The sequence below is a fragment of the Streptomyces sp. NPDC023527 genome (assembly GCF_055560115.1).
In genome coordinates this window covers 95,239-302,700 of record NZ_JBVHJJ010000011.1, presented here as the reverse complement: position 1 = coordinate 302,700, position 207,462 = coordinate 95,239, and the positions used below count along the sequence as shown (strand labels likewise).

Here is a 207,462-nt window from a genome sequence, read left to right as displayed (position 1 = left end):
TTACATTCCGAACCCGGAAGCTAAGCCTTTCAGCGCCGATGGTACTGCATGGGGGACCGTGTGGGAGAGTAGGACGCCGCCGAACAAATTTTATAAAAAGCTCTGTCATCCGAACTTCGGTTCGGATGACAGAGCTTTTTTGTTTTCACGATGACCTGCCCGTCGTCACTCCCCGTTCACGTCCCCCGGGAACGCTCCCCTCCATGGGGACAGTGGAGATGCTGACGGCAGCAGGGGTCGGTGTGGGTGACGAGGTCATCGTGCCCTCGTATGCCACGACGGACGCCGCCGAGGCGGTCCGCCGGGCAGGGGCGGTGCCCGTCTTCGCGGACATCGACCCGCGGAGCCTCTGCCTCGACCCGGCCTCGGTCGCCGCGACCCTGACCCTGCGCACCGCGGCCGTCATGCCCGTACACCTCTTCGGGCGCCGGGCCGACCTGGCGGGACTGCGAACCGTCACCGAGAAGCGTGGGCTCCTCGTCATCGAGTACGAACCGCCGGAGCCGGCCGACGAGGACGTCAGGAGGCGGCGCGAGAACGCGGAGTACCTGCACAGCCGGCTCCGCGGCGTCGAAACCCCCGATGCCGGGCCGCCGAGCGCGCACAGCTTCCGCTCCTACGTGGTCCGCGTGCCCGGCAACGGACGGCCCGACCGGGACGCCTTCGCGCGGGCCCTGCGGGCGCGCGGCGTACGGTGCCACGTGCCCGTACAGACGCCCGTACACCGAACCCCGGCGTTCCGGCGGGAATTGTGGCTCGCCGAGACCGAGCGGGCCGCCGACCAATGCCTGGCGCTGCCCGTCGACGGCGGAACGACACACCGGGAGCTGCACCGCCTGACCGCCGCCTGCAACGCGCTCGGTGGCCTTCTCCCGGTCGCCGCCTGAAACCGCCCGCCGGCCGAGAGCCCCGGATGGTCAAAAGGACGTGCGAACGTCGGGTATGCTTTATCTCGTTGCCGGCCCCAATAGCTCAGTCGGCAGAGCGTCTCCATGGTAAGGAGAAGGTCTACGGTTCGATTCCGTATTGGGGCTCCATAAGAGAAAGGCCCCCGCCCAATGGCGGGGGCCTTTCTCGTTGTTCGGGGAGACCCGCCCCGCTGATGTCGCGTCAGGGGTTCAGGAGCTCGGGGACCCGCATGGCGAGGATCGCCATGTCGTCCGACGCAGGTTCGGCCGCGAAGCGCTCGACGGCCCGCAGAATACGCCCGGCCACCGCTCCGGCCGTCAGACCCGTACAGGTCGTCAGGACATCGGCCAGCCCGTCGTCCCCCAGCATGCGGCTGCCCTCGCGGCGCTCGGTCACGCCGTCGGTGACGCACAGCAGGACATCGCCCGGATCGAGGGTGACCGTCTGCTCGTACAGCTCCAGGTCCTCCATCACACCCAGCAGCGGCTGCGGATCCGCCGCCGCCTCGACGCTGCCGTCCTGGCGCAGCCGCAGCGGCAGCGGATGACCGGCGCAGACGACCTTCAGGACCGCGCTGCCGTCCTCCTGCGGCCACAGCTCGCCGTACAGCAGCGTCAGGAAGCGACTGCGGGCACCCTCGTCGAGGATCGCCGCGTTGAGCCGCTCCAGGACCGCGGGGCCGCCGTACCCCTCCCGGGCCAGGAGCCGCAGGGCGTGCCTTGCCAGGCCTGTCACGGCGGCCGCCTCCGGGCCCGTACCGCAGACGTCGCCGATGGCGAAGCCGTACGCGCCGTCGCGGATCGGGAAGAGGTCGTAGAAGTCACCGCCGACCTCATTGCCCTCGCCCGCCGCGCGGTAGATGACATCGACCTCGACGCCGGGGACGGTCGGCAGCTCCGGCGGCAGCAGGCTGCGCTGGAGGGACTGGCTGATCGCCGTGCGCTCGCTGTACAGGCGGGCGTTGTCCAAGGCCAGCGCGGCCCGGCGGGACAGGTCCTCGGCCAGCTCCAGGATCTCCTGGCGGAAGTGGTCGTCGGTGGGCTTGCCGAGCGTGAGCATGCCGATGACGCGGTTGCGGGCCACCAGCGGCAGGACGACGGTCTCGCCGCCGACCGCGGCCGCCGTGGCGAGCGAGGTGCCCGGCCCCGCGGAGTGCTGGGTGATGTCCTTGAGGCCCAGGCTGCGCAGAGAGCTGCGCAGCGCCGAGGCGTGGGCGGCCTCGGCCGGGGCGGTCCACACACGGGCGCCCGGCGTGGGGACCGGCTCGGGCGGTGCCAGCCGGCCCAGGAGGGTCTTCAGGCCGTCGATGCGGTCCTCGTCCTCGTGCAGGACGTAGGACAGCTCGGGCTCGGAGGTGGGGTCGGCGACGGTGTAGACCGCGCACCAGGTGGCGAGGGTGGGGACGGTCATCTGGGCCATGAGGGCCAGGGTCTGGTCCCGGTCGAGGGTGCCCGCCAGCAGGTCGGACGCCTCGACGAGGAAGGACAGGGAGCCGCGGCGCAGGCGTTCGAGCTCGTTGAGACGGGCGCGTTCGACGGCCAGGGCGATGCGGTCGGCGGCGAACTGGAGGCGGAGGGCTTCCTCGTTGCTGTAGCGGCCCGGGGCCTCGGCGGCGACGCCGAGCGAGCCGGTGAGGCGGCCCTCGACCTTGAGGGGGACGGTCACGACCGAGCGCATGCCGGTGTCGGCGAGCAGCGGGACCGCGCCGGGGATGACCGCGAGGTCCTCATGGACCGCGGGCATCCGGGCCGAGCCGTAGCGACCCGTGCCGGCCTCGACGGGGACGCGGGCGAAGCGCTGGCGGGCCGAGGGCAGGCCCGTGGAGGCCCGCACCTCCAGCTCCGTCTCGTCGTCGGTGGCGAGCAGCAGATACGCGGCGTCGCCGTCGAGCATGTCACGGGCGCGCTCGACCGTGCGCTGGAGGAGGCCGTCGAGGTCATCGGGGGCGGGGGAGCCGATGAAGACCTCGAAGGGGTCGGCGGAGATGCGGTCGCCGGCGCCGGAGTCCGTGCCGCCCGAGCGCTGGAGGCTCTGCAGGACGGCCCGCTCCTCCTCCCGTACGAGCAGGCAGACCGTGGACGGCGCGCCGTCGTTGTCACGTACGCGCAGGTGGGAGGCGTAGACCGGGATGATGCGGCCGTCGGCGCCCCTTATGCCGTACGAGCCCTCCCAGCGCGACAGGCGCAGGGCGTCGGCGATACCGGTGGAGGTGCCCGGGGTGTGCGGCCAGGCGGCGAAGTCGGCCAGCGGCTTGCCGAGGACCTGGTCGGAGGGGAAGCCGAAGAGGGCGTCGGCGTCGTCGTTCCAGGAGCTGATGGAGCCGGTGCGGTCGATCTGGATCACGGCGACCCGGACCCGCGTCTCGGCGACCGGAAGGGCCTCGGCGGGCAGGGCGGGGCCGGCGGAGCGGGTGCCGGCGGGCCGGTCGGGCAGATCCAGCTGGAACCACACCTGCTTGTGGGTGGGGCTGTAGTCGACGCCCCAGCGGGTGGCGAGGGCCGCGCACAGCAGCAGCCCGCGGCCGCCCTCGCGGTCGACGCCGCCGAGCCGGCGCGGGGAGCCCTGGAGCGGCACCTCGCGGTCGGGATAGCGGTCGGCGACCTCGACGCGCACCCCGGTGTTCGTCCGCATGCACAGGACATCGGCGGCGGTGCCGGCGTGGACGACGGCATTGGTGACGAGCTCGCTGGTGAGGACCACCGCGTCGTCGATGATGTCGGGGTGGCCCCAACCCTGGAGCGTGTCCCTGACGAAGGCCCGGGCGGATGCCACCGAGCGTCCGACCGGCTCGAAGGTGGCGGCAGCACGCGCGGTGATCACAGGTCTCCTCGTGTAGGTCTCGGCGATCTGCTCACCCATCTCGCAGCGCCCCTCCATTGCCCCGGCCGGATGCCAGGTTACTTACCCTCACCGCACGGGCGGAGGCCGGTGCGGGCTGATTCCACCTTGGGAGTGCCCGCGGACCATGTGCGATGCTGCCGAACTGTTATGGCCTGGCTGGGCCAGGGTGAAACACTGGGAAAGATTGAAGAAAGCCCGACGAGGATGATCGACCCTGCGGGAGGGACACGGTGGAGTCTGGCGCAGCGGCGCGGGGCGTGAGCACGCGCGCGAAAGGCGGACGGTCCCGGGCCAATGGGACGACGGAAGTGGATACGGCGGCCCTGAACAGGCTGCTGTCGGCGCTCGCGGCGATGCGGGACGGAAACTTTCGCAAACGGCTGACGGTCTCCGGCGACGGCGTGATGGCCGAGGTCGCGGCCGTCTTCAACGAGGTCGCCGACCGGAACATGCAGCTGACCGGGGAGCTGGCGCGGGTGCGCCGGGTCGTCGGACGTGAGGGAAAACTCACGGAACGGCTGGAGGTCGGCGCCTGTGAGGGTGCCTGGGCCGCGGCGATCGACGCGTCGAACGCGCTGGTCGACGACCTGGTGCGGCCGGTGTCCGAGGTCGGCCGGGTGCTGTCCGCGGTGGCCGAGGGCGACCTGGAACAGCGGATGGACCTGCGCTCGCAGGGCGCGGACGGTGCGGCGCACCCGCTGCGGGGCGAGTTCCTCAAGGTGGGGCGGACGGTCAACGGGCTCGTGGACCAGCTGTCGGCGTTCACCGACGAGGTGACGCGGGTGGCGAGCGAGGTCGGCACCGAGGGCAAGCTCGGCGGGCAGGCCCGGGTGCGTGGAATGTCGGGTTCGTGGAAGGACCTCACGGATTCCGTCAACACGATGGCATCGCGACTCACCGCTCAGGTGCGTGACATCGCTCTCGTGACGACGGCGGTCGCCAAGGGCGACCTCTCCCGCAAGGTCACCGTGCATGTGGCCGGGGAGATGCTGGAGCTGAAGAACACCGTGAACACCATGGTGGACCAGCTCTCGTCCTTCGCCTCCGAGGTGACCCGCGTCGCGCGGGAGGTGGGCACGGAGGGCGAGCTCGGCGGCCAGGCGCAGGTGCCCGGTGTCGCCGGGGTCTGGAAGGACCTCACCGACTCGGTCAACCTGATGGCCGGCAACCTCACGGCCCAGGTGCGCGGCATCGCCCAGGTCACCACGGCGGTGGCCAACGGCGATCTGTCGCAGAAGGTGACGGTCAGCGCGCGCGGCGAGGTCGCGCAGCTGGCCGAGACGATCAACCAGATGACCGAGACGCTGCGCACCTTCGCCGACGAGGTGACGAGGGTGGCCAGCGAGGTCGGCGCCGAGGGCCTGCTGGGCGGCCAGGCGCAGGTGCCGGGCGCGGCGGGTACGTGGAAGGACCTCACCGACTCGGTGAACACCGCGTTCCGCAACGTCACGACGCAGGTGCGGGACATCGCCCAGGTGACCACCGCCGTGGCCAACGGTGACCTGGGCCAGAAGGTGACCGTCGACGTCTCCGGCGAGATGCTGGAGCTCAAGAACACGGTCAACACGATGGTGGACCAGCTGTCCGCCTTTGGTGCCGAAGTGACGCGCGTGGCACGGGAGATCGGGGTCGAGGGCGAGCTCGGCGGTCAGGCCGCGGTGCCCGGCGCCGCGGGCACGTGGAAGGACCTCACCGACTCGGTGAACACCGCCTTCCGCAACCTCACCGGGCAGGTGCGCAACATCGCCCAGGTGACCACGGCGGTCGCCAACGGCGACCTCTCGCAGAAGGTGACTGTCGACGTCTCCGGCGAGATGGCGCAACTGAAGAACACCGTGAACACCATGGTCGATCAGCTGTCCTCGTTCGCCGACCAGGTCACGCGCATGGCGCGCGACGTCGGCACGGAGGGGCGGCTGGGCGGTCAGGCCCGGGTGGACGGCGTCAGCGGCACCTGGAAGGAGCTGACCGACTCGGTCAACTTCATGGCCGGCAATCTGACGTCGCAGGTCCGCCAGATCGCCCAGGTGACGACGGCGGTCGCGCGCGGCGACCTCTCCCAGAAGATCGACGTGGACGCCCGCGGCGAGATCCTGGAGCTGAAGAACACCATCAACACGATGGTCGACCAGCTCTCCGCCTTCGCCGAACAGGTCACCAGGGTCGCCCGCGAGGTGGGTACGGACGGACGGCTCGGCGGCCAGGCGCAGGTGCCGGGTGTGGCCGGCGTGTGGCGCGATCTGACCGACTCCGTCAACGGCATGGCGGGCAACCTGACCGCCCAGGTCCGTAACATCGCGCAGGTCGCCACGGCCGTGGCCCGGGGTGATCTGTCGCAGAAGATCGACGTGGACGCCCGGGGCGAGATCCTGGAGCTGAAGAACACCCTCAACACGATGGTGGACCAGCTGTCCTCGTTCGCCGACCAGGTCACACGCGTAGCCCGTGAGGTGGGCACCGAGGGCATCCTGGGCGGTCAGGCGGAGGTGCAGGGCGTCTCCGGCACCTGGAAGGACCTCACCCAGTCCGTCAACTTCATGGCGAACAACCTCACCTCCCAGGTGCGCAACATCGCCGAGGTGACGACGGCGGTCGCCAAGGGCGACCTGTCGAAGAAGATCACCGTCGACGCGAAGGGCGAGATCCTCGAACTCGTCACCACCGTGAACACGATGGTGGACCAGCTCTCGGACTTCGCCGAGCAGGTCACGCGGGTCGCCCGTGAGGTGGGCACCGAGGGACAGCTGGGCGGCCAGGCGCGGGTCCGGGACGTCACCGGCATCTGGAAGGACCTCAGCGACAACGTCAACCTGATGGCGAACAACCTGACCAGTCAGGTGCGCAACATCTCGCAGGTCGCGGCCGCCGTCGCCAACGGTGACCTGACCAAGAAGGTGACCGTCGAGGCGCGCGGCGAGGTCGCGCAGCTGGCCGACACCGTCAACACCATGGTGACGACGCTGTCGTCCTTCGCGGACGAGGTCACGCGCGTCGCGCGGGAGGTGGGCACCGACGGCATCCTCGGCGGCCAGGCGCGCGTGCTCGGCGTCAGCGGCACGTGGAAGGACCTCACCGAGTCCGTGAACTCGATGGCGTCCAACCTGACCGGTCAGGTCCGCAACATCGCGATGGTGACCACCGCCATCGCCCAGGGCGACCTGACGAAGAAGATCGACATCGACGCGCGCGGCGAGATCCTGCAGCTGAAGACGACCATCAACACGATGGTCGACCAGCTGTCGTCGTTCGCCGACCAGGTGACCCGGGTGGCCCGCGAGGTGGGTACCGAGGGCCAGCTGGGGGGTCAGGCTCGGGTGCGGGACGTGGACGGCACCTGGCGGGACCTCACGGAGTCGGTGAACGAGATGGCGGGCAATCTGACCCGGCAGGTACGGGCCATCGCGGAGGTCGCCACGGCGGTGACCCGCGGCGATCTCAACCTCAAGATCGACGTGGACGCGGCCGGCGAGATCCTGGAGCTCCAGGACAACATCAACACGATGATCGCCAACCTCCGGGAGACCACGCTCGCCAACAAGGAGCAGGACTGGCTCAAGGGCAACCTCGCCCGGATCTCCGGCCTGATGCAGGGCCGCCGCGATCTGGAGGACGTCGCCGGGATGATCATGAGCGAGCTGACGCCGGTGGTCTCGGCGCAGCACGGGGCGTTCTTCCTGGCGATGCCGACGGGCGGCCAGCAGGGCGCCGAGGAGGAGGAAGAGGCGTACGAGCTGCGCATGCTCGGCTCGTACGGCTACTCCATGGGCTCGATGCCCACCTCCTTCCTGCCGGGTGAGACGCTGATCGGCACCGCGGCGCAGGAGAAGCGGACGATCCTGGTGGAGAACGTGCCGCCGGGCTATCTGAAGATCGCCTCCGGGCTGGGGGAGGCGCCGCCGGCCCATGTGATCGTGCTGCCGGTGCTGTTCGAGGGGCAGGTCCTCGGGGTCATCGAGCTGGCGTCGTTCCAGCCGTTCGCGCAGATCCAGAAGGACTTCCTCAACCAGATCGCCGAGATGATCGGCACGAGCGTCAACACGATCAGCGTCAACACCAAGACCGAGGTCCTGCTCAAGCAGTCCCAGGAGCTGACCGAGCAACTGCGCGAGCGGTCGGCGGAGTTGGAGAACCGGCAGAAGGCGCTGGAGATCTCCAACGCCGAGCTGGAGGAGAAGTCCGAGCGCCTGGCCCGCCAGAACCGCGACATCGAGGTGAAGAACACCGAGATCGAGGAGGCCCGGCAGGTCCTGGAGGAGCGCGCCGAGCAGCTCGCGGTCTCCATGCGCTACAAGTCCGAGTTCCTCGCCAACATGTCGCACGAGCTGCGCACGCCGCTCAACTCGCTGCTGATCCTGGCGAAGCTGCTCGCCGACAACGCCGACGGCAATCTCTCTCCCAAGCAGGTGGAGTTCGCCGAGACGATCCACGGCGCGGGCTCCGACCTGCTCCAGCTGATCAACGACATCCTGGACCTGTCGAAGGTCGAGGCCGGCAAGATGGACGTCAGTCCGACGCGGATCGCGCTGGTCCAGCTCGTCGACTATGTGGAGGCCACCTTCCGTCCGCTGACGGCGGAGAAGGGCCTGGACTTCTCCGTACGGGTCTCGCCGGAACTGCCGGCGACGCTGCACACCGACGAGCAGCGGCTGCTCCAGGTGCTGCGCAACCTCCTGTCCAACGCGGTGAAGTTCACCGACACGGGCGCCGTCGAGCTGGTCATCCGGCCCGCCGGCGGGGATGTGCCGGACACCATCCGGGAGCAGCTCCTGGAGGCCGGTTCGCTGCACGACGCGGACGGCGACGTGATCGCCTTCTCGGTCACCGACACCGGCATCGGGATCGCGGCGAGCAAGATGCGGGTGATCTTCGAGGCGTTCAAGCAGGCGGACGGGACGACCAGCCGCAAGTACGGCGGCACGGGTCTCGGACTGTCCATCAGCCGGGAGATCGCGCGACTGCTCGGCGGTGAGATCCACGCGGCGAGCGAGCCGGGCCGCGGCTCCACCTTCACCCTCTACCTCCCGCTCAACGCCGGTGAGCTGCCGCCCCAGGGCTATCCGCAGCTCGCGCCGGGCGGCCACGGCCTCGCGCCGGCGGAGCTGCCGGGGGCGCTCGGCGACGGCGCCGACCATGTCGACCACGGTGGGCGGTTCGCCGGGCACGGCGCGGGGGAGCAGCACGGGCGCGGGGCGGCAGGCCTCTTCCTGCGGCGCCAGCGGGCCGCGCAGGCGGCCGGGCAATGGCCGGCGCAGGCCGCGCCGACGGGTCCGGGGTCCCCGGCGGCGCTCCCGGCGACGGCCTCGCCGCAGGAGAATCTGTGGCCGGACGAGAGCGCCGGTGACGCAGAGCGACCGTCGACCCACGGGTTCGGCAGTGGGTTCAGCGGTGCCTTCCATGGCGAGAAAGTGCTGATCGTCGACGACGACATCCGCAATGTCTTCGCGCTCACGAGCGTCCTGGAGCAGCACGGGCTGTCGGTGCTCTACGCGGAGAACGGCCGCGAGGGGATCGAGGTCCTGGAGCAGCACGACGACGTCGTGGTGGTCCTCATGGACATCATGATGCCGGAGATGGACGGCTACGCCACGACGGCCGCGATCCGCAGGATGCCGCAGTTCGCGGGCCTGCCGATCATCGCGCTCACCGCGAAGGCGATGAAGGGCGACCGGGAGAAGAGCATCGATGCCGGCGCGTCGGACTATGTCACCAAACCGGTCGATACGGATCATCTGCTGACGTTGATGGAGCAGTGGATGCGCGCTGAGTGACGGGTGGCCGAATGATTTCTGACCACCTGTTGACTGACTGTGGCCGAAGACGTGTGGGAGGCCGGGATTCGGGGAACCTTCTGGTCTCCCACTACGTTTCTGCTACGTGCACAGTGACATCGCGGTGACAGGGTGTGGCGACCGGCAGGGTGCGGCTACCATGACCGGCACAAGGACGGGCGGCGCAAGGGAGTCGTCCCCTGGGGCGGCGCCCGGTGCCTCCCCCGGCTCCTGGAGCCGGGGAGACCCCAAGCCGGGACGAGGAGGACGGGGCATGGTTCAGAAGGCCAAGATCCTCCTGGTCGATGACCGGCCGGAAAATCTGCTGGCGCTGGAGGCGATCCTCTCGGCGCTCGATCAGACACTGGTGCGGGCATCGTCAGGGGAGGAAGCGCTCAAGGCGCTGCTGACGGATGATTTCGCGGTGATCCTGCTGGACGTCCAGATGCCCGGCATGGACGGCTTCGAGACCGCCGCGCACATCAAGCGGCGGGAGCGGACGCGGGACATCCCCATCATCTTCCTCACGGCCATCAACCATGGCCCGCACCACACCTTCCGCGGCTATGCCGCGGGCGCGGTCGACTACATCTCCAAGCCCTTCGACCCGTGGGTGCTGCGCGCCAAGGTCTCGGTCTTCGTCGAGCTGTATATGAAGAACTGCCAGCTGCGGGAGCAGGCCGCCCTGTTGCGGCTCCAGTTGGAGAGCGGCCAGGGCCGCGGTGGCACGGCCACCGCCCAGGAGCCCGCCGGGCTGCTCGCCGAGCTCTCCGCCCGCCTCGCCGCCGTGGAGGAGCAGGCCGAGGCGCTCACCAAGCAGCTGGACGAGTCCGCGGACGCCGCCGCCGTCGCCACCGCCGCCCACCTGGAGCGCAAACTCACCGGGCTGCGCCGGGCGCTGGACGCCCTGGAGCCCGGCACGGGCAGCGGCGCCAGTCCGCTTCCCTCCCCCAGCTGACGCCCTGACGCCGCGTCACCCTTGGTACGACGGGACCGCGACACGAATGGGTGAACGCCAGGGCCCAGGTGTCCCTCACGCCCGACGACGGTAACCTCGGCTCCATGGCCTCACGTACGTCCGGCAAGGGTTCCCAGAGCACGGCGGGCACCTCCAAGCAGCGCGCCGGGCGCCCGGGGAGCGCCGCCAAGAAGGTGCCCGCCAAGGCACCCGCGAAGAAGGCGCCGGCGAAAGCCGCGGGCCGCGCGCCCGCACGCCGGGCCCCTGCCAAGAAGACGGCGGCCAAGGCGGCACCCCGGCGCGGGGCGCCCCCCGCGCCCGGCGGCGTCCGCCGCGTCGCGCGCGGCATGGCCCATGGCGTCGGCGCGCTGTTCCGCGGGGTCGGCCGCGGCGCGAAGAACCTCGACCCGGTCCACCGCAAGGACGGGCTGGCGCTGCTGCTCCTGGGCCTCGCCCTCATCGTCGCCGCCGGCACCTGGTCCAGCCTGGAGGGCCCGGTCGGGGAGCTGGTGACGATGCTCGTCACCGGTGCCTTCGGCCGGCTCGACCTGGTCGTGCCGATACTGCTCGGCACCATCGCCATCCGCCTCTTCCGCCACCCCGAGCGCCCGGAGGCCAACGGGCGGATCGTCATCGGCCTCTCGGCGCTGGTCGTCGGGGTCCTGGGACAGGTCCACGTCGCCTGCGGCTCGCCCCCTCGCGACGGCGGCTCGCAGGCGCTGCGGGACGCCGGCGGGCTGATCGGCTGGGCCGCGGCCAAGCCCCTGATCGTCACGGTCGGCGAGGTCCTGGCCGTACCGCTGCTGGTGCTGCTGACGATCTTCGGACTGCTGGTGGTCACGGCCACCCCCGTCAACGCCATCCCGCGTCGGCTGCGGCAGCTGGGCATCCGGCTCGGTGTGATCGAGCCGCACCCCGGTGAGTACGAACCGGAGGCCGCCGACGGGTACGCCGACGAGTGGCGCGAAGCCCCCGCCAGGCGCCCCCGGCGCGCTCCGGTGCACCCGGGGGCCGACGACGACTTCGGCGTGGACGCCGAGGAGGAGGCGCTCAGCAGGCGCCGCAAGCCGCGCCGCGCTGCCGGACAGCCCGTGGAGCCGCCGGCCGGCCGGGAACCGGACGCGGTGGACCTCGCGGCCGCGGCGGCCGCCTCGCTCGACGGGGCGCTGCTGCACGGCGTGCCGCCCACCCCGCTCGTCGCCGGGCTCAGCAGCGGCATCTCCCAGGAGGGCGAGCAGCCGGGCGCCGTGCCCGCCGCGCGTACCGCCGGGCAGCGGACGACGGGCGTTGCCGACCTCACCAAGGACGTCCCGGACCTCACCAGAGCCGCGCCCGAGGCCACCGCGGGGCTCCCCGCGCGGGCCGAACAGCTCCAGCTGTCCGGCGACATCACCTACGCGCTGCCATCGCTGGACCTGCTGGAGCGCGGCGGCCCGGGCAAGGCCCGCAGCGCCGCCAACGACGCCATAGTGGCCGCGCTGACCAACGTCTTCGCGGAGTTCAAGGTCGACGCGGCCGTCACCGGCTTCACCCGGGGCCCGACGGTCACGCGGTACGAGGTGGAGCTCGGCCCCGCCGTCAAGGTCGAGCGGATCACCGCGCTCGCCAAGAACATCGCCTACGCCGTCGCCAGCCCGGACGTACGGATCATCAGCCCGATCCCCGGCAAGTCCGCGGTCGGCATCGAGATCCCCAACACCGACCGCGAGATGGTCAACCTCGGAGACGTGCTGCGGCTGGCGGACGCGGCCGGTGACGAGCACCCCATGCTCGTGGCGCTCGGCAAGGACGTCGAGGGCGGCTATGTGATGTCCAATCTGACGAAGATGCCGCACATACTGGTCGCCGGAGCCACTGGTTCCGGAAAGTCCTCCTGCATCAACTGCCTCATCACCTCCGTCATGGTCCGGGCCACCCCCGACGACGTCCGGATGGTGCTGGTCGATCCGAAGCGCGTCGAGCTGACCGCCTATGAGGGCATCCCGCACCTGATCACGCCGATCATCACCAACCCCAAGCGCGCCGCCGAGGCCCTGCAGTGGGTCGTACGCGAGATGGACCTGCGCTACGACGACCTCGCCGCCTACGGCTTCCGGCACATCGACGACTTCAACGCCGCCGTGCGCGCGGGCAAGGTCAAGCCGCCGGAGGGCAGTGGGCGCGAGCTGACGCCCTATCCGTACCTGCTGGTCATCGTGGACGAGCTCGCCGACCTGATGATGGTGGCCCCCCGGGACGTCGAGGACTCGATCGTCCGGATCACCCAGCTGGCGCGCGCCGCCGGCATCCACCTGGTGCTCGCCACCCAGCGCCCGTCCGTCGACGTCGTCACCGGACTGATCAAGGCGAACGTGCCTTCGCGGCTCGCGTTCGCGACGTCCTCGCTCGCCGACAGCCGGGTCATCCTCGACCAGCCGGGCGCGGAGAAGCTGATCGGCAAGGGCGACAGCCTCTATCTGCCGATGGGGTCGGGCAAGCCGGTCCGCATGCAGGGCGCGTTCGTGACGGAGGCCGAGGTCGCGGCCGTCGTACAGCACTGCAAGGACCAGATGGCGCCGGTCTTCCGAGACGACGTCACGGTCGGGACGGCGAAGAAGAAGGAGATCGACGAGGACATCGGTGACGACCTCGACCTCCTGTGCCAGGCGGCCGAGCTGGTCGTCTCCACCCAGTTCGGCTCGACCTCGATGCTGCAGCGGAAATTGCGTGTGGGATTCGCCAAGGCGGGCAGACTCATGGATCTGATGGAGTCGCGGAACATCGTGGGTCCGAGCGAGGGTTCCAAGGCGCGCGATGTGCTGGTCAAGCCCGATGAGCTGGACGCGGTGCTCACGGTGATCCGCGGGGGCTCGTAGCAGAGGTCCGGCCGGGGGCCGCCCCTGGGAACCCCCGGACGAGGTGCCTGACCAACCGTTTCTCTCGGCGACGTGCCCAGTTGAGGAAAGGGGGGCGGGCCGATGTCATACCGTCGGCGCCGTAGAACCATCTGATGGCCTACAAAGTCCGGCTTCCCGGTTGCCCGACGCTTTCGTATCCCCCCTAGACTGAACCTCCAGCAGGTGGCTGCACGCTCGAAAGGCGCCCACGTGTCCATCGGCAACTCTCCCGCGGACGACGTTCCCGCGGACGACCGGCCGTCCGTCGGCCGGGCCCTTCAGCAGGCCCGTATCAGCGCCGGACTGACTGTTGAAGAGGTCAGTTCGACCACCCGAGTACGCATTCCGATCGTCCATGCGATCGAACAGGACGACTTCTCGCGTTGCGGCGGGCATGTGTACGCCCGGGGGCATATCCGCGTGCTGGCGCAGACCGTCGGCCTGGACGCCACCGAGCTGCTCGCCCAGTACGCCGCGGAGCACGGCGGGCGCCCCTCGCCCACCCCGGCGGCGCCGCTGTTCGAGGCCGAGCGGATCCGCCCCGAGCCCCGGCGGCCCAACTGGACGGCCGCGATGGTCGCGGCGATCGTCGCGGTCGTGGGCTTCGTCGGCTTCACGCTCTTCAACGGCGGGGCCAAGAGCTCCGGCGGCTCCGTCGCCGCCGAGTCCCCTTCCGCGAAGCCGCCCGCGTCCCCGAAGACCGCTCCCGGCAAGCCCGCCGACCCCAAGCCGGAGCAGTCCGCGAGCGCCATCGCCGGCGTGCCCGCCAACAAGGTCACCGTCAAGCTCACCGCCGACAACGGCCAGACCTGGATGTCCGCCAAGGACCACAACGGCAAGCTGCTGGAAGAGGGCGTGCTCAAGCAGGGCGCCTCCAAGACCTTCACCGACAGCAAGCGGATCGACCTCGTCCTCGGCAACGCCGGAGCCGTGCAGCTGTTCGTGAACGGCAAGGAGGTCAAGGATCTGGGCGACGGCGGACAGGTCCAGCGCCTGAGCTACACCAAGGGAGACCCCGTAGCGGGCTGACCAGCGACGGAGCCGATGCGGTAGCCACCCGGCGGCGCGTCGCCGGGTGACCGTTTTGTCCGTACCTCCTGATGCTGGTGCGCATGCGGCAACGGATGCGGCCTCGGGACAAAGTAGGCTGAGCCCTATGCCCGAACGCCGTACCGTCGCTCTTGTCACACTTGGCTGCGCCCGTAACGAGGTGGACTCGGAGGAGCTGGCAGGCCGCTTGGCGGCGGATGGCTGGGACCTCGTCGAGGACGCCTCCGACGCCGATGTGGCCGTCGTCAACACCTGTGGCTTCGTCGAGGCCGCCAAGAAGGACTCCGTCGATGCCCTCCTCGAGGCCAACGACCTCAAGGATCATGGTCGTACCCAGGCCGTCGTAGCCGTCGGCTGCATGGCCGAGCGCTACGGCAAGGAGCTCGCCGAAGCGCTGCCCGAAGCCGACGGCGTGCTCGGCTTCGACGACTACGCCGACATCTCCGACCGGCTCCAGACCATCCTCGCCGGCGGTGTGCACGCCTCCCACACCCCGCGCGACCGGCGCAAGCTGCTGCCGATCAGCCCGGCCGCCCGGCAGAAAGCCGACGTCGCCCTGCCCGGCCACGCGCAGGACACCCCGCCGGAGGACCTCCCGGAGGGCCTCGCACCGGCCTCCGGGCCGCGCGCGCCCCTGCGCCGCCGCCTGGGCGCCAGCCCCGTCGCCTCCGTGAAGCTCGCCTCCGGCTGCGACCGGCGCTGCTCCTTCTGCGCCATCCCCTCCTTCCGCGGCTCCTTCATCTCCCGGCGCCCCTCCGACGTGCTGGGCGAGACACGCTGGCTCGCGGAGCAGGGCGTGAAGGAGATCATGTTGGTCTCCGAGAACAACACCTCGTACGGCAAGGACCTCGGCGACATCCGGCTGCTGGAGACGCTGCTGCCGGAGCTGGCGGCCGTGGACGGCCTGGAGCGCGTCCGGGTCAGCTACCTCCAGCCCGCCGAGATGCGGCCGGGCCTGATCGACGTGCTGACGTCGACGGAGAAGGTCGTGCCCTACTTCGACCTCTCCTTCCAGCACTCGGCGCCCGGTGTGCTGCGCGCGATGCGCCGCTTCGGCGACACCGACCGCTTCCTGGAGCTGCTCGACCAGATCCGCGGCAAGTCCCCGCAGGCCGGTGCCCGCTCCAACTTCATCGTCGGCTTCCCCGGTGAGACCGAGCACGACGTCGACGAGCTCGAACGTTTCCTGGTCGGCGCGCGCCTCGACGCCATCGGCGTCTTCGGCTACTCCGACGAGGACGGCACCGAGGCCGCCACGTACGAGGACAAGGTCGACCCGGACGTCGTCGCGGAGCGGCTGGCCCGCATCTCGCGGCTCGCCGAGGAGCTGACCGCCCAGCGTGCGGAGGAGCGGCTCGGAGAGACCATTGAGGTACTGGTCGACCGCGTGGACGAGGAGGACGGCGTGATCGGCCGGGCCGCCCACCAGGCGCCCGAGACCGACGGCCAGGTGCTCCTCACCACGGACGCCGACTACGCGCCCGGCAGCATGGTCGTGGCCAAGGTGGTGGCGACCGAGGGCGTGGACCTCATCGCCGAGCCGCTGGGCGACGGAGGGTGTACCGAGGAGGCGGACAGATGACCGGAGCCCCGGCCTCCGCCGCCGGAGGCCACGCCCCGGCGACGGCCGTGCGGCCGCCGGCCGGGTTGTGGAACATCGCCAATATCCTCACCATGGTGCGGCTGCTCCTTGTGCCCGGGTTCGTCCTGTTGATGCTGCACAACGGCGGCTATGACCCGGCCTGGCGCTCCTTCGCCTGGGCCGCGTTCGCCGTTGCCATGATCACCGACCTGTTCGACGGCCATCTGGCCCGGATGTACAACCTGGTCACCGACTTCGGCAAGATCGCCGACCCGATCGCGGACAAGGCGATCATGGGTGCCGCGCTGATCTGTCTGTCCGCCCTGGACGAACTGCCGTGGTGGGTGACCGGCGTGATCCTGTTCCGCGAGGTCGGCATCACGCTGATGCGGTTCTGGGTGATCAGGCACGGCGTCATCCCGGCCAGCCGCGGCGGCAAGATGAAGACCTTGGCCCAGGGCGTCGGCGTGGGGATGTACATCCTCGCGCTCACCGGAGCCCTGGCCACGACACGCTTCTGGGTGATGGCCGTGGCCGTCGCATTGACCGTGCTCACCGGGCTGGACTACGTGAAGCAGGCCGTGGTGCTGCGCCGGGCCGGGCTGGCCGCGCAGCGCGAGCGCGTCGGACGGGAATCCGTGCGATGAGCGCGGCGAGGGGTGAGGGTGCCGCGGCCGGAACGGCGGCGGCGGTCCTCGCGGCCCTGGTCGGGCGCGGCGCGACCGTGGCCGCCGCCGAGTCGCTCACCGGTGGTCTGGTCGCCGCCGAACTGACCGCGGCGCCGGGCGCCTCCCGCTCGGTGCGGGGCTCGGTCACCGCGTACGCCACCGAGGTCAAGAGCGAGGTGCTGGGCGTGGACGCCGGGCTGCTCGCCGACCGCGGGGCGGTCGACGCGGACGTGGCCGGGCAGATGGCGCGGGGTGTACGGACGCTGCTGGGCGCCGACTGGGGGGTCGCCACGACCGGCGTCGCGGGGCCGGAGGAGCAGGACGGCAAACCCGTCGGCACTGTCTATGTCGCGGCCGCGGGGCCGGCCGGCGGCGCCGCCGTCAGAATGCTGTCCCTGGACGGCGACCGGAGCCGGATCCGGGCGGAAAGCGTACAAGCCGTGCTGGAACTACTGCTGAGCGAACTGACAGAGAACGTGGGCGCAAAGGATACGGAACACAACGGGGGGAATTGATGTTTGCAGCCCTGAGTGAACACGACATAGCTCCCCGCACGGCCGGAGCCCGAGGCGGTACGGTGGGGCGTGAAGGATCCGGATTCGCGGTCCAAGGAGGGAGCCACCGATGATTTTGCTCCGTCGCCTGCTGGGTGACGTGCTGCGTCGGCAGCGCCAGCGCCAGGGCCGCACTCTGCGCGAGGTCTCCTCTTCCGCCCGGGTCTCGCTCGGTTACCTCTCCGAGGTCGAGCGGGGACAGAAAGAGGCGTCCTCCGAGCTTCTCTCCGCAATCTGCGACGCTCTGGACGTACGGATGTCCGAGGTCATGCGCGAGGTGAGTGATGAATTGTCGCTCGCCGAGCTGGCGCAGTCGGCGGCGGCGAGCGAGCCGGTACCCGCGCCGATGCGGCCCATGTTCAATGCGGTGTCCGTGACGTCCGTGACCGGTGTGCCGGGGGAGCGAGTCACCATCAAGGCTCCCGCGGAGGCCGTGGACGTCGTGGCGGCCTGACAGATCTGTCCGACACGGTCTGCCCGGCCCCGTCCGGAAGACAGTCGTTTACCCCCCAGGATCCCGGTCAGAAGTCTGACCGGGATCCTGGCGTTTCCGGCCCCTTCGGCACCTTTGTGCGATGGTGGGAAAACAGGGATCAAACTGAACGGACTGGACACTCGAACAGGAGATGCGGATGTCTGTAGTGAAGAGCCCGCTGTCCGAGCAGGACCGGAAGACCGTCGGCGACGCCCTGCAGGGTGCCCTGGTCGACCTGGTGGACCTCTCGCTCGTGGCCAAGCAGGTCCACTGGACCGTGGTGGGGCCGCGCTTCCGCTCGGTGCACCTCCAGCTCGACGAAGTCGTCGCCAGCGCCCGCACGCACGCCGACACGGTCGCCGAGCGCGCCTCGGCGCTCGGGGTGGCACCCGACGGGCGCGCCGAGACCGTCGCCAAGACCAGCGGCATCGACCCGGTCGGCGACGGCTGGAACAAGGACACCGGAGCCGTGCAGATCATGGTCGACGCGCTCGGCTCCGTGATCACCCGGATGCGCGAGCGCATCCGCGCCACGGAGACCCCCGACCCGGTCACTCAGGATATCCTGATCGGCCTGACCGGCGATCTGGAGAAGCACCACTGGATGTTCCAGGCGGAGAACGCCTGAGCCGCCCGGTGACGCGGCGGGCGATCCCCCGGACCCGACGGGTCCGGGGGATCCGTCGTTTCCGGCGTCCGCACGCGGCGCTCCGGTGGCGGTGAGGGCGCTGTCGCGCTCTCCTGGGTGCATGGACGAGCACCCCGTGATCCGCTTCACCAACGAGCTGATGGTGGTCTCGGACCTCGATCAGACGACGGCCGGTGCCTTCGTCCGCAGGGTGTACCAGGAGGGCACCCACGAAGGAGAACAGCGGCTGATCGTCGAACTGCACCAGCGTGATCACAGGATCACGGAGTTGGAGCGGGAGCTGGACCAACTGAGTGGACGATCGCCCGGCTGAGGGCCGCGCGCCGCGAGCGCGTACGGGCGTCGTTCCGGGGTCCTGGCGCACTCTCCCGTGGTGAAGCAGCCGGTCTACCGTCGGCCGAAGGAGGCAGTCATGGTCCGGCGTGACGTCTGCGGCCACCGACGGTCGCCCGGGTGGGCCCGGCGAGCCCGTCGCTCCCGCTGGGCGGTCGCGCTGGCGCTGGGCGGTGCCTGGTGGTGGGCCGCGCTGCGGGCGCTGGCGCAGCCGGAGCGGACCGGGCCCGTGGAGGCGCTGGTCGTCGCCGGGGGCTGGGGGCTGAGCCTGCTGCCCGTGCACTGCGTGCCATGGACGCGGCGACGGGACTCCTTGGCCCGCTCGGCCGCCGCCCTGGTCGCCCGGGCCCTGAGACGCGGTCGGCAGCGCGCCTGACGCCTCACCCGGCCGGCCCAATGGAAGGGCCGGGCTGACAGCGCGGGCACCAATAGGTGGGGCGTTCCTGGCCCGGTTTTCCCTGATCCGCGACGCGCAGGGCGGTGCCGCAGCGGCGGCAGGCCCGGCCCGCGCGCCCGTACACCCACAGATGGTGATCGATCCGCGAGTCGGCCGTGGTGATCCGGGCGGACCTCGCCTTGTTGACCTCCAGGAGCTTCTTGGCGAGAGCCGGCAGCCGCTCGGGGGCGGGCAGCTCCGCGACCGGCAGCCAGGGCGAGACGCGGAGCATGAAGCACAGCTCCGACTTGTAGACATTGCCGATCCCGGCGAGGTTGCGCTGGTCGAGCACGGCCTCCCCGACGGTGCGCCCGGGGTCGGAGAGCAGCCTGCGCAGCGCCTCGTCCGGGTCCCAGTCGGGGCCGAGGAGGTCGGGGCCCAGATGGCCGACGACGGTGCTCTCGTCTGCGGTGCGCAGGAGGTCCAGGACGGGCAGGCGGTAGCCGACGGCCGTGTGGGCGGAGTTGGCGAGCACGGCGCGGATCTGGTGCCGCGGGCCGCCGCGCCACCGCTCACCGGAGGCGAAGACGCGCCAGGAGCCGTCCATCTGAAGGTGGGAATGCAGGGTGAGGCCGCCTTCGATGCGGGTGAGCAGGTGTTTGCCGCGCGGGACGACCTCGGTGACGCACCGGCCGGAGAGGTCGACCGTGGCGAGCTTCGGCACGCGCAGGTCGCTGCGGGTCAGTGGCTCGCCCGCGAGGGCTCGGTGGAGGCGGTGGGCGGTCCGCCAGACGGTGTCTCCTTCGGGCATGCCGACCATGATGCCGCCGCTCCCACGGGCATGGGGCGCCCGGTGCCGCCGGCCGGGTCAGGGGGCGCGCAGCCGCAGGCCGCGGGGGGTGGCGTGGAAGCCCGCCGACTCCAGGAGGGCGCCCAGCGGCGAGGACAGTGCCGGCGAGCTGTTGATCCGCTCGACGGTGACGGTGCCCAGCGCGCCCGCGCGGGCCGCCTCCGCCAGGGCCGCCGCCGCTTCACCGAGCCCGGCGTCGGTCTTGCTCGGCGCCTCCGCGCCCTCCTCGCCCCAGGCCAGGAGCGTCTTGCCGCCGCGCTCCATGTACAGGGCCAGAGCTCCGTCGACGAGCACCACGAGGGAGCCGGCCTTGCGCCCGGGCTTGTGGGTCGCACCGGCGGGCGGCTCCGGCCAGGGAAGGGCCGCGCCATAGGCGTTGGCGGGATCGGCCGCGGCCAGCACGACGGCCCGGCGACGGCCGGCCGTCCGCGCGGGCCCGGCACCGTCCCACGAGCCGCCGGGGGCCTCGGCGTACCCGGCACCGCCCGCGCGCTCGCGAGCCGCGCCGACGGCACGCAGCCGGTCCACCGCGCCCTCCATGGCGAACTGCGCGGCGCCCAGACCCTCGACCACATAGCCGCGGCGGGCCTGCCCGCTCTCCTCGAAGACGGAGAGCACGCGGTACGCGGCGGAGAAACCACCCTCCACCCCCTCGGCGGCCACCGCTCCACGGGTCACCACGCCGTGCCGGTCCAGGAGCGTACGGGCCAGGGCGTGGGCCCGTACGGTCGGCTCGGGCTCCGGCGCGGGCAGCAGCGCCCAGCGGCCGGCGACGGTCGGGGGGCCACCGCGGGAGGCGGTGGGGCGGAGCGGGAGGCCGCCGCGGGCCGTGAAGGAGCCGTAACGGCCGCGCGGCACGGCCCGCTTGGCGCGATGCGCGGTCGAACCGGCCGTGCGGCCCGAGCCGAGATAGGCGCGGAGCGGGGCCAGGGTGTCGTTGGTCAGCCGGCCCGACCAGGCGAGATCCCAGACAGCCTCCGCGATCTGCGGGTCCGTGCTCTCGGTGTCCACGGCACGCACCCGGTCGGCGATCTGACGGAAGAACAGCCCATAGCCACCCGACAGCGCCTCCAGGACGGCCTGGTGGAGAGGGGACAGCTCCAGCGGGTGCGGGGCGGGCAGCAGCAGAGGCGCGGCGTCGGCGAGCAGCAGCGAGACCCAGCCGTCCTTGCCCGGGAGCGCCCCCGCTCCGGCCCAGACCACCTCACCGGCCGCCGTGAGCTCGTCGAGCATCGCCGGGGAGAAGTCCGCCACCCGCGCGGGCAGCACGAGCTTCTCCAGGGCGGAGGCCGGCACGGGCGCGCCCTGCAACTGCTCGATGGCGCGCACCAGTCCGTCGACGCCGCGCAGGCTGTGCGTGCCGACGTGCTGCCACTGGGGGAGGAACGCGGCCAGCGCGGTGGGCGCCACCGGCTCCAGCTCGTGCCGCAGCGCCGCGAGCGAACGGCGGCGCAGCCTGCGCAGGACGGTGGCGTCGCACCACTCCTGGCCGATGCCGGAGGGATGGAACTCGCCCTGGACGACACGACCGGTCGCCGCGAGCCGCTGCAGCGCGCCGTCGGTCACCGCGGGGCCGAGACCGAAGCGGGCGGCGGCCTGCGCCGAGGTGAACGGGCCGTGGGTGCGGGCGAAGCGGGCGAGGAGGTCGCCGAGCGGATCCTTGACGGGCTCCGTGAAAGCCTCGGGGACGCCGACGGGCAGCGCCGTGCCCAGGGCGTCGCGGAGCCGCCCCGCGTCCTCGACGGCCGCCCAGTGGTCCTGCCCGGCGACGCGGACGCGGATGGCGCGGCGAGCACCCGCCAGGTCGTGCGCCCACTGCGGCTCGGCACCGCGCTCGGCCAGTTCGGCGTCGGTCAGAGGCCCCAGGAGCCGCAGCAGGTCGGCCACGCCCTCGGCGTCCTTGACCCGGCGGTCGTCCGTCAGCCACTGGAGCTCGCGCTCCAGCTCGCCGAGGACCTCCACATCCAGCAGCTCACGCAGCTCGGCCTGGCCCAGCAGCTCGGCGAGCAGACGGGAGTCGAGGGAGAGGGCGGCGGCACGGCGCTCCGCGAGCGGGGAGTCGCCCTCGTACAGGAACTGGGCCACATAGCCGAACAGCAGCGAGCGGGCGAACGGCGACGGCTCCGGAGTGGTCACCTCCACCAGCCGGACCCGGCGGGCCTCGATGTCGCCCATCAGCTCGGTCAGCCCGGGGACGTCGAAGACATCCTGGAGACACTCGCGGACGGCCTCGAGGACGATGGGGAAAGAGCCGAACTCCTCGGCGACCTGGAGGAGCTGGGCAGCGCGCTGGCGCTGCTGCCACAGCGGGGTGCGCTTGCCGGGATCACGGCGGGGCAGCAGCAGGGCCCGGGCGGCGCACTCGCGGAACCGCGCGGCGAACAGGGCCGACCCGCCGACCTGGTCGGTGACCAGCTGGGCGACCTCGCCCTTGTCGAAGGTGACATCGGCCGCCCCGACGGGCGACCGCGCGTCGTCGTACTCCCGGCCCTGCCGGGCCGGGTCGGCGTCCAGCAGATCCAGGCCCATCAGGTCGGCGTCGGGCAACCGCAGCACGATGCCGTCGTCGGCGTGCATGACCTGGGCGTCCATGCCGTACCGCTCGGCGAGGCGGGAGCCGAGGGCGAGCGCCCAGGGGGCGTGCACCTGAGCGCCGAAGGGGGAGTGGACCACCACCCGCCAGTCGCCCAGCTCGTCACGGAAGCGCTCCACCACGATGGTCCGGTCGTCCGGCACATGGCCGCATGCCTGGCGCTGTTCGTCGAGGTAGGACAGGACATTGCCGGTCGCCCAGGCGTCGAGCCCGGCCGCGTCGAGCCGCTCACGGGCCGCCTCGGGCGCCAGGCCGCCGATCTCCCGCAGGAACGCGCCCAGCGCGCGGCCCAGCTCCAGCGGACGGCCCAGCTGGTCGCCCTTCCAGAACGGCAGCCTGCCGGGCACCCCCGGTGCCGGGGTGACCAGCACCCGGTCGCGGGTGATGTCCTCGATCCGCCAGGAGGTGGTGCCGAGGGTGAAGACATCGCCCACCCGCGACTCGTACACCATCTCCTCGTCCAGCTCTCCGACCCGGCCGCCGCCCTTCTTGGGGTCCGTGCCCGCCAGGAAGACGCCGAAGAGACCGCGGTCGGGGATGGTGCCACCGGAGGTGACGGCGAGCCGCTGCGCCCCGGGGCGCCCCGTGACCGTGCCGGCCACCCGGTCCCAGACCAGGCGGGGCCGCAGCTCCGCGAAGGCGTCGGAGGGATAGCGCCCGGCGAGCATGTCGAGGACGGCGGTGAAGGCGGACTCCGGCAGCGCGGCGAAGGGAGCCGCACGTCGCACCAGGGCCAGCAGCTCCTCCACGTCCCAGGTGTCGACGGCCGCCATGGCGACGATCTGCTGGGCCAGCACGTCCAGCGGATTGGCGGGCACGCGCAGCGCCTCGATGGCCCCTTCGCGCATCCGCTCCGTCACCACGGCCGCCTGCACCAGGTCGCCGCGGTACTTGGGGAAGACCACACCGGTGGAGACCGCGCCGACCTGGTGTCCGGCACGGCCCACCCGCTGCAGGCCGGAGGCGACCGAGGGCGGCGACTCGACCTGGACGACCAGGTCCACCGCGCCCATGTCGATGCCCAGCTCCAGGCTGGAGGTGGCGACGACGGCCGGCAGCCGGCCCGCCTTGAGGTCCTCCTCGACCAGCGCCCGCTGTTCCTTGGAGACCGAGCCGTGATGCGCGCGGGCGAGCACGGGGGGCGCCCCCCTGGCGGCTCCGGACTCGGCCATGAGCTCGGCGGGGGAGTGATGCTCGGGCAGCGGCTCGCCCGTGGCGCGCTCGTACGCGATCTCGTTGAGCCGGTTGCACAGCCGCTCGGCGAGGCGCCGGGAGTTGGCGAAGACGATCGTGGAGCGGTGGGCCTGGACGAGGTCGGCGATCCGCTCCTCGACATGCGGCCAGATCGACGGCTTCTCCTTGGCGTCGCCCTCCTGGACGGGCGAGGCGCCGAGCTCACCCAGGTCCTCCACCGGAACGACCACCGAGAGGTCGAACTCCTTGCCGGACGGCGGCTGGACGATCTCCACCTTGCGCTGCGGCGACAGATAGCGGGCCACTTCATCGACCGGCCGGACCGTCGCGGACAGGCCGATGCGGCGGGCCGGACGGGGGAGCAGGGTGTCGAGGCGCTCCAGGGACAGCGCCAGGTGCGCGCCCCGCTTGGTGCCCGCGACGGCGTGCACCTCGTCCAGGATGACCGTCTCCACGCCCGCGAGCGCGTCCCGCGCCGCGGAGGTGAGCATCAGGAACAGTGACTCGGGGGTCGTGATCAGAATGTCCGGAGGGCGGTTGACCAGGGCCCGGCGCTCGGCCGGCGGGGTGTCACCGGACCGGATGCCGACGCGGATCTCCGGCTCGGGCAGCCCCAGCCGCACGGACTCCTGGCGGATACCCGTGAGCGGGCTGCGCAGATTCCGCTCGACGTCCACGGCGAGCGCCTTGAGCGGGGAGACGTACAGCACCCGGCAGCGCTTCTTGGGCTCGGCGGGCGGCGGGGTGCTCGCGAGCCCGTCCAGGGAGGCGAGGAAGGCGGCCAGCGTCTTGCCGGAGCCCGTCGGGGCGACGACCAGCACGTCGGAACCCTCACCGATCGCCCGCCAGGCTCCGCTCTGCGCGGCCGTGGGCGCGGTGAACGCGCCCGTGAACCAGGCGCGCGTCGCGGGGGAGAACCCCGCGAGGCCCCCCGCCGGGTCGCCCACCGAATCCGCCGCCGTACCGGCCGCCACGTCGTCCGCCATGCCCCCCATCGTGCACCGCACCACTGACAATGCCCCGGAACCGCAGGTCGGAAGCCATATCGGTGGGTACGACGGACCGGCTCGGCCGGTGCCGGTCAGGCGGGCGTCACACGGTCCGGCCGTAGGCGCGCAAGGTCAGCAGCGCGGCGATGGTCACCATCGGCCGGCCCTCCAGCCGGGTCCCCGGCGCCCACGCCCGCCAGCGGACCGGCCAGCCGCCGTCCCCCTCCTGCGAGGCGGTGAGGAAGTCCAGCGAGCGAGCCACCTCGGCATCGGTGAACCACGGTCGGGCCAGTGAGCCCGGGGCCCTGGCGAAGTCGTGCGGGAAGTGCAGCTCGCCCGGCGCGTACCCCTCCGAGACGGGGAAGTCGCTCGCGTGCGCGGGGTCCAGGACCGCCAGCCGCTGCTCCCGTACGACCCGCCCCAGCCGCTCCGCCACCGCTTCCGCCCGCGCGCGGTCCGGGGCGCCGTCGAGGAACGCGACGGCCGCCTCCACCTCGTACGGGTGAGTCTTCGCACCGCCCGCCAGGGCCTCGACGGCGGCCCAGCAGAAGTCGGTCGCCCGGAACAGCCACGCGTGCCAGACCTCGTTGCGGTGCAGGAGACCCACCACGGGGCCGGTGGCGAGGAGATCGCTCGGTGGCTCGTCCACCACCGGCAGCCACGGGGCCGCCGGATATCCGCGCAGTGAGGGGTGCAGCGCGGGCAGGGCGCCGTCCGGGGTGGAGACGGCCGTCAGATAGCGGCACACGCGCTCCATCCGCCGGTCGCCGCAGCGGCCGATCTCGTCGAGCACGTGCAGCGCGTGCGCGGTGTGCAGCGGCTGGCTCACCGGGCCGCGCAGATCGGGCTCCAGGGCGTACCCGTACCCCCCGTCCTCGCCCAGATAGGCGGTCAGAGCCGCTTCGACGGCGTCGGGGCTGCCGTCCAGGAAGTGGAACGCGAATCTGCGCTGCTCCAGAACGCGGGCGGTCAGCCAGATGAACTGCTCGGCACGGGCTACGGGGGATGCTCCGGATCGGGCCATGCACCGACGGTAGGACGGAAAGCGCCGCCGGTCAGCGGCTCGTGCCCGGCAGCACTCTCAGGGGCGGGATACTGGTCGCATGCGGTTGACGGTCTTCTGGCAGCGGATGGGCGATTACTTCGGCACGGTGTACGCCGATTCCTTCGCGCGCGATCATGTGATGTCCGAGCTCGGCGGGAGGACCGTGCACCAGGCGCTGGACGCGGGCTGGAACGCCAAGGACGTCTGGCGCGGGGTGTGCAGGGCGATGGAGATCCCGGAGGACCGGCGCTGATCCCCTGAGCCCGGCCGGACCGGAGGTTCGGCTATCGGGCTGATCCCTCCGGCCGTCGGGCGACCCGTCCCGGACCGCCCCGGACTGATTCACCCGATGGTCCACACTGGCTCCGTGGCAGTAGACGACACGGCCCCGGACAGCACTCCACCCCGTCCGCCCGACGCGGATCCCCGCATGCCGCGCTGGCTGCCCCGGGCCATGGTCGTGGCCTTCGCCCTCTTCGCCTGCTTCCAGTTGGCCAGCTGGGCGTTCCACCAGCTCATCGGCCTGTTGATCAACATCTTGATCGCGTTCTTCCTGGCACTGGCCATCGAGCCGGCCGTGGCCCGGATGGCGGCCCGCGGTGTGCGCCGCGGGCTCGCGACGGGCTTGGTCTTCCTGGCCGTCACCATCGTCGCCGCGGGCTTCTTCACCCTGCTCGGCTCGATGCTCGCCGACCAGATCGTGACCATGGTGGAGAACTTCCCGACCTATCTCGACGCCGTGATCCGGTGGATCAACCGGACGTTCCACACCAGCCTGTCCCGGGTCGCGATCCAGGAGAGCCTGCTGCACTCGGACTGGCTCCAGAGGTACCTGAAGAACAGTGCGGGCGGTGTGCTGGACGTCTCGGCGACGGTCCTGGGCGGGCTGTTCCAGCTGCTGACCGTGATGCTGTTCTCGTTCTACTTCGCGGCCGACGGGCCGCGGCTGCGGCGGAGCCTGTGCTCCCTCCTGCCGCCGCACCGGCAGGCGGAGGTGGTGCGGGCCTGGGAGCTCGCCGTCACCAAGACGGGCGGCTACCTCTACTCGCGCGCCCTGATGGCCCTGGTCTCCGGCGTCGCGCACTTCGTCCTGCTGGAAGTCCTGGGCGTGCCCTACGCCCCGGCCCTCGCGATCTGGGTCGGCGCCGTCTCACAGTTCATCCCGACCATCGGCACCTACCTCGCGGGCGCCCTGCCGATGCTGCTCGCCTTCACGGTGAACCCCTGGTACGCGGTGTGGGTGCTCGCGTTCGTCGTGGTCTACCAGCAGTTCGAGAACTATCTTCTCCAGCCCCGCATCACTGCCCGGACCGTGGACATCCACCCGGCCGTCGCCTTCGGATCGGTGGTCGCCGGCACCGCGCTGCTCGGCGCGGTGGGCGCGCTGATCGCCATCCCGGCCACGGCGACGCTCCAGGCGTTCCTCGGGGCGTACGTGAAGCGGTACGACGTCCCGGACGACCCAGGGGCCCACGGCCGCCGGCGACGGGGCGACGGGCGGCGTTCCCCGGTCCTCGCCCGGCTGTGGCGGGCGCTGCGGGAGCGGTGAGGCGCGCTTGACACCAAAATCGAACATCCATTCTTATGGGTGTCCCGGGCCTGCTGGGAGGCGAGTTATCCACAGGCTGGGGCGGTGCCCGGGCCCATTGTCAGTGGCAGGCGTTAGCGTCGTTGACGTGAAGCGATCGACTCAAGCAAACCGGGTGGAACCCATGGCAGGAACCGACCGCGAGAAGGCGCTGGACGCCGCGCTCGCACAGATTGAACGGCAATTCGGAAAGGGCGCGGTGATGCGCCTCGGTGACCGGCCGAACGACCCCATCGAGGTCATCCCCACAGGGTCGACCGCTCTCGACGTCGCGCTCGGCGTCGGCGGGCTGCCGCGCGGCCGTGTCGTGGAGGTGTACGGACCGGAGTCCTCCGGTAAGACCACCCTCACCCTGCACGCCGTGGCCAACGCGCAGAAGGCCGGCGGCACGGTCGCCTTCGTCGATGCGGAGCACGCCCTCGACCCGGAGTACGCCAAGGCGCTCGGTGTCGACACCGACAACCTCATCCTCTCCCAGCCGGACACCGGCGAGCAGGCGCTGGAAATCGTGGACATGCTCGTCCGCTCCGGCGCCCTCGACCTGATCGTCATCGACTCCGTCGCCGCCCTGGTGCCGCGCGCGGAGATCGAGGGCGAGATGGGCGACTCGCACGTCGGCCTCCAGGCCCGGCTGATGAGCCAGGCGCTCCGCAAGATCACCAGCGCGCTCAACCAGTCCAAGACCACCGCGATCTTCATCAACCAGCTCCGCGAGAAGATCGGCGTCATGTTCGGCTCGCCGGAGACCACGACCGGTGGTCGCGCGCTGAAGTTCTACGCCTCGGTGCGTCTGGACATCCGCCGCATCGAGACCCTCAAGGACGGCACGGACGCGGTCGGCAACCGCACCCGTGTGAAGGTCGTCAAGAACAAGGTCGCGCCGCCCTTCAAGCAGGCCGAGTTCGACATCCTCTACGGCCAGGGCATCAGCCGCGAGGGCGGCCTGATCGACATGGGCGTAGAGCACGGCTTCGTCCGCAAGGCCGGCGCCTGGTACACCTACGAGGGCGACCAGCTCGGCCAGGGCAAGGAGAACGCCCGCAACTTCCTCAAGGACAACCCCGACCTCGCCAACGAGATCGAGAAGAAGATCAAGGAGAAGCTGGGCGTGGGCGTCAGGCCGGCCGCCCCGGCGGCCGAGCCCGGACCGGACGCGGCCGGTGCCGCGGCCGAGCCGGCCCCGGCGAAGTCCACGGGCAAGGCGGCCAAGGCCACGGCTGCCAAGAGCTGATCCGTGACACGGCGATCGGAATACCCCCTGCCGTGGGCGGGGGGCGACCGGCCGGAGCCGGGCACGGACGACCGAACCGACGGTGGCACCCCGTCCTCGTCGAGGGCCGGGGCCGGGGCACCACCGCGGCCCGAGGAGCAGGCGCGGGCGATCTGTCTGCGCCTGCTCACCGGATCCCCGCGCACCCGTAAGCAGCTCGCGGACGCGCTGGCCAAGAAGGGGATCCCGGACGAGGTGGCGGAAGAGGTGCTGTCCCGCTTCGAGGACGTGGGGCTGATCGACGACTCCGCGTTCGCCGGGGCGTGGGTGGAGTCCCGGCACCACGGCCGGGGCCTGGCCCGCCGCGCCCTGGCGCGCGAACTGCGCACCAAGGGCGTGGACTCCGCGGTGATCGACGAGGCCGTCGGGCGGCTCGACTCCGACCAGGAGGAGCGCACCGCCCGCGAGCTGGTCGAACGCAAGCTGCGCGCCACCCGCGGTCTGGACCGGGACAAGCGGCTGCGCCGCCTCGCCGGAATGCTGGCCCGCAAGGGATACCCGGAGGGCCTCGCCCTGCGGGTGGTGCGGCGCGCCCTGGAGGAGGAGGGCGAGGAAGCGGAGCTGCTCGACCACTACCTGCCGGACGAGTGACGGGGCCAGGGCCTCGCGGCCCGGCCGAAAGACTCGCCCGGCGCGGAGTGCGAGAGCAGTGGCGGCCGGTGGCGCCGACAGCCCCGGCCGGTGCCTCGACGGCCGGTCCCAGGCCGAACCGCAGGGACGGCACCGGCTTCGGCCGGCTCACCGAAGCCCCGCCGCGCTGCCTCAGCGCTGCCCTGCCTCACCGGCTCAGCGCTGCCCTCCCTCAGCACCTCCCTCGTTCAGCGCCTCACCGGCAGACCCGCCGCGCGCCAAGCCTGGAAGCCGCCGGTCAGATCCGTCGCGTGGCGCAAGCCCAGTTGGCGCAGGGACGCCGCCGCGAGGCTCGACGCGTAGCCCTCGTCGCAGATCACGACCACCCGCAGGTCGTGCCCGGTGGCCTCCGCCGCCCGGTGATCGCTCAGGGGATCGAGCCGCCACTCCAGCTCATTGCGCTCCACCACGAGCGCTCCGGGGATGAGCCCGTCGCGCTCCCGCAGCGCCGCGTAGCGGATGTCGACCAGCAGCCCGCCGTCGGCCTGCGCCGCGGCGGCCTCCGCCGGGCCCAGGCGGTCCAGACCCTCGCGTGCGGCGCTCAGCAGTTCCTCGATCCTCATGCCCACTCCTCCGGCCACTCGACCTGCTCCAGCCGCAGCACCTGCCCCGCCCGGCTGTACCGCCGCATCATCGGCAGCGGTGGGAAATAGGCGTGCACGGACACGGCGTGCCGCTCCGCCGACGGATTGAACACCTGGTGCACATGGTGCGGTCCGAACGCCCGGCCGCGCCCGTCGGAGAGCTGCCGCTCACGGTCGATGCCGTCCGCCAGCTCCAGTACCTTCCAGCCCTCGGTGGGCAGTTGGACGGCCAGCGCCTGCTCGGTCACCCGGCCCGCCGCCGTGGCGAAGGCGCCGTGCGAACCGCCGTGGTCGTGCCAGCCGGTGCCGGCCCCCGGTGGCCAGCCGATCAGCCACGCCTCGCTGCCGCCCGGCCCCTCCAGCCGGATCCAGGTGCGGCCCTCGGGATCGAGGGGGAGCGAGGCGACGAGCGCGGCGTCGCCGGCCGTCCGTTGTACGAAGTCGAGGAGATCGGCGGCGGAGGGCGCCCCCGTCCAGCCCCCGGTGGATTCGGGCGCGGGCATGCGTACGGGAAGAGACACAGGAGACCGTCCTGAGTGATCGCGAAGGAGCGCGCGGCACTTGGCGCGGCCGCGCGACGGAGGAAGCGGATCAGCAGGACGGACGACAGACGCAGCCGGCGTAGCGGAGCAGGTCCAGATGGACCCTCCGCCAGAAACGCACGCCGCTGTCAGTCACAGTCGGTAGTCCACCACGGTCGTCCGGGCGGGGTCAACGATTGGCCGTGGCCTCACTGGGGGCTCCACCGGGCGCGACCGCGCGCTCCGCGCCCTCGCCGCCCGCCGGGGAGCCCGGCGTTCCCTCGGCGTCGTCGGACGCCCCTCGCGGAGCCGCCGACCCGCCCCGTACGGCGTCCGCGCACGCGTACAGCTCCGCCGGCCGCACCCCGGCCAGTGCCGCGACCAGATGACCGTCCGGCCGTACCACCAGGACCGTGTGGGCCGCCGCCCCCGGATAGGTCTCGGCGACCAGCACCTCCGCCCGCATCGGCAGGGCGCCGACGGCGGCCGTCAGCCGCGGCATGAGCCCGGCGCCCAGCCAGTGCCGCCGTTCCCACACACCCGTCCCGGGCGCGACCAGCACCACCAGCAGGCTGCCGCCCAGCCGTTCCCGCAGGTTCACCACCGACCCGTCCGGCGCGGTCACCGCGACGTTCTCGACCAGCGCCCCCGGATCCGTACCCACCACGACGGAGCCCGCCGGAGGGCCGGCCGGGGCGAGGGGGGTGCGGGTGTGGACGAAGGGCGCGCCCAGGGCGCCGAGCCCGAGGTGGCCCTCGGTGAGCAGCTCGTCGTGTCCGCGCACGGCGCCCGGCACCAGCGTGCGCCGTACGCTGCGCCACCCACCCTGTCCCCGCACGCCCGGCAGGAACCGGTCGGCCGCGCGCAGCCGCGCCACGATCGCCCCGCGCCGCTCCACCTGATAGCTGTCGAGCAGTGCCTCCGACGCGTCCTGATGCCAGGCCAGTACGAGCTTCCAGGCCAGGTTCTCGACATCCCGCAGCCCCTCGTCGAGCCCCTGGGTGCCGAGGGCCCCGAGCAGATGGGCCGCGTCCCCGGCGAGGAAGGCGCGTCCCGTACGCATACGGCGCGTGAGCCGGTGGTGCACGGCGTGCACGCCGGTGTCCAGGAGCTCGTACGGCGGCACGTCCCCGCACCACGCGCCCAGGGAGTCCCGTACCAGCGTCAGGAGCGCGTCGGGTGTGACCAGGTCGTCGCCCGGCGGCAGCAGCCAGTCGAGCCGCCATACGCCGTCCGGCAGCGGACGGGCCGTCACCTCCGGGCCGCGCGGCGGCGACCGGTGCAGCACCGCCTCGCCGGGCCAGGGCAGCTCGGCGCGGAGCGCGGCGACCGCGTGCCGCTCGACGGCCGTACGCCCTGGGAAGCGCGCGCCCAGCAGCTTGCGGACGGTCGACCGGGCGCCGTCGCAGCCCACCAGATAACTGCACCGCCAGCCCGACCCCTGGTCGCCGCGGGTGTGCACGGTGATCCCGGCGTCGTCCTGCCGCAGGCTGTCGACCCGCGCGCCGGCCACGAACCGCACCTTGTCCTCCAGGGCGAGCGCGGCACGCAGCTCCCGGATCAGCGCCTGCTGCGGCAGATGCAGCGGCGATGGTGCCGCCGGCCCGTAGCCCCTTTGTGGATCGTCGGAATCCTCCGCCGCGTCGAACGGCATCCGGGCGACCACGGCGCGGCGGCGCAGGGTGCGCCAGCCCGTCCACCGGGTGCCCTCGGACGGGGCGCACCCCAGCCGCTCCAGCAGGGCGGCGGTGTCCGGGCGCAGGACGACGGTGCGGGCCGGACGTTCCTCCCGCCAGTCGGTTCCCTCGGCGGGTGTTCCGTCGGCCGCAGTCTCGTCGAGCACGATGACGGGCACGTCGTGGCGGGCCAGCGCGAGCGCGAGCGTGAGACCGACCGGGCCGGCCCCGACGACGATCACCGGGTCCACTGCACGCCTCCCCGCACCCCGAGGCGGCGGACGGCCCCGCCCTGGACTCCGCGATGCGTACGCGCTCTACGCACCGCGCGATACGTACGGGGGCCGGGAAAGGGAACACGGTGCTCGATCACAGAACGTATGCAACCCATTGCGGGTGCTTGCGTCAAGCGATCAGGCCCCTCCTCGCGGCGCGCCCGGGCGAGCGCGCCCCGTCCGCCGCATCGGCCGACGGGGCGTCACCCGCCCCGGCTCACTGCGGCGGGGTCCCGCCCACGCCGGAGGCTCCGGCGCTCCCGGCGGCCATGACGGCGGCGTTGGGCAGGGTCATGGCGGGCGGACTGCCCTTGCGTGAGCGCTTCGTGCGCCGTTCGACCCAGGTGGCGAGGGAGGACAGGGCCAGGCACAGCAGGATGTAGATCGAACCGAAGACGATCACCATCGGAATGAAGGCGTAGACGCCGTTCACGGGCGGCGTCTGCTGGGCGAACGCCTTGCCGACGAACAGCAGCTCCTCGTACAGGATGATGAAGCCGAGGGAGGTGTCCTTGAGCGTCACCACGAGCTGGCTGATGATCGACGGCAGCATCGAGCGGATGGCCTGCGGGATCAGGACGCCGGTCATCACCTGCGTCTTGCGCAGGCCGAGCGCGTACGCGGCCTCGCTCTGCCCCTTCGGCACGGCGTTGATGCCGGACCGGAAGATCTCCGCCTGCACCGAACCGTTGTAGAGCGTGAGCCCGATGATCAGGGCCCACATCGGGTCGGACGTGAAGATCCCCGCGTACAGCAGGAAGATCATGATGAGCAGCGGCATGGCGCGGAAGAGTTCCACGACCACGGTCGCCAGCCAGCGCACGGGCTTGTGGTCGGAGAGCCGGCCGGCGGCGAGCACCGTGCCGAGCGCGACCGAGAGCACCGCGGCGATGGCGAAGGTCTTGAGCGTCGTCAGCAGGCCGTCGACGATCCGCTGCTGGGTGTCGCTGTATTCGTAGTCGTCCCAGAGCCCGGCCTGGAACTGCCCGGTCTTGTCTAGCCTGTAGACGATGAAGGCGAGCAGGCCGAGGAGGGCGACGGTGGAGATCACCCCGTAGACCCGGTTGCGGGCCCGTGTACGGGGTCCGGGTGCGTCGTAGAGGATGCTCGCGCTCATCGGGCCACCGCCAGCCGGGTCTCCAGCAGCCGGAAGAGGCCGCTGATAGCGAAAGTGATGATGATGTAGCAGATCGCGATCCACAGGAAGATCACGTAGATGTTGTAGCCCGAGGCCGCGTTGAGCGTCTTCTGCACCGAGCTCAGCTCGGCCACGTTGAAGCCCGAGGCGATCGCGGTGTTCTTGGTCAGGGCGATCAGCAGGCTGCCGATGGGCGGGATCGCCGTACGGGTGGCCTGCGGGAGCACGATCTGGCTCAGGGTCTGGGTGAAGGTCATCCCGATCGAGCGGGCGGCCTCCGCCTGTCCCACCGGCACCGTGTTGATGCCGGACCGGATGGCCTCGCAGATGAACGCCGAGGTGTAGCAGCCCAGGGCCATGACGGCGAGCCAGAAGGAGTCCCAGCCCTTGAGCCCCAGCGCGGGCAGCCCCAGGGTCACGGCCAGGAAGAGCAGCACCAGCGGCGTATTGCGCAGCAATGTCACCCAGGCGGTGCCGAATATTCGCAGCGCGGGCACCGGAGAGACGCGGAACCCCGCGATCAGGGTGCCCAGCACCAAAGCGAGCAGGGCGCTGAGCGCCGTCAGCTCGACGGTGCCGATAAAGCCTTCGCGGAACATCGCGAAGTTGTCCGACAGAACGTTCACGTCAACTCTCCGGAAATCGCGTGGCGGGCCTCCACGGCCGCGGCGCCCGGAGCCCGGTGGACCTCGGAAGGTCCAGGGCTCCGGCCGCCGTCGCGGGACCGATCAGGCGCGGGCCGCTGGTCAGTAGCGGTCGACCGCGGGCGGGTTCGGGGCCGCGACGCCGGAGCGGCCGAGCGTGGCGTCGTACGCCTTCTTCCAGTCGCCGTTCTTCATGTGCGCCTCGAGGGCGTTGTTGACGGCGTCGCGCAGCGCCTTGTCGTCCTTCTTCAGGCCGACGCCGTACGGCTCCTTGGAGAAGGGCTCGCCGACGACCTTCAGGGCGCCGTTGTTCTCGGCGGCGTAGCCCTTGAGGATCGAGTCGTCCGTGGTGAGGGCGTCGACGGTGCCGTTGACCACTTCCTGCACGCACAGCTGGTAGCCCTGCTGCGCCTTGACCTCGGCGGCCCCGTACTTGGGGTCCTTGATCCGCTTGAGCGGGGTGGAACCGGTCGCCGAGCAGACCTTCTTGCCCTTGAGGTCGTCCGGGCCCTTGATGTCGCTGTCGGCCTTCACCAGCAGGCTCTGGCCGGCGATGTAGTACGGACCGCCGAAGCCGACCTGCTTCTTGCGCTCGTCGTTGATCGTGTACGTGCCGACGTACAGGTCGACGCCGCCACTGGCGATCTGCGTCTCGCGGGCCTCGGAGGGGATCGTCTGGAACTTGATGTGGGCCTCGTCGAAGCCCAGATCGGCCGCGATCATCCGGGCGATCTCCACGTCGAAACCGGACCGCTTCTTGGTGGCGGGGTTTTCGAAACCCAGGCCCGGCTGATCGGCCTTGGTGCCGATCGTGATCGTCTTGCCCTTGATCTTCTCGAAGACCGGCGAGTCCTTGACATCGGCGGCGGTGTTCACCTTGTAGGTCGGCAGGGGCGGCGCGGACTTGTCGCCGGCCTTGTCGGCCTTGTCGTCGGGGCTGCCCGACTTGCCACAGGCGGTCGCGGACGCGGTGAGCGCCAGCACCACGGCGGCCGCTGCGGCGGTTTTGCGGAGCTTCATGGTGAACATCCTTTGCGTCTGCGGCTGTTGCGCGGCGAGTCGGAGCGCCGATGGTGTCCGCCGGCGGACGGTGTGTCCGCCGGGCGGTGGGAAGCGGGAGAAGCGGGCGGTCAGTGGTGCAGGATCTTCGACAGGAAGTCCTTCGCCCGGTCGCTGCGCGGGTTGCTGAAGAACTGGTCCGGCCGCGCCTCCTCGACGATCCGGCCGTCGGCCATGAAGACCACGCGGTTCGCGGCCGAGCGCGCGAAGCCCATCTCGTGCGTGACGACGACCATGGTCATGCCGTCCCGCGCGAGTTGCTGCATGACCTCCAGCACCTCATTGATCATCTCCGGGTCCAGCGCCGACGTGGGCTCGTCGAAGAGCATCACCTTCGGGTCCATGGCGAGCGCCCGGGCGATCGCCACGCGCTGCTGCTGGCCGCCGGAGAGCTGGGCCGGGTACTTCTCCGCCTGGGCGCCGACGCCCACCCGGTCGAGCAGCGCGCGAGCCTTCTCCTCGGCCTTCTTGCGATCCGTCTTGCGCACCTTGACCTGTCCCAGGGTCACGTTCTCCAGGACGGTCTTGTGCGCGAAGAGGTTGAAGGACTGGAAGACCATGCCCACATCGGCGCGCAGCCGGGCCAGCTCCTTGCCTTCCTGAGGCAGCGGCTTGCCGTCGATGGTGATCGACCCGGAGTCGGTGGTCTCCAGGCGGTTGATGGTCCGGCACAGCGTCGATTTCCCCGAGCCCGAGGGCCCGATGACGACGACGACCTCGCCGCGCCCGATGGTCAGGTCGACGTCCTGGAGCACATGCAGCGCGCCGAAGTGCTTGTTGACGTTGTGCAGGACGACCAGCGCGTCCGCGGGGGCCGCCGCGGCGTCCTTGGTCACCGATACTTCGCTCATCGGCGTTCCTCGCTCCATCCTCCTCGGTTGGGGAGGACCCTAATGAGCGGCAACGACCAGCGTCATTACATCTGAGCTGAAATTGAGCATAACGATCCGGCCGCAAAGGGACACACCGCGTGAAGGGGGCGCACGGCGCGCACAGGGGTGGTGTGGGAGTACCGGCTGCATAACGGAAGCGCGCTCACACCAGCAACCCTCTTGACGGAAGAGGCTTCCATCAGCGTGGATGCGGTGTTGCCGGAGCTCACACCGGCTGGACGGAGGGGGCGGATGAGACTGCTGCTCGTGGAGGACGACGACCACGTCGCCGCGGCCCTGGCGGCCGTCCTGGCCCGGCACGGCTTCGACGTCACCCACGCCCGCAGCGGCGAAGAGGCACTGCGGGCGCTGCTGCCCGACGACGGCGCGCCCTTCGCCGTCGTCCTCCTCGACCTCGGCCTCCCCGACCAGGACGGCTTCGAGGTCTGCGGCAAGATCCGCAAGCGCACCACCACTCCTGTCATCATGGTCACCGCCCGGGCCGACACCCGATCGAAGATCCACGGCCTCAACCTCGGCGCCGACGACTATGTGGTCAAGCCGTACGACACCGGCGAACTCCTCGCCCGTATCCACGCGGTCGCCCGGCGCACCCCGCACGCCGACAACGCCTCCGAGGAGGACCGTGAGCCCGCCGCGCCGCAGCCCCTGCGCCTGGGACCGCTCACCATCGAACTCCCCAACCGGCAGGTGACCGTGGGCGGCACGGTCGTCGCGCTCACCCGCAAGGAGTTCGACCTCCTGGCGCTGCTCGCCCAGCGCCCCGGCGTCGTCTTCCGCCGCGAACAGATCATCAGCGAGGTATGGCGCACCAGCTGGGAGGGGACCGGACGCACCCTGGAGGTGCACGTCGCCTCGCTCCGCTCCAAACTGCGGATGCCCGCCCTCATCGAGACGGTTCGCGGGGTCGGCTACAAAATCGTCGTCCCGGCGGCGTGACGGCCGGACGGACCCGTGCGCACCCGACTCCTCCCGCTCCTCATCGTCCTGCTGGCGGGCGTCCTGCTGGCCCTCGGCTTCCCCCTCGCTGGCAGCATCGCCGCCGCCCAGCAGCAGCGACTGGTCGTCGACCGCATCGACGACACCGCCCGGTTCGCCTCGCTCGCCCAGTACGTCACCACCCGGCCCTTCGACCCGGAGGCCGAGACCGACGAGCGGCTCACCACGCTGCGCACCGAACTCCTCCGCTACGAAAGCCTGTACGGCATCAGGGTCGGCATCTTCTACCGTGACGAACGGGCCATGGCCGTGGCCCCGGAGCACTGGTCCGTCCCCACCGGCAAAGAGGGCCGACGGGCCTTCCAGGAGGCCCTGGCGGGCCGCCGCAGCCACGACCCCGCCCAGGTCTGGCCGTTACGACACGGCCGGATCACCGTCGCCTCTCCGGTCATCCGGGACGGCGACGTCGTCGCCGTCGTCGTCACCGACTCGCCCACCGGACAGTTGAGGTCCCGGATCCTGCACTCCTGGATGCTGCTCGTGGCGGGCGAGACGGCGGCCATGCTCCTCGCGGTGGCGGCCGCCTTCCGGCTCACCGGGTGGGTGCTGAGGCCCGTACGGACCCTCGACGCCGCCGCGCACGGCATAGCCACCGGACGGATGAACTCACGCGTCGCGGTGGACAGCGGACCGCCCGAGCTGCGCCGGCTGGCCAGGTCCTTCAACGAGATGGCCGACAACGTCGAGGACGTCCTGGAACAGCAGCGCGCCTTCGTCGCCGACGCCTCCCATCAACTGCGCAACCCCCTCTCCGCCCTGCTGCTGCGCATCGAGCTGCTCGCCCTGGACCTCCCCGAGGGGCACACGGAGATCGCCTCCGTCCGCGGTGAGGGCAAGCGCCTGGCCCGGGTCCTGGACGACCTGCTGGACCTGGCGCTGGCCGAGCACACGGCCGCGGACCTCCAGCTGACCGACATTGCGGAGATCGTCACCGACCGGGTGGGCGCCTGGTCACCGGTCGCCGACCGGGAGCGGATCACCCTCACCTACAGCGGCCCCTCGGCGGTGACCGGCTGGGCGGATCCGGTGGCGCTCTCCAGCGCCCTGGACGCCGTGGTGGACAACGCTCTGAAGTTCACGCCCGTGGACGCTCGCGTCGACGTCAGCGTCACGGTCGAGGGCGACACGGTCGGGATCACCGTCGCCGACGGAGGACCGGGGCTCACCGAGGACGAACTCACCCGAATCGGTGACCGTTTCTGGCGCAGCGGCCGTCACCAGAACGTCTCCGGCTCGGGGCTGGGCCTGTCCATCTCCCGCGCCCTCCTGGCGGCGGGCGGAGCCACCCTGTCGTACGCGCCCAACGAACCGCAGGGGCTGCGGGCGGTGATCAGGGTGCCGCGCCACGGCGACGGGGGAGCGGTGGCCCAGCCGCGTCCCTGAGGCGAGCGGCTTCGGTCCGCTTCGCCAAAGCGAACGCTGCCGTCATGGTTTGACCGACAGGTAGTAGCGCCGAGCGCCCACGTGCAGCTCCAAGGGGTCGGTGTAGATCGCCGTTCGGAGGTCCACTTTCTGCGCGGCGTGAACCTTCTGCCCTATGCGGTCGCGACTGTTCATCACCGAGCGCGTCACGCTCTCCGCCAACTCGGGGTCCGCACGGTCCGTGGTGACCAGCAGATTCGCGACCGCTATCGTCTTCACCGCCTGCTGGGCCTGCAGCTCCGGATAGGCGTCCACCGGCATGACGGCCGCCCTGTAGTAGTGCGTCTCGGGCCCGAGCGCGTGCAGCGGCTTGATCAGGTCGTCCAGCTGTACGAGCCTGATCGACAGCCGGCGGCCGAGGGTCTGGACGGCGTTCGTGGGCAGCCCGCCCGACCAGAAGAAGGCGTCGAGCTCCCCCCTCTCCAGCAGCCCCGGCATCCGGTCGATGCCGACCCGTACGGGCTTGACGTCCTCGTCGAAGTCGAGCCCGGCCGCCCTCAGTAGCCGGCGCGTGATCAGCTGCACCCCCGACTCGTCCGTGCCGACACCCACCCGCAGCCCCTTGAGGTCCCGCGCCGACCGCACGCCCGAGCTCTTGGGGACCACCAGTTGGATGTAGTCGTCGTACAGGCGCGCGCACGCGCGCAGCCGCTCCGAGCCTGGTTCCCGCCGGTCGCGGTAGGTGGCGACGGAGTCGGCGGTGGCCAGGGTGAAGTCGGCCGCACCCGAGGTGAGCCGCTGGAGGTTGTCCAGCGACCCCTGGCTGCGCCTGAGCCGCACCTCCAGGGAGGGCATGTCGTGGCCCAGGTCCTCCTTCAGCAGATCGCCGTACATCGCGTACACGCCGGTCGGCACCCCGGTCGCGAACGACAGCCGACCGCCCGGCGGCGACGTCCCGTGCTGTGCCAGCAGCCACCACGCGAGCAGCGCGAACACGACGGCCGCCGCCACGCCCGTCCGTACGGCGCGGCGCCTGCCGAGGCGCGGGGATCCGGGTTCCATGGGCGGGATCCTGTCAGGCCCGGCCGGGCTTCGGCAGGGGGTGGGAAGGGAAGAGGCGACCTGTCCGGCCGACCACGTACCCTGGTCGATTGAGATGAGTGCGAAGACATACGAGGTGCGCACCTACGGGTGCCAGATGAACGTCCATGACTCCGAGCGACTGTCCGGTCTGCTGGAGGACGCGGGCTATGTCCGCGCGCCCGAGGGCACCGAGGAGGGGAACGCCGACGTCGTCGTCTTCAACACCTGCGCGGTGCGGGAGAACGCCGACAACAAGCTCTACGGCAACCTCGGCCGGCTGGCCCCCATGAAGACGAAGCGGCCCGGCATGCAGATCGCCGTCGGCGGCTGCCTGGCCCAGAAGGACCGCGACACCATCGTCAAGCGGGCCCCCTGGGTCGACGTCGTCTTCGGTACGCACAACATCGGCAAGCTGCCCGTGCTGCTGGAGCGCGCCCGCGTCCAGGAAGAGGCGCAGGTCGAGATCGCCGAGTCGCTGGAGGCCTTCCCCTCGACGCTGCCGACGCGGCGCGAGAGCGCCTACGCGGCCTGGGTCTCCATCTCCGTCGGCTGCAACAACACCTGCACCTTCTGCATCGTCCCGGCGCTGCGCGGCAAGGAGGAGGACCGCCGGCCCGGCGACATCCTCGCCGAGATCGAGACGCTGGTCTCCGAAGGCGTCTCCGAGATCACCCTGCTCGGCCAGAACGTCAACGCCTACGGCTCGGACCTCGGTGACCGCGAGGCGTTCTCCAAGCTGCTGCGCGCCTGCGGCGAGATCGAGGGCCTGGAGCGCGTCCGCTTCACCTCCCCGCACCCGCGTGACTTCACCGACGACGTCATCGCCGCGATGGCCGAGACGCCGAACGTGATGCACCAGCTGCACATGCCGCTCCAGTCCGGTTCGGACACCGTCCTCAAGGCGATGCGCCGCTCGTACCGCCAGGAGCGGTTCCTGGGCATCATCGAGAAGGTGCGCGCCGCCATGCCGGACGCCGCCCTCTCCACCGACATCATCGTGGGCTTCCCCGGCGAGACCGAGGAGGACTTCGAGCAGACCATGCACGTGGTGCGCGAGGCGCGCTTCGCGAACGCCTTCACGTTCCAGTACTCCAAGCGCCCAGGCACCCCGGCGGCGACCATGGAGGGCCAGATCCCCAAGGAGGTCGTGCAGGCGCGCTACGAGCGTCTCGTCGCCCTCCAGGAGGAGATCTCCTGGGACGAGAACAAGAAGCAGGTCGGCCGCACCCTGGACGTCATGGTCGCCGAGGGCGAGGGGCGCAAGGACGGCGCCACGCACCGCCTCTCCGGCCGTGCCCCCGACAACCGGCTCGTGCACTTCACCAAGCCCGCCGAGGAGGTGCGCCCGGGCGACGTCGTGACCGTCGAGATCACCTACGCCGCTCCGCACCACCTGCTCGCCGAAGGCACCGCCAAGGGTGTGCGCCGCACGCGCGCCGGCGACGCCTGGGAGAAGCGCAACGCCGCCCCGGCCGAGAAGCCGGCCGGTGTGATGCTGGGCATCCCGAGCATCGGCGCGCCCGCGCCGAGCCCGGCCCCGGCCGCCGCGGGCTGCGGCTGCGACTGACGGATCAGCGGCGGGCCCACCTCCACGGAGGAAGCTCCGCCCGAGGCACGAGGGGGGCCGTTGGCGACTTGGGGTCTGCTCATCGAGACGACCATGGGGACAGGGGAGCACAAGCGCCTGTCCGGGGCGGTCATGGCGCACGTCGACGGCTCCCGCGAGGACGCCTTGCGCGAGCTGGAGGCGCGCGCGAGGCGCTATGACCCGCAGCACCCGGCGAACCCGCGGCGCAGGCGGCTGTTCCGGACCACGGAGGGGTTCGACCTGATCGTGGACGGGCGGTGGGCCCCTTTCCTCACCCGCTTCACGGTGGCGGAGCTGCTGTACGACAGTGACCAGCCCCCGCCCCCGCCCCCGCCGCCGGCCCCGCCGCCGGCCCCGCCGCCGGCTCCGGAGCCCGCGGAAGCGGACACACCCCGCTACGCGGACGGCGTGCCGGTCCTGCCGTCGTGGCTGGGCCGCGACGACCTGCCCTGAGGCCGCCGGGAGCCTTGTTAGGGTTCCGGCATGCTCGTCGCCGCCGCCGTGTGCCCCTGCCCGCCCCTGCTCGTCCCGGAGGTCGCCGCCGGGGCCGCGCCCGAGCTGGACGCCCTGCGCGCCGCCTGCCTCGACGCGGTGGGCGTGCTGGCCGCCGCGCGCCCCGACCGGCTGGTCGTCCTCGGCCCCGCCCCGGCCACCGGCCGGGGAGCGCACCCCCAAGGAGCCACCGGTACGTTCCGGGGCCTGGGCGTGGATGTCGAGGTGCGGCTCGGCCAGGGCGGCCCCACGGGGGAGCGGCGGCTGCCGCAGTCCCTCGCCGTGGCCGCCTGGCTGCTGGGCCGTACGGGCTGGGCCGCCGCCCCCGTCGAGGGCCTGGGGGTCGGAGAGCCCCTGGAGCCCGAGCGGTGCCTCAAGACCGGGCGGGAGCTGACCGCCGGTGAGGAGCGGACCGCCCTCCTCGTGATGGGCGACGGCAGCGCCTGCCGGAGCCTGAAGGCGCCCGGCTACCTCGACGAGCGGGCCGAGGCGTTCGATGCCGCGGCCGCGCGCGCCCTGGGGGCCGCCGACACGGGGGCCCTGGCCGCCCTCGACGCGGAACTGGCGCACGAACTGAAGGCCGCCGGGCGTGCACCCTGGCAGGTGCTCGCGGGCGCGGGGGAGAGCGCCGGACTGAGCGGTGAGCTGCTGTACGACGAGGCGCCGTACGGCGTGGGGTACTTCGTCGCGACCTGGTCGTAGAGCGCGCTTCTCCAGGCCCCTGGGCGGGGCGCCGGTCCGCGATTGGCCGACCGAGGGCTCCCGGGCCCACCTCCGCTCCCCACGGCCGCCAGAGCGGCGTACAGGCCGGAAGCGAGGGAAACGGCGACGGGCCGCGGAGCACCCGCTCCGCGGCCCGTCGCCGACGAGGTCTCAGGGAGCCGTGGAGCCGGAACCGCCGCCGTCCTTGCCATCCTTCTCGGCGAGGCGGTCGATGGCGTCCTTGGCCTTGCCGGTGCCCGTCTGGATCTGCCTGCTGTACTTGCCCTTGGTCTTCTCGTCGACGGCCTTGGCGGCCTTCTCCAGCCCCTGTTCGATCTTGCCCCCGTGCTGCTGCGCGAGGTCACCGACCTTTTCCTTCGCAGGGGCGAGCTTGGCCTTGAGAGTGTCCAACAGGCCCATGGCGCCTTCCCTCGTCTTTCTTTGGTCAGAGCTACTTACGGGCGCCCTCACCGGCCTCGCTGTCCGCCGCCTTCTCCGCGGACTGCTGCTTGGGGATCTCGACTCCCTCGGCCGCCGCGGCTTCCCCCTTGGCCTCGCCGGACTTCTCCGGCTCCGCCTCGGTGGTCCCGGTGTCCTCGGCCGATTCCGCCGTCAGAGTGGCTGCCGCAGCCTCCTCGGTTGACGCTTCGGCCTTCTTGCGGCGAAACCTTGAAAACACGCCCATATCTACTCCATTACCTTACTGGTGTGAGCGAAGTCCCGCGTCGTCCGGGTGGCCCATGGCGCCGCTGCGGACACCGGCCCGTGAACCGGCTCTCGGAACCTCGCAACAGGCAACGAACCCGACAGCGTCGCGTCACGTCGCTCATTCGAGGGGCGAGCCAAAGGTTTGCGAGACTGATCCGGTGAAAAACCCGGTGAAAAACGCAGTTCCCGCCCCGCGGGTCATCGCCGTCGTGGGTCCCACGGCGGCCGGCAAGTCCGACCTCGGCGTCGCCCTCGCCCAGCACCTGGGCGGCGAGGTGGTCAACGCCGACTCCATGCAGCTGTACCGGGGCATGGACATCGGCACCGCCAAGCTGACCCCGGAGGAGCGGCAGGGCGTGCCGCACCACCTCCTCGACATCTGGGACGTCGAGGAGGCCGCGAGTGTCGCCGAGTACCAGCGCCTGGCCCGCGCCGAGATCGACCGGCTGCTCGCCGAAGGCCGCACCCCCGTGCTCGTCGGAGGATCCGGGCTCTACATCAAGGGCACCATCGACGCCCTCGACTTCCCCGGCACCGACCCGGTCGTACGGGCCCGCCTGGAGGAGGAGCTCGCCGCGGAGGGGCCCGGCGCGCTCCACGCCAGGCTCGCGGCCGCCGACCCCGCCGCCGCCCGGGCGATCCTGCCCGGCAACGGCCGCCGCATCGTGCGCGCCCTGGAGGTCATCGAGCTCACCGGCCGGCCCTTCACCGCGAACCTGCCCGGTGAGGAGCCCGTGTACGACGCCCTGCAGATCGGCGTCGACGTCGAGCGCCCCGAGCTGGACGAGCGGATCACCGTCCGGGTGGACCGCATGTGGGAGGCCGGGCTCGTCGACGAGGTGCGCGCGCTGGAGCGCGCGGGCCTGCGCGAGGGGCGCACGGCGTCCCGCGCGCTGGGGTACCAGCAGGTGCTCGCCTTCCTCGCCGGGGAGTGCACCGAGGAGGAGGCCCGCACCGAGACCGTACGGGCCACCAAGCGGTTCGCCCGGCGGCAGGACTCCTGGTTCCGCCGGGATACGCGCGTCCACTGGCTGAGCGGCGCGGCCGACCGGAGGGCGGAACTCCCCGGGCGAGCGCTGGCGTTGGTCGAACGGGCGGTCACAGCCTGATCACGTGATGGCATCAGGACGCCACGCACGCCATTTCGGCCTGCGGGAGCGTGCCATCATCAAGCTTCGATCGAGCCGTGAAGTCCGAGTGGGGAGGGCGCGTGGCGATGGAGGCCGGCCCTCGTGACAGACCGCAACAGCCGCCGCAGGGCGAGCCCGCCGCGCTGACCCCGGACGGACCCGAGGACACCGAGGGAGCGGACGGGCCCACGCCCGAGCAGACCGCCCCCGCGTCGTTCCGGGAGCTGCGCCCACCGCGCCGGCTGCGGATCTGGCAGCTCGCGCCCATCGTCGTGCTCGCCGCGGTCGGCTCGCTGATGTTCGCCTTCCCGCTCGCCTTCGAGGTCGGCGACGGCGGACCGGTCGTCGCCATGCTCGGCCTGCTGATCAGCTGCTGCGCCGCGGGCTGGGGCGTCATGGCCGCCCGCCGGGTCGGCTACACCTGGCCCGGCCTGCCGGCCAGGGGCTCCGGGAACCGGCCCGACTGGCGCTATGTCGCCTCGTACACGGCCGTCGTCGCCCTGGTGGTCGTGCTCGCCGTGTGGCGCGTCGCGCGCCTGCGCTAGCGCAGGCCCCGCCGCGGCCCCGGCCTGGTCGGCGGGGCTGTCACAGGCGCCCCGTACCATCGAAGCGTGAGCACACAGATCGCCTTCCTCAAGGGCCACGCCACCGAGAACGACTTCGTGATCGTGCCCGACCACGACGGCCGGATCGAGCTGTCCCCGACCGCCGTGGCCCGCCTGTGCGACCGCCGGGCCGGCATCGGCGGGGACGGCGTGCTGCGCGTCGTCCGGTCCGCGGCCCACCCCGAGGCGCGGGCGATGGCCGACGAGGCCGAGTGGTTCATGGACTACCGCAACGCCGACGGCACCATAGCCGAGATGTGCGGCAACGGCGTCCGCGTCTTCGCCCGCTACCTCCAGTGGGCGGGCCTGGCCGAGGAGGGCGACCTCGCCGTCGCGACCCGCGCGGGGATCCGCCGCGCCCATATCGCCAAGGACGGCGTGGGCGGCGAGATCACCGTCTCGATGGGCAAGGCGCTGCTGCCCCCGGGGCCCGTCACGGTCACCGTCGGTGAGCGCAGCTGGCCCGCCCATCACGTCAACATGGGCAATCCGCACGCCGTCTCCTTCGTCGAGGACCTCGCCGACGCCGGCAATCTGTACACCGCCCCCCTCGTCGCCCCCGCCGGCGCGTACCCGGAGGGCACGAACGTCGAGTTCGTCGTCGACCGCGGCCCCCGCCACGTCGCCATGCGGGTGCACGAGCGCGGCTCCGGTGAGACCCGCTCCTGCGGCACGGGCGCCTGCGCCGTCATGGTCGCGGCGGCGCGCCGGGACGGCGTCGACCCGGCGGTCACCGGCCTCCCCGTCACCTACACCGTGGATCTCCCCGGCGGGCGCCTGGAGATCAGCGAGAGCCCGGACGGCACCATCGAGATGACCGGCCCCGCCGTGATCGTCGCGGAAGGCGTCTTCGACGCGGCCTGGCTGGCCACCGCCCTCGCCTGAACGGCGCGCACTACCCCTCTTCGGAGCGATTGCCGAACTCCTGACAGCGCCGCTCGCTCGAATGGGTGATCCGTTTCACTCTGGGCGAGAGCGGGTGAGCAGCGCGTGATGGGCTCGGTAGCATCAAGCACCGGTCTGGCGGCGTGAGCCGACCACCGGTCGACGCTGCCGGAGGTGCCCATGAGCGCAGACACCCCGAACGAAGGTGCTCCCGGCCGCTGGCGCGGCCGGGCCCGCCTCGACCTGAGACGGCTGCGGCGGGCGGCGATCAGCGGCTCCGGCCCGCGTGGCCGGCTCCCGGACGCCATCGACCACGTCGCCAAGGTCCACCGCGCCCACCACCCCGGCGCGGACCTCGACATCCTGCGCCGCGCGTATCTCCTCGCGGAGTCCTCCCACCGCGGCCAGATGCGCAAGAGCGGCGAGCCGTACATCACCCACCCGCTCGCGGTGACCCTGATCCTCGCCGAACTGGGCGCCGAGACGACGACCTTGACCGCCTCCCTCCTCCACGACACCGTCGAGGACACCGAGGTGACGCTGGATCAGGTGCGCGGCCAGTTCGGGGAGGAGGTGCGCTTCCTCGTCGACGGCGTCACCAAGCTGGAGAAGGTCGACTACGGCGCGGCCGCCGAGCCCGAGACATTCCGCAAGATGCTCGTGGCCACCGGCAACGACGTCCGCGTGATGTCCATCAAGCTCGCCGACCGGCTGCACAACATGCGCACGCTCGGCGTGATGCGCCCGGAGAAACAGGTCCGGATCGCCAAGGTCACCCGCGATGTGCTGATCCCGCTCGCCGAGCGGCTGGGCGTCCAGGCGCTCAAGACCGAGCTGGAGGACCTCGTCTTCGCGATCCTCCACCCCGAGGAGTACGCCCGCACCCGCGACCTCGTCCTCTCCCACGGTGACCGGCCCAACCCGCTGGAGGCGACCGCCGAGCGCGTACGGGCCGTCCTGCGCGAGGCCGGCATCGCGGCCGACGTCCTCGTCCGCTCCCGGCACTTCGTCTCCGTCCACCGGGTGCGCCTGGAGCACGGCAGGGTCACCGGATCGGACCTCGGCCGGCTGCTCGTCCTCGTCGCCGAGGACGCCGACTGCTATGCCGTCCTCGGCGAACTGCACACCTGCTTCACCCCGTTCATCTCGGAGTTCAAGGACTTCATCGCCGTACCGAAGTTCAACCTCTACCAGTCGCTGCACACCGCCGTGGCGGGGCCGACCGGCGAGGCGGCGCAAGTCCTCATCCGCACCCACCAGATGCACCGCGTCGCCGAGGCCGGCGTCATCGCCCTGGGCAATCCCTACGCCGCCCCGGAGACGCCCGACGCGACCGACGGGGAGCGCGTGGACCCCACCCGGCCCGGCTGGCTCTCCCGGCTGCTGGAGTGGCAGCGGGCCACGCCCGACCCCGATACCTTCTGGACCTCGCTCCGCGACGAGCTGGCCCAGGACCGCGAGGTCACGGTCTTCCGCGCGGACGGCGGCACGATCGGCCTGCCGGCCGGTTCGAGCTGTGTCGACGCCGCCTACGCGCAGTACGGGGACGGCGCCCACAGCTGTATCGGCGCGCGGGTCAACGGCCGACTGGCCACGCTCAGCACCGTCCTGCGCGACGGCGACACCCTTCAGCTGCTGATGTCCCGCGACGCGGTCTCCGGGCCCTCGCCCGACTGGCTGGAGCACGCCCGTACCCCCGCCGCCCGGATCGCCATCGAGCGGTGGATGGCCACCCACCCGGCACCGGACCCCACCGCCCCGCCGGTGCCACCGGCGGACCGTCCGTGCCCCCCGCCCCGGTCGACCGCCCCGGCGGCGCGGTGGCCGGTCGCCGTCACCTCGGACGGCACCGACCTCGCGGCCGCGAGCGTACGACTGGCCGGCTGCTGTACGCCCGTCCCGCCCGACGAGGTGACCGGCTTCGCCGTGCGCGGCGGCATGGTCACCGTGCACCGCGCGCAGTGTCCGGCGGTGAAGCGCATGGTCGCCTCGGGGCGCGCGCCGGTGGGCGTGTGCTGGAGCGCGCCCGAGAGCACGGGCGCCTGCGACTACCGGGTCACGCTCCGCGCCGAGTCGTTCAGCAGGCCGCATCTGCTCGCGGACCTCACCGAGGCCATCGCGGCCGAGGGCGCGGCGGTCATCTCGGCCGCCGTCGAGCCACCGCACGAGCAGCGCGTGCGCCACACCTACACCCTCCAGCTCACCGACGCGGGCCGGCTGCCGGAGTTGATGCGGGCCATGCGGCGCGTCCCGGGGGTCTATGACGTCGAACGGGCGGGCCGGGCCGTTGCGGGGGCGCCACTGTAGGCGTACGGACGACCGTCCGGCGGTGTGACGCTCGTACATCCTTCCGAAACGCTCATACGGGTGGGGTGGCGTCGCGCCGCCGACGGTCGCGGCCCACCCGCTGATAGCGGTGGACGCATGCCGCACTCATCCGGGGAACGCCCCCCGAGCCCCTGGCGGTCCGTACGCCTGCGGGCCGCCCTCACCACCGCCGTCATGGCCCTCCTCCTCGGCGCCGCCGTCCCGCCTTCCGAAACTGCGCAGGGGATCGGCGACCGGCTCTTCCCGGAGCTCGGCAACCCCGGCTACGACGTCGTCTCCTACGACATCGCGCTGGCCTATCACGGCAATGACAAGCCGCTCGACGCCGTCACCACCATCGAGGCCGAGGCGACCGATGACCTGGAGCAGTTCAACCTGGACTTCTCCGGCGGCACGGTCCGCTCGGTCGTGGTCAACGGCCTGCCCGCCGAGTTCACCCCCGTGAAAGAGGATCTGGTCGTCACTCCCGCTTTCGACCTCCCGGACGAGGGCCACTTCACCGTCACCGTCCGCCACACCAGTAACCCGCGCGGCACCGACGGCGGCTGGGTCCCCACCAAGGACGGGCTGGTCATGGCCAACCAGGCCGACGCCGCCCACCGAATCTTCCCTGGCAACGACCACCCCTCCGACAAGGCCCGCTTCACCTTCCACGTCACCGTCCCCAAGGACCTCGTCGTGGTCGCCGGCGGTCTGCCCGACGGCCGGATGAGCAGAGGGGGGAACACCACCTGGACGTACCGGAGCCTGCACCCCATGGCCACCGAGCTCGCCCAGGTCTCCATCGGCCGCTCCGCCGTCCCCCGCCGCACCGGCCCGCGCGGCCTGCCGCTGCGCGACGTCGTGCCCGCCGCCGACCGCGAGCGCCTGGAGAAATGGACGGCGAAGACCCCCGAGCAGGTCGCCTGGATGGAGAGGAGGGTGGGGCCGTACCCCTTCGAGACCTACGGCGTGCTGATGGCCGACGCCGCGACGGGCTTCGAGCTGGAGACGCAGACGCTCTCCCTCTTCGAACGGGACCTGTTCGTCCGGACCGACATTCCCGCCTGGTACCTCGAATCGATCATGGTCCACGAGCTCGCGCACCAGTGGTTCGGCGACAGCGTCAGCCCGCGCACCTGGTCCGACCTCTGGCTCAACGAGGCCCACGCCACCTGGTACGAAGCGCTGTACGCGGAGGAGAGGGGCAAGAGGCCCCTGGAGCCCCGCATGCGCTTCGCCTACGAGCACTCCGACGCCTGGCGCGCCGACGGCGGCCCCCCGGCCGCCCCCAAGGCGTCCGACCCCGGCAAGAAGACCAGCATCTTCCGCCCCAACGTCTACGACGGCGGCGCCGTCGTCCTCTACGCCCTGCGCCAGCGGATCGGCGCGCCCGCCTTCGAGCGCCTGCAGCGGGAGTGGGTCGCCGGGCACCGCGACTCCACCGCCGGCACGGCCGACTTCATCGCGCTCGCGTCCCAGGTCTCCGGCCAGGATCTGAAGCCGTTCCTGCGCGCCTGGCTGTACGGGCCCACCACCCCGCCCATGCCCGGTCACCCGGACTGGAAGCCCGCCCCGAAGCCCGCTCCCGAACCGGCCCCCAAGCCCACTCCGAAGGGCGCCCGTAAACCCGCGTGACGGCCCGGGGCGGGCATGGGACCATCGACGGGTCGGCGCAGCGGCCGGCCCGGGAATCTCCGCGGCCCGCCAAGCGTTGACCAGCGTGTGGCACCCCTCACGGGGCCGCCCCTTCCCAACGACGTAAAGGATCAAATGACCTCCTCTTCTTCCCTTCCCCAGGACCGGCAGAGCCTCCCGGAGAGCCTTCGGGCCGACGCCCTGATGGAAGAGGACGTCGCCTGGAGCCACGAGATCGACGGGGAGCGCGACGGCGAGCAGTACGACCGCTCCGAGCGGGCGGCGCTGCGCCGTGTCGCGGGTCTCTCCACCGAGCTGGAGGACGTCACCGAGGTCGAGTACCGGCAGCTGCGCCTGGAGCGCGTGGTGCTGGTCGGCGTGTGGACGTCCGGCACGGTCCAGGACGCGGACAACTCCCTCGCGGAGCTGGCCGCGCTCGCGGAGACCGCGGGCGCCCTCGTCCTCGACGGTGTCGTCCAGCGCCGTGACAAGCCGGACCCCGCCACCTTCATCGGTTCCGGCAAGGCGCGCGAGCTGCGCGACATCGTCATGGAGAGCGGCGCCGACACCGTCGTCTGTGATGGCGAGCTCAGCCCCGGCCAGCTCATCGCCCTCGAAGACGTCGTCAAGGTGAAGGTGGTCGACCGGACCGCCCTCATCCTGGACATCTTCGCCCAGCACGCCAAGTCCCGAGAGGGCAAGGCCCAGGTCTCGCTCGCCCAGATGCAGTACATGCTGCCGCGGCTGCGCGGCTGGGGTCAGTCGCTCTCCCGGCAGATGGGCGGCGGCGGTTCCAGCGGCGGTGGCGGCATGGCCACCCGTGGTCCCGGTGAGACCAAGATCGAGACGGACCGTCGGCGGATCCGCGAGAAGATGGCGAAGATGCGCCGGGAGATCGCGGAGATGAAGACCGGCCGCGACATCAAGCGCCAGGAACGCCGGCGCAACAAGGTCCCCTCGGTCGCCATCGCCGGGTACACCAACGCCGGCAAGTCCTCGCTGCTCAACCGGCTCACCGGCGCGGGCGTGCTGGTGGAGAACTCCCTGTTCGCCACCCTCGACCCGACCGTGCGCCGGGCCGAGACGCCCAGCGGGCGGCTGTACACCCTCGCCGACACCGTCGGATTCGTCCGGCACCTGCCGCACCACCTCGTCGAGGCGTTCCGCTCCACGATGGAGGAGGTCGGCGACTCCGACCTGATCCTGCACGTGGTCGACGGCTCGCACCCGGCGCCGGAGGAGCAGCTGGCCGCCGTGCGCGAGGTGATCCGCGACGTCGGCGCGCTCGACGTGCCCGAGATCGTGGTGATCAACAAGGCGGACGCGGCCGACCCGCTCGTCCTGCAGCGGCTGCTGCGCGTGGAGAAGCACTCCATCGCCGTCTCCGCGCGGACCGGCGCGGGCATCGCGGAGCTCCTGGAGCTGATCGACACCGAGCTGCCCCGGCCCGCCGTCGAGATCGAGGCGCTCGTGCCGTACACACAGGGCGCCCTGGTGGCACGGGCCCACGCCGACGGCGAGGTGATCTCCGAGGAGCACACCCCGGAGGGCACCCTGATCAAGGCACGGGTGCACGAGGAGCTCGCCGCGGAGTTCCAGCGCTATGTGCCGGTCGCCCGCGGCTGACCGACTGGCGATAACGCGAAGGCCCGCCCCCGATTCCGGGGGCGGGCCTTTGGCCATGGGATGACCGTTTCGCTGGGGAGCCGGCTCCGCTCACACGGTCGGCACCGCCGAGGGGCCGACCCCGCTCAGCGGTTGGCGAACTTCCGGCTCAGCGCGTCGTAGACGCCCTTCGCCTCGGGGCCCAGGCGCGGGCCCGCCAGCCAGGTGCTGTCGGACGGGCCGATGGAGGTGTTGGAGACCAGCACCACCTTGCCGTCGCGCTGCGCGAACCAGCCACCGCCGGACGAACCACCGGTCATGGTGCAGCCGATGCGGTACATCGTGGGCTGCGTCGGCTCGACCGTCAGACGGCTCGGCTTGTCGATGCAGTCGTACATCTTCTGGCCGTCGAAGGGCGGCGCGGCCGGGTAGCCCCAGGCCCCCATCGACTGGATCGACTTCACCTGCGGCGCCTCGAAGTCCACGGTGAGGGCGTTGCCGACGGTCTCCTCGAGAGACTTGCCGGAGCCCGCCTCGGACTTCACGTGCAGCACGGAGAAGTCATACGGCGCGCCCGCGCCACCGGTCTCGGCGCCCTGCGTGATCCACTGCGAGGACGTCTGGGCCCAGTCCGCCCACCACACGCCGTACGGAGCGACGTCCTGCACCGGCGCGCTGTTGACCTGCGAGGCGGGCAGGCCCTTGTCGTTGTAGGACGGCACGAAGGCGATGTTGCGGTACCAGCCGCCCTTCTTGCCCGAGTGCACGCAGTGGCCCGCGGTCCACACCATGTTGGACTTGCCCGGGTGTGCCGGGTCCTTGACGACCGTCGCCGAGCAGACCATGTGGCCCTCGGGGCTGTCGAAGAACACCTTGCCGACCGGGGCGGCGTTGTTGTGGTACGGCAGATCGACCGACTTGGCCTGCACCGGGCGCGGTTCGGGGTCGGTGACGCCCTGGTCGCCGGAGGCCCCCGGAGCGGTGCCGGGCGCGCCCTTGCTCGCGAGCGTCTTGTCGCTGGAGCGCGCGTCCTTCATCGTGTCGGGCTTCCAGTGCCCCTTGATCATGGGGTTGATGAAGTCGCGTGCCTCACGCAGCCACTGGTCCTTGTCCCAGTTCTTCCAGGCCCCGTTCTTCCACTTGTCCAGGTCCTTGAGGGAAGAGGGGAGGTTCTTGGGCAGCTGGAGGGTGTCGTCGCCGGTCTGGGTGGCGGAGGCGCTGGGCTTGTCGCTGCCGGAGGCCTTGTCCTCGGAAGGGCCGCACGCGGTGGCCGTGAGGGCCAGCGCCGCGGTCAGAGCGGCCGCGGCCAGCGCCGGCCGGCGGATGGAAGGCATGGAGTGGGATCCCCCTGATCGATCTGCTGATGAGGTGTGCCCGCAGGTGAGGGCACTGTGAAGTTGTCATGCACCGTCCCAGTGAGGGGACAGGGCCCCACTATGCCGGTGCGTTGGGAGACGGAGGAGGGCGGGTCCCCGGTTCCGCATCGAAGGATCTTGGCCCTGGGCCGTGTTCCGCCGCTCGCCGCGTCGTTGGTACGTACGGGGGAGAGCCGACCAGCGTTCAGCAGCAGGAGGACCCAGAGCCGTGGCCTTGACCCAGCTACCGCCGACGGCGACGGCGTCAACCGCACACGAAGGCATCCTCCGGCGGCAGTCGGCGCGGGAATCGGCGGCCCGCACCTACGCCCGCTCGCTGCCCATCGTGCCGGTGCGCGCCCGGGGGCTGACGATCGAGGGAGCCGACGGCCGACGCTATCTCGACTGCCTCTCGGGGGCCGGTTCGCTGGCGCTGGGCCACAATCACCCGGTCGTGCTCGAAGCGATCCGCGCCGTCCTCGACTCGGGCGCGCCGCTGCACGTCCTGGACCTGGCCACCCCGGTGAAGGACGTCTTCACCAGCGAGCTGTTCGCCACGCTGCCGCGGGGGCTGGCCGACTCCGCCCGGATCCAGTTCTGCGGCCCGGCCGGCACGGACGCGGTGGAGGCCGCCTTCAAGCTCGTCCGCACCGCCACCGGCCGGGACGGACTGCTCGCCTTCACCGGTGCCTACCACGGGATGACGGAGGGAGCGCTGGCCGCTTCCGGCGGGGCGCCGAGCGTGCGGGTGACCCGGCTGCCCTATCCGCAGGACTACCGCTGCCCGTTCGGTGTGGGCGGTGAGAACGGCGCCCGCCTGGCGGCCCATTGGACCGAGAGCCTCCTGGACGACCCCCGGAGCGGAGTGCGCGACCCGGCCGGGATGGTCGTCGAGCCGGTGCAGGGCGAGGGCGGGGTGATCCCGGCCCCGGACAGCTGGCTGCGCCGGATGCGCGCCGTCACCGCCGCCCGCTCCATCCCGCTCATCGCCGACGAGGTGCAGACGGGCGTGGGCCGGACCGGGGCGTTCTGGGCAGTCGAGCACAGCGGGATCGTGCCCGATGTGATGGTGCTCTCGAAGGCGATCGGCGGCAGCCTCCCACTGGCCGTCATCGTCTACCGCGCCGAGCTCGACGCCTGGCGTCCGGGTGACCACGCGGGCACCTTCCGCGGCAACCAGCTGGCCATGGCCGCCGGCGCCGCGACCCTGCGGTACGTACGGGAGAACGGCCTGGCCGCACGCGCCGCGACGCTGGGCGAGCGGATGCTGCGACGGCTGCGGACGCTGGCGCGCGAGCACGACTGCATCGGCGACGTGCGCGGGCTCGGGCTCATGATCGGCATCGAGTTCGTGCACCCCGACGGCGCCTGCGACCACCGCACCGGCGGAGCGGCAGGCTCCGGCGACGCGCCACCGGAAGCCGACCTGCTGGCGGACGGCCTGTGGCTGGCGAGCAAGCGACCGGACGGCACGCGGTCCGACAGCGCCCGGACGAACGGCACGGACGGCGCCGGCCGGCCGGCGCCCGCTCCGGCCGCGCCGGGGCTGGCCTCCGCCGTGCAGCAGGAGTGCCTGCGCCGGGGACTGATCGTCGAACTGGGCGGCCGCCACTCCTGCGTCGTACGCCTCCTGCCACCGCTGACCCTCACCGACGAGCAGGCGGAAGCGGTCCTCGACCGGCTCTCCGACGCCATCACCGCCGTCTGCCGCAGCGGCCGGCGCGCCCCCCACACCCACCCTGAGCACGCCTAAGGAGGCAGGCGTCGCAGCCCCGGCCCGACGGCCGTGACCCGCGCGCCGTACACCGAATGAACGCATCCCCCGGGACCGATGCGTCCACCGCCGGGCCCTGCGAGCAGCCCGTGGTCTCCACGGTGCCCCGCCAGGAAGGCCGCCATCGCGGGACGGCGGACGCCGGAGAGGCATACGCCCCGGACGGGCTGGAGCACCCCGACCCGAGGGCCGCCGCCGACGCCGCCACCGTCGAGAATCTGCTGCGCTGCTGGGTCCGCGAACACGACATCGCCCGCCCCGAAACGGCCGCACTGCGCCTGCCGCTCGCCGCGAGCGGCATCGACCTCCACATCCCCGTGCACTACTGGTCGGCCGCCGGCTGGCACCGCTTCGGCCCGCCCACACCGGCCGACGGTCCCGCCGACGCACCCCCGGTCGACGCCGTCACCCTGGCCGCCCTGCTCTCCCGCGAAGCCGCGCACCACGCCGTACGAACCGGCCGCGCGCCCACCGAGGACAGCGCCGAACTGGTCGGCCGCGTGGCGGACTCGACCCGCCGCACGGCCGACTTCCTCGCCGCCCGGCGCCGGCACCCCGCCGACCCGGACGCCGGCGACCTCTTCCTCTACGCCGAACAGTCCCTGCTGCTCGGCCACCCCCTCCATCCCACGCCCAAGAGCCGCGAAGGGCTCTCCGAGGCCGAGTCCCGCCTCTACTCCCCGGAGACCCGCGGCTCTTTCCCGCTGCACTGGCTGGCCGTCCACCGCTCCCTGCTGGCCACCGACTCGGCGTGGACCGAGCGCGGCCGGGCGGTCGACGCCGTCACCCTCGCCGCCCGGCTCGCCGGCCCGCAGCTGAGGCTGCCGCCGGACACGGTGCCCCTGCCGCTGCACCCCTGGCAGGCGCGCGACATCCGCAACCGCCCCGCCGCCGCCTCCCTCTTCGACTCCGGACTCGTCCGCGACATCGGGCCGTTCGGCGAGCCCTGGTACCCCACCTCCTCCGTACGCACCGTGCACCGCCCCGGCGCGCCCGCGATGCTGAAGCTCTCCCTGGGGCTGCGGATCACCAACTCCCGCCGCGAGAACCTCCGCAAGGAGCTGTGGCGCGGCGTGGAGGTGCACCGACTGCTGCGGAGCGGCCTCGCCGACCGGTGGCGCGCGGCATGCGCCGGCGGCCTCGGGTTCGACATCGTCCGCGACCCCGCCTGGCTCGCGGTCGACGCGCCGGACGGCACCCCGGTCACCGGCCTCGACGCCGTCATCCGGCACAACCCCTTCGGCCCCGGTGACGACGCCGTGTGCGTCGCCGGTCTCACCTCACCCCGCCCCTGGTCCGATGGACCGGACGAGGAGGGGCACACCGGGAGCCTCACCATGCGCTCCCGCCTCGCCGACATCGTGGCCCGCCTCGCGCTCCACACCGGCCGACCGGCCGGAGCCGTCTCGGTCGAGTGGTTCCTGCGCTATCTGGACGCGGTCGTCCGCCCCGTGCTGTGGCTCGACGGCGAGGCGGGCATCGCCCTGGAGGCCCACCAGCAGAACACCCTGGTCCTCCTGGACCGCGACGGCTGGCCGGCGGGCGGGCGCTACCGCGACAACCAGGGCTATTACTTCCGCGAGTCCCACCGCGCCGAGCTCGACCGGCGGCTCCCCGGCATCGGCAAGGAGAGCGACACCTTCGTCTCCGACGACGTGGCCGACGAGCGGTTCGCCTACTACCTCGGCATCAACAACATCCTCGGCCTCATCGGGGCCTTCGGGGCCCAGCGTCTCGCCGACGAACGGATCCTGCTGGCCGCGCTCCGCCGCTTCCTCAGGGACGCGGCGTCGGGCCCGGCCGAGACCCGTTCCTCCCTCCCCGCCCACCTCCTCGAAGCGCCCACCCTGCGCTGCAAGGCCAATCTGCTGACCAGGCTGCGGGGGCTCGACGAGCTCGTCGGCCCGGTCGACACCCAGTCCGTCTATGTCACCGTCACCAACCCCCTTCTCACGTCGGCCTGATGACCGGCGAGAGCCCCGGCCCCGGGCGAACGGGGCCGGCGGGGCTTCGGCCTCCCCGAGGCCCACGAGGTTCTCGGCCCGAGGGGATCCCCGAGAGGAGACCGTCTCCGTGCCGCCCACCGACCCCAGCGCGTATTCGAGCACTGACGACACCCTCGACCTGAGGCTGCCCGACGATCTCGTCGAGCTCATCGCCTACGGTCGGCCGGAGACGCTCACCACCGACCCCGCCCAGGCCCCCGAGCTCCTCGACTCCCTCGCCGACTGGGGCCCCGCCGACACCAGGGCGGGCACCTTCCAGCTCGTACCCGTCCGCCTCGAACGGGACCTGCGACTCATCACCCGGTGGATGAACGACCCCGCCGTCGCGGCCTTCTGGGCGCTCGACGGGCCCGAGAGCGTCACCGAGACCCACCTCCGCACGAAACTCGACGGGGACGGCCGCAGCATCCCCTGCCTGGGCGTGCTCGCCGGCGTGCCCATGAGCTACTGGGAGATCTACCGCGCGGACATCGACCCCGTCGCCCGCCACTATCCGGCCCGCCCGCACGACACCGGCGTCCATCTCCTCATCGGCAAGGTCGCCGACCGGGGGCGGGGCCTCGGGACCCTGCTGCTGCGGACCGTCGCCGACCTCATCCTCGACCACCGGCCCGCCTGCCGCCGCGTCGTCGCCGAACCGGACCTCCGCAATGTCCCCTCCGTCGCGGCGTTCCTCGGCGCGGGCTTCCGGCTGAGCGCCGAGATCGATCTGCCGGACAAGCGCGCGGCGCTGCTGATCCGTGACCGCGCCCTGCGCACCCTCCTCTGACCGCCGGCGGCCCGGGCCCCCGGTCACTCGTACGGGCCGAAATCCCGGGTCGGCGAGGAGGCGTTCCCACGGCTCAAGGGCCGCTTCGAGACCTCCGATCTTCCAAGACGACGGCAGAGATGTCAGTGCCGCCCCTTAGGGTGGAAGAGCTATGACTGCCTCCTCCTCGCCCTCCCTCGCCGACCTCCTGCACGCCGCCGTCACCGCCGTCGGCGGCACCGAGCGGCCGGGTCAGGTCACCATGGCCGAAGCCGTCTCCGAAGCGGTCGACGGCAATTCCCACCTGCTCGTGCAGGCCGGCACCGGCACCGGAAAGTCCCTCGGCTATCTGGTGCCCGCCCTCGCCCACGGCGAGCGGGTCGTCGTCGCCACCGCCACGCTCGCGCTCCAGCGCCAGCTCGTCGAGCGCGACCTTCCGCGCACGGTCGACGCCCTCCAGCCGCTGCTGCGCCGCCGCCCGCAGTTCGCCATGCTCAAGGGCCGGTCGAACTACCTCTGCCTGCACCGGCTCCACGAGGGAGTGCCGCAGGAAGAGGAGGAGGGGCTCTTCGACCCCTTCGAGGCGGCCGCGCCGACCAGCAAGCTCGGCAAGGACCTGCTGGCCCTGCGCGACTGGTCGGACGAGACCGAGACGGGCGACCGGGACGACCTCACCCCCGGCGTCTCCGACCGCGCCTGGTCCCAGGTCTCGGTCACCTCGCGCGAGTGCCTCGGCGCCTCCAAGTGCGCGTACGGAGCGGAGTGCTTCGCCGAGGCCGCCCGGGAGCGCGCCAAGCTCGCCGATGTCGTGGTCACCAACCACGCGCTGCTGGCCATCGACGCCATCGAGGGCGCCCCGGTGCTGCCCAGCCACGAGGTCCTGATCGTCGACGAGGCCCATGAGCTGGTCTCCCGGGTCACCGGCGTGGCCACCGGCGAGCTCACTCCGGGCCAGGTCAACCGGGCCGTGCGGCGGGCGGCCAAGCTCGTCGACGAGAAGGCGGCGGACGCGCTCCAGACGGCCGCCGAGAGCTTCGAGCGCCTGATGGAGCTGGCTCTTCCAGGGCGACTGGAGGAGCTTCCCGAGGACCTGGAGTACGCCCTGATGGCGCTCCGCGACGCCGCGCGCACGGTGATCTCGGCCATCGGCAACACCCGCGACAAGTCCGTCCAGGACGAGGACGCCGTCCGCAAGCAGGCCCTCGCCTCGGTCGAGAGCATCCACACGGTCGCCGAGCGCATCGTGGAGGGCTCCGAGTACGACGTCGTCTGGTACGAGCGCCATGACCGCTTCGGCGCGTCCCTGCGGGTCGCCCCGATGTCGGTCTCCGGTCTGCTGCGGGAGAAGCTCTTCAACGAGCGATCCGTCGTGCTCACCTCGGCCACGCTCAAGCTGGGCGGCGATTTCAACGGCGTCGGCGCGTCCCTCGGCCTCGCGCCCGAGGGCACGGGCGGCGAGGACAGCCCGCAGTGGAAGGGCGTCGATGTCGGCTCGCCCTTCGACTACCCCAAGCAGGGCATCCTGTACGTCGCGCGGCACCTGGCCCAGCCGGGCCGGGAAGGCAGCCGCACGGACATGCTCGACGAACTGGCCGAGCTGATCGAGGCGGCCGGCGGCCGCACGCTCGGCCTGTTCTCCTCGATGCGCGCGGCCCAGGCCGCCGCCGAGGAGCTCCGCGGGCGGCTGGACGTGCCGATCCTGCTCCAGGGCGAGGAGACGCTCGGCGAGCTGATCCGCACCTTCGCGGCCGATGCCCGCACCTGCCTGTTCGGCACGCTCTCCCTGTGGCAGGGGGTCGATGTGCCGGGGCCGAACTGCCAGCTGGTGGTGATGGACCGGGTGCCCTTCCCGCGTCCGGACGATCCGCTGATGAGCGCCCGCCAGAAGGCGGTGGAGGAGGCCGGCGGCAATGGCTTCATGGCCGTCGCCGCGACGCACGCCGCGCTGCTGATGGCGCAGGGCGCCGGCCGGCTCGTACGGGCCTCGGGGGACCGCGGCGTGGTCGCGGTGCTCGACCCGCGGCTGGCGACCGCCCGCTACGGCGGCTTCCTGCGGGCGTCCCTGCCCGACTTCTGGTACACCACGGACCGTAACCAGGCGCGCCGCTCGCTCGCCGCCATCGACGCGGCGGCCAAGGCGGCGGAGAAATAGCGACAGGAGCTACAGCAGGGCCCCGGAACCGGCGCAGTGGTCCCGGGGCCCGGTCTGGCCGAGCGCCTTCACACCCGGCGCAGCACCGCCACCACCTTGCCGAGGATGGTGGCCTCGTCGCCGGGGATCGGCTGGTAGGCGGCATTGTGCGGCAGCAGCCACACATGCCCGTCCTCGCGCTTGAAACGCTTGACCGTGGCTTCGCCGTCGAGCATCGCGGCCACGATATCGCCGTTCTCCGCGACCGGCTGGCGACGCACCGTCACCCAGTCGCCATCACAGATGGCGGCTTCGACCATGGAGTCGCCGACGACCTTCAGCACGAACAGCTCACCGTCGCCGACCAGCTGCCGGGGCAGCGGGAAGACGTCCTCGACGGACTCCTCGGCCAGGATCGGGCCACCGGCCGCGATCCGGCCGACCAGCGGTACGTACGAGGCGGCGGGCTTGCCGGTGGTGTCGGTCGGCTGCGAGCTGGGCTGGTCGGACCCCCGTACCTCATAGGCCCGGGGGCGGTGGGGATCCCTGCGCAGGAATCCCTTGCGCTCCAGCGCCATGAGCTGATGGGCCACGGAGGAGGTGCTCGACAGCCCCACCGCCTGGCCGATCTCGCGCATCGACGGGGGGTAACCCCGGCGCTGGACCGAGTCCCGGATCACTTCGATGACCCGCCGCTGCCGGTCGGTGAGGCCCGAGCTGTCCGCCCGGATCCCTGGAGGTCGTCCCGGGAGCGCCCGAGCGGGCTTCTGCCCCTCGGCGGCGTTCATGGCTGAGTCATTCATCGGGTGTGCCTGGTCGAGTCGGTTCTGGGAGCGGTCCTGGGCGGTGATGGTGGCGCTGTCTGCGGTGGTGGTCACGTCGGCCCCTCTCGAAATGGTCTCCCTAGCTGGACAACGGTAGTTGCTTTCGAAAGGTTGCGCCAAACACACGTTCGAGTGAAATATCGAAGATTGCCTGACGCGATCAGGGGAGAGGGTGTACAGCCGAAGATCAATTCGGACTATTGCGGTACCCTTCGGTGCGAAGTCCGACGGACCGTATCGGATCCCGCCCGTTCGGGTGGCGTCCGGCCGAGGGTCACTCGCGGCCCCGGGGTCGCGGCGGGCCGGCCGAGCCGGTCGACGCGGGCGGCGCCGTGCGGTGTCCAGTGTGGCATCAGCGTGTCGCCGATGCCCCCACCGGGCCGTGCCGGTGCCGCCTCCCGTAGGCTCGTGCCCTGCCCTCGCGGCCCGACACGCGCTCGGCGCGGATCGCCGCCCGCCACCAGATCTAGTGGTTTGATAGCGGCGGCTACCCACAAGTTGTGGTCGAAGGCCACCACCGGTCATCCCCGGCCTCGGTCATCGCCTATGCTGGGGGCCTGCTTCGCAAGGGTCCGAACGAGGGTCCGGCGAGGCCGGAGATCGTGCACAGTCCTACGAGGGTGAGGAGGGTGGAGAGCCATGCACTGCCCCTTCTGCAGGCACCCCGACAGCCGAGTCGTCGACAGTCGGACCACCGATGACGGCTGCTCGATCCGCAGGCGACGCCAGTGCCCCGACTGCTCCCGCCGGTTCACGACGGTGGAGACCGCGTCACTGATGGTGATCAAGCGCAGCGGGGTCACCGAGCCCTTCAGCCGCAACAAGGTCATCTCCGGGGTCCGCAAGGCGTGCCAGGGCCGCCCGGTCACCGAGGACGCCCTGGCCAAGCTCGGCCAGCGGGTCGAGGAGGCGGTGCGCGCCACGGGCAGTGCCGAACTCTCCACCCACGACGTCGGCCTCGCCATACTCGGCCCCCTCCGGGATCTCGACCTGGTCGCCTATCTGCGGTTCGCGTCCGTGTATCAGGCGTTCGACTCGCTGGAGGACTTCGAGGCCGCCGTCGCGGAGCTCCGCGAGCAGCGGCCCGTCGCGACCGTCGGCGACCGCGACGGGGGCCCGGAGGTCCCCGCGCCCGCGACCGCCGCCGACTAGCGACGACACCGGCGGCACCACACAGACATGCCCGGCGCGCCTCGCGCGCCGGGTGAAAGACAGACATCCGCGCCACGGAAGAATTGGGCGCATAAGGGCGTTTTGCCCGTAGAGGGAGGCGGCATGACCGAGACGACGAGCGGCCCGGCACGAGGTTCCCGCTCCAAGGGAACCAAGGGCGCCAAGGGTCTGCGCATCGAGCGCATCCACACGACTCCCGGTGTGCATCCGTACGACGAGGTCGTCTGGGAACGTCGTGACGTTGTCATGACCAACTGGCGTGACGGCTCCATCAACTTCGAGCAGCGCGGCGTCGAGTTCCCCGACTTCTGGTCGGTCAACGCCGTCAACATCGTCACCAGCAAGTACTTCCGCGGCGCCGTCGGTTCGCCCGACCGCGAGTCGAGCCTCAAGCAGCTCATCGACCGTGTCGTGAAGACCTACCGCAAGGCGGGCGAGGAGCACGGCTACTTCGGCTCCCCGGCGGACGCCGAGATCTTCGACCACGAGCTGACCTACGCGCTGCTGCACCAGGTCTTCAGCTTCAACTCCCCGGTCTGGTTCAACGTCGGCACCGCCCAGCCGCAGCAGGTCTCCGCCTGCTTCATCCTCTCCGTCGACGACTCCATGGAGTCGATCCTCGACTGGTACAAGGAAGAGGGGATGATCTTCAAGGGCGGCTCCGGCGCCGGCCTGAACCTCTCTCGCATCCGCTCCTCCAAGGAGCTGCTCTCCTCCGGCGGCAACGCCTCCGGCCCCGTCTCCTTCATGCGCGGCGCCGACGCCTCCGCAGGAACGATCAAGTCGGGCGGCGCCACCCGCCGCGCGGCCAAGATGGTCGTCCTCGACGTCGACCACCCCGACGTCGAGGCCTTCATCGAGACCAAGGTGAAGGAGGAGGAGAAGGTCCGCGCCCTGCGCGACGCCGGCTTCGACATGGACCTGGGCGGCGACGACATCACGTCCGTCCAGTACCAGAACGCCAACAACTCCGTCCGCGTCAACGACGAGTTCATGAAGGCCGTCGAGACCGGTTCGAAGTTCGGCCTGCGCGGCCGGATGACCGGTGAGGTCATCGAGGAGATCGACGCCAAGGGCCTCTTCCGCAAGATGGCCGAGGCCGCCTGGGCCTGCGCCGATCCGGGCATCCAGTACGACGACACGATCAACCACTGGCACACCTCGCCGGAGACGGGCCGCATCACCGCGTCCAACCCGTGCAGCGAGTACATGCACCTGGACAACTCCTCGTGCAACCTCGCCTCCCTCAACCTCATGAAGTTCCTCCGCGACGACGACCAGGGCAACCAGTCGTTCGACGCCGAGCGCTTCGCCAAGGTCGTCGAGCTGGTCATCACGGCGATGGACATCTCCATCTGCTTCGCCGACTTCCCGACCGAGAAGATCGGCGAGACCACCCGCGCCTTCCGCCAGCTGGGCATCGGCTACGCCAACCTCGGCGCCCTGCTGATGGCCACCGGCCACGCCTACGACAGCGACGGCGGCCGCGCGCTCGCCGGTGCCATCACCTCGCTGATGACCGGTACGTCCTACCGGCGCTCCGCCGAGCTGGCCGCGGTCGTCGGCCCGTACGACGGCTACGCCCGCAACGCCGACGCCCACAAGCGCGTCATGAAGCAGCACTCCGACGCCAACGGCACCGCCAAGCGCGTCGACGACCTGGACACCCCGGTGTGGGCCGCCGCCACCGAGGCCTGGCAGGACGTCCTCCGCCTCGGCGAGAAGAACGGCTTCCGCAACGCCCAGGCGTCGGTGCTCGCCCCCACCGGCACCATCGGCCTGATGATGGACTGCGACACCACGGGCGTCGAGCCGGACCTGGCCCTGGTCAAGTTCAAGAAGCTCGTCGGCGGCGGGTCGATGCAGATCGTGAACAACACGGTCCCCAAGGCGCTCAAGCGCATGGGCTACCAGCCGGAGCAGGTCGAGGCGATCGTCGCCCACATCGCCGAGCACGGCAACGTCATCGACGCCCCGGGTCTGAAGTCCGAGCACTACGAGGTCTTCGACTGCGCCATGGGCGAGCGCGCGATCTCCGCCATGGGCCACGTGCGCATGATGGCCGCCGCGCAGCCGTTCCTGTCGGGCGCGATCTCCAAGACCGTGAACCTCCCCGAGTCGGCCACCGTCGAGGAGGTCGAGGAGGTCTACTTCGAGGGCTGGAAGCTCGGCCTGAAGGCGCTCGCGATCTACCGCGACAACTGCAAGGTCGGCCAGCCGCTCTCCGCGAAGAAGAAGGAGGAGGCCAAGGCACCCGAGGCCGCCCCCGTCACGGAGAAGGTCGTCGAGTACCGCCCCGTCCGCAAGCGCCTCCCCAAGGGCCGGCCGGGCATCACCACCTCCTTCACGGTCGGTGGCGCCGAGGGCTACATGACCGCCAACTCCTACCCGGACGACGGTCTCGGCGAGGTCTTCCTCAAGATGTCCAAGCAGGGCTCGACCCTCGCGGGCATGATGGACGCCTTCTCCATCGCCGTCTCCGTCGGCCTCCAGTACGGCGTGCCGCTGGAGACCTACGTCTCGAAGTTCACCAACATGCGCTTCGAGCCGGCCGGCATGACGGACGACCCGGACGTGCGGATGGCGCAGTCGATCGTCGACTACATCTTCCGCCGCCTCGCGCTGGACTTCCTGCCGTTCGAGACCCGCTCGGCTCTCGGCATCCACTCCGCCGAGGAGCGCCAGCGCCACCTCGACACCGGTTCGTACGAGCCGACCGACGACGAGGTCGACGTCGAGGGCCTCGCCCAGTCCGCGCCGCGCCAGCTGGCCGCGCCGAAGACCGAGACCCCGGCGCAGCCCGCGGCCGCGGTCCCGGCGCCGAAGCAGGCCCACAACTCCACCGAACTGGTGGAGATGCAGCTCGGCCTGAACGCCGACGCCCCGCTGTGCTTCTCCTGCGGTACGAAGATGCGCCGCGCGGGCAGCTGCTACCTCTGCGAGGGCTGCGGCTCGACCAGCGGCTGCAGCTGACAGCGGCCTTGACCGCAGGCGCGACCTGCGGTTCGTGAAGGGCGCCGGCCTTTGGCCGGCGCCCTTCCGGTTTTTATGGGTCAGCAGCTTCGCGTCGCCGCACCGGGACACTCTCCGGCGTCGTCGTCACAACTGCGGCGCGCTTGATGCCGATCACACCGGCAGAGCCACTGCGGTGTCCGCGAGGTCCGCGCCTCCCACCTTCACGACGGCCGTGGCCGGCCCATTTCTGCGGCGAAAGACGCCGGGTCGGTGTCGAAGCCTCTTACGCCCGGGCGGAATTGCCATGCGCCCGCGTCGTCCCGGACGAACTCCGCGACGGTCGCGGCCGTGCACTCCGGGACACCACCGAAGTCGTCGGCCATCAGCTCGTTGCGGCCCTCGACAATGCGGACACCTGTGTGGGGGACGGCGTCGAATGTCTTGCGGCCGTCCCGCTGCTGAATGGCGACACCCACCACGACCCGGCCGTACGAAGGTGCCAGCCGGTCGAACTCCAGGACCATGATCTCGTCGTCGCCGAAGCCCTGGCCGGTGCGGCTGTCGCGGTTGAGGGTGATCGTGCCATCCGGTGACCGGCTGCCGAAGTGCACGAGGTACACGGGTTTGCCGTGCGGGTCGTGCGCGGGATAGGTCGCGGCGATGATGTCGAGGTCGTGATCCGGAGCGCCGGCGGGGCTGGGGTCCCACTTGAGAGCCACCTCGACTTTTCCGAGCCCTTTATTGAGACCGCTCACCAGGCTTCCCCTTCCTCGGAGCCATCCGAACAACAGCTCTTCACAGGATCGCTTCCGCAACTACCAAGGCTTTGACGTTGGTTGTTTCATGGTGCCACGGACGGCCATATACCGGCTCCGTGTCGGGCGGTTCGCTCGACGGCGTCCTCGTCGGCCGGCACGTCGTTGATGCTTGCCTCGCGCCGCCGCATCAGCCCGTTCGCGTCGAACTCCCACTGCTCGTTGCCATAGCTGTGCCAGCGCCGGCCGTCCGCGTCCCGCCACTCGTACCGGAAGCGTACGGAGATCCGATCGCCGGACCAGGACCACAGATCCTTGCGCAGGCGGTAGTCGAGCTCCTTCTCCCACTTGCGGTGGAGGAAGGCCCGGATCTCCTCGCGGCCGACGAGGAACTCGTCCCGATTCCGCCACACGCAGTCCTCGGTGTACGCCAGGACGACCCGGTCGGGATCGCGGCTGTTCCACGCGTCCTCGGCGGCCCGCACCTTGGCCCGGGCGGATTCCTCGTCGAACGGCGGCAGCGGTGGGCGCTGGGGCATGGCAAACCTTTCCTCTGGGTGATGCCGGAATGTTGGAGAACGAGCGTTCTCCAACGCTGTCGCGTAGCCTAGAGAACGAACGTTCTCTTCGCTAGGGGGTTGCGATCGCATGGATGACATCGAGGCCGGGGTCCGGGTGCTGGACGCCGCGGAGGCTCTCTTCTACGAGCAAGGTGTCCAGGCGGTGGGCATGGACCGCATCCGGGCCGCGTCGGGGGTCTCGCTCAAGCGGCTCTACCAGTGCTTCGAGTCCAAGGAGGAACTGGTCGAGGCCTATCTGCGGCGGCGGGACAAGCGCTGGCGGGCCGCGTTGGCCGCCCATGTGGCGGCGCGGCCCGCAGCCGCGGAGACGCCCCTCGCGGTTTTCGACTGGCTGTATGAGTGGTTCGGTGAACCGGGTTTCCGGGGCTGCGCGTTCATCAACGCCTTCGGTGAGATGGGCACGGGCTCACCGGCCGTGGCCGATGCTGTGAGGGACCACAAGGCCCGGCTGCGGCGCTACTTGCTCGCACTCGCCCGCGACGCCGGGGCCGCCGATCCGGAGCGGCTGGCGGACGAGCTGTCCGTTCTCGTCGACGGAGCGATCACCACGGCGGCCGTCACCGGAGTGCCCGACGCCGCCCGGCGGGCGCGGAGCGTCGCCGCCGTCCTGCTCGCGACGGCCACGGCGAGCCCTGGTGGCCGGTCCGGTCGCTGAACAAGGCGTGTCGGTAGGGGACTTCGCGGAGCCGTCGGCGGGGACGTCCGGGCCGGATGCGGCGAGGCCGATTCCGGGACGCTCACGCGGGTGTACTCCTCCGGTACGCGATACGCGCCCCCTTCGGCACCGTACGATGGCGCGGTGCTGGTCAAGTGGATTCGCTGCACCGTGGTGGACCGCCGCGGTTTCGAGCGCGGGCAGCGGAAATGGGCGGGGTTGCTCGGCGAGCCGGGGTTCCGGGGCCAGGGCGGGGGCTGGAGTCGGGGGCGACCCCATGTGGCGCACCTCTTCGGCTTCTGGGAGAGTCGCGCGTTCTACGACTCCTTCATGGCGCGCTCGCATGCCAGGCTGGCCGCCGCGCAGGTCGGGACCTTCAAGGACATCCAGGTGCGGCTGTTCGAGCACCGCTTCGACGTGAAGGTCGGTTTCCGGCCGCAGTTCTCGGACGCCGATGTGGTGCGGATCGCCCACTGCCGGGTCCGTCAGGACCGGGTGGAGCACTTCACGCTGATGCAGGAGAAGGTGTGGAATCCGGCGATGGCCGGATCCCCGGGAATGCTGCGGGGTGTCTTCGGTGAGGCTCCGGGTGAGGAATTCCTGGTGCTGTCGATGTGGAACTCCGAGGCCGAGCACGGGAAGTACCGGACGGAGCGGGTGGAACGCCTCGCGCTGCGGGCCCAGATCGAGGCCGACGTGGCGGCCATCGGGGGCGACATCGTCGCGATAGAGCCGTCCTGGACGGTGTGACGGCCGACGGCGCGTAGGCCGGATCCCCTTGCTGCGGGGGCGGGTTGAAGCCCGCCGAGCCGGGGCAGTGTCAGGCGCCCGCGGTGTAGACCCCCGCGCGGGCGGCGGCGAGCGCGGCATCCGCGGCCTGGTCGGCCACGGCCGCGTCCAGCGGCTCATGCGTGATGAACAACCGGAAGAACAGCGGGGCCCAGACGGCGCGGGCCAAGGTGGCGGGGTCGGTGCCGACGGGCAACTCGCCGCGTGCGACGGCTCGTACGACCAGGGGTGCGCAGCGGGCGAGGCGCTCACCGTAGAAGCCGCGCAGGGCGTCCGCCGCGCGCGGCGACTGGAAAGCGGCGGCGATGAAGGCGGTCGGGGCCGCGGCATCCGCCGGATCGCTGAACGTGTCCACGACCTCGTGGGCCAGGGCCCGCAGATCCCCTTCGAGTCTGCCGGTGTCGGGTGGGGTCCAGTCGTCGTCCCCGGCGAGTTCCAGAGCGTCCGCGACGAGTCCTTCGACACCGCCCCAGCGCCGGTAGAGGGTGGTCTTGTGGACGCCGGAGTGCTCGGCGACGTACTCGACGGTCAGGCCCGGGTAGCCGGTCTCGACCAGTCCGGCCAGGACGGCGTCGCGCACGGCGGCGCGGGTGCGGGCGGTGCGCCCGCCGGGGCGGACGCTTCCCGGGGCCTGGGGCGAGGACTCGGAAGGCAAATGCAACTCCAGTTGCGTTAGGTGGAGGGTCGTGTCATGCTGAGGGTAACGCGACATTGGTTGCATTTACTGTTCGGGGGTGGCGCATGCCCGCACAGCTCACAGGGGTGACACGAGGCAGCGGGCCGGTGGGCGATCTAGGGTGGCGGCATGCCACGGCCCCGACGCATCGTTCTCATCCGACACGGCGAGTCGGTGGGCAACGTCGACGACACGGTCTACGAGCGAGAGCCCGACCATGCCCTGAGCCTGACGGAAACCGGCCGCGAACAGGCCCGGGAAGCCGGTTCGCGGCTGCGGGAGATGTTCGGCGACGAGCGGGTGTCCGCCTACGTCTCCCCGTACCGCCGCACCCACCAGACGTTCCACGAGCTGGGGCTCGACCCGAGCCGGGTGCGGGTGCGCGAGGAGCCGCGCCTGCGCGAGCAGGACTGGGGCAACTGGCAGGACCCGGCCGACGTACGCAGGCAGAAGGCATACCGGGACGCCTATGGGCACTTCTTCTACCGTTTCGCGCAGGGCGAGTCCGGCGCCGATGTCTACGACCGGGTCGGGGCCTTCCTGGAGAGCCTCTGGCGGAGTTTCGAGGACCCCGACCACCCGCCGAACGTCCTGGTCGTCACCCACGGTCTGACCATGCGCCTCTTCTGCATGCGGTGGCTGCACTGGACCGTCGCCGAGTTCGAATGCCTGTCGAACCCCGGGAACGGCGAGACCCGCGCCCTGCTCCTCGGGCCCGACGGCAGGTACCACCTGGACCGGCCGTTCGAGCACTGGTGCACCCCTGAACCGTACGGCTTCACCGGTTAGAGTTCGCTGCGATGACCGCTGACCGATTCCACCGAGCCCTGGGGAGCCTGCGCGGGCTGGCCCTGGGTGACGCCCTCGGCTCCCAGTTCTTCGTCCCTGCCAACTATCCGTCGCTCAAGCGCCGCGAGCTGCCGCCCGCCCCTTGGCAGTGGACCGACGACACCGAGATGGCCTGCTCCGTGCTGGCCGTCCTCGCCGAGCACGGCCGCATCGACCAGGACGCGCTCGCGCGCTCCTTCGCCGAGCACCACGACTTCGACCGCGGATACGGCCCGGCGGTCAACCGGATGCTGCGCCTGATCAGGGAGGGCGGGGACTGGCGGGAGCTGGCCGCGGCCCTCTTCCAGGGGCAGGGATCCTGGGGCAACGGCGCCGCCATGCGCATCGCCCCCCTCGGCGCCTGGTACGCCGACGACCCGGAGCAGGCGACGCACCAGGCCGAGATCTCGGCCTACACCACCCACCAGCACCGCGAGGCGGTGGCCGGAGCCATGGCCGTGGCGGCCGCCGCCGCCATCGCGGCCGATCCCACCGGCTCCACCGGCCCGGAAGCGCTGCTGGACGGGGTGATCACGCTCGTACCGCGCAGCGCCGTACAGGCGGGGCTGCGGCGCGCCCGCGACATGCTCGACTACGCGGACGCCGGCACCGTCGCCGCCGTTCTCGGCTGCGGCCGGCGTACCAGCGCGCACGACACGGTGCCGTTCGCCCTGTGGGCCGCCGCCCGCAACCTCGGCTCCTTCGAGACCGCGTTCTGGACGACGGCGCAGGCGGGCGGCGACGTGGACACCACCTCCGCCATCGCCGGAGGAGTGGTCGCGGCGGCGGAACGGGGCGCTCCGCCCGCGGCCTGGCTGGAGCGCACGGAGGCCCTCCCGGCCTGGTTGCCCACCGCCGGGAACTGACCGGGCGAAAAGGAGAGGGGGCGGGGCTACTCGGGCAGCCGGAGGGGGCGTACGCTTGCTGGCGCCATGCCGTACGAACCGCCTACCCACAGCGTCGAGCGCTCCCTCCGCGCCACGACCGGAGCCAAGGTCGTCGCCGGAGTCGACGAGGTCGGCCGAGGGGCCTGGGCCGGACCGGTCACCGTGTGCGCGGCCGTCACCGGCCTGCGTCGCCCCCCGGAGGGCCTCACCGACTCCAAGCTCCTGACGCCCAAGCGGCGCAACGTGCTCGCCGAGCAGCTGGAGGTCTGGGTCACCGCCCACGCCCTCGGCCACTCCTCCCCACAGGAGATCGACGAGCTGGGTATGACGGCGGCGCTGCGGCTGGCCGCGACCCGTGCCCTGGAGGCACTGCCCGTCCGGCCCGACGTCGTCATCCTCGACGGCAAGCACGACTACCTCGGGGATCCGTGGAAGGTCCGTACGGTCATCAAGGGCGACCAGTCCTGTGTGGTCGTCGCCGCCGCCTCCGTGATCGCCAAGGTGCGGCGCGACGCCATGATGGCCGAACTGGGCACGCGATACGCCGACTTCGGATTCTGCGACAACGCCGGATATCCCTCGCCGGTGCACCGCACGGCCCTGGAGGCGCTGGGCCCCACCCCGCACCACCGAATGTCCTGGTCCTATTTGGACTCGCTGCCCAGGTGGCAGCACCTCAAGCGGGCCCGCAGCGCCCCCGAAGCACTTGCTCTGGAGGCCGGTGGCCAGCTCGGTTTCGAATTCTGAGTGGCCCGAACCGCCACCCGCCGACGCGACTCGCACCGGCGTTTGATAAACAACAACTCATGCCTCTCATCCCCGAGGAGCCTCAGATTCACGAGAGTGTCCCGGGTCCCCGCGCAGTTCCGGCCCCCGGCCGCAGCGCGCCGACCCCCCGTCCTGTCCCCGGCCCCCGTTCGGCCGCGATACGGCCCGGCAGCCCCGGCGCCCACCGCGGTCCGGTCCCGGCCCCGCCCCAGCGCACTCCGCGTGCCACGACCGCGGGCGCCCCGGCGCCGGCGGCCGGACCGCAGGTCCAGCTGATCCCGGCGTCCGCGCAAGGCGCGCTGGACGCAGCGGACGAGGCTGTCGACCTGCTGCTCGACACCGGCCGTGAGCCCGGCGAGATCCTGGTGCTCACCACTGGTGACCCGCACCCGTGGGCGGCGCACGAGCTGTCCTTCGGCGAGGCGTCGTACTGGGCCCAGCACGACGCCCGCGACGACGTCTTCTACGCGGCCGCCGACGCGGTCCGTGCCGACACCCGTCCCGTCGTGGTCGTCGCGGTCAACGGCGGCGCCGACACCGCGGTGACCGGCGCGCTGCCCGCGGCGCTGGCCCGTGCCGGCGCCCTGCTGATCGTCTGCGGTGACCCGCAGCGCGTCAACGGCCTTCTCCCGGCGGCCGTCTGAACCTGGACCCGGCGGCCGCCCGCTCCTCCAAGGGGGAGCGGCGGTCGCGGGGCCCGCGCCCGTACGGGCCGCCCGGCCCCCCGGCGGTGATGTCAGCGTGCCGCTGTGCGGCGAAGCGCCTCGGGCGCTCCGCCGCCCGAGGCCGGCGCGGGTGCCGGGCGGCCGGACAGCCGTGGCCGACGTCCACTGCGCCCCTCGCCGAGAACGTGCCAACCACTGGTGGTCAGCGTGATGTACGCACCGCAGCGCAGCCCATGCAGAGTGCAGGCGTCACGCAGTCCCCACATCCACGCTCCGTCCTCCTCCGTCCAATGGGCCCCGCCCTCACGGCAGTAGAGCAGCACGGCCGTACGGACCGGGGTGCGACGACGCAGGTCGTGCGGGATCACCTGACGCAACTGGGCCAGGAGCGCGTTGCGTGAATCCCAGCCGTCGGCTACGACGTGTCTTCGGACGAACGAGGCGCTCGCGGCCAGCCGTTCGCCGGGATCGAGGACGGCGACGACCGCCGTGGACGGTGTCGGCAGATGCCGGGCGTGCAGACCGTTGATCACCTCGCGGGGGTCGCGCAGTAAGGGGATCTCGGCGGCGGCCCACTCGGCGGGTTCGAGCAGCCGGCCCACGCGGGGGACCGAATCGGCGGGCAGGGGCGGAGCGAACCCGAAGGTCATGACCCTCCCTTCGTCTGTGTGCCCACGGGCGGCGTGGGCGACGGCCGACAGGCATGGACGTCCACCACGACGGCAGTCCCGGGCCGTACAGGCCGGATCGGGCGGGGCGGGGGAGCTGTTCCGATTCTCCCCGCCGCGCCGGTGGGCGGCAACGATCAATTGGCGCCACTCACCACAGCTTGGCCGCACGCCACCGCGGCCTCGCCCCCGCCGTCCCGCTCGTTACCCCTGCACCGCCAGCACCAGCGGGAGCACCTCCTTGGCCCCGGCCCGCCGCAACAGCCTCGCGGCCACGGCCAGGGTCCAGCCCGTATCGGCGAGGTCGTCCACGAGCAGGACCGGCCCGTCCGCCGCGGCCAGGGCCTCGGCGAGAGCCGGCGGCACGGTCAACGCCCCGTCCAGCGCCCGCAGTCGCTGCGCGCTGTTGGTGCGCGGCACCCGCGTGTCCGTGTCCGCGTCGCGGTAGGCGACGGTGCCGAGCAGCGGCATGCGCCCGATCGTGGCGATGCGCTCGCCCAAGGACTGGATCAACAGCGGCCGGGTGCGGGAGGCGACGGTGACCACGCCCACCGGGCGGGCGAGCGCGTCCGGGGCACCGGACGCCCAACCACCGGGCCCCCGGGCCCAGTCGGCCAGCACGGTCACGACGGCGTCCGCCACATCGTCCGGAACAGGGCCGTCCGGAGCCTGCGGCGCGAGCAGAGGCCGCAGCCGGTTGCCCCAGCCGATGTCGGAGAGCCGGCCCAGCGCCCGGCCGGAAGCGGCCTGCTCGCCCGCCGGGATACGGCCCTTGAGGTCCACGCCGACCGCGGCCATGCCCGTCGGCCACATCCGCCGCGGCTCGACCTCCACCCCCGGACGCCCCAGCTCGCCGCGCGACGCGTCCAGCGCCACCTCGGACACGTCGGCGGTGAACCGGGCGCCGGCGCAGTTGTCGCAGCGGCCGCACGGAGCGGCCTGCTCGTCGTCCAGTTGCCGCCGCAGGAACTCCATGCGGCATTCCGTCGTGGAGGCGTAGTCACGCATCGCCTGCTGCTCCGCCTCGCGCTGCCGTGCCACCCAGGCGTAACGCTCACCGTCATAGGCCCACGGCCGGCCGGTCGCGGTCCAGCCGCCGCGGACCCGGTGCACGGCGCCGTCCACGTCGAGGACCTTGAGCATGGTCTCCAGGCGGGAGCGCCGCAGGTCCACCTGCGGCTCCAGGGCGGGCAGGGACACGGGGCGCCCGGCGGCGGACAGCACGTCCAGGGTGCGGCGGACCTGTTCCTCGGACGGGAAGGCGAGGGAGGCGAAGTACTTCCAGATCGCCTCGTCCTCGCGGCCCGGCAGCAGCAGCACCTCGGCGTGCTCCACGCCACGCCCGGCGCGGCCGACCTGCTGGTAGTAGGCGATGGGGGAGGAGGGGGAGCCCAGGTGGACGACGAAGCCGAGATCGGGCTTGTCGAAGCCCATGCCCAGCGCCGACGTGGCGACGAGGGCCTTGACGCGGTTGGCGAGCAGGTCGTCCTCGGCCTGCTGTCGGTCGGCGTTCTCCGTCTTGCCGGTGTACGCGGCGACGGTGTGGCCGCGACGGCGCAGAAACGCCGTGACCTCCTCCGCGGCGGCGACGGTGAGGGTGTAGATGATTCCGGACCCGGGCAGGTCCGCGAGGTGGTCGGCGAGCCAGGCCAGCCGGTGGGCGGCGTCGGGCAGCCGCAGGACGCTCAGGCTGAGGCTCTCCCGGTCCAGCGGCCCGCGCAGGACCAGGGCCTCCGCCGCGCCCTCGCCCGTACCCAGCTGTTCGGCGACGTCGGCCGTGACGCGGGCGTTGGCGGTGGCGGTCGTCGCGAGCACCGGGACGCCGGGCGACAGGTCGGCCAGCATGGTCCGCAGCCGGCGGTAGTCGGGCCGGAAGTCGTGGCCCCAGTCGGAGATGCAGTGGGCCTCGTCGACGACCAGCAGACCGGTGGCGGCCGCGAGCTTGGGCAGCACCTGGTCGCGGAAGTCCGGATTGTTGAGCCGCTCCGGGCTGACCAGGAGCACGTCGACCTCGCCCGCCGCGACCTCGGCCTGGACGGTGTCCCACTCCTCGGTGTTGGCGGAATTGATCGTGCGCGCGCGGATGCCCGCCCGCGCGGCGGCCTCCACCTGGTTGCGCATCAGCGCCAGCAGCGGCGAGACGATCACCGTCGGGCCGCTGCCCCGCTCGCGCAGCAACGCCGTCGCGACGAAATACACGGCCGATTTGCCCCAGCCCGTGCGCTGGACGACCAGCGCCCGGCGGCCGTGGGCGACCAGCGCCTCGATCGCGCGCCACTGATCCTCGCGGAGCCTCGCTTTGCCGGTGGTGTCTCCGACGAGGCGGGCCAGGACGGTGTCGGCCGAGGTGCGTAGGTCTTCGTTGGTCATGCCCCCATGCAACACGAGGCCACTGACATCGCGCGAACGGGCTCGTCAATCCTGTGGAAATCCCTGTCCACAGGATTAGTAGGACCATATTGCGAGAGTTATCCACAGGCCTGGCGGGCTCGGCTTGATCCGCGGGAATCTCGGGCCATGACGAACCACAACGACTCAGCCCGCCCCGTCCCCTCCTCCACCGCCGCGTCGGACCCGCACGCGGAACAGCAGGTCACGCTGTGCAGCCCCGCCGAACTCGCCGACGCCCTCCCGTACCTCCTGGGTTTCAGGCCGGACGACAGCGTCGTCATGGTGGCGCTGCACGGTGAGCGCGGCCGCTTCGGCGGCCGGCTCAGGCTCGGCATCCCACCCGTCCGCGAGGAATGGCCCGACGTCTGCGCCCAGCTCGCCGAGACGCTCGTCACCGGCAGCAGCAAGCGGGGCGCCAGGCCCGACGGCGTCGTCCTCTTCCTCTGCCAGGACCCGGGCACGGGCGAGAGCCCGCAGGACGTGATGGAACGACTGCGCCCGCTCGCCCAGAGCCTGCGCCTCGCCTGCGGCGCGCTCGACATGCCCGTCCACGAGGCGCTGTGCATCTCCGACGGCCGCTTCTGGTCCTACTGCTGCCCCGACACCCGCTGCTGCCCGCCGGAGGGCACACCCCTGGCCCTCCCCGGCACCTCCGTCATGGCCGCGGCCGCCACCTACGCCGGCATCGAGGTGCGGGGTTCCCTGCGCCAGATGGAAGCCCGCTACGCGCCCCTGAGCGGTGACCGGGCCGATGAACAGGAGCAGGCGCTGGACGCCGCGTCCGCCCGTCTCGTGCCCCGGATCCTCCGCGCCGCCGACTGCGAGAGCGTCCGGCAGGAGACGCTCGACCTGGCCCGCCGGATGGTGCGCCGGTTCGACGAGACCCCGCCCATTCCCGGCCGGGCCGAGTCGGACGCGCGGGACGACGGCCTCATCGCCGCCGAGGAGGCCGCCGCGGTCGTCATCGGGCTCCAGGACCGCACGGCACGCGACCGCGCCGCGGAATGGATGGAAGGCCCGCAGGCGCCGGCCGTGCTGCGGGTGTGGCGCGCCCTCGCCCGCCGCTGCGTGGCCCCGTACACCGAGCACGCGGCGGCTCCCATCACGCTCGCCGGCTGGGTCTCCTGGTCGGTCGGCGACCAGCCCGAGGCACGGGTCGCCCTCAGCCGCGCCCTGAGTCTCGACCCCCAGTATCTCTTCGCCCAGCTCCTGCACCGTGCCTGCAATGAGGGACTGGACCCCGAGCCGCTGCGCCACTGCCTGCGGCAGGAGCAGGCCGACCGTGCGCTCCGGGCGGCCGTGCGGGCCGAGGCGGCCCGAGCCGAAGCCTCCGACGCGGAAGCGGCGGACGCGACCCGAGCGCCGCAGACCGCCCGCCGCACCAGGACGGGCGGGCCCGCGGGCACGGGTCCCCGCGGATCCACAGGGCCGGCCGGCAGGCCGCGCGTGCGGCGCAGGAGCACGGTGCGCGACCTTCGCGACCGGCAGGACCGCCCCCAGTGACCCGCGCGGCGAGCGGGTGCCGGCCGTGCACCGTGACCTCGGCGGCTCCCACACCGTTCATCCGGGTGGCCCGCAAACGTTGTCCGTCGTCCCGGTACGCGACACCCACATGGGAGCGCAGACAAGTGCAAGGCATGGTCCCCCAGGGACAGTCGACCCGCCGCCCACCGAGCCCGCAGCAGCGCACCGGCCCCGGACGACCACCCGCCCCGCAGCCCGCGCACGCGTCGCTGATCTGCGTCGCGCTCCCGGCCCTCGCCGCCTCCGGTGAGAACGGGCAGATGACCGGGCACGGGCTGGACGGGTTCTACCGGGGAGGGCGGCGGCTGCTGGCGCGGTGTCTGGTGAGGGTCGGCGGCGCCGAGCCGCTGCCCGTGCAGGGGCGGATGCTCGCCGCGGACCGGGCCCGCTTCGTGGGCACCGTGCGCACCGCCGCCGACTCGGGCCCCGACCCGGCCGTCACCGTCGAAAGGCTGCGCACGGCCGAGGGCGTCGAGCGGATCGTCCTGCGCAGCACCGCCGCCCGCCCGCTGCGGCTGGCCGTGGAGGTGTCCCTGGGCACCGATCTCGCCGAGCTGGGCGCCGTCGCGGCAGGGCTCCCCGGCCCCGAGGTGCCCGCCGCGGTGCACGCCGGCGGCCTGCGGTGGACGGCGGCCGGCGCGCAGGCCGTGGTCACGGCCGACCCCACGCCCGGCGACACCCTGGCCTCGGCCGGACTGCTGTGTTGGGAGATCGACCTGCCTGCCGGAGGCACACGCGGCATCGAGCTGCGGGTACTGCCGGAACAGCCCGGCAGGGCGTGGTCGCCCGAGGCCGCCGCACCCCGCGCCCGCGGTGCCGCGCTGTCCTGGGGCGACGCCGAGGCCGACGGGGACGACCCACGCGCCCGAGCCCTGTTCGCGGCAGCCCTCGACGACCTGAGCGCCCTGCTGGTGCGCGACCCCGGGCAGCCGGGAGACGTCCACCTCGCCGCCGGGGTCCCGTGGCGCTGCGGCCTCGCCCCGGCGGAGGCGCTGTGGGCGGCCCGCATGACGCTGCCCCTGGGCGTCCGGCTCGCGGCGGGGACACTGCGCACCCTGGCCCGTACGCAGCCGACGGGGCCCGGGCCCGACAGCGGGCGCATCCCCGGATCGCTGCGCCACGCGGGGGCCCACCTGCCACCGGGATGCACGGGCATCGAGGCGACGCTGCTGTTCCCGGTGGTGCTCGCGGAGGCCCGGCGGTGGGGGTTGCCCGAGCGCGAGGTGGAGGCGCTGCTGCCGGCCGCCGAGCGGTGCCTGGAGTGGCTGCGCTCGGCGGTGGGGGACGACGGCTATCTCGGGGATCCCCTGCCGGGCGGCCCGTACCGCTGCGAGGTGCAGGCCCACGCCCACCGTGCGGCGCTGCTCGGGGCGGACCTGCTGGAGGCGTACGACCGGCCCGGGGCGGAGCGCTGGCGGGCCTGGGCGGCCGGGCTGCGGCGCCGCTTCCGCGAGGACTTCTGGATCGAGGACCCCGGCGGCGGCCGCCCCGCGGCCGCCCGTACGCCCGACGGGCACCGGATACCGCACCTGGGCTCCGCGGCCGCGCACCTCCTCGACACGGGGCTCCTCGCGGCGGGGACGTACGCCCCCGGGCTGCTCGACAGGGCGCAGACCGAGCAACTGGCCCGATCGCTCGGCAGCCCCGCCCTGGACTCCGGCTGGGGACTGCGCAGCCTCGGTGTGAAGGAGCCCGGGCACAACCCCTTCGGCCACCGAAGCGGCGCCGTCCGGGTCCACGAGACGGCCGTGGCCGTGGCGGGGCTGGCGGCCGCCGGTTTCGAGAAGGAGGCCGGTGCGCTGCTGGGGGGCGTGGTCGACGCCGCCGAGTCCTTCGGCCAGCGGCTGCCGGAGATGTACGCGGGCGAGCAGCGCGCCACGGGGAGCGCGCCGCTGCCGCACCCGGCGGCCTGTCGGCCGGCCGCGGTCGCCGCGGCGGGCGCCGTCCAGCTGCTGACCGCGCTCGCCGGGGTGCGGCCCGACGTGCCGACGGGGAGCGTGGCGGTCCGCCCGCTGCGCACGGCGCCGCTCGGGGCGCTGCGGTTCACGGGGCTGCGCGTCGCCGAACAGCCGTTCGCCGTGCGGATCAGCAGGCTCGGGCTCGGCATGGTCGAGGAAGCGGCCGATGGCCTGCAACTGGGGGTGTGAGAGCGATGCGTGCGAGGCTCGCCGACGGGACGCTCGCGGGGCGGGCGCAAGACCCTGTTTATCGTCAAGCAGACGACTATGATCGCGTCATGCCCTACGACCCGTCGGCCTTTCCGCCCTTCGCTGTCACCGTCGACCTGGTCGTGCTCACCGTGCGCCGCCATGCGTTGTGCGCGTTGGCCGTCCGCCGTGGCGAGCCGCCGTACCAGGGCCGCTGGGCGCTGCCGGGTGGGTTCGTGCGGGGCGACGAGGACCTCTCGACGGCGGCCGCGCGCGAGCTGGCCGAGGAGACCGGGCTGCACGCCCACGACCCCACCGGGCCCGTCCTGCCCAACGCCGCCCACCTCGAACAGCTCGCCACCTACGGCGACCCCAAGCGCGATCCCCGGATGCGGGTGGTCAGCGTGGCGCACCTCGCCCTCGCGCCCGACCTGCCCGCGCCCCGCGCCGGCGGCGACGCGCGGAGCGTGCGCTGGGCGCCCGTGGAGGACCTGTTGGACCAGGAGGTGGGTTACGGCCGCGAGGGCGAGCAGGTGGCCCCGCTCGCCTTCGACCACGCCCGGATCCTCGCGGACGGCGTCGAGCGCGCCCGCTCCAAGATCGAGTACTCCTCGCTGGCGACCGCGTTCTGCCCGCAGGAGTTCACCGTCGGCGAGCTGCGCCGGGTCTACGAGGCGGTGTGGGGTGTCGCCCTGGACCCCCGCAACTTCCACCGCAAGGTGACCGGCACACCCGGCTTCCTGGTGCCCACCGGAGGGACGACGACGCGTCAGGGCGGCCGCCCGGCCCAGCTCTTCCGCGCCGGCGGCGCCACCCTGCTGAACCCGCCGATGCTGCGGCCCGAGGCGTAGGGGAGGGGGCGGAGGGCCGTGACCGGAGCGGAGTCTCCGCGGGGTGCGGCCCGGTGTGGGACACGACGAGCGGCAAATACAGGCGTTGCGTAGCAAATAGGACATAACGGGTTACGGTGCTGCCGTACGTCCCCGTGCTCTCACGCGTCCCCGCGCCGCCGAGCCGTCTCACGCCCTGCGAGAGAAGCGATGATCCAGGCCATCGGACTGACCAGCGCCCCCCGCCGCAACCAGCCCCCCGCCGTCGACGACCTCACCTTCGAGGCCCGTCCCGGGCGCGTCACCGTCCTGCTCGGCGACCAGGGCGCCGGCAAGACCAGCGCCCTGCGCCTGATCCTCCGCCTCGACCCCGGCCGCGGCGTCGCGCTCTTCCAGGGCCGCACCCTCGACCGGGTCCCCCATCCCACCCGCGAGATCGGTGTGCTGCTCGGCGACGTCCCCGGCCACCCCGCCCGTACCGCCCGGAGCCACCTGCGGATGCTCAGCGCGGCGGCCGGCGTCCCCGCCGGGCGCGCCGACGACGTCCTGGAGGTCGTCGGCCTCAGCGGCCTCGCCGACCAGCGCATCGGGGACTTCTCGCTGGGCATGGACCGCCGCCTCGGGCTCGCCTCCGCGCTGCTCGGCGACCCTCACACCCTCGTCCTCGACGAGCCCGCGCACGGCCTCTCGCCCCGTGAGACCGCCTGGCTCCACGGAGTGCTGCGCGGATACGCGGCCCAGGGCGGCGCCGTTCTCGTCACCTCGCGCGACCCCAGGGAAGCGGCCCGCATCGCCGACCAGGTCGTCACCATCGACCGGGGCCGCCTCGTCGCCGACCAGACTGCCGACGCCTTCGCCCGTACCCGCCTGCGGCCCCGCGTCGTCGTACGGTCCCCGCACGCGGGCCGCCTCGCCCACCTCCTCACCAGTGAAGCCCGCGCGGCGAGCGCCGCCACCGGCAGTCCGCCCGTCGAGGTCGTCCGTGAGGGAGGCAGTCGGCTGTCGGTCTACAACAGCAGCTGTGCAGCGATCGGCGAGACCGCCTACCGCCACGGCATCCTCGTCCACCGGCTGACCGAGGAGACCGGCGACACCGGCCCCATCGCCCCCCTGCCCCGCGCCGACGGCAGGCGGTCCCGCGGCAGGCGGTCCGGCGCGCGGCCCTCCGAGGCCACGGCCCCCCAGGCGGCCCCCGAACCCCCGGCCGTCCTGCCCGACGCCCCGCCCACCGGCGCGGTCGTCGAGTCGGCCGTCGAGACGGGCCCGGAGGCAACTGCCGCGGCAGCCGTCGGGGCGGCCATGGAGGAGGCCGTGGAGACCGCCATGGCCGCCGCTGCGGACACGGCTCCCGAGGCGGCCACGGGCACGGCTGCCGAGTCGGCCGAAGCCGCCTCCGGAGAGAGCCCCGGTGACGTTGCCGGCCCCTCCGTACGGTCCGTCCCGCCCCCCGTGACGCCCGTCCCGCTGCCCCGCCTCCAGCCCCGCCTCGCGGCGCCCGACCCCGCCTGGCCGCTGCGTTACGAACTCCGCCGCGCCATGGGCGTGCGCACCGGGTGGGTCGTGGCCGCCGCGGCGCTCGCCGGCTCGCTCCTCGCCTCCGTGCTGCTCGCCCGTACCGGCTCCCCGGAGCCGCGCCTGTTCACCGGCTGGCCGTCGATGCTGCCGCTGCCCCCGGCCGCCTTCGGCGCCGGTCTCCTCGGAGCGCTCTCCTTCGGCCAGGAGTTCCGCTATCCCGCGCTCGCCCCCGACCAGGGCACCGTCCCGCGCCGCCTCGGTCTGCTCGTCGCCAAGCTCGTGGTCACGGCCGCCGCCGCCGTGCTGCTCGCCCTGGTCTCGGTCGCCCTCGACGCGGCCGCCGTGGGGCTGCTGTTCGGCGACATCACCGTCGCCCTCTCCGGCGACTGGCAGGTGGCGCTCGTGGGCTGGACCGGTCTGTCCATGGGCTGCGCCTGGGCCGGACTGCTCGCCGCCGGACTGTTTCGTTCCACCGCGCTGGGGCTGGTGGCGGTGCTGGCGGTGCCGACGGTGGTGGTCCCCGTGCTGGGCGGGGTGCTGGCCGAGCCCGCCGCCCGGTCGCTGGCCGGCCTTCCGGAGCGGCTGCGCTCGGCGGCCGTGGTGCAGTGGCCGTCCGGAATGGATCAAGGGGTCTCCGCGGCCCTGCGGCTGGTCTCCCAACCCGTCGGCTGGGCGCTCGCGCTGTCGCTCACCGCCCTGCTCGGCGCGTACGTCCTGACCATGTTCCGCGGCCGGCCGCGATGAGGGTGCCCACCCCCGCTCTCGCGCCCGGGGCGCCTGTGGAACTCGGCGTTGTGATCGTCACGCTCCGCAGTCGACCCACCCCGGAGAGTGCCCGATTCTGTCCGTTTAGTCGTCAATTGTGAGGTAATGGGCGATCACCCTTTCGTGTGCTTTTCACCAAAGACCTCAAGGGAGTTGGAGGTGTCGCCGACAAAGGAGGCGTGAGTACCCTTGCGCACACCATGATGACCGCGGCTCGCCCCGCCGACTCCGGCCTCTCAGGCCCGGGCGAGCTTGACCGCTACTCCTACGCGGAGGCCCCCGGGGCCGACCGCGGAGCCCTGCCCGCCTGGGACGGCGAGGCCGAGCTGAGCCGGGTCGGCCGCCGCGCCGCCGGCAGCCGGGGCCGAGGGCTGCACGGACAGCTCGTACAGCAGCTGGGACAGATGATCGTCTCCGGCGACCTGGGGGCCGACCGCCCCCTCGTCCCGGAGGAGATCGGGCAGCGCTTCGAGGTCTCCCGCACCGTCGTCCGCGAATCCCTGCGCGTGCTGGAGGCCAAGGGCCTCGTCAGCGCGCGCCCCAACGTCGGCACCCGAGTCCGCCCGGTCAGCGACTGGAACCTCCTCGACCCGGACATCATCGAGTGGCGGGCCTTCGGCCCCCAGCGCGACGACCAGCGCCGCGAGCTGTGCGAGCTGCGCTGGACCATCGAGCCGCTCGCCGCCCGCCTCGCCGCCGGCCATGGCCGTGAGGACGTCCAGCAGCGCCTCGCCGACATGGCCGAGATCATGGGCCACGCGCTGGCTCAGGGTGACTCGCTCACCTTCTCCCGCGCCGACGCCGAGTTCCACTCGCTGCTCCTCCAGGTCGCGGGCAACCGCATGCTCGAGCACCTCTCGGGCATCGTCTCCTCCGCGCTGCACGTCTCGGGCGCGCCCTCGGGCGGCTGCGACCGCCCCACCGAGGCCGGGGTGGGTCACCACCTGCGCATCGTCGACGCCGTGGGCGCCGGCGACGCCGCCGGGGCGGAGGCCGCCATGCGGCAGCTGCTCATCGCCCACCCGGACGTCGAGCGTGTGGTGCCCGCCCCGCGCGAGCACTGACCGCGCGAGAGGAGCGGGACGGTACGGGACGGGGTCGTACGGACGGGCCGCGAGCGCGGGACCGTGGACAGGGCTCGCGCGTACGGCCGGACGTCAGGCCGTACGCGCGAGCCGTCGCGGGAGCGAGCGGCGCCAGTCGTCCCCCGGGCTCGGCCGGGGCGTTGAGGGGTGTTCTGCCCGCTTGAGTGGCTTTCGCTCCGTTATGCGGTGTGACTCGGGCCACGACGATTGGGCGTAACGCTCTTTGAGGCAGTGCGATGACTAAAGAGGTGGCAGCCGCGGAGGGAATACAAGCCTCGTTCGAGGTGCTGTGTCCGTCTGCACTCACCACCCGCGCCGTCGGTTCATCCTTGCCGACGGTCGTCGGAACCGGTTCGTCGTTCAGAGCGGACCGGGGCCGAAAGCCGTTTCCATCGTTCCGAGAGGTTGTTCGTGTCGGCCAGCACATCCCGTACGCTCCCGCCGGAGATCGCCGAATCCGAGTCTCTGATGGCGCTCATCGAGCAGGGAAAGGCCGAGGGGCAGATCGCCGGCGACGACGTGCGTCGGGCCTTCGAGGCTGACCAGATTCCGCCAACCCAGTGGAAGAATGTTCTGCGCAGCCTCAACCAGGTCCTCGACGAGGAGGGTGTGACGCTGATGGTCAGTGCCGCCGAGGCGCCCAAGCGCACCCGCAAGAGCGTCGCAGCGAAGAGCCCGGCGAAGCGCACCGCCACCAAGGCCGTCGCCTCCAAGACGGTCACGGCCAGGCAGACCGCGTCCGCCACGTCCGGCACGTCCGCCCAGGGGGCGTACGGCGACGGCGAGAGCGACGAGGCCGTGGGGTCGCCCGCCAAGAAGGCCACCGCCAAGAAGGCAGCTGCCAAGAAGACGGTGGCGAAGAAGGCCACCGCCAAGAAGACAGCGGCCAAGAAGACCGCCTCCAAGAAGGACGCCGACGAGCTCCTCGACGACGAGATCGTCGAGGAGACGCCCACCCCGGGCAAGGGCGAGGAGGAGGACGAGACCGGCGAGAACAAGGGCTTCGTCCTGTCCGACGACGACGAGGACGACGCCCCCGCGCAGCAGGTCGCGGTGGCCGGTGCCACCGCCGACCCGGTCAAGGACTACCTGAAGCAGATCGGCAAGGTCCCCCTCCTCAACGCCGAGCAGGAGGTCGAGCTCGCCAAGCGCATCGAGGCGGGTCTGTTCGCCGAGGACAAGCTGGCGAACTCCGACAAGCTCGCCCCCAAGCTCAAGCGCGAGCTGGAGATCATCGCCGAGGACGGGCGCCGCGCCAAGAACCACCTGCTGGAGGCCAACCTCCGTCTGGTGGTCTCCCTGGCCAAGCGCTACACCGGCCGCGGCATGCTCTTCCTGGACCTCATCCAGGAGGGCAACCTCGGTCTGATCCGCGCGGTCGAGAAGTTCGACTACACCAAGGGCTACAAGTTCTCCACGTATGCGACCTGGTGGATCCGCCAGGCCATCACGCGCGCGATGGCCGACCAGGCCCGCACCATCCGTATCCCGGTGCACATGGTCGAGGTCATCAACAAGCTCGCGCGTGTCCAGCGCCAGATGCTCCAGGACCTGGGCCGCGAGCCCACCCCGGAGGAGCTGGCCAAGGAGCTCGACATGACCCCGGAGAAGGTCATCGAGGTCCAGAAGTACGGCCGTGAGCCGATCTCCCTCCACACCCCCCTGGGTGAGGACGGCGACAGCGAGTTCGGTGACCTCATCGAGGACTCCGAGGCGGTCGTGCCGGCCGACGCGGTCAGCTTCACCCTTCTGCAGGAGCAGCTGCACTCCGTCCTAGACACGCTCAGCGAGCGTGAGGCGGGCGTGGTCTCCATGCGCTTCGGCCTCACCGACGGCCAGCCCAAGACGCTCGACGAGATCGGCAAGGTCTACGGCGTGACGCGTGAGCGCATCCGCCAGATCGAGTCGAAGACGATGTCCAAGCTGCGTCACCCGTCGCGTTCGCAGGTCCTGCGCGACTACCTGGACTGACAGGCGGAATCCGACAGGATCGTCCTCACCCGAAGGCCCGGCACCTCTTCCCGAGATGCCGGGCCTTCGGGCTCTCCGGATGCGGTGATCGCCGCGCGGGTTGACCCTGGGTATGCAAGGAACTCCGTACCGTCAGGAGACCGCATGCGTTCGCTGAGCTATCCGCTGGTCGGCGCCGTCGCGTTGCTGCTGGCGGCGCCCGCCCCCGCGTCGGCGGACCAGGGGGTCGTGGGGGGACAGTCCGTACGGGCCTCGGAGGCGCCCTGGGCGGTCGCGCTGGCGAGCCGTCAGCGGTTCGGCCCAGCCCGTTCGGGGCAATTCTGCGGCGGAGTCGTCGTGGCGGTCAGAACCGTCATCACCGCGGCGCACTGCCTGAGCCGCGAGGTGCTCGGCGGGGACGTCAGCGAGACGAAGGACCTCCGGGTCATCGTCGGCCGGGACGACCTGCGGAGCGTGACCGGGGCGGAGGTGGAGCTGCGCGACACCTGGGTCAACCCGGCGTTCGACTCCGGGACCAACGCGGGCGACCTGGCCGTGCTCACCCTGAAGGAGCCGGTGCCGCGGAGCAGCGTGATCACCATGGCGCAGGCGGGCGAGCCCGGCTACCAGGAGGGCGCGGCGGCCACGGTCTACGGCTGGGGCGACAAGATCGGCAACGGCACCTACTCCGAGAACCTGCGTGCGGCGGGTCTGCTCGTCATGAGCGACGCCGTGTGCGAACGGGCCTATCCGGGGAGCGCGGAGGGGGTCTACCGCTCGGCGTCGATGCTGTGCGCGGGGCTGCCGGACGGCGGCAAGGACGCCTGTCAGGGGGACAGCGGCGGGCCTTTGGTGGCGCGGGGGCGGCTGGTGGGTCTGGTGTCCTGGGGGAGCGGCTGCGCCCAGGCGGGCCACCCCGGGGTGTACACGCGGATCTCGGCGGTGATCCCGCTGGTGAAGGCGCACAGCGACGACGCCGGGAAGCCGGCGGAGCCGCCCGCCGCCCCGCCGCCGGTCAAGTCCCCGGCGATGGTCCCGGCGGGCGTCGGGGCGGCCTCACGCCCGGTGGAACGGCCCGCGATCCCGCCGAAGGGCCACAAAGCCCTCTCGCGAGGTCCCGCGTCGGATCGGGGGCAGGATGCCCGCCCGGCCCCGAGGAGGCCGTGGTGACCCCTGTGAGAGCCCGTGAGGGTGTGCTGGGAGTTTCCCGCGGGTGTTCAGGGGTGGCTGGGCGTACGAGAGCGGGCGGCCTCCCCGGTGGGGGTGGCCGCCCGCGGCTGCCCGGCCCTGGATGGCCGGACCTCGCTCGTCGTCGGATGCGATGTGTCAGCGTTCCAATGCGGACTCAACGGTCCTCGTCGGACACGGACGCCGCCGGAGAGGCGGTGAGCCGCTCCGTCTCGTCCTGTATCTCCGCGGCGATCTTCTTGAGTTCTGGCTCGAACTTACGCCCGTGGTGGGCGCAGAAGAGCAGTTCGCCGCCGCTCATGAGAACGACGCGCAGGTAAGCCTGAGCGCCGCACCGGTCGCAGCGGTCAGCGGCCGTCAGCGGGCTCGCGGGGGTCAGAACAGTAGTCACGTCGCCTCTTCTCTAGCTCGACGAGCTGTCGTACCAGGGTCAACATCCAACCAGGCCGAAAACGTTCCCGCTCGCGGCTTTTCCTCGAAACTTCTTTTTCGAGTGGACCGGATCTTGACGGTTGGCGGCGAATGAGCCGTAGTGCGTGGGCTTACGGTTTCACGTCGCTGGGGGCTGTTGGTCCTGCCCGGCCGGCTTGCCGGGTTGTTCTTGAGGACGTGCCCGGAGCCTAAATGGTTCATGCCTCCAAGGGAACGTGATGTGCACGTCACTCCAACGAGTCATCGAACGTGTGATCGACTCTGGACTAGCATGGGCATTCCCACGGGTGGCTGCACAAAGGCTCTACCAGGCCTCGGTACCCTCTGAACGGCGACCGAGCCACCACTGTGCCCGACCCGGGCAAAAAAGAAATTCAGCGAGGAGCGAACCGCGTGACCGCCGATATGTCCGTGCCGTCCACTGCGTTGCTGACCGGGGCAGACCGGGACGGATCCAACTACACCGCGCGGCACCTGCTCGTTCTCGAGGGGCTGGAGGCCGTCCGCAAACGGCCGGGCATGTACATCGGCTCGACCGACAGCCGCGGCCTGCTGCACTGCCTCTGGGAGATCATCGACAACTCCGTCGACGAGGCCCTGGGCGGCTACTGCGACCGGATCGACGTGATCCTCCACGACGACGGGTCCGTGGAGGTGCGCGACAACGGCCGCGGCATCCCCGTGGACGTCGAGCCCAAGACGGGGCTCTCCGGCGTCGAGGTCGTCATGACCAAGCTGCACGCCGGCGGCAAGTTCGGCGGCGGGTCGTACGCGGCCTCCGGCGGTCTGCACGGCGTCGGCGCCTCGGTGGTCAACGCGCTCTCCGCCCGCCTGGACGTCGAGGTCGACCGGAACAGCCGGACCCACTCGATCAGCTTCCGCCGCGGCGTGCCCGGCATCTTCACCGAGTCCGGCCCCGACGCCCCCTTCGACCCCGCCAACGGCCTCCTCAAGGGCAAGAAGGTGCCCAAGGCCCGCACCGGCACCCGTGTCCGCTACTGGGCGGACCGCCAGATCTTCCTCAAGGACGCCAAGCTCTCCCTGGAGACCCTCTACGGGCGCGCCCGGCAGACCGCGTTCCTCGTGCCGGGCCTGACCCTGGTCGTCCGGGACGAGCGCGACCTCGACGGCACCGGCCCCACCGAGGAGACCTTCCGCTACGACGGCGGCATCAGCGAGTTCTGCGAGTACCTCGCCCAGGACAAGGCCGTCTGCGACGTGCTGCGGCTCACCGGGCAGGGCACCTTCAAGGAGACCGTGCCGGTCCTCGACGACCGCGGCCACATGACGCCGACCGAGGTCACCCGCGAGCTGGGTGTCGACATCGCCCTGCGCTGGGGCACCGGCTACGACACGAACGTGAAGTCGTTCGTCAACATCATCGCCACCCCCAAGGGCGGCACGCACGTGGCCGGATTCGAGCGCTCGCTGACCAAGACGGTCAACGAGGTGCTGCGCTCCTCGAAGCTGCTGCGGGTCGCCGAGGACGACGTCGTCAAGGACGACGCCATGGAGGGCCTCACGGCCGTGGTGACCGTCCGGCTAGCCGAGCCGCAGTTCGAAGGCCAGACCAAGGAGGTCCTCGGCACCTCGGCGGCCTCCCGGATCGTGGCCAATGTGGTCGCCAAGGAGCTCAAGGCGTTCCTGGCCTCCACCAAGCGCGACGCCAAGCAGCAGGCGCGGGCGGTGCTGGAGAAGGTCGTCGCCGCGGCCCGTACGCGCATCGCCGCCCGGCAGCACAAGGAGGCCCAGCGGCGGAAGACCGCCCTGGAGTCCTCCTCGCTGCCCGCCAAGCTCGCCGACTGCCGCAGCGACGACGTCGGCCGCAGCGAGCTGTTCATCGTCGAGGGCGACTCCGCGCTCGGCACGGCGAAGCTGGCACGGAACTCCGAATTCCAGGCGCTGCTGCCGATCCGCGGCAAGATCCTCAATGTGCAGAAGTCGTCGGTCTCCGACATGCTCAAGAACGCCGAGTGCGGCTCGATCATCCAGGTCATAGGAGCGGGGTCCGGCCGGACCTTCGACATCGACGCCGCCCGGTACGGCAAGGTCATCTTCCTCGCCGACGCCGATGTGGACGGCGCGCACATCCGCTGTCTGCTGCTGACCCTCTTCCAGCGCTACATGCGGCCCATGGTCGAGGAGGGGCGCGTCTTCTCGGCCGTGCCCCCGTTGCACCGGGTCGAGCTCACCCGCCCCAAGAAGGGGCAGGACAAGTACATCTACACCTACTCCGACAGCGAACTGCGGCAGACGCTGCTGGAGCTGGAGCGCAAGAACATCCCCTACAAGGACGGCATCCAGCGCTACAAGGGCCTCGGCGAGATGGACGCCGACCAGCTCGCGGAGACCACGATGGACCCGCGCCACCGCACCCTGCGGCGGATCAACATCAGCGACCTGGAGGCGGCCGAGCGCGCCTTCGACCTGCTGATGGGCAACGAGGTCGCGCCGCGCAAGGAGTTCATCACCAACTCGGCGGCGACGCTCGACCGCTCGCGCATCGACGCCTGACCCCCGGGCCGGGCGGGACCCCTCCCGCCCGGCCCGCCCGGGCTCAGCCCGCCGCCCACGCGTAACGGTGTTCCGGGCGGCCCGTCTCGCCGTACCGGAGCGTGAGGCTGAGCCTGCCGGACTCCTCCAGCCGCTTGAGGTAGCGCTGCGCGGTCGAGCGGCTGAGCCCCGACCGCGCAGCGACCTCGTGCGCCGACAACGGTCGCGCCGCGTCCGACAGCACCCGGCGGATCAGCTCGGCGGTCGGCGCCGAGTGCCCCTTGGGCAGTGGAGTGGTGGTCACCGCCGTCCGCAGTGTGCCGAAGATCCGGTCGACCTGGTCCTGGCCCGCCTCGTCCGCGTCGTCGAGGGTGCGGCGCAACTGCGCGTACGCCTCCAGCTTCACCCGCAGCCCCGGGAAGGTGAACGGCTTGACGAGGTACTGGAGCGCGCCGTAACACATCGCCGCCTGTACGGTCGCGATGTCACGCGAGGCCGTCACCATGATCACGTCGATCAGGTGGCCGTGCTGCCGGATGCGGCGGACCAGCGACAGCCCCGTCTCGTCGGGCAGGAAGTGGTCCAGCAGCACCAGGTCGATGCCGCCCCGCTCCAGGACGGCCATGGCCTGCGCCGCGTTGTGGGCCTTGGCGCCGACGTGGAAGCCGGGAACCCGCCCGACGTACGCGGCGTTGATCTCGGCGACACGGAAGTCGTCGTCCACGACCAGGACCTCGATCATCTCTTCACCCCTTCGAGTGAGCGCAGTGCTTCGGGCAGTTCCACGGTGAACACGGCGCCACCCCCTTCCTGTTCACCGGCTCGCGCAGAGCCGCCGTATCGTTCCGCCAGCCGTCGTACGAGCGAGAGTCCGAGCCCCCTGCGGCGGTGCGGGGGCGATTCCTTGGTCGTCCAGCCGTCCGTGAACACCAGCTCGCCGGCCGCTGCCGGGACACCCGGGCCGTTGTCCGAGACCCGCAGGGTCAGCGCGGAGCCGCTCGCCCGCAGCTCCACTTCCACCCACGGGCCGTCGTCGCGCCCCGCCCGCGCCGGGCCGGCCGCCGCGTCCAGGGCGTTGTCCACGAGATTGCCGAGCACCGTCACCAGGTCGCGCGGGTCCACCACGCGGTCGGGCAGCCATGTCCCCGCGCTCACCCGCAGCGCCACCCCGCGCTCCGCCGCGACGGCGCTCTTGCCCACCAGCAGCGCGCTGACCAGGGGGTCGCGCACCCGCTCGGTGACCTGCTCGGCGGTGGCCCGGTGCGCGCCCGACACCTCCGCCACGAAGTCGGCGGCCTCTTCGTGCAGCCCCAGTTCCAGCAGCCCCATGAGGGTGTGCAGCCGATTGGCGTGCTCGTGATCCTGCGCGCGCAGGGCGTCCGTCAGGCCCCGGGTGCCGTCCAACTCCCTGCGCAGCTGTTCCAGTTCGGTGCGGTCGCGCAGCGTCGCCACCGTGCCGCCGTCGCTGGTCTCCATCCGGTTGGCGACCAGTACCCGGCCGCCTTGGACGGTGAGCAGGTCCGTACCCCGCACGCGCCCCGCCAGGACGTCGGTGGTCCGGCCGGGGGGTAACACGTCGTCCAGCGGCCGCCCGATGGCCTGCGGACCGAGCCCCAGGAGCCGCTGCGCCTCGTCGTTGACGAGCCGGACCCGGCCGCGCCGGTCCAGGGCGACCACGCCCTCGCGGATGGCGTGCAGGATGGCCTCACGTTCGTTCAGGAGGGCGGATATCTCGGTGAGTTCGATGCCGTGGGTGCGCTTGCGCAGTCGCCGGGAGACCGCGACGGCGGCCAGCGCGCCGGCCGCCAGCGCGGCCCCCGCGTACAGCAGGATCCCCGGCACGGCGCGTAGCAGCAGCGCGTGCACGTTGTCGTCGTCGATGCCGACCGAGACGGCGCCGACGACGGCGCCTTCGGTGTCGCGCAGCGGGACCTTGCCCCGGGCGGAGCGGCCGAGGGTGCCCTCGCCCATGCCCATCCAGTCGTGGCCGCTCAGCGCCCGTCCCGGATCGGTGCTGACGTGCTCGCCGATGCGGGAGGGGGTGGTGTGGGAGTAGCGGATGCCCTGGGTGTCGATCACCACGACGTAGCTGGCGCCGGTGGCCAGCCGGATGCGCTCGGCGTCGGCCTGCACCGGGCCGTCGGCGCTGGGCCGGCCGGCGAGCAGGTGGTGGGCGAGGCCGGGCTGGGCGGCGGTGGCCTGGGCGATGGCCAGCGCGCGGCGTTCGGCCTGCTCGTCCAACTGGGTGCCGAGCGGGGCGAGGAAGAGCCCGGCGGCGAGCCCGGTGACACCGGTGATGATCAGGAGGTGGACGAGCAGGACCTGCGCGAAGACGCGGCGGGGCCACCGGGGGCGCATGTGTGTCCCTTTCGTGTCGTCACCCGCCCAGTTCGGAGCAGGAAGCTCCGGTTCAGCGGCTTTCCGTTCCTGCGGCGTCAACCGAACGTAGCGGGACCGTGTTCCCCCGACCGGTTCCGTAGCGCATTCGTTGTTCTATCGCGAGCAAAACGAGCAGAACAGGGTTTGTGCACTCAAGCCGCACAGCGCTCACAAGGCTGTCTGGGTGTCATGCGCCACATCTAGCCTCCAGCACCGGCCGCCGCCCACGCACAGCGGGGCCGAAAGAGCCGGGCAAGAGGAGATACAAGGATGACGAGCAGCGGCAGGAACGGCGCCACCCCGCCGGGCGGCGGCACCCCGGCGATCGAACTGCGCGGGGCGAGCAAGATCTTCCGGACGCCCTCGGGCAGGGAGCACACGGCCGTACGCGACCTCGATCTGACCGTGCGGCAGGGCGAGTTCGTGGCGGTCGTGGGCCCCACCGGATGCGGGAAGTCCACCACGCTCACCCTGGTCAGTGGCCTGGAGGAGCCCACCGAGGGCGAGGTGCTGGTCGGCGGTGAGCCCGTGACCGGCATCCGGCCGGAGGTCGGCTTCGTCTTCCAGCAGGACGCGGTCTTTCCCTGGCGCACGGTCCTGTCGAACGTGATGGCCGGCCCGCGCTTCCGCGGCGCGCCCAAGGCGCAGGCCCGGGAACGGGCCCGTGACTGGCTCGGCCGGGTGGGGCTCGCGGCGTTCGAGGACCGCTATCCGCACCAGCTCTCCGGCGGCCAGCGCAAGCGGGTCGCGCTCGCCCAGACCTTGGTGGGCGACCCCGCGATCCTCCTGATGGACGAGCCGTTCTCGGCCCTCGACGTGCAGACCCGCGCGCTGATGTCCGACGAACTCCTGGAGCTGTGGGGCGCCTCCCGCGCGGACGGGGCGGCTGCCTCCGTCGTCTTCGTCACCCACGACCTGGAGGAGGCCATCGCGCTCGCCGACAAGGTCGTGGTGATGACCGCGGGACCGGCCACCGTCAAGGAGGTCTTCCCCATCCCGCTGCCACGCCCGCGCAAGGTCGAATCGGTGCGCCTGGAGGCGGAGTTCCTGAGCATCTACCGCGAGATCTGGGCCTCCCTCGGTGAAGAGGTCCGCATCACCCGTGAGAGGGGTGCCTCCCGTGTCGCTTGAGTCGGCCGAGTCCGTCGGAGCCCCCCTCGCGCTGAAGAGCGCCACAGGTCGTACACAGGCCAGGGCGCGGGCCGCGCGCCGGCACAGGCTGCTGGTGTACGCCGTGCGGGTGCTGCTGCTCGCCGTGGTGCTGGTGGCCTGGGAGACGCTGTCCCGTACCGAGGTCATCGATCCGTTCAACTTCTCGATGCCGTCGAAGATCTGGGACCAGATCGCCCAGTGGACGCTGCACGGCACCGCGCAGGGCTCGCTCGGCGAGCAGATCTGGTACACCCTCCACGAGGCCCTGCTCGGCTGGGTCATCGGGGTGACCGGCGGGGTGGCGCTCGGCATCGTGCTCGGCCGGGTCCGCTTCCTGGCCGAGGTCCTCGGCCCGTACATCAAGGTGCTCAACGCGCTGCCGCGGATCGTCCTCGCGCCGATCTTCCTGATCTGGTTCGGCCTCGGGCCCACCTCCAAGATCGCCTCCGCCGTGGTGCTGGTCTTCTTCCCCGTCTTCTTCAACGCCTTCCAGGGCGCGCGGGAGGTGGACCGCGGCCTCGTCGCCAACGCCCGCATCCTGGGCGCGAGCAACCGCCGGGTGACGCTCCAGGTCGTCATCCCGTCCGCGACCTCCTGGATCTTCACCAGCCTGCACGTGAGCTTCGGCTTCGCGCTGATCGGCGCGATCGTCGGCGAGTACCTCGGCGCGGAAAAGGGCATCGGCCTCCTGGTCTCCGCCTCCCAGGGCAGCTTGAACTCGGCGGGCGTGTACGCCGCCATGGTGATCCTCGCCGTCGTCGCGCTCCTCGCCGAGGCGCTGCTGACCTTCGCCGAGAAGCGGCTCTTCCGCTGGAAGCCGGCCGATTCGGGCGCGCGCTGACGCGAGCCCCTCGAACGAACTCCCCCTCCGCTCGATCGAACGACCCCCCATGCGTTCCGACTTGTTCCGTCCACGCGTCACGACTTGTAAGGAACAGCAGATGTCATCGTTCGGAAAGCTCGCCAAGCTCGGCGCGGCGACCGTCGCGGGGTCCTTGTGCCTCCTCGCCCTCGCCGGATGTGCCGACGAATCGTCGTCGAACAGTACGAACAAGGCCTTCGAAGCGGCCAAGGGCGACACCGTCAAGATCATGGTCGGTGGCCTGGACAAGGTCATCTACATGCCGGCCGTGCTCACCCAGCGGCTCGGCTACTTCCAGGAGGAGGGCATCTCGGTCAAGCTCCTGAGCGAGCCCGCCGGGGTGCAGGCCACCACCTCGCTCGTCTCCGGAGAGGTACAAGGCGTCGTCGGCTTCTACGACCACACCCTCGACCTCCAGGTCAAGGGCAAGCAGGTGGAGTCCGTGGTCCAACTCGCCCAGACGCCGGGAGAGGTGGAGATCGTCTCCAAGAAGGCCGCGTCCGACATCGCCTCGCCCAAGGACTTCAAGGGCAAGAAGCTGGGGGTCACCGGGCTCGGCTCGTCCACCGACTTCCTGACGAAATACCTGGCGGTGAAGAACGGCGTCGACGTCAGCCAGTTCACACCGGTCGCCGTCGGCGCCGGTCAGACGTTCATCGCCGCGCTCCAGCAGGGCTCCATCGACGGCGGCATGACCACCGACCCGACCGTCGCGCAGATCCTCGCCAAGGACGCGGGCAAGATCCTCGTCGACATGCGCACCCCCGAGGGCTCCCGGGCGGCGCTCGGCGGGCTCTACCCCGCGTCGAGCCTCTATATGAACACCGGTTGGGTGAACGACCACAAGGAGGAGGTGCAGAAGCTCGCCAACGCCTTTGTGAAGACCCTCAAGTGGATGTCCACGCACACCCCCGAGGAGATCGCCGCCAAGATGCCCGACGACTACGCCAAGGGCAACCGGAAGCTCTACACCGAGGCGGTCAGGAACACCCTGCCGATGTTCACCAAGGACGGCGTCATGCCGCCCGACGGACCCAAGACCGTCCACGAGGTCCTGAAGTCCTTCAACCCCAACCTCAAGAACGCCAAGATCGATCTGGCGAAGACCTACACCACGGAGTTCGTCAAGGAAGCGGGGTGACGGACACGACGTCCATCCGCGCGGGGGTGGCGGGCACCCTGCCGCAGCTCTCCGGGCGGGCCGGCTCGGCGGCGCCCTGAGCGACCGCGACCCGCCAGGCGCGGCCGTCGGCGTGGGTGACGGTCACGGACCACAGGGGCGCCGCGCCCTCGGTCCGCGGCACGTCCAGGGCGTCCGCGCCCTCCTCGCCCGTCAGCTCGCGCACGGCCAGCTCCGCGGCCTGCGCGGGGCGTTCCCAGGCCGAGCGGCCGCGGCAGTTCTCCGTGACGACGCGGCCGTGCCGGACCGCCTCCAGGACGTCCTTGACGCCGTGCGCGGTGACCCGCCCGTACGCGTAGCCATAGGGCAGCACGAAGAGGGTCGGCGAGAAGCGGTGGCCACCGATGTGGGTGACCTCCCAGACATCGGTGCCGCCCGCCGAGGCCAGCTCCGCCGCCAGCGGGCGACCCAGCAGGGCGCAGCAGCGGTCGCGCTTGCCATTGGTGCAGACGAACACCAGGGGCTCGCCCTCGTGCGGCTCCCACAGGCCGCCGTGCTCGCCCGCGCCGAGCGCGGCGAGGTCCAGCGCCGTCAGCGCGGCGGGGTCGGCGATGTCGGCCGTACGGATCCAGGAGCGGCCCGGCGCGGTGTGGGCGGCGAATACGCGCTGGGTGGTGGGCCGGTGGCAGTCCGCGTGCCGGCCGGGACGCCGGATCAGCGCGATCCGTACGCCCGTGCCCTCGGCGGCCGCCTCCAGCGCCCGGCCGACGGCGGGGTCGAGGTGGCTGGCGGTGAGGGCGTCCGTGCCCCACGGCCCGGGCTGCTCGATCAGCAGCCACGTCCGCGCGGTGGCGGCGGTGGCGGCCAGCGGCTCGGACAGTCGGCGGGAGGCAGTCGCACACGTGCTCACGAAGGTAAGCCTAACCTGCCTCGCGTGGGATCGTCCGTGCGGGCCGTCAGGGGGACGCGGACCGGCCACACCGGCCCGTCCGGCCGTCCGGCTCGCCCAATATCCTGGGGCGGGCGGGCGACCTTACGATCATCCGCCCGCCGCAGCCGGTACCCGCTGCGTCCGAACGAGTGAGGGAGGCGCCCCCTTGGCGAAGCGACAGATCCCGGTCATCGTGCTCGCGGGCTTCCTGGGCTCCGGCAAGACCACCCTGCTCAACCACCTGCTGAGCAGGAGCGAGGGCAGCCGGATCGGCGTGGTCGTCAACGATTTCGGCAGCATCGAGATCGATGCGATGAGCGTGGCCGGGCAGGTCGACTCGATGGTCTCGCTGGGCAACGGATGCCTGTGCTGCGCCGTCGACACCAGCGAGCTGGACGGGTTCCTCGACCGGCTCGCCCGCCCCACGGCCCGCATCGACGTCATCGTCGTCGAGGCCAGCGGGCTCGCCGAGCCCCAGGAACTCATCCGCATGATCCTCGCCAGCGACAACGCGGGCATCGTGTACGGCGGACTGGTCGAGGTGGTGGACGCGGCGGAGTTCTCCCGTACGCGCGCCAGGCACCCGGAGATCGACCGGCATCTGGCCATCGCCGACCTCGTGGTCCTCAACAAGTCGGACCGGGTGGGGGAGGAGGAGCGCCGCGCCCTCCGGGAGGAGCTCGCGCGGCTCGGCCCCGGCACGCCCGTCGTCGAGGCGTCGTACGGGCGTGTCGACCCGGAGCTGCTCTTCGACCGCAAGCCGCGCGAGGACCGGGCGGAGGCGATACGGCAGCTGTCCTTCGAGGACCTCGTCCGGGAAGAGGAGGGGGACGGCTGTCACGAGGGTCATCTCCACGCCGCCTACGACAGCGTCGCCTTCACCTCGGCGGAGCCCATGGATCCGCGCAGGCTGATGGAGTACCTCGACAACCGGCCCGAGGGCCTCTACCGCATCAAGGGCTTCGTCCACTTCGGCGCGGCCGGGCACCGGCGGAAGCGGTACGCGGTGCACGCGGTGGGCGACTTCCTGCGCTTCTATCCGGCCCCTGGGACGCGGGAGCGGCTGACGGAGCTGGTGCTGATCGGGACGGGCATCGACACCGACGCCCTGCGGGCGGGACTCGATGCCTGCCGGCACATTTCGCCGGAGGACGTCGAGGAGCACGGCATGTGGGGGGTCCTGCGGTACGCGCAGGCTTGACGCCGGTGGACGGGGCGCCCCTTCGGGCGTGCCCTCAAACGCCGGACGGGCTGGATCTCGCCCGCCCGGCGTCCCGCGAAGAGCCTTATACCGGTCCCGCGACCGCCGCCACCGCCTTCGCCAGCGGCGTGCCGGAGCCGTCGCGGCGCGGGTCGGGGTCCGGGAGCTCGGCGGGGGAGCCGTTCGCGGTGGCGGCGCGGGCCGGAGCGGCGCCCGCCCAGGCCAGGACCAGGCAGTCCTCGCCCTTCAGGAAGCGCTGACAGCGCACGCCACCCGTCGCCCGGCCCTTGCGCGGATACTGGTCGAACGGCGTCAGCTTCGCCGTCGTCTCCGTGGCGCCCAGCAGCGTGCCGGCCGCGCCCGCGACCGTGAAGACCACGGCGTCCGCCGCCGGGTCGATGGCGGTGAAGGACAGCACCTTCGCGCCGGAGGAGAGCTTGATGCCCGCCATGCCGCCCGCCGGACGGCCCTGCGGCCGCACCTGCCCCGCCGGATAGCGCAGCAGCTGCGCGTCGTCGGTGATGAAGACGAGGTCCTCCTCGCCGGTGCGCAGCTCGACCGCGCCGACGATGCGGTCGCCGTCCTTGAGGGTGATGACCTCCAGCTCGTCCTTGTTCGCCGGATAGTCGGGGACCACGCGCTTGACGACGCCCTGCTCCGTACCGATGGCGAGACCCGGTGAGGACTCGTCGAGGGTGGTGAGGCAGATCACGCTCTCGCCGTCCTCCAGGGACAGGAACTCCGAGATCGGGGCGCCGCCCGCCAGGCTGGGCGCCGCCGCCGTCTCCGGCAGCTGTGGCAGGTCGATCACCCGCAGCCGCAGCAGTCGCCCGGACGAGGTCACCGCGCCGACCTCGCCGAGCGCCGTCGCGGGCACCGCCGAGACGATGGCGTCGTGCCTGACGCGCTTGGCCTCGCCCGAGCCCGGCGGGAACGGCTCGCCCGTGGCCGTACGGGCCAGCAGCCCGGTGGAGGCGAGCAGCACCCGGCACGGGTCGTCCGCGACCTGCAGCGGCACCGCCGACGCCGGCGCGCCCGCCGACTCCAGCAGCACCGTCCGCCGGTCGGTGCCGAACTTCTTCGCCACCTCGGCCAATTCGCCCGAGACCAGCTTGCGCAGCTCGGTGTCGGAGTCGAGGATCCGGGTCAGCTCCTCGATCTCGCGGTTGAGCTTGTCGCGCTCCGACTCCAGCTCGATGCGGTCGAACTTCGTCAGGCGGCGCAGCGGGGTGTCGAGGATGTACTGCGTCTGCACCTCGGAGAGGGAGAAGCGCGCGATCAGGGACTCCTTGGCCTGCGCGGCGTTCTCACTCGATCGAATGATTCTGATGACCTCGTCGATGTCGACGAGCGCCACCAGCAGGCCCTCGACCAGGTGCAGCCGGTCGCGCCGCTTGCCGCGCCGGAACTCGCTGCGCCGGCGCACGACCTCGAAGCGGTGGTCGACATAGACCTCCAGCAGCTCCTTGAGGCCGAGCGTCAGCGGCTGCCCGTCCACCAGGGCCACGTTGTTGATGCCGAAGGACTCCTCCATCGGCGTCAGCTTGTAGAGCTGCTCCAGGACGGCCTCGGGGTTGAAGCCGTTCTTGATCTCGATGACGAGCCGCAGGCCGTGCGAGCGGTCGGTGAGGTCCTTGACGTCGGCGATGCCCTGGAGCTTCTTGGAACCGACCAGGTCCTTGATCTTGGAGATCACCTTCTCCGGGCCGACCGAATACGGCAGCTCCGTCACGACGAGGCCCTTACGGCGGGCCGTCACGCTCTCCACCGCGACCGTGGCACGGATCTTGAACGTGCCCCGACCGGTCTCATAGGCGTCGCGGACGCCGCCGAGCCCCACGATGCGGCCGCCCGTGGGCAGGTCCGGACCCGGGATGTACCGCATCAGGGTGTCGAGGTCGGCGCCCGGGTGCTTGATCAGGTGGCGGGCGGCGGCGATGACCTCGCCGAGGTTGTGCGGCGGCATGTTCGTCGCCATGCCGACGGCGATGCCCGACGCGCCGTTCACCAGCAGATTGGGGTACGCCGCCGGGAGCGCGACCGGCTCCTGCTCGCTGCCGTCGTAGTTCGGCGAGAAATCGACGGTGTCCTCGTCGATCGACTCGGTCATCAGCGACGTCGCCGACGCCATCCGGGCTTCGGTGTAGCGCATGGCCGCGGGCGGGTCGTCATTGCCCAGCGAGCCGAAGTTGCCGTGGCCGTCGACGAGCGGCACCCGCATCGAGAACGGCTGGGCCAGGCGCACCATGGCGTCGTAGATGGAGGCGTCACCGTGCGGGTGCAGCTTGCCCATCACCTCGCCGACCACGCGGGCGCACTTCACATAGCCGCGCTCGGGCCGCAGGCCCATCTCGTTCATCTGGAAGAGAATGCGGCGCTGGACGGGCTTGAGACCGTCCCGGGCGTCGGGCAGGGCGCGGGAGTAGATGACCGAGTAGGCGTACTCGAGGAAGGAGCCCTGCATCTCGTCGACGACGTCGATGTCGAGGATGCGCTCCTCGAAGTTCTCCGGCGGCGGGGTCTTCGTGCTGCGGCGGGCCATCGCGGCTGCGGCTCCTTCGATCGATTGCCGAGGCAGGGATCTGACGCCGACCATTGTGGACCGCCCCACTGACATCGCCGACCGCGACCCGTCCGTAAGGGCGCTCCGTCCGGGAACTTCGCCAGATGTCAGCGCGCTTGCATACAGTGACAGCACTGTTCATCACGCGAGTCATCGCGCACCGTCGCGAGATTTCAAGCGATCGAAGGGACGTACATGCCCATGGGTCACACGGCCACGCAACAGGCCGGTTCCGGCGGCCTCACAGCGACCGAGCACCGGCTGGCCAACGGCCTGCGGGTGGTGCTCTCCGAAGACCATCTGACCCCGGTCGCCGCCGTCTGCCTCTGGTACGACGTCGGCTCGCGCCACGAGGTCAAGGGCCGCACCGGCCTGGCCCACCTCTTCGAGCACCTTATGTTCCAGGGCTCGGCCCAGGTCAAGGGCAATGGCCACTTCGAGCTGGTGCAGGGCGCCGGCGGTTCGCTCAACGGCACGACCAGCTTCGAGCGCACCAACTACTTCGAGACCATGCCGGCCCACCAGCTGGAGCTGGCCCTGTGGCTCGAGGCCGACCGGATGGGCTCGCTGCTGACCGCCCTCGACGAGGAGTCGATGGAGAACCAGCGGGACGTCGTCAAGAACGAGCGCCGCCAGCGGTACGACAATGTGCCCTACGGCACGGCCTTCGAGAAGCTGACGGCCATGGCCTACCCCGACGGCCACCCCTACCACCACACGCCGATCGGCTCCATGGCCGACCTGGACGCCGCCTCCCTGGAGGACGCGCGCGAGTTCTTCCGCACGTACTACGCGCCGGGCAACGCCGTTCTCTCGGTCGTCGGTGACATCGACCCCGAGCAGACCCTCGCCTGGATCGAGAAGTACTTCGGCTCGATCCCGGCGCACGACGCCAAGCAGCCGCCGCGTGACGGCGCCCTCCCCGACGTCATGGGGCGGGAACTGCGCGAGGTGCTGCACGAGGACGTCCCCTCGCGCGCCCTGATGGCCGCCTACCGCCTGCCCCACGACGGCACCCGTGAGGCCGACGCCGCCGACCTCGCCCTGACCGTCCTCGGCGGCGGCGAGTCCTCCCGGCTGCACAACCGCCTCGTCCGCCACGACCGCACCGCCGTCGCCGCCGGCTTCGGACTGCTGCGGCTCGCCGGCGCGCCCTCCCTCGGCTGGCTGGACGTCAAGGCGTCCGGTGGCGCCGAGATGACCGACATCGAGACGGCCGTCGACGAGGAGCTGGCCCGCTTCGCCGCCGAGGGGCCGACCCCGGAGGAGATGGAGCGCGCCCAGGCCCAGCTGGAGCGCGAGTGGCTCGACCGGCTCGCCACCGTCAGCGGCCGCGCCGACGAACTGTGCCGCTTCGCCGTCCTCTTCGGCGACCCGCAGCTCGCCCTGACCGCCGTACAGCGCGCCCTGGACATCACCCCGGAGGAGGTGCAGACCGTCGCCAAGGCCCGGCTGCACCCCGGCAACCGCGCCGTGCTGGTGTACGAGCCCACCGGCCCGGAAGCCCCCGAGGCCGCCGAAGACGCCGAGAACGCCGAGCACGCCGAGAACGAGGAGGCGGCCAAGTGAGCGACGCCCTGGCCACCATGAGCTTCCACCCGCAGCCGCAGGCCGGCGAGCCCACCCCGTGGGCCTTCCCCGCCCCCGAGCGCGGCGCGCTGCCCAACGGCCTGACCGTGCTGCGCTGCCACCGCCCCGGCCAGCAGATCATCGCCGTCGAGGTCAACCTCGCCGCGCCCCTGGAGGCCGAGCCCGCCGGCCTCGAGGGCGTCGCCACGATCATGGCGCGCGCCTTCTCCGAGGGCACCGACAAGCACACCGCCGAGGAGTTCACCGCCGAGCTGGAGCGCTGCGGCGCCACCTTCGACGCACACGCCGACCACCCCGGCGTCCGCGTCTCCCTGGAGGTCCCGGCCTCCCGGCTCGCCAAGGCCCTCGGCCTGCTCGCCGACGCCCTGCGTGCCCCCGCCTTCCCCGACGGCGAGGTCGAGCGGCTGGTGCGCAACCGCCTGGACGAGATCCCGCACGAGCTGGCCAACCCCTCCCGCCGGGCGGCCATGGCCCTCTCGGCGGAGCTCTTCCCGGCCGACTCGCGGATGTCCCGCCCCCGCCAGGGCACCGAGGAGAGCGTCGAGCGCGTCGACGCGGCCTCCGTACGGGCCTTCTACGAGGCCCATGTACGGCCCGCCACCACGACCGCCGTGGTCGTCGGCGACTTCACCGGCCTCGACCTCGACGAGGCCCTGGCCGACACCCTCGGCGCCTGGACCGGTTCCACCGCCGAGCCCCGGCCCGTACCGCCCATCACGGCGGACGACACCGGCCGTGTGGTGATCGTGGACCGCCCCGGCGCGGTCCAGACCCAGCTGCTCCTCGGCCGCATCGGCGCCGACCGGCACGACCGGGTCTGGCCCGCCCAGGTGCTCGGCACCTACTGCCTCGGCGGCACCCTCACCTCCCGCCTGGACCGCGTCCTGCGCGAGGAGAAGGGCTATACGTACGGCGTGCGCGCCTTCGGTCAGGTGCTGCGTTCCGCGCCCGACGGCACCGGCGCGGCGATGCTCGCCATCAGCGGCTCGGTCGACACCGCCTCCACCGGCCCGGCACTTGACGACCTGTGGACCGTCCTGCGCACCCTCGCGGCCGAGGGCCTGACCGACGCCGAGCGCGACGTCGCCGTGCAGAACCTCGTCGGCGTCGCACCGCTCAAGTACGAGACGGCGGCGGCCGTCGCGGGGACGCTCGCCGACCAGGTCGAGCAGCACCTGCGGGACGACTTCCAGGCGCGGCTGTACGAACGCCTCGCGGAGACCGGCACGGTGGAGGCCACGGCCGCCGCGGTCAACGCCTTCCCGGTCGACCGGCTCGTGACGGTCCTCGTCGGTGACGCCGCGCAGATCGCGGACCCCGTCAGGGCGCTGGGCATCGGTGAAGTGACGGTGATCACCGGCTGACGCCCGGTCAGAAGCCAGGGAGGCGCGCGAGGTCGGTGAGGCCCGCGCGCCTCCTTTATGTCCGATTTAGTGGAGTGGTTGCACGTCTGAGCTGTGGCGTACGACACAAAACGTGAGTTCTGTTTGCCGTTCGAAACTGGCGGCGTCTAGCGTCAGGGCGGTTGTCCGTCAGATGTGAGTCGCATCCGCGGCCCCGGACAACCATCGCCGAATCCCCGTACGGCGCGAGCCAGGGGAACCGGGGACCCACATGTCCCCTGGGGTGAATCGGTTCCCTTTCCGGAGGGAACCGTAGGAGACCTTCCTGCTCCGAACCCGTCAGCTAACCCGGTAGGCGAGAAGGAAGGAAAGGAATAGCCGTACCTATGGCGTTCACTCGTGCCACCGGGAAGCACCGTCGTCCGAGCCGTGCCGTTCGCACCGGCGCGAACATCGCGGGCATAGCCACCCTGACGGCCACCGGTGTCGTCGCCGGCTTCGCCGCCCCCGCCCTCGCCGCGACCGACGACGCCCCGCACACCGAGGACACCGGCCTCACCCAGGCCCTCGTCATCGGTGAGGACACCGGCCACCGCGTCGGTGAGCAGGCCGAGATCCAGCGCAGCTCCGCGGACGAGACCAACGTCCGCCTCCACGCCGAGGCCGAGGCCAAGAAGCACGCCGCCGAGGTCAAGAAGGTCGCGGACGAGGCCGAGCGCAAGGCCGAGGCCGAGCGCAAGGAGGCCGAGCGCGTCGCCCGCGAGCAGGAGCGCAAGAAGCTCAACGCCTACGTCTCGCCGATCGAGGGCTCGTACGTCTCCACCTCCTACAAGGCCTCCAGCGGCCTGTGGTCCTCCGGCAGCCACACCGGTGTGGACTTCCACGCCGAGTCCGGCACCTCGGTCCACGCCGTGGGCGCCGGCACCGTCGTCGAGGCCGGCTGGGGCGGCGCGTACGGCAACAACGTCGTCATCCGGCACAACGACGGCACCTACACGCAGTACGGCCACCTGTCGTCCATCGGCGTCTCCGCCGGCCAGACTGTCACGCCCGGCCAGGAGATCGGCATCTCCGGCGCCACCGGCAACGTCACCGGCCCGCACCTGCACTTCGAGGCCCGTACCGGCCCCTCGTACGGCTCCGACATCGACCCGGTGGAGTACCTCCGCTCGCACGGCGTCGGCATCTGACCCGACGCCCCGAGGAACCGCCTCCCGAAGGCCCCGGCCCTGGCCGGGGCCTTCGTGTTGGCCAAAACATATCCACGGAATCCCCGGCCCCATCGGAATTTGCGGACGACTGCAATAGAGTCGCTGAGCAGGCGTCAATTAAGCCGCGTTCAGCGGGGGTCAATGCGGAGGTTCAGCCATGCGGGGCCGTACGTGAACGGCGATGGCAAAACACTGCGGGACGGCGGCCGCATTTCCACGCACGCCGTGTGCACGGCGATCCGTGACGACATCGTCTCCGGCACCTTCCCGCCCGGCAGCAGGCTCACCGAGGAAGTCCTCGCCCGGCGCTACGGCGTCTCCCGCGTGCCCGTGCGCGAGGCGCTGCGCACCCTCGCCTCCGAGGGGTTCGTGACCACGCGCCGCCACGCGGGCGCCTGCGTCGCCGAGCCCACCGAGCAGGAGGCGGCCGATCTGCTGGACGTCCGGGCCCTGCTGGAGCCGCTGGGGGCGGCGCGCGCCGCGCAGCGCCGCACCGAGGCGCATCTGAAGGTGTTGCGCGGGCTGGTCAGGCTCGGCCAGGAGCGCGCCCGGGGCGGGCGGACCAGTGAACTGCGCCCCCTGGACGACTGGTTCGACGAGACCCTCGCCCAGGCGTCCGGCAGCCCCAGCCTCGCGGCGCTCCTCACCCAGCTCCGGCTCAAGATCGCCTGGGTGTACGTGCCGGAGCCGCCCGCGCGGCCCGTGGCGGCGTGGGAGGCGTGCGCGGCGCTCGTCGACGCCGTCGCGCGCGGGGACGCGGAGCGGGCGCGAGCCGTCGCCGCGGCCCGCGCCGACCGCGCGCCCGGCGAATACCGGCTGCGGCGGCCCGCTCCCCGCACGGACCGGGTGCGGAATCCGAAACAAGCCGTAAACACGGCGATCGCACGCACTTAACAATCGGCTGCTATTCCGGGTCGGCGCACTTCCGGGAATTCTCCCGGCGCGCGCCGGAAACCGGTCCGCAAACAGATCGACGGGGCCGCGGCGGCCTCAATCGGCCGCCGCGGCCCCGCCGCGTGCGATTCCGGTGAATCAGACGGTCTCCGGAAGCTCCTCAAGACCCTCGGCGACCAGCTTCGCCAGGCGGTCCAGAGCGGCCTCGGCGCCCTCGGCGTCGGTGGCGAGCACGATCTCCTCGCCACCCTGGGCGCCCAGGCCCAGCACGGCCAGCATGGAAGCGGCGTTCACGGGGTTGCCGTCGGCCTTGGCGATCGTCATGGGGACGCCGGCGGCGGTCGCCGCACGGACGAAGATCGACGCGGGACGAGCGTGCAGGCCCTCGGCCCAGCCGACGTTGACGCGGCGCTCAGCCATGGTGTTGCCCTTCAAGTCGTTAGCAGTTGTCTAGACCAGTGTCCCATAGGGGCGGCAGTGCTCGGGCTGCCCCCACCCTGCCCCGTGCCGACGGCCACCGCGAGCCGCACCGCTGTCAGTGCCCGGCCGTACGCTGGCCTCATGCAGACGCCGTCCGAGCACGCGTACCCGACCCACTGGGAAGCCGACGTCGTGCTGCGCGACGGCGGCACGGCACAGATCCGCCCCATCACGGCCGACGACGCGCGGCGCCTGGTCAGCTTCTACGAACAGGTCTCGGACGAGTCGAAGTACTACCGCTTCTTCGCCCCCTACCCCCGCCTCTCCGACCGGGACGTGCACCGCTTCACCCATCACGACTACGTCGACCGGGTGGGCCTGGCGGCCACGGTCGGCGGCGAGTTCATCGCCACCGTCCGCTACGACCGGATCGACGGCCAGGGCATGCCCGCGTCCGGCCCCGCCGACGAGGCCGAGGTCGCCTTCCTCGTCCAGGACGCCCACCAGGGCCGCGGAGTCGCCTCCGCCCTGCTCGAACACGTCGCGGCCGTCGCGCGCGAGCGCGGCATCCGCCGCTTCGCCGCCGAGGTGCTGCCCGCCAACACCAAAATGATCAAGGTGTTCACGGACGCGGGCTATACGCAGAAGCGCAGCTTCGAGGACGGCGTCGTCCGCCTCGAACTGGACCTGGAGCCCACCGACCGCTCCCTCGCCGTCCAGCGCGCCCGCGAGCAGCGCGCCGAGGCCCGCTCCGTCCACCGCCTCATCGCCCCCGGCTCCGTCGCCGTCATCGGCACCGGCCGCGAGCCCGGCGGCATGGGCCGCGCCGTGCTGCGCAACATCCTGGCGGGCGGCTTCACCGGGCGTACGTACGCGATCAACCGCGCCTTCCGCGAGGGTCCTTCGCGGCTGCTGCCCGAGGGCGTCGCCGCCCATCGGTCGCTGCGCGAGATCCCCGATCCCGTCGACCTCGCCGTCGTGGCCGTCCCCGCCGAGCAGGTGCCGTCCGTCGTCGCCGAGTGCGGCGAGCATGGCGTCCAGGGCCTCGTCGTGCTCTCCGCCGGCTATGCCGAGATCGGCGCCGACGGCCGCGACCGCCAGCGCGAGCTGGTCCGCCAGGCCCGCTCCTACGGCATGCGCCTGATCGGCCCCAACGCCTTCGGGCTGATCAACACCGCCGAGGCCGTCCGGCTCAACGCCTCCCTGTCGCCCGAGCTGCCCGTCGCCGGGCGGCTCGGGCTGTTCAGCCAGTCCGGCGCCATCGGCATCGCCCTGCTGTCCGGGCTGCACCGGCGGGCCGCCGGGCTCGTCGGCGTCTCCACCTTCGTCTCCGCCGGGAACCGCGCCGACGTCTCCGGCAACGACTTCCTGCAGTACTGGCACGACGACCCCGACACCGACGTCGTCATCATGTACCTGGAGTCCATCGGCAACCCCCGCAAGTTCACCCGCCTCGCCCGGCGCACCGCGGCCCGTAAGCCGGTCGTCGTCGTCAAGGGCGCCCGGCACGGCGGCGCCGCCCCCACCGGGCACGCCGTGCCCACCACACGCATCCCCGACGCCACCGTCTCCGACCTGCTGCGGCAGGCGGGCGTCATCCGCGTCGACACCGTCACCGAGCTGGCCGACGCGGGCCTGCTCCTCGCCTCCCAGCCGCTGCCCGCCGGCCCCCGCGTCGCCATCCTGGGCAACTCCGACTCCCTCGCCCTCCTGACCTACGACGCCTGCCTCACCGACGGCCTGCGCCCCCAGCCCCCCTATGACCTCTCGACCGCCGCCGAGCCGGCGGACTTCCGCGCGGCCCTGGTGGATGCCCTCGCGGACGACGAGTGCGACGCCGTCGTCGTCACCGCCATCCCCTGGGTCGGCGAGGCCTCGGCGGCCGATCTCGCGGCGGCCCTGCGCGACGCGGTCGCCTCGTCGCCGGTCGCGAAGCCGGTGACGGTCGTCCACCTGGAGATCCCGGACCTGGCGGAGGCCCTGGCAGCCGACGCGCCCCCGCCGGAGACCGCCATTCCGGACACCTCCGAGCACGTGACCCGGCCGGCCGCCCCCGGCGCCGCACCCGCCCCCGCCATCCGCATCCCCACCTACCCCGCCGCCGAGCGGGCCGTGCGGGCGCTCGCCGAGGCCGTCCGGTACGCGCGCTGGCGACGGCAGGCCGCCGATCCCGGGCGGGTGCCCGAGTACGACGACATCGACGAGGCCGGGGCCGCCGCCGACATCGACGTGCTGCTGGCCGCCCACGGCGCGGTGACGCCCTCGCCCACCGGGCCCCGCGCCGTGACCCTCTCCGCCGCCGACACCCAGCGCCTCCTCGCCCGGTACGGCATCGCCGTGCTGCCCGCCCTCCCCGCGCCCGACCCCGACACCGCCGTGCGCGCCGCGCACCGGCTCGGCTTCCCCGTCGCCCTCAAGCCCACCGCCCCGCACCTGCGCCACCGCGCCGACCTCGGCGGCGTCCGGCTCGACCTCGGCGGCGAGCACGAACTGCGCCGGGCGTACGCCGAATTGACCGATCTCCTCGGCAAGCCCGAGGAGATCCGCCTCGTCGTCCAGTCGATGGCCCCGCGCGGCGTCGACACGGTCGTACGGGCCGCCATCGACCCCGCGGCCGGCGCCGTGCTCTCTTTCGGCCTGGCGGGAGCCCCCTCCCTGCTCCTCGGCGACACCGCGCACCGCCTCGTGCCCGTCACCGACCGCGACGCCGCCGAGCAGATCCGCTCCATCCGCACCGCGCCCCTCCTCTTCGGCTGGCGGGGCACCACCCCCGTGGACACCCACGCCCTCCAGGAGCTGCTGCTGCGCGTCTCCCGGCTGGTGGACGATCACCCCGAGGTCGTGGGCGCCGACCTGGAGCCGGTGATCGTCGCCCCCCAGGGCGTCCACGTCCTCGGCGCCTCCATACGCCTCGCCCCGCCCCCGGCCCGCACCGACCTCGGCCCCCGAAGCCTGCCGGTGGTCTGACCGGCGCCCGCCCGAGGGCCGCGAACACCGCGCGGAGGTCGCCGTCCGCCGCCCAGGTACGCGCGGACGGACCCCGTACGCCCCGTAGGATGGGCGTATGGCGAAGACCGGTACGACGACCCAAGGGCTCCGCGCGGCGATCGAGCGCAGCGGCTACTACCCGGCCCTCGTGGCCGAGGCGGTGGAGGCCGCCGTGGGCGGGGAGCCGGTCGCGTCGTACCTGGTGCACCAGGAGACGACGTTCGACTCCAACGAGGTGCGCCGCCACGTCACCGTCCTCGTCCTGACCGGCAACCGCTTCATCGTCAGCCACACCGACGAGCAGGCCGCCGACGGCACCTCCCCGTCGCCGTACGCCACCACCTCCACCGAGTCGGTCAAGATCGGTCGCATCTCGTCGGTCGTGCTCAGCCGCGTCGTCGCCAACCCCGAGGCGTACACCCCGGGCACCCTGCCCCGCGAGGTCGTCCTCACCATCGGCTGGGGCGCGGTCTCCCGGATCGACCTGGAGCCCGCCGCCTGCGGCGACCCCAACTGCGACGCCGACCACGGCTACACCGGCTCCTCCACCGCCGACGACCTGAGCCTGCGCGTCAGCGAGGCCGGCGACGGCCCGGACACCGTCCGCCAGGCGCTGGCCTTCGCCCAGGCGCTCTCCGAGGCCACCGCCGCGACCGGCCGCTGATGTCCTACCCGCTGACCCCGGGCGCCTCGTCCTGGCACGAACCCGCCCTCCTCGACCCGCGCTCCGCCCCGCTCCCGCGCTACGGCACCGGCTCGCTGGCCGACCTGCTGCCCGCCATCGCGACCGGCATCGGCGTCCCCGGCCTCGGCTCCGGCATGGAGCTGACCCCCGCCGACCGGGTCTGCGTCTTCCTCGTCGACGGGCTCGGCTGGGAGCTGCTGCGCGCCCACCCCGCCGAGGCGCCGTTCCTGCACTCGCTGCTGGCCACGTCGATGAACGGCACCGGCGAACCCATGACGGCGGGCTTCCCCTCCACCACCGCGACCTCCCTCGCCTCGGTCGGCACCGGCCTGCCGCCGGGCGCCCACGGCCTGCCCGGCTACACCGTCGCCGACCCGGCGACCGGCGCGCTGATGAACCAGCTGCGCTGGCGCCCGTGGACCGACCCGCACGCCTGGCAGCCGTACCCCACCGTCTTCCAACTCGCCGACGCGGCGGGCGTGCACACCTGCCAGGTCTCCGCGCCCGACTTCCAGCACACCCCGCTGACGAAGATCGCCCTCAGCGGCGGCACCTTCCACGGCCGCCTCTCCGGCGACGAGCGGATGGACTTCGCCGCCGACCGGCTCGGCGCCGCCGACCGCACGCTCGTCTACACCTACTACAGCGACCTCGACGGCAAGGGCCACCGCTTCGGCGTCGACTCCGACGACTGGCGCGGCCAGCTGATGTACGTCGACCGGCTCGCCCAGCGGCTGGCCGAGCAACTCCCGCCGCGCTCGGTGCTGTACGTCACCGCCGACCACGGCATGATCGACATCCCCTTCGACCCCGAGTCGCGCATCGACTTCGACGAGGACTGGGAGCTGCGCGCCGGCGTCGCCCTCCTCGGCGGCGAGGCCCGCGCCCGCCATGTCTACGCCGTCCCCGGCGCCGCGGCCGACGTGCTGGCCGTGTGGCGCGAGGTGCTGGGCGAGCAGATGTGGGTCGCCGGACGCGACGAGGCCATCGAGGCGGGCTGGTTCGGCCGGCCCGGTGACGGCGTGGACGACAGGGTGTACGGGCGGATCGGCGATGTCGTCGCCGCCGCGCGCGACGACATCGCGATCGTCGCCACCGAGACCGAGCCCAACGAGTCCGCGATGGTCGGACTGCACGGCTCCATGACGCCCGTCGAGCAGCTGGTGCCGCTCCTCGAAGTGCGGTCCTGAACCGCCCCCTTCCCGCCCCCTCGACTCGACGACTCATGAAAGGCATTGGCTTCCCCATGCCCGAGCTGGTGTTCTTCTCCGGAACCATGGACTGCGGAAAGAGCACCCTCGCTCTGCAGATCGAACACAACCGGTCCGCCCGCGGCCTGCAGGGGATGATCTACACCCGGAACGACCGCGCGGGCGAGGGCAAGCTCTCCTCCCGCCTCGGCCTGGTCACCGACTCCGTCGAGGCGGGCGAGGGGTTCGACTTCTACGCGCACATCGTCGCCCACCTCTCCGCGGGCGGCCGCGCCGACTACGTCATCGCCGACGAGGCGCAGTTCCTCGCCCCGGAGCAGGTCGACCAGTTGGCCCGGATCGTCGACGACCTCGACCGCGACGTCTTCGCCTTCGGCATCACCACCGACTTCCGCACCAGGCTCTTCCCCGGCTCCCAGCGCCTGGTCGAGCTCGCCGACCGGATAGAGGTCCTCCAGGTCGAGGCCCTCTGCTGGTGCGGCGCCCGGGCCACGCACAACGCCCGTACGGTCGGCGGACAGATGGTCGTCGAAGGCGCGCAGGTGGTCGTCGGTGACGTCAACCAGCCGGAGACGGTCGTCGGTTACGAGGTGCTGTGCCGACGCCACCACCGCCGCAGGCTGACCTCGGCCGCGGCCCACGCGGCGGCCCTGTCACCCGATGTGCTCCCCGTCGACCCCGCTAACGAGCCGTCCGCAGAAGCGTGAAGACCGCCCCCTCCGGGTCCTCGACCGTGGCCACCGTCCCGGTCGGCCCCTGTCTCGGGGGTTCCACGACCTTTCCGCCGAGCTCGCTCACCCGCCCGGCCGCGGCCTCGACGTCCGCCACCTCGAAGTACGTCATCCAGTGCGGACCCCGCGCACGCGGCAGCGCCGCCCCCACACCGCGCAGCGAGGCCACCGGGCGGCTGTCGAGACGCAGGGTGAGGCAGTCCGTGCCCGCCGACTCCACCGGCTTGGCCTCATAACCGAAAAGCGCCTGATAGAACTTCACGACCGTGGCGGTCCGCCGGGTCACCAGCTCGTGCCACGCCGGCGTGCCGGGCACCCCCGTCAGCTGAGGGCCCACCAGCTTCTGGCCCTGCCACACCCCGAACGGCGCCCCGTCCGGATCGGTCGCCAGCACCAGGCGTCCCGCGTCCTCCGCGGCCAGCGGGCCCACCCCCACCGTGCCCCCGCAGCAGCGGATCCACTCCGCCGCGTCGTCGGCGTCGTCGCTGGCCAGATAGGTGGTCCAGGCGGTCGGCAGCCGACGCCCGGGCGTCACCTCACCGAGCCCGGCCACATCACGGCCGTCCAGCGTGGCGCGTACGTACGGGCCCAGTTGGCGGGGCCCGGGGCTGTAGTAGGTCCAGCCGAACAGACCGCTGTAGAAGTCCTTGATCGATTCCAGGTCGTGCGCCAGGAGGCTCGTCCAGCACGGTGTGCCAGGAGTGAGCCGAGCCTCCCCCGTGCTGCTCTGGGGAGACCCCCAAACCTCGGTCATCGTCATTCTCTCCTCGGACCATCGGGGTGGCCGCGCGTCCCGCGCCGGTCCGCGGCGCGCGGGTGGTACGGGACGGGGCACGTCCAGATGTTTGCACCACCGGGCGTGGCGCGCCCTCCGGCCGCGCCGGGATTCACGGGTTCCCGCAGGAGAATGCCCGAATCTGCGTTTCGGTCCCGTCTCGGCGCCATGACCGTCCAGTATCGATCAGCTCCGCACGCTCTCGCCAGGGGGCCGTTCGGCGCAACGCCGACTACGCGAGGATGGGGACCATGAAGCCCACCATCACCGCAGTCGAACTCATGAGCGCGTTGGCGAGCGAGCGGCCGCCGACGCTCCTGGACATCCGCTACCAGCTCGGCGGCCCGCCCGGCCGGCCGGTCTACGAAGCCGGGCACCTGCCCGGCGCGGTCTATGTGGACCTCGACGCCGAACTCGCCGGGGCGCCGGGGGAGAGGGGCCGTCACCCCCTGCCGGACACCGGGGAGTTCGGGGCGGCCATGCGCCGGGCCGGGGTCCGCTCCGGCCACCCCGTCGTCGTCTACGACGGCGGGATGGGCTGGGCGGCCGCGCGCACCTGGTGGATGCTGCGCTGGACGGGCCATCAGGACGTACGGGTCCTCGACGGCGGCATCGCCGCCTGGAGCGCCGACGGCGGCCGGCTGACCACGGAGGTGCCGCGGGTACGGGAGGGCGACTTCGTCCCGGAGCCCGGGGCGCTGCCGCTGCTGGACGCGGACGGCGCCGCGACGCTGGCGCGGCGGGGACTGCTGCTGGACGCGCGGGCGGGGGAGCGCTATCGGGGCGAGGTCGAGCCGATCGACCCGGTCGCCGGCCACATCCCCGGCGCCGTCTCCGCCCCGACGGCGGAGAACGTGACCGAGGACAACCGCTTCCGGTCCGCCGAGGAGCTCAGGGCGCGTTTCGAGAAGCTCGGGGCCACGGGTGGGCCGGGCGCCGAGGTGGGCGTCTACTGCGGCTCGGGTGTCTCCGCCGCGCACCAGGTGCTGGCCATGGCGGTAGCGGGCATTCCGGCGGCCCTCTATGTCGGTTCCTGGAGCGAGTGGACCGCGGACACCACCCGTCCCGTGGCGACGGGCCCGCAGCCCGGCTGAGCCGCCCGGCGGTTCCCGCCCGATCCGGGCGCGACATCCGTCCGCCCGGCCCCTTCCGGGCCGGGCGGCGCGCCGTCGGCGGTGTCCCCGGCCGGGGCCGGGGAGCTGCCGGATGGTTACTCCTCTTGTCGTTTTGTCGTCACTCCTGCTTTTTTCGGCGGGTGCCGAAGACGATCTCGTCCCAGCTCGGCACCGCCGCCCGGCGGCCCGGCCGGACGCCGTCCGCCTCCGCCTGACGGTCCGTCGTGCCGGTCAGCCGGTCGCGGTGACCGGCCACCGAACGCGGCATCAGCACATCCGCGTACGCCGCTCCCGCGCTCGCCGCCGGGGCCGGCGGCTCGACGGCCTCCGGTTCCTCGGACGGCTCCTCGACGACCGGGGCCACCGACGGCGGTTCGGGTACGACCATGTCGCCGCGGAAGCTGGGCACGGCTTCGAGCAGGCTCGTGAGCGAGTCCCGCTCCCTCGCCGTGTCCTCCGCCGTGGCCTCCGTGTCCGGGGCGGCCGCGGCGGCCGGCTGCCTGTCGGCAGCACGGTCCGGATTCCGGTCGAGGCTTCGGTCCAGTGGCCTGTCCCGCGGCAGACGGGCGATGCGCGGCACGAAGGGAAAGCTCGGCTCGGGCGTGTCGTCGGTCTCGCCGATGAGCGCCCGCGCCTCGTCGTCCATCGCCTGGACGATCCGCCTCGGCGGGTCGAAGCTCCAGCTCGCGGCCCGTGGTTCACCGGCCGACCGATAGACGAGCAGGACCTCCCAGGTGCCGTCGTCGCGGCGCCAGGAGTCCCACTGCGCGGTCTCCTTCTCGGCGCCGCGCAGCACCAGCCGCTCCGCCACGGCCTCGCCGAGCGGCGGACCGGTGTTCTCACCGGGGCGGCGTACGGGCGTTTTGCGGGCGCGCTCGGCCATGAAGGCGCGCTCGGCCAGCACCGGGCCCTCGAACCTGCGGACGCGCTCGACGGGGATGCCCGCGAGCTGGGCGACCTCCTCCGCGGAGGCACCCGCCCGTATGCGTGCCTGGATGTCACGAGGACGGAGATGGCTCTCCACCTCGATCTCGATCTGGCCCAGGCGCGCACGGTCGTTGCGCACGGCGGCGCGCAACCGTTCGTCGATGGGAAGGGTGTACTCCGTGCTGTCCGCAGCCTTGAGCACCAGCCGTGTGCCGTCGTTGGAGACGGCCACGACACGCAGTTCGGGCATGGGGACCTCCCGGGTGGTGCCTGCCGACGTCACCTGCGTCGCTGCTTCCGCTAGTCGAGTGTGGCCTGCCCGGGTGCAGCCTGCCACAACATTGCCGAGTTGACGGGGCGAGAGCCGCCTGGGCCCCTCCCGTTGGGTCCGGGCAGCCGGACGGGACACCGGGACCAGGGCTCGCCACAGTACTCCATTCGGGCCACTGGGGGTGGATCGGCGCGCCATCGAAGTTCACGCGGGAGAAGGGAGTTGATTCGGGCCGTGGACCCGGAGCCGGGCCGTCCGGGTGTCGAGGTTCACAGAATCGCCGGAACCGGAACTGTTCGTTACGCTCGAATGTCTCTTCTACCTGCAAGACGGATCGAAAGGGCTAACAGAGGCGGGAGATGGACGACAAAGGCGAAAGCGAGGCAAAGCAGAAGAACAGGCGTCTGGAGCTGAGCGTCGCGCAGGTCGCCGGCAGCGCCCTGGCAGCGGTGGTCGCGGCCCTGCTCGCGGGCAAACTCGGGGTGTACGGCACCGTCATCGGTGCCGGCGTCGTGAGTGTCGTGGCCACGTCCGGTGGCACAATTTTCCAACACTTGTTCAAACGTACGGGTGAGCAGCTCCGCGAGGCGACGACCCAGGCCGCACGGCCGAAAATGCGCCAGGTACCGGTGCGGGACGCCGGTCGCGCGGTCGGCCGCGGCGGCTCGGAGTGGGACCGTACCCAGGTGCTGCGCCAAACGGGTGGGACAGCCGGGGCCGACGATGTCGAAGTGACCCGGATGCTGCCGGGCATCGACCCGGCGCGGGTGACCCCCGGTGACGAAGCGACACGGCTGTTGCACGGTGTCGGACACCCGCCGGAGCGAAACGGCGCACACGCGGGCGCGCTTTCCGACCCACGCGCCGACGCGCACGCCGATGCCCACCCCGGCGCTTTCGATGACGAGTACACGTCGGGCACGACCCACGGCACTCGGATGCGCGGCTGGAAGCGCCCGTTGATCGCGGCTGGCGCGGTCTTCGTGCTCGCCATGGGCACGGTCACCGCGGTCGAGCTGGTAAAGGGCTCCGCCACGGACGGCGGCGAGGGCACTTCGGTCATGCAGATCGTCAAGGGCGGCTCCTCGCAGAAGAAGCAGGACCCCGCGCCCCCGCAGAGCCCCGACCCCGGCCGGTCGCCGGGCGGCAACCAGAGCGGCACGGGCGAGCAGGACGGCCCGACGCCGGACCCGGAGCGGTCCCGGCCCGGCGGCGGCACGGGCGAGCAGTCACCGGACCCGTCGGCTCCGCCCGCCAAGCCCTCCGACGGCGGCTCCTCGCCCTCCCCGAAGCCCGGCCCGGTCAACCCCTCCCCGTCGCCGGACAGCGGCAAGGACGACGGCAAGGTCACCGGTGGGGAGGCGGCGACCGGCGGACAGACCGGAGGAAAGCAGTCCGCCGAGCCGCCGCAGGGCCAGAACGCGGCGGCCGGCACGGGCACGGCCGCCCGGGGCACCGTCTCCTAGGGCCTGCGCGGGGGCGTCAGGTCCCCAGCACGCGCCGCAGGTAGTCATTGCCGAAGACGCGCTGCGGGTCCAGCCGGTCCCGCAGCGCGGCGAACTCCGCGAAGCGCGGATAGGCCCCGGCCAGGTACCCGGCGTCGCGGCTGTGCAGCTTCCCCCAGTGCGGCCGCCCGCCGTGGGCCGTCATGATCTGCTCGGCGGCAGTGAAGTACGCCCGGTGCGGCGTGCCCCGGTACATGTGGACGGCGAGATAGGCGGTGTCCCGGCCGTAGGCGGTCGACAGGGGCACATCGTCGGCCGGGGCGGTCCGCACCTCCACGGGGAAGCCGATCCGCAGCCGCGACCGTTCGATCATCGCCCTCAGCTCCCGCAGCGCCGCCACGGCGGCCGCACGCGGCAGCGCGTACTCCATCTCGACGAAGCGGACCCGGCGCGGGCTGGTGAAGACCTTGTAGGCGACATCGGTGTACGTACGGGCCGACAGGGCGCGGCCGGCCACCTTCGCCATGCCGGGCACGGCGGCAGGCACGGCCCGGCCGACCGTGCAGACGGCCTGGAAGAGCCCGTTGGACACCAGCTCGTCCTCCACCCAGGCGGCCATCCGCCCGGGCGGATCGGCGGGGCCCGCGCTGCGGTTGTTGCGCTTGGTGACGCAGGTGTCGGTGTGCGGGAACCAGTAGAACTCGAAGTGCTCGTTCTCGGCGACGAGCTGATCGAATTCCGTCGTCACCCGGTCCAGGGCCATCGGCTCCTCGCGGGCCGTGAGCAGGAACTGCGGCTCCACCGCGAACGTCAGCGCGGTGATCACCCCCAGCGCGCCGAGACCCAACCGGGCCGCCGCGAACACCTCCGCGTTCTCCCGCGCGGAGCAGCTGAGCACGCGACCGTCGGCCGTGACCAGCTCCAACCCCTTGACCTGGGCGGACAGCGAGGCCGAGAGACGGCCCGTGCCATGGGTGCCGGTGCTGACCGCCCCCGAGACCGTCTGCGCCATGACATCGCCCATGTTGGTCAGCGACAGACCGTGCGTGGACAGCGTCTCGTTGAGCTGCCGGAGGGTCGTACCGGCGGCCACCGTCACCGTCCCGGCCCGCCGGTCGATGCCAAGGATGCCGGTGAGCCGCTCGGGACGTATCAGCAGGCCGTCCGTGGCGGCCGCGGCGGTGAACGAATGACCCGTGCCCACCGCCTTGACCCGCAGGCCCTCCGACGCGGCCCGCACGACCGCCGCCGCCAGCTCCCGCGTGCTCGCCGGTGTCGCCGTCCGCGCGGGATGGGCGGTGACGTTGCCCGCCCAGTTACGCCACGTACCCCTTGTCCCGGTCGTTCCGGTCGTCTCCGTCATACGCCCCAGACCCTCCCCTTGCCCGCGGCGCGGGTCCCCCCGGCCGCTCCGGCGCCGGCCTCCGCAGCCGGCGGTACCCCAGGAACGCGACCGCCGCCGCGAGCACCCCCGCCACCCCGGACACCGCGTACCCCGCGGCCGCCCCGGAGGCGTCGACCACCCAGCCGGCGGCCGAAGACCCCAGCGCCACCCCGACCGCGAGCCCGGTGCTCGTCCAGGTCATGCCCTCGGTCAGCTTCGCGCGCGGTACGTGCTGTTCGACGAGGGCCATCGTCGTCACCATGGTCGGCGCGATGGACAGGCCCGCGACAAAGAGCGCCACGGCCAGGAACGGCAGGCTCCCGACCAATTGGAGGGGGATCATACTCACGGCCATCGCGCACACGCCCAGCAGCCAGCGGCGGGCCGTATCGCCCTTGAGGCGCAGCAGCCCGAAGACGACGCCCGCCAGGCAGGACCCCAGCGCGTAGCTGGCGAGGACCAGGGCCGCCGCGTCCTTGTTCCCGCGCTCCTCGGCGAAGGCGACGGTCACCACGTCGACGGCGCCGAAGATCATGCCCGTGGCCACGAACGTCGCCACCAGCACCTGGAGCCCCGGCGAGCGCAGCGCGGAGCCGCCGGTGTGGTGCTCGCGGGGGTGCGGGAGCGGCTCGGTGGAGCGCTGCGCGGTCAGCCAGAACACGCCGACGGCGAGGAAGCAGGCGGCCAGCAGCGGACCCGCCTCCGGGAACCAGCGCGTGGACAGGCCGATCGACAGGATCGGCCCGAAGATGAAGCACACCTCGTCGACGACGGACTCGAAGGCGTAGGCGGTGTGCAGGGTGGAGCCGCTGTGGATGGCCGACCAGCGGGCCCGCACCATCGACCCCACGCTCGGGACGCAGCCCGCGCACGCTGCGAAGACGAACAGGGTCCAGTCGGGCCACCGCTGCTGCGCGCTCACCAGCAGCCCCGCCACCGCGGCCAGACACACCAGCGTCGCCGGCCGCAACACCCTGCGCTGCCCGTGCCGGTCGACCAGCCGGGATATCTGCGGGCCGGCCACCGCGGCGGAGATGGCGAGGGTCGCCGAGAGGGCGCCCGCCAGCCCGTACTGGTGGGTCAGCTGCGAGACCATCGTGACGACACCGATGCCCATCATGGACAGCGGCATCCTGCCGAGCAGACCAGCTGCGGAGAAGCCCTTCGCGCCGGGAGCGGCGAATATTTCGCGGTAAGGACTGGGCAAGGAGTCCGCCAGAGGTTCTCGGGGGTGAATCGGGGATTGCGGCGAGGATGGCCGTAAGGGACGTAGGTGGTCGATACAGCTTACGGGCACACACGCGTGCGCCGCACGGCCATTTCCTGGCTGTCAGTGACGGGTGGCAGGATCGGACGCATGTCGGATCAGCCAGCAGCCCAGCCAGCAACAGCCCCCTACGACGCCCTGTTGCTGCTCTCCTTCGGCGGCCCCGAAGGCCCGGACGACGTCGTCCCGTTCCTGGAGAACGTCACCCGGGGCCGCGGCATCCCCCGCGAGCGCCTCAAGGAGGTCGGGCAGCACTACTTCCTCTTCGGCGGCGTCAGCCCGATCAACGACCAGAACCGCGAACTGCTGAGCGCGCTGCGCGCCGACTTCGCCGACCACGGCATCGACCTGCCGGTCCACTGGGGCAACCGCAACTGGGCGCCCTACCTGACCGACACCCTCCGCGAGATGACCGCCGCAGGGCACCGCCGCGTCCTGACCCTGGCCACCAGCGCCTACGCCTCCTACTCCGGCTGCCGGCAGTACCGCGAGAACCTCGCCGACGCCCTCGCCACCCTGGAGGCCGAGGGCCTCCGACCGCCGCGCGTCGACAAGCTGCGGCACTACTTCAACCACCCGGGCTTCGTACAGCCCATGATCGACGCGACCCTCGCGGCCCTCGCGGAACTGCCCGAGGACGTACGCGCCGGCGCCCACCTGGCCTTCACCACGCACTCCATCCCCACGGCCGCCGCGGACACCTCCGGCCCGGCCGAGGGCCACGGCGACGGCGGCGCGTACGTCGCCGAGCACCAGGACGTCGCCCGTCTGATCGCCGACGCGGTGCGCCGGGAGACCGGCGTGGAACGGCCCTGGCGCCTCGTCTACCAGTCCCGCAGCGGCGCCCCGCACATCCCCTGGCTCGAACCCGACATCTGCGATCACCTGGAGACCGTCCACGGCGACGGCGCCCCCGCCGTCGTCATGGTCCCCATCGGCTTCGTCTCGGACCACATGGAGGTCAAGTACGACCTCGACACCGAGGCCACCGCCAAGGCCGCCGATCTCGGCCTCCCCGTCGCCCGCGCCGCCACCGTCGGCGCCGACCCGCGCTTCGCCGCCGCCATCCGCGAGCTGGTGCTCGAACGCGCCGCCACGGAGCGCGGCGACCGCCCCGAGCGCTGCGCGCTGGGCGCGCTCGGCCCCTCCCACGACCTCTGCCCCGTCGGCTGCTGCCCCGCCCGGGCCCCCCGCGCGGCCGCCGCGGGCGCCGACAGTCCGTACGCGTAAGGAGCACCACCGTGACCGATCCCCTCAGGACCGAACTCCTCACCGTGGCCCTGGAGGCCGCCGACCTCGCCGGCACGCTCCTCCGGGACGGCCGCCCCGACGACCTGGGCGTGGCCGCCACCAAGACCAGCTCCATCGACGTCGTCACCGAGATGGACATCGCCTCCGAGAAGCTCATCACCGACTTCCTCGCCGACCGCCGCCCCGGCGACGGAGTCCTCGGCGAGGAGGGCGCGAGCAGCGAAGGCACGAGCGGCGTGCGCTGGGTCATCGACCCGATCGACGGCACGGTCAACTACCTCTACGGCCTACCGTCCTGGGCCGTCTCCATCGCCGCCGAGATCGATGGCGAGACGGTCGTGGGCGTGGTGGCCGCGCCGATGCGCGGCGAGACGTATTTCGCCGCCCTCGGCTCCGGTGCGTTCCTGGGCGACCGCCAGCTGCGGGTCCGCTCCGCGGTGTCGCTCGACCAGGCGCTGATCGGTACGGGCTTCGGCTATGTCGCGGCGCGACGGGCCGCTCAGGCGGAGGTGGTGCGGTCCCTCCTGCCGGAGGTGCGGGACATCCGCCGCGGCGGGTCGGCCGCGATTGATCTCTGTGACGTCGCTTGTGGCCGGCTCGACGGGTACTACGAGCGGGGGCTCAACCCCTGGGACTACGCGGCGGGGGCGCTGATCGCCCGCGAGGCGGGAGCGGTGACGGGCGGTCGCCCCGGGGTTCCGGCGTCGGGAGAGCTCACGGTGGCTGCCCCACGCGGCCTCTTCGAGACGCTCCAGGGGCGTCTGGAGGGGCTTGGAGCGTGGCGGGGGTAGGGGGGGCCGTCCGGGCGGCTCGGGGTTCGCCCGGTTGCCCTCGTGCGGGCGTTTCCGCTGCGCGGGGCGGTGTCCGCTGCGCGGGGCTGGTCATGGTGCGGGGTCGGGCCTCCGCGGGCCCTATACGGGGCTGCTTCGCTTTACGCCCCGTATAGGGCCCGCTCCGGCCCGCCCCCTCCCGTGGGTGGGGGGAGGAAAACCGGTTGGTGGTTTCGGTGGGCTGTCGCGTTGCCGGTCACTACTGGGCTTTTTCTTCCCGCCCCCGACCAGTCACAAGCCCCGCGCAGCGGACACCGCAGGGAACCCGGGAACCCGGGAAACGGAAAGCGCCCGGCACGGGACCAGGCGCTTTCGTTGCGGATCTGCCCAATGGGCAAACCGCTAGGCCGCGACGTTGACGCCGTGTTCCGCCGCCAGGCGGTGAAGGTCGTCCAGCGCCGCCTGCTCAACCTCGGCGAGGAACTCGTCGCCCGACCTGCGGGCCTGATCCAGGTCGAACCGGGTGCTCTCTATGCGCTGCAGAATGCCAGCGGTGAACGCGTCCATGGTGCTGCGCCCCCTCGTCGTGGGTTGATGGCACGGGGGTGTGCCACGGCGAAACGATCACGCGCGCACCCCGCAGGGGATACGGCAAGGGCGTGATCGCGGGTGTGCAGACGTCTTCCCCACCGCTGTCCGAGGGGAAACCTGCCGCCACCCGCCAATCCGGAACCCGCTGCGCACCCCTACCCACTTACGGCCGGTTTACCGGCCTTCCAGGCAGGATGGATATACCCACCGGGATGTCTCATGCCTGCCCACAGGCTCAAAGGGAAGGAACAACGCCGTGCGCGTACTCGTCGTCGAGGACGAGCAGCTGCTCGCCGATGCCGTCGCCACCGGACTGCGCCGGGAGGCCATGGCGGTCGACGTCGTGTACGACGGGGCCGCCGCTCTGGAGCGTATCGCCGTCAACGACTACGACGTCATCGTCCTCGACCGTGATCTTCCCCTCGTCCATGGTGACGACGTCTGCCGCAAGGTCGTCGAGCTCGGCATGCCGACCCGCGTCCTGATGCTGACCGCCTCCGGTGACGTCAGCGACCGGGTGGAGGGCCTGGAAATCGGTGCCGACGACTACCTGCCGAAGCCGTTCGCGTTCAGTGAGCTGACCGCCCGCGTCCGGGCGCTCGGGCGGCGTACGACCGTGGCGCTGCCGCCCGTCCTGGAGCGCGCCGGTATCAAGCTGGACCCCAACCGGCGCGAGGTCTTCCGCGACGGTCGTGAGGTGCAGCTGGCGCCGAAGGAGTTCGCGGTGCTGGAGGTGCTCATGCGCAGCGAGGGGGCCGTGGTCTCGGCCGAGCAGCTGCTGGAGAAGGCCTGGGACGAGAACACCGACCCGTTCACCAACGTCGTACGGGTCACCGTGATGACCCTGCGCCGCAAGCTCGGCGAGCCCCCGGTGATCGTCACCGTGCCCGGCTCGGGATACCGGATCTGATCCCCGATGCCCCCCACCCCCGCTCCGCCGCTCGCGCCCCCCAAGCCCAGCTGGGACCCCCGTCAGCCCGTCGTGCGGCCGTTCCCCTGGCTGCGCCCCACCATCCGGATACGGCTCACCCTGCTCTACGGCGGGATGTTCCTGATGGCCGGCGTCCTGTTGCTGACGATCATCTATCTGCTGGCCGCGGACGCGCTGCGCCAGGGCAACGCGCTGCCGTTCCGGATATTCAATGCCCAGGTGCAGATCACCAGCGAGATCTGCCGTGATCTGAGCGGCACCACCGACAGCAACGCGTTCATGCGCGGCCTGGACCAGTGCATGCAGCACCAACGCGCCATGGCCCTCGACAGCCTCCTCAAGCGTTCCCTCCTCGCCCTCCTCGGCCTCGCCGTGATCGCCTTCGCCTTCGGCTACGCCATGGCCGGGCGGGTTCTCTCGCCGCTCGGCAAGATGACGCGTACCGCCCGCAGGGTCGCCGCCACGGACCTCTCGCGGCGGATCGAACTGGGAGGGCCGGAGGACGAGTTGAAGGAGCTGTCCGACACCTTCGACGAGATGCTCGACCGGCTGGAGCGGGCCTTCACCGCGCAGCAGCGCTTCGTGGCCAACGCCTCGCACGAGCTGCGCACCCCGCTCGCGATCAACCGCACGCTGCTGGAGGTGCACCTCTCCGACCCCGGGGCGTCCCCCGAGCTCCAGCAGCTCGGCAAGACGCTGCTGGCCACCAACGAGCGCAGTGAGCAGCTCGTGGAGGGGCTGCTGCTGCTCGCCCGCAGCGACAACGAGATCGTGGACCGCAAGCCCGTCGACCTCGCCGAGGTGGCCTCCAGGGCCCTCGACCAGACCCGCGGCGAGGCCCAGGACAAGGGCGTGGAGCTGCGCGGCACGCGCGAGCCGGCGGTGGTCCAGGGCAATGGGGTGCTCCTGGAGCGCATCGCGCTGAACCTCGTGCAGAACGCCGTGCGCTACAACACCCCCGACGGCTGGGTCGAGGTCACCACCCGCGCCCAGCCCGGGCAGGCGCTGCTGGTGGTCGAGAACACCGGCCCGGTCGTCCCGGCGTACGAGCTGGACAACATCTTCGAGCCCTTCCGGCGGCTGCGCACCGAGCGCACCGGCAGCGACAAGGGCGTGGGCCTGGGCCTGTCGATCGTTCGGTCCGTGGCGCGGGCGCACGGCGGGCGGATCACGGCCGAACCGCGCGAGGGCGGTGGCCTGATCATGAGAGTGGTGCTGCCCACCTGACAAACTCTGCGAGAATAGGGCGGCAGCAGGTTCGCTTTGGGCGGAATTTTCATGGTCCGCCCCTCGCTATAGGCGTGTGTGATCGCTCACATACGCCAACTTCCGGCCATCAACTCTCCGTGATCGCGAGGGCCACCGGAACGCCGGGAAAATGGGGGTTTCCGGGGGTCCTGATCACGGGAAGTACACGTGATGGCGCATCCGCATGCGGCATTCGGACCGTGTACGGTCCCGTTCGCCATCCATCCCCATCACCTCTTCAGGTGTGCGGTTGGGTGTCGATTGAGTAACAGACCTTGATGTGAGGCAAAATCTCCGCCTCGGGTCGGGCACAAGTCCGGCCTCTCACGCGTTACGTGCGCTGGAGACACCGCAGACACCCAGAGGGGGAGAGCGACATGGCAACGGACTACGACACCCCACGCAAGACCGACGATGACGTCAATGAGGACAGCATCGAGGAACTCAAGGCCCGGCGGAACGACAAGTCCGCGTCGACCGTCGACGTCGACGACTTCGAGGCCGCCGAGGGCCTCGAACTGCCCGGCGCGGACCTTTCCAACGAGGAGCTGTCCGTCCGGGTCCTGCCGCGGCAGGCCGACGAGTTCACGTGCATGAGCTGCTTCCTCGTGCACCACCGCAGCCAGCTGGCCCGCGAGAAGAACGGCCAGCCGATCTGCCGCGACTGCGACTGAGGAGCGGGTCTGCGATGGCAGGCTCGACCCCGTTCCGGAAGCGGCGTGACCGGAAGCCCGAGCTGACCAGCGGGCCCGCCGGTGACGCCGCGCGGCAGGAAGGCACTGCCTCAGGCGCCATGGTCGACAGCAACGTCGAGCGAGGCCGTACGGCCTCGCTCGCCGCCGCCGTCGGCCGTGGCGCGAAGAAGGCCGGCAAGGGCGGCCGGGGAGCGCGGGCGGGCCTGACCGCCGTCGCCGACCGGATCATCGCGAACGCCCCGCGCATCCCGGTGCGCGACCTCGCGACCCTGCGCGAGCAGTTCCCGGGCCTCGGCCCGGAGGAGCTCGCCGACAAGCTGGTGGCCGGTGCCGCGAACGGCACGTCCACCGTGGGCGCCGGCGTCGGAGCCGCGGCGATGCTGCCGGTTCCGCCCGCCATGCCCGCCGAGCTGGCGGCCGAGATCATCGGCGTGGCCGCCGTGGAGTTCAAGCTCATCGCCGAGCTGCACGAGGTCTACGGCCTCAGGGCCCCCGGCACCCTCAGGGAGCGGACGGTCGCCTATCTCGGCGCCTGGGCCGACGAGCGGGGCATCGACGTCACCGCCCCGCTGTCCGTCAACGCGGCGCTCGGCGGCCACCTCCGGCGCGAGCTGCGCCAACAGGTCCTCAAGCGCACGTTCCGCAACCTTCCCAACCTCACGCCGTTCATGATCGGCGCGGCGGTCGGGGCGATGATGAACCGCCGCGACACCAAGAAGCTCGCCGACAGGGTCCGCGCGGACCTGCGACGCAAGCAGGTGCCCTGGGAGGCCCTGCCGCCGACCGGGCGGCCCGCCCTGCCGGACTAGGCCCGTACGGCCGCCAGAGCGGCCACCAGACGCTCGGGGGAGCGCGTGGAGAGATAGACGTACGGCGTGGGGTCGGCCGGGTCGGTGATCTCGATCCGCACCGCGGTGGGCACATAGCCCCGCAGCAGCATGAAGGCCCGGCTGTCGGCCTTGTGCGTACGCCAGGCGCGGGCCTCCTCCGCGTCCAGCACCTCCGGAACGCCCAGCGCCTCCACCGGGATACGGGCGTCACCCGCCACCAGGGCTCCGCCCACCACCCGGATCCGCGCCGACCCGTACGAGCTGACCGCCACCGCGGCCAGCGCCCCGCCGCCGAACAGCCCGGCCAGCATCGGTACCGTGCCCAGGGGCAGCAGGATCAGCGCCATGGCGACCCCGACGAGGACCGCGATGAACCACCAGGAACGGGGCGCGGTCAGGCGTTCTTCGTAAGGCTGCATCCCCCAAGCCTGCCACGGGCGGGACCGGGCCCGGCCGTCGCGGGTAAGGTCAGCCCCTGTGAGTGGACGAACGACAGCGCTGACGCCGCCGGCCGACGCCGGGCCGCCGGTACGGCACCCCGACGCCCCCGCGCCCGGCCAGACCATCGGGGCGCACTACGAGCACTGCTTCGGCTGCGGCGGTGGCGTCCCGCACGGCCTGCACCTCGAGACACGGGCCGGCGAGGGCGTGAGCGTCACCGCGGAGTTCCGCGTCAAGGAGGCGCACCAGGGCGCCCCCGGCCTCGCGCACGGCGGAGTGCTGGCGACGGCGCTCGACGAGACGCTGGGCTCGCTGGGCTGGCTGCTGCGGGTCATCGCGGTGACCGGCCGGCTGGAGACGGACTACGAACGGCCCGTGCCGGTCGGCGCCCTGCTGCACCTGGAGGCCACGGCGCACGCCGTCCACGGCCGTAAGATCTACGCGACGGCCACCGGCCGCATCGGCGGTCCCGACGGACCCGTGGCGGTCCGCGCGGCGGCGGTGTTCATCGAGGTCAAGGTGGACCACTTCATCGAGAACGGCCGCCCCGCCGAGATCCAGGCCGCCCTGGCCGACCCCGACCAGGTGAAGGTCGCGCGAGCTTTTGAGGTGAACCCGTGAGTCGAGTGCCCGTCGATGTGCTGATCCGCCGTGTCGACCCCGAGGTGCCCATCCCCTCGTACGGTCACCCCGGCGACGCCGGCTGCGACCTGGTCACCACCGAGGCCGCCGAGCTGGCGCCGGGGGAGCGGATGGTGCTGCCCACCGGGGTGTCCATCGCGCTGCCCGACGGCTACGCCGCGTTCGTGCACCCGCGTTCGGGTCTCGCCGCCAGGTGCGGGGTCTCCATGGTGAATGCCCCGGGGACCATCGATGCCGGGTACCGTGGAGAGATCAAGGTGATTGTGGTCAATCTGGACCCGCGGGAGACCGTGCGGTTCGAGAGGTTCGACCGTATCGCCCAATTGGTTGTCCAGCAGGTCGAGAAGGTCCGCTTCCACGAGGTGGCGGAGCTTCCAGGCTCGGCACGGGCCGAAGGGGGCTTCGGGTCCACCGGTGGCCACGCTGCCGTGGGGAATGGATTCGCTTCGGTCGTTGCCGACCGGGAAGGACAGTGACGTGTTCGGTCGTCGCCGCAAGCGCAGCGAGGACGCCGTCGATCGTATCGACGACGTGACCTCCGAGGAGTCGGCTGGGGGCGAGGAGTCCGTGGAGGACGCCGCGGCCGAGAGCCGGGTCCGGCTGGAGCCGGAGCCGCGCCCCGACGGGCCGTGGGACCTCTCCGAGGTCCGGGAGCCCGGCGAGGGCCGGGTGGACCTGGGCGGGCTGTTCGTGCCCGGTGTCGAGGGCATGGAACTGCGCGTGGAGGTCGCCGGTGACGCCATCGTCGCCGCGACCGTGGTGCTGCGCGACAGCGCCGTGCAGCTCCAGGCGTTCGCCGCCCCCAAGCGCGAGGGCATCTGGCACGAGGTCCGCGAGGAGATCGCGAGCGGCATCACCCAGCAGGGCGGTGTCGTCGACGAGGTGCAGGGCCCGCTCGGCTGGGAGCTGCGGGCGCAGGTGCCGGTGGCGCTGCCCGACGGCACCCAGGGCGTACAGCTCGTACGCTTCGTGGGCTGTGACGGGCCGCGCTGGTTCCTGCGCGGTGTGATCTCCGGGCAGGGCGCGGTGCAGCCGCAGACCGCCGGCCTGCTGGAGCAGATCTTCAAGGACACGGTCGTCCTGCGCGGCGACTCCCCGATGGCGCCGCGCGACCCGATCGTGCTGAAGCTGCCGGACGACGCGCAGATGGTGGCCGAGGGCCTTCAGCAGGACGAGTCCGAGGGCTCGCGCTTCGCCGGTGGTGTGGACCGCCTGGAGCGCGGACCGGAGATCTCCGAGGTGCGCTGAAAGATTTTCCTGACCAGCTGAAAGTGCTCGTCAGGCGGCTGGATTGTGCTGTTCCGCTGGGCCGTAACCCCGAGTCAGGGGTTGCGGCCCAGCGGCGTTTTCGCAGGTCGTGACGGTGTCCGTATGGATTCCGTCAAGGGGGCGCTAATGGCCGTAAGGGAGGCGTCAACGAGGCGCTCGTATGTCGATACGACCGGTTTGCTGTGGGAGTCCGTTCATATCCGAACTCTCTAGGAGCACACGATGGCCGACGTGGCCTTCGTCGTCACCACGATCGCGGTCTTCGCGCTGGTGGCTCTCGTCGCCAAGGGGGTGACGAAGCTGTGACCGCCGAGAACATCGTCGGCCTGGTCGTGGCCGTCGCCCTGCTGGGCTACCTGATCCTCGCCCTCGTTTTCCCGGAGAGGTTCTGAGCACTGATATGAGCCCCGTCCTTTCCGGAGTCCTCCAGCTGGTCGCGCTCGTCGCGGCCCTGGCGCTGGTCCACCGCCCGCTCGGTGACTACATGGCCCGCGTCTACCACTCCGAGAAGCACCTGCGCGTCGAGAAGTGGATCTACCGCTCGATCGGCGCCGACCCCGACGCCGAAATGCGCTGGCCCGCCTATCTGCGCGGCGTCCTCGCGTTCTCCGCGGTGGGTGTCCTCTTCCTTTACCTTCTCCAGCGGATCCAGGGCGTCCTGCCCGACTCGCTGTCGCTCGGCTTCACCGCGATCACCCCGGACCAGGCGTTCAACACCGCCGCCTCGTTCGTCGCCAACACCAACTGGCAGTCGTACTCCGGCGAGCAGGCCATGGGCCACGCCGTCCAGACGCTCGGCCTGGCCGTCCAGAACTTCGTCTCCGCGGCCGTCGGCATCGCCGTCGCCGTCGCTCTCGTCCGGGGCTTCGTCCGCTCCCGCACCGGCGACCTGGGCAACTTCTGGGCCGACCTGGTGCGCGGCACCGTCCGTATCCTGCTGCCGCTCTCCGTCGTCGGCGCGGTCGTGCTCGTCGCGTGCGGCGCGATCCAGAACTTCTCGGGCATCCACGAGATCGGGCAGCTCGCCGGCGGCAGCCAGCAGGTCAACGGCGGCGCCGTGGCCTCGCAGGAGGTCATCAAGGAGCTGGGCACCAACGGCGGCGGTTACTTCAACGCCAACTCCGCCCACCCCTTCGAGAACCCCAACGCCTTCACCAACCTCTTCGAGATCTTCCTGATCCTGGTCATCCCCTTCTCGCTGACCCGGACCTTCGGCAAGCTCGTCGGCAACGTCAAGCAGGGCTACGCGATCCTGGCCACGATGGGCCTGATCTGGGTCGCCTTCACCGCGCTGATGATGTGGACGGAGTACGCGCACCACGGCCCGGCCCTGCAGGAGGCCGGCGGCGCGATGGAGGGCAAGGAGGTCCGCTTCGGCGTCGGCGCCTCGGCGATCTTCGCGACCACCACCACCCTGACCTCGACCGGCGCGGTGGACTCCTTCCACTCCTCCTTCACCGGCCTCGGCGGCGGCCTCACCATGCTGTCGATGATGCTCGGCGAGATCGCGCCCGGCGGCGTCGGCTCCGGCCTCTACGGCATGCTCGTCATGGCGATCATCGCGGTCTTCATCGCGGGCCTGATGGTCGGCCGTACGCCCGAGTACCTCGGCAAGAAGATCGGCACCCGCGAGATCAAGCTCGCCGCGTGCTACATCCTCATCACCCCGACCCTGGTCCTGGGCTTCACCGCCCTGTCCATGGCGCTGTCGACCCCGCCGGACTCGATCCTCAACACCGCGGGCAACTCCGTGCACGACAGCGGCGCGCACGGCTTCTCCGAGGTCCTCTACGCCTTCACCTCCGGCGCCAACAACAACGGCTCCGCGATGGCCGGCCTCAACGCCAACACGCAGTGGTACAACACCACGATCGGCCTCGCCATGCTGCTCGGCCGCTTCCTGCCGATGGTCTTCGTCCTCGCGCTCGCCGGCTCGCTGGCCGAGCAGAAGCCCGTCCCCGAGACGGCCGGCACCCTGCGCACCGAGAAGCCGCTCTTCGCGGGCCTCCTCGTCGGCGCGATCCTGATCATCACCGGCTTGACCTACTTCCCGGCACTGGCCCTTGGCCCGATGGCGGAGGGACTTTCATGAGCACCACCACCCCTGTCCGACCCACGTCCGAGGATCCCAAGGACACCCAGCCGCACGGATCCCAGGACGCCGGGCGCGTCTCCGGTGGCCTCTTCGACCCGGCGCAGCTGATGAAGTCGCTGCCGGACGCGTTCCGCAAGCTCGACCCCCGGGTGATGGTCAAGGCCCCGGTGATGTTCGTCGTCCTGATCGGCTCCGTGGTCACCACCGTGCTGGCCGTCAAGGACCCGGGCGACTGGTTCGGCTGGGCCATCACCGTGTGGCTCTGGCTGACCGTCCTGTTCGCCAACCTCGCCGAGGCCGTCGCCGAGGGCCGCGGCAAGGCCCAGGCCGACACTCTGCGCAAGGCCAAGACCGACACCGTCGCGCGCCGCCTGACCGGCTCCACCGAGGAGTCGGTGCCCGGCACCGAGCTGCGCGTGGGCGACCTGGTCGTCTGCGAGGCCGGCGACATCATCCCCGGCGACGGTGACGTCGTCGAGGGCGTCGCGAGCGTCGACGAGTCGGCCATCACGGGCGAGTCCGCGCCGGTCATCCGCGAGTCCGGCGGCGACCGCTCGGCGGTCACCGGCGGCACCAAGGTCCTCTCCGACCGCATCGTCATCAAGATCATGACGAAGCCCGGTGAGACCTTCATCGACCGGATGATCAACCTGGTCGAGGGCGCGGCCCGGCAGAAGACGCCGAACGAGATCGCGCTGAACATCCTGCTCGCCTCGCTCACGATCGTCTTCCTGCTGGCCGTCATCACGCTCCAGCCCTTCGCGATCTACGCGGGCGCCGAGCAGTCGATGATCATCCTGGCGGCCCTGCTGGTCTGCCTGATCCCGACCACCATCGGCGCGCTGCTGTCCGCGATCGGCATCGCGGGCATGGACCGGCTCGTCCAGCGCAATGTGCTCGCGATGTCCGGCCGCGCCGTCGAGGCGGCCGGTGACGTCTCCACACTGCTGCTCGACAAGACCGGCACCATCACCTACGGCAACCGCCAGGCCGCCGAGTTCGTGCCCGTCAAGGGCACCACGGCCGCCGAGGTGGCGGACGCCGCCCAGCTCTCCTCGCTCGCCGACGAGACGCCCGAGGGCCGCTCGATCGTCGTCCTCGCCAAGGAGAAGTACGGCCTGCGCGAGCGGCACGAGGGCGAGCTCGTCGGCGCCGAGTGGGTGCCGTTCACGGCCCAGACCCGGATGTCGGGTGTGGACGTCGACGGCCGCAAGGTCCGTAAGGGCGCGACCGGTTCGGTCATCGCCTGGGTCGAGGAGCAGGGCGGCACCGTCGCCGAGGACGCCCGGAAGCTCACCGACGAGATCTCCCAGGCGGGTGGCACGCCGCTGCTCGTCGCCCTGGAGGACGACAAGGGCGCCCGCGTCCTGGGCGTCATCCACCTCAAGGACGTCGTCAAGGACGGCATGCGGGAGCGGTTCGAGGAACTGCGCCGCATGGGCATCAAGACCGTCATGATCACGGGCGACAACCCGCTGACCGCCAAGGCCATCGCGGAGGAGGCCGGCGTCGACGACTTCCTCGCCGAGGCCACCCCCGAGGACAAGATGGCCCTCATCAAGCGCGAGCAGGCCGGCGGCAAGCTCGTCGCCATGACCGGCGACGGCACCAACGACGCCCCCGCCCTGGCCCAGGCGGACGTCGGCGTGGCCATGAACACCGGCACCTCGGCCGCCAAGGAGGCCGGGAACATGGTGGACCTGGACTCCAACCCCACCAAGCTCATCGAGATCGTCGAGATCGGCAAGCAGCTGCTCATCACGCGCGGCGCGCTCACCACCTTCTCGATCGCCAACGACGTCGCGAAGTACTTCGCGATCATCCCGGCGATGTTCGCGGTGGCCTACCCGGGCCTGGACAAGCTCAACGTCATGAACCTGACGTCGCCGGAGTCCGCGATCCTGTCGGCCGTCGTCTTCAACGCGCTGATCATCGTCGCGCTGGTGCCCCTCGCCCTCAAGGGCGTGCGCTACCGGCCGATGAGCGCCGACAGCATGCTCCGCCGCAACCTCGGCATCTACGGACTGGGCGGCCTCATCGCCCCGTTCATCGGCATCAAGATCATCGACCTGCTCATCTCCCTCATCCCTGGCATCGGGTGACGTCACCATGAACAACTCCGTACGCAGCACGGCCCGACTGCTGGGCGCCGGGCTCCGCGCCCTGCTCGTCCTCACAGTGGTCTGCGGGGTGATCTACCCGCTGGTCGTCACCGGCATCGCGCAGGCGGCCTTCCACGACAAGGCCAATGGCTCGGAGATCGAGGTCGGCGGCAAGTCCGTGGGATCCGAACACCTCGGCCAGACCTACACCCTGGACACCAAGGACAAGGACGGCAACCCGCTGCCCGACCCCAAGTACTTCCAGCCGCGCGCCTCGGCGGCCGGCGCCAACACCGAGAACACCCGGTACAAGCTGCTGGTGTCCGGCGCCTCCAACCTCGCCGCCGACAGCAAGGTCCTGCTCGACACCGTCGAGCAGCGCCGCGCGGACGTCGCCGAGTTCAACGGCGTCGCCCCGTCGGCGGTCCCGGTGGACGCCCTCACCGCCTCCGCCTCCGGCGTCGACCCGGACATCTCGCCCGCGTACGCACGCCTCCAGGCCGACCGCGTCGCCAAGGCCAACCACCTGCCGGCCGCCAAGGTCCGCAAGCTGGTCGAGGACCACACCGACGGCCGCGTCCTCGGCTTCATGGGCGAGGAGCGCGTCAACGTCCTGAAGCTCAACATCGCGCTGGGCGAGCTCGCCAAGGGCTGACGCCCACCGCGTACCGAGGGAAGCCGGAAGGCCGGGGCGGCGAACGCCCCGGCCTTCCGGCGCGGTGCCTGGGAATCGAACGGCTGAACAGGGCAGTCTAGGGGCGTGGTCTCCCTACCTCAGCCGCCCCAAGTGGCCCCGATCATCCCGCACATGGTGGTGTGCGGCGACGACGGACTCGCGCACCGGCTCGCCGCCGAACTCTCCACCGTCTACGGCGAGCGCGTCACCCTCGTCCTCCCGGCCGCCCAGGACGCCGGACCCCGCCGGGCCGCCGCGGCCGGCCGGGCCGCGGCCCTCCTCGGCCGGGTGACCGGCGCCGTCGGCCGGGCCTCCGGCGTCAACGGCGGCTCCACCACCGTGGCCAGGAACGGCTCCGCGGCCGGTGCCGTACGGATCGTCGAGGCCGCCGGACCCGACGACGCGGCACTCGCCGACGCCGGCATCGCCGACGCCACGGCCCTCGCCCTCGTCTACGACGACGACGAGACCAACATCCACGCCGCCCTGCGGGCCCGCCGCGCCAACCCCCGGCTGCGGCTCGTCATCCGGCTCTACAACCGCCGCCTCGGCCAGTACCTGGAGGACCTCCTCGACCAGGCCGCCGGGGTGGGCGCCGACGACTCCGCGGCCCGCGACACCGAGGCGACCACGACCGTCCTGTCGGACGCCGACACCGCGGCCCCCGCCCTGGTCGCCACGGCGGTCTCCGGGCACAACAAGGTCATCGAGGCCGGCGGACTGCTGCTGCGGGCCGTGGAGCGACCACCGCTCGCGCCCGGCGAGAGACACGAGCCCCGCGCCGCCACCCTCGCGCTGCTCCCCGCGCCCGGCTCCGAGGCCGACGGGCCCGTCCTGCTCCCCGGCGAACGCGAGGCCGCGGCGGTCACCGGCCGCGGCCGCGTCGTCCTGGAGGCCGTCCACTACGCCGGGCCGCCGCGCCCCACCCGGCTCGCGGCCCGCGGCCTGCCGCTCGGCTCGTTCTTCTCCCGACGGCTGCGCTGGGCCCTGGTCTGGCTGGCCGCCGCCGTGGGCGGCCTGGCCGTCGCCTCCTGGCTCGTCACCGGCGAACACCCGATGCGCGCCGCCTACCTCTCGCTCCTCGACCTCTTCGCCATCAACGACCCGGCCATAGGGGAGGGGCTGGGCCGCCAGATCCTCCAGCTCCTCTCCGGCCTCACCGGCCTGCTGCTGCTCCCCCTCCTGGTGGCCGCCGCCCTGGAAGGACTCGGCACCTTCCGCTCCGCGTCCGCGCTGCGCCGCCCGCCGCGCGGCCTGTCCGGCCACGTGGTGCTGCTCGGCCTCGGCAAGATCGGGGCCCGGGTGCTGGCCCGGCTGCGCGAGCTGGACATCCCGGTGGTCTGCGTCGAACGCGACCCGCAGGCCCGGGGCGTGGCGCTCGCCCGCTCGCTGCGCGTGCCCACCGTCATCGGCGACGTCACCGAAGAAGGCGTACTGGAGGCCGCGAAGATCGGCCAGAGCCGCACCCTGCTCGCCCTGACCAGCAGCGACATCACCAACCTCGAAACGGTGCTGTACGCGCGTGCCGTCCGGCCCGACGTACGGGTGGTGATGCGGCTGTACGAGGACCGGTTCTCCAAGGCCGTCTACCGCACCCTGCGCGACTCCCATCCGCACGGCTGGACCCGCAGCCGCAGCGTCACCTACCTGGTGGCGCCCGCCTTCGCCGGGGCGATGATCGGCCGTCAGATCCTGGGCGCCTTCCCGGTGGAGCGGAAGGTGGTCCTGGTCGCCGAGCTGGAGGTCGGAAGCCGCGCCGAGCTGGTGGGCCGCAGGCTCGACGACGCCGTCGAGCCCGGTGCCTGGCGGGTGCTCGCCCTGGCGCCCGAGGACCCGGCCGACCGCGCCGACGCCCAGGGACAGCCGCGCCTGCCGGGCCAACTGCCCCCGGGCTACGTCCTCAGGCCCGAGGACCGCGTGGTGGTCGCTGCCTCCCGGCAGGGCCTGGCGGACCTGCTGGGACGCCGGCCGGTGCCGCGCCCGAGGACGGACCTGCGGTAGCGGTGCCGAAACGCGGGCTCACCACACGTCCCCCGGCCGCCAGTCGCACGCCAGCTCCCCGTCCAGGTCCAGCTTCGCCTCCAGCGGCAGGACGTAGATGAAGCCGTCCTCCTCCTCGGTGCGCCGCAGGCCGGTGGGGGAGACGACCGAGGACGGCCCCCGCCACTGCTGCCAGCCGCGGCCCATGTACAGCGGCACCGCCTCGTCCGCCGCGCCGAGCGCCCCCAGTTCGTACGCCCCGCGCCGCAGCACCCGCTCCAGCGCCTCCATCACGGCCGAGCCGACGCCCCGCCGGCGCCGGTCCGCGCGTACCGCGACGGCCTCCACGTAACCGGCGCGCAGCGGCCGCCCGCCGTGCAGCAACCGGCGCTGCACCAGCGAGCCGTGGCCGATCAGCTCGCCGCCGTCCCACACCAGCGCGTGCATGCCGCCCACCGTGTGGTCCCAGTCGTCGTCCGTGAACTCGCCGTCGAACGCTTCCTCCATCAGCGCCCGGACCGCGGCGAGTTCGGCCTCGCCCAGCTCCGAGGTGTGTGCCGTGCGCAGATCAGTCATAGCGGTCATGCTGCCAGAGGGGTGAAGGCGTGTCAGAGGCGTATCAGGAAAGCGACCGGCACGTTGTCCCGGCGGGCGGGGGCCAGTTGCATGGACGTACGAGCACGGCCGTCCCGATGGCCGCGCTCGGCCACTCCTCCTCGCCGCGCCCGTCCCACGACGGGCGCGCGCCCTCATGACCCCGGATGGACCATGCCTGACCTCGACCCGCAGTCCCCGCGCCCGGCCTCCTGGGCCGGCCGCACCGTACTCGTCACCGGTGCCGCCTCCGGCATCGGCTGGGAGACCGCCCGGCTGCTGGCGCTGCGCGGCGCCACCGTGCTGGCGCACGCCCGGACCGCCGAGGAGGCGCACGACGCGGTCGGCCGGCTCACCGCCGCCGGGGTCGAGGCGGACCGGCTGTGCCCCATGGCCGCCGACTTCACCCGCCTCGAAGAGGTCGAGCGGCTGGCCCACCGGGTGGCGCGGGAGCACCCGCGGCTGGACGTCCTGGTCAACAACGCCGCCATCGCCGCCCCCGAGCGGCACACCGTGACCGAGGACGGCAACGAGGTCTCCCTCCAGGTCAACTTCCTCGCCCACTACCTCCTCACCCACCTCCTCGAATCCCCTCTCACCTCCGGCACCGGCGGCCGCGTCGTCAACGTCTCCTCGGCGCTGCACCGCACGGCCTCCATCCAGTGGAGCGACCCCAACCGGGTCAAGCGCTACTCCCGCCTCGCCGCCTACGCCCAGTCGCAGCTCGCCCTGACCGTCTTCGCCGCCGACCCGCGCGTGACGGCCGTCAGCGTCGACCCGGGCGTGTGCGCGACGGCGCTGCTGCCGGTGTACGGGCACGAGGGAGCCCCGGCGGCGGACGGCGCCGCCCACGTCGTACGGCTGTGCGACCCGGCCGTGGAGCTCGTCAACGGCGCCTACTACGAAGGCGCCGAGCGCACCGCCCCGGCGGTGGCCGCCACCGAGGAGCGCTCGGTCAAGCGCCTCGCCAAGCTCGCCGACCTGCTGGTCGAGAGCCGCTGAGGTCACCGGGGGCGGGCGTCAGAGCTGCGTCAATACCGGACGGACGACCGCCTACCGCCCGAAATGTCCAAAACCGTGGCCGTAAGGTCGACCGTACGCGGCAGTGCTGCACCTCGGGCCGGAGAACCGGCCCGAACACCGTCGCGCATCGTGGAAGACAATGAGGCCATGGGACGCGGCAAGCTTCGGATCTACCTCGGTGCGGCACCGGGCGTCGGCAAGACGTACGCGATGCTCTCCGAGGCGCACCGTCGTATCGAACGCGGCACCGACATCGCCGTGGGCTTCGTGGAGCACCACAACCGCCCCCGGACCGAGGTCATGCTGCACGGCCTGGAGGAGGTGCCCCGACGTGAGATCACCTACCGGGGGACCGTCTTCACCGAGATGGACGTCGACGCCCTCCTCACCCGCCGCCCCGCCGTCGCCCTCGTCGACGAGCTCGCGCACACCAACGTGCCCGGCTCCCGCAACACCAAGCGCTGGCAGGACGTCGAGGAACTCCTCCAGGCCGGCATCGACGTCGTCTCGACCGTCAACATCCAGCACCTCGAATCGCTGGGCGACGTGGTCGAGTCGATAACCGGCGTCCGGCAGCGCGAGACCGTGCCCGACGAGGTCGTGCGCCGCGCCGACCAGATCGAACTGGTCGACATGTCGCCCCAGGCACTGCGCCGCCGGATGGCACACGGCAACATCTACAAGCCCGACAAGGTCGACGCCGCCCTCTCCAACTACTTCCGCCCCGGCAACCTCACCGCCCTGCGCGAGCTGGCGCTGCTGTGGACCGCCGACCGCGTCGACGAATACCTGCGGCAGTACCGCACCGAGCACAGCGTCTCCACCATCTGGCAGGCCCGCGAGCGCATCGTCGTCGGCCTCACCGGCGGCCCCGAGGGCCGCACCCTCATCCGCCGCGCCTCGCGCATGGCCGCCAAGGGCTCCGGCAGCGAGATCCTCGCCGTCTACATCGCCCGCAGCGACGGGCTGACCTCGGCCTCGCCCAAGGAGCTCGCCGTCCAGCGGACCCTCGTCGAGGACCTCGGCGGCACATTCCACCACGTGATCGGCGACGACGTGCCCGCCTCACTGCTGGAGTTCGCCCGCGGGGTCAACGCCACCCAGATCGTGCTCGGCTCCAGCCGCCGCAAGACCTGGCAGTACGTCTTCGGCCCCGGCGTCGGCCAGACCGTCGCCCGCGACTCCGGCCCCGACCTCGACGTGCACATCGTCACCCACGAGGAGGCCGCCAAGGGCCGCGGCCTGCCCGTCGCCCGCGGCGCCCGCCTCGGCCGGCCCCGCATCGTCGCCGGCTGGATCACCGGCGTCGTCGCCCCCGCGCTGCTGTCCCTGCTGCTCACCTCGCTGGAGAACGGTCCCGGCCTCGCCAACGACGTCCTGCTCTTCCTCTTCCTGACCGTCGTCGCGGCCCTCCTCGGCGGACTGCTGCCCGCCCTCGCCTCCGCGGCCTTCGGCTCGCTGCTGCTGAACTACTACTTCACCCCGCCCATCCACAGCATCACCGTCCAGGACCCCAAGAACTTCGTCGCCATCGTGATCTTCTTCGCGGTGGCGGTGTCGGTCGCCTCCGTCGTGGACGTCGCCGCCCGCCGCACCCACCAGGCGGCCCGGCTGCGCGCCGAGTCCGAGATCCTCTCCTTCCTCGCCGGCAGCGTCCTGCGCGGCGACACCAGCCTCGACGCGCTCCTGGAACGGGTCCGCGAGACCTTCGCGATGGAGTCCGTCGCCCTGCTGGAGCGGGCCAGCGAGGTCGACCCGTGGACCTGCGCGAGCAGCGTGGTGACCAGCACGGGCAAGCCGCTGCTGCGGCCCGAGGACGCCGACGTCGACATGCCCGTCGGCGACAACATGGCCCTCGCCCTCTCCGGCCGGGTCCTGCCCGCCGAGGACCGCCGGGTACTGGCCGCCTTCGCCGCCCAGGCCGCGGTCGTCCTGGACCGGCAGCGGCTCGTCGGCGAGGCTCAGCGGGCCGAGCAGCTCGCCGAGGGCAACCGCATCCGCACGGCCCTGCTGGCCGCCGTCAGCCACGACCTGCGCACCCCGCTCGCCGCGATCAAGGCCGCGGTGACCTCCCTGCGCTCCGACGACGTCGCCTGGTCCGAGGAGGACGAGGCCGAGCTGCTGGCCGGCATCGAGGACGGCGCCGACCGCCTCGACCACCTCGTCGGCAACCTCCTGGACATGTCCCGTCTCCAGACCGGCACCGTCACCCCGCTGATCCGCGAGATCGACCTCGACGAGGTGGTCCCCATGGCACTGGGCGGCGTCCCCGAGGGCAGCGTCACCCTCGACATCCCCGAGACGCTGCCCATGGTCGCCGTCGACCCCGGGCTGCTGGAGCGCAGCGTCGCCAACATCGTCGAGAACGCCGTCAAGTACAGCCCCGACGGCACACCCGTCCACGTCGCCGCCAGCGCCCTCGGCGAGCGTGTCGAGGTCCGCGTCGCCGACCGCGGCCCCGGCGTCCCCGACAGCGCCAAGAACCGCATCTTCGAGCCGTTCCAGCGCTACGGCGACGCCCCGCGCGGCGCCGGCGTCGGCCTCGGCCTCGCCGTCGCCCGGGGCTTCGCCGAGGCCATGGGCGGCACGCTCGCCGCCGAGGACACCCCCGGCGGCGGGATGACCATGGTCCTCACCCTGCGCGCCGCCCCCGGCCGCCCGCCCGTACGCCCGGACCTCCCGGCCCAGGCCACCTCGTGAACCCCCACGCCGTGCCGTACGGACAGCTCCCCGACCAAGACCCCGGGCCCAGCGGATGGGCCCGAACGAACAGCAGAGGTGGTTCCGCATGAACCGGGTGCTCGTGGTGGATGACGAGCCGCAGATCGTCCGCGCTCTCGTGATCAACCTCAAGGCGCGGAAGTACGAGGTCGACGCCGCGCCCGACGGCGCCACCGCCCTCCAGCTCGCCGCCGCCCGCCACCCCGACGTCGTCATCCTCGACCTGGGCCTGCCCGACATGGACGGCGTCGAGGTGATCAAGGGGCTGCGCGGCTGGACCCGGGTGCCCATCCTGGTCCTCTCGGCCCGCCAGACCTCCGACGAGAAGGTCGAGGCGCTCGACGCCGGCGCCGACGACTACGTCACCAAGCCCTTCGGCATGGACGAGCTGCTCGCCCGGCTGCGCGCCGCGGTGCGCCGCGCCGAGCCCACGGGGCCGGCCGCCGCCGGCGACGACGCGATCGTCGAGACCGCGGTCTTCACCGTCGACCTCGCGGCGAAGAAGGTCAACCGCGGCGGCAAGGACGTACGCCTCACGCCGACCGAGTGGCACCTGCTGGAGGTCCTCGTCCGCAATACGGGCCGTCTCGTCAGCCAGAAGCAGCTCCTCCAGGAGGTCTGGGGCCCCTCCTACGGCACCGAGACGAACTACCTGCGGGTCTATATGGCGCAACTGCGGCGCAAGCTGGAGCAGGACCCCTCCCACCCGAAGCACTTCATCACGGAGCCGGGGATGGGGTACCGGTTCGAGGTGTGACCGGAACGGGCTCGACGTGCCGCGACGGGCCCATCGAGCCCGTCCGGCGATCGAAGCCCTCCCCCGGACCGGCCCCTCCGGCCTTTGCGGACAAAGCGCTCCGGCCGCGGTCGTGTGGCCACCCGCCCGGAGGGCGCCCGGTACGCTGGATTCATGACCGCCGTACCCCGTTCCGAGAAGCCGACCGGCCGATTTCGCCGGATGCTCGACCGGCTGTCCACCTCGCAGGAGGACCTGCACTCGGCCGAGCTGCAGCAGGACGCGGAGGCCGTGGGCTGCACCAAGATCTGCGACTGCGACGACCGCCAGGTCGTCAAGGTCACCGGCACGCTGCGGACGGTCACCCTCCGCCCGCGTGCCGGAGTGCCCGCGCTGGAGGCCGAGCTGTTCGACGGGTCGGCCGCGCTCGACGTGGTGTGGCTGGGGCGCCGTTCCATCGTCGGCATCGAACCCGGCCGTAAGCTGATCGCCTCCGGCCGGATATCCATGAGTCGTGGCCGCCGGGTGCTGTTCAATCCCAAGTACGAACTCCGACCAGTCGGACAGGAGTAGCGGGTGACGTCTCTCGACAAGCCGACGGACCGGACGACGGACGGTCCGGCGGCCGCGCCGCCGGACCGGCAAGGGCAGGGTGCCGCCGGCGCCGACGCGCGATCGGCCACCGAGGCCGCCCTGTTCGAGGCGTTCGGCGGGGTGCGGGGCATGGTCGAGACGACCGTCCCGGGCCTGGTCTTCGTCGCGATCTACACCGTCAAGCGGGACATCCACATCGCGGCCATCGCCGCCCTGGGCCTGTCCGTGGTGCTGGGCGTGGCCCGCCTGGTGGGCAAGGACACCCTCAAGCACGCCTTCAGCGGCGTCTTCGGGGTCGCCTTCGGCGCGGTCTTCGCGATGATGTCCGGCGACGCCAAGAACTTCTACCTGCCGGGCATGCTCTACAGCCTCGGGCTGGCGGTGGCGTACATCGTCACCTCGCTCTTCGGCTATCCGCTGCTCGGCCTGATCCTGGGCCCGGTGTTCAAGGAGAACCTCTCCTGGCGCACCCGCAACCCCGGCCGCAAGACCGCGTACACCAAGGCGAGCTGGGCCTGGGGCCTGATCCTGCTCGCCAAGTCCGCCATCCTCTTCCCGCTGTACTGGTGGGGCGACGCCACCCAGCTCGGCTGGGTCAAGGTGGCCCTCGGCATCCCGCCGATGCTGCTCTCGGTCTATCTGACCTGGATCTTCCTGGCCAAGGCGCCGCCGCCGATCGACGTCTTCGCCGAGCTGGAGGCCGCCGAGGCCGCCGAGCGCGAGAAGGCGGAGACCGCGGAGGCCGAGAAGGTCGTCGAGCCGCTGCTCGCCGAGTGGGCCGAGAACGTCGTCGACGGCGCCCACGCCGAGGCCGCCGACCGGCAGCCGCCGCGCCACTGACGCCGCGGGCGCCACAACGCCGGGAAGGCCCCGGGAACCGATGGGTTCCCGGGGCCTTCCGCGTCGTGCCAGGGCGTTCCGCGTCGTGCCCGGGCCTTCAGCTCGTGCTCAGGGCCTTCAGCCGGCGATGTCCTTGCGGACCGACAGCAGGTCCTCCAGCTGCTCCTCGCGCGCGGGCGCCGCGACGAACAGCAGCTCGTCGCCGGGCTCCAGCGAGTCCTCCCGGGTGGGCGTCAGCACCCGGTTGCCACGGATGATGGTGACCAGCGAGGTGTCCTCCGGCCAGTCCACGTCCCCGACCCGGGTGCCCGCCAGCGCGGACTCCGGCGGCAGGGTCAGCTCCACGAGGTTGGCGTCGCCCTGGCTGAAGCGCATCAGCCGCACCAGGTCGCCGACGCTCACGGCCTCCTCGACCAGCGCGGACATCAGACGCGGCGTGGACACGGCCACGTCCACGCCCCAGGACTCGTTGAAGAGCCACTCGTTCTTGGGGTTGTTCACCCGGGCCACGACCCGGGGCACCCCGTACTCCGTCTTGGCCAGCAGCGAGACGACCAGGTTGACCTTGTCGTCACCGGTCGCCGCGATCACCACGTTGCAGCGCTGGAGCGCCGCCTCGTCGAGCGAGGTGATCTCGCACGCGTCGGCCAGCAGCCACTCCGCCAGCGGCACCCGCTCCACCGAGATGGCGGTCGGGGCCTTGTCGACGAGCAGCACCTCGTGCCCGTTCTCCAGCAGCTCACCCGCGATGGAACGGCCCACCGCGCCGGCACCCGCAATAGCGACCCTCATCAGTGGCTCTCCTCGGGTCCCTGGGCGAACGCCGCCTCGACCTTCTCGACCTCGTCGGTGCGCATCATCACGTGCACCAGGTCGCCCTCCTGCAGCACCGTCTGCGACGACGGCAGCATCGCCTCGCCCAGCCGGGTGAGGAACGCGACCCGGACCCCGGTCTCGTCCTGCAGCTTGCTGATCTTGTGGCCCACCCAGGCGTCCGAGGCGGGCACCTCGGCGAGCTGCACACCCCCGCTCGGGTCACGCCACAGCGGCTCCGCGCCGGACGGCAGCAGCCGCCGCAGCATCTGGTCGGCCGTCCAGCGGACAGTGGCCACCGTCGGGATGCCGAGCCGCTGGTAGACCTCGGCGCGCCGCGGGTCGTAGATACGGGCCGCGACGTTCTCCACGCCGAACATCTCACGGGCCACCCGGGCCGCGATGATGTTGGAGTTGTCACCGCTGCTGACCGCCGCGAACGCGCCGGCCTCCTCGATGCCCGCCTCGCGCAGGGTGTCCTGGTCGAAGCCGACGCCGGTCACCCGCCGGCCGCCGAACCCGGAGCCCAGACGCCGGAAGGCCGTCGGGTCCTGGTCGATCACGGCGACCGTATGACCCTGCTGCTCAAGGGTCTGCGCGAGGGCCGAGCCCACTCGCCCACAGCCCATGATCACAATGTGCATGACGATTACCCCGTGCTCCGGACTACCGCGCTGACCTGCACCAACAACCTGCTCACATCTTCCCTTGTTGTTCTACGTTCGGCTCACGGGCCCGCGACGCCAAGGGCTCGCGGTATCGACGCCGAGCGCCCGCGGGATCTTCTCCGCGCCGACGCACAGGACCACCGTATCCGCAATGGCCCCGGCGGGCCGATCCCCGTCCGCCGACCGGGCCCCGGGCTTCCTTGAATCCCACGCGTCACAGGTGTGAGCCCGGGGGTGCGGGGGAGGGGAACCGGGACCGGACCTCCGGCCCCGGCGCCCCGGCCGCGCCGGAGGGCTCCGGGTGGGCGGATGTCTGTTCGGTCACTCCCGGCGAAGATCGGCCACGCGGCCGACGGCGTGGTTAGGATGATCGGCGTCTTCCGTTTTGGACGGGACGTCAGGACGCCGACCCTGTCCCTCCCCCAGCCGCCGCTGGAAGGTACCCCCGCCCCATGTCCCCTTCGTCCACGAGGAATTGATGTCACATCACATATCGGAGGTGGTGAGCTGGTGCCTGGCCGTCGCGCTGGTCGCCGTGGCGGTGCTGCTGATACGTCAGCGGGGAATCACCGCCGCCGTGCGCAGGCGCGTCGCCGCCCTGGAGGACAGCCTCCAGGCACGTGACACGGAGATACGGCACCTGGTCACCGTGCGGCTGCCCGCCGTCACGGCCTCCATGCACCAGCCCGTACCCCTGCCGGGGCTGCTCGACGAGCGCCTGACCGGCACCGTGTTCGCCCAGGGCCTGCAGTCCGTGATGGACCTCTTCACCCGGGCCGTGGACAAGGCACAGGCCCGCGCCGACCAGTCGGCGAAGGCCGCCCTCAAGGCATCCATGCGCGCCCTCCAGGGCCTCGCGCACGAACAGCAACTGGCGATCTCCGACATGCAGGACCGGCACGACAACCCCGACGTGCTGCGCGACCTGCTCCAGATCGACCACGCCAACTCCCAGTTCGGCCGCCGCGCCCAGGCCATCGCCGTCCTGTGCGGCTCCTGGCCCGGCCGCCAGCGCACCGCCTCGCCCCTGACCGACGTCGTCCGCGGCGCCACCTCACGCATCCGCGACTACCGGCGCGTCAAGGTGCACAGCCAGGCCGACCTCGCCGTCGTCAGCCGGGCCGTCGAACCGGTGGTGCTCGCCGTCGCCGAGCTCCTCGACAACGCCGCCCGGCACTCCCAGCCCAACACCACCGTCGAGGTCGGCCTCCAGCCCGTGCACAACGGCGCCTGCGTCGTCATCGACGACGCCGGCGTGGGCATGGACGGCCAGGAGGTCCAGCGGGCCGCCGCGCTGCTGTCCGGCCAGCGGACCGTGGACGTCTCCCGGCTCGGCGACCCCCCGCAGTTCGGCTTCCCCGTCATCGGCGTGCTCGCCGCCCGCTACGGCTTCAGCGTCTCGGTCGACACCCGCTCGCCCTACGGCGGCGTACGAGCCGTGCTGTTCCTGCCCAGCGCGCTGCTGACCCACCTCGAACTCGACGGACCCGACACCACACCGCTGGCGCCCCCCGGCGCCCGCAGGTCCGCACGCCCCCCAGCGCAGGCGCCCGCACCCCCCGAAAGCCCCGCGAGCCCCGCCCCCGACGCGTTCCCGCCCCCGGCCGCGCCCCGGGCGACCGCCGGACCGGCCCCCGCGTCGGCGCCCGGCGCCGTCACCGGAGCCACCGCCGGCGGCCTCCCCAAGCGCCGCCGCAGGCAGCCCACCGCCACCCCACCGCAGGGCACCGCCGCGCCGCTGCCCCCCGAGGCACCCGGCGGCACCCCGCCCACGACACCGGGCGGCACCCCGCCCGCCGGCACCCCCCTGGGCATCCCGGCCGAACGCACCCCGGAGGAGACCGCCCGGCGCATGGGCGCCTTCGCGCGCGGCACCCGCTCCGGCCGAGCCCCCCACAACCCCCGCCACGCCGGCCCCCTCGACCAGGCACCCGAAGACGATGAAGGGAACCCCCCAGCGTGAACGACCACCTGAACAACGAGCTGGGCTGGATGCTCGACGAGGTCGTGAAGATGCCGGAGGCCCGGCACGCGATCCTCCTCTCCGCCGACGGCATGCTGCGTGCCCGCTCCGAGGGCATCGACCGCGACGAGGCCGAACGCCAGGCGGCCGCCCTCTCCGGGCTCCAGTCCATCAGCCGCTCCACCTCGGAGTTCTGCACCAGCCAGGCACACCAGGAAAGCCCCTGGCGGCAGACGCTCGTGGAATTCGCCCACGGCTACGTCTTCCTCATAGCCGCCGGCCCCGGCGCCTACCTCGCCGTGTCCACCACCGAACACGTCGACATGGAAGCCGTCACCTACCGCATGCAGAAGCTCGTCGACCGGCTCGGGAAGGAACTCACCAGCCCGCCCCGGCAGGGCGCCTGGCAGGGCGGCAGCCCGGCATGACCCCACCCACGCCGAGGCGCGGACAAGGATTAGTACGGCCGTACGTCGTCACCGACGGCCGCGCCTACCCCACCCGCAACACATTCGACCTGGTCACCCTGGTCATCGCCCAGCACGACCGGCCGCTCGGCGGGCTCAGCCCCGAAAAGCGCCGGCTCATGGAACTCTGCCTCGGCGGACCGCTGTCCGTCGCCGAGATCGCCGGCCACCTGGTGCTGCCCGTCAGCGTCACCAAGGTGCTGCTCGGCGACCTCGTCGACAGCGGTCACCTCATCACCCGGGCCCCCATCCCCTCGGCACAGCTCCCCGAGGCCCAGATCCTTCAGGAGGTGCTCGATGGACTCCGCGCTCGCCTCTGAGGGTGCGGTCTACCTGCGGCAGACCGTACGGACCGCCGCGAAACTCCTCGTCGTCGGCCACTTCGCCGTCGGCAAGACCACCTTCGTCGGCTCCCTGTCGGAAATCCGGCCGCTGCGCACCGAGGAGACCATGACGCAGGCCGGGGCGCTCGTCGACGACCTGGCCGGCATCGACGGCAAGACCACCACCACCGTCGCCATGGACTTCGGCCGCGTCACCCTCAGCGACAGCCTCGTCCTCTACCTCTTCGGCGCCCCCGGCCAGCAGCGCTTCACCCGGCTCTGGCAGGACATGACCCAGGGCGCCCTCGGCGCCATCGTCCTCGCCGACACCCGCCGCCTGGACCAGTCCTTCGACGTCATGGGACTCCTGGAGGAACACGGCCTGCCCTACGCCGTCGCCGTCAACCACTTCGACGGCGCCCCCGCCCACCCCGAGGAAGAGATCCGCGAAGCCCTCGACCTGCTCCCCGAGACCCCGCTGATCACCTGCGACGCCCGCGACCGGATCTCCTCCACCCGCGCGCTCATCGCCCTCGTCGAATACCTCCAGAGGCGACAGAGCCACCTGCCCCACACCGCCCAGGAGCCCGTGTGACCCACCACCCCGACGCCGGCCACCCACCGGCGTCCGCGCCACCCCCGGGCTGCCCCGCCCACCAGGCCCCCACCCCCCTGTACGGGCCCGACTTCGCCGCCGACCCGCACGCCGTCTACGCACGGCTGCGCACCCAGGGCCCGGCCGCCCCCGTCGAGCTGGCACCCGGCGCGCACGCCACCCTCGTCACCGACTACCGGGCCGCGCTGGAGGTGCTCCGCACCCCCGAGATCTTCGGCAAGGACGCCCGCCGCTGGCGCGCCCTCGCCGACGGCCGGGTCGCCCCCGACAACCCCGTCGTGCCGATGATGGCCTACCGCCCCAACTGCCTGTTCTCCGACGGCGAGGCCCACCGCCGGCTCCGCCAGGCCGTCACCGACAGCCTCTCCCGCATCGACCCCAACGCCCTGCGCGGCTACGTCGAACGCAGCGCCGACACCCTCATCGACCGGTTCGCCGCCCTCGGCGAGGCCGACCTGCTCGGCAGCTACGCCAAGGTCCTCCCGCTCCTGGTCTTCCAGCAGCTCTTCGGCTGCCCGCCCGAGATCGGCGACCGCCTCGTCGAGGGATTCTCCGGAATCTTCGACGGCGTCGACGCCGAACGCGCCGACGCCCTCATCGACCAGAGCCTCGTCGAACTCATCGGCCTCAAGCACACCACCCCCGGCGCCGACATGACGTCCTGGCTGATGGCCCACCACGCCCGGCTCACCGACGAGGAGATGATCCACCAGCTCGTCGTCCTCATCGGCGCCGGCACCGAACCCCAGCAGAACCTCATCGCCAACGCGCTGCGCCTGCTGCTCTCCGACGACCGCTTCGCCGGCGACCTCGCCGGCGGCAGCATGCCCGTCGAGGACGCCCTCGACGAGGTCCTCTGGCTCGACCCGCCCATGGCCAACTACGCCGTCCACTACCCCCTCCAGGACGTGGACTTCGGCGGCGTCCCCCTCCAGGCGGGCGAACCCGTCGTCATCAGCTTCGCCGCCGCCAACACCGACCCCGCCCTGCTGTCCGACCGGCGCACCGGCAACCGCGCCCACCTCGCCTGGAGCGCCGGCCCGCACACCTGCCCCGCCAAGGACGCCGCCCGCCTCATCGCGGCCGTGGCCGTCGAGAAGCTCCTCGACCGCCTGCCCGACCTGGAGCTGGCCGTCTCCGCCGACCGCCTCGTCTGGCGGCCCGGCCCCTTCCACCGCGCGCTGACCGCCCTGCCCGTGCGCTTCCCGCCGGTCCAGCCCACCAGGCCCGCCCCCGCGCCCGTACACGACCTCGCCGCCTCCGCCGGCGGACCCGGCGACACCACCACCCCGCCCCACCCCTCCCAGCAGGCCGAACCCCATGGAGAGAGCAGATGGAAAGCAAGCTCCGCCCCCTCCCCATCGACCCCACAGGCCGCGACATCCACGGCGAGGCCGCCAGGATCCGCTCCCGAGGCGCCGCGACGCCCGTGGAGCTTCCTGGTGGCGTGGTGGCGTGGGCAATAACCACCCAGCCCCTCCTGAAGGAGCTCCTCACCGACCCCCGCGTCTCCAAGGACCCCAACCGTCACTGGCCCGCCTGGATCAACGGTGAGATCTCACCGGAGTGGCCCCTGTTCACCTGGGTCGCCGTGCGGAACATGTTCACCGCCTACGGAACCGACCACAAACGCCTGCGCACCCTCGTCGCCAAGGCCTTCACCGCCCGCCGCACCGCCGCCCTGCGCCCCCGCATCGAACAGCTCACCGCCGACCTGCTCGACACCCTCGCCGCCACCCCGCCCGGCACCCCCGCCGACCTGCGCGAGGAATACGCCTACCCCATCCCCATCCAGGTGATCTGCGAACTCTTCGGCGTCACCGACGAGCACACCCGTGAGGGCCTGCGCGCCTGCGTCGACAGCATCTTCCACACCAGTGCCGACCCGGCCGAGGTCACCGCCACCTACACACGCGTCTACGAACTCCTCGGCGGCCTCGTCGCCGCCAAGCGGGCCGACCCCGGCGACGACATGACCAGCGTCCTGATCTCCGCCCGCGAGGAGGACGGCTCCCGCCTCACCGAGCAGGAACTCGTCGACACCCTCCTGCTCGTCATCAGCGCCGGACACGAGACCACCGTCAACCTCCTCGACAACGCCATCCACGCCCTCCTCACCCACCCCGACCAGCTCGCCCTCGTCCGCGCCGGCGAGGCCGACTGGGACGCCGTCATCGACGAGACCCTGCGCCACCAGGCCCCCGTCGCCAGCCTGCCCCTGCGCTACGCCACCGAGGACATCACCCTCCCCGACGGCACCACCATCGAACGCGGCGACGCGATCGTCGCCGCCTACGCCGCCGCCGGCCGCGACCCCGAACTGCACGGCGCCGACGCCGACCGCTTCGACGTCACCCGCGCCGTCAAGGACCACCTCGCCTTCGGCCACGGCGTCCACTACTGCCTCGGCGCCCCCCTCGCCCGCCTGGAGGCCGCCGTCGCGCTGCCCGCCCTCTTCGCGCGCTTCCCCGACCTCACCCTCGCCGCCGACCCCGACACCCTGCGCCCCGTCGAGTCGTTCATCTCCAACGGCCACCGCGCCCTGCCCGCCCTCGTACACGGCCGATAGCCCGGCCGACCCCGACGGGCCCGGGACGGGGATGCGGCGTACGCCACATTCCCGTCCTGACGGGTGGCGGGTGGGCGTACGGGAGAGTGAACCCTTACGATCCTCTGCGTGTCCAAATTGACCGACCTGCCGAAACGGATCCTCATCGGCCGGGCGCTGCGCAGTGACAAGCTGGGAGAAACCCTTCTCTCCAAGCGCATCGCGCTCCCCGTCTTCGCCTCCGACCCACTCTCCTCCGTGGCGTACGCGCCGGGCGAAGTGCTGCTCGTCCTGTCCGTGGCAGGTGTGTCCGCCTACCACTTCAGCCCATGGATCGCCGTCGCGGTCGTGGTGCTGATGTTCACGGTGGTGGCCTCCTACCGCCAGAACGTGCACGCGTACCCCAGCGGCGGCGGCGACTACGAAGTCGCCAACGTCAACCTCGGCCCCAAGGCCGGCCTCACCGTCGCCAGCGCCCTGCTCGTCGACTACGTCCTGACCGTCGCCGTCTCGATCTCCTCCGGCATCGAGAACCTCGGCTCCGCCGTCCCCTTCGTCATCGAGAACAAGACCACCTGCGCCGTCGGCGTGATCGTCCTGCTCACCCTGATGAACCTCCGCGGCGTCAAGGAATCCGGCAAGCTCTTCGCCATCCCGACGTACGTCTTCGTCGGCGGCGTCTTCGTGATGATCGCCTGGGGCGCCATCCGCGGCCTGCTCATGGGCGACACCATGAAGGCCCCCACCGCCGACTACACCATCCACGCCGAGCACCAGGGCCTCGCCGGCTTCGCGCTCGTCTTCCTGCTGCTGCGCGCCTTCTCCTCCGGCTGTGCCGCGCTCACCGGCGTGGAGGCCATCAGCAACGGCGTCCCCGCCTTCCGCAAGCCCAAGAGCAAGAACGCGGCCACCACCCTGGCCCTCATGGGCGGCCTCGCCGTCACCATGTTCTGCGGCATCATCGGCCTCGCCATGGTCACCAAGGTCCGCATGGCCGAGCACCCCGCCACCGACCTGCTCAAGGACGGGCAGCCCGTCGGCGCGGACTACACCCAGAACCCGGTGATCTCCCAGGTCGCCGAGGCGGTCTTCGGCAACGGCTCGTTCCTCTTCATCGTGCTCGCCGCCGCCACCGCCCTCGTCCTCTTCCTGGCCGCCAACACCGCCTACAACGGCTTCCCGCTGCTCGGCTCGATCCTCGCCCAGGACCGCTACCTGCCCCGCCAGCTGCACACCCGCGGCGACCGCCTCGCGTTCTCCAACGGCATCGTGCTGCTCGCCGGCGCCGCCGCGATACTCGTCTTCCTCTACGGCGCCGACTCCACCAAGCTCATCCAGCTCTACATCGTCGGCGTCTTCGTCTCCTTCACCCTCAGCCAGACCGGCATGGTCCGCCACTGGAACCGCCACCTGAGCTCCGAGACCGACCCGGCCAAGCGCCGCCACATGATCCGCTCCCGCGCGATCAACACCTTCGGCGCCTTCTTCACCGGCCTGGTCCTCGTCGTCGTCCTGCTGACGAAGTTCACCCACGGCGCCTGGGTCGCCCTCCTCGGCATGGTGATCTTCTACGCCACCATGACCGCGATCCGTAAGCACTACGACCGCGTCGCCGAGGAGATCGCCGCCGAGGACGAGCCCACCGACGACACCGTCCGCCCCTCCCGGGTGCACTCCATCGTCCTGGTCTCCAAGGTCCACAAGCCGACCCTGCGCGCCCTCGCCTACGCCAAGCTCATGCGCTCCGACACCCTCGAAGCCCTCAGCATCAGCGTCGACGCGGCCGAGACCAAGGCCCTGCGCGAGGAATGGCACCGCCGCGGCCTCGACGTACCCCTGAAGATCCTCGACTCGCCCTACCGCGAGATCACCCGGCCGATCATCGACTACGTCAAGAGCCTCCGCAAGGAGAGCCCGCGCGACGCCGTCAGCGTCTACATCCCCGAGTACGTGGTCGGGCACTGGTACGAGCACCTGCTGCACAACCAGAGCGCGCTCCGCCTCAAGGGCCGCCTGCTGTTCACGCCCGGCGTGATGGTCACCTCCGTGCCCTGGCAGCTGGACTCCTCCGAGGCCGCCAAGCGGCGCGCCCGCAAGCGCGCCGAGTGGAACGCGCCGGGTTCGGTGCGGCGCGGCCCGGTGGCGGAGCCGCGCAAGGAGAAGGCGGCGACGAAGAAGTAACGACGGCCGCCGCCGGCGTGAATTCGCTGGGGGGTGCGACGGGACGTAGACTGAACGGCTGTTGTCCCGACGCACCCCCCTGTCTATTGGAGTCGACCCGCAATGCAGCACGAGACCGAAGCATCGCTGGTCGGCCACGAGTACGAGGTCGAGGTCGGCCCGGTCGCTCACGGCGGCCACTGCGTCGCCCGTACGGAGTCGGGCCGCGTCCTGTTCGTACGCCACGCGCTCCCCGGTGAGCGCGTGGTGGCCCGGATCACCGAGGGGGAGTCCACCTCCCGCTTCCTGCGCGCCGACGCGGTGGAGATCCTCGAAGCCTCCAAGGACCGCGTCGAGGCCCCCTGCCCCTTCTCCGGCCCCGGCAAGTGCGGCGGCTGCGACTGGCAGCACGCCAAGCCCGGCGCCCAGCGCCGCTTCAAGGGCGAGGTCATCGCCGAACAGCTCCAGCGCCTCGCGGGCCTCACCCCCGAGGACGCGGGCTGGGACGGCACGGTCATGCCCGCCGAGGGCGACAAGCTTCCGGCGGGCCAGGTCCCCGCCTGGCGCACCCGCGTCCAGTACGCCGTCGACGCCGAGGGCCACGCCGGACTGCGCAAGCACCGCTCCCACGACGTCCAGGTCATCGACCACTGCATGATCGCCGCGCCGGGCGTGAGCGAGCTGGGCATCGAGAAGCGCGACTGGCCGCAGATCGCCACGGTCGAGGCCATCGCCGCCTCGGGCTCGGCGGACCGCCAGGTCATCCTCACCCCGAAGCCGGGCGGCCGCCTCCCGATCGTGGAACTGGACAAGCCGGTCTCCGTCCTCCGCATCGGCGAGAAGGACAAGCAGGTCCACCGCGTCCACGGCCGCCCCTTCGTCCGCGAGCGCGCCGACGAGCGCACCTACCGCGTGGGCGAGGGCGGCTTCTGGCAGGTCCACCCGCAGGCCGCCGACACGCTCGTCAAGGCCGTCATGCAGGGCCTCATGCCCCGCAAGAACGACATGGCCCTCGACCTGTACTGCGGCGTCGGCCTCTTCGCGGGCGCGCTCGGCGAGCGCATCGGCGAGAAGGGCGCGGTGCTCGGCATCGAGTCCAGCAAGCGCGCGGTGGAGGACGCCCGCCACAACCTCCAGGACCTCGACCGGGTCCGCATCGAACAGGGCAAGGTCGAGCAGGTCCTCCCGCGCACCGGCATCGACAAGGCCGACCTCATCGTCCTCGACCCACCCCGCGCCGGCGCCGGCAAGCAGACCGTCCGCCACCTCGCCTCCCTCGGCGCCCGCCGCATCGCCTACGTCGCCTGCGACCCGGCGGCCCTGGCCCGGGACTTGGCGTACTTCGCGGAGGAGGGCTACAAGCCGGTGAAGCTACGGGCGTTCGACTTCTTCCCGATGACGCACCATGTGGAGTGCGTGGCGATCCTCAAGCCCACGGGAGACCGCGACTGACCTGCGGATTTCCCTGGTGCGCACGATGTGCGTTCTGGGCGTTGGGAGGGGGCGAAATCCTGCTGCGGGCCGTCTTTGCCGCCTGCGGCGGCGGGCGCCCTGCGGGCGCGTCCTCGAACAGCGGACGGGCTTGATTTCGCTGGGCTCGGCCGACTTCATCCCGTTGGGGGCACCCCCAGCCACCCGCTCACATGACCCGCCGGACACGGCGTAAGCGGGCAGGTCCTCAACCCGCGGAGATCGTTTTCAGGTGCCGGCCCTCGTCGGCCGAAAGAGGCCGGCGGCGTGTCGGCGTGCGCGATGATTCGGGGATGACCCTGACATCGATGTGCCTGTGCCTGGTGACCCGCCCGACCACCGCCGGCGCCGGCCGGGAGGTACTGCTCGGCCGGAAGAAGCGGGGCTTCGGCGCCGGCAACGTCGTCGGCTTGGGCGGCCATGTCGAGCCCGGGGAGACGCCCGTGCGAGCCGCCGTCCGCGAACTGGCGGAGGAGTCCTCGCTCGTGGTCGCCGAGGCGGACCTCCTGCAGGCGGCGAGACTGGTCTTCCGGTTCCCGGCCCGGCCGGACTACGACCAGGAAGTGACGGTGTTCCTCACCGACAAGGCCGAAGGCACCGTCCGGGAGTGCGACGAGATCGCGCCGGCCTGGTACCCGGTGGACGAGCTGCCGCTCGACGCGATGTGGGACGACGCGAAGCACTGGCTGGCGGACGTGCTCGCCGGCCGGCGTGTGGAAGGGGAGTTCGTCTTCGCCGACGACAACCTGACGGTGGCGCGGTCGGACGTCCGCACGGCGCCGGTACGCGAGGACGCGCCGACGGCGGGAGAGGTCGCGTCAGGGGGCTGATCTTCGCGTCGCCACCACCACGGCCACGACCGTCAGCACCTGGAACCCCACGGCCGTGAGCGCCAGCGTCCCCGGCCCGTGGGACAGGACGAGTCCCCCGGCCAGGCTCCCGATCGCCTGGCCGGCGTACACCGCCGAGCCGGACAGCGACAGCACCACCTGTGCCTGCTGGCCACCCGCGTCGATCAGGCACTTCTGCAGCGCCGGGTTCATGGTCCAGCCGATCAGCGACCACAGCACGACCAGCGCGAAGAGGGCGACGACGGTCGGCGCGCGGTGGGTGCCGGCGAAGGCCAGGAGCGCCAGGAGCCCCATGACCGCGAGCAGGGCGACGGAGGAGAGCAGGGCGACACGCTCCGGGGGGAATCGGTCGATCAGTACGCCCGTCGCCAGGTTGGAGACCACCCCGCACGCGCCGTAGGCGAAGAAGACGAAGGCGACGGCGCCGCCGTGCAGTCCCGCGACGTGCTGGGCGATCCACTCCAGATAGGCGTACAGGACGAACATGCCGCAGAAGGTCAGCATGCTGACGAGCAGGATCGCCGGTACACCGGGCAGGACCGCCGCGCGGGCGCGCTCGGCGATGGGGGCCTCCGCCGTGGGAGGCACCGAGGGCAGCACGCGGGCCAGACCGAGAAGGGCGACGAGGCTGAGGAGGGCGACGAAGAGGAAGGTGGCCCGCCAGTCGGAGAAGGCGGCGATGACGGTGCCGACGGGGACGCCGAGGGCGCTGGCGATGGTGATGCCGCCGAGCACGGCGGTCAGGGCCCTGCCGCGTTCCTCGGGCGGGACGATGGCGGCGGCGGTGGCGGACGCGGCGGGCATGAACAGCGCGGTGGCCAGGGCGGCCACGACACGCGCGACCATCATGATCGCGTAGTTGGGCGCCGCTGCGGCCAGGACGTTGGCGACGACGAAGCCGACGAGGGCGGCCAGGAGGACCCTGCGTCGGTCCCAGTTGGCGGTGCCGACGGCGATGAAGGGGGCGGTCAGCGCGTAGACGGCGGCGAAGACCGTGATGAGCAGACCGGCGGTGCCGACCGACACCGACAGGTCCTCTCCGACCGAGGACAGGACGCCGCTGATGACGAACGCGTCGGTGCCCAGAGCGAAGGAGCCGAGAGTCATCAGCAGGACCGGCCTGCGGGCCGGCGGACTGGGGAAGAGCTTCGTCGGACCTCGTCCGCCCGGCGCCGACCCTAAACCCAAGGCTCTTCCCTTCCGGTTCCCGCGCCCTCCGCGCGTCCCGCGACGCCTGCGGAGTCGGTGGCGCCCTCGCGTCCCGCCACACCCCTGAGTCCCGCGATGTCGGGGAACCCCGCCCGGCTCCACAGCCACAGCGGGGTGTGCACGTCGATGGGGGCCAGGGCGGAGCCGGCCAGCACCTCCGCCCAGCTCCGGGCGACCGCGGCCCGGTGGCCCGCCGACCCCTCGAGCACATCGCTCCCGCACAGGCCGAGCCTCACCGTGGCCTGGATGACGTGCGTGTCGGGGGCGATGGTGATCAGTTCGCGGGAGGTCCACCGCACACCCGCGTACTGCTCCAGGACGTACAGCCAGTAGTTGAAGATCTTCGGGCCGGACAGGTAGGGGAACTCCGGCTTCCGGCGCACCTGCACGATGTCCCCGAGCCTGCCGACGTCCCTCCCCGCCGACGTCAGCAGGCCGAGGACGTCGCCGTCCGCCGAGGACTCGGCGATGCCCCGGGCGACCCGGCGCCAGATCGCGGGGTGGCGGTTCGGCTGGAGCGCGACCCGGTGCGCGAGGAGGTGCCGGGCGAGGTCGTCGGGGTCGCGTTCGAGGACCTGCGCCGGGGCGAACACCCATCGGGACGCGGGGTCCTGGTAGGCCGCGGCGACCGCCTGCCAGAGCGCGTAGCTGTTGCGCTGGTAGTTCAGGGACATGCCCAGCGTCAGGGTGTCCAGGAGGCGCTCGGAGGGCACCACTCCGGCGAGCGCGTCCTCAGGCATGGCCTCGCCGCCCAGCAGACACTCGCGGTGGGCGGCCACCAGGTCCCGGACCTGCGCCAGGACGGCCGAGCCTGTCGTCACGCTACCCCTTGTCGGATGTGAGGGCGCACATCATGGACCCGAGGACATCCCGCCAGTACGGCTCCAGGTGCCGCTCGTCGAGAAGACCGGTCCGCCGGAGCTCCCTCTCCGCCGCGAGCAGTGCGCCGTCCACACCGAGCGGTGTGCGGGCCGGCATGGGAGGCATGGCCTCCACCTCGTCGGCGCAGCCCAGAACCGAACGCAGGTGGCCTTCTTCGCCCGCATAGTAGTGGAGCGATCCGCAGTGGTGGTAGTAGGAACCCAGCCTGAGGCCCAGCTCGTTGGCCACGGTCTCCTGCACCATGGTCAGGAGGATGACGTCATACGGCATCACCCCGATCAAGGACTGGGAGCGCATGGACGCGATGCAGTCGAGGCGGCCGTCGCGGTGCAGGAACTGAAGCGATCCGAAGCAGGAGAAGTCCCTCGGCTCGTCGCGGAGATCGGCGGGGTAGATGAACCCGAGGTATGCCCTGCGGGTGGACGGGTCCCGCCTCATGAGCGCGATCAGATCCCGCAGCGGTGAGCCGGAATCGTCGCCGATGAGCCGCTGGGAGAGTCCGCAGACGAGCGTGCCGTTGTCGTCGGTGAAGGCCTTCCCGCGCGCGTTGTACGCGATCACCTGGCCGGCGTCCGCGCCCGGTGTCAGGGCCCACAGGTAGTTGGCGAAGGCGAATCCCTTGCTGGTGCGCCGGCAGGTGTCGGGAAGGAGCCGGTTCCTCGGGTCGCGTATCCGCACCGTGGGCGAGACGATTTCGAAGGTCGCCCGGTCCGCGGTCCCGAAACCGGAGCCGACGGAGGTGCTCGACCGGGGACCGGCCACCCGGTCGCCCTCCTTCGCGAGCAGCGCCGCCAGGTGGTGGTAGGCCTCGTGAAACGACTCGAAGGTGTTCACTGGCGGACCCCCACCGCTATGGAGACCAGACTCTCGGGCAGCGATCCGTCGGCGAGCACCGTGTCGGCGCTGTAGGGGCGCCCGGTGGGCGGCACCGGAGGGCACTCGACGAACTCCGTGAGTTCCAGCCCTGCCAGCCGGAACAGCTCCTTGGTCCGGGTGCGGTCGGGCGTGAAGGAATGGACGCCCCGGACCGTCCTGCCGTTGGAGGAGACGAACCGCGTCGTGCGCGTGGTGCGGCGGCGACCGGTGGACCACACCGAGGAAGGCCAGGTGAGCACGATCCGCCCCGCGGGCGCCAGCAGTTGTGCCAGGCAGAAGACGCCGAGGGGGTAGGCCATCCCGTCGACCAGCGAGCCCACGACATGGTCGTAGCCGCCGGGTTGCGCGAACAGGACTCTGATCGGCTCCCTCATGACGTCGTCCGGCAGGTACCGGGCCATCCCGGCGCTGGACTCCTGGCACGAGTAGCGGGCCTTGCCCGTCTCCACGGCCTCGCGCAGCCAGCCCCGGCCCGCGCCCACTTCCAGCAGCCGGGCCCCTTCGGACGTCCCCCGCAGGAGCCGGCTCAGGTGGGGAGCCGACGCGCGGTGGAAATCGGCCGTGGTGAGCCGCAGTTCGTCGACGAAATCCTCGGCGATGTCCGAATAGCCGATACGGTTGTCGAGGTCGATGCGCCGGCAGTCCGGGTACGCATCCGACGCCTTGTGCACCTCGAATCCCTCGCGTATCACGCGGGCGAGTTCGTCGGCGCTCTCGCGGTGGGAATGGTGAAGGACGAGGTGGGCCCGTTCGGCCAGTCGCGACACCTCTTCGGGGGAGCATTGATCGTCGACCAGGACTGCGCAGAACGTCGTGGCGGAGGAAGAGGGCGCCTCGGGCACGGAAAAGGAATCGGTTTCGGACTCCGCGGCCCCGATGTCCTTCAGTCTCTCCGCGATCTCTCTTCTGCGGGTCCCTGCGGGACCACCGATCAGAACCGGACAGGGGGCCGGGCGCGGGACGGCGTCAGTGGACATTGAAGATGACATCCCCTATTCGCGGCAGCAGGCAGAATCTGCACTTGGCGCAGTCGATGCCTTCCCGGTATTCCTCGGGGCAGGCGATCTGTCGCACCTTCGGGCGGGGCCTCGCCGCGTCGGTGCCGGGCGTCCGCGGGTCCCTCACCCGGCTCACCCGCCAGCCGTCCGGAGGATCACCCATGGTGTGGTCGACGGAGGCGAAGAGCTGGAAGTTGGGCATCTGCCGGAGCTCGTCGAGCGCGGGGAGCATGCTCGGGATCGCCCAGGAACGCGTGTAGGCCCAGAACAGGTGCTGGGGCACCGCATCGGCTATGTCGCGCCACATGGCGACATACCGGTCACCGAAGAAGTCTCCGGAGGAGTGCACCCTGACGGCGACCACGGGGGGAGTCGCGCTCTTCGCGGCGTCCGCCAGTTGCTGGAGAAGAAGCGGGCCGAGCCCTTCCGGATCCTCGCGGGCATGCCGTTCATTGGCGAACCACAACGGCCGGTTGAAGTCGACCTCGCCGCTGGTGTCCCCGTTGTAGCAGTTCTTGGCGCACCAGTCGCTCGCGCCCGGGCAGGTGCGCAACGTCGGTAAATTCCATACGAGAACGCGGCCGATGTGTCGTCCCGACGCCCCCGTCTTGATGTTTCCCGGCTCAAGTGAGGGGCGGTCGACGGCAGGAGCGGAAATGCCCACAATGGGGAGGCTCCGCTGTCGTGCCAGATACTGGGCTCTCTCCTGGATCTCCCGTTCCGATGGTATGGCCCGTTTCATGTTTCCCCCGAGCAGCGCAGCCTGCATGCTCCTTGATGCCCAGGAAGCTAGCACAGGGGGTGAAGGCTGTGGAGAGTCCGGACGGCGGTTCCGCAGAAACGTTCAAGCAGATTGAACTCGTGATATTCGACTGCGACGGAGTGCTGGTCGACAGTGAACGCATCGCCATGCGGGTCCACGTATTGCTGGGGGCGGAACTGGGCTGGTCGCTCACCGAGGACGAGGCGATCGAACGGTTCATCGGGGGTTCCATGCTGTCCATCACCGATCAGATCGCCGCACGGCTGGGCGGTCGGACGGCCGCGAGGTGGTGGGAGCGGTTCGTCGCCCTGCATCGCCGCGAGGTGGACACCGGCCTGTCGCCGGTCGAGGGCCTGCCGGAGGCACTGGACGCGATCACGCTGCCGACCTGTGTCGCCTCCAGCGGCTCGCACGAGAAGATGATCCATACCCTCGGCCGCACCGGCCTCTACGACCGTTTCGCGGGCCGCATCTACAGCTCCACCGAGGTCGCGCGGGGCAAGCCGGCGCCGGATCTCTTCCAGTACGCGGCGCGGCGGATGGGCGTCGATCCCGCGGCGTGCGCGGTGGTCGAGGACAGCCGGCCCGGCGTCGAGGCGGCCCGCGCCGCCGGCATGCGCTGCTTCGCCTACGCCGGAGGGCTGACACCCCGGACCTGGCTCGAAGGCCCCGGCACCGTCATCTTCGACGACATGCGCGGCCTGCCGGACCTGCTGGCGGGACGGCGACCGATCCTGCCGGCGGGAGACAGTGACGGATGAGCCCCCGCGCCCAGTGGCGAAGTGACCCCGTGCCGCCGCCTGCCGGGAGCCATGGGCGTGCGACTGCGGGGTCCCGCGGTGGCCGGCTGCCGCGGCACGGGCGGCAGCCGGCCGGGGGAGAGGTGGAGCACTGCGTCCTCGCTCCCTCGGCCCGCTCACGACGGGTGCTGCGAGGTCGCCCCCGCTCCGGCGTCGCCGGTGGGTTGACGAGGTGATCGCGGCACCGCGCCGCACCGCCTTGCGGATCAGCTCGGTGCCGGCGCACACGGTGAGGAGGGCCTGCGGCTCCTCGGTGTGCTTCCGGCGCAAGTCCTCTGCAACCTCCAGGTCCGCCTGACATAATCCGCGAGCGACGACAGGAGGACCGCGATGCCTCTTGAGGGCGAGTACGGGCCGAGTCCGGCGCAGTGGGTACGCGAACAGGTCGAGCTGTATGAGAGTTCGGGCGGCACGCAGGGCACGACGCTGTGGGACACAGGTCTGCCCGTCGTCATTCTCACGACCCGCGGTGCGAAGAGCGGCAAGATCCGCAAGATTCCGCTGATGCGCGTGGAGCACGAGGGGCGGTATGCGGCCGTTGCCTCGAAGGGCGGATTCCCGCGCCACCCGGTCTGGTACTTCAACGTCAAGGCCGACCCGCACGTGGAGCTCCAGGATGGCTCGGTACGCCAGGACATGACGGCCCGTGAGGTCGGCGGGAACGAGAAGGCCGCGTGGTGGGAGCGTGCGGTCGCCGTCTATCCGCCCTACGCCGAGTATCAGGAGGCGACTGACCGTGTGATCCCCGTCTTCGTGCTGGAACCCGTGTACGTGGCAGGGCCGACGGACGCCTGACCTTGTCTCCGGTATGAGAACCGAACAAGCCAAGTGAGACAGAGGCAAGGTCTCGCGTGACGCGACAGCGCTCCTCGGCATGGTCGGGGCTGGTGAGGTCGGCCGGGCCCGGGGCCGCGACGTCGGTTGCGCGTGAGTGTCGGCAAGCACCGCCGAACTGGACGACGCCGAACGCCTTGCGCTCGACCGGGGCCAGGCCGTACGACGCGGCACGGGCTACACCCCTGCGCGTCACCGCCGCGCCCCCCGGCCACCGCCAACTCCTCGACCGCTGCCATGTCCTCGACGGAACCAGGGTCCAGGGGGTCGACCGGCCCACCGCCTGCCCCTGGTCGACCGCGCGTATGCCGTCCCGGGTGCCGGCCCATCGGTCCGCCCGCGCGGACCTCAGCCCGCTGGTGCGACCGGCGAACCGCTCGGGTTGTCGGTGACCACAGCGATGTCCCCGGCGGCCTGGCATACATGCCCGACCCGGCCTGGAACGCCGGCGGCGACTGCGGATAGCAGGACACGCAGCCGGTCGGGGTTCGGGTCTGACAGCCCCTGACTTCTTGGACTCGGCCCGGGCCGGATTGTGGTCGGCCCGCTGAATCCAGGGTGACAGTTGCGGCATTTTGTCGATTTGGGTCAATTTGGGTGTAGTGGTGTCCTCGCCGGGACACCACACATAGCGTGACTGAGAAGAGCAAGCCTTCCCGCCCGTACGGGCGCGGGTCACGCTTCTCGCAGGCGATGACGGTGCGGAGGCCGCGGCGGCGGACGGGTACGGCGGGGCCTGCGGTGGTGGCCCTTGCCGTCATGGGCGCCATGGGTGCGGTGACCGCGTGCGGCGCGCTGCCCGCCCGGCGGGACGACGCTCTGGCCGTGGTCGCCCGGTTCCAGGCGGCACTCGCGGCCCGGCAGGGTGAAGTGCTGTGCGCGGCCCTCGCCCCCGCCACCCGCGAGGAGCTGGAACAGTCGGCCGAGAGCCCCTGCGCTCAGGCGGTGGGTCAGGAGAAGCTCCCGGCGGCCGGGGCGGTGCGGCATGTGGACGTCTACGGTGACCAGGCGCGAGCCGTCCTCGAACACGACACGGTCTTCCTGTCCCACTTCCCCGGCGGGTGGAAGGTGACCGCTGCCGGATGCGTCCCGCGTCCGCAGCGGCCGTACCAGTGCGTGGTCAAGGGCGGGTGAGGCGACCATGAAGGCAATGTTCGCCCTATGCCTGCTGCTGGTCGTCGGAGGCCTGGCCTACTTCACGGCTCTGGGGCTGATGCACCGGTGAACCGCTCTCAGGCAGAACGCGAGGGAAGGACCCCGGACACCACGGGCGGCGGAATGCGTCGTTTTCTCAGCCACAACGCCCTGGGGCTGACCTTCCTGATCGCATTCCTGCTCGCGCTGGCCGGACAGGCCATCGCCGGACACGCCGAATTCAACAACCATCTCACCACCGACGGCCTGGCCACCGTCAGCTTCCCCGACTACCTGACATCCTCGGACTTCGCCGTCGACGTCACCGAGAACTGGCAGTCCGAATACCTCCAATTCTTCCTCTATATCTCCGCCACTGTCTGGCTCCTTCAGCGCGGCTCCCCGGAATCCAAGGAGCTCGGCAAGTCCGGCCCCGAATCCGATCACGACCAGTTGGTCGGCCGGCACGCCCGCCCCGACTCCCCGCGCTGGGCCGCCGCGGGAGGCTGGCGACAGAGGGTGTACTCCCGCTCGCTCGGGCTGGTCATGGGCGCCATCTTCGTACTTTCCTGGCTCGCCCAGTCCATCGCCGGTGTCGCCTCCTACAACGAACAACAGCTACGCCAACTGCAGGACCCCATCGGCTGGACCGGATACCTCGGCTCGGCGGAATTCTGGAGCCGCACGCTTCAGAACTGGCAGTCCGAATTGCTGGCCATCGCCTCCATGGCCATCCTCTCGGTCTATCTCCGCCAGCGCGGCTCACCGGAGTCCAAACCGGTCGGAGCACCCCACACCGCCACGGGCGTCGAGGGGTGACCTGGGGTATGTCGCGTGAGGTGCCGGTTGCCGCACTCGTACTGAGGTGGGGCGGTGGCCCACGCCGACCGGTTGCTCGGTGCGAGGCGCTTCTTGCCGTTCGCGACGGGGCGCGCAGGTAAGGGAGCCGGGCCGGCCACCTATGGGGCCGAACGGGTGAAACGTCTGGTCCATGGGAACGGGGCACGGGTAGCTTGTGGGCCATGTCGGCTTGGCGGTGTGTCATTCGGCCCAACGGGCGACGTTTATCCCTAGGATTGTGGGATGTACATAGCCACCACGTTCCCCGGAGGGGTGATCCGGTGAACAGGTCCGAGGCCACCGACGAGCAGTGGGAGGGGCTGGCCGAGGTCGTCCCGCTGCGCGGCCACCACGCCTGGCCGTCCTGGCCCAACCACCGGGCCCTGCCCGAGGAGGAGCCCGAGCCGAACCGGCGTCAGCTCGTCGTCCTGCGGGTCCAGGTCTTCGCGGACGCGCGGGAGGTCGCCGAGCACCTGATCGCCCGCGTCCCGGTGCTGCTCGACCTCACCAGCGCCGACACCGACGTCGCCAAGCGGATCCTCGACTTCTCCAGCGGTGTCGTCTTCGGCCTGGGCAGCGGCATGCACCGGGTCGACACCAATGTCTTCCTCCTGGCCCCCGAGGGCACGGAAGTGGCATCGGGATACCCCGATCGTAGGAAGAGTGATCAGCTGAAACGGTTTGGCTGAACAAGGCACACATACGGTCCGGGCATGGACACAAACCGTGCCCGACCGGCCACCGTCCCTTCTCCCCAGCGTCCCGTGGTGACCGAGTTACGGCTCTCCGCTTTCAAATCGCACCGTAACGCCGTCTTCCCCCTCGCCCCGCTGACCCTCTTCCGGGGACCCAGCGGCAGCGGGAAGTCCAGCGTCCTCCAGGCGTACGAGGCCCTCGCCCGGCTCGCGGGCGGCGACACCCTCGACGAAGCCCTAGCCCCCGTGGCCGGCGGCGGCCCCGCCTGCGTACCGCACCAGGCCAGACCGGACGCCCAGGGTCGGCGGGGCTTCCGCATCGGCTGCACTGTCGACGGCCCGGCGGGGCCCGTCCACCTCGACATCGCCGTACAGGCCGAACCCGAACTGCGCATGGTCGGCGAGCGGCTGACCGGATCGGGGTACACCCTGCTGTCCACGGCGCTGCGCGACCCCGGACTGCGCGCGGTCGAAGCGGCCTGGCACACCGCCGGCCTGGTCCCCGTCACCCGCGCACCCCTACCGGACGACCGGCTCGGCACAGCCCTGCTGCCGCTGCGGGTCGCGGGCAAGACCGCGGGGCAGCGGCTGGTCCTGGACGCCGCCGAACAGGTCGTGATCGCGCTGCGCGCCGCCTTCGCCTGCGACCCGCGGCCGGAGGTGATGCGTAACCCGGTCGCCTCGCACGACGGGATGCTGCGCGGCGCCTGTGACAACGTCGCCGCCGTACTCGGCCGTACCCGGCACGAGTGCGCCACCCGCCACGCGTTCATGGTCACGGCTGTGGGGGCCGGCTGCCGGGGTTCGGTCGAAGAGCTGTCGGTGGAGAGCCTGGACGACGGTCTCGTACGGGCGGTTCTGGGGCGCGAGTCCGGGCCGGCTACACCGCTGGACCGGCTGGGGGACGGGGAACTGCGCTATCTGGCCCTGTGCCTGGTGCTGATGACCGGCCCCGGCGTGCTGGACATGGATCCGGTCGCGGAGGTGCTGCCGGCCCGGCAGGCGCTGACGGTGCTGGCGGACGGATTCGACCGGTGCCTGGACGCGCGGCAGGCCCGGGAGCTGCTGGGGGTGGCGACACGAATGTGCGAGCGGGGGCATGTGCGGCTGGTGGGGACGGTGGGGGCCGGTGTGGGGCCCGAAGCGGAGAGGGCAGGGGAATCGGGGGAGGTGAGAGATGAGTCAGGGACGTCGGGGGAGTCTGGTGAGGCCAGTGAGCCCGGTGAGTCGGCGGGGGCGTCGACGGGTGTTCTGTCGGTGGTAGACCTGGGGGTGTGACCGAAGAGCACAGAGAGTCCGAGGGGCCCGCAGTGGCCGGTGAGTTCAAGGCGCTCCAACGCAAGCTGGCCGCCTTCGCGGCGGCGCGCGACTGGCAGCCCTTCCATACGCCCAAGAACCTGGCCGTGGCGCTGAGCGTCGAGGCGTCCGAACTTGTCGAGATCTTCCAGTGGCTGACCCCGGAGGAGTCGGCGCGGGTGATGGAGAGCCCTGACACGGCGGGGAGAGTGGAGGACGAGGTCGCGGATGTCCTGGCGTACCTCTTGCAGTTCTGCGAGGTGCTGGGCGTCGACGCGGCCTCGGCGCTCTCGGCGAAGATCGAGCGCAACGAGCGGCGGTTCCCGCTTCCGCAAGACCGTCACTCTCCGGAGTGATTGAGTTATCCACACCCCATCTGGTATCCACAGATTTCTGAATTCCCCTGGCGTTTCCGGCGGTTAGCCATCACTCTGAGTAGTGAGAAGAGGCGGGCACGGCACAGTCGGAAACGTGGGGGACCGGGCATGGACGCAATGCGGCTCATCGGAGCCACGCGGACCTCCCTGGCACAGGCCAGAGAGGTCCAGGACATCGTCATCGAGGCATGGCAGACCCAGGCGCTCGCGGGCGCCATCGGAAGCCACCTCGCGGTCCACGGGCCGTTCGAAGCCCGCGCCGCGGCCGGCGGCCTCAGCGAGGCGGGCACCCGCGCCTCCGGCGCGCTGCGACACGCGCTGCGCGCCGGGGCCGTGCGAGCCGCCCAGCTCACCGAAGTGCGGGACCCGTGGGGTGCGTTGGCCGGGCTGTGCGGGCTGCTCGGCGAGGCGGGCATAGCCCTGGTGGGCGTCGCCTGCTCCTCCGACGAGGACGCCTTGTACTGGCAGTGCATAGAGGCGATCGACGCCGCGGATGAGACGAGCGACCGGGTGCGCTGGTTACAAAGACGGCTCGCGCTGCGCGAGCGGGAGGGAGGCGCCGCATGAGGGGCGGACTCTCAGCCGGCACCGCCTCCGCCGCCGGACGAGGAACGCTCGCCGGGCGACTGCAGATCGGCGTCGAGCTGCGACAGGTCGGCGTTCAGCGCGGCCATCAGCTCCTCCATCTGCTGCAGCAGGCCCTTGGGTGCGCCTTGCTGCTGGGGAGCTGCCTGTGCGGGCACCGTTTCGTCGGGCACGGCTTCCTGGGTCATCGCGGCCTCCTCGGCCCTGGCCCTCCCGGTGCGGGCGGGCGGCGTTGCGGTCGACGCCTCCGGCAGCGGACACCGGTGCGCGGGCCGGGCGGTCCGGCTCCGCCCGAGCCAACGATCACCGGCCCCGACGGACACTGTTCCCACCCCTCTCGTTCAGCCCGGATGGCCGAATTTCACCCGACCGGGGAGGGTGGGGCAAGGCAGGGCGTGAGCGGTTGACGCGTGCTCGGCAAGGCAGGATGGAGGTATGGATCTCCGTATCTTCACCGAGCCCCAGCAAGGGGCGAGCTATGACACGTTGCTCACGGTCGCCAAGGCCACCGAGGATCTCGGCTTCGACGCCTTCTTCCGTTCCGACCACTATCTCGCCATGGGCTCGGCGGAGGGGCTGCCCGGACCGACCGACGCCTGGATCACCCTGGCGGGGCTCGCGCGTGAGACCCGGCGAATCCGGCTCGGCACCCTGATGACCGCTGGCACGTTCCGGCTTCCCGGCGTCCTCGCCATTCAGGTGGCCCAGGTCGACCAGATGTCCGGCGGGCGGATCGAGCTGGGGCTGGGTGCGGGCTGGTTCGAGGAGGAGCACAGGGCGTACGGCATCCCCTTCCCCAAGGAGAAGTTCGGACGCCTGGAGGAGCAGCTCGCGATCGTCACCGGACTGTGGGGAACGGAGGTGGGCAAGACATTCAGCTTCGACGGTACGCACTACCAGCTCACCGACTCGCCGGCGCTCCCCAAGCCCGCACAGGAGAAGGTGCCGGTACTGATCGGCGGCCACGGCGCGAAGCGCACGCCGAGGCTCGCCGCGCAGTACGCGGACGAGTTCAACATCCCCTTCGCCTCGATCGAGGACAGTGAGCGACAGTTCGGTCGGGTGCGGGCGGCGGCCGAGGAGTTCGGGCGCAGGGGTGACGACCTGGTGTACTCCAATGCCCTGGTCGCCTGTGTGGGCAAGAACGACGCCGAGGTGGCCCGGCGGGCGGCGGTCATCGGCCGTGAGGTCGACGAGCTCAAGGCGAACGGCCTGGCCGGCTCGCCGGACGAGGTGGTCGACAAGATCGGCCGGTACGCGGCGATCGGCTCCTCCCGGATCTACTTCCAGATCCTGGACCTCGACGACCTCGACCACCTGGAGCTGATTTCCTCGGAGGTGCAGTCCCAGCTGGGCTGAGGCCACCGAGAGCCATCGAAGACCGAGGAGTATCCGTGACGTCCGCACCTCCTATGCCGCTTGCCGAGGCGTTGGCGCGCGGGTCGCTCGTCCTGGACGGCGGTCTGTCCAACCAGTTGGCAGCGCAGGGGTGCGATCTGTCGGACGCACTGTGGTCGGCCCGGCTGCTGGCCGACGACCCCGCGCAGATCGAGGAGGCGCACGCCGCCTATGTGAGAGCGGGCGCACGGGTACTCATCACCTCCAGCTACCAGGCCACGTTCGAGGGCTTCGCCCCCCGTGGCATCGGCCGGCAGGAAGCGGGGGCACTGCTGCGCCGCAGCGTGGAACTGGCTCGAAGGGCCGGAACCACACAGAAGGAACGGGGGGCGGGGGAGGGAGGGGAGGGGGGAGGGGGCCCCTCCCCCTTGGCGTCTGTCTGGGTAGCCGGATCCGTCGGCCCGTACGGGGCCATGCTCGCCGACGGCAGTGAATACCGGGGCCGGTACGGCTTGAGCGTCGCGGAGCTGGAGCGGTTCCACCGTCCGCGCGTCGAGGCGCTTTCGGAGGCGGGGCCGGACGTCCTCGCGTTGGAGACCGTGCCGGACATCGATGAGGCGGAGGCGCTGCTCCGGGCGGTGGAGCCCGGCGGGGTGCCGGTGTGGCTGTCGTACAGCGTGGCGGGGGAGCGCACCCGGGCCGGGCAGCCGCTGCGGGAGGCCTTCGCGCTCGCCGCTGGGAACGATCAGGTCATCGCCGTGGGCGTCAACTGCTGCGAACCGGCCGACGCGGACCGCGCCGTGGCGCTCGCCGCGGACGTCACCGGCAAGCCTGTCGTGGTCTACCCCAACAGCGGTGAGCAGTGGGACGCACGAGCTCGGGGCTGGCGCGGCAGGCCCACGTTCGACGCCGCGCGGGTCGCGTCCTGGCGGAGCGCCGGCGCCCGGCTCATCGGCGGCTGCTGCCGTGTGGGCCCGGACCGGATCGCGGCACTCGCCCGCGTCCTGGAAGCCGCGAATCCGGAGGCCGCGCACCATAGCCCGCGCACTCCCTGACACCGAGCGCGGGCCTTTACTTGCCGGCGTCCTCGGCGAGGGTGTGGGCCACGAGGGCGTTGGCGTGGCCGTGCCCCAGGTTGTGCTCGGTCTTGAGCCAGGTGACGAGTTCCATGTGCTTGGTCAGCGGCGAGGTGCGGATGAGCTGCTTCCACTCGGCTATGGGACGGCCGTACTTCTTCTCGATGGAAGGGAAGTAGGAGGCAGGGCCCTTCACGGCGCTGTCGGTCATGTCGGTGGTGTCCGTCCTTCTCTGCTCGCGTGCGGAGGGGTTGCTGTGTTCGGGGCTGCTACTGGCCGGCCGGTGTGACGGGTGCGTACGCGATGACCTGGGCACCGGTGCTGAAGGTGGTGGTGCTGATCGGCCGGAGGGTCTTCTTCGGGGAGGTCTCGCTGAACAGGCGCTTGCCGGTGCCCTCGACGACGGGGTGGGTCCACAGTCGGAGCTCGTCGATGAGGTCGTGCTCCAGCAGCGTGTTGACGAGGTCGCCGCTGCCGTAGACGAGCAGGTCCCCGCCGTCCTGCCGCTTCAGTTCCGCCACCGCGGACGGGACGTCGTCGCCGAGGAAGGTGGCGTTCCACTCGGGGGTGTCGAGCGTGGTGGTGGCGACGTACTTGGGAAGGGAGTTCATCCGGTCGGCGAAGCCGTCGTCGTCGGTCATGGACGGCCAGGCGGAGGCGAAGCCCTGGTAGGTGACGCGACCGAGCAGGAGCGCGTCGGCGGCGAACAGCTGGGCATGGGCGAATCGGCCCGCCTCGTCGTTGAAGAACGGAGCAGACCAGGCCGGGCTCTCCATGACACCGTCGAGCGTGATGTAGACGGACGCGATGACCTTGCGCATGTGGTGGGTTCCTTCGTGGAGGCGGGCCAGGGAACGGACCCGGGACGAGTCTGGGAAACAGGCACGGAAGTGCCCTTGTGTACGATGTCCACATTCGGAAGGTGTGGTGATCCGCGCCCCCCGGTCGATCTTGCAGAAGCCTAAACGAGTTAAGTGGATACTGTCCACATTGGAGTGGCCGTGGCATCGGACGCCGACAAGCCGAAGCGGAACACCTACCGCCACGGCGACCTGCGCAACGCCCTGATCAAGGCCGGCATCGAACTCGCCCGCGAGGGCGGCCCGGAGGCCGTGGTGCTGCGCGCCGCGACCCGACACGCGGGCGTCGTGCCCAACGCCGCCTATCGCCACTTCGCCGACCGCGCCGCCCTCCTGCACGCCGTCTCCCAGGCAGCCATGGCCCGGGTCGCCCTCACCATGGAGGCCGAGCAGGCCGCCCTGCCGCCGAGTGCCGACGCCGCGGCCGCCGCCCGCGCCCGGTTCCGCGCGGTCGGTACCGGCTACCTCCGCTTCGCCCAGGAGGAACCCGGACTGTTCCGCGCCGCCTTCCACGTCCCCGGCGACATGACCCATGCCGCCGACGACGACGCCGCCGGAACCGGCGGCAAAACGCCCTTCGAGCTCCTCGGCTCGGCCCTGGACGACCTCGTCGAGGCGGGCGTCCTGCCGCCCGACCGCCGCCCGGGCGCCGAATTCCTCGCCTGGTCCGCCGTCCACGGCCTCGCCGTCCTCCTCATCGACGGCCCCCTCCGCGGGCTGCACCACACCCAGGCGTACGACGCAGGCCAGCACGTCATCGACATGATCGAACGAGGCATCTGAGGATCCGAGCTGAATCGAGCCCCCGGAGCCCCCCCGGGATCCCCCCGGACCGGCGCCCGGACTACCCCCGAGCGAGCAACCCGTGCAGGGAAGTCTTCATGTTCGCGGCGAACGCCTCACGCGTCCCGGCGTCCAGGAGCTCCAGGGACAGGTACGGATTGAGGTCCTCCAGCTCGACCAGGAGGAGTTCGCCGTCCTCGGTGCGGCAGGCGTCCACGCGCTGGATGCCGTGCCCGATGTCGTTCCAGTCGACGAAGCGCTGCGCGAAGGCGAGATCGGCCGCGGAGGGCTCGTACGGCTCCAGGACCCACCGCTGCTCCACGTGGGGCGCGTTGAGGGCGTACTGGAAGGCGCGGTCGATGAAGTAGAACGAGACCTCGTACTGGAAGCGGACGCGCGGCTGCACGAGCACATCGCCGAACCGCAAGTCCTCCAGACGGCTGCGGGGGACGAACTCCAGGCCGATGGAGTCCGCGCCGAGCTTGGGCTTGACCACGTACTCGTCCACCTCGGGCAGGCGGCCGATGTCCTGCGGGCGGTCGATGGTGGGGATGACCGGATATCCCGCGGCGCTCAGGTCCAGGAGGTACTGCTTGCCCTCCATGTCGGCCTTGCCGGTCAGCTGGTTGTAGACGCGTACGCCCCGTTTGAGCGCCTCCTCGCGGAAGGCGTCGTACTCCGCCTGGTAGTGCAGCACCGGCCCGCTGTTGCGGACGACGACCACGTCGTAGGCGTCCATCAGCGCGGCGGCGTCCAAGGGATGGCACAGGGCGACGTCGAAGTCCTCACGGAGCCGGGAGCTCAGGAAGATGTCCTCGTCGCAGTACCGGCGCCCCCTGGCCTGGTAGGCCAGGTCGGTGACGTACAGGACACGGGGGCGGTCGGCGGGAGGCATGACACTCCTGGTGGATCGATTGGTCGACAAAAGATTGGTCGACGAAAGCAATGATCAAACGAAAGTACATGTCTCCGCCCGTCATTTTCCGCCGCCACGGAGCCGTCAGCTGTCGAGCATGCGCCGGGCCCGCCCGATGAACGCCCTGGCCGCGGGGCCGGTCGGACCGTCGGCACGCCAGACGAAGGCCAGGCACCCGCGCAGTTCCGGCCGGGTGATCGGGAGGGCGCGCAGGTCCTCCCGGCGTCCGGCGATGGACGCGGGCAGGATCGCGACGCCCAGGCCGCGTGCCGCGAGCTGCGCGAGCACCGCGGACGTGCCGGCCTCGAAGGCGACACGCGGGGGAGAAGCCGGCGGCGGCGAAGGCACCCACATATCCCCGCAGTTGGCGCAACACCGGGCCTGGGCCACGGCTTCACCGCTAGCGTGGATGCGTACGTGAGCGATGCGCCGTAGGAGCCGGGGGTGAGGGCATGGCTCAGGACTCGGGTGACGGGACAGCGGGCGTCACGGCCAGGGTGAGGCCGACGGAGCTGGCGCGGGGGGCGGTGATCGCGCAGTCCTTGGACAATCAGTGGGTCAATACCGAGTTGACCAAGGAGATGGTCCAGAAGGGCAAATCTCTCCAGGACGTCGACGAGGTCCGGGGCAAGGAGGTGCGGGCGGAGTACTTCCGCGGCCTCATCAACACCCGGCAGGTCGTCGCCAACCGGGTGTTCTTCTACAACAACCGTGCCGTGAGCCGCGACCTCGTCGAGGGCGGCACGGCGCGCCGCGCCCATCAGAAGCTGCTGGCGGAAGGGGCGTTGGTGCCCTTCCTCCTGAACGAGCGGGAACCCACCGATCCGCCACCGGGCGTGGACGTCGACAGGGAGGCGTTCACCGCCTGGCAGGAGACCGTGGAGGGAATGCCGGCCGCCTCACGCGTCACCTGCGTGCGGATGTCCTGGGACGATCAGGAGAACCGGGACACCACCCGCAGCGCCCTCTTCAACCCCTTCGCCGCGCGGGTGCAGGGGCTGACGGCGAAGGACATCCCCCTGCTCGCGTCGCAGGTCGGCGTTCCGGAGCGGCTGCACGAACGGTTCGCCGAGCGGATCGGCGAAGTGGTCCAGGTGAGCAACGAGCGGCGCATCCGGGGCGACCTCGTCACCAGAGGGGTGCTCTACGAGGAGTTCGTGTCCGTACCGGGGTTACCGGTCTCCGAGGGCAGATACGACAAGAGGAAGCCGTTCGCCGGGGAGATCAAGCAGCTCCTGGACCTCATCTACAACGTCAACCTCGCCGACGCCCTGGGCATGTACCCCCTGACACCGGCCGGCAGCCTGCGGCGGCTCGCCCTCCAGGAGTGGCGGGACGTACGGACGAACGCGGACGGGGCGGTCACGGACCCGGCGCAGCTGATCCTGTTCCTGCGGCGGCAGGCGTTCTCGACGGTCCAGGACCGACTCGCCCTCACCCCCTCCACGGTCGACACGCTCGCTCTCGCGGACATCTGGAGCCTGCGCCAGAGCGACGCGTGGAACGACTACATGCGCGCCTTCGACGCGCTGACCGCCGACCCGACCGCCTTCCACGACCGTGTGGGCCTGGTCTTCGACCGCTATGTCCGGCTCAACTCCGAGATCGTCCGCCTCGCCGCGTCCCGTGACGACCGGCGGACGGGTGCCAACAGATGGTCGCCCGTCGTCGAGGTGGTCGTCGCCATCGGCGGTGCCGTCTTCACCGCTGTCACCGGCGACGAGACATGGAGCGTGGTCGGCTCGCTCGGCTCGGTGTCGGCCGAGTGCGGCGGGTCCGTACAACTGGTCCTGCGCAACCGGGTGGAGGGCCGCCGCGAGCAGAAGTTCGCCCGGGAGATGGCCGCCGTCCGGTTCGACAGCACCCGCGAGTGGGAACAGTTCCACAGCATGGTGCGCAAGCTGCCGGGATACCGGGAGCAGGGCGGTCCTCCCTCGGCCGCCACCAGCTCCGCCACCATCCAGGACGAGATCCCGGAGTACTGAAGCGGTGCGAGAAGAAGGCGCGGCGGACGTCGCGGAGACCCCCTACGACCGTCTGCGCGCCACCCGCCCCGAGCTGTTCGGCAACACCCCGGGCGGGATCGACATCCTCCTCGACCCGGACGCGGTCGAGGAGGCGCGGCGCAGTGCCGGAGAGGGCGCGGACGAGCCGATCGGGGTCGTGTACGCGGACCGCTTCGTCATCCTCCTCCGCGACGCGGTCAGGTTCCCCGGCGGAACCCTGGGGCTCTACATCCGGATGCTGTCCACCGCCGCGAGCCCCGGCGCGGTCGTCCTCCCGCTGCTGGACACCGGCCTGGACGCCGACCGTGGCGCCAGCCGTGGCGCAGGCCGTGACGACGCCGGCCTGGACACCGGCTGTGGCGCAGGCCCTAGCGCCGACCGTGGCGCCGCGCGCATCGTGCTGGTCGAGCACTATCGGCACGCCACCCGCGCCTGGCACTGGGAAGCGCCCCGGGGCATGGGCTCACCGGGCGCCACGGCCGCGGAGAACGCCACGCGTGAGCTCGCCGAGGAATTGGGCACGGACGCCACGGAATTGATCCCGCTGGGCCGACTGCACCCCGACACCGGACTGCTCGGCGACCACGTCGAGCTGTACGCGGCCCGTATCCGCTCCACCGGCGCCCTGGACACGGTCGAAGGCATCCGGCAGGCGGTCGTCTTCCCCTGGCCGGAGGTGGCGGAGATGATCGCGAGCGGGGTCATCACCTGCGCGTTCACCATCGCGGTGTTCACCCGCGCGCGACTGAGCGGCCTGCTGGGCGGCGAAGACGGAGTGCACGCTACAGACGGCGAAGACAGCCAAGACAGCCAAGACGGCGAAGACGCCGAAGACGGATAAGAGGTGAGGAAGACCTCTCGGGCGTGGGCAGCAAAAACAACTGGGAAATAGCTCCCGAATAACGCGATAATCGGGCGCGTGTTCCTGACAATAAGCACCACCGGCACCGCCGGATCCCCCGCGACCGACCTCGGATTCCTGCTGCACAAACACCCCGACCGGGCGCAGCGGTTCTCCACCTCGCACGGCACCGCGCACGTCCTCTACCCCGAGGCGTCCGAGGACCGCTGCACCGTGGCGCTGCTGCTGGAGGTCGATCCGGTGGCGCTGGTGCGGCGCGCGAAGGGCAAGGGGCGCGGCGGCGCGCCCGACTCGGCGCTCGCGCAGTACGTCAACGACCGCCCGTACGCGGCGTCCTCACTGCTCGCGGTGGCGCTCGCCGGAGTGTTCTCCAGCGCGATCAAGGGCCAGTGCGCGGCCCGCCCCGAGCTGCCCGGCCGGCCCCGGCCGCTGCGGATCGAGGTGCCCGCCCTGCCCGCGCGCGGTGGCGCGGCGCTCGTGGAGCGGCTGTTCGCGCCGCTGGGCTGGGCGGTGACGGCGGAGCCGGTGGCGCTGGACGAGACGGTCCCCGAGTGGGGCGACTCGCGGTACGTACGGCTGGTGCTGGAGGGCGAGCTGCGTCTCGCCGACGCCCTGCGCCACCTGTACGTCCTCCTCCCGGTGCTCGACGACTCCAAGCACTACTGGGTGGCCCCCGACGAGGTGGAGAAGCTGCTCCGCTCCGGCGAGGGCTGGCTGGAGCGCCACCCCGAGCAGCGGCTGATCACCAACCGCTATCTGGCCCGCCGTTGGTCCCTCACCCGCGACGCCCTCGCCCGGCTCGCCGAGGCCGACGACACCGAGGCCGAAGAGCTCGACAACGCCGTCGACGAGGAGGCGGACACCGAGGAGAAGCCGGTGCCGCTGGCCGTGCGGCGGCGCGAGGCGATCGTCGGCGCGCTGCGCGCCGCCGGCGCCGCCCGCGTCCTGGACCTGGGCTGCGGGCAGGGCCAGTTGGTCGGCGAGCTGCTGAAGGACCCGCGGTTCACCGAGGTCGTCGGCGTCGACGTGTCGATGCGCGCGCTGAAGGAGGCCGCGCGGCGGCTGCGCCTGGAGCGGATGACCGAGCGCCAGGCCGCCCGGGTGCGGCTGTTGCAGGGCTCCCTCGCGTACACCGACCGCCGTCTGGCCGGCTACGACGCCGCCGTGCTCAGCGAGGTCGTCGAGCACCTCGACCTGCCGCGGCTGCCCGCCCTGGAGTACGCGGTGTTCGGCGCCGCCCGCCCCGCCACGGTCGTCGTGACCACGCCCAACGTCGAGTACAACGTGCGCTGGGAGTCCCTCCCGGCCGGGCACGTCCGCCACGCCGACCACCGCTTCGAGTGGACCCGCGAGCAGTTCCGCTCCTGGGCCGGTGAGGTCGCCGCGCGCCATGGGTACGAGGTCGCCTTCACGCCCGTAGGACCGGACGACCCCGAGGTGGGGCCGCCCACCCAGATGGCCACCTTCACCAAGCGCGCGAACACCGAGCAGGCAAAGGAGGCGACCGCCGCATGACCACCGACGTGACCACCCCGGCCGCCGCCCGCACCCTCGCCGTCCCCGACCTCTCCCTCGTCGTGCTCGTCGGTGCCACCGGCTCCGGCAAGTCAACCTTCGCGGCCCGGCACTTCAAGCCCACCGAGGTCGTCTCCTCCGACTTCTGCCGCGCCCTGGTCAGCGACGACGAGAACGACCAGAGCGCCAGCGGTGACGCCTTCGACGTCCTGCACTACATCGCGGGCAAGCGGCTCGCCGCCGGGCGGCTCACGGTCGTCGACGCGACCAACGTCCAGCCCGAGAGCCGCAAGCAGCTCGTGGCGCTGGCCCGTCAGTACGACGTGCTGCCCGTCGCGATCGTCCTCGACGTCCCCGAGCAGATCTGCGCCGAGCGCAACGCCGCCCGCCCCGACCGGGCCGCGCTGCCCCGCCACGTCATCCAGCGCCACCAGCGCGAACTCCGCCGCTCGCTGCGCCACCTGGAGCGCGAGGGCTTCCGTAAGGTGCACGTGCTGCGCGGTGTCACCGAGGCCGAGTCCGCCGAGGTCGTCCTGGAGCGCCGCTTCAACGACCTGCGGCACGTCACCGGCCCGTTCGACATCGTCGGGGACATCCACGGCTGCCGATCCGAGCTGGAGAGCCTGCTCACCGAGCTGGGCTACGCCCTGACCCGCGACGACGCCGGTCGCCCGGTGGACGCCGCGCACCCCGACGGGCGCACCGCCGTCTTCGTCGGCGACCTCGTCGACCGCGGCCCCGACAGCCCCGGCGTGCTGCGCCTGGTCATGGGCATGGTCGCCGCCGGGCATGCCCTGTGCGTCCCCGGCAACCACGAGAACAAGCTCGGCCGCCACCTGAGCGGCCGCAAGGTCCAGCTCACGCACGGCCTCGCCGAGACCGTGGAGCAACTGGAGCGCGAGGACGCCGCCGACCCGGCCTTCCGAGCCCGGGTGCGGGAGTTCATCGAGTCGCTGGTCAGCCACTACGTGCTCGACGGCGGCGACCTCGTCGTCTGCCACGCCGGGCTGCCCGAGAAGTACCACGGCCGCACCTCCGGCCGGGTCCGCTCGCACGCCCTGTACGGCGACACGACCGGGGAGACCGACGAGTTCGGCCTGCCCGTGCGCTACCCGTGGGCCGAGGACTACCGCGGCCGCGCCGCCGTGGTCTACGGGCACACCCCGAACCCGTCGGCCACCTGGCTGAACAACACCATCTGCCTCGACACCGGTGCCGTCTTCGGCGGCCGGATGACCGCCCTGCGCTGGCCCGAGCGCGAGCTGGTGGACGTCCCCGCCGAGCGCGTCTGGTACGAGCCGACGAGGCCGCTCGCGGGCGAGGCGCCGGGCGGTGCCGACGGGCGCCCGCTCGACCTCGCCGACGTCATGGGCCGCCGCGCCGTGGAGACCCGCCACATGGGCCGCATCGCCGTGAAGGAGGAGAACGCCGCGGCCGCCTTGGAGGTGATGAGCCGCTTCGCGGTCGACCCCGCGCTGCTCGCCTACCTCCCGCCGACCATGGCCCCCGTCGCGACCTCGAAGGAGGAGGGCTATCTGGAGCACCCGGCCGAGGCGTTCGCCGCCTACCGCGCCGACGGGGTGCGCCAGGTGGTGTGCGAGGAGAAGCACATGGGCTCGCGCGCGGTCGCCCTGGTCTGCCGTGACGCCGACGTGGCGCGCGAGCGCTTCGGCGCGGCGGACGGCGTACCGGGCGCGCTGTACACCCGCACGGGCCGTCCGTTCTTCGACGACCCGGCCATGACCGGGCGCGTCCTGGGCCGGCTGGCCCGGTGCGTCGAGGGCGCCGGCCTGTGGGAGGAGCTCGGCACCGACTGGTTGCTGCTCGACGCCGAGCTGATGCCGTGGTCCCTCAAGGCCACCGGACTGCTGCGCAACCAGTACGCGTCCGTCGGCGCCGCCTCCCGCGCGGTCCTCCCCGGCGCGCTCGCCGCCCTGGAGTCCGCGGCCGGACGCGGCGTGGACGTCTCCGCCCTGCTGGACCGCCAGCGCGAGCGTGCCGAGGACGCGCGGGCGTTCACGGAGGCGTACCGCCGCTACTGCTGGCCGGTGGCGGACCTCGACGGCATCCGGCTCGCGCCCTTCCAGATCCTGGCCGTCGAGGGCCGCAGCCTGGTCACGCTGGGCCACGACGAGCAGCTCGCCCTGATCGACCGGCTCGTCGCGCACGAGCGGGGGTCCGGGCAGGAGACGCCGATCCTCGCCACCACCCGCCGCCTGGTCGTCGACACCGAGGACGACGCGTCGGTCGCCGCCGGCGTCCGGTGGTGGCTGGACCTGACCGCCGCCGGTGGCGAGGGCATGGTCGTCAAGCCCCTCCAGGGGTTCGTGCGGCGGCCCGACGGCCGGCTCGTACAGCCCGGTGTGAAGTGCCGCGGCCGGGAGTACCTGCGGATCGTCTACGGCCCGGAGTACACCCGCCCCGACAATCTCGCCCGGCTGCGCGTGCGCCACCTCGGCCACAAGCGCTCGCTGGCCCTGCGGGAGTACGCGCTCGGCCTGGAGGCGCTGGACCGGCTGGCGGCCAGGGAGCCGCTGTGGCGGATCCACGAGGCCGTCTTCGCGGTCCTCGCGCTGGAGTCCGAGCCGGTGGACCCGAGGCTGTAGCCGGGGCGTGGCGGGCCCGCCGGGTGCGGCGGGCCCGCCACGGCCGTGTCACCGGGGCCGGGTGCCGAGTGATCACGGTGCCCACAGGTCAGGATGGGGGGATGGGATTCCATGTCGATTCCGAGGCCGGGCGGCTGCGCCGCGTCATACTGCACCGCCCCGGCCTGGAGCTGAAGCGGCTCACGCCCTCCAACAAGGACGCTCTCCTCTTCGACGACGTGCTGTGGGTGCGGCGCGCCCGCGTCGAGCACGACGGCTTCGCGGACGTGCTGCGCGAGCGCGGGGTCGAGGTGCACTTCTTCCAGGACCTGCTGGAGGAGAGCCTCGAAGCGCCCGCGGCCCGCGCCCACGTGCTGGACCGGGTCTTCGACGAGAAGGAGTACGGTCCGCTCGCCACCGGCCACCTGCGCTCCGCCTTCGACGGCCTGCCCGCCGCCGAGCTGGGTTCCTGGCTGGTGGGCGGGATGACCAAGCGGGAGTTCCTGGAGCGCTACGCGGAGCCGGTGTCCGTGCGCTTCCACGCCATGGACCTGGACGACTTCCTGATCAATCCGCTGCCCAACCACCTCTTCACCCGTGACACCTCCGCCTGGATCTACGACGGGGTGTGCGTGAACGCGATGCGCTGGCCCGCCCGTTGGCACGAGACCGTGCACTACGAGGCCGTCTACCGCCACCACCCGCTCTTCGCGGCCGGCTTCGACCGGGATCCCGCGGAGGCGGAGGACGGCTTCCGCGTGTGGTCCGAGGGGCAGGCGGCCTACCCCTCCACGATCGAGGGCGGTGACCTGCTGGTCATCGGGGAGGGCGCGGTGCTGATCGGGATGAGCGAGCGGACCACGCCGCAGGCCGTGGAGATGCTCGCGCACCGGCTCTTCGCGGCCGGTTCGGCCCGTACGATCGTGGCCCTGGACATGCCCAAGCGGCGCGCTTTCATGCACCTGGACACGGTCATGACCATGGTGGACGGCGACACCTTCACGCAGTACGCCGGGCTCGGGATGCTCCGCTCGTACACGATCGAGCCCGGGGTGGGCGGCAGGGAGCTGAAGGTCACCGACCATCCGCCGGAGCACATGCACCGGGCGATCGCCGCGGCCCTGGGGCTCGACGCGGTCCGCGTGCTCACCGCGACGCAGGACGTGCACGCGGCGGAGCGCGAGCAGTGGGACGACGGCTGCAATGTGCTGGCCATCGAGCCGGGTGTGGTGATCGCCTACGAGCGGAACGCCACGACAAACACCCACCTGCGCAAACACGGGATCGAGGTGATCACGATCCCCGGCAGCGAGCTGGGCCGGGGCAGGGGAGGGCCGCGTTGCATGAGCTGTCCGATCGAGCGCGACGCCGTCCCGCGCTAGGCCACCGGCCCCTGCGTGCATAGCAATGCGGGGGATCGTATAGAGTTCCATTTTTCCCGCAGTCGTGAGCTAGGAGCCCACCCCATGGCGACAGACCTCAAGGGCCGCCACTTCCTCAAGGAGACGGACTTCACCGCCGAGGAGTTCCACAGTCTCGTCGAGCTCGCCGCCGAGCTCAAGGCCGCCAAGGCCACGGGGGTGGAGGTGCCGCGGCTGACGGGCCGGAACATCGCGCTGATCTTCGAGAAGACCTCGACCCGCACCCGCTGCGCCTTCGAGGTCGCCGCCGCCGACCAGGGCGCCCGGACGACCTACCTCGACCCCGCGGGCTCCCAGATCGGCCACAAGGAGTCCGTGCGCGACACCGCCCGCGTCCTCGGTCGGATGTTCGACGCGATCGAGTACCGGGGCCACGGCCAGGACATCCTGGAGGAGCTGGCCGCCTCCGCCGGGGTGCCCGTCTTCAACGGCCTCACCGACGAATGGCACCCCACCCAGATGCTCGCCGACGTCCTGACCATGTCCGAGCACACCGCCAAGCCCCTGGAGCACGTCGCCTACGCCTACCTCGGCGACGCCCGCTACAACATGGGCAACTCCTATCTGATCACCGGCGCCCTCCTCGGCATGGACGTCCGCATCGTCGCCCCCGCCGAGCTCAGGCCCGACCCGGAGGTCATCGCCCTGGCCCGGCGGCTGGCGCAGACCAGCGGCGCGCGGATCACCATCACCTCGGACGTCGCCGAGGGCGTGCACGGCGCGGACTTCGTCACCACCGACGTGTGGGTGTCGATGGGCGAGCCCAAGGAGGTCTGGGACGCGCGGATCGCGCTGCTGGCCCCGTACGCCGTGACCATGGACGTGCTGCGGGCGACCGGCAATCCGGCGGTGAAGTTCCTGCACTGCCTGCCCGCCTTCCACGACCTGAACACCACCCTCGCCCAGGAGATCCACGAGCGCCACGGTCTGACCTCCCTGGAGGTGACCGACGAGGTCTTCGAGTCCGCGCACTCCATCGTCTTCGACCAGGCCGAGAACCGGATGCACACCATCAAGGCCGTCCTGGTGGCTTCCCTGGCGGGCTGACGCGGGCGCGGTGCGGGCGGCGGCCGAGGAGCCGCCGCCCTTATCGCGCACTCGTGACGACGGTCACACACCGGTGATAACTTCGCAGGGCAGGCACCAGCCCCCCGGCTGAAGGAGGCCGTGCTCCATGAGCCCGTTCACCGGTTCCGCGTCCCGCACCGAGGAGTGGCGGCACCTGCGCCTGACCCTCGACGCCGGCGTCGCGACCGTCACCCTCGCCCGCCCCGACAAGCTCAACGCCCTCACCTTCGGCGCCTACGCGGACCTGCGCGACCTGCTGCCCGAGCTGGCCCGCGACGGATCCGTACGCGCCCTCGTGCTCGGCGGCGAGGGCCGGGGCTTCTGCTCCGGCGGCGACGTCGAGGACATCATCGGCGCGACCCTGGCCATGGACACCGGCCGGCTCCTGGACTTCAACCGCATGACCGGCCAGGTCGTACGGGCGTTACGTGAATGCCCCTTCCCCGTCGTCGCCGCCGTGCACGGGGTCGCCGCCGGCGCCGGCGCCGTCCTCGCGCTCGCCGCCGACTTCCGCATAGCCGACCCCACCGCCCGCTTCGCCTTCCTCTTCACCAAGGTCGGCCTCTCCGGCGGCGACATGGGTGCCGCCTACCTCCTGCCCCGCGTCGTCGGCCTCGGCCACGCCACCCGGCTGCTGATGCTCGGCGAGCCCGTACGCGCCGAGGAGGCCGAACGCATCGGACTCATCAGCCAGTTGACCGCCGAGGGGCAGAGCGCCGCCGCGGCCATGGCCCTGGCCCGCCGCCTCGCCGACGGCCCCGCCCTCGCCCACGCCCAGACCAAGGCCCTGCTGACCGCCGAACTCGACATGCCGCTCGCCGCCGCCATCGAACTCGACGCCGCCACCCAGGCGCTGCTGATGAACAGCGCCGACTACGCCGAGTTCCACGCCGCCTTCACCGAGAAGCGGCCGCCCGTCTGGCGGGGACGGTGATCGCGGAGCGGGTCGCCGTCATCGGCGGCGGCCCCGGCGGCCTCTACGCCGCCGCCCTGCTGAAACGTCACGCCCCCGAGCGGACGATCACCCTCTGGGAACGCAACGCCCCCGACGACACCTTCGGCTTCGGCGTCGTCCTCTCCGACGAGACCCTCGGCGGCATCGAGAGCGCCGACCCCGCCGTCCACACCGCGCTGCGGCGGGAATTCGTCCGCTGGGACGCCATCGACGTCGTCCACCGCGGCACCACCCTGCGCTCCGGCGGCCACGGCTTCGCCGCCCTCGGCCGCCGCCGCCTCCTGGAGATCCTCCGCGCGCGCTGCCGCGACCTCGGCGTCGACCTGCGCTTCCGCGCCGAGGCGCCACCCGCCGCCGAGCTGGCCCGCTCGTACGACCTCGTCATCGCCGCCGACGGGGTCAACAGCCGCACCCGCGAAGCCCACCGGGAACACTTCCGCCCCACGCTCACCAGTCACCGCTGCCGCTACATCTGGCTCTCCGCCGACGCCGGCTTCGACGCCTTCCGCTTCGAGATCGCCGAGACCGAGCACGGCATCATGCAACTGCACGCCTACCCCTACGCGCCGGACGCCGCCACGGTCATCGTCGAGATGCGCGAGGAGGTCTGGCGGCGCGCCGGCCTCGACCGGTGCGACGAGGCCGCATCCGTCGAACAGTGCGGCAAGTACTTCGCCGACGCCCTCGACGGGCGGCCGCTGCGCTCCAACCACTCCGCCTGGACCGCGTTCCGCACCGTCGTCAACGCCCGCTGGTCGCACGGCAACACCGTCCTCCTCGGCGACGCCGCCCACACCGCCCACTTCTCCATCGGCTCCGGCACCAAGCTCGCCGTCGAGGACGCCCTCGCCCTCGCCGACCGGCTCCGGGACCGGCCGGCCGGCGCCCTCGCCGACGCCCTCACCGCGTACGAGAACGGGCGGCGACCCGCGGTGGAGTCCACCCAGCGCGCCGCCCGCGCCAGCCTGGAATGGTTCGAGGACCTCGCCGGCCGCGTCGACCGGCCACCCCGCCGCTTCGCCTTCGACCTCCTCACCCGCAGCCGCCGCGTCACCCACGACAACCTCCGCCTGCGCGACCCGGCCTTCGTCGCCTCGGTCGAGGCGGAAGCCGGCATACCGCCCGGCACCCCGCCCATGTTCACCCCCTTCCGGCTGCGCGGACTCACCGTGCGCAACCGCGTCGTGGTCTCGCCCATGGACATGTACTCCGCCGTCGACGGCACCCCCGGCGACTTCCACCTCGTCCACCTCGGCGCCCGCGCCCTCGGCGGCGCCGGCCTCGTCATGACCGAGATGGTCTGCGTCAGTGCCCGGGGCCGCATCACCCCCGGCTGTACGGGCCTGTACGCGCCCGAGCACGAGCGTGCCTGGCGCCGCGTCACCGACTTCGTCCACACCCAGGCGCCCGGCACGGCCATCGGCGTCCAGCTCGGCCACTCCGGCCGCAAGGGCTCCACCCGCCGCCAGTGGGAGGGCATCGACCAGCCGCTGCCGAACGGCAACTGGCCCCTGGTCGCCCCCTCCCCGCTGCCCTACCGGCCCGGCGTCAACCAGATACCGCACGCCCTGACCCGGCCCGAAATGACGGCGATACGCGAACAGTTCGTCCGCTCCGCCGAAGCCGCCGCCCGCGCCGGCTTCGACCTCCTGGAACTCCACTGCGCGCACGGCTATCTGCTCTCCGGCTTCCTCTCCCCGCTCACCAACCACCGCGACGACGCCTACGGCGGTGACCTCGCGGCACGCCTGCGCTACCCCCTGGAGGTCTTCGACGCCGTACGGGCCGCCTGGCCGGCCGACCGCCCGATGACCGTCCGTATCTCCGCCACCGACTGGGCGGACGGCGGCACCACGGCCGACGACGCCGTCACCATCGCCCGCGCCTTCGCCGCCCACGGCGCCGACGCCCTCGACGTCTCCACCGGCCAGGTCGTCCCCGACGAGCGGCCCGCCCATGGCCGCTCGTACCAGACGCCCTTCGCCGACCGCATCCGGCAGGAGGCGGGCGTCCCGGTCATCGCGGTGGGTGCCATCTCCTCCTGGGACGACGTCAATTCACTGATCCTCGCCGGCCGCGCCGACCTGTGCGCCCTCGCCCGCCCCCACCTCTACGACCCGCACTGGACCCTGCACGCGGCCGCCGACCAGGGCTACACCGGTCCCGGCGCGCCCTGGCCCCCGCCGTACCGCGCGGGCAGCCGCAAGCCGCCGACCGGCCGCAGCGCCTGACGCGGCTCCTCCCCGACACGTCGCTCAGTTCAGGTGGGGGAGCACGAACCTGGCCCCCGCATCCCGCAGCCGCGTGTGCAGGGCCGCGAAGACCCGGGCCGCCCGCAGCCCCGGCCAGTCCGCGGGCAGCAGCGAGGCCGGCAGCCCCGGGTCGGCGTAGGGCAGCCGCCGCCAGGAGTCCAGCGCGAGGAGGTAGGCGCGGTAGGCGTCCTCGGGCGACACCATCCGCCGCCGCGACCAGCGGTGGAGGACGGGCTCGTGGGCTTCCAGGAAGGCGTGGTGCCGGCGCGCCAGGGCCGCCAGGTCCCACCAGCGGCCCACCGCGTCGGCGGTGGCCTCGAAACCGAGGTGACCGGCCTTGAACAGGTCGACGTAGGGGGCCAGTTCCAGGCGCTCCAGGGTGTGCCGGGTCTCCTCGTACACGTGCGCCGGGGCGATCCACACGCCGGGCGCCGCCGTGCCGAAGCCCAGCCGCGCCAGCCGCGAGCGCAGCAGGTGCCGCTTGTGCCGCTCCTCCTCGGGCACCGAGAACACCGCGAGCAGCCAGCCCCCGGCGGACCGCGCGGAGGAGCGGCCGTAGATGCGCCGGTCGCCGTCCTCCAGCAACTGCCGGGCCGCGTCGGAGAGCCCGTACCCCGCCGCGCCGTCCGGTGTGCGGCCCGCGACGAGCAGTCCGCGGCGTTTGAGCCGGGAGACGGCGGAGCGCACCGATGGCGAGTCGACGCCCACGGCGCCCAGCAACCTGATCAGGGCGGCGATCGGCACGGGGCGGCCGCCCGGGTGGTGGGCGCTTCCGCGACCGTACGCGCCGTAGAAGGTGACGATGAGGGACCGAGGAGTATGAAGTGGTTGCTGGTCAGTCACGGGGAAACTGTAAAGCTCCGTTGCGGAGTCGAAAGCGCTGGAGTTTGCCGGTGGGCGTGCGGGGGAGGGCGTCCAGGAACTCGATCTCGCGAGGGCACTTGTAGGGAACGATCTCCTTTTTGGTGAACTCCCGCAGCGCCGCGGCGGTCTCCTCGGAGCGCGGTACCCCCGCCCGCAACACCACATGGGCGACGACGATCTCACCGCGCCGCTCGTCGGGGCGCCCGACGACGGCCGCCTCCATCACATCGGGGTGGCGCAGCAGGGCCTCCTCCACCTCGGGGCCGGCGATGTTGCAGCCGGCCGAGACGATCATGTCGTCGGCGCGGGCGACATAGCGGAAGTGGCCGCCGGGTTCGCGGATGTAGGTGTCCCCGGTGATGTTCCAGCCGTCGCGTACGTAGTCGGCCTGCCGTTCGCCGCCGAGGTAGCGGCATCCGGTGGGGCCGTGCACGGCGAGCAGGCCCGGTGCGCCGTCGGGCGCCGGACGGCCGTCCGGGCCGAGGACGCGCGCCTCGTAGCCGGGGACCGGCAGGCCGGTGGTGCCGGGCCGGATGGCGTCGTCGGCGGCGGAGATGAAGATGTGCAGCATCTCGGTGGCGCCGATGCCGTTGATGACGCGCAGCCCGGTGGCGCGCCGCCACGCGTGCCACACGCCCGCGGGCAGGTGTTCACCGGCGGAGACGCATCTGCGCAGGGAGGAGGTGTCGTGGGCGCCGAGCCGGGTGAGCATGGAGCGGTAGGCGGTCGGGGCGGTGAACAGCACCGAGACGCGGTGCCGTTGGATGTCCTGGAGCAGCCGCTCCGGTCCGGCCCAGGGGGTCAGCAGCGTCGAGGCGCCCGCGCGGAGCGGGAAGACCAGCAGGCCGCCGAGGCCGAAGGTGAAGCCGAGCGGCGGGCTGCCGGCGAAGACGTCATCGGGGCGGGGGCGCAGCACGTGCGCGGAGAAGGTGTCGGCCGTGGCGAGCACGTCCCGGTGGAAGTGCAGGCAGCCCTTGGGGCGTCCGGTGGTGCCGGAGGTGAAGGCGATCAGGGCGACGTCGTCGGCGGAGGTGTCCACCGGCGCATACGATGAGGGTTTATCCGCTGCCAGCCGCAGAAGGTCGGCCGCTGAATTTCCCCCGTACGGAGTGATCCGTAAGGGGGCGTCGTCAAGGGTGACGGACGCGGCGGCGAGGTCGTCGGCGGAGTGGGCGTCGCACAAGGCGTGCCGTATGCGGGCCAGTTCGCAGATGGCCGCCACTTCCCGGGGGCGCTGCTCGGCCAGTACCGTCACGGCCACCGCGCCCGCCTTCATCACCGCCAGCCAACAGGCGGCGAGCCACGGGGTGGTGGGGCCGCGCAGCAGTACGCGGTTGCCGGGGACGACGCCCAGGTCGTCGTGGAGCGCGTGCGCGATCCGGTCGACGTGACCTTTGAGCTCGCCGTACGACCAGACGCCGCCCGTACCGTCATGGACGGCGGGCCGGTCCGCGCCCAGCCGGGTCACGGTCCGGTCCAGCAGCTCGGCGCCGCAGTTGAGCCGCCCGGGGTAGCGCGGACCGCCGTCCGGTGTGGCGGCGGGGCGGAGGTCCGGCCACTCCTCGGCGGGCGGGAGGTGCTCGCGGGAGAAGGTGTCGACATGGGCCGACGGCATGAGCTCCATCGCGGATGCGCCCCCTCGCGCCGAGGAACAAAGGAGGTGAACGGGGGTCTTGCCAGCCATGCGGGTCCGCTGTCAGCGTAGCGACTTGGTGACGGCAGTCAACAGACCGCGATAAGCGATCGAGAAGGAGCGTGCCGGTGGCCACCCCGTTCGCACTCGACGCCGCACAGCGGGCCTGGTGCGCCGACCTGCGCGTCCTCGCCGCCGAGCGGCTGCGCCCCCTCGCCGACGCGGGCGAGCCCGGCCGCGTCAACCGGCCCCTCGTCGCGGCCCTCGGCGAACTCGGCCTCCTCGCCCGGCTCTTCCCCGCCGAAGGGCCCGTACGCGCCATGGACCTGTGCCTGCTGCGCGAGTCCCTCGCCTTCGAGTGCACGGACGCCGAGACCGCCCTCGCCCTCCAGGGCCTCGGCGCGCACCCCGTCCACCGGTCCGGCACCGCGGCGCAGCGCTCCCGGTGGCTGCCGGAGGTGGCCGCGGGCCGCGCGGTCGCCGCGTTCGCGCTGAGCGAGCCGGGGGCGGGCTCCGACGCGGCGGCGCTGGAGCTCCGCGCGGAGCGGGACGGCGCCGGCTGGCGTCTCACGGGCGAGAAGGCGTGGATCTCCAACGCCCCCGAGGCCGATCTGTACACCGTCTTCGCCCGCACGGGAGAGGCGCCCCGCGCGCACGGCGTGACGGCCTTCCTGATCCCGGGCGACCGGGCCGGTCTCGCGGGCCGCCCGTTGGACATGCTCAGCCCGCACCCCGTCGGCACCCTCACCTTCGACGCCGTCCCGGCCGGCCCGGAAGACGTGCTCGGCGAGCCCGGCGGCGGCTTCCGCGTCGCCATGCGCACCCTCGACCTCTTCAGGCCGAGCGTCGGCGCCTTCGCCGTCGGCATGGCCCGCGCCGCCCTCGCCGCGGCCGTCGCCCACACGGGCCGACGCCACGCGTTCGGCGGCCCGCTGAAGGACCTCCAGGCCGTCTCCCACCGCCTCGCCGACATGGCCACCCGCACGGAGGCCGCGGCGCTGCTGGTGTACGCGGCGGCGTCGGCGTACGACGCCGGGGAGCCCGGCGTCGCCGCCCGCTCGGCGATGGCCAAGCTGTTCGCCACTGAGACGGCGCAGGACGTCGTCGACGCCGCCGTACAACTGCACGGGGCCCGCGCCCTCCAGCGCGGCCACCTCCTGGAACACCTCTACCGCGAGGTCCGCGCCCCGCGCGTCTACGAGGGCGCCACGGAGATCCAGCGCACGATCGTCGCCAAGGAGCTGTACCGATGAGCCTGGAGCGGATCAACCCCGCCGAACTGTCCCCGCCCATCGGTTTCAGCCACGCCGTCACGGCCACCGGCGGCAAGCTGGTCCTCCTGGCGGGCCAGACCGCCCTGGACACCGGCGGCAAGCTGATCGAGGGCGGCCTGACGGAACAGTTCGAGCGGGCCCTGGCCAACCTCCTCGCCGCCCTGCGCGCCGCCGGCGGCGCACCGCGGGACCTGGCCCGCGTCACCGTCTACGCCACGGACATCGCCGCCTACCGCGCCCACACCCGCGAACTCGGGCTGATCTGGAACCGCTTGGCCGGCCGTGACTACCCGGCCATGGCGGTCGTCGGCACGACCCGCCTATGGGACGAGGAGGCACTGGTCGAACTGGACGGCATCGCGGTCCTGCCCGACCTCTAGCCTCCGGTCCCCTCGGCTTCTTCCTCCCGCGCCGCGACGAAGCCCCGCAACCAGGCGGCCCGCAGAGGATCCCCCGCGGCGTACGGGCAGTCCTCCACCCGCTCGCCCAGCGCGAAGGCCAGCCGCCCCTCCTTGAGCGCCACCACCAGATCCGCTCGCGTCGCCACCGCGGTCACCTCTTCCCTGTCGACCCGGGGAGTGTAGGCAGGCAGGTGCCCGGACGGCCGTGACCGGCGCCTCAGAAGCCGGTGCAGGTGGCCGTGGCGCCGGCGCCGGTGGCGGAGTCCGTCTTCGGCGCGTCGTCGTCGACCGTCACCGAACACCGGGCCGTGCCACCGCCGGAACCGATGCTGACGGCGAGCAGGCCGCCCTTCGCGAAGCCCTTGGTGCGCACTTCCTTGCGCCAGGGAAGCGCCCGCGACGCCTCGTGCTGCGTGCGCCGTTCCCCGCCCTCCCAGGTCGAGTAGGCGATGTTCACCTCGCGCGCGTCACCGGTGACCTCATAGGTGACCCTGACGGTCTTGTCCGCCTCGTTCGACAGACTGACCACGAGCACCGCGCAGCCACCGGCCAGCAGCAGCACCACGGCGAGCAGCACCCACGGCCACCGCCGGCGCCGCCTCCCATGAGGGTGCGCCGCGAGATCCGGATGAGGAACGGGTTCACTCATGCAGCCAGCTTCGTCCGCCCCGCCCGCCCCCGCGACCCGGAACTGGCCGTCCGAGGGGCGAGGGGCCGAAGCAGCCTCCTGACCTGCGGCCGTATCAGATGTCGCGGAACTTACAGCTCGGTCCCCTGGCCTCGGGCGTTTGTGCGAAGACGCTTGCTGGGCTGGGGCGGGACCGGCGTCGCTTGTCATCCTCGGTCGTCACCGGCCGCCCCGCACGGCCCGAAGACGGCCCCGGGAACAGGTGGACCCGCCTTGGTTGCACCTCCGTACCCAATGAGCCCGGCTGGTGCTCAGGGCCGACGGTGGGCATCCTGATCGATTCCAGGGGCGGACGCGTTCTTGGCCTGGGCATTTCCGTTGCCGCACATCGCTTGCCGGTACAGCGTCTTCAGCGCGTCGTCGATGGGATGGTGCTGCGGCTTTCCCGAGGAGTCCGGCTTGTTCCACCTCTGAAGGTTGACCGCGACGGACATCTGGCGCTTGCCGTCGGCCCGGGTCAGGGAGATCGTTCCAGCCCCCCAGACCGTCCCGTCGTGGCCCCAGAAGGTGCCGCAGTCCCGGGTGCCGACCTTGTGCAGACCGAGCCCGTAGTCGATCAGCGTTCCGTCCAGGGCGACGACCGGGACCGTGCGCTGCATCTCAGCCAGCGACGCCCGGCTGACGATCCTGCCGTCGAGCAGCTTGCCGTAGAAACGGTTGAGATCGTCCATGGTCGAGACGAGAGCGGCCCCCGTCCCCGTCCAGGACATGTTGTAGACGCTGTAGTCGCGCGGGGGGTCGATCCCGCCCCACAGGGCCTCGTACATCCGCGAGTGCGGTCCCGTGATACGCGGCCCGCCCGGGAACCCGGTGCGCCGGAGCCCCGCTCGCTCGATGACGTTCCGGGTGATGTACTCCTCGGCCGTGGTACCGGTCACCCGCTCCAGGAGTTGGCCGAGGAGCAGGTAGTTGGTGTTGGAGTACACCCCCGGAGTGGCTCCCGGTTCGCCCGCGGGAGGCGCGTCGACGCCCATCTTGATCAGTTCGGCCGGACGGAACTGTCTGAACCGGTTGTCGTCCAGGCTCTTGGACGACCTCTCCCCCAGGGAAGGGAACGCGTAGCGGATGTAGTCGGGGAGGCCGCTGGTGTTGTTGAGCAGCATCCGGACCGTGATCTTCCTGCCGCGCTCGCCCGGTACCAGCTCCGGCAGATGGTCGCCGATCGGCGCGTCGAGCCGGATCCGGCCCTGCTCGACCTGCTGCATGATCGCGGCGGCCGTGAAGGTCTTGGTGATGCTGCCGACGCGCTGCCGCATGTCGGGCGTGACGGGACGGCCGGTCGTGACATCGGCGTCCCCGGAGGCGCCGCGCCAGGTCTGGCCGGCATCGCGCACCTCGGCGTACACCCCCGGGATGCCGGCACGGTGGACACCGTCCAGGGCGGACTGCAGCGCGCCGGGATCGAGGCCGGTCGCGGGGCTCGCGCCGGCGGCCGGGGCGGCCCTCGTCCCGTCGGGTGCGGTAGCTGCCGCCGCCGTGCCCGCGCAGACACTCAGCGCGGCCACGGTTCCCCATATCGCCAGTCGGGTCTTCACGACGTCCGTCCTTTCGTGATCAATGAGTGGAGTGGACCGGGGACTTTCCCCGTGCCGGTCGGCATTTCCCGCTCACGCAGCCAGGGCACGGCGCAGGGCGGCGCCGAGTTCGGCGTTCTGCCGCTGCGAGACCTCGGCGGACAGGATCGCTTGCGATCCGTGGAAGGTGCCGGGCCACTGGTGGAGCTCGACCGGTACGCCCGCCTGCAGCAGGCGCAGCGCGTATTCGATGCCCTCGTCGCGGTTGGGGCAGAACTCGGCGGTGGCGATGTAGGCCGGTGGCAGGCCGGAGAGATCGGTGGCCCGCGCCGGGGCGGCGTACGGTGTGGCGGGCTGGGAGCCCAGGTAGTGCCGCCAGGCTGCGGCGAGCTTGTCGCGGTTGAACCACGGTGTGTCGGTGAAGTTCCGGGCCGACCACGTCTGCTGCCGGTCGTCCAGGCCCGGCTGGTTGAGCAGTTGGAAGTGGATCGCCGGGCCTTGCTCGTCGCGTGCCCGCAGGGCCACCGCGGCCGCGATGTTCGCGCCGGCGCTGTGTCCTCCGACCGCGATCCGCGCCGGATCGATGCCCAGTTCGTCCGCGTGCTCGGCCGTCCAGGTCAGTACGGCATAGGCGTCGCCGAGGGCGGCCGGGAACCGGTGTTCGGGCGCCAGCCGGTAGCCCACCGAGATCACCGTCGCCCCTGAGAGGCCCGCGATCCGGGCGGCCCAGGGGTGCTCGGTGTCCAGGTCACCGAAGACCCCGCCGCCGCCGTGCAGCCAGACGATGGCGCCCTGCGACCGGTGCGGGCGGTAGACCCGCACCGCCACGTCCGGTTCGGCGGACACCGTGCGGTCCTCGACCACCATGTCCGAGGTGTCCGGTGCCGGCGCCGCGGCGGCACGCTCGGAGAAATTCTTACGCGAGGTGACCGGGTCGTTCATGTCGAGTTGCGGGAGAAACGGGATGAATGCTTCGAGTTCGGGATCCATGACGACCATCCTCACGGTCGTCCCCCCGTGGGTCACCCGCCATCCGTCGCGCATCCCACCGCGATCATGCACCGATCGGCGCAGCCCCGTCCTTCTATCCTTCTGCCATGGAAGCACTGGCCGTTCGGCTGTCGGGACTGGATCCGTACATCGACGGCGCGATGCGCATCGTCGCGTTCTACGACACGCTGATGCGCCGACGGGTGGATCTCCCGGCGCTCGCCCGGGCCTCGGCGGGCCTGGCCGAGTGCATGGCAGGGATTCGGCTCCACGGAACGGGGCGGGTCACCCGCGTCTCGCCCGACGGCAGACAGGCGTCCACCCCGCCGGCACCCGCGTCCACCACGGTGCCGATCACTCTGGACGAGGAGGAGATCGGCGCGGTGTGGCTGGAGCGCCCCGGCCCGCCGAATCCCCTCGACGAAGTGCTCCTCGACCGGCTCGCGATCGCTGCCGCGGCCGTCGCCGAGCAGTACGGCCCGGCCCGCACCACCATGGCCGACCCCGCCCTCGTCGAACTGGCAATCGGCGCCGGCAGCGACGAGGCGGCCAGAGCCCGGGCGCTTCGGCTGCTGGGTTTCGCCGCCGACCTGCCGGTCCGCGTCGTCGCCGTACGGTCTCAGCTCCCGCTCGATCAGCTCGGCGGCCTGTTGTGTCCGGCCGGCCCGGTGAAGGCGGCATCTCTCGCCGACGTGGGCGTCATCCTGGCCACCACCATCGACATGGCCCGGTTTCCGGCGGGTGTACGTGCGGGCGTCGGCGCCGCGGAAAGCCCTGACCGTTCCTGGCGGCAAGCCCGCACCGCCCTCCGCTTCGCCGGCACCCGCGAACCGGTCGTCCGCTACGCCGACCTGGGCGCGCTGGCGCTCCTGGCCGAGATACCCCAGGACGCCTCGCGCGACAACGCGGACGTGGCCAGCATCGCCCGGATCTCTGCCAACCCGGAAGACATGGAGACGCTGGACACCTACTGCGCCACCGGCTCCCTACGCCGGGCCGCCGACCTCCTCCACCTGCACCACAGCAGCGTCGCCCGCCGACTCGAACAGATCGGAAAGTCCTTGGGCATCGAACTCACTGAACCCACCGGGCTGATGCGGGTCAGGCTCGCCCTCACGGCATGGCGGCTACTCGACGACTGAGGAAGACCCGCCCCGTCACCCGAGGCGCCCGCACGCGGAGCCTCCGCCAACTTGAGACGTCATCCCATTGGCGAGTCTGCGGTAGGAAGATGCCCCGGACGACGGCCCCCACACGGCCCACAGCGACCCTGAGGCCACCTGGCCTCGGGCGAACTCAGATGTCGCGGAAGATCTCGATCTGGGCGCCGATCGTGTTGAGCCGCTCCGCGAGGTCCTCGTAACCCCGGTTGATCACATAGACGTTGCGCAGCACCGACGTGCCCTCGGCCGCCATCATCGCCAGCAGGACGACCACGGCGGGCCGCAGGGCCGGCGGGCACATCATCTCGGCGGAGCGCCAGCGCGTCGGGCCCTCGACGAGGACCCGGTGCGGGTCGAGGAGCTTGACGTCGGCGCCGAGGCGGTTGAGGTCGGTGAGGTAGATGGCACGGTTGTCGTAGACCCAGTCGTGGATGAGGGTCTGGCCCTGCGCGGTGGCCGCGATCGCCGCGAAGAAGGGGACGTTGTCGATGTTGAGGCCGGGGAACGGCATCGGGTGGATCTTGTCGATCGGCGCGCGCAGCTTGGAGGGACGCACGGTCAGGTCCAGCAGCCGCGTACGGCCGTTGTCCGCCGGGTACTCGGGGCTGCGCTCGTGGTCGAGGCCCATCTCCTCCAGTACGGCGAGCTCGATCTCCATGAACTCCACCGGGACGCGGCGGATCGTCAGCTCCGACTCCGTGACGACGGCGGCGGCGAGCAGGCTCATGGCCTCGACCGGGTCCTCGGAGGGCGCGTAGTCCACATCGCGGTCGATGGTGGTGACGCCGTGCACGGTAAGGGTCGTGGTGCCAATGCCCTCGACCCTTACACCCAGCTCCTCCAGGAAGAAGCACAGGTCCTGGACCATGTAGTTGGAGCTGGCGTTGCGGATGACGGTGACGCCGTCGTGGCGGGCCGCGGCGAGGAGGGCGTTCTCGGTGACGGTGTCGCCCCGCTCGGTCAGCACAATCGCCCGGGTGGGTGCGACCGAACGGTCGACCTGGGCGTGGTAGGTGCCGTCGGTGGCGGTGACCTCCAGGCCGAAGTGGCGCAGGGCCGTCATGTGCGGCTGCACGGTGCGGGTGCCGAGGTCGCAGCCGCCCGCGTAAGGGATCTTGAACTGATCCATGCGGTGCAGCAGCGGGCCGAGGAACATGATCACGCTGCGCGTGCGGCGGGCCGCCTCGGTGTCCATCGAGGCCAGGTCCAGCTCGGCGGGCGGCACGATCTCCAGGTCGGCGCCGTCGTTGATCCAGCGGGCCTTGACGCCGATGCTGCCGAGCACCTCCAGGATCCGGTAGACCTCCTCGATCCGCGCGACCCGGCGCAGGGTGGTCTTGCCGGCGTTCAGGAGGGTGGCGCACAGCAGCGCCACACAGGCGTTCTTGCTGGTCTTGACGTCGATGGCGCCGGAGAGGCGGCGTCCGCCGACCACCCTGAGATGCATGGGCCCGGCGTAACCCAGGGAGACGATTTCGCTGTCCAGCGCCTCACCGATGCGGGCGATCATATCAAGGCTGATGTTCTGATTTCCGCGCTCGATCCGATTGACGGCGCTCTGGCTGGTTCCGAGTGCGTCCGCGAGCTGCGACTGGGTCCAGCCGCGGTGCTGTCGGGCGTCGCGGATGAGCTTGCCGATACGGGCGAGGTATGCGTCGGTCATGCGTCAGACGGTATCTCAGATATGAGATTCCTTCCCCCTTCGGCATTGTTCTACTACTATGCGAACAACTTGGAGGTCATGGTGAACGTGTCCGCACACCGCGCGACGAACCGGCGCCGCGTCGCCGTCGTCCTGGCGCCCTACCTGCTGTGTTGTGCCGCCTTCCTGACGGTCTTCCTCTTTCTGCGGGACCGGCTGCCGGACCCGGTGGCCACACATTTCGCGACCGAGGGGCGCGCCGACGGGTATACGAGCCTGGGCGCGCTTCCGTACGGCGCGCTCGGGCTCCTCCTGGTGCCGGGCGCCGTCTTCGCGGCCTGCGTCCTCGCGCTGAACGGCGAACGCGCCGGCGCGAAGCCGATCGGCACGCGCCCCGTCATGGCCCTCGCCTACGGCGTCGCGGGCCTCGTCACTTCCCTGCTGATCGGGCTCCTCGTCGGCAACGCCCGTGCCGCGTCCGCCGAGGACGTGCGGCTGCCGGTCGGGGGACTGCTCCCCGCCCTCGCCGTCGCCGCGGCCGCGGCCGGTCTCGGCCTGCTGCTGACGGGCCGGGACGCCCCGCACCCGCCCGCCGAGCCCGCGCCGACCCCCGGTGGTGAGCCGCCCCGCCTGACGCTGGGGCAGGGGGAGAGCGTGGCGTGGACCCGTACGACCGGCTCCCGCGCCCTGGCCCTCACCGGCTCGGCGTCCCTCGCGCTGGGCGCCGTCCTCGCCGTGGCCGTCGGCTGGGTGTGGTCACTGGCCTTCCTGGTCAACGGTCTGATGTTCCTCGCCTTCCGCGCCCTGCGCGTCACCGTCGACCGGCACGGACTGACCGCCGGTCTGCCCTGGCTGCCCCGGCCCCGGATACGGATCCCGCTCGACCGCATCGAGGAGGCGAGCAGCCGCGACATCCGTCCCGTCGCCGACTTCGGCGGCTGGGGCTACCGCGCCCACCCCGGCCGCAGCGGGCTCATCCTGCGCTCCGGTGACGCCCTCGTCGCCCGGCTGGCCACCGGCAGCGAGTTCGCGGTCACCGTCGACGACGCGGCCACCGCGGCCGCGCTGCTCAACGCCCTCGTCGACCGCGACCGCGCCGGCCGGGGGCGCTGAGATGCTGCTCCGCCTCGACCCTGGCTCCCCGCTGCCGCTGGGCGACCAGATCGCCGCCGCGGTGCGCGGCGCCATCGCCGACGGCTCCGTACGCCCCGGCGAACGGCTGCCCGCCGCCCGCGCCCTGGCCGACTCCCTGGCTGTCAACGTCCACACGGTCCTCCGCGGCTACCAGCGCCTGCGCGAGGAGGGGCTGATCGAACTGCGCAGGGGACGCGGGGCCGTGGTCACCGCCGGCGACTCCGCCCCCGGCCGGGCCCGCGTCGTCGAGGGCGTCCGCCGGCTGGTCGCCGAGGCCCGGACGCTCGGGCTCTCCGACGACGAGGTGCTCTCCCTCGTACGTGCCGGGCTCGCCCGGGGGCGGTCCCTACCCGGCTGAAGCCGGCCACCACACCCCTGCGAAGATCCACTTCGGGGCGGTCGCGAGGAGCCGCCGGGAGAAGGGGGTCGAGGCATGGGCGGAAGGCTGGGTTCGTTCACCGACGAACTGGCGAGGGCGCGCTTTCTGGCGGCCTACGACCGCGCCATGGAACGGTGGCCCCGCCCGCGCGAGCAGCGGGACGTCCCCACGCGCTTCGGCACCACCCGGGTGTACGGCCACGGCAGGGCCGACGCCACGCCGGTCGTCCTGCTGCCCGGCGCGAACGCGACCCCGGCCGTCTGGGCGTCCAGTGTCGCCGCGTTCGCCGAGCACCGCCCGGTCCTGGCCGTCGACCGCGTCGGCGAACCGGGCCGCAGCACCCAGACGGCCCCCATCGCCTCCGCGGACGACAGCGCGGACTGGCTGGAGGAGGTCCTGGCCGGGCTGGGCCTGGACCGGGTGCATCTGGTCGGCGCGTCCTACGGCGGCTGGCTGGCGCTCAACCAGGCCGTACGATCCCCCGCCCGGCTCGCGTCGATCACCGCTCTCGACCCGCCGAGCGCCCTGGCCCCGTTGCGGCCCGGCTTCGTCCTCGGCGCCCTGGGCGCCCTCCTGAGCGGCTCCGACGAGGTCCGGCGCCACTTCCTGGCCCGCCTCACCGGCGACACGGGCGAGAGCGGGAGATCCGCCGAGGACCAGACGCGCCTCGCCCTGGCGGCCATGCGCGGCTTCCGCGGCCACCTGGTGCCGCCCCAGCGGGTGCGCGACGACGAACTCCGCTCGATCGCCACGCCCACACTCCTCCTGCTGGGCGAACGAAGCGGCGCCGCCGACCCCCGCCGCTCGATGGCCAGGGCCCGCCGCTTCCTGCCCCACGCCCGCACGGAGATCGTCGCGGGGGCGGGCCACGCCATACCGGCGGCGATGCTCAACCGCCGCGTACCAGGGTTCCTGCGCGACGTGGAGAACGGCGCGCCGAACTGAGTCCGGGCCCGTCGGGGCATGACCGTTCCACGGCGATGTACTAGTGTTATCTCGACATCGAGATATCTGACGAGAGGCGTACCGCTGTCGCGCCAGTAAGGCTTGCCTAACTAAGGCACACCTTAACGGATGGACGCGATCACGTGACGGCAGGATTGCCGCAGTACGCGAATTCATGCATGAAGGAGACTGTCGTGTCGGCGAACAGCTTCGACGCCCGTAGCACGCTGCAGGTGGGCGACGAGTCGTACGAGATCTTCAAGCTGGACAAGGTCGAGGGCTCCGCCCGTCTGCCCTACAGCCTGAAGGTGCTGCTGGAGAACCTGCTCCGCACGGAGGACGGCGCGAACATCACCGCCGACCACATCCGTGCGCTGGGCAACTGGGACTCGCAGGCCCAGCCCAGCCAGGAGATCCAGTTCACGCCGGCCCGCGTGATCATGCAGGACTTCACCGGCGTGCCCTGCGTCGTCGACCTCGCCACCATGCGCGAGGCCGTCAAGGAGCTCGGCGGCGACCCGGCGAAGGTCAACCCGCTCTCCCCGGCCGAGCTGGTCATCGACCACTCCGTCATCGCCGACAAGTTCGGTACGAAGGACGCCTTCGGCCAGAACGTCGAGCTGGAGTACGGCCGCAACAAGGAGCGCTACCAGTTCCTGCGCTGGGGTCAGACCGCCTTCGACGACTTCAAGGTCGTCCCCCCGGGCACCGGCATCGTCCACCAGGTGAACATCGAGCACCTGGCCCGCACGGTCATGGTCCGCAACGGCCAGGCCTACCCCGACACCCTCGTCGGCACCGACTCGCACACCACCATGGTCAACGGCCTCGGCGTGCTGGGCTGGGGCGTCGGCGGCATCGAGGCCGAGGCCGCGATGCTCGGCCAGCCGGTCTCCATGCTCATCCCGCGCGTCGTCGGCTTCAAGCTGACCGGCGAGCTCCCGGCCGGTACCACCGCCACCGACCTGGTCCTCACGATCACCGAGATGCTGCGCAAGCACGGCGTCGTCGGCAAGTTCGTCGAGTTCTACGGCGAGGGCGTCGCCGCCACCTCGCTGGCCAACCGCGCCACCATCGGCAACATGTCGCCGGAGTTCGGCTCCACCGCCGCGATGTTCCCGATCGACGGCGAGACGCTGAAGTACCTCAAGCTCACCGGCCGCTCCGAGCAGCAGGTCGCGCTCGTCGAGGCGTACGCCAAGGAGCAGGGCCTCTGGCTGGACCCGGCCGCCGAGCCCGACTTCTCCGAGAAGCTGGAGCTCGACCTCTCCACGGTCGTCCCCTCCATCGCCGGCCCGAAGCGCCCGCAGGACCGCATCGTCCTGGCGAACGCCGCCGCGCAGTTCGCGCAGGACGTCCGCAACTACGTCGACACCGTCGACGAGGCGGGCATGGAGTCCTTCCCGGCCTCCGACGCCCCGGCCAACACGCCCAACGGCGCCCCGTCGAAGCCGGTCACCGTGACCGCCCCCGACGGCTCGACCTACGAGATCGACCACGGCGCCGTCACCGTCGCCGCGATCACCTCCTGCACCAACACCTCGAACCCCTACGTCATGGTCGCCGCCGCGCTCGTGGCCAAGAAGGCGGTCGAGAAGGGCCTGACCCGCAAGCCGTGGGTCAAGACCACCCTCGCCCCGGGCTCCAAGGTCGTCACCGACTACTTCGACAAGGCGGGCCTGACCCCCTACCTCGACAAGGTCGGCTTCAACCTCGTCGGCTACGGCTGCACCACCTGCATCGGCAACTCCGGCCCGCTGCCGGAGGAGGTCTCCAAGGCCGTCAACGACCACGACCTGGCCGTCACCTCGGTGCTCTCCGGCAACCGCAACTTCGAGGGCCGGATCAACCCCGACGTCAAGATGAACTACCTGGCGTCCCCGCCGCTGGTCGTGGCCTACGCCCTCGCCGGCTCCATGAAGGTGGACATCACCAAGGACGCCCTCGGCATCGACACCGACGGCAACCCGGTCTACCTCAAGGACATCTGGCCGACCGAGGCCGAGGTCAACGACGTCGTGGCCAACGCCATCGGCGAGGACATGTTCAACAAGTCCTACCAGGACGTCTTCGCGGGCGACGCCCAGTGGCAGGCGCTGCCGATCCCGACCGGCAACACCTTCGAGTGGGACACCGAGTCCACCTACGTCCGTAAGCCCCCTTACTTCGAGGGCATGACGATGGAGACCACCCCGGTCTCCGACATCGCCGGTGCCCGCGTGCTGGCCAAGCTGGGCGACTCGGTCACCACCGACCACATCTCCCCGGCCGGTGCCATCAAGGCCGACACCCCGGCCGGCAAGTACCTCACCGAGCACGGTGTCGAGCGTCGTGACTTCAACTCCTACGGCTCCCGCCGTGGCAACCACGAGGTCATGATCCGCGGTACGTTCGCCAACATCCGCCTGCGCAACCAGATCGCGCCGGGCACCGAGGGCGGCTTCACCCGCGACTTCACGAAGGAAGACGCCCCCGTCTCCTTCATCTACGACGCCTCGCGCAACTACATCGAGCAGAACATCCCGCTGGTCGTCCTGGCCGGCAAGGAGTACGGCTCCGGCTCGTCCCGCGACTGGGCTGCCAAGGGCACCGCGCTGCTGGGCGTCAAGGCCGTCATCGCCGAGTCCTACGAGCGCATCCACCGCTCGAACCTCATCGGCATGGGCGTGCTGCCGCTGCAGTACCCCGAGGGCGCCTCGGCCGAGTCCCTGGGCCTGACCGGCGAGGAGACCTTCACCTTCACCGGTGTCACCGAGCTGAACAACGGCACCACGCCGCGCACGGTCAAGGTCACCACCGACACCGGTGTCGAGTTCGACGCGGTCGTCCGCATCGACACCCCCGGTGAGGCGGACTACTACCGCAACGGCGGCATCATGCAGTACGTGCTGCGCAGCCTGATCCGCAAGTAAGCGGTCAGCTCACGCGGTTGAGGGCCGCACCCCGTCTCGTACGGGGTGCGGCCCTCGTGTTTTCCGTGCGCGCGTTCCCCTCTGCACCCTCCCGAGGTACCAGCTCAACTCGACCGGGTGATCAGGGGATTGAAGATGTGTCGGGCATTCTTCTCCGGGTTAGGCTCCCGCCCGGGACGAAGGGGAGGGAGCAAACAGTGGAATCCGCCGTTACCTTCGGGGAGCTCGGCCGGCTTTCCGGTGAGGAGCTTCCTCCGCGGATCGCGCTCTCGAGCGTGCTGCTGTCGGCAGGTTCCGACCAGCCCGTGTATCCGACGCTGGTGAAGTCGGACCACGGGACGACAGTGGCCTACGCCTGTCAATACCGGCAGAACGCGGGCAGTCCTCCCTTGTTCGTTCTCCTGGGACTGGCTTCCAGCGACCCCGGTTACAGCACCACGTGTATTCCTGCGGCCATCTCCGGCCGCTGACCGCCTTTTCGAGAAGAGGTACGGAAATGGAAAACGCCATCAGCTTCGAGGAACTCGACAACGTCATGGGCGAGGTGCTGCCCGAGCGCACTGTCATGGGCGTCATCGCCGCCCCGCTCGGCTTCGGCGACCCCGGCGACGGTGGCGCTGGTGCCGGTGCCGGCAGCTCCAGCAGCAGCTCCGCGACGAGCTCGGGCGGCGGCGTGTTCGCCCCGGCCCCGAGCGACCACGGCACCACGGCCCTGTCCGCCTGCCAGGCCGTGGACCGCCAGGGGACGCCGGGCCTGCTCGGCTCGCTCGGCCTGCCGTCGACGAACCCGACCACCAGCATGACCTGTATGCCTTCGGCGATCTCGAGCCACTGATCGCGTAGCGCTCGCCGTACGCGCTCGGGGGAGGGCCGGCAGCCTCCGGTCCTTCCCCGTCCCTTCGCAGGCCGTCCGCCCGCCACCTTCACGGAGAGCGCCCAATGTCACTGTCGGAGCCCACACTGGTGGCCGGCATGGAACTGGTCGGCGAGTTCGAGGACTCCGGCTACCGCGAGCCGCCTCACCTGGTCTGCCGTCCCGACGGCCAGATCGTCCGGCTCCCGCCCCTGCTCTACCAGGTCGTCCGGGCGCTGAACGCCCTGCCCGGCGGGGAACCGGCCATGGAGCGGGTGGCCGAGCGACTCAGCCGTGAGACGGGCCGAGGATTCACCGCGGAACACGTCGCGTTCCTCATCGACAAGAAGCTCGCCCCGCTCGGACTCACGACGTACAGCGACGGCTCACCGCCACCCCCCACGCCCAAGAAGGACCCGTTCCTAGCCTTCCGCTTCCGGCTGGCCGTGCTGCCGGAGCGGGCCACATGGCTGCTCTCCGGCCTCTTCGCCTGGTTGTTCCGGCCGCTGTGGGTGGTCCTCGCCCTGGGGGCGTTCGTGGGCGGCGAGGTGTGGCTGTGGATGTCGCAGGACACCGGCGCCGCGCTGCGGGAAGTGCTCTCGTCCCCGGGCAGCGTACTGCTCGTCGTCCTGCTGGCCATCGTCTCCTGCGTGTTCCACGAGATGGGCCACGGCGCGGCGTGCCGCTACGGAGGCGTGCGCCCCGGCGAGATGGGGTGCGGCATCTATCTGGTGTGGCCCGCCTTCTACACCGACATCACCAATTCGTACCGGCTGGGCCGCGCGGGCCGCATCCGGGCCGACCTAGGTGGCGTCTACTTCAACGCGCTCTTCGTCCTGGGCCTGCTCGCCCTGTACGGGGTGACCGGCAGCCCACTCCTGCTGGTGGCGATCTTCTCCGTCCACCTGGAAATGTTCCAGCAGCTTCTTCCCACGCTGCGGTTCGACGGCTACTACATCATCGCCGACCTGGTCGGCATTCCCGACCTCTTCAAATACATCGCGCCCATCCTCAGGCGGGTCGTGCTCCGGCGCCCACAGGACGACCGGCTCCGGGCGCTCAAGAGCCGGCCGCAGATCGTCGTCGCGGTGTGGGTCATGTTCCTCGTACCGGCGCTGACACTTCAGCTGGGCATGGTGCTCGTCAATCTGCCGCAGCTGCTGCGGGCGGACTGGCGGACGATCGACCTGCTGGTGCGGAACGCTGGGGCCTCCGGCTACCCGGTCCTCGGCATGGTGTCGGCGTTCCTCCAGGTCGTGCTGCTCACGCTTCCTCTCGCCGGGCTGACGCTCGCGCTGGCACGGCCCGTGCGGTCACTTTTCCGCCTGGCCTTCCGCCGCCGCGCCTGACAGCGCGGATCGAGGACGCCCACGGCGGGGGCGGGAAGCGCGGGCGGGACCGTCGGGCGAGCGCCCGCGCGAGGCACACATGGCCTTACGCGGGCGCCGCGGGTCCTCCGCGCGTCGCTGTACGGGCAGGTGTCCCCGGGCGGGTCCACCTGCCCGAGGCGGCGTCAGAACAGCAGGCGGAACTGGTTCCAGCCCGAGTTGCCGATCTTGACCTTGTAGTCGTACGGCTGGGACGCGTTGCCCGTGCCGCGGTAGAGCCACAGGGCGCCGTCGTTGTCGCGGGCCACGAGGTCGGCGCGGCCGTCCATGTCGACGTCACCGGTGCCGACCAGCTGGTTGAACTGGTTCCAGCCGCCGCCGATGCGCTGCTTGGTCTCGAACGGCTTGGTGTAGTCGCCGGTGCCCTTGTAGAGCCACAGCACGCCGTCCTTGTCGCGGGCGACGATGTCGGTCCTGCCGTCACCGGTCAGGTCGCCGCGGCCGGCGATCTGGGTGAACTGGCCCCAGCCCGGTCCGACCTTCTTACGGCCCGTCAGGGTGCCGTCGGGGTAGGCCAGGTAGAGCCACAGGACACCCTCGCGGTCACGGACCAGGATGTCGGACTCGCTGCCGCCGCCCAGGTTGCCCGGGGACATGAACTGGTCGTACTGACCCCAGTCGTCCGCGACGACGTTCGCGCCGTCCGCGGTGGCGTACACGATGTTCTGCGCGGCGTCACGGACGTAGAGGCTCTCGGAGACGCCGTCGCGGTTGTGGTCGACCCGCGCCGCGGCGTTGATCTTGTTCCAGCCGTTGGTGACGTACTCGCGGGGCGTGATGCCGCCCTTGCCGTCGGGCCAGTAGAAGTACAGCTCGTCGGAGTTGACGGCGCTCAGCGGGAAGAACGGCGCCTCGGCGGTCGGGGCGTCGGCCTTGACGCCCTTGCGCGGGGCCGCCAGGCGCGGGGCGGCCTTGGGGGCCTGCGCGCCGGACTTCGGGTAGTCACCGGACTTGGCCTCGCCGCGCAGTGCCTCGGAGCGGTGCTTGGCGGAGGTGTCGGCGGACAGCTTGGCCGCCCGCTCGGCCGCGGCGGAGGCGGACGAGGGGCTGTCGGCCAGGGCCTGACCGGCGGTGACGCCGACCAGGGCGGTGGCTATGGCCGCCGTCGCGAGACGGCGCAGGGCGCGTCCGCGCGTGCGGCCGGGAAGGTGAGCCACGTGGGTCTCCCATGAAATCAAGAGTGAAAAGTGGCGCGCCCGGTCGGGCGCGCCACTGGATCCCCTAGATCGTTTCACAATTTCTTTACGTGTCAATCACTTTGTGCCGATCTCGGCCCCAATAGTTCGATCTCGGCGAGTGTGCTCCGACCGCTCGCCGATTCCAGCCGGTAGTGGCGGTACGCGCCGGGGGAGCGGACCGCGAAGACCCGGGTCTGCCGGTCCCAGGCGAAGGACTCGCCCGCGCGCCGGTCGACCTCCTTCCAGCTCACGCCGTCCGCCGAGCCCTTGAGGACCCAGCCGCCGGGGGCCTGGGCCCGCTCGGCCGACGTGAGCGTGTAGGAGGACACCTTGACGCCCGAGGGCACCTCCAGCGGAGCCGCGGTGAAGGAGTCGCCCGTGGCCGAGGTGTCGTCGGTCAGCGGCGATCCACCGGGCCTCGTCACATCGCCGTCCGGCGTGGGTGCCTTGGCACCCCCGGTGAGGGACGTGGGGCCGGCGTCCGCGCCGCTGCCCCAGGTGGACGGGCGGGGACCCATGGTGAACTCCAGCGTGCCGCCGTTCGCCAGCGCGGAGTGCGGCAGCGCCGTGGAGGTCCACTTCTTGCCGTTGACCCGCAGCCCCTGCACGTACACATTGCGGGCGCTGTTGCGCGGCGCCTTCACCACCAGGTCGCGGCCGTTCTCCAGGTGGACGGTGGCCTCGGTGAACAGCGGCGACCCGATCGCGTACTCCCCGCTGCCCATCACCAGGGGATAGAAGCCCAGCGCGCTGAAGAGGTACCAGGCCGACATCTCGCCGTTGTCCTCGTCGCCCGGATAGCCCTGGCCGATCTCGCTGCCGAGGTAGAGCCGGGACATCACCTCGCGGACCTTCGCCTGTGTCTTCCAGGGCTGCCCGGTCGCGTCGTACATGTACGCGATGTGGTGCGAGACCTGGTTGCTGTGCCCGTACATGCCCATGCGCACGTCACGGGCCTCGGTCATCTCGTGGATGGTGCCGCCGTACGAACCGGCGAACTCCGGCGCGCCCGTCTCGGGGGTGCTGAAGAACGTGTCGAGCTTCTTGGCCAGGCCGGCCCGGCCGCCGTAGAGGTTCGCCAGGCCCCGGGTGTCCTGCGGGGCGTGGAAGGCGAAGTTCCAGCCGTTGGTCTCGGTGTAGTCGTGACCCCAGACGCGCGGGTCGTACTGCTGGGGCGGCAGCCGCCAGGCGCCGTCGGTGTCCTTGCCCTGGAAGAAGCCGATCCGCTGGTCGAAGAGCTTGACGTAGTTACGGGCGCGGTTCAGGAAGTAGTCGGCCTCCTCCTGATAGCGCGCCTTGTGCGTCTTGGCGTACAGGGCCTTGGCCATCCGCGCGATGCCGAAGTCGTTGAGATAGCCCTCCAGCGCCCATGACATGCCCTCGCGCGTCCTGGTGCTCGTATAGCCCTGGAAGACAGCGGTCTCCATGCCCTTGCGGCCGACACCCGGGTTGGTGGGTGCCACGGTGGCGTTCTTCAGCGCGGCCTCGTACGCGGTCTCGGCGTCGAAGTCCACGCCCTTGGCGTACGCGTCGGCGAAGGCGACGTCCGAGCTGGTGCCGGTCATCAGGTCGGCGTAGCCGGGGGAGGACCAGCGGGAGATCCAGCCGCCGTCCTTGTACTGCTGGACGAAGCCGTCGACGAGCTTTCCGGTGCTCTTGGGGGAGAGCAGGGAATAGGCCGGCCAGGTGGTGCGGTAGGTGTCCCAGAAGCCGTTGTTGACGTAGACCTCGCCGTCGACGATCTTCGCGCCGGTACGGGTCGGCGTGGACTCGCCCACGGGCGGCGAGAAGGGGCTGGCGTAGCGGTGCAGCGGACGGCCCGCGGTGCCGGTGTTCTCGAACCCGGAGTTGGGATACAGGTAGAGGCGGTAGAGGCCGGAGTAGAGCGTGGTGAGCTGGTCCCGGGTGGCGCCCTTGACCTCGACGCGGCCGAGGACGGTGTCCCAGGCGGCGCGGGCGCGGTCGCGGACGCGGTCGAAGGAGGTGCCGTCGGGGATCTCCTGCGCGAGATTGGCCTTCGCCTGCTCGACGCCGATGAGCGAGGTCGCGATGCGCAGTGTGACCGTACGGTCCCGGCCGGCGTCGAAGCGCAGATAGCCGGTGACGCTGTCCTCCCCGCCCCCGGCGTCGCCCTTGAGCTTGCCGCTGGCGGTGACCGGGGCGTCGAAGATCCCGTAGACGAACAGCCGGCCGGCGCCGATGGACAGGCCGCTCCGGACGTCGGACCAGCCCGTGAAGGTGCGGTGCTCGGGGTCGATTCTCAGACCGCCCTGGTTCCTGACATTGTCAAGAATGACGTTGGAATTGCCACCCGGAAAGGTGAATCGCATCATCGCGGCGTGGTCGCTGGGGACGATTTCCGTCTTGAGGCCGTTGTCGAAGGTGACGCCGTAATAGTGCGGCTTCGCGGTCTCGTTGGTGTGGTGGAAGGGGAGGGCACGGGCGGTGCGTCCGGCGGCGGGGGTGCCGCTCGCGACGGAGGGCATGACCTGGAAGGTCTGCCGGTCGCCCATCCAGGGGCTCGGCTCATGGCTGGCGCTGAACGCCTGGAGGGTGGGGAGATTGTCCGCGTTGTTGGCGGCGGCGTATTGGTACAGCCAGTCCGTCGAGGCCGCCTTGGTCACGGGGGTCCAGAAATTGAAGCCATGGGGGACGGCGGTGGCGGGAAAGGTGTTGCCGCGCGAGAAGAGCGAGCTGGAATGCGTGCCGCGCGTGGTGACGGCGTAGTCCGCCAGATGCGCCGGCGTGCTCTCCGCGGGCGCGGGCGCGAGGGAGATGTCGTCGACCCAGCCGCGGAAGCGCGCCGGGCCGGACGGGGCGTCGTAGGCGACGAGTACGCGGTCGACGGTCCTGCCCGCGGCGACCGCGCCGATGCGGGACTCCTTGTTGTTCCACTGATTGGCGTAGAGGGTCTTGGACTCGGCCTGGCCCTGCGGGGTGAGCGGCGCGCCGTGCTGGTCGACGGCCTTGAGCCGGCTCAGCGAGGTGCCGTCGGTGAAGAGGAGGTCCACGGCCACCCGGGTGGCGGGGTAGCGCGTGTCCGGCTCGGGCATCGACGGGAAGATCTTGTAGGACAGCTGGGTCCTGCTGGTGACCTTGACATTCACATCAAAAATCTTGTTGTACGAATAAGCGTGGCCGGTGGCCTGATGGACGCCTCCGTAGCGCAGGGCGTGGGTGCCGGTGAAGCCCGCGTGGGCCTTGGCCGCGGGGGAGCCGGTGGGGCCGCGGTCGACATGGGTGCGCATGTCGGAGGGCGGGGGAGCGCCGGTGTCGGCCGTCGCCAGCTGCACCTCGGCCAGCTGGGTGATGTCCTCGCCACCGTTGCGGGCTATGTCCAGCCGGTAGTGGCGATAGGGGGTGGCGCCGGTGAAGGAGAACTCCCGTGTCTGGAGGCGCTTCTCGAAGGTCTGGTCCTCGCGGCTGTCCAGGGCCGTCCAGCTCCGGCCGTCCGCGGAGCCCCGGAGTGTCCAGTCGCGGGGGTCCCGGCCGGGGGCGTCATTGGCGGACGTCAGCGCGTACCGCACGACCTCGACCGGCTCGGAGAGCTCGAATTCCAGCCAGGCGGTCTTCTCGAAGTCGAGCCATTTGGTCGTGGGCTCGCCGTCGATCAGATTCTCCTTGCCCTCGTTCGAGCCCGCGTTCTCGCCGCTCGCCCGGACGGCGAGCACCCGGTCGGAGACATTGCCGGGGATGCCGCGGACGTCCTGGCCGTCGACGCCGGCCGATCGCTTGCGGCCGGAGGGGTCGGTGTCGACGGTGTTGCGCCAATCGGGCTGCGGCTGCCCTGCTTCGAAGGAGGAGGAGAAGTGCTCGGCGGGGGCCTTGGCCCGGGCGGTCGCGGTGGTCACCGCGGAAGACCCCTGCGCCATCTGAGTGACCGTCACCAAGAGGGCGGCCGTGAGGACCGCCAGGGAGCGGGTGAGGTGACGCCGGCGGTGTCGGGGCCCTTGTCGCTGTCTCTGCCGCATCCCAAGCCTCTCAACGAAACTGACAACGTTGTCACCTGCGTCGCGCAAAGATAAGTAGGGCGTGAGACGCCAGTGGTGTCAAGGGTCCCGATATTGGTGTCGCCGTGCGGACGCCGTAGGTCGGGGAGGTCTCAACTCGGGAAAGACTGGCGGTCAATGACGCTCTCGATCTTGCCCAGTTGGTGAGGAGTGGACTATACCTGTCGGCGTCCGGGGCAACCGTAGGTCGCCGCGGCGGATCCGGGGGGAGGGCGGCGGTTCGATGCGCCGTCGCGGACGTCACCGATCCCGGCGCACACCCAGCACACCAAGCTTCAACTGACCCGCGGTGTCGGGCCCTTCGTCGATGGCCAGTTCGCAAGGGGAAGTCCGTCACACCGCCTGAGTCCTGGAGAAGGCGAGGACTTGAGCATGGGATCCACATCGGAATTCAGCCGGCGCGACCTGATCAAGCGAGCCGCGGCGATCGGTCTGATCGCGGTACCGACGATGAGTGTGCTGAGCGCCTGCGCCAGCGGTGACAGTGACAGCGACAACAAGGTCGACAAGGGCGAGAAGAGCGCCAAGAACCCCTTGGCCGTCAATGAGTCGGCGCCCCTCGACATCGTCATCTTCGACGGTGGATTCGGCCAGCAGTACGCCAAGGACGCCGAGGCCGAATACAAGTCGGCGTATCCCAAGGCACAGGTCAGGCACGCCGCCACGCAGGAGATCCAGACCCAGCTCCAGCCCCGCTTCAACGGCGGCACGCCGCCCGACCTGATCGACAACTCCGGTGCCAAGCAAATGGACATGGGCACGCTCGTCGGCAAGAAGCAGCTGACCGACCTCAACGCCCTGCTCGACGCGCCCTCCATCGACGACCCGGGCAAGAAGGTCCGCGACACCTTGCGGCCGGGCGTCGTGGAGATGGGCCGCTTCGACGGCGAGGAGACGTGGATCCTCTACTACGCCTACACCGTCTACGGCGTCTGGTATTCGCGCACCAATCTGGAGAAGCTCGACGCGCAATACCCGCAGACCTGGGACGAGATGCTCGCGCTCTGCGAGAAGGCGAAGAAGAAGGGCATCGCCGGCTGGACCTACCCGGGGAAGTATCCGTACTACCTGCCGTTCAGCCTCTACCCCTTCATCGCCAAGATCGGGGGCAAGGAGGTCCTGGACAGAATCGACAACCTGGAGCCGAACGCCTGGAAGGACCCGGCCGTCAAGGCCGCATTCGAGGCGTACTACGAGCTCTACAAGAAGGGTTACATCCTGCGGGGCACCCCAGGGCTGACGCACATCGAGTCGCAGACCGCCTGGAACCAGGGAAAGGCGCTCTTCATTCCCAATGGCTCATGGGTGGAGAACGAGTCGAAGAAGACGACGCCCGCGGACTTCAAGATGGCGGTCAGCGCCCCGTCCAGCCTCGACGCCAAGACCGACAAGCTGCCCTTCGGCACCATCTGGGCCTCCGGCGGCGAGCCCTTCATCGTGCCCAAGGCGGCCAAGAACCCCCAGGGCGGCATGGAGTTGCTCCGCATCATGCTGGGCAAGAAGTCCTCGCAGAACTTCATCAAGCAGGTCTCCTCGCTCACCTCGCTCAACGGCGGCACCGAGGGCCTGACCCTGCCGCCGGGTCTTGCCTCCTCGCAGGAGGCGCTCACCAAGGCCGGTGAGAACGTCGTCAATCCGCGCATCCAGGACTGGTACGTCGCCCTGCAGAAGGAGAAGATCGGCGTCGCCGCGCTGGGGGAGATGATGGCCGGCCGGATGACCCCGGACGAGGCGATCACAAAGATCCAGAGGTTCGCCGACCAGGCCCGCGAGGACAGCTCGATCAAGAAGTACAAGCACAAGTGAACCCGCGTCACCAGCGGCGTCACCCGTGGCGGCAGATCGAGGTCGGTGGAAATGCAGCACGGTAAGTACCGGTTCATCGTGGGGTTCCTGGTCCTGCCCCTGGCGCTCTACGGCATCTTCGTCATCTCGCCCTTCGTCCAGGCCATCTATTACTCCTTCACCGACTGGACCGGACTGAGCCCCGACTTCTCGATGGTCGGGTTCGACAACTACCGGAAGATGCTTGAGGACGACGTCTTCTGGAAGTCCCTGGGCCACAACGTCCTCCTGCTGCTCGTCCTGCCGCTGGTGACACTGGGACTCGGCCTGTTCTTCGCCTTCATGCTCAACGTCGGGGGCCGCCGCCGGAAGAACGCGGCGGTCGCCGGCGTACGCGGCTCGGGGCTGTACAAGGTCGTCTATTTCTTCCCGCAGGTCCTGTCCATCGCCATCGTCGCGCTGCTCTTCCAGTTCGCCTACAACCCCAACAGCGGCGCCCTGAACTCCTTCCTCGACGCGATCGGCCTGGATTCCGTACGACCCGACTGGCTCGGCGATCCCCAGCTCGCCCTCTGGTGCGTGATGGCGGTGATGGTGTGGAGCAACGTCGGTTTCTACGTCGTGCTGTTCTCCGCCGGCATGAGCTCGATTCCCCGGGACTTCTACGAGGCGGCGCTGCTCGACGGCGCCAACCGCGTCCAGACCTTCTTCCGGATCACCCTGCCGCTGCTGTGGGACACCGTTCAGACCGGCTGGGTCTACATGGGCATCATGGCGCTCGACGGTTTCGCCGTCGTCCAGATCATGACCGTGGGCCCCGGCGGGCCGGACTACTCCACCGAGGTGCTCTCGTACTTCCTCTACACCAAGGCGTTCCGCGACGGACAGGCCGGCTACGCCACCACGCTCGGGGTCGCGCTGCTCATCGTCACCATGATCTTCGCGGGCGTCGTGATGAAGCTCGGCCGGCGCGAACGCCTGGAGTTCTGATGCCCGGGGCCCTCCGTAGCGCGTGCTCGCGCACCACCTTGCCCGACACCTTCCCGACCGACCTGGGGGTAGCACCGTGACCGCGCAGGAAGAGCTCTCGGACCTCCCGGCCGTCGACTCGCCCAAGGGGCGGCTGGGCAGTGAGGGCGGGGTCCTCAACGTCTTCTCGCACGGCGTGCTGATCCTGTGGGGGCTGATGGTGACCCTGCCACTGCTGTGGGCGGTGATGAGCTCCTTCAAGGACGACAAGGAGATCTTCACCTCGCCCTGGTCGCCGCCGTCGAGCCTGCACGCGGAGAACTGGTCGCGCGCGTGGTCCCAGGCCCACATGAGCGAGTACTTCCTCAACTCCGTGATCGTGGTGGCCGGTTCGCTCTTCGGGACGATGCTGCTGGGGTCCATGGCGGCCTATGTGCTCGCCCGCTTCGAATTCCCCGGCAACCGTTTCATCTATTTCCTCTTCGTGGGCGGGATGAGCTTCCCGGTCATCCTCGCGCTGGTCCCGCTGTTCTTCGTCATGAAGAACATGCAGCTGCTGGACACCTACCACGGCCTGATCCTGGTCTACATCGCCTATTCGCTGCCCTTCACCATCTTCTTCCTGAGCGGCTTCTTCCGAACGCTGCCGTCCTCGGTCGCCGAGGCCGCCATCATCGACGGCGCCTCGCACACCCGGACCTTCTTCCAGGTCATGCTGCCGATGGCCAAGCCGGGCCTGATCAGCGTGGGCATCTTCAATTTCCTGGGCCAGTGGAACCAGTACCTGCTGCCGGCGGTCCTGAACGTCGGCGACGAGGACAAGAAACTCCTGCCCCAGGGCCTTGTAGCCCTCGCCGTCAGCCAGGGCTACAAGGGCGACTGGTCGGGCCTCTTCGCGGGCCTGGTCATCGCGATGCTCCCGGTACTGGCGGCGTACATCGTCTTCCAGCGGCAGGTCCAGGCGGGGCTTACGGCGGGGGCGCTGAAGTAGCGCCGCCGCCCGTCACCACCTCTGTGGTCAGGTCGTGACCGGTAGGGACTTCTTCCGGCTACGGGTCAGCAGCTTCACGCCGGGCTTCTCCACGTACTCGTGCACGAGCACCGCCCCGAGGAAGGACACCGCCAAGAACAGGCCCAGGTGCAGGGCCAAGGGAATCTTGAGGTGGTGGGTGTTCAGGAAGTGGTCGATGCTGAAGATGACGATCTCGTGCACCAGGTAGAAGGCGAAGGAGACCTCACCCAGGTACACGTTGATCCGATTCCTGAAAGGGGAAGGCTCTGCTCGGACGTCGGCGCGCGCGGCCGCGGCGATGGTGAGGGTGTACGGGATGACGGTGTCGGCGGCCCAGTGGAAGTCGAAGGGCATCACGTGGGTCGGGCCGAGAACGACCAGGACGGCCAGGGCGAGGCTGGCGGTCAGACCGGGACCGCGCCAGGCGCCGTTCTTCACCAGCAGCGCGACGGCGATACCGATGACGAATTCCATCAGCCGCGTGGGCGGGAAGACGTAGAGCAGGAACTTCGGATCCAGGTCGAAGGCCCGCTCGACGGACTTCATGTACAGCGGGGCCAGGACGACGAGCAGGTTACCCACGATGACCGTCGCCCACAGGCCACGGTCGGAGAACCGCCGGACGAGCTTTATCACCAGTGGGAACGACAGATAGAACAGGAACTCGCAGCTCAGCGACCACGAGACACCGTTGTAGTTGAACCACCAGTCCTTGCGGTCGGGTATCCAGGACTGGGTCAGGCTCAGGTTCGCCAGGGCGATGCGAAGGTCGAGGGACTTGCCCATCCAGACCATCGTCACCACGGCGACGCAGAAGGTCACCAGATGGCTCGGGTAGATACGGGCGAAGCGGCGCCGCCAGAATCCGGTGACGGTGTCGCGGGGGCGGGCCGACCAGGCGAGCACGAATCCGGAGAGGATGAAGAAGAAGGACACCGCCGAGGGGCCGGCGTAGACGATTTCCTTCAGCCTGAAGACGTGCAGGGAGGTGCCGGAGGATGCCTCCTCGTAGGCGAAGTGAAAGCAGGCGACGAGCAGCGCCGCGTACCACCGCAAGCCTGTCAGCGAGTCCAGACGCACCCTTGAGGTGGCGGGTTTGCCGGACGGCTTGGCGGTGGGGGTGGGGGTTATCAGACTCACTGTCGGCTATCCCAGGTGACGAGCAGGCGAAATCCTGTGGCGTCGGTTGCGTCGCAGGGCCTTACGAGAGCGTGGCGCGGGCCCTGAAGGTGCGATCTCCAGGGCCCGCAGAAACGCCTGTGTCCCGGTCGGCATGCGTGGCCGGAGCACAGGCTGTACAGCGTGTTGGCCGAGTCCGCCTAAAACGGGCGGCGGCAGTGGAACGAATGAGCATGAAGCGCTCATCTTATACGGTGAGTGGTCACTGCACGAGAAGTTCCGGTCACAGCTTTTGCTGCGAGCTCGTATGGGCTCATGCATGGTTCGAGCTCATGCGACCAGTCGCTGCCATCTCTGCGTGGCGCAGATCACTGACTCTCTGTCGCAATCCAGAGGGGCTTCCTAGGTCCGGACCTTGTTCCCGGGTTCGCCGACGCCGGTGGCGAAGACGCCCTGTTCGGTCCAGCCGCCGCTGTTGATCCACGCATTGATGCCGCCGTCGTCGTGGAGGATGAGGTAGTCGGCTTTTCCGTCGGCGTTGATGTCGGCGAAGCGGACTTTGTCTCCGGGTTCGCCGACGCCGGTGGCGAAGGTGCCTTGTTCGGTCCAGCCGCCGTGGCCTGTGCCGCCGTTGTTGATCCAGGCGTTGACGACGCCGTT

Annotated in this window: 177 protein-coding genes, 1 tRNA gene, 1 rRNA gene, 2 pseudogenes and 1 riboswitch; of the genes and pseudogenes, 123 read left to right on the top strand and 58 right to left on the bottom strand. The window is 71.6% G+C overall.

The genetic code is table 11. From position 1 onward, the window contains the following. From rrf to ACZ303_RS23050, 3 genes are all read left to right on the top strand, one after another. Positions 1-85, top strand: a 5S ribosomal RNA gene (gene rrf / locus ACZ303_RS23060); the annotation flags it as partial. 118 nt (positions 86-203) lie between these two features. Further along, positions 204-887: a DegT/DnrJ/EryC1/StrS family aminotransferase gene (locus ACZ303_RS23055; RefSeq protein WP_467341859.1), complete on the top strand. Its 684-nt coding sequence runs from the start codon at positions 204-206 to the stop codon at positions 885-887. 74 nt (positions 888-961) lie between these two features. After that, positions 962-1,037, top strand: a tRNA-Thr gene (locus tag ACZ303_RS23050). 73 nt (positions 1,038-1,110) lie between these two features. Here the strand turns inward: ACZ303_RS23050 and ACZ303_RS23045 are convergent. Further along, complete coding sequence (locus ACZ303_RS23045) at positions 1,111-3,768, bottom strand: SpoIIE family protein phosphatase (RefSeq protein WP_467341857.1); 2,658 nt, start codon at positions 3,766-3,768, stop codon at positions 1,111-1,113. Positions 3,769-3,980: 212 nt separating this feature from the next. On the opposite strand from ACZ303_RS23045, the gene ACZ303_RS23040 reads away from it, so the two are divergent. From ACZ303_RS23040 to ACZ303_RS22990, 11 genes are all read left to right on the top strand, one after another. Continuing rightward, the gene (locus ACZ303_RS23040; RefSeq protein ID WP_467341855.1) at positions 3,981-9,518 is read left to right on the top strand and encodes a HAMP domain-containing protein; all 5,538 of its coding nucleotides are present in this window, start codon (positions 3,981-3,983) and stop codon (positions 9,516-9,518) included. A gap of 274 nt (positions 9,519-9,792) precedes the next feature. Further along, entirely contained in the window at positions 9,793-10,476 is a 684-nt protein-coding gene (locus tag ACZ303_RS23035) for a response regulator (RefSeq protein WP_467341853.1), read from the top strand. Positions 10,477-10,580: 104 nt separating this feature from the next. Beyond that, positions 10,581-13,331, top strand: a complete 2,751-nt coding sequence (locus tag ACZ303_RS23030) for a DNA translocase FtsK (protein ID WP_467341851.1) — start codon at positions 10,581-10,583, stop codon at positions 13,329-13,331. Between the two features lie 204 nt (positions 13,332-13,535). Next, positions 13,536-14,381 carry a helix-turn-helix domain-containing protein gene (locus ACZ303_RS23025; protein WP_467341849.1) on the top strand — a complete coding sequence of 282 codons (846 nt, stop codon included), beginning with the start codon at positions 13,536-13,538 and terminating at the stop codon, positions 14,379-14,381. A gap of 127 nt (positions 14,382-14,508) precedes the next feature. Further along, positions 14,509-15,984, top strand: coding sequence for a 30S ribosomal protein S12 methylthiotransferase RimO (rimO, locus tag ACZ303_RS23020; RefSeq protein ID WP_467341847.1), 1,476 nt, complete (start codon positions 14,509-14,511; stop codon positions 15,982-15,984). Further along, positions 15,981-16,631: a CDP-diacylglycerol--glycerol-3-phosphate 3-phosphatidyltransferase gene (gene pgsA / locus ACZ303_RS23015; protein ID WP_467341845.1), complete on the top strand. Its 651-nt coding sequence runs from the start codon at positions 15,981-15,983 to the stop codon at positions 16,629-16,631. Before rimO ends, pgsA begins: the two co-directional genes overlap by 4 nt. Continuing rightward, entirely contained in the window at positions 16,628-17,167 is a 540-nt protein-coding gene (locus ACZ303_RS23010; protein ID WP_467341843.1) for a CinA family protein, read from the top strand. Before pgsA ends, ACZ303_RS23010 begins: the two co-directional genes overlap by 4 nt. A gap of 109 nt (positions 17,168-17,276) precedes the next feature. Next, positions 17,277-17,660 (top strand): helix-turn-helix domain-containing protein, encoded by a 384-nt coding sequence (locus ACZ303_RS23005; RefSeq protein WP_030368713.1) that lies wholly within the window; start codon positions 17,277-17,279, stop codon positions 17,658-17,660. 178 nt (positions 17,661-17,838) lie between these two features. Further along, positions 17,839-18,309 (top strand): Dps family protein, encoded by a 471-nt coding sequence (locus ACZ303_RS23000; protein WP_467341841.1) that lies wholly within the window; start codon positions 17,839-17,841, stop codon positions 18,307-18,309. Between the two features lie 121 nt (positions 18,310-18,430). Next, on the top strand, positions 18,431-18,643 hold the full coding sequence (locus ACZ303_RS22995; protein WP_467341839.1) for a hypothetical protein: 213 nt from the start codon (positions 18,431-18,433) through the stop codon (positions 18,641-18,643). A 99-nt stretch (positions 18,644-18,742) separates the two neighbouring features. Then, a complete protein-coding gene (locus tag ACZ303_RS22990; RefSeq protein ID WP_467341837.1) occupies positions 18,743-19,039 on the top strand; it encodes a hypothetical protein in 297 nt (98 codons plus the stop codon). Positions 19,040-19,043: 4 nt separating this feature from the next. Here ACZ303_RS22990 and ACZ303_RS22985 read toward each other — a convergent pair whose 3' ends face one another. The 3 genes from ACZ303_RS22985 to ACZ303_RS22975 form a co-directional block, all read right to left on the bottom strand. Next, a complete protein-coding gene (locus tag ACZ303_RS22985; protein ID WP_467341835.1) occupies positions 19,044-19,850 on the bottom strand; it encodes a DNA-formamidopyrimidine glycosylase family protein in 807 nt (268 codons plus the stop codon). A gap of 57 nt (positions 19,851-19,907) precedes the next feature. Continuing rightward, positions 19,908-24,662, bottom strand: a complete 4,755-nt coding sequence (locus tag ACZ303_RS22980; RefSeq protein WP_467341833.1) for an ATP-dependent helicase — start codon at positions 24,660-24,662, stop codon at positions 19,908-19,910. Positions 24,663-24,768: 106 nt separating this feature from the next. Beyond that, the gene (locus ACZ303_RS22975) at positions 24,769-25,689 is read right to left on the bottom strand and encodes a hypothetical protein (RefSeq protein WP_467341831.1); all 921 of its coding nucleotides are present in this window, start codon (positions 25,687-25,689) and stop codon (positions 24,769-24,771) included. Between the two features lie 79 nt (positions 25,690-25,768). On the opposite strand from ACZ303_RS22975, the gene ACZ303_RS22970 reads away from it, so the two are divergent. From ACZ303_RS22970 to recX, 4 genes are all read left to right on the top strand, one after another. Continuing rightward, the gene (locus tag ACZ303_RS22970; protein WP_467341829.1) at positions 25,769-25,963 is read left to right on the top strand and encodes a DUF3046 domain-containing protein; all 195 of its coding nucleotides are present in this window, start codon (positions 25,769-25,771) and stop codon (positions 25,961-25,963) included. 96 nt (positions 25,964-26,059) lie between these two features. Next, positions 26,060-27,259, top strand: a complete 1,200-nt coding sequence (locus tag ACZ303_RS22965) for an AI-2E family transporter (RefSeq protein ID WP_467341827.1) — start codon at positions 26,060-26,062, stop codon at positions 27,257-27,259. A 154-nt stretch (positions 27,260-27,413) separates the two neighbouring features. Then, positions 27,414-28,529, top strand: coding sequence for a recombinase RecA (gene recA / locus ACZ303_RS22960; protein WP_467341886.1), 1,116 nt, complete (start codon positions 27,414-27,416; stop codon positions 28,527-28,529). A 3-nt stretch (positions 28,530-28,532) separates the two neighbouring features. Beyond that, entirely contained in the window at positions 28,533-29,159 is a 627-nt protein-coding gene (recX, locus tag ACZ303_RS22955; protein ID WP_467341825.1) for a recombination regulator RecX, read from the top strand. 227 nt (positions 29,160-29,386) lie between these two features. Here recX and ACZ303_RS22950 read toward each other — a convergent pair whose 3' ends face one another. From ACZ303_RS22950 to ACZ303_RS22915, 8 genes are all read right to left on the bottom strand, one after another. After that, a complete protein-coding gene (locus ACZ303_RS22950) occupies positions 29,387-29,761 on the bottom strand; it encodes a rhodanese-like domain-containing protein (protein ID WP_467341823.1) in 375 nt (124 codons plus the stop codon). Next, on the bottom strand, positions 29,758-30,285 hold the full coding sequence (locus tag ACZ303_RS22945) for a cupin domain-containing protein (protein ID WP_467341821.1): 528 nt from the start codon (positions 30,283-30,285) through the stop codon (positions 29,758-29,760). The genes ACZ303_RS22950 and ACZ303_RS22945 overlap by 4 nt, the downstream gene beginning before the upstream one ends. 88 nt (positions 30,286-30,373) lie before the next feature. Next, positions 30,374-30,445, bottom strand: coding sequence for a putative leader peptide (locus ACZ303_RS22940; RefSeq protein ID WP_467341885.1), 72 nt, complete (start codon positions 30,443-30,445; stop codon positions 30,374-30,376). Between the two features lie 48 nt (positions 30,446-30,493). After that, positions 30,494-32,230: an FAD-dependent monooxygenase gene (locus ACZ303_RS22935; RefSeq protein WP_467341819.1), complete on the bottom strand. Its 1,737-nt coding sequence runs from the start codon at positions 32,228-32,230 to the stop codon at positions 30,494-30,496. A gap of 241 nt (positions 32,231-32,471) precedes the next feature. Beyond that, positions 32,472-33,371, bottom strand: a complete 900-nt coding sequence (locus tag ACZ303_RS22930; RefSeq protein ID WP_467341817.1) for an amino acid ABC transporter permease — start codon at positions 33,369-33,371, stop codon at positions 32,472-32,474. Further along, positions 33,368-34,018, bottom strand: coding sequence for an amino acid ABC transporter permease (locus tag ACZ303_RS22925; RefSeq protein ID WP_467341815.1), 651 nt, complete (start codon positions 34,016-34,018; stop codon positions 33,368-33,370). The genes ACZ303_RS22930 and ACZ303_RS22925 overlap by 4 nt, the downstream gene beginning before the upstream one ends. A 120-nt stretch (positions 34,019-34,138) precedes the next feature. Beyond that, positions 34,139-35,056, bottom strand: a complete 918-nt coding sequence (locus tag ACZ303_RS22920) for a glutamate ABC transporter substrate-binding protein (protein WP_467341813.1) — start codon at positions 35,054-35,056, stop codon at positions 34,139-34,141. Positions 35,057-35,166: 110 nt separating this feature from the next. Beyond that, positions 35,167-35,946 carry an amino acid ABC transporter ATP-binding protein gene (locus ACZ303_RS22915; protein ID WP_467341811.1) on the bottom strand — a complete coding sequence of 260 codons (780 nt, stop codon included), beginning with the start codon at positions 35,944-35,946 and terminating at the stop codon, positions 35,167-35,169. Between the two features lie 273 nt (positions 35,947-36,219). Between ACZ303_RS22915 and ACZ303_RS22910 the strand changes: the two genes are divergently transcribed. Further along, the gene (locus ACZ303_RS22910) at positions 36,220-36,927 is read left to right on the top strand and encodes a response regulator transcription factor (RefSeq protein WP_467341809.1); all 708 of its coding nucleotides are present in this window, start codon (positions 36,220-36,222) and stop codon (positions 36,925-36,927) included. A gap of 15 nt (positions 36,928-36,942) precedes the next feature. Beyond that, positions 36,943-38,370 (top strand): sensor histidine kinase, encoded by a 1,428-nt coding sequence (locus ACZ303_RS22905; RefSeq protein WP_467341807.1) that lies wholly within the window; start codon positions 36,943-36,945, stop codon positions 38,368-38,370. 42 nt (positions 38,371-38,412) lie between these two features. On the opposite strand, the gene ACZ303_RS22900 is transcribed toward ACZ303_RS22905, so the two are convergent. Beyond that, entirely contained in the window at positions 38,413-39,411 is a 999-nt protein-coding gene (locus ACZ303_RS22900) for a TAXI family TRAP transporter solute-binding subunit (RefSeq protein WP_467341805.1), read from the bottom strand. A gap of 94 nt (positions 39,412-39,505) precedes the next feature. Here ACZ303_RS22900 and miaB point away from each other — a divergent pair, with 94 nt between their 5' ends. The 3 genes from miaB to ACZ303_RS22885 all read left to right on the top strand — a co-directional run bounded on the left by miaB (position 39,506) and on the right by ACZ303_RS22885 (position 42,214). After that, positions 39,506-40,999, top strand: a complete 1,494-nt coding sequence (gene miaB / locus ACZ303_RS22895; protein ID WP_467341803.1) for a tRNA (N6-isopentenyl adenosine(37)-C2)-methylthiotransferase MiaB — start codon at positions 39,506-39,508, stop codon at positions 40,997-40,999. Positions 41,000-41,092: 93 nt separating this feature from the next. Then, on the top strand, positions 41,093-41,473 hold the full coding sequence (locus ACZ303_RS22890) for a hypothetical protein (RefSeq protein ID WP_467341883.1): 381 nt from the start codon (positions 41,093-41,095) through the stop codon (positions 41,471-41,473). A gap of 30 nt (positions 41,474-41,503) precedes the next feature. Beyond that, the gene (locus ACZ303_RS22885) at positions 41,504-42,214 is read left to right on the top strand and encodes a class III extradiol dioxygenase subunit B-like domain-containing protein (protein ID WP_467341801.1); all 711 of its coding nucleotides are present in this window, start codon (positions 41,504-41,506) and stop codon (positions 42,212-42,214) included. Between the two features lie 171 nt (positions 42,215-42,385). Here ACZ303_RS22885 and ACZ303_RS22880 read toward each other — a convergent pair whose 3' ends face one another. Together ACZ303_RS22880 and ACZ303_RS22875 are read right to left on the bottom strand one after the other, a co-directional pair. Then, positions 42,386-42,634 (bottom strand): antitoxin, encoded by a 249-nt coding sequence (locus tag ACZ303_RS22880; protein WP_467341799.1) that lies wholly within the window; start codon positions 42,632-42,634, stop codon positions 42,386-42,388. A gap of 31 nt (positions 42,635-42,665) precedes the next feature. Beyond that, positions 42,666-42,899 (bottom strand): gliding motility protein, encoded by a 234-nt coding sequence (locus ACZ303_RS22875; protein ID WP_467341797.1) that lies wholly within the window; start codon positions 42,897-42,899, stop codon positions 42,666-42,668. Positions 42,900-43,092: 193 nt separating this feature from the next. Between ACZ303_RS22875 and miaA the strand changes: the two genes are divergently transcribed. The 6 genes from miaA (at position 43,093) to hflX (ending at position 51,113) form a co-directional block, all read left to right on the top strand. Next, complete coding sequence (gene miaA, locus ACZ303_RS22870; RefSeq protein ID WP_467341795.1) at positions 43,093-44,031, top strand: tRNA (adenosine(37)-N6)-dimethylallyltransferase MiaA; 939 nt, start codon at positions 43,093-43,095, stop codon at positions 44,029-44,031. Positions 44,032-44,138: 107 nt separating this feature from the next. Beyond that, a complete protein-coding gene (locus tag ACZ303_RS22865; RefSeq protein ID WP_467341881.1) occupies positions 44,139-44,597 on the top strand; it encodes a hypothetical protein in 459 nt (152 codons plus the stop codon). A gap of 66 nt (positions 44,598-44,663) precedes the next feature. Next, entirely contained in the window at positions 44,664-45,542 is an 879-nt protein-coding gene (gene dapF, locus ACZ303_RS22860) for a diaminopimelate epimerase (protein WP_467341793.1), read from the top strand. 180 nt (positions 45,543-45,722) lie between these two features. Beyond that, positions 45,723-47,849, top strand: a complete 2,127-nt coding sequence (locus ACZ303_RS22855; RefSeq protein ID WP_467341791.1) for a RelA/SpoT family protein — start codon at positions 45,723-45,725, stop codon at positions 47,847-47,849. A gap of 117 nt (positions 47,850-47,966) precedes the next feature. Continuing rightward, on the top strand, positions 47,967-49,487 hold the full coding sequence (locus ACZ303_RS22850) for a M1 family metallopeptidase (protein ID WP_467341789.1): 1,521 nt from the start codon (positions 47,967-47,969) through the stop codon (positions 49,485-49,487). Positions 49,488-49,622: 135 nt separating this feature from the next. After that, complete coding sequence (gene hflX / locus ACZ303_RS22845; protein WP_467341787.1) at positions 49,623-51,113, top strand: GTPase HflX; 1,491 nt, start codon at positions 49,623-49,625, stop codon at positions 51,111-51,113. Positions 51,114-51,238: 125 nt separating this feature from the next. Here the strand turns inward: hflX and ACZ303_RS22840 are convergent, their stop codons facing one another. Then, positions 51,239-52,426, bottom strand: a complete 1,188-nt coding sequence (locus ACZ303_RS22840) for a trypsin-like serine peptidase (RefSeq protein WP_467341785.1) — start codon at positions 52,424-52,426, stop codon at positions 51,239-51,241. Between the two features lie 250 nt (positions 52,427-52,676). Between ACZ303_RS22840 and ACZ303_RS22835 the strand changes: the two genes are divergently transcribed. The 4 genes from ACZ303_RS22835 (at position 52,677) to ACZ303_RS22820 (ending at position 59,127) form a co-directional block, all read left to right on the top strand. After that, entirely contained in the window at positions 52,677-54,200 is a 1,524-nt protein-coding gene (locus ACZ303_RS22835) for a diaminobutyrate--2-oxoglutarate transaminase family protein (protein WP_467341783.1), read from the top strand. A gap of 56 nt (positions 54,201-54,256) precedes the next feature. Then, entirely contained in the window at positions 54,257-56,185 is a 1,929-nt protein-coding gene (locus ACZ303_RS22830) for an IucA/IucC family protein (RefSeq protein ID WP_467341782.1), read from the top strand. A 109-nt stretch (positions 56,186-56,294) separates the two neighbouring features. Then, entirely contained in the window at positions 56,295-56,996 is a 702-nt protein-coding gene (locus tag ACZ303_RS22825; RefSeq protein ID WP_467341780.1) for a GNAT family N-acetyltransferase, read from the top strand. Between the two features lie 151 nt (positions 56,997-57,147). Further along, positions 57,148-59,127: an ATP-dependent DNA helicase gene (locus ACZ303_RS22820; protein WP_467341778.1), complete on the top strand. Its 1,980-nt coding sequence runs from the start codon at positions 57,148-57,150 to the stop codon at positions 59,125-59,127. Between the two features lie 68 nt (positions 59,128-59,195). Here the strand turns inward: ACZ303_RS22820 and lexA are convergent, their stop codons facing one another. Continuing rightward, positions 59,196-59,984, bottom strand: a complete 789-nt coding sequence (gene lexA / locus ACZ303_RS22815; RefSeq protein ID WP_467341776.1) for a transcriptional repressor LexA — start codon at positions 59,982-59,984, stop codon at positions 59,196-59,198. 585 nt (positions 59,985-60,569) lie between these two features. Here lexA and nrdR point away from each other — a divergent pair. Together nrdR and ACZ303_RS22805 are read left to right on the top strand one after the other, a co-directional pair. Next, positions 60,570-61,082: a transcriptional regulator NrdR gene (gene nrdR / locus ACZ303_RS22810; RefSeq protein WP_467341774.1), complete on the top strand. Its 513-nt coding sequence runs from the start codon at positions 60,570-60,572 to the stop codon at positions 61,080-61,082. A gap of 123 nt (positions 61,083-61,205) precedes the next feature. After that, positions 61,206-64,076, top strand: coding sequence for a vitamin B12-dependent ribonucleotide reductase (locus ACZ303_RS22805; protein WP_467341772.1), 2,871 nt, complete (start codon positions 61,206-61,208; stop codon positions 64,074-64,076). Positions 64,077-64,279: 203 nt separating this feature from the next. Here ACZ303_RS22805 and ACZ303_RS22800 read toward each other — a convergent pair whose 3' ends face one another. Then, complete coding sequence (locus ACZ303_RS22800; protein ID WP_467341770.1) at positions 64,280-64,813, bottom strand: TerD family protein; 534 nt, start codon at positions 64,811-64,813, stop codon at positions 64,280-64,282. A gap of 86 nt (positions 64,814-64,899) precedes the next feature. Continuing rightward, positions 64,900-65,352 (bottom strand): DUF1348 family protein, encoded by a 453-nt coding sequence (locus ACZ303_RS22795; protein ID WP_467341768.1) that lies wholly within the window; start codon positions 65,350-65,352, stop codon positions 64,900-64,902. 109 nt (positions 65,353-65,461) lie between these two features. Between ACZ303_RS22795 and ACZ303_RS22790 the strand changes: the two genes are divergently transcribed. Together ACZ303_RS22790 and ACZ303_RS22785 are read left to right on the top strand one after the other, a co-directional pair. Continuing rightward, positions 65,462-66,049, top strand: a complete 588-nt coding sequence (locus ACZ303_RS22790; protein WP_467341766.1) for a TetR/AcrR family transcriptional regulator — start codon at positions 65,462-65,464, stop codon at positions 66,047-66,049. A gap of 144 nt (positions 66,050-66,193) precedes the next feature. Continuing rightward, positions 66,194-66,799: a YdbC family protein gene (locus tag ACZ303_RS22785; RefSeq protein ID WP_467341764.1), complete on the top strand. Its 606-nt coding sequence runs from the start codon at positions 66,194-66,196 to the stop codon at positions 66,797-66,799. Between the two features lie 70 nt (positions 66,800-66,869). Here the strand turns inward: ACZ303_RS22785 and ACZ303_RS22780 are convergent, their stop codons facing one another. After that, positions 66,870-67,493, bottom strand: a complete 624-nt coding sequence (locus ACZ303_RS22780) for a TetR-like C-terminal domain-containing protein (RefSeq protein WP_467341762.1) — start codon at positions 67,491-67,493, stop codon at positions 66,870-66,872. Positions 67,494-67,643: 150 nt separating this feature from the next. Between ACZ303_RS22780 and ACZ303_RS22775 the strand changes: the two genes are divergently transcribed. The 4 genes from ACZ303_RS22775 to ACZ303_RS22760 all read left to right on the top strand — a co-directional run bounded on the left by ACZ303_RS22775 (position 67,644) and on the right by ACZ303_RS22760 (position 70,641). Beyond that, the gene (locus ACZ303_RS22775) at positions 67,644-68,303 is read left to right on the top strand and encodes a histidine phosphatase family protein (protein WP_467341760.1); all 660 of its coding nucleotides are present in this window, start codon (positions 67,644-67,646) and stop codon (positions 68,301-68,303) included. Between the two features lie 11 nt (positions 68,304-68,314). Continuing rightward, entirely contained in the window at positions 68,315-69,208 is an 894-nt protein-coding gene (locus ACZ303_RS22770) for an ADP-ribosylglycohydrolase family protein (RefSeq protein WP_467341758.1), read from the top strand. Positions 69,209-69,274: 66 nt separating this feature from the next. Next, positions 69,275-69,976, top strand: coding sequence for a ribonuclease HII (locus ACZ303_RS22765; RefSeq protein ID WP_467341756.1), 702 nt, complete (start codon positions 69,275-69,277; stop codon positions 69,974-69,976). A gap of 59 nt (positions 69,977-70,035) precedes the next feature. Beyond that, positions 70,036-70,641 carry a hypothetical protein gene (locus ACZ303_RS22760; protein ID WP_467341754.1) on the top strand — a complete coding sequence of 202 codons (606 nt, stop codon included), beginning with the start codon at positions 70,036-70,038 and terminating at the stop codon, positions 70,639-70,641. A 92-nt stretch (positions 70,642-70,733) separates the two neighbouring features. On the opposite strand, the gene ACZ303_RS22755 is transcribed toward ACZ303_RS22760, so the two are convergent. Together ACZ303_RS22755 and ACZ303_RS22750 are read right to left on the bottom strand one after the other, a co-directional pair. Further along, positions 70,734-71,312, bottom strand: coding sequence for a hypothetical protein (locus tag ACZ303_RS22755; RefSeq protein WP_467341752.1), 579 nt, complete (start codon positions 71,310-71,312; stop codon positions 70,734-70,736). 222 nt (positions 71,313-71,534) lie between these two features. After that, entirely contained in the window at positions 71,535-73,700 is a 2,166-nt protein-coding gene (locus ACZ303_RS22750) for a RecQ family ATP-dependent DNA helicase (protein ID WP_467341751.1), read from the bottom strand. 147 nt (positions 73,701-73,847) lie between these two features. Here ACZ303_RS22750 and ACZ303_RS22745 point away from each other — a divergent pair, with 147 nt between their 5' ends. From ACZ303_RS22745 to ACZ303_RS22715, 7 genes and pseudogenes are all read left to right on the top strand, one after another. Continuing rightward, positions 73,848-75,224, top strand: a complete 1,377-nt coding sequence (locus ACZ303_RS22745; protein WP_467341749.1) for a DUF4192 domain-containing protein — start codon at positions 73,848-73,850, stop codon at positions 75,222-75,224. Positions 75,225-75,358: 134 nt separating this feature from the next. Next, positions 75,359-77,392: a glycogen debranching N-terminal domain-containing protein gene (locus ACZ303_RS22740; RefSeq protein WP_467341747.1), complete on the top strand. Its 2,034-nt coding sequence runs from the start codon at positions 75,359-75,361 to the stop codon at positions 77,390-77,392. A gap of 89 nt (positions 77,393-77,481) precedes the next feature. Beyond that, positions 77,482-78,243 (top strand): NUDIX hydrolase, encoded by a 762-nt coding sequence (locus ACZ303_RS22735; protein ID WP_467341745.1) that lies wholly within the window; start codon positions 77,482-77,484, stop codon positions 78,241-78,243. 189 nt (positions 78,244-78,432) lie between these two features. Beyond that, positions 78,433-80,481: an ABC transporter ATP-binding protein gene (locus tag ACZ303_RS22730; protein ID WP_467341743.1), complete on the top strand. Its 2,049-nt coding sequence runs from the start codon at positions 78,433-78,435 to the stop codon at positions 80,479-80,481. 146 nt (positions 80,482-80,627) lie between these two features. Next, positions 80,628-81,566, top strand: a complete 939-nt coding sequence (locus ACZ303_RS22725; protein WP_467341741.1) for a FadR/GntR family transcriptional regulator — start codon at positions 80,628-80,630, stop codon at positions 81,564-81,566. Between the two features lie 432 nt (positions 81,567-81,998). Further along, complete coding sequence (locus tag ACZ303_RS22720) at positions 81,999-83,558, top strand: RNA polymerase sigma factor (RefSeq protein WP_467341739.1); 1,560 nt, start codon at positions 81,999-82,001, stop codon at positions 83,556-83,558. Between the two features lie 144 nt (positions 83,559-83,702). Further along, positions 83,703-84,503, top strand: a pseudogene (locus tag ACZ303_RS22715) (serine protease); the annotation flags it as partial. Between the two features lie 379 nt (positions 84,504-84,882). On the opposite strand, the gene ACZ303_RS22710 reads toward ACZ303_RS22715, so the two are convergent. Continuing rightward, positions 84,883-85,116: a DUF7455 domain-containing protein gene (locus tag ACZ303_RS22710; RefSeq protein WP_467341737.1), complete on the bottom strand. Its 234-nt coding sequence runs from the start codon at positions 85,114-85,116 to the stop codon at positions 84,883-84,885. Between the two features lie 434 nt (positions 85,117-85,550). Between ACZ303_RS22710 and ACZ303_RS22705 the strand changes: the two genes are divergently transcribed. Then, positions 85,551-87,671, top strand: coding sequence for a DNA gyrase/topoisomerase IV subunit B (locus tag ACZ303_RS22705; RefSeq protein ID WP_467341735.1), 2,121 nt, complete (start codon positions 85,551-85,553; stop codon positions 87,669-87,671). A 43-nt stretch (positions 87,672-87,714) separates the two neighbouring features. Here the strand turns inward: ACZ303_RS22705 and ACZ303_RS22700 are convergent, their stop codons facing one another. Continuing rightward, positions 87,715-88,392 (bottom strand): response regulator, encoded by a 678-nt coding sequence (locus tag ACZ303_RS22700; RefSeq protein WP_467341733.1) that lies wholly within the window; start codon positions 88,390-88,392, stop codon positions 87,715-87,717. After that, the gene (locus ACZ303_RS22695) at positions 88,389-90,008 is read right to left on the bottom strand and encodes a sensor histidine kinase (protein WP_467341731.1); all 1,620 of its coding nucleotides are present in this window, start codon (positions 90,006-90,008) and stop codon (positions 88,389-88,391) included. Before ACZ303_RS22695 ends, ACZ303_RS22700 begins: the two co-directional genes overlap by 4 nt. Positions 90,009-90,299: 291 nt before the next feature. On the opposite strand from ACZ303_RS22695, the gene ACZ303_RS22690 reads away from it, so the two are divergent. From ACZ303_RS22690 to ACZ303_RS22680, 3 genes are all read left to right on the top strand, one after another. Continuing rightward, a complete protein-coding gene (locus ACZ303_RS22690) occupies positions 90,300-91,160 on the top strand; it encodes an ABC transporter ATP-binding protein (RefSeq protein ID WP_467341729.1) in 861 nt (286 codons plus the stop codon). After that, positions 91,150-92,022, top strand: coding sequence for an ABC transporter permease (locus ACZ303_RS22685; RefSeq protein ID WP_467341727.1), 873 nt, complete (start codon positions 91,150-91,152; stop codon positions 92,020-92,022). Before ACZ303_RS22690 ends, ACZ303_RS22685 begins: the two co-directional genes overlap by 11 nt. A 100-nt stretch (positions 92,023-92,122) precedes the next feature. Next, positions 92,123-93,184: an ABC transporter substrate-binding protein gene (locus ACZ303_RS22680; RefSeq protein WP_467341725.1), complete on the top strand. Its 1,062-nt coding sequence runs from the start codon at positions 92,123-92,125 to the stop codon at positions 93,182-93,184. Here the strand turns inward: ACZ303_RS22680 and ACZ303_RS22675 are convergent. Beyond that, entirely contained in the window at positions 93,168-94,073 is a 906-nt protein-coding gene (locus ACZ303_RS22675) for a sucrase ferredoxin (RefSeq protein WP_467341723.1), read from the bottom strand. The two genes, ACZ303_RS22680 and ACZ303_RS22675, sit on opposite strands and share 17 nt — an antisense overlap. A gap of 187 nt (positions 94,074-94,260) precedes the next feature. Here ACZ303_RS22675 and ACZ303_RS22670 point away from each other — a divergent pair, with 187 nt between their 5' ends. Continuing rightward, the gene (locus ACZ303_RS22670; RefSeq protein ID WP_467341722.1) at positions 94,261-95,295 is read left to right on the top strand and encodes a CobW family GTP-binding protein; all 1,035 of its coding nucleotides are present in this window, start codon (positions 94,261-94,263) and stop codon (positions 95,293-95,295) included. 85 nt (positions 95,296-95,380) lie between these two features. Here ACZ303_RS22670 and ACZ303_RS22665 read toward each other — a convergent pair whose 3' ends face one another. Next, positions 95,381-97,837, bottom strand: coding sequence for a DNA gyrase/topoisomerase IV subunit A (locus tag ACZ303_RS22665; protein ID WP_467341720.1), 2,457 nt, complete (start codon positions 97,835-97,837; stop codon positions 95,381-95,383). A 222-nt stretch (positions 97,838-98,059) separates the two neighbouring features. Here ACZ303_RS22665 and ACZ303_RS22660 point away from each other — a divergent pair, with 222 nt between their 5' ends. From ACZ303_RS22660 to ACZ303_RS22645, 4 genes are all read left to right on the top strand, one after another. Then, the gene (locus ACZ303_RS22660) at positions 98,060-99,427 is read left to right on the top strand and encodes a M16 family metallopeptidase (protein ID WP_467341879.1); all 1,368 of its coding nucleotides are present in this window, start codon (positions 98,060-98,062) and stop codon (positions 99,425-99,427) included. A gap of 17 nt (positions 99,428-99,444) precedes the next feature. Next, positions 99,445-100,812, top strand: coding sequence for a M16 family metallopeptidase (locus ACZ303_RS22655; protein ID WP_467341877.1), 1,368 nt, complete (start codon positions 99,445-99,447; stop codon positions 100,810-100,812). A gap of 195 nt (positions 100,813-101,007) precedes the next feature. Then, positions 101,008-101,164, top strand: a riboswitch (cyclic di-AMP (ydaO/yuaA leader). A 13-nt stretch (positions 101,165-101,177) separates the two neighbouring features. Then, the gene (locus tag ACZ303_RS22650; protein ID WP_467341718.1) at positions 101,178-101,981 is read left to right on the top strand and encodes a M23 family metallopeptidase; all 804 of its coding nucleotides are present in this window, start codon (positions 101,178-101,180) and stop codon (positions 101,979-101,981) included. A 192-nt stretch (positions 101,982-102,173) separates the two neighbouring features. Then, positions 102,174-102,896 carry a GntR family transcriptional regulator gene (locus tag ACZ303_RS22645; protein WP_467341716.1) on the top strand — a complete coding sequence of 241 codons (723 nt, stop codon included), beginning with the start codon at positions 102,174-102,176 and terminating at the stop codon, positions 102,894-102,896. A gap of 138 nt (positions 102,897-103,034) precedes the next feature. On the opposite strand, the gene ACZ303_RS22640 is transcribed toward ACZ303_RS22645, so the two are convergent. Next, on the bottom strand, positions 103,035-103,316 hold the full coding sequence (locus ACZ303_RS22640) for an HPr family phosphocarrier protein (protein WP_344098184.1): 282 nt from the start codon (positions 103,314-103,316) through the stop codon (positions 103,035-103,037). A 141-nt stretch (positions 103,317-103,457) separates the two neighbouring features. On the opposite strand from ACZ303_RS22640, the gene ACZ303_RS22635 reads away from it, so the two are divergent. The 4 genes from ACZ303_RS22635 (at position 103,458) to ACZ303_RS22620 (ending at position 108,907) form a co-directional block, all read left to right on the top strand. Then, positions 103,458-106,283 (top strand): bifunctional acetate--CoA ligase family protein/GNAT family N-acetyltransferase, encoded by a 2,826-nt coding sequence (locus ACZ303_RS22635; protein ID WP_467341712.1) that lies wholly within the window; start codon positions 103,458-103,460, stop codon positions 106,281-106,283. A 97-nt stretch (positions 106,284-106,380) separates the two neighbouring features. Continuing rightward, positions 106,381-106,968: a DUF5998 family protein gene (locus ACZ303_RS22630; RefSeq protein ID WP_215079316.1), complete on the top strand. Its 588-nt coding sequence runs from the start codon at positions 106,381-106,383 to the stop codon at positions 106,966-106,968. Continuing rightward, positions 106,968-108,179 (top strand): alkaline phosphatase family protein, encoded by a 1,212-nt coding sequence (locus tag ACZ303_RS22625; protein ID WP_467341709.1) that lies wholly within the window; start codon positions 106,968-106,970, stop codon positions 108,177-108,179. The genes ACZ303_RS22630 and ACZ303_RS22625 overlap by 1 nt, the downstream gene beginning before the upstream one ends. 56 nt (positions 108,180-108,235) lie before the next feature. Then, a complete protein-coding gene (locus ACZ303_RS22620) occupies positions 108,236-108,907 on the top strand; it encodes a thymidine kinase (RefSeq protein WP_467341875.1) in 672 nt (223 codons plus the stop codon). On the opposite strand, the gene ACZ303_RS22615 is transcribed toward ACZ303_RS22620, so the two are convergent. Further along, on the bottom strand, positions 108,882-109,685 hold the full coding sequence (locus ACZ303_RS22615; RefSeq protein ID WP_467341707.1) for a VOC family protein: 804 nt from the start codon (positions 109,683-109,685) through the stop codon (positions 108,882-108,884). The two genes, ACZ303_RS22620 and ACZ303_RS22615, sit on opposite strands and share 26 nt — an antisense overlap. Before the next feature lie 272 nt (positions 109,686-109,957). On the opposite strand from ACZ303_RS22615, the gene ACZ303_RS22610 reads away from it, so the two are divergent. After that, a complete protein-coding gene (locus tag ACZ303_RS22610; protein WP_467341705.1) occupies positions 109,958-110,800 on the top strand; it encodes a sulfurtransferase in 843 nt (280 codons plus the stop codon). A 139-nt stretch (positions 110,801-110,939) separates the two neighbouring features. Here ACZ303_RS22610 and sepH read toward each other — a convergent pair whose 3' ends face one another. Then, positions 110,940-112,031, bottom strand: a complete 1,092-nt coding sequence (gene sepH / locus ACZ303_RS22605; protein ID WP_467341703.1) for a septation protein SepH — start codon at positions 112,029-112,031, stop codon at positions 110,940-110,942. Positions 112,032-112,378: 347 nt separating this feature from the next. Here sepH and ACZ303_RS22600 point away from each other — a divergent pair, with 347 nt between their 5' ends. Further along, positions 112,379-113,485, top strand: a complete 1,107-nt coding sequence (locus tag ACZ303_RS22600) for a hypothetical protein (protein WP_467341701.1) — start codon at positions 112,379-112,381, stop codon at positions 113,483-113,485. A gap of 16 nt (positions 113,486-113,501) precedes the next feature. Here the strand turns inward: ACZ303_RS22600 and ACZ303_RS22595 are convergent, their stop codons facing one another. Beyond that, entirely contained in the window at positions 113,502-114,827 is a 1,326-nt protein-coding gene (locus ACZ303_RS22595) for a D-arabinono-1,4-lactone oxidase (protein WP_467341699.1), read from the bottom strand. Further along, complete coding sequence (locus tag ACZ303_RS22590) at positions 114,781-116,055, bottom strand: MFS transporter (protein WP_467341697.1); 1,275 nt, start codon at positions 116,053-116,055, stop codon at positions 114,781-114,783. The genes ACZ303_RS22595 and ACZ303_RS22590 overlap by 47 nt, the downstream gene beginning before the upstream one ends. A gap of 150 nt (positions 116,056-116,205) precedes the next feature. Here ACZ303_RS22590 and ACZ303_RS22585 point away from each other — a divergent pair, with 150 nt between their 5' ends. After that, positions 116,206-117,345, top strand: a complete 1,140-nt coding sequence (locus tag ACZ303_RS22585) for a ferrochelatase (RefSeq protein WP_467341695.1) — start codon at positions 116,206-116,208, stop codon at positions 117,343-117,345. Between the two features lie 11 nt (positions 117,346-117,356). Continuing rightward, a complete protein-coding gene (locus ACZ303_RS22580; protein WP_467341693.1) occupies positions 117,357-118,157 on the top strand; it encodes an inositol monophosphatase family protein in 801 nt (266 codons plus the stop codon). Positions 118,158-118,538: 381 nt separating this feature from the next. Here the strand turns inward: ACZ303_RS22580 and ACZ303_RS22575 are convergent, their stop codons facing one another. Beyond that, positions 118,539-118,703, bottom strand: a complete 165-nt coding sequence (locus ACZ303_RS22575) for a hypothetical protein (RefSeq protein WP_467341691.1) — start codon at positions 118,701-118,703, stop codon at positions 118,539-118,541. A gap of 280 nt (positions 118,704-118,983) precedes the next feature. Between ACZ303_RS22575 and ACZ303_RS22570 the strand changes: the two genes are divergently transcribed. The 4 genes from ACZ303_RS22570 (at position 118,984) to ACZ303_RS22555 (ending at position 122,410) form a co-directional block, all read left to right on the top strand. Further along, positions 118,984-119,637 carry a response regulator transcription factor gene (locus ACZ303_RS22570; RefSeq protein ID WP_467341689.1) on the top strand — a complete coding sequence of 218 codons (654 nt, stop codon included), beginning with the start codon at positions 118,984-118,986 and terminating at the stop codon, positions 119,635-119,637. 6 nt (positions 119,638-119,643) lie between these two features. Next, complete coding sequence (locus ACZ303_RS22565) at positions 119,644-120,885, top strand: sensor histidine kinase (protein ID WP_467341687.1); 1,242 nt, start codon at positions 119,644-119,646, stop codon at positions 120,883-120,885. A gap of 398 nt (positions 120,886-121,283) precedes the next feature. Further along, positions 121,284-121,580, top strand: a complete 297-nt coding sequence (locus ACZ303_RS22560; protein WP_087925870.1) for a DUF4193 domain-containing protein — start codon at positions 121,284-121,286, stop codon at positions 121,578-121,580. Between the two features lie 14 nt (positions 121,581-121,594). Beyond that, positions 121,595-122,410, top strand: coding sequence for a hypothetical protein (locus tag ACZ303_RS22555; protein ID WP_467341684.1), 816 nt, complete (start codon positions 121,595-121,597; stop codon positions 122,408-122,410). Here the strand turns inward: ACZ303_RS22555 and ACZ303_RS22550 are convergent. Next, positions 122,407-122,850 (bottom strand): DUF3093 domain-containing protein, encoded by a 444-nt coding sequence (locus tag ACZ303_RS22550; RefSeq protein ID WP_467341682.1) that lies wholly within the window; start codon positions 122,848-122,850, stop codon positions 122,407-122,409. The two genes, ACZ303_RS22555 and ACZ303_RS22550, sit on opposite strands and share 4 nt — an antisense overlap. Positions 122,851-122,908: 58 nt before the next feature. On the opposite strand from ACZ303_RS22550, the gene ACZ303_RS22545 reads away from it, so the two are divergent. The 8 genes from ACZ303_RS22545 to ACZ303_RS22510 all read left to right on the top strand — a co-directional run bounded on the left by ACZ303_RS22545 (position 122,909) and on the right by ACZ303_RS22510 (position 131,657). Next, positions 122,909-123,493, top strand: coding sequence for a PaaI family thioesterase (locus tag ACZ303_RS22545; RefSeq protein ID WP_467341680.1), 585 nt, complete (start codon positions 122,909-122,911; stop codon positions 123,491-123,493). After that, on the top strand, positions 123,490-123,990 hold the full coding sequence (dut, locus tag ACZ303_RS22540; RefSeq protein ID WP_467341678.1) for a dUTP diphosphatase: 501 nt from the start codon (positions 123,490-123,492) through the stop codon (positions 123,988-123,990). Before ACZ303_RS22545 ends, dut begins: the two co-directional genes overlap by 4 nt. Before the next feature lies 1 nt (position 123,991). Then, positions 123,992-124,762 carry a DUF3710 domain-containing protein gene (locus ACZ303_RS22535; RefSeq protein ID WP_467341676.1) on the top strand — a complete coding sequence of 257 codons (771 nt, stop codon included), beginning with the start codon at positions 123,992-123,994 and terminating at the stop codon, positions 124,760-124,762. A 323-nt stretch (positions 124,763-125,085) separates the two neighbouring features. Then, positions 125,086-125,175, top strand: coding sequence for a K(+)-transporting ATPase subunit F (kdpF, locus tag ACZ303_RS22530; RefSeq protein ID WP_043188605.1), 90 nt, complete (start codon positions 125,086-125,088; stop codon positions 125,173-125,175). Between the two features lie 8 nt (positions 125,176-125,183). Continuing rightward, positions 125,184-126,875, top strand: a complete 1,692-nt coding sequence (kdpA, locus tag ACZ303_RS22525; protein WP_467341674.1) for a potassium-transporting ATPase subunit KdpA — start codon at positions 125,184-125,186, stop codon at positions 126,873-126,875. Next, positions 126,872-128,980 carry a potassium-transporting ATPase subunit KdpB gene (gene kdpB / locus ACZ303_RS22520; protein WP_467341672.1) on the top strand — a complete coding sequence of 703 codons (2,109 nt, stop codon included), beginning with the start codon at positions 126,872-126,874 and terminating at the stop codon, positions 128,978-128,980. Before kdpA ends, kdpB begins: the two co-directional genes overlap by 4 nt. A 7-nt stretch (positions 128,981-128,987) precedes the next feature. Further along, positions 128,988-129,635, top strand: a complete 648-nt coding sequence (gene kdpC / locus ACZ303_RS22515; protein WP_467341670.1) for a potassium-transporting ATPase subunit KdpC — start codon at positions 128,988-128,990, stop codon at positions 129,633-129,635. Positions 129,636-129,788: 153 nt separating this feature from the next. Further along, a complete protein-coding gene (locus ACZ303_RS22510; RefSeq protein ID WP_467341873.1) occupies positions 129,789-131,657 on the top strand; it encodes an NAD-binding protein in 1,869 nt (622 codons plus the stop codon). Positions 131,658-131,675: 18 nt separating this feature from the next. Here the strand turns inward: ACZ303_RS22510 and ACZ303_RS22505 are convergent, their stop codons facing one another. Further along, complete coding sequence (locus ACZ303_RS22505) at positions 131,676-132,221, bottom strand: GNAT family N-acetyltransferase (protein WP_467341668.1); 546 nt, start codon at positions 132,219-132,221, stop codon at positions 131,676-131,678. Positions 132,222-132,404: 183 nt separating this feature from the next. Here ACZ303_RS22505 and ACZ303_RS22500 point away from each other — a divergent pair, with 183 nt between their 5' ends. The 5 genes from ACZ303_RS22500 (at position 132,405) to ACZ303_RS22480 (ending at position 138,144) form a co-directional block, all read left to right on the top strand. Next, complete coding sequence (locus tag ACZ303_RS22500; protein ID WP_467341665.1) at positions 132,405-133,232, top strand: SDR family NAD(P)-dependent oxidoreductase; 828 nt, start codon at positions 132,405-132,407, stop codon at positions 133,230-133,232. Positions 133,233-133,400: 168 nt separating this feature from the next. After that, on the top strand, positions 133,401-135,953 hold the full coding sequence (locus ACZ303_RS22495) for a DUF4118 domain-containing protein (RefSeq protein WP_467341663.1): 2,553 nt from the start codon (positions 133,401-133,403) through the stop codon (positions 135,951-135,953). 88 nt (positions 135,954-136,041) lie between these two features. Beyond that, positions 136,042-136,731, top strand: a complete 690-nt coding sequence (locus ACZ303_RS22490; RefSeq protein WP_467341661.1) for a response regulator — start codon at positions 136,042-136,044, stop codon at positions 136,729-136,731. A gap of 153 nt (positions 136,732-136,884) precedes the next feature. After that, positions 136,885-137,283 (top strand): OB-fold nucleic acid binding domain-containing protein, encoded by a 399-nt coding sequence (locus ACZ303_RS22485; protein ID WP_215079367.1) that lies wholly within the window; start codon positions 136,885-136,887, stop codon positions 137,281-137,283. A gap of 3 nt (positions 137,284-137,286) precedes the next feature. Then, entirely contained in the window at positions 137,287-138,144 is an 858-nt protein-coding gene (locus ACZ303_RS22480) for a DUF3159 domain-containing protein (RefSeq protein WP_467341658.1), read from the top strand. Positions 138,145-138,261: 117 nt separating this feature from the next. On the opposite strand, the gene ACZ303_RS22475 is transcribed toward ACZ303_RS22480, so the two are convergent. Both ACZ303_RS22475 and ACZ303_RS22470 read right to left on the bottom strand, forming a co-directional pair. After that, positions 138,262-138,936: a potassium channel family protein gene (locus ACZ303_RS22475; protein WP_467341656.1), complete on the bottom strand. Its 675-nt coding sequence runs from the start codon at positions 138,934-138,936 to the stop codon at positions 138,262-138,264. Next, positions 138,936-139,601 (bottom strand): potassium channel family protein, encoded by a 666-nt coding sequence (locus ACZ303_RS22470; RefSeq protein WP_467341654.1) that lies wholly within the window; start codon positions 139,599-139,601, stop codon positions 138,936-138,938. Before ACZ303_RS22470 ends, ACZ303_RS22475 begins: the two co-directional genes overlap by 1 nt. A 502-nt stretch (positions 139,602-140,103) precedes the next feature. On the opposite strand from ACZ303_RS22470, the gene ACZ303_RS22465 reads away from it, so the two are divergent. The 9 genes from ACZ303_RS22465 (at position 140,104) to ACZ303_RS22425 (ending at position 150,002) form a co-directional block, all read left to right on the top strand. After that, a complete protein-coding gene (locus ACZ303_RS22465; RefSeq protein ID WP_467341652.1) occupies positions 140,104-141,588 on the top strand; it encodes an ATP-binding protein in 1,485 nt (494 codons plus the stop codon). A 29-nt stretch (positions 141,589-141,617) separates the two neighbouring features. Then, positions 141,618-142,016: a roadblock/LC7 domain-containing protein gene (locus tag ACZ303_RS22460; RefSeq protein WP_467341871.1), complete on the top strand. Its 399-nt coding sequence runs from the start codon at positions 141,618-141,620 to the stop codon at positions 142,014-142,016. Further along, complete coding sequence (locus ACZ303_RS22455; protein WP_467341650.1) at positions 142,013-142,375, top strand: DUF742 domain-containing protein; 363 nt, start codon at positions 142,013-142,015, stop codon at positions 142,373-142,375. Before ACZ303_RS22460 ends, ACZ303_RS22455 begins: the two co-directional genes overlap by 4 nt. Beyond that, positions 142,353-142,973 (top strand): GTP-binding protein, encoded by a 621-nt coding sequence (locus ACZ303_RS22450; protein WP_467341648.1) that lies wholly within the window; start codon positions 142,353-142,355, stop codon positions 142,971-142,973. The genes ACZ303_RS22455 and ACZ303_RS22450 overlap by 23 nt, the downstream gene beginning before the upstream one ends. Continuing rightward, the gene (locus tag ACZ303_RS22445) at positions 142,970-144,460 is read left to right on the top strand and encodes a cytochrome P450 (protein WP_467341646.1); all 1,491 of its coding nucleotides are present in this window, start codon (positions 142,970-142,972) and stop codon (positions 144,458-144,460) included. Before ACZ303_RS22450 ends, ACZ303_RS22445 begins: the two co-directional genes overlap by 4 nt. Continuing rightward, positions 144,442-145,563, top strand: coding sequence for a cytochrome P450 family protein (locus ACZ303_RS22440; protein WP_467341869.1), 1,122 nt, complete (start codon positions 144,442-144,444; stop codon positions 145,561-145,563). Before ACZ303_RS22445 ends, ACZ303_RS22440 begins: the two co-directional genes overlap by 19 nt. A 108-nt stretch (positions 145,564-145,671) precedes the next feature. Then, positions 145,672-147,723, top strand: coding sequence for an APC family permease (locus ACZ303_RS22435; RefSeq protein WP_467341644.1), 2,052 nt, complete (start codon positions 145,672-145,674; stop codon positions 147,721-147,723). A 102-nt stretch (positions 147,724-147,825) separates the two neighbouring features. After that, a complete protein-coding gene (locus ACZ303_RS22430; RefSeq protein ID WP_467341642.1) occupies positions 147,826-149,154 on the top strand; it encodes a class I SAM-dependent RNA methyltransferase in 1,329 nt (442 codons plus the stop codon). 311 nt (positions 149,155-149,465) lie between these two features. Further along, positions 149,466-150,002: an 8-oxo-dGTP diphosphatase gene (locus tag ACZ303_RS22425; protein WP_467341640.1), complete on the top strand. Its 537-nt coding sequence runs from the start codon at positions 149,466-149,468 to the stop codon at positions 150,000-150,002. On the opposite strand, the gene ACZ303_RS22420 is transcribed toward ACZ303_RS22425, so the two are convergent. From ACZ303_RS22420 to ACZ303_RS22400, 5 genes are all read right to left on the bottom strand, one after another. Then, on the bottom strand, positions 149,991-151,130 hold the full coding sequence (locus ACZ303_RS22420; RefSeq protein WP_467341638.1) for an MFS transporter: 1,140 nt from the start codon (positions 151,128-151,130) through the stop codon (positions 149,991-149,993). The genes ACZ303_RS22425 and ACZ303_RS22420 overlap by 12 nt on opposite strands. Before the next feature lie 71 nt (positions 151,131-151,201). Beyond that, the gene (locus ACZ303_RS22415; protein WP_467341636.1) at positions 151,202-152,053 is read right to left on the bottom strand and encodes a hypothetical protein; all 852 of its coding nucleotides are present in this window, start codon (positions 152,051-152,053) and stop codon (positions 151,202-151,204) included. 1 nt (position 152,054) lies between these two features. Beyond that, positions 152,055-152,948, bottom strand: coding sequence for a thymidylate synthase (locus tag ACZ303_RS22410; RefSeq protein WP_467341634.1), 894 nt, complete (start codon positions 152,946-152,948; stop codon positions 152,055-152,057). Continuing rightward, the gene (locus ACZ303_RS22405; protein ID WP_467341633.1) at positions 152,945-153,832 is read right to left on the bottom strand and encodes a class I SAM-dependent methyltransferase; all 888 of its coding nucleotides are present in this window, start codon (positions 153,830-153,832) and stop codon (positions 152,945-152,947) included. Before ACZ303_RS22405 ends, ACZ303_RS22410 begins: the two co-directional genes overlap by 4 nt. Before the next feature lie 124 nt (positions 153,833-153,956). Next, positions 153,957-154,730 (bottom strand): GP88 family protein, encoded by a 774-nt coding sequence (locus tag ACZ303_RS22400; protein ID WP_467341867.1) that lies wholly within the window; start codon positions 154,728-154,730, stop codon positions 153,957-153,959. Between the two features lie 119 nt (positions 154,731-154,849). On the opposite strand from ACZ303_RS22400, the gene ACZ303_RS22395 reads away from it, so the two are divergent. The 8 genes from ACZ303_RS22395 (at position 154,850) to ACZ303_RS22360 (ending at position 161,294) form a co-directional block, all read left to right on the top strand. Further along, positions 154,850-155,512, top strand: a complete 663-nt coding sequence (locus ACZ303_RS22395; protein ID WP_467341632.1) for an HAD family hydrolase — start codon at positions 154,850-154,852, stop codon at positions 155,510-155,512. 369 nt (positions 155,513-155,881) lie between these two features. After that, on the top strand, positions 155,882-156,346 hold the full coding sequence (locus ACZ303_RS22390) for a nitroreductase family deazaflavin-dependent oxidoreductase (RefSeq protein WP_467341630.1): 465 nt from the start codon (positions 155,882-155,884) through the stop codon (positions 156,344-156,346). Between the two features lie 672 nt (positions 156,347-157,018). Further along, entirely contained in the window at positions 157,019-157,519 is a 501-nt protein-coding gene (locus ACZ303_RS22385; RefSeq protein ID WP_467341628.1) for a hypothetical protein, read from the top strand. 144 nt (positions 157,520-157,663) lie between these two features. Then, positions 157,664-158,338: a DUF6766 family protein gene (locus ACZ303_RS22380; protein WP_467341627.1), complete on the top strand. Its 675-nt coding sequence runs from the start codon at positions 157,664-157,666 to the stop codon at positions 158,336-158,338. Positions 158,339-158,640: 302 nt separating this feature from the next. Next, positions 158,641-159,048: a cell division protein SepF gene (locus tag ACZ303_RS22375; protein ID WP_467341626.1), complete on the top strand. Its 408-nt coding sequence runs from the start codon at positions 158,641-158,643 to the stop codon at positions 159,046-159,048. Between the two features lie 24 nt (positions 159,049-159,072). After that, positions 159,073-160,332, top strand: coding sequence for an AAA family ATPase (locus ACZ303_RS22370; protein WP_467341625.1), 1,260 nt, complete (start codon positions 159,073-159,075; stop codon positions 160,330-160,332). Continuing rightward, positions 160,329-160,706: a nucleotide pyrophosphohydrolase gene (locus ACZ303_RS22365; protein WP_467341623.1), complete on the top strand. Its 378-nt coding sequence runs from the start codon at positions 160,329-160,331 to the stop codon at positions 160,704-160,706. The genes ACZ303_RS22370 and ACZ303_RS22365 overlap by 4 nt, the downstream gene beginning before the upstream one ends. 129 nt (positions 160,707-160,835) lie before the next feature. Further along, positions 160,836-161,294, top strand: coding sequence for a DUF6099 family protein (locus ACZ303_RS22360; protein ID WP_467341621.1), 459 nt, complete (start codon positions 160,836-160,838; stop codon positions 161,292-161,294). An 11-nt stretch (positions 161,295-161,305) separates the two neighbouring features. On the opposite strand, the gene ACZ303_RS22355 is transcribed toward ACZ303_RS22360, so the two are convergent. Then, positions 161,306-161,500 carry a hypothetical protein gene (locus tag ACZ303_RS22355; RefSeq protein WP_467341619.1) on the bottom strand — a complete coding sequence of 65 codons (195 nt, stop codon included), beginning with the start codon at positions 161,498-161,500 and terminating at the stop codon, positions 161,306-161,308. Between the two features lie 247 nt (positions 161,501-161,747). Here ACZ303_RS22355 and ACZ303_RS22350 point away from each other — a divergent pair, with 247 nt between their 5' ends. Further along, on the top strand, positions 161,748-162,671 hold the full coding sequence (locus ACZ303_RS22350; protein ID WP_467341617.1) for an LLM class F420-dependent oxidoreductase: 924 nt from the start codon (positions 161,748-161,750) through the stop codon (positions 162,669-162,671). 53 nt (positions 162,672-162,724) lie between these two features. Next, on the top strand, positions 162,725-163,705 hold the full coding sequence (gene mmuM / locus ACZ303_RS22345) for a homocysteine S-methyltransferase (protein WP_467341865.1): 981 nt from the start codon (positions 162,725-162,727) through the stop codon (positions 163,703-163,705). A 16-nt stretch (positions 163,706-163,721) separates the two neighbouring features. Here mmuM and ACZ303_RS22340 read toward each other — a convergent pair whose 3' ends face one another. Both ACZ303_RS22340 and ACZ303_RS22335 read right to left on the bottom strand, forming a co-directional pair. After that, positions 163,722-163,937, bottom strand: a complete 216-nt coding sequence (locus ACZ303_RS22340; RefSeq protein ID WP_467341616.1) for a DUF4287 domain-containing protein — start codon at positions 163,935-163,937, stop codon at positions 163,722-163,724. 58 nt (positions 163,938-163,995) lie between these two features. After that, a complete protein-coding gene (locus tag ACZ303_RS22335) occupies positions 163,996-164,547 on the bottom strand; it encodes a dihydrofolate reductase family protein (RefSeq protein WP_467341615.1) in 552 nt (183 codons plus the stop codon). 180 nt (positions 164,548-164,727) lie between these two features. Between ACZ303_RS22335 and ACZ303_RS22330 the strand changes: the two genes are divergently transcribed. Beyond that, positions 164,728-165,369, top strand: a complete 642-nt coding sequence (locus ACZ303_RS22330) for a TetR/AcrR family transcriptional regulator (RefSeq protein ID WP_467341614.1) — start codon at positions 164,728-164,730, stop codon at positions 165,367-165,369. 61 nt (positions 165,370-165,430) lie between these two features. Here the strand turns inward: ACZ303_RS22330 and ACZ303_RS22325 are convergent, their stop codons facing one another. Both ACZ303_RS22325 and ACZ303_RS22320 read right to left on the bottom strand, forming a co-directional pair. Beyond that, the gene (locus ACZ303_RS22325) at positions 165,431-166,264 is read right to left on the bottom strand and encodes an ATP-grasp domain-containing protein (RefSeq protein ID WP_467341613.1); all 834 of its coding nucleotides are present in this window, start codon (positions 166,262-166,264) and stop codon (positions 165,431-165,433) included. Between the two features lie 105 nt (positions 166,265-166,369). Beyond that, entirely contained in the window at positions 166,370-166,633 is a 264-nt protein-coding gene (locus ACZ303_RS22320; protein WP_467341612.1) for a LysR substrate-binding domain-containing protein, read from the bottom strand. Positions 166,634-166,737: 104 nt separating this feature from the next. Here ACZ303_RS22320 and ACZ303_RS22315 point away from each other — a divergent pair, with 104 nt between their 5' ends. From ACZ303_RS22315 to ACZ303_RS22280, 8 genes are all read left to right on the top strand, one after another. Next, entirely contained in the window at positions 166,738-168,270 is a 1,533-nt protein-coding gene (locus ACZ303_RS22315; RefSeq protein WP_467341609.1) for a hypothetical protein, read from the top strand. A 4-nt stretch (positions 168,271-168,274) separates the two neighbouring features. Next, positions 168,275-169,132: an NUDIX hydrolase gene (locus ACZ303_RS22310; RefSeq protein ID WP_467341608.1), complete on the top strand. Its 858-nt coding sequence runs from the start codon at positions 168,275-168,277 to the stop codon at positions 169,130-169,132. Between the two features lie 78 nt (positions 169,133-169,210). After that, the gene (locus ACZ303_RS22305) at positions 169,211-170,668 is read left to right on the top strand and encodes a 3' terminal RNA ribose 2'-O-methyltransferase Hen1 (protein WP_467341606.1); all 1,458 of its coding nucleotides are present in this window, start codon (positions 169,211-169,213) and stop codon (positions 170,666-170,668) included. After that, positions 170,665-173,274 (top strand): polynucleotide kinase-phosphatase, encoded by a 2,610-nt coding sequence (locus ACZ303_RS22300; protein ID WP_467341605.1) that lies wholly within the window; start codon positions 170,665-170,667, stop codon positions 173,272-173,274. Before ACZ303_RS22305 ends, ACZ303_RS22300 begins: the two co-directional genes overlap by 4 nt. 101 nt (positions 173,275-173,375) lie before the next feature. Further along, a complete protein-coding gene (locus ACZ303_RS22295) occupies positions 173,376-174,635 on the top strand; it encodes an arginine deiminase (protein ID WP_467341603.1) in 1,260 nt (419 codons plus the stop codon). Positions 174,636-174,719: 84 nt separating this feature from the next. Next, complete coding sequence (gene argF / locus ACZ303_RS22290; protein ID WP_467341602.1) at positions 174,720-175,721, top strand: ornithine carbamoyltransferase; 1,002 nt, start codon at positions 174,720-174,722, stop codon at positions 175,719-175,721. A gap of 127 nt (positions 175,722-175,848) precedes the next feature. Beyond that, positions 175,849-176,676 (top strand): enoyl-CoA hydratase family protein, encoded by an 828-nt coding sequence (locus ACZ303_RS22285; protein ID WP_467341601.1) that lies wholly within the window; start codon positions 175,849-175,851, stop codon positions 176,674-176,676. Further along, a complete protein-coding gene (locus tag ACZ303_RS22280) occupies positions 176,673-178,928 on the top strand; it encodes a bifunctional salicylyl-CoA 5-hydroxylase/oxidoreductase (protein ID WP_467341600.1) in 2,256 nt (751 codons plus the stop codon). Before ACZ303_RS22285 ends, ACZ303_RS22280 begins: the two co-directional genes overlap by 4 nt. Positions 178,929-178,952: 24 nt before the next feature. Here ACZ303_RS22280 and ACZ303_RS22275 read toward each other — a convergent pair whose 3' ends face one another. Both ACZ303_RS22275 and ACZ303_RS22270 read right to left on the bottom strand, forming a co-directional pair. Continuing rightward, entirely contained in the window at positions 178,953-179,792 is an 840-nt protein-coding gene (locus tag ACZ303_RS22275; RefSeq protein WP_467341599.1) for a PaaX family transcriptional regulator, read from the bottom strand. Continuing rightward, positions 179,785-181,437: an AMP-binding protein gene (locus tag ACZ303_RS22270; RefSeq protein WP_467341597.1), complete on the bottom strand. Its 1,653-nt coding sequence runs from the start codon at positions 181,435-181,437 to the stop codon at positions 179,785-179,787. The genes ACZ303_RS22275 and ACZ303_RS22270 overlap by 8 nt, the downstream gene beginning before the upstream one ends. Before the next feature lie 137 nt (positions 181,438-181,574). On the opposite strand from ACZ303_RS22270, the gene ACZ303_RS22265 reads away from it, so the two are divergent. Both ACZ303_RS22265 and ACZ303_RS22260 read left to right on the top strand, forming a co-directional pair. Continuing rightward, positions 181,575-182,699 (top strand): acyl-CoA dehydrogenase family protein, encoded by a 1,125-nt coding sequence (locus tag ACZ303_RS22265; protein ID WP_467341596.1) that lies wholly within the window; start codon positions 181,575-181,577, stop codon positions 182,697-182,699. Further along, entirely contained in the window at positions 182,696-183,100 is a 405-nt protein-coding gene (locus ACZ303_RS22260) for a RidA family protein (RefSeq protein ID WP_467341595.1), read from the top strand. The genes ACZ303_RS22265 and ACZ303_RS22260 overlap by 4 nt, the downstream gene beginning before the upstream one ends. Here ACZ303_RS22260 and ACZ303_RS22255 read toward each other — a convergent pair. The 4 genes from ACZ303_RS22255 to ACZ303_RS22240 all read right to left on the bottom strand — a co-directional run bounded on the left by ACZ303_RS22255 (position 183,097) and on the right by ACZ303_RS22240 (position 186,313). Then, positions 183,097-183,267, bottom strand: coding sequence for an Rmf/CrpP fold protein (locus ACZ303_RS22255; RefSeq protein ID WP_467341593.1), 171 nt, complete (start codon positions 183,265-183,267; stop codon positions 183,097-183,099). The genes ACZ303_RS22260 and ACZ303_RS22255 overlap by 4 nt on opposite strands. A 71-nt stretch (positions 183,268-183,338) precedes the next feature. Continuing rightward, a complete protein-coding gene (locus ACZ303_RS22250) occupies positions 183,339-183,770 on the bottom strand; it encodes a hypothetical protein (RefSeq protein WP_467341591.1) in 432 nt (143 codons plus the stop codon). A gap of 290 nt (positions 183,771-184,060) precedes the next feature. Further along, entirely contained in the window at positions 184,061-185,200 is a 1,140-nt protein-coding gene (locus ACZ303_RS22245; protein ID WP_467341863.1) for a serine hydrolase domain-containing protein, read from the bottom strand. A gap of 216 nt (positions 185,201-185,416) precedes the next feature. After that, positions 185,417-186,313, bottom strand: coding sequence for an alpha/beta hydrolase (locus ACZ303_RS22240; protein ID WP_467341589.1), 897 nt, complete (start codon positions 186,311-186,313; stop codon positions 185,417-185,419). A 107-nt stretch (positions 186,314-186,420) separates the two neighbouring features. Between ACZ303_RS22240 and ACZ303_RS22235 the strand changes: the two genes are divergently transcribed. After that, complete coding sequence (locus ACZ303_RS22235; RefSeq protein WP_467341587.1) at positions 186,421-187,455, top strand: helix-turn-helix domain-containing protein; 1,035 nt, start codon at positions 186,421-186,423, stop codon at positions 187,453-187,455. Positions 187,456-187,609: 154 nt separating this feature from the next. Here ACZ303_RS22235 and ACZ303_RS22230 read toward each other — a convergent pair whose 3' ends face one another. Further along, entirely contained in the window at positions 187,610-189,139 is a 1,530-nt protein-coding gene (locus ACZ303_RS22230) for a helix-turn-helix domain-containing protein (RefSeq protein ID WP_467341585.1), read from the bottom strand. A 78-nt stretch (positions 189,140-189,217) separates the two neighbouring features. Between ACZ303_RS22230 and ACZ303_RS22225 the strand changes: the two genes are divergently transcribed. The 7 genes from ACZ303_RS22225 (at position 189,218) to ACZ303_RS22195 (ending at position 196,690) form a co-directional block, all read left to right on the top strand. Continuing rightward, the gene (locus ACZ303_RS22225; protein WP_467341583.1) at positions 189,218-190,231 is read left to right on the top strand and encodes a DUF1648 domain-containing protein; all 1,014 of its coding nucleotides are present in this window, start codon (positions 189,218-189,220) and stop codon (positions 190,229-190,231) included. Between the two features lies 1 nt (position 190,232). Beyond that, positions 190,233-190,610, top strand: coding sequence for a GntR family transcriptional regulator (locus ACZ303_RS22220; RefSeq protein WP_467341581.1), 378 nt, complete (start codon positions 190,233-190,235; stop codon positions 190,608-190,610). A 75-nt stretch (positions 190,611-190,685) separates the two neighbouring features. Beyond that, positions 190,686-191,576, top strand: a complete 891-nt coding sequence (locus ACZ303_RS22215) for an alpha/beta fold hydrolase (RefSeq protein WP_467341579.1) — start codon at positions 190,686-190,688, stop codon at positions 191,574-191,576. Between the two features lie 194 nt (positions 191,577-191,770). Further along, on the top strand, positions 191,771-194,488 hold the full coding sequence (gene acnA, locus ACZ303_RS22210; protein ID WP_467341577.1) for an aconitate hydratase AcnA: 2,718 nt from the start codon (positions 191,771-191,773) through the stop codon (positions 194,486-194,488). 197 nt (positions 194,489-194,685) lie between these two features. Next, positions 194,686-194,958, top strand: a complete 273-nt coding sequence (locus ACZ303_RS22205; protein WP_467341576.1) for a hypothetical protein — start codon at positions 194,686-194,688, stop codon at positions 194,956-194,958. A 26-nt stretch (positions 194,959-194,984) separates the two neighbouring features. After that, entirely contained in the window at positions 194,985-195,323 is a 339-nt protein-coding gene (locus ACZ303_RS22200; RefSeq protein ID WP_467341575.1) for a hypothetical protein, read from the top strand. A 104-nt stretch (positions 195,324-195,427) separates the two neighbouring features. Beyond that, positions 195,428-196,690, top strand: a complete 1,263-nt coding sequence (locus ACZ303_RS22195; RefSeq protein WP_467341573.1) for a hypothetical protein — start codon at positions 195,428-195,430, stop codon at positions 196,688-196,690. A 164-nt stretch (positions 196,691-196,854) separates the two neighbouring features. Here ACZ303_RS22195 and ACZ303_RS22190 read toward each other — a convergent pair whose 3' ends face one another. Then, positions 196,855-197,886 (bottom strand): FG-GAP repeat domain-containing protein, encoded by a 1,032-nt coding sequence (locus tag ACZ303_RS22190; protein ID WP_467341571.1) that lies wholly within the window; start codon positions 197,884-197,886, stop codon positions 196,855-196,857. 92 nt (positions 197,887-197,978) lie between these two features. Next, the gene (locus ACZ303_RS22185) at positions 197,979-201,878 is read right to left on the bottom strand and encodes a GH92 family glycosyl hydrolase (RefSeq protein ID WP_467341569.1); all 3,900 of its coding nucleotides are present in this window, start codon (positions 201,876-201,878) and stop codon (positions 197,979-197,981) included. A 411-nt stretch (positions 201,879-202,289) separates the two neighbouring features. Here ACZ303_RS22185 and ngcE point away from each other — a divergent pair, with 411 nt between their 5' ends. From ngcE to ACZ303_RS22170, 3 genes are all read left to right on the top strand, one after another. Beyond that, positions 202,290-203,723 (top strand): N-acetylglucosamine/diacetylchitobiose ABC transporter substrate-binding protein, encoded by a 1,434-nt coding sequence (gene ngcE / locus ACZ303_RS22180; RefSeq protein WP_467341567.1) that lies wholly within the window; start codon positions 202,290-202,292, stop codon positions 203,721-203,723. 51 nt (positions 203,724-203,774) lie between these two features. After that, positions 203,775-204,692, top strand: a complete 918-nt coding sequence (locus ACZ303_RS22175; protein ID WP_467341565.1) for a carbohydrate ABC transporter permease — start codon at positions 203,775-203,777, stop codon at positions 204,690-204,692. Between the two features lie 76 nt (positions 204,693-204,768). Next, positions 204,769-205,662, top strand: a complete 894-nt coding sequence (locus ACZ303_RS22170; RefSeq protein WP_467341563.1) for a carbohydrate ABC transporter permease — start codon at positions 204,769-204,771, stop codon at positions 205,660-205,662. A gap of 27 nt (positions 205,663-205,689) precedes the next feature. Here ACZ303_RS22170 and ACZ303_RS22165 read toward each other — a convergent pair whose 3' ends face one another. Further along, a complete protein-coding gene (locus ACZ303_RS22165; RefSeq protein ID WP_467341561.1) occupies positions 205,690-206,823 on the bottom strand; it encodes an acyltransferase family protein in 1,134 nt (377 codons plus the stop codon). Between the two features lie 381 nt (positions 206,824-207,204). Continuing rightward, a pseudogene (locus ACZ303_RS22160) lies at positions 207,205-207,462 on the bottom strand (esterase); the annotation flags it as partial.

What these genes read in the sequence shown, in the direction of transcription:
- ACZ303_RS22880 (WP_467341799.1), bottom strand. Translation starts at nt 42,634, where the DNA reads ATGGGCCTGTTGGACACTCTCAAGGCCAAGCTCGCCCCTGCGAAGGAA.
- ACZ303_RS22665 (WP_467341720.1), bottom strand. Translation starts at nt 97,837, where the DNA reads ATGGCCCGCCGCAGCACGAAGACCCCGCCGCCGGAGAACTTCGAGGAG.
- ACZ303_RS22980 (WP_467341833.1), bottom strand. Translation starts at nt 24,662, where the DNA reads ATGGCGGACGACGTGGCGGCCGGTACGGCGGCGGATTCGGTGGGCGAC.
- ACZ303_RS22655 (WP_467341877.1), top strand. Translation starts at nt 99,445, where the DNA reads ATGAGCTTCCACCCGCAGCCGCAGGCCGGCGAGCCCACCCCGTGGGCC.
- ACZ303_RS22885 (WP_467341801.1), top strand. Translation starts at nt 41,504, where the DNA reads ATGCTCGTCGCCGCCGCCGTGTGCCCCTGCCCGCCCCTGCTCGTCCCG.
- ACZ303_RS22740 (WP_467341747.1), top strand. Translation starts at nt 75,359, where the DNA reads ATGGTCCCCCAGGGACAGTCGACCCGCCGCCCACCGAGCCCGCAGCAG.
- ACZ303_RS22195 (WP_467341573.1), top strand. Translation starts at nt 195,428, where the DNA reads ATGTCACTGTCGGAGCCCACACTGGTGGCCGGCATGGAACTGGTCGGC.
- ACZ303_RS22505 (WP_467341668.1), bottom strand. Translation starts at nt 132,221, where the DNA reads ATGACCGCTATGACTGATCTGCGCACGGCACACACCTCGGAGCTGGGC.
- kdpC (WP_467341670.1), top strand. Translation starts at nt 128,988, where the DNA reads ATGAACAACTCCGTACGCAGCACGGCCCGACTGCTGGGCGCCGGGCTC.
- kdpA (WP_467341674.1), top strand. Translation starts at nt 125,184, where the DNA reads ATGAGCCCCGTCCTTTCCGGAGTCCTCCAGCTGGTCGCGCTCGTCGCG.
- ACZ303_RS22690 (WP_467341729.1), top strand. Translation starts at nt 90,300, where the DNA reads ATGACGAGCAGCGGCAGGAACGGCGCCACCCCGCCGGGCGGCGGCACC.
- ACZ303_RS22485 (WP_215079367.1), top strand. Translation starts at nt 136,885, where the DNA reads ATGACCGCCGTACCCCGTTCCGAGAAGCCGACCGGCCGATTTCGCCGG.
- ACZ303_RS22175 (WP_467341565.1), top strand. Translation starts at nt 203,775, where the DNA reads ATGCAGCACGGTAAGTACCGGTTCATCGTGGGGTTCCTGGTCCTGCCC.
- ACZ303_RS23000 (WP_467341841.1), top strand. Translation starts at nt 17,839, where the DNA reads ATGTCTGTAGTGAAGAGCCCGCTGTCCGAGCAGGACCGGAAGACCGTC.
- ACZ303_RS22335 (WP_467341615.1), bottom strand. Translation starts at nt 164,547, where the DNA reads ATGCGCAAGGTCATCGCGTCCGTCTACATCACGCTCGACGGTGTCATG.
- ACZ303_RS22775 (WP_467341760.1), top strand. Translation starts at nt 67,644, where the DNA reads ATGCCACGGCCCCGACGCATCGTTCTCATCCGACACGGCGAGTCGGTG.
- ACZ303_RS23055 (WP_467341859.1), top strand. Translation starts at nt 204, where the DNA reads ATGGGGACAGTGGAGATGCTGACGGCAGCAGGGGTCGGTGTGGGTGAC.
- ACZ303_RS23035 (WP_467341853.1), top strand. Translation starts at nt 9,793, where the DNA reads ATGGTTCAGAAGGCCAAGATCCTCCTGGTCGATGACCGGCCGGAAAAT.
- ACZ303_RS22805 (WP_467341772.1), top strand. Translation starts at nt 61,206, where the DNA reads ATGACCGAGACGACGAGCGGCCCGGCACGAGGTTCCCGCTCCAAGGGA.
- pgsA (WP_467341845.1), top strand. Translation starts at nt 15,981, where the DNA reads ATGACCGGAGCCCCGGCCTCCGCCGCCGGAGGCCACGCCCCGGCGACG.
- ACZ303_RS22400 (WP_467341867.1), bottom strand. Translation starts at nt 154,730, where the DNA reads ATGAAACGGGCCATACCATCGGAACGGGAGATCCAGGAGAGAGCCCAG.
- ACZ303_RS22300 (WP_467341605.1), top strand. Translation starts at nt 170,665, where the DNA reads ATGACCACCGACGTGACCACCCCGGCCGCCGCCCGCACCCTCGCCGTC.
- ACZ303_RS22950 (WP_467341823.1), bottom strand. Translation starts at nt 29,761, where the DNA reads ATGAGGATCGAGGAACTGCTGAGCGCCGCACGCGAGGGTCTGGACCGC.
- ACZ303_RS22240 (WP_467341589.1), bottom strand. Translation starts at nt 186,313, where the DNA reads ATGGATCCCGAACTCGAAGCATTCATCCCGTTTCTCCCGCAACTCGAC.
- ACZ303_RS23005 (WP_030368713.1), top strand. Translation starts at nt 17,277, where the DNA reads ATGATTTTGCTCCGTCGCCTGCTGGGTGACGTGCTGCGTCGGCAGCGC.
- ACZ303_RS22460 (WP_467341871.1), top strand. Translation starts at nt 141,618, where the DNA reads ATGCTCGACGAGGTCGTGAAGATGCCGGAGGCCCGGCACGCGATCCTC.
- ACZ303_RS22200 (WP_467341575.1), top strand. Translation starts at nt 194,985, where the DNA reads ATGGAAAACGCCATCAGCTTCGAGGAACTCGACAACGTCATGGGCGAG.
- ACZ303_RS22285 (WP_467341601.1), top strand. Translation starts at nt 175,849, where the DNA reads ATGAGCCCGTTCACCGGTTCCGCGTCCCGCACCGAGGAGTGGCGGCAC.
- ACZ303_RS22235 (WP_467341587.1), top strand. Translation starts at nt 186,421, where the DNA reads ATGGAAGCACTGGCCGTTCGGCTGTCGGGACTGGATCCGTACATCGAC.
- ACZ303_RS22735 (WP_467341745.1), top strand. Translation starts at nt 77,482, where the DNA reads ATGCCCTACGACCCGTCGGCCTTTCCGCCCTTCGCTGTCACCGTCGAC.
- argF (WP_467341602.1), top strand. Translation starts at nt 174,720, where the DNA reads ATGGCGACAGACCTCAAGGGCCGCCACTTCCTCAAGGAGACGGACTTC.
- ACZ303_RS22425 (WP_467341640.1), top strand. Translation starts at nt 149,466, where the DNA reads ATGACCCTGACATCGATGTGCCTGTGCCTGGTGACCCGCCCGACCACC.
- ACZ303_RS22430 (WP_467341642.1), top strand. Translation starts at nt 147,826, where the DNA reads ATGCAGCACGAGACCGAAGCATCGCTGGTCGGCCACGAGTACGAGGTC.
- ACZ303_RS22990 (WP_467341837.1), top strand. Translation starts at nt 18,743, where the DNA reads ATGGTCCGGCGTGACGTCTGCGGCCACCGACGGTCGCCCGGGTGGGCC.
- ACZ303_RS22660 (WP_467341879.1), top strand. Translation starts at nt 98,060, where the DNA reads ATGGGTCACACGGCCACGCAACAGGCCGGTTCCGGCGGCCTCACAGCG.
- ACZ303_RS23030 (WP_467341851.1), top strand. Translation starts at nt 10,581, where the DNA reads ATGGCCTCACGTACGTCCGGCAAGGGTTCCCAGAGCACGGCGGGCACC.
- ACZ303_RS22630 (WP_215079316.1), top strand. Translation starts at nt 106,381, where the DNA reads ATGGCGAAGACCGGTACGACGACCCAAGGGCTCCGCGCGGCGATCGAG.
- ACZ303_RS22890 (WP_467341883.1), top strand. Translation starts at nt 41,093, where the DNA reads ATGGGGACAGGGGAGCACAAGCGCCTGTCCGGGGCGGTCATGGCGCAC.
- ACZ303_RS22930 (WP_467341817.1), bottom strand. Translation starts at nt 33,371, where the DNA reads ATGAGCGCGAGCATCCTCTACGACGCACCCGGACCCCGTACACGGGCC.
- ACZ303_RS22945 (WP_467341821.1), bottom strand. Translation starts at nt 30,285, where the DNA reads ATGCCCGCGCCCGAATCCACCGGGGGCTGGACGGGGGCGCCCTCCGCC.
- ACZ303_RS22610 (WP_467341705.1), top strand. Translation starts at nt 109,958, where the DNA reads ATGAAGCCCACCATCACCGCAGTCGAACTCATGAGCGCGTTGGCGAGC.
- ACZ303_RS22745 (WP_467341749.1), top strand. Translation starts at nt 73,848, where the DNA reads ATGACGAACCACAACGACTCAGCCCGCCCCGTCCCCTCCTCCACCGCC.
- mmuM (WP_467341865.1), top strand. Translation starts at nt 162,725, where the DNA reads ATGCCGCTTGCCGAGGCGTTGGCGCGCGGGTCGCTCGTCCTGGACGGC.
- ACZ303_RS22555 (WP_467341684.1), top strand. Translation starts at nt 121,595, where the DNA reads ATGGCAGGCTCGACCCCGTTCCGGAAGCGGCGTGACCGGAAGCCCGAG.
- ACZ303_RS22420 (WP_467341638.1), bottom strand. Translation starts at nt 151,130, where the DNA reads ATGACTCTCGGCTCCTTCGCTCTGGGCACCGACGCGTTCGTCATCAGC.
- ngcE (WP_467341567.1), top strand. Translation starts at nt 202,290, where the DNA reads ATGGGATCCACATCGGAATTCAGCCGGCGCGACCTGATCAAGCGAGCC.
- ACZ303_RS22495 (WP_467341663.1), top strand. Translation starts at nt 133,401, where the DNA reads ATGGGACGCGGCAAGCTTCGGATCTACCTCGGTGCGGCACCGGGCGTC.
- ACZ303_RS22260 (WP_467341595.1), top strand. Translation starts at nt 182,696, where the DNA reads ATGAGCCTGGAGCGGATCAACCCCGCCGAACTGTCCCCGCCCATCGGT.
- ACZ303_RS22565 (WP_467341687.1), top strand. Translation starts at nt 119,644, where the DNA reads ATGCCCCCCACCCCCGCTCCGCCGCTCGCGCCCCCCAAGCCCAGCTGG.
- ACZ303_RS22215 (WP_467341579.1), top strand. Translation starts at nt 190,686, where the DNA reads ATGGGCGGAAGGCTGGGTTCGTTCACCGACGAACTGGCGAGGGCGCGC.
- ACZ303_RS22325 (WP_467341613.1), bottom strand. Translation starts at nt 166,264, where the DNA reads ATGCCTCCCGCCGACCGCCCCCGTGTCCTGTACGTCACCGACCTGGCC.
- ACZ303_RS22730 (WP_467341743.1), top strand. Translation starts at nt 78,433, where the DNA reads ATGATCCAGGCCATCGGACTGACCAGCGCCCCCCGCCGCAACCAGCCC.
- ACZ303_RS22615 (WP_467341707.1), bottom strand. Translation starts at nt 109,685, where the DNA reads ATGACCGAGGTTTGGGGGTCTCCCCAGAGCAGCACGGGGGAGGCTCGG.
- ACZ303_RS22985 (WP_467341835.1), bottom strand. Translation starts at nt 19,850, where the DNA reads ATGCCCGAAGGAGACACCGTCTGGCGGACCGCCCACCGCCTCCACCGA.
- ACZ303_RS22355 (WP_467341619.1), bottom strand. Translation starts at nt 161,500, where the DNA reads ATGACCCAGGAAGCCGTGCCCGACGAAACGGTGCCCGCACAGGCAGCT.
- ACZ303_RS22750 (WP_467341751.1), bottom strand. Translation starts at nt 73,700, where the DNA reads ATGACCAACGAAGACCTACGCACCTCGGCCGACACCGTCCTGGCCCGC.
- ACZ303_RS22230 (WP_467341585.1), bottom strand. Translation starts at nt 189,139, where the DNA reads ATGACCGACGCATACCTCGCCCGTATCGGCAAGCTCATCCGCGACGCC.
- ACZ303_RS22585 (WP_467341695.1), top strand. Translation starts at nt 116,206, where the DNA reads ATGTCGGATCAGCCAGCAGCCCAGCCAGCAACAGCCCCCTACGACGCC.
- ACZ303_RS22455 (WP_467341650.1), top strand. Translation starts at nt 142,013, where the DNA reads ATGACCCCACCCACGCCGAGGCGCGGACAAGGATTAGTACGGCCGTAC.
- kdpB (WP_467341672.1), top strand. Translation starts at nt 126,872, where the DNA reads ATGAGCACCACCACCCCTGTCCGACCCACGTCCGAGGATCCCAAGGAC.
- ACZ303_RS22475 (WP_467341656.1), bottom strand. Translation starts at nt 138,936, where the DNA reads ATGAGGGTCGCTATTGCGGGTGCCGGCGCGGTGGGCCGTTCCATCGCG.
- ACZ303_RS22680 (WP_467341725.1), top strand. Translation starts at nt 92,123, where the DNA reads ATGTCATCGTTCGGAAAGCTCGCCAAGCTCGGCGCGGCGACCGTCGCG.
- ACZ303_RS22225 (WP_467341583.1), top strand. Translation starts at nt 189,218, where the DNA reads ATGGTGAACGTGTCCGCACACCGCGCGACGAACCGGCGCCGCGTCGCC.
- ACZ303_RS22575 (WP_467341691.1), bottom strand. Translation starts at nt 118,703, where the DNA reads ATGGACGCGTTCACCGCTGGCATTCTGCAGCGCATAGAGAGCACCCGG.
- ACZ303_RS22380 (WP_467341627.1), top strand. Translation starts at nt 157,664, where the DNA reads ATGCGTCGTTTTCTCAGCCACAACGCCCTGGGGCTGACCTTCCTGATC.
- ACZ303_RS22595 (WP_467341699.1), bottom strand. Translation starts at nt 114,827, where the DNA reads ATGACGGAGACGACCGGAACGACCGGGACAAGGGGTACGTGGCGTAAC.
- ACZ303_RS22650 (WP_467341718.1), top strand. Translation starts at nt 101,178, where the DNA reads ATGGCGTTCACTCGTGCCACCGGGAAGCACCGTCGTCCGAGCCGTGCC.
- ACZ303_RS22765 (WP_467341756.1), top strand. Translation starts at nt 69,275, where the DNA reads ATGCCGTACGAACCGCCTACCCACAGCGTCGAGCGCTCCCTCCGCGCC.
- ACZ303_RS22640 (WP_344098184.1), bottom strand. Translation starts at nt 103,316, where the DNA reads ATGGCTGAGCGCCGCGTCAACGTCGGCTGGGCCGAGGGCCTGCACGCT.
- ACZ303_RS22840 (WP_467341785.1), bottom strand. Translation starts at nt 52,426, where the DNA reads ATGCCTTCCATCCGCCGGCCGGCGCTGGCCGCGGCCGCTCTGACCGCG.
- ACZ303_RS22755 (WP_467341752.1), bottom strand. Translation starts at nt 71,312, where the DNA reads ATGACCTTCGGGTTCGCTCCGCCCCTGCCCGCCGATTCGGTCCCCCGC.
- ACZ303_RS22220 (WP_467341581.1), top strand. Translation starts at nt 190,233, where the DNA reads ATGCTGCTCCGCCTCGACCCTGGCTCCCCGCTGCCGCTGGGCGACCAG.
- ACZ303_RS22965 (WP_467341827.1), top strand. Translation starts at nt 26,060, where the DNA reads ATGGTCCACACTGGCTCCGTGGCAGTAGACGACACGGCCCCGGACAGC.
- ACZ303_RS22500 (WP_467341665.1), top strand. Translation starts at nt 132,405, where the DNA reads ATGCCTGACCTCGACCCGCAGTCCCCGCGCCCGGCCTCCTGGGCCGGC.
- ACZ303_RS22370 (WP_467341625.1), top strand. Translation starts at nt 159,073, where the DNA reads ATGGACACAAACCGTGCCCGACCGGCCACCGTCCCTTCTCCCCAGCGT.
- ACZ303_RS22760 (WP_467341754.1), top strand. Translation starts at nt 70,036, where the DNA reads ATGCCTCTCATCCCCGAGGAGCCTCAGATTCACGAGAGTGTCCCGGGT.
- ACZ303_RS22340 (WP_467341616.1), bottom strand. Translation starts at nt 163,937, where the DNA reads ATGACCGACAGCGCCGTGAAGGGCCCTGCCTCCTACTTCCCTTCCATC.
- miaB (WP_467341803.1), top strand. Translation starts at nt 39,506, where the DNA reads ATGAGTGCGAAGACATACGAGGTGCGCACCTACGGGTGCCAGATGAAC.
- ACZ303_RS22250 (WP_467341591.1), bottom strand. Translation starts at nt 183,770, where the DNA reads ATGAGTGAACCCGTTCCTCATCCGGATCTCGCGGCGCACCCTCATGGG.
- ACZ303_RS22550 (WP_467341682.1), bottom strand. Translation starts at nt 122,850, where the DNA reads ATGCAGCCTTACGAAGAACGCCTGACCGCGCCCCGTTCCTGGTGGTTC.
- ACZ303_RS22855 (WP_467341791.1), top strand. Translation starts at nt 45,723, where the DNA reads ATGAGCGCAGACACCCCGAACGAAGGTGCTCCCGGCCGCTGGCGCGGC.
- nrdR (WP_467341774.1), top strand. Translation starts at nt 60,570, where the DNA reads ATGCACTGCCCCTTCTGCAGGCACCCCGACAGCCGAGTCGTCGACAGT.
- ACZ303_RS22490 (WP_467341661.1), top strand. Translation starts at nt 136,042, where the DNA reads ATGAACCGGGTGCTCGTGGTGGATGACGAGCCGCAGATCGTCCGCGCT.
- ACZ303_RS22975 (WP_467341831.1), bottom strand. Translation starts at nt 25,689, where the DNA reads ATGGCCCGATCCGGAGCATCCCCCGTAGCCCGTGCCGAGCAGTTCATC.
- rimO (WP_467341847.1), top strand. Translation starts at nt 14,509, where the DNA reads ATGCCCGAACGCCGTACCGTCGCTCTTGTCACACTTGGCTGCGCCCGT.
- ACZ303_RS22900 (WP_467341805.1), bottom strand. Translation starts at nt 39,411, where the DNA reads ATGGAACCCGGATCCCCGCGCCTCGGCAGGCGCCGCGCCGTACGGACG.
- hflX (WP_467341787.1), top strand. Translation starts at nt 49,623, where the DNA reads ATGACCTCCTCTTCTTCCCTTCCCCAGGACCGGCAGAGCCTCCCGGAG.
- ACZ303_RS22295 (WP_467341603.1), top strand. Translation starts at nt 173,376, where the DNA reads ATGGGATTCCATGTCGATTCCGAGGCCGGGCGGCTGCGCCGCGTCATA.
- ACZ303_RS22600 (WP_467341701.1), top strand. Translation starts at nt 112,379, where the DNA reads ATGGACGACAAAGGCGAAAGCGAGGCAAAGCAGAAGAACAGGCGTCTG.
- ACZ303_RS22625 (WP_467341709.1), top strand. Translation starts at nt 106,968, where the DNA reads ATGTCCTACCCGCTGACCCCGGGCGCCTCGTCCTGGCACGAACCCGCC.
- ACZ303_RS22700 (WP_467341733.1), bottom strand. Translation starts at nt 88,392, where the DNA reads ATGATCGAGGTCCTGGTCGTGGACGACGACTTCCGTGTCGCCGAGATC.
- ACZ303_RS22695 (WP_467341731.1), bottom strand. Translation starts at nt 90,008, where the DNA reads ATGCGCCCCCGGTGGCCCCGCCGCGTCTTCGCGCAGGTCCTGCTCGTC.
- ACZ303_RS22770 (WP_467341758.1), top strand. Translation starts at nt 68,315, where the DNA reads ATGACCGCTGACCGATTCCACCGAGCCCTGGGGAGCCTGCGCGGGCTG.
- ACZ303_RS22970 (WP_467341829.1), top strand. Translation starts at nt 25,769, where the DNA reads ATGCGGTTGACGGTCTTCTGGCAGCGGATGGGCGATTACTTCGGCACG.
- ACZ303_RS22995 (WP_467341839.1), top strand. Translation starts at nt 18,431, where the DNA reads ATGGACGAGCACCCCGTGATCCGCTTCACCAACGAGCTGATGGTGGTC.
- ACZ303_RS22185 (WP_467341569.1), bottom strand. Translation starts at nt 201,878, where the DNA reads ATGCGGCAGAGACAGCGACAAGGGCCCCGACACCGCCGGCGTCACCTC.
- ACZ303_RS22865 (WP_467341881.1), top strand. Translation starts at nt 44,139, where the DNA reads ATGGAGGCCGGCCCTCGTGACAGACCGCAACAGCCGCCGCAGGGCGAG.
- ACZ303_RS22915 (WP_467341811.1), bottom strand. Translation starts at nt 35,946, where the DNA reads ATGAGCGAAGTATCGGTGACCAAGGACGCCGCGGCGGCCCCCGCGGAC.
- ACZ303_RS22850 (WP_467341789.1), top strand. Translation starts at nt 47,967, where the DNA reads ATGCCGCACTCATCCGGGGAACGCCCCCCGAGCCCCTGGCGGTCCGTA.
- ACZ303_RS22560 (WP_087925870.1), top strand. Translation starts at nt 121,284, where the DNA reads ATGGCAACGGACTACGACACCCCACGCAAGACCGACGATGACGTCAAT.
- ACZ303_RS23010 (WP_467341843.1), top strand. Translation starts at nt 16,628, where the DNA reads ATGAGCGCGGCGAGGGGTGAGGGTGCCGCGGCCGGAACGGCGGCGGCG.
- ACZ303_RS22350 (WP_467341617.1), top strand. Translation starts at nt 161,748, where the DNA reads ATGGATCTCCGTATCTTCACCGAGCCCCAGCAAGGGGCGAGCTATGAC.
- ACZ303_RS22450 (WP_467341648.1), top strand. Translation starts at nt 142,353, where the DNA reads ATGGACTCCGCGCTCGCCTCTGAGGGTGCGGTCTACCTGCGGCAGACC.
- ACZ303_RS22920 (WP_467341813.1), bottom strand. Translation starts at nt 35,056, where the DNA reads ATGAAGCTCCGCAAAACCGCCGCAGCGGCCGCCGTGGTGCTGGCGCTC.
- ACZ303_RS22795 (WP_467341768.1), bottom strand. Translation starts at nt 65,352, where the DNA reads ATGCCCCAGCGCCCACCGCTGCCGCCGTTCGACGAGGAATCCGCCCGG.
- ACZ303_RS22820 (WP_467341778.1), top strand. Translation starts at nt 57,148, where the DNA reads ATGACTGCCTCCTCCTCGCCCTCCCTCGCCGACCTCCTGCACGCCGCC.
- ACZ303_RS22315 (WP_467341609.1), top strand. Translation starts at nt 166,738, where the DNA reads ATGGCTCAGGACTCGGGTGACGGGACAGCGGGCGTCACGGCCAGGGTG.
- ACZ303_RS22390 (WP_467341630.1), top strand. Translation starts at nt 155,882, where the DNA reads ATGCCTCTTGAGGGCGAGTACGGGCCGAGTCCGGCGCAGTGGGTACGC.
- ACZ303_RS22790 (WP_467341766.1), top strand. Translation starts at nt 65,462, where the DNA reads ATGGATGACATCGAGGCCGGGGTCCGGGTGCTGGACGCCGCGGAGGCT.
- ACZ303_RS22510 (WP_467341873.1), top strand. Translation starts at nt 129,789, where the DNA reads ATGGTGGTGTGCGGCGACGACGGACTCGCGCACCGGCTCGCCGCCGAA.
- ACZ303_RS22270 (WP_467341597.1), bottom strand. Translation starts at nt 181,437, where the DNA reads ATGGAGCTCATGCCGTCGGCCCATGTCGACACCTTCTCCCGCGAGCAC.
- ACZ303_RS23045 (WP_467341857.1), bottom strand. Translation starts at nt 3,768, where the DNA reads ATGGGTGAGCAGATCGCCGAGACCTACACGAGGAGACCTGTGATCACC.
- ACZ303_RS22620 (WP_467341875.1), top strand. Translation starts at nt 108,236, where the DNA reads ATGCCCGAGCTGGTGTTCTTCTCCGGAACCATGGACTGCGGAAAGAGC.
- ACZ303_RS22360 (WP_467341621.1), top strand. Translation starts at nt 160,836, where the DNA reads ATGGACGCAATGCGGCTCATCGGAGCCACGCGGACCTCCCTGGCACAG.
- ACZ303_RS22465 (WP_467341652.1), top strand. Translation starts at nt 140,104, where the DNA reads ATGTCACATCACATATCGGAGGTGGTGAGCTGGTGCCTGGCCGTCGCG.
- ACZ303_RS22830 (WP_467341782.1), top strand. Translation starts at nt 54,257, where the DNA reads ATGAACGCATCCCCCGGGACCGATGCGTCCACCGCCGGGCCCTGCGAG.
- ACZ303_RS22470 (WP_467341654.1), bottom strand. Translation starts at nt 139,601, where the DNA reads ATGCACATTGTGATCATGGGCTGTGGGCGAGTGGGCTCGGCCCTCGCG.
- ACZ303_RS22910 (WP_467341809.1), top strand. Translation starts at nt 36,220, where the DNA reads ATGAGACTGCTGCTCGTGGAGGACGACGACCACGTCGCCGCGGCCCTG.
- ACZ303_RS22875 (WP_467341797.1), bottom strand. Translation starts at nt 42,899, where the DNA reads ATGGGCGTGTTTTCAAGGTTTCGCCGCAAGAAGGCCGAAGCGTCAACC.
- ACZ303_RS22635 (WP_467341712.1), top strand. Translation starts at nt 103,458, where the DNA reads ATGCAGACGCCGTCCGAGCACGCGTACCCGACCCACTGGGAAGCCGAC.